This is a genomic window from Streptomyces sp. CA-251387, from assembly GCF_050936625.1.
GTDB lineage: Bacteria > Actinomycetota > Actinomycetes > Streptomycetales > Streptomycetaceae > Streptomyces.
Genome location: NZ_JBNJMJ010000001.1, coordinates 5509935 through 5735951, shown reverse-complemented (window position 1 = coordinate 5735951; position 226017 = coordinate 5509935). Strand labels below are relative to the sequence as shown.

Sequence of the window (226017 nt, the reverse complement as noted above, 5' to 3'; positions counted from 1 at the left end):
GCAAACGCGGGCGCCTGCGCATGCGGCTGCGGGAGGGTGCCGACCCGCTGCTCCAGGCGACCGGCGGCCGGCTGCCCGACACGGCGGATCCGTACCGGCTGACGGTGGACATCGACCGTACCGGGGTCGCCGAGTACGTCGCCGAGGAGATCCGCCACGCACTGCTCCTGGAGCAGATCCCCAAGGAGCCGGCCAAGGCCTACCTCCTCCCCGGCCCGCCCGTCCCCGTCTCCGTCCGCTCCTCCGACGGCACGGTCTCCTTCGACGGCGCCCAGGTGCGGATCGACTGGTCCGACACGTCCGACCGGGTCAAACGGGCGACCGGCCCGAGAATCATCAACGTCGGTGACCTCGTCCAGGTCGAGTGGCTGCCCAACTCCGGCTACGAGGACGGCTTCCTGCGCTTCGTGACCCGCGAGACGGTGTTCTCCAAACTGCCGCCGGAGAAGGACCCGTACGCCCTGGACCTGTGGGGCAGCGCCCGCCGTGACCTGCTCACCGCGCTGGTCGCCACCGCGGTCACCGCCCGCCTGCCGCACCCGTCCAGCCGCACCGGCATCGAGCACGCCGACCGCGACCGGCTGGCGGCGTCGGTACCGCCCCCGGCCGACCACCACGACATACTGCTCCGCAGGCTGCGGGAGTTGGGAGAGCTGCACCGGGACGGGGTGCTCACGGACGAGGAGTTCGCCATGACGAAGGCGGTCGTCCTGCGGGGTTTCTGACCGCGAGCCCCATGCCTGCCCACCGTCACCGGATCTTCCTGGGGACCCGTCAGCTCAGCAGATCCGGTTCGCTCCGGCTGATGTCCTGCCACAGCGGCTGGTAATTGATCCACGCGACCAGATCGCCGCCCAGCTGCTCGCGGGTGGCCACGGCCTGCTTGTGGTCGATGAGGACCGGGCGGCCCGCCGCCCGTGCGGTCAGCTGCACCTGGCAGGAGCGTTCCATCGACAGGAACCACCAGGCCGCCGCGTCCACCGAGTCGCCGACGGTCAGCAGCCCGTGGTTGCGCAGCACGAGCGCCTTGTGCGAGCCGAGCGCGGTCGCGATCCGGCGGCCCTCCACGGCGTCGACGGCAACCCCCGAGTAGGCGTCGTAGAGGGCGTGGTCCTCGTAGAAGGCGCAGCTCTCCTGGGTGATCGGGTCCAGCAGCTCCCCCAGCGCCGCGAGCGCCCGCCCGTGCACCGAGTGGCAGTGGGCGACCGCGACGACGTCCGGGCGGGCGGCGTGGACCTGGGAGTGCACGGTGAAGGCCGCCTGGTTCACGTGGTAGCGGCCGTCGATGACCTGTCCCTCGGAGTTGGCGAGCACGAGGTCGCTGACGGTGACGTGCTTGAACGGCATCCCGAACGGGTTGACCCAGAAGCAGTCGCTGAACTCGGGATCGCGCGCCGTGATGTGCCCCGAGACCCCGTCCTCGAACCCGAACCGCCCGAAGATCCGCAACGCTCCGGCGAGCCGTTCCTTGCGGTGCCGGCGCTCCTCCTCGACCGAGTCGTGCATCGGCGGCATCGCGAACTGCAACCGGTCGGTCGGCAGCGGTGTGGGCGGAGTCGGCCCGAGGGGCGTCCCGTGCATGTGTCCTCCAGCACTGGGGTGCTTTACGGGGCGGAAGTTACCGTCGGTCAGCGCAAGAGAACAGACATGTTCCGTGAAGATGACGCACGCAACCCTCGCCCGGGCTCATGGGTCTGGTGTGCGGAACCAGAAGTTCAGCGTCACTTTTCAGCCAGGAGCCCTCGTGAGCCTCGCCGACCGCCGCGTCACCGCCCTCATGCGCCAGATCGCGTCCCAGGACGTCGTCGAGCTCGTCCACCCGTACGCCCGGTCGCGGACCCTCGGCGCACTCGCGTACCTCGCCGAGTGCTACGGCTTCCGGTACGCGGACGTGCGCCGCGTCGGCGAGAACAAGACCCTGCACGTGTACCTGGTCCGTGACACCGACCCCCGGGCACAGCAGCGTGCGGCGGCCAACGCGGCCGCGTTCCCGCAGGCGGGCGCGGGAGGCCCGGTCCCCGGCATGCGGCCGGGTTCGCTCACTCCCGTCCCGGAGGCGCAGCCGGACGTCGACCTGATCACCGCGCTCATTCGGTACGACTCCCTCGGGGCGGTGGGCGATCGCAAGCGCCTGCTCACCATGGCCTGGGGCTCCGCGGCCCTGTTCCCGCTCCTGGCCCTGCTGACCGCCAAGCCCGCGGTCCTGCTCCCGCTCGCCGTCCTGATGCCGGCGCTCCTGCTGGGCGCCCTGCGCCTCAATACGACCCGGCGCGTGAAGCTGGCTCAGCGGCTCACGGCGGCCGGATACACGCCGGTCCGGGACGAGGCGGGCCGGGAGAGGTACGTCCGCCCTGTGCCGTACGCGGCATGACGCCGCCGTCAGGGCCGACACCCCGCATACCCGACAGCAGATGTCGGGTATAGGCGCCACACTCGCCGTATGACAGCGAACTGGGCAGCCTTCACCACCGCCGAACCCGCGCTCGCGAAGATCGTCGAAGAGCGCTTCGGTGCCTTCACCCACCATGTCCTGGCCACGCTCCGCAAGGACGGCTCCCCGCGCACCACCGGTCTGGAGGTCCGCTTCCTGAACGGCGAGCTGTGGCTCGGCATGATGCCGGACTCGCTCAAGGCGCTCGACCTGCGCCGCGACCCGCGTTTCGCGCTGCAGGCGAACCCCGGGGAGGGGCAGAGCATGGGCGGCGGTGACGTGCGGATCAGCGGTCGGGCGATCGAGATCGACGATCCGCGGACCAAGGCCGCATACGGCGAAGAGGTGGAACCGCCGGAGCCGTTCCACCTCTTCCGCACCGAGCTGACGGAGGTCGTCAGGACCTACGTCGAGGACGACAAGTACCTCGTCGTCCAGGTCTGGAAGCCCGGAGAGCCGGTGCGCACTCTCAAGCGGACGTGACCTTCGAAGCCGGGAGGACTACTCCCACTCGATGGTGCCCGGGGGCTTGCTGGTCACGTCGAGGACGACACGGTTGACGTCCCGCACCTCGTTGGTGATCCGGGTCGAGATCTTCGCGAGGACGTCGTACGGCAGCCTCGACCAGTCGGCGGTCATGGCGTCCTCGGAGGAGACGGGACGCAGGACGATCGGGTGGCCGTAGGTGCGGCCGTCGCCCTGGACGCCGACGCTGCGGACGTCCGCCAGCAGGACGACCGGGCACTGCCAGATGTCCCGGTCGAGGCCGGCCGCCGTGAGCTCCTCACGGGCGATGGCGTCGGCGTCGCGGAGCAGGTCGAGCCGCTCCTTGGTGACCTCGCCGACGATACGGATGCCGAGGCCCGGGCCCGGGAACGGCTGGCGCTGGACGATCTCCTCCGGCAGGCCCAGCTCCTGGCCGACCATCCGGACCTCGTCCTTGAACAGCTTGCGCAGGGGCTCGATGAGCTTGAACTCGAGGTCCTCGGGGAGGCCGCCCACGTTGTGGTGGGACTTGATGTTGGCGGTTCCGGTGCCGCCACCGGACTCGACCACGTCGGGGTAGAGGGTGCCCTGGACGAGGAACTCCACCGCCGGACCCTCGTCCGCGATGATCTCCGCCTGCGCCTGCTCGAAGACCCGGATGAACTCGCGGCCGATGATCTTCCGCTTCTCCTCGGGGTCGGTGACCCCGGCAAGCGCCTTGAGGAACCGCTCCTCCGCGTCCACGACCTTCAGCTGCACGCCGGTCGCGGCCACGAAGTCCTTCTCGACCTGCTCGGTCTCGCCCTTGCGCATCAGGCCGTGGTCGACGTAGACGCAGGTCAGCTGGGAGCCGATGGCCTTCTGCACGAGCGCGGCGGCGACGGCGGAGTCCACACCGCCGGACAGCCCGCAGATGGCGCGCTTGTCGCCGACCTGCTCGCGGATCGCCGCGACCTGCTCCTCGATCACATTGCCGGTCGTCCAGCTCGGGGTCAGGCCCGCGCCCCGGTACAGGAAGTGCTCCAGCACCTGCTGGCCGTGCGTGGAGTGCATGACCTCGGGGTGGTACTGGACGCCGTACAGCTTCTTCTCGTCGTTCTCGAAGGCGGCGACCGGGACGACGTCCGTGGAGGCCGTCACGGAGAAGCCCTCCGGGGCGGCGGAGCAGGCGTCGCCGTGCGACATCCACACGTGCTGCTCGGCCGGGGTGCCCTCGAAGAGGGTGGAGGACGACTTCGAGACATGGAGATCCGTACGGCCGTACTCGCGGGCGCCGGTGTTGTCGACCGTGCCACCGAGGGACTGTGCCATCAGCTGGAAGCCGTAGCACATGCCGAAGACGGGGACGCCGGCCTCGAAGATCGCGCGGTCGAGGCGGGGGGCACCCTCCTCGTAGACCGACGAGGGGCCGCCGGAGAGGATGATCGCCGCCGGGTTCTTGGCGAGCATCTCCTCGACGGGCATGGTGCTCGGCACGATCTCGCTGTAGACCCGGGCCTCGCGGACGCGACGGGCGATGAGCTGGGCGTACTGCGCGCCGAAGTCGACGACCAGGACGGTGTCGGGGGCGGCGGCAGCGGGGGTCGCTGGTGACACGGGAGCCTTCCGGCGGTGGGGCGGGTCTCTGTGCTGGCCAATTCTACCGGGGCGCTCCGCCGGGTCGGCCGGGCACAGTGAGCGGGCCCTGGGCGTTCCTGGGGGCTGCCGCCCCAGACCCCCGCTTCGGCCCCGAAAGCGCCTCGTCCTCAGACGCCGGACAGGCTGAATACAGCTGATCGGCGTCGCGAGAGCCGGTCGCGTCTCAGGATGCGAACCAGGTTGGCCATCCCCCGCCGCCCCGGCATACTGACCCCATGCTCACGCACCCGACCTTCCTCTTTACCTATGGCACCCGGCCCGCCGGCTGCCATGGTCGTGCTGCTTGAGCAACTGACAAGCGACTTCCCAGGCGCCCCGGGCCGACAAGGTCCGGGGCGTCTGGCGTTTCCGGATCCTGTCGCTCCGGGGCACCGCCCTTCGACTTCGACGAGGAGCCCCGAAATGACCGCCATCGACGTGACCGGCGCCCGTACCACCGAGGCCGCGGACGTGATCACCGGTGCCCGTGAACGCATCGACGCCCTGGACGACCGGATCATCGGGCTGATCCAGGAACGCATGGCCGTCTCGGCCGTCATCCAGGAGGCGCGGATCAATTCCGGCGGCCGGCGGGTGAACCTCTCGCGTGAGATGGAGGTCCTCAGCCACTACAGCGAGGCGCTGGGCAAGCCGGGCACGTCGCTCGCCATGACGCTGCTCGAACTGTGCCGCGGTCGCATCTGAGTTCGGGGCCCCTCTCACCCGTACGGCGCGTGACGCCTCCCCCCACCCTTCGTTGGTACCGGTGTCCGTGCCAGCCAGGCGCGGGCCCGGAAGAACCACGCGTGGCTCGCTGGAGCGATGAGGCGTACGGATCGTGCCGTGCGCCGTGGGACCTCGCTCCAGGTAGGTGACCGGACGGCAGGGGACAGCAGCCCGGTCACTCAAGAGAGGTCGGCTCCGGGGACGCCCGGGGCCGGCCGGCGGAAGTGCAAGAAGGCCCCACGAGAAGGCCTGCGAAGCGCAAGAAGGCGTACAAGGCTGGGTCAAGCGGTTGCGGTGGCCGCGTCCATCCAGCACGATGCGTAGAAACCGCCAAGTCCCACCCCTCCGAGCCCCACCACATCCGAGTCCCACCCCAGACAACTGCATTGCCTTTCGCCTGCTGCGCACCGCTGCGCGGCGGCACTGCCAGAGGTCGAGACCTTCCGTGCGCGGCCCGCGCGCCGGGGCGCCGACCCAGGGCCCGAAGGGCGTAACCGGACCAGCGGCGCAACCCCCCGGCGCCGCTTCCCAGGCACCGATGCTGCCCTGACGTCGGTGCTGACGAAAGAAGGGCCCCGCGGCTCCTGCCTGCGGGGCCCTTCTCTTGCCGGTCGGCTCGTGCGTCACGTGCGGGAGACGGTGCCGCACTCCTCCGCGCGGTCCGCGTCGATCTCCTTGCTGCGGTCGTACGGGTCCGTCGTCGGGCCGGTGGGGGGTGCGCCGGTGGGCAGCGACGAGTCGAACTGCGGGTGCAGATAGCCGTCGTACACGTCGCAGGCCGAGTTGCCGATCTCCTGGTCGTAGCGCAGGACGGCGATCTTCCCCGGGGTGACCTGGTACCTGGCCGGGTCGGAGAGCTCGACGTCGAGGACCCGGCGGATGATCGTGCGGGCCACCTCGGTCGAACCCTTGCGGACGAGCGGATAGACGAAGGTGTAGTCGGCGTGCACGACGACGGAGGCGTGCTCACCCTCCTTGAACGTCATGCGGCCGCGCGTCTTTACGACATCACCGGCGAGCCGCACCTCGTCGGGGTCGAAGCGGCTGAACATCCACAGGGGATCGTGGTCCTTGTCCGGCTTGCGCAGCGCGGTGGTCAGCAGGTCGAGCAGTTCCGTCTGGCGGGGCTCAATGACGCCGAGTGCGGTTTCGGGGCGTTCGCCGCGGAGAGTGGCCGGGTCGAGGTTGGCGTCGACCAGGAGCCTTCCGGTCTGTCGCAGCGCCTGCTCCACCTGCCCCTTGGACAGCGTGCCGACCGGGGTGGCCTTCGGCAGTGCGATGCCGGTCTCGCCGTCGGCCCAGCCTTCGGCCGGGGAGCCGGCGAATGGCCTGGCCACGGTGGGGACGGCGGGATCGGCGGATCCGGGCGCGGCCGTCGGGGCGGCGGTCTCCACGGGGAGCGGCGACGAGGCCCCGCCCTTCGGTGACGAGGCCGCGCTGCCGAACGGGTCGCCGGGTATCAGCGAGGGCCGTACCGCCACGACCGCCACGGCTATGGCGAGAGGCACGCCGACCATGGCCCACCGGCGACGGCGCCGGGTGGCGCGGCCGTTCATCTCCTGCCAGGCGGGGCCGGTGCGCCACCCTGCGGGCAGTTCCCCCCGGGCCTCCTGCTGCCGCAGGCGCTCGGTGACCATGCGGGCGCGGGCGGAGGGTTCCTTCGGGGCGGAGGCGCGTTCGCGCTCGGCGTCCTGGACGAACTTCTCCCATGCCTCGTCCGGTATGGACGAGCCCTCGGACGGCTTCTCGGTCACGGCGGTGTGGGCTTCCTCTCGTGGGCTGTCGGCCGGCTGAGCGTACGTCAGCTCCGGACGACCGAGCAGACCCTTCCTGGATGTGATGCAGGCCACATAAGAAACCTGTTAGGGAGTGCACAACCATTCACCGCTGTCACTGATCAAACCCTGCGAACCACGGGCCACACCCGCGCCCCACACGCGGAGGCCTCCCTTTTACTCGCGTGTTGCGACGTCGCAGCACTCCGGACTTTCTGAGGTCTTCATGAAGCTTCGCCGTGCCCTGGCCGCCGCAGCCACGACGGCTGTCATAGCGCCGATCGCACTGCTGTCCGCGCCGGCCGCGTTCGCCACGGACGAGCCGACGGCGCCCACCGAGACCGTGACGGAGACGCCGTCCGACACGCCGACGACCGACGCGCCGACCGACACCCCCACGACCGACGCGCCGACCGACACCCCGACGAGCGACGCGCCCACCGACGCGCCGACGACCGACGCCCCCACCGAGTCCGCCACCCCCACCGCCACGGAGAGCACCCCCGCCGAGGAGGAGTCCACGCCGGCTCCCGAGGAGAGCACCCCCTCCGAGGGCGACGACGAGTGGAACCCGTACGAGGACTGCGAGACGTTCGACCTCGACGACAACCTCAAGGCCGAGATCTCCGGCCTGCCGAGCAAGATCGTCGCGGGTTCGGGCTGGCACAACTTCGAGTTCGTCGCCACGAACAACTCCGACAAGGACCTGGAGAACGTCTGGATCGAGGCGTTCACCGAGTACGCGGACGAGGTCAACGACGAGGACTCGCTGTACCTCGACCTGGCCGAGATCCAGGTCAAGGAGGACGGCAAGTGGACCAGCAGCTACCAGGACTTCTACAAGGACGAGGACGGCAAGGTCGTCTTCACCGGTAGCTTCGTCGCCTCCCTCGACAAGCTGGAGGCGAACTCCTCCGCCTCGCTGGACCTGCGCGTCCGCGTGAAGTCGTCCGCCCCGGCCGGCGCGTCCTTCGCGCTCAGCCAGGCCATCTACGCCGGCGAGGACGCCGCCTGCTACGGCAACGGTGAGTTCTACGAGTTCACCGTCCTCGCCGCGGGCAGCAACCCGGGCAACCCCGGCCCCGCCAAGCCGAACGGTGAGAAGCCCTCGGGCATCGACGGCAAGAAGCCGCAGGGCGAGGTCCAGGAGATCAGCGGCAACCTCGCCGAGACCGGCTCCAGCTCCAACCTGCCGGTCATCGCGACCGTCGGTGGTGTCGCCATCGTCGCCGGTGCGGGCGTCGTGTTCGCCATGAAGCGCCGCAAGGTCGGTGCGGAGGCCTAAGCCTCACCAGAGCTCTACGCAAGACAGAGAAGGACCTGCGCTCGGAGGGGGGTGCAGGTCCTTCTCTGTTTCTGCTCTGTCTACGACTGTCGCTGGTCTCTTCTCTCTACGGCTGTCGCGTGCCCTACTTCTTCGGCGGCACCGCCGGCATCCCCAGGAACGGCAACCGCAACGCTCCGAACGCCTCCGCCGGGACCGCCGGTGACTTCGGCTCGACCGGCTTCAGGCGTTCGTAGGCCGCTCCCTGGGCCGGACGCGGGTCCGCCTCGCCCTTGTTCGGCCAGTACGACATCGCCCGCTCGGCCTGTGCGGTGATCGTCAGGGAGGGGTTGACGCCCAGGTTGGCCGAGACCGCCGCCCCGTCGACGACCGAGATGCCGGGGTGGCCGTAGAGGCGGTGGTAGGGGTCGATCACGCCGGTCTCGGGCGAGTCGCCGATCGGGCAGCCGCCGAGGAAGTGGGCGGTGAGGGGGGTGCCCATGAGTTCGCCGACGTTGGAGCCGGCGAAGCCGTTGATGTCGGCCGCGATGGCCGACGCGGCCTCCGAAGCGGCCTTGATCTGCTTGGGGTTGGGGGAGCCGTGGCCCTGGCGTGCCGTCAGCAGGCCCTTGCCGACGCCGTCCGGTTTCAGGTACGTCGTCAGCGAGTTGTCCAGCGACTGCATCACCAGGCCGATGATGGTCCGCTCCGACCAGCGGCGGTTGGAGAGGGAGCGCAGGACGAGAAGGGGGTGGCGGGCCGCGTTCGCCAGCCAGGCGCCGGCGCGCGACCGGCCCTCCGCATAGGGGACCTGGAGGATCGACAGGCCGCCCATCGAGTTGGAGCCCTTGCCGTAGCGGACCGGCTCGATGTGGGTGTTCTCGTCGGGGTGGATGGACGACGTGATGGCGACTCCGCGCGTGAAGTCGACCTTCGGCTCGCCCGTCGCCCTGCGGTAGCGCCGGTTGTCGGTCTGCGCGCCGACCAGGGCCTCCGAGTTGGTGCGGGTCAGTTCGCCCAACCTGGGGGAGAGATGTGGCAGTTGGCCCCCCGCCTTCATGCGGTGCAGGAGCGTCTGGGTGCCGTATGTACCGGCCGCGAGCACCACCCGGCGGGCCTTGAAGAGCCTGCCCTCGCCCTTCTTCCTGCGGTCGGTCGGCAGCGTCGCGACGGCGTAGCCGCCCTGTGAGTCGTCCGTGATGGAGACGACCGTCGTCAGGGGGTGGACGACCGCGCCCGCCTTCTCGGCGAGGTAGAGGTAGTTCTCGTTGAGGGTGTTCTTCGCGCCGTGGCGGCAGCCCGTCATGCACTCGCCGCACTCGGTACAGGCCTTGCGGGCCGGTCCCGCCCCGCCGAAGTAGGGGTCGGCCACCTCTTCGCCCGGCTTGGCCTTCGCCTCCCCGCCCGCGTCCTTGCCGTCGCCGAAGAAGACGCCGACCGGCGCCATGTGGAAGGTGTCGCCGACGCCCATCCGCTCGGCGGCCGCCTTGAGGTGGACGTCGGACGGGGTCATCGTCGGGTTGAGCCGTACGCCGAGCATGCGCTGGGCCTGGTCGTAGTACGGCTTCAGCTCCTCCTGCCAGTCCGTGATGTCACGCCACTGGGGGTCCTCGAAGAAGGCCTTCGGCGGTACGTAGAGGGTGTTGGCGTAGTTGAGGGAGCCGCCGCCGACGCCCGCTCCCGCCAGCACCATGACGTTGCCCAGCAGGTGGATGCGCTGGATGCCGTACATGCCGAGCTTGGGGGCCCACAGGTAGTTCTTCAGGTCCCAGGAGTTCTTCGGGAGGGTCTCGCGGGTCCAGCGGCGCCCGGCTTCGAGGACGCCTACGCGGTAGCCCTTCTCCGTCAGGCGGAGCGCCGTTACCGACCCGCCGAAACCCGACCCGACGACGATGACGTCATAGTCGTACCCGGAGCCGTCGTCCTGTTTCTGGGCAGAGTTCTCCTGTGACACGTGCTCTCCTCGTTGAAAGCGGTGGTGCGGCGGGCTCGAAGGCCCGGTCCTAGCGGAAACGGAACGCCTTCATCACCCGCAGGCTCCGGCTCATGAACTGCGCGTACTTCTCGTCGTCCATCCCCAGCGACGGCGCCATCGGCAGCAGCCGCTGCTGGGCCACCGTCTGGGCCTCCGTGTACTTGAGGATGCCCTCGGAGCCGTGACGGCGGCCGAGACCCGAGTCCTTCATGCCGCCCATCGGGGACTGGACGCTGCCGTAGGCGGGGGCGTAGCCCTCGTTGACGTTGACCGTGCCGGAGCGCAGACGGGCCGCCACCTCGCGGCCGCGGCGGCCGTCCTTCGTCCAGACCGACGAGTTGAGGCCGTACGGCGTGGAGTTGGCGAGCTCGATCGCCTCGTCCTCGGTCTTGAAGCGGTAGATCGACACGACCGGGCCGAAGGTCTCCTCGGTGCACACGGTCATCTCGGGCTCGACGCCGTCGAGGATCGTCGGCTCGAAGAAGTACGGGCCGATGTCGGGTCGCGCCACACCGCCCGCGACGAGCTTCGCGCCCTTCGCGACGGCCTCCTCCACATGCCGGGTGACCGTCTCCAGCTGCCGCGCGCCGACCAGGGAGCCCATGTCGGCGCCGTACGCCAGGGACCTGCCCAGCCGCATCGCCTTGGTGCGGCCGGCGAAGCGCTCGACGAAGGCGTCCGCGATCGACTCGTGGACGTACAGCCGCTCGATGGAGATGCAGAGCTGGCCGGCGGAGGAGAAGCAGGCGCGGACGGCGCCCGCGGCGGCCTTCTCCACGTCGGCGTCCTCCAGGACCAGCATGGCGTTCTTGCCGCCGAGTTCGAGGGAGACGCCGACCAGGCGGGCGGCGGCGCCCTGGGCGACCTCGCGGCCGGTGCGGGTGGAGCCGGTGAAGGAGACGTAGTCGGCGTGCCGGACGACCTCGGGGCCGATGACCGGGCCCTCGCCGAGGACGACCTGGAAGACGTCGGCGGGCAGCCCTGCCTCGATCAGCAGGTCGCGCGCCCACAGCGCCGTGAGACAGGTCTCCGTGTCCGGCTTCATCACGACCGCGTTGCCCGCGACGAAGGCGGGGAGCGCGTCGCCGACGGACAGCTCCAGGGGGTAGTTCCAGGGGGCGATCTGGCCGACGACGCCGCGCGGATGGCGCAGCTCGGTGACCTTGGTGAGGGTCGGTATGGCGCCGGTGTGCCGCTTCGGCTTCAGATACGACGGTGCCTTACGGCCGTAATGGCGGGCCGCGACGGCTACGGCCTGCACCTCCTCGTGGGCGTGCAGGCGGGCCTTGCCGGTCTCCAGCTGGATGAGGTCAAGGACCTCGGCCTGACGTTCCAGCACCAGGTCGTGGAAGCGGAGCAGGACCGCGGCGCGCTGCCGGACCGGGACCTGGGCCCAGACGGCCTGGGCCCCGCGGGCCGCGTCGAAGGCCTTCCGCACGTCCTCGGGCGTGGATTCGGGCAGGTCGGCCAGCTTCTCGCCGGTGAACGGCGTGTGGTTGGCGGTACGACCGGAGCCGGCCACGCCCTTGGTGAGCTGGGCGACCAGCTCGGGGGTGACCACGTCGGCGGCGGTGCGGGCGCCCACCGGGGCGGGGGCGAGGGGGTTGGTGCCGGTCTTGGCCGGGGCCTGCGCGTCCGTCATGAGGCGCAGGGTATGCCGGAGCGGAGCCTTTGTGTACCCGTCGGTAACGCGGATTCACCGAGTGCTCACATGCCGCCAGTGTCCACTGGCAACAAACGTGCTGATCAGGGCGTTGCCGAGTCAGTGCCGAGTCACTCGATCTCGAGTCGGTCACGGGCGCCCTTGAAGACGGCGGTGCCTTTCTTCTCCGAGGGCGTGCCCTTGGGCATGTCGACGCGCAGCTCGTACATGCGGTCGTCGGCGGTGACCACGAACAGTTGCATGCAGCGGGTCGGGGACTCCTCCATGTCGTAGGTGGTGTCGACGAGGACGGCGTCGTAGCCCTTGAAGGTCGTACGGGTGTACTGGCCGCTCGCGTCGTGGTTGTAGCTGTTCCAGGTCTCCTGCGCCTGCTCGGCCTGGTCCAGCAACGGCCCCGGCGACTTGTCCCACTGGGTGAGGCGCACCTGGACGAGGCCGGCCTCGATGTCGTAGACGACGAGCCGGGGCTGGTCGGTGGCGCTGCCCTCCCGCGCGGCCTCCTTGTACGCGGCGGGGAGGGAGAGGACGGCGTTCATGTCCTTCTCCCGGTGCGCGATCCAGGTGCCGGGGGTGCGGCTGGGGGTCGGCTCCGGGGTCGGGGGCGCCGAGCTGTGGGTGGGGTTCGTCTTCTTGAGGTCGTCGTCCCTGTCGACGAGGAAGGAGGAGGTGGCGAACCAGGTGCCGCCGACGAGGAGGACTCCCAGCACTGCGACGGGAACCGGGCGGAGGAGGGAACGACCTCCGCGCTTCGGGGCCGGGGACGTGGTGTCGGACGCCGCCGACTCGGTTATCGGCGTCGGCTCGGCTGTCGGCTCGGCCCCCGGCTCGCCCGCCGGTCCGGTCGCCGCCGAACCTGCCAGCCGTACCGTCCCCGAATCCTCCGCGAACTCCCGGAGCACAGAGGCATCCTGCGGTCCCGCCGCTGCCGACGCCCCGGAGGGCTCCGGCACCGGCCACCCCTCCGCCACCGCCTCCAGAACCTTGCCGACCTCCTCCGCGCCGGGCCGCCGCTCGGGATCCTTCTCCAGCAGCCGTACGATCAACGACCCGAGCGGGCCCGCCTGTTTCGGCTCGGGCGGATCGGCGGAGAGGATCGCGGCGAGCGTGGACTCCAGGGTCGTACGGCGAAACGGCGACCACCCCTCCACGGCGGCGTACAGGAGCACGCCCAGCGACCACAGGTCGGAGGCGGGGCCGGCGCCGCGGCCGGACATCCGCTCGGGGGCGATGAACTCCAGGGAGCCGATGAACTCGCCGCTGACCGTGAGGGATTCCTCGCCCTGGATGTGCGCGATGCCGAAGTCGGTGAGGACGACGCGGTCATGGCGGCCGAGCAGGACGTTGGCGGGCTTGACGTCGCGGTGCACGATACCGACGTCGTGCGCGGCGCGCAGGGCGCCGAGGACGGCGAAGCCGATGCGGGCGGACTCGGCCGGAGGGAGCGGCTTGCGCTGGAGGACCTCGTGCAGGGACTCGCCGCGCACCAGCTCCATGACGATCCAGGGCAGCCCGTCCTCGACGACGACGTCGTGGATGGAGACGGCGGCCGGATGGTCGACGCGGGCGGCGGCGCGGGCCTCACGGTAGAGCCGGTGGGCGGCGCGCTGATGGGCCGCGTCCTCCGGGTCGCCGGGCAACCTCGGCTGCTTGACGGCGACTTCACGGTCCACCAGTTCGTCGAGCGCCCGCCAGACGGTGCCCATGCCGCCGGAGCCGATGCGCTCGACCAGCCGGTAACGCCCGCCGATCACACGGCCCTTGCGGCCAGGGCCGCCCCCGTCGTTGGTCATGTTCCATGCCTACCTTGCGGGGCAGGGCCTTGGCCAGTTCAGAGCTTGTCGACGTCCAGGTTCTTGATCGCCGTCTGCGCCACCTCGCGTCCACGGTCCGTGAAGTCGCCCGCGCCCGGGTAACTGACGGTGAGCTTGTACATGTCGCCGGCGGAGGTCTTGTAGTAGAAGATCCTCATCTCGCGCGGGCGGGGGTTCTGGGTGTCCGTGGTCGTGTACTTGACCGTGTTCTCGGCGGACTTCCTGCCCTGGTACGTGGTCTCCTTGGGGTCTGTCGTGGGGTTCGCCGGCATGCTGACGTCGTAGTCGCCGTTCTGCTTGAAGTCGCCGTCGTCGTCGTACATCTCGGCGGCCGCGGAACCGGCGATGCCGTTGCTGGAGTCCTCTGCCTTCTTCTCGAGTCTCAGGCCGATCCAGATGGCACCGCTCGCGTCGGTGTACGTGACCCAGTGGCCGTTGTCCGTCTCCTCGGGCACGCCCCGCTTGTAGTTCTCGGGCACTGCGAGTGTCGCGGCGAGGTCCTTCTCCTCGCGCGTCTTCCATCCCTCCGGCAACGGCCCCGCGAAAGGATCCGCGATCAACAGATACGCCGTCACCGCCGCCGCGACGACCGCCGCACCGAGCCCGAGCAGCGCCTTGCGCCCCAGCCGGAGACCCCCCTTGTCGCCCTCGCCGACCCGCACGACCTGCGTGGCGGCGACCGGCGCCGGCGGATTGGCCGCCTGTTCCAGCAGCGCACGCGTCTGCGCGGCGTTGGGGCGGCGAGCCGGGTCCTTCTGGAGCAGGCCGTTGATGGCCTCGGCGAGCGGGCCCTGGGCGGAGGCGGGCGGCGCGGGCACGGCGTTGAGGACCGACTGGAGGGTGGCGGGGGTGTTGCTGCGGCGGAACGGCGAGACGCCCTCCGTCGCCGCGTACAGCACGACGCCCAGGGACCACAGGTCGCTCGCCGGACCCGGCCGCTGGCCCAGCACCCGCTCCGGCGCGATGTACTCGGGGGAACCGACGAAGCCGCCGGTGTCGGTGAGGTTGGTCTCGCCCTCGATCTGGGCGATGCCGAAGTCGGTGAGGACGACACGGTCATGGCGGCCGAGGAGGACGTTGTCGGGCTTGACGTCACGGTGCAGGATGCCCGCGGCGTGAGCGGCCTCCAGCGCGCCGAGCACTTCGAGGCCGATTCTCGCCGCTTCGCGGGCCCCGAGGGTGCCCTCCTGCAGCGCATCGCCCAGCGAACGGCCCTGCACCAGCTCCATGACGATCCAGGGCCGGCCGTCGACAACCGCGACGTCATGGACGTTCACGACCGCCGGGTGGTCGAGCCTGGCCGCGGCGCGTGCCTCGCGGCGCATCCGCTCGAAGACGTTGTCTCGTTCGCGTTCGGGAAGATGGTCCGGTACGCGGGGCTCCTTGACGGCGACCTCCCGGTCCACCGTCTCGTCCTTGGCCCGCCAGACGGTGCCCATACCGCCGTGCCCGAGCTTGGCGAGCAGCCGGTAGCGGCCCGCGATCAGCCGACCGGTGCCGGGGTCCGGAGGGCTCGGCCGGGCAGGGGTGCCCTGCTGCGGTACGACCTGGGTGGGCGCCGCGTACGGGTTGTCCGGGTGGGGCACGGGCGCGGGCGGGCTCGGCCGAGGCGGTTGCAGTTCGAAACTCGTCGGCTCGTCGGACCGGTTAGGGGCTCCCCCGTTGCTGCTCATGGCTCCATCCATATCGCGGCAAGCCCTTCGGCATCCAGCGGGAATGCTTTCCGGTCACAGAGCCGTGACTCAGGTCGCTACTTATCTCCCCTTTATTCGGAGTTGGCGGCTACGAGAGCCGACGTGGTCAGCGAGGGAGACGGGCCGGATGAGGCAGACGCGCCGGGTGAGGGAGACGTACCGTCAGACGGAGATCGACCAGGCGCGCTGGAGGAACTCGCCGTACCGGGCGCACTGGAGGAACTCGCCGTACCGGGCGGCCTGACGGGGGTGTCCGGCGCGGAACTGGTCGGCACGACGCCCCCGTCCCCGTCCCCGTTCACCAGCAGCGCCGCCGCCGACACCCCCGCCACCGCCATCGCGGCGACCAGCACCGCCGTGGCCAGCTTGCTGCGTGTCGAGTAGCGCTGCTCCGCCCTGCCGAACCGTTTCGGCACAGGGGCGAGCCCCGTCTCGAGGAACTCCCGCAGCATCCGCTCGGCCCCCGCCGCATCCAGCCGCCGCCCCGGGTCCCGCTCCAGCAGCCCCTGTACGACGGGCAGGATCGGCGTCGCTTGCGCGGGCGGACGTATCTCCTCGGACACGACGGCGAGCACGGTGCCGCTCAACGAGTCTCGCCGGAACGGCGATTCGCCGCTCAGGGCCGCACACAGCAGCGCGCCCACCGACCACAGGTCGGAGGCGGGACCGGTCCTGGCCCCGGACATCCGCTCGGGCGCGGTGTACTCGGGCGAACCGACGAAGGACCCGGCCTCGGTGAGCGTGGGCGTGCCCGGCACCTGGGCGATGCCGAAGTCGGTGAGGACGACGCGGTCGGTGCCGTGCTCGATGACCACGTTGGCCGGTTTGATGTCCCGGTGCAGAACACCGGCCGCGTGCGCCGTGCGCAGCGCGTTCAGCAGGTCGGCGCCGATCCGGGCGGCCTCCGGCGCGTCGACGGGCCCGGACGTCGCGATCCGGTCGGCGAGGGAGTCGCCGTCGATCAACTCCATGACAATGTAAGGGCGTTCGTCGTCCTCCACGACGTCATGGACGACCATGACGTTCGGATGGCTGAGCTGTGCGACCGCCTGGGCTTCGCGCAGTGTGCGTTCGCGTTGCAGCCGGGCCTCGGCGGCGGAGAGCGTCTCGTCCAAGGGGAGCTCCTTGACGGCCACCGCTCGCCCCAGCAACTGGTCGGTCGCCCGCCATACGACGCCCATGCCGCCGCGACCGAGCCTCGTCTCGAGGCGGTAGCGCCCCGCGATCACACGGAAGTTGGCCCCCTCGGTCCCCATGGGCCTCATCATGCCGCACCGGACGGATCGGCTCCGGGCGCCGTTCGGCCAACTCTGCAAAGCGGCAAAGGCTCTGCAAAGCCGCAAAGAAGCTCAGGAGCCGTTCGGCTGCCACCCCTGCAGCACCGCCGTGAACTGCTTGCGGGTGGTCGTCCAGCTGCCCGTCGGCGAGGACATGTAGAGCGCGTACTCGGTGCCGTCCCGGGCGATGTACGTCTCCTCGATGGCGTGCCGCGGCCCGGGGAAGGGCGTGTCCTTCGCCAGCGCGGTCCACGTGTACTCCCACAGGGAGCCCTTGCGGTCGCGGTAGAGGTTCTCCTCCATGGTCACCCGCTGGTAGTCGACCAGCCGCCGGAGCTGCTCCTCCAGGTCGCGCTGGTGCGCGTAGGGCTCGGCGAAGTCGGGTGACCGGTCGACGGCGATACGCACGAAGTGCCGGCCGTTGTCGGGCGTGTAGTCGATCTGCTTGAGGTCGCCGTCGTCCTGGACCACTTTCCGCTTCCAGCCCTGGGGCAGGTACAGGCTGAACCCCAAGGGGTCTTCGACGCGCTCCCAGGAGTCGGGGACGGCACCTCCCGCCCCCGGGCCCTCCGTCTTCGTCGCTGTGGGGCTCGGCGAGGGCGCGGTCGACGTGGACGTGTCGCCGGCCTGCGGCCCCCACTTCTGCAGCACCACCGCGGTGCCGCCGCCGGCGAGCGCGGCGAGGACGACGAGGAGCGCGAGCGTGCGCAGCCGCCGGCGCTTGGGCGGCCGGGCGGGCACGGCGCCGGTGCCGGCGCCCGTGCCGGTCACGTCGTACGGCCGCCCGATCGTCATCGGACCGGCCATCGGGGGATACGGCGTGCCGGTCGGCGTCTCCTGCCCGGTGCGCACCGTCGCCCCGACGTGCACCGTCGCCCCGGTGTGCCCGGGCCCGGTGCGTGCCTCCGGCTCGTACCGGGTGTGCTGTGTCGGCACGAATGCCTGCGCCGTGCTCGGCCTGCGCCCCTCCGCCGCCTCGGCCAGCATCTGCTCGGCCTCGGCCGCGCCGGGCCGGGTGGCCGGATCCTTGCGCAGCAGGGCGGTGATCACGGGCGCGAGCGGGCCGGCGTGCTGCGGCTCGGCGGGTTCCTCGTCGACGACCGCCTGCATCGTGCCCAGCGGCGAGGTGCGGCGGAAGGGCGAGCGGCCCTCCACCGCCGTGTACAGCGTCGCGCCGAGCGCCCACAGGTCGGAGGCGGCGCCCGGGTCGTGGCCGCGGACGCGCTCGGGGGCGAGGTAGTCGACCGAGCCGACGACCTCTCCGGTACGGGTGATGGTGGTGTCGCCCTCGATCTGGGCGATGCCGAAGTCGGTCAGCAGGACCCGGCCGTCCTCGGCGGAGATGAGGACGTTGCCGGGCTTGACGTCGCGGTGCAGGACGCCGGCGGAGTGGGCGGCGCGCAGGGCCCGCAGCACCCACAGGCCGATGCGGGCGGCCTCGGTCGGCTCCACGCGTCCGCGCTCCTTGACCGCGTCGGCCAGCGAGTACCCCTCGACCAGCTCCATCACGATCCACGGCCGGCCGTCGTGCTCCAGCACGTCGTGCACGGTGACGACGGCGGAGTGGTTGATGCGCGCTGCCGCGCGCGCCTCCGCCCGGGTACGGGCGAGCAGCCGCTCCTGGTCGCTCTCGGAGACGTAGAGCGCGGCGGTCAGCTCCTTGATCGCGACGGCCCGATGCAGCACCTCGTCGTGCGCACGCCAGACCCGGCCCATACCGCCGCTGCCGATCGCGTCGGCGAGCCGATAGCGCCCCGAAACGAGCTGGCCCTGCATCTGATTCACGTTGCCCCGCAATGCTCTTGACAGGGTCAGACTAAGGACCGGCCGAGACGACCGGAACCACGGGGGTGCCAAGGAGACCGCACTGTGATGGTTGTCGCTCTCAGTAAGCGCTGACCTGTCACTCGGCGTCGAGGGGGCGTCTTCAGCCCGTGACCTGATACGTCGCCGACGCCTGCTCGAACAGCCGCGTCACCTCGTCCCGCTCGGCCTCCGGGCCGCGCATCTGCACCACGTGGTACCGCCCGTCGATCAGGATCGCGAGGTTGCGCACGAACAGCTCGCGCCCCTCGTCGTCGGTCCAGGTGAACTGCCCCTCGGCCATGGTCCGCTCGCCGACCTGGATCGTCTTCAGCCCGCTGGAGGAGGCCCAGCTGGAGTCGCGGTACGGCTGCAGCTCCCGCTCGTGCTCCCGCTGGTAGACCATCGGGTCGCTGCCGTACTCGTCCGTGGTGTCGCGCCCCGGTACGACGATGAGGTCGAAGTCGCCGTGCGTGTACACGACCTGCCCGCGTCCGTTCTCCGGTGTGCGGTTCCAGCCGTTGGCGACGGCGATCCGGAAGCCGGCCGCGTCCTTGCGCAGGGTGAAGCCGTCGGGGACCTCGGGCCCGGTGGTCTGCGTCTCCGTCGAACCGGCCGACTCCGAGGGGCTGTTGCCGGACCCGGGGGACGTCTGGTCGGGCCGCGGCTCGCTGCTCGCCTCCGCCGACTGCTCGGGCGCAGCCGGATCGGCCTGGCCCGCGGCGCCGGTGCGATCGGCGTCGGCCGTTGCGCCGCTGCCCTGGTCGGCCTTCGGCATGAACAGCATGGCGTACGCGATCGCCGCGGCCATGCCGAGCAGGACGAGCACCAGCAGCGTACGGCCGAGCCGCTTCGGCGAACGCGCCTCCTGCTTGGCCCGCTTGTGCCGCCCGTGATGCGCGGGCAGCCCGGCCCGTCGCCGGCGCACCAGCTCGCCCCGGCGCCGTACGATCGGCAGCCGGTTCGGGTCGACCGGCGGCGCGGCGACGACATGGACACCGGCGTCCGGCTCGGGCGCCGACCGCACCAGCGACCGCAGCCAGCCCCTCAGCTCCTCGAAGTCGAGGCGCTCGGTGGGGTCCTGACGCAGCAGCGACTCCACGACCGGCCTCAGCGGCCCGCACTCCTCGGCGAAGGCGGGCGGCTCCGCGCACACCATCTGCACCAGCTCGGCCGTCGACTCCTCCGGATACGGCGCATGCCCCTGCACGGCCCGGAACAGCAGCGCCCCCAGCGCCCACAGGTCGGTCGCGGGCCCGATCGGCGCGGCCAACTGCCAGTTCTCATGCACCGGCCCGGCCTGCTCCGGCGCCCACCGCTCGGTCACCGGCCCGACCACAGCCATCCGCGCCTGCCGGGCTCGCTCCGCGGCAAGCGCGGTGGTGGGGCCGCGGTGGGCGGGGGCCTGGGAGACGAGGTCGTCCCAGCGGGTCGGGGGGTGGGGGCCTCCAGCAGCGGAGGGCCTGGCGGGGGCGGGGATGCCTCGGGTGGGGGAGCCGGTGACGCCAGGGGCGGGTGCACCCGCAGCCGGGGACGCGGGTGTGCCGAGGGCGGGCTGGGAGCCCGGGCTCGCCGGAGGAAGTGCCGTGCGGTCGCGGCCCTCGTCCGTCGGCGCAGTACCGACGGCACCGCTGCGGGGCGCGGCACCATGCCAGGGCGTGGCCTGCGCGCCGTACGGGTCGGCTATCTGGCCGGGGGGCGTGGTGACGCCGTTGCCGGAGGGGTACGGCGGGGAGGGGAACGGCTGGGAGGGGAACGGCTGGGAGGGGAACGGCTGCTGCGCCGAGCCGTTGGCGTGGGTGGCGGGGTCGTCTTCCGGCGCCGGGCGGGCGTCGGGCAACGCGGCCCGTCCGTTCTGCGACTCCTGGACCCGGGCCGCGGCACGAGCCCCCGCCCGATACGCGGCGATCGCTCCGGCCCGCGCGGCCCTGATGTCCCCGCCGGTCTCGAGGGCGCCGCGCGGCGCCGCACCGGGCACCCCGGTCCCGCTGCCCGCATCGGCCCCGGGCACCGGCAGTCCCCCGGCCGCCCGCGCCTCGATCGCGGCGCGCCGGGCAGCCTCGGGATCTGCGCCACCGGGCCCGCCGGGACCAGCCCCGCTCGCCGTACCGGCCCCGGGCACCGGCAATCCGCCCGCCGCCCGCGCCTCGATCGCGGCACGCCGGGCAGCCTCGGGATCCGTGCCACCGGTGCCGGGCGCGCCGATTCCCTGACCGGCGCCGATCCCGCCGACCCCACTCGCACCCGGGAGCGGGCCGGGACGGCCCACCCCACCCGCCTCGCCGAAGCCGCCGCCGGAAGCAGGTCCGCCGCCGAACGCCCCGGCCCCGGAGCCGCCGTGGCCGTCACCGTCCTCGACCGGCACCGGGTCATACCCGCATAGCGCCTCCTCCGCGGCCCCGACCGCGAGCCCGGTCAGCATCACCCGGCCGTCGTCGCAGACGAGCACCGTGCGCGCGGTGATGTTCCGGTGGACCCAGCCGTGCCCGTGCAGCACACGCAGCGCCATGAGGACGTCGGAGGCGACCTCGGCCGCCCGATAGGGCGTCAACGGCTTCTCGGCGAGCAGCGCGGCCAGCGGACGCGCGGCCACCAACTCGCTCACTATCCACAGCGACCCGCCCTCGGCGAACACGTCGAAGACCTGGTCCAGCCGCGGATGGTCGGGGATCCGCGCCGCGGCCTGCGCCGCCTCCACCGCCCGCCGCACGGCAGGATCACTGGGCCGGCGCGTACTCGAACTTTTCGCCGAGGTCCGCCGCCCCGCACCCCGGTCCCGCGCGTCCCGTGCGGTGAAGCCGTCGGGCAGCCCCTCGGCGTCGAGCACCTCCGCCTCGACGACCTCCGGCAACGGCACCTGCCGGACGAGGACTTCCTGCCCGCTGTAAGGGTCGAAGGCCCGGGTCTCGGTGAGTTCGTACTCGTCGGACGGCGGCAGCGGCAGGCGGTAGCGGTCGGCGAGTACCCGACCCGCATAGTCGTCCACGTTGCCTCCCCCGGCCGCCCGGTTGGTCAATCCCGCTCGCCTTGCGTCCCGTTCCGGACGCAGGACTGGATGCGTACGGTCCGCAAGCATTCACGATACGTGCCGGAGGCAACCCGCAAAGAGGGGTTGCTGTATCTCACGGCTCAAACCCGGCCGTCGCATCCCGGAACCGAGACCCGCTCAGCTCACGACTTCGGCTTGAACGAACCCGTCAGCGTCCGCCATGTCTCCTTGCGCAGGTCACTGTCCCAGTTCGCACTCTTCGCGGTGTACATCAGCGCATATCCGAGATGGTCGTTCACGACGAACCCACGGTCGATCGTCCGGTACTTCGTCCCGCCCTCGACATAGGTGAACTCCCAGTCGGCCGTTTTCCAACTGCGGTAGTCCACCGCCTCTATTCGAATCATCTTGTACTGCGAGCGCGTCATGTACTGCTCCTGGTTCTTCCAGTCCGCCACCGGGTCGTTCTTCGGCGTGGACGTCCAGGCAACGAGCAGCTTCTGCCCATCCGGCCCGCTGAACCGGTCCCCCGCCGACCCCGTGGACTGGAACTTCCATCCCTCGGGCAGCCCGATCGAGTACCCCTGGCCCCCCTTGTGGGTCGACGCGGCCCCGCTGTCGCCCGCGGATCCCGCCTCGGCACCGCTCCCGCCGGTCGCGCTCGCCCCGGCGCCCGGCGTACTCCCGGCCTTCGTCCCGGAGCCGGATCCCGCTCCGGTCGACGCGGACGCGGACGCCTCACCGTCCGTGCGAGTACCGCCGTTCTTGTCCTCCTTGGTGTCGGCACTCGCACTGGCGGAAGCCTTGGCGGCCCCGCCACCGCTCGCCGACGCCTTCGAGTCGCCGTCACCGTTGAGCGCGATGGCCAGCACCACTCCGATCACCGCGAGCGCGACGACCACCGCGATGATCACCAGCGTCCGCTTCGGCACCACGTCGGTGAGCGGCGCCCTCGGCACCGGCCGCGGCGGCAGATCCGGCGGCGGCACCACAGGCCACCCCGAACTCCGGCCCCCGCTCTGCCCGTTCCCGGTCCCGGTATCCCGCTCGCCGACGCCGGCACTGGCAGTGGCACCGGAACCGGCAGCCGTCTCGGAACCGGCACCCGTCTCGGAACCGACCCCGGACGACCGACCCGAAGTCTCCGCCCCCGACGACGCCTTGGCCGCACCCGCTCCGGTGGACGCCCCGCCGACCGCACCACCGCGGTCCTGCACGCCGGCCCCGGAAACAGCGGTCTCGCTCCCGGACTTGGCACGAGCGGCAGCCACCCCGGCCCCCGCACTCACCGCGGCCTTCCGCACGGACCGCAGCGCCGTGCGCAACCGCTCCCCGGCCTCCTCGCCCCGCTTGCTCCCGGACCCGCCACCCGAACGGCCCTTGTCCGCACGGGCGCCGGGCTGCGGCGGCAACGGCACGACTCTCGTCGCGTCCATCGCCGGCTCCGGCTCGTCCTTGGGCTCGGGCGCGTGAATGACGGCGTTGAGCATCGCCCGCGCACCGGCGTCGTCGAGCCGCTTGGCGGGATCCTTGGTGAGCAGGCCGTAGATGACGTCCTTCAGCGGTCCGGCGTTCTTCGGCTCCTCCAGGGGCTCGGTCATCACCGCCGTGAGCGTGGCGATCGCGGAGCCCTTGTCGTACGGCGGCACACCCTCGACCGACGCGTACAACAACCCGCCCAGCGACCAGAGGTCAGCCGCCGGTCCGGGCTTGTGGCCGCGGGCCCGTTCCGGGGAGATGTAGGAGGGCGCGCCGACGAGCATGCCGGTCGAGGTGATGGACGGGTCGCCCTCGACCTGGGCGATGCCGAAGTCGGTGAGCACGACCCGGTCGGTGTCGGATTCGAGCAGGACGTTGGACGGCTTGACGTCGCGATGCAGGATGCCCTCACGGTGCGCGGACCGCAGCACGTCGAGGATGGCCAGACCGACCTCGGCCGCCCGCTTGGGCTCCAGGAGGCCGTCCTCCCGGATGACCTCGGCGAGCGACTTCCCCTCGACGAGCTCCATCACGATCCAGGGCCGGTCGTCCTCCTCGACGACGTCGAACACGGTCACCGCGCTGTTGTTGCGGATCCGCGCGATCGCCTTGGCCTCACGCAGGGTGCGCGTGATCAGCCGCCGCTTCTCCTCCTCGTCGATGTTCGAGGGGAACCGCAGCTCCTTGACGGCGACCGTCCGCCCCAGCGTCTCGTCCTCGGCTCGCCACACCGTGCCCATGCCGCCCCGGCCGAGCACTCCTCCCAGCCTGTATCGCCCCGCGAGGAGACGCTCGTGATCGTCCTGACGAGTGTCCTGACGAGATGTCCCCGCCCGCTCCGCCTCCGACATGCGTCCCCTCATACAACCCGCCCTGACAGAGCCTCCATTGTCTCTCACCCGACAAGTGCCCAACGCCCAGGGTGCCCCTGGCGCCACCGCGCCGCCGCACGGCCCGGACGTCCCGGCCGGCACACACCCGAGCCCCGCTGAATCGCACATTCCGCCGCCCGGCATGATGGTCCGCGACTAGGGAAGGAACCCTCATGGCACGACCGGCGACGCCGCTGTTCCGCACTCTCGTGGGCGTCCCTGTGTGCCTGTCCCTCGCCGGTCTGATGTCCGTGGCACTCCTCGGTCTGGCCCCTATCGCCTCGTCGGCGCCCCCGGCCCGAGCTACGGGCTCCCTCCTTCCCTTGCTCGTCACCCAGGGCAAGGCCCCCGCCGCGGCCCTGCTCACCCGCGACAAGACCGGCGCCCGCTACGCCCAGGCCGGCCAGGGCATCGCCCTCACCGACCACTTCCGCGCCGGCAGCATCACGAAGACCTTCATCGCGACGGTCGTCCTGCAACTGGCCGCCGAGGGACGGCTGTCGCTCTCCGACACGGTGGAGCGGCATCTGCCGGGCCTGGTGCGCGGGGCCGGCAACGACGGGCGCGCGCTGACCCTTCGTTCCCTGCTGACCCACACCAGCGGCCTGTACGACTTCACCGCCGAGACGGGAGGCACCGTCCCCGTCACGCCGCTTCAGGCCGTACGCATCGCACTCACCCACCCCCCTGCCGAACCCGGCACCTACTCCTACTCGAACACCAACTACATCCTGCTCGGCCTGCTCATCGAGCAGGTCACGGGCCGTTCGTACGCCGCCGAGGCCGAGCGGCGCATCATCGCTCCGCTGGGTCTGACCGGCACCTCCTTCCCTGGCTCCCGCACCTCTCTTCCCTCCCCGCACGGCCGCGCCTATGCCACCGACGGGACCGACGTCACCGAGCTCGACCCGCGGGTGGCCGGCGCCGCGGGCGAGCTGGTGACCACGCTCTCCGACCTCGACCGCTTCTACGCGGCACTGCTCGGCGGCAGGCTGCTACCCCCGCACTGGCTGCGCGAGATGCTCCACACCCGTGCCGCACGAGGCTCGTACGGCATGGGGATCTTTCCCGTGAAACTGCCCTGCGGCACCGTCGTATGGGGGCACAACGGGCGCATCTCCGGCAGCTACGTGCGCTCCGCAGCCACCGTGGGCGGTCGTCAAGTCCTCACCTTCCGGGTGAACACGACGGCGATCGCAGATCCCGGCCTCGAACCCCGGCTGCTCGCCGCCGAGTTCTGCCCTCGCACCTGAAAGAACGGCCGAGGTCCGAACGGAGATCCCGGCTTCCGCCACTCGTTCGGGTGACGTTCTGCCGTCCCACAACGGCACGATCTACAACGGCACGATGTCCGGCGCCCCCAGCCGCGCCGCGTCCGCCGTCAGGTCGTCCGGCTGCCGCTGGGACTCGCGCTCGGCCTCCACCCGCTTCCGGTAGTGCTCGATCTCGCGCTCGATGTGGTCCTTGTCCCAGCCCAGCACCGGCGCCATCAGCTCGGCCGCCTCGCGCGCGCATCGCGTCCCCCGGTCGAACGTCTCGATCGAGATGCGTGTGCGCCGCGTCAGCACGTCGTCCAGGTGCCGTGCCCCCTCGTGCGAGGCGGCGTACACGATCTCGGCGCGCAGATAGTCGTCGGCGGAGTGCAGCGGTGCGCCCAGCGTGGGATCGGCCGCGATGAGCTCGAGCACCTCCTCCGCCAGCGACCCGAACCGGTTCAACAGGTGTTCCACCCGCACCACATGAATCCCTGTCCGCGCCGCGATCCGCGCCCGCGCGTTCCACAGCGCCCGGTACCCCTCGGCACCCAGCAGCGGAATGTCCTCCGTCACGCACTCGGCGACCCGCATGTCGAGACCGTGCACGGCCGCGTCCACCGCGTCCTTGGCCATCACCCGGTACGTCGTGTACTTGCCGCCGGCCACGACGACGAGCCCGGGCACGGGGTGCGCCACGGTGTGCTCGCGCGACAGCTTGCTGGTGGCGTCCGACTCACCCGCGAGCAGGGGTCGCAGCCCGGCGTACACGCCCTCCACGTCGTCGCGGGTCAGGGGCACCGCGAGCACCGAGTTCACGTGTTCCAGCAGATAGTCGATGTCCGCGCTGGACGCGGCCGGGTGGGCCTTGTCGAGGTCCCAGTCGGTGTCGGTCGTGCCGACGATCCAGTGCCGGCCCCAGGGGATGACGAACAGTACGGACTTCTCGGTGCGCAGGATCAGGCCCGTGGTGGAGTGGATGCGGTCCTTGGGGACGACCAGGTGGATGCCCTTGGAGGCGCGGACGTGGAACTGCCCGCGCTCCCCCACCATCGACTGGGTGTCGTCGGTCCACACCCCGGTCGCGTTGACGATCTGCTGGGCGCGGATCTCGTACTCCCCGCCCGCCTCGACGTCCTGCACCCGGGCCCCGACGACGCGTTCGCCCTCGCGCAGAAACCCGGTCACGCGCGCGCGGTTGGCGACTTTCGCGCCGTAGGCCGCCGCCGTACGCACGAGGGTGGCCACATAGCGGGCGTCGTCCATCTGCGCGTCGTAGTACTGCAACGCGCCGACAAGCGCGTCCTTCTTCAGCGCGGGGGCGACGCGGAGGGCGTGACGGCGGCTCAGATGGCGGTGCATCGGCAGGCCCCGTCCGTGGCCTCGGGCCATCGACATGGCGTCGTAAAGGGCGACGCCGGAACCGGCGTACAGGCGCTCCCAGCCCTTGTGCTGCAGCGGGTACAGGAACGGCACCGGTTTGACCAGATGCGGGGCGAGCCGCTCCAGCAGCAGGCCGCGCTCCTTCAGGGCTTCCCGTACGAGCGCGAAGTCGAGCATCTCCAGATAGCGCAGGCCGCCGTGGATCAGCTTGCTGGACCTGCTGGACGTGCCCGAGGCCCAGTCACGGGCCTCGACCAGGCCGGTGGACAGTCCGCGGGTCGCCGCGTCGAGGGCGGTGCCGGCGCCTACGACCCCGCCGCCCACGACCAGTAGGTCCAGCTCGCGCTCGGCCATTGCTGCGAGTGACTCGGCGCGCTCCGCCGGCCCCAGTGTCGCTGTCCTCACCGCTGCCTCCCGCTCATCGGTCGCGTAGGCCGCACCCGTCGGGCGAAGCCCGGTTCGTACCCCCCATGCCCAAATTCTGACCGGGTTGCCCGACTTCAGCCACCACGCGCCCCCAGCCTGTGGACAACACTCAAGGAAACGCGATCATCCAATCCCGCAAATCGGTCATATTTACTCCTAGTCTGACATTGCGCTCCCTCATCCTGTCCACAGGACTTGCGCAGCTGCCCCGCTTCGGTTACTGGGAAGGACGGCCCAACGCCATGCCCGCAGATCTCGCCGTCATCGGACTAGGCCCGTACGGCCTGCCCCTGGCCAAGGCCGCCGTCGCCGCCGGCATCCACACGCTCGGTTACCGGACCGGGCCCGAATCCGGCTCCCTCAGCCCAGCCGAACTGCGCCGGATGCTCTCGGGGGGCTTCCGGCACGCCACCAGCCCCGCCGAGCTCGGCCGCGTACGCACCGCCGTCATCTGCCCGCCGACCCCGCGCGACGCGGACGGCGGCCTGGACCTGAGCCAGGTGGAGGCGGCCGCCCGCACCCTGGCCGAACGGCTGCGTCCGCACACCACCGTCATCCTGGAGTCGCCCGTACCCCCGGGCACCACGGAGAACGTCCTGCGCCCGCTCCTCGAAGAGGGCTCCGGGCTACGCGCCGGCCGCGACTTCCACCTGGCGTACTCCCCCAGCCGCGTCGACCCCGGAAACCGCCACTTCACGCCCGCCAACACCCCCAAGGTGATCGGCGGCCTCACGCCCGCGTGCACCGAGTCGGCGGCCGCCTTCTACGGCCGTCTCACCGACAAGGTGGTACGCGCGCGTGGCCCGCGCGAGGCGGAGACCGTGCAGGTACTGGAGACCAACTTCCGGCACGTCAACATCGCCCTCGTGAACGAAATGGCCGTCCTCTGCCACGACTTGGGCGTCGACCTGTGGGACGTCATCCGCTGCGCGGAGACCAAGCCGTTCGGCTTCCAGGCCTTCCGTCCCGGACCCGGCGTCGGCGGCCACGCCGTCCCGCAGGACCTGACCGCCCACGCGGGCCGCACCCTGCGGATGGTCGAACTGGCCCAGCAGGTCAACGGCCAGATGCCGCGCTACGTCGTGCAGCGCGCCGCCACCCTCCTCAACGAGCACGGCAAGTCCGCGCGCGGCGCCCGCATCCTCCTGCTCGGCGTCACCTACAAGCCCGACCTCGCCGACCAGCAGTCCACGCCCGCCGAGGAGGTCGCGGTCCGCCTGCTCCAGCTCGGCGCCTCCATCAGCTACCACGACCCGTACGTCCCGTCCTGGAGCGTCCTGGACCGGCCGGTGCCGCGCGCGGACGCGCTGTACGAGGCTGTCGCGGAGGCCGACCTGACGATTCTGCTTCAGCAGCATCGGACGTATGACTTGCAGGGGCTGTCGGTCAAGGCGCAGCTGTTGCTCGATACGCGGGGGGCTGCGCCTACGGGGGCGGCGCATCGGTTGTGACGGGGGGCGCGTGGGGTGCCTGAGCCGCCGGGGTTGGTGGCGTGGGGCATTCGGCGCCGGTACCGTATGGAGCAGGTGGAGCCCGATGCAGCGGGTAATGCAGTACTGCTGAGGCTCCGAACGGATAACGGGTGTCCACCCCTAGATCACGTGGGGGCGGCCGCTCATCTTCCGCCAATAGGGTGGGAGCCCACCGCAGTGGTCGCTGCGGCAGGCTCCCGGGCGATTCACGGAGTGTCCACCCCTAGTTCATGTAGGGGTGGCCGCTCATCGCCCATAAATCCACAAGACACACCTCCTCCGGAACTTCACCAGCCGAAGCCGAAGTCGATCCCAGCGGGTGGGCTTGCGGTGACGGCCCATGGGCGCGCCCCCTTCCACGATGCCGCCCATCGACCCGGTAGGCGGTCCGTTTGGAGCTCGGGCCGGGCCCCGAGGGCCGGGGTCCGGAACATCTCCTTGGAAGGGGGCGCCCCCTTGAACGGGTCGCCGATCACCGACACTACCGCCCCTCTTCGCCCGTTCAGCCCACATTCGCCCCAAACGCAACCACGCGGCCCCTCCCCCACAAAGCGCCCCCACCCAGCCCCACTTGGGCACACAAAAGGGCCGGTCACCCCACCCGGAGTGACCGACCCTTCCCTGACGCCTGACGCCGACGGAAACGGCGTACCCGTGTAACGCCTACCGCGTGTGCTGCGAGTCCGCCACCGCGACCTCGACCCGCTGGAACTCCTTCAGCTCGCTGTACCCGGTCGTGGCCATGGCCCGCCGCAGCGCACCGAAGAAGTTCATCGAACCGTCCGGAGTGTGCGACGGCCCCGTCAGCACCTCCTCGATCGTGCCGACCGTCCCGAGGTGCACCTTCTTGCCGCGCGGCAGCTCCTCGTTCACGGCCTCCATGCCCCAGTGGTGCCCCTTGCCGGGCGCATCCGTGGCACGCGCGAGCGGCGAGCCCATCATCACCGCGTCCGCGCCACAGGCGATCGCCTTGGGCAGGTCGCCGGACCAGCCCACGCCACCGTCGGCGATCACGTGCACATACCGGCCGCCGGACTCGTCCATGTAGTCACGGCGGGCCGCCGCCACGTCCGCGACCGCCGTGGCCATCGGGACGCGGATGCCCAGCACGTTGCGCGTGGTGTGCGCCGCGCCGCCGCCGAAGCCGACCAGGACGCCCGCCGCGCCGGTGCGCATCAGGTGCAGGGCGGCCGTGTACGTGGCACAGCCGCCGACGATCACCGGGACGTCGAGCTCGTAGATGAACTGCTTCAGGTTCAGCGGCTCGTGCGCTGACGAGACGTGCTCCGCCGAGACCGTCGTACCGCGGATGACGAAGATGTCCACGCCCGCGTCGACGACCGCCTTGGAGAACTGGGCCGTGCGCTGCGGGGAGAGCGCGGCGGCCGTGACCACGCCGGAGTCGCGCACCTCCTTGATGCGCGCGCCGATCAGCTCCTCCTTGATGGGAGCGGCGTAGATCTCCTGGAGGCGGCGGGTGGCGGCCTCCGTGGGCAGCTCGGCGATCTCGTCGAGCAGCGGCTGCGGGTCCTCGTACCGCGTCCACAGGCCCTCGAGGTTCAGCACGCCGAGGCCGCCGAGCTCGCCGATGCGGATCGCGGTGGCCGGGGAGACGACCGAGTCCATGGGGGCGGCCAGGAAGGGCAGCTCGAAGCGGTAGGCGTCGATCTGCCAGGCGATCGAGACCTCCTTCGGGTCCCGCGTACGGCGGCTGGGGACGACGGCGATGTCGTCGAAGGCGTACGCCCGGCGGCCGCGCTTGCCGCGCCCGATCTCGATCTCAGTCACGTCTGTGGCCTTTCCCTGATGCGTTTCAGCGTCTACCAGTATCGCCGACGGGTACGACAAGGGCGGCCCCGGATGCCTCCGGGACCGCCCTCAGCAAGCCCTCACAGCGCCTCACGCGCGCGTGCGCGTCACTTGCTGCTGTAGTTCGGCGCCTCGACCGTCATCTGGATGTCGTGCGGGTGGCTCTCCTTGAGGCCCGCCGAGGTGATCCGTACGAAGCGGCCCTTGGACTCCATCTCTTCGATGGTGGCGGCGCCCACGTAGCCCATGGTCTGGCGCAGACCGCCGACGAGCTGGTGCAGCACGTTGGCCAGCGGGCCACGGTAGGGCACCTGGCCCTCGACGCCCTCGGGCACGAGCTTGTCGTCGGAGGCGACCTCCGCCTGGAAGTAGCGGTCCTTGGAGTACGACCTGCCCTGGCCGCGGGACTGCATGGCGCCCAGCGAGCCCATGCCGCGGTACGACTTGAACTGCTTGCCGTTGATGAACAGCAGCTCGCCCGGGGACTCCTCACAGCCCGCGAGGAGGCTGCCCAGCATCACCGTGTCGGCACCGGCGGCCAGCGCCTTGCCGATGTCGCCGGAGTACTGCAGGCCGCCGTCGCCGATCACCGGGATACCGGCCGGACGGGCCGCGAGGGCGGCCTCGTAGATGGCGGTGACCTGCGGGACGCCGATGCCGGCGACCACGCGGGTCGTACAGATCGAGCCCGGGCCCACACCGACCTTGATGCCGTCGACACCGGCGTCGATCAGCGCCTGGGCGCCGTCGCGGGTGGCGATGTTGCCGCCGATCACGTCGACGCTCACGCTGGACTTGATCTTCGACATCCAGCTGAGGGCGTTGCTGTTGTGGCCGTGCGAGGTGTCGACGACCAGGAAGTCCACACCGGCCGCGGCGAGGGCCTGGGCGCGCTCCAGCGCCTCGGGGCTGGCGCCGACGGCGGCACCGACGAGGAGACGGCCCTCGGCGTCCTTGGCGGCGTTGGGGTACTTCTCGGCCTTGACGAAGTCCTTGACCGTGATGAGGCCCTTGAGGACGCCCGCGTCGTCGACCAGCGGCAGCTTCTCGATCTTGTGCTTGCGCAGCAGCTCCATGGCCTCGACGCCGGAGATGCCGACCTTGCCGGTGACCAGCGGCATCGGCGTCATGACCTCGCGCACCTGACGGGAGCGGTCCGTCTCGAAGGCCATGTCACGGTTGGTGACGATGCCGAGCAGCTTGCCGGCCGGGTCGGTGACGGGGACACCGCTGATGCGGAACTTGGCGCACAGCGCGTCCGCCTCGGCGAGCGTGGCCTCCGGGTGCACCGTGATCGGGTCGGTGACCATGCCGGACTCGGACCGCTTCACCAGGTCGACCTGGTTGACCTGGTCCTCGATGGACAGGTTGCGGTGCAGCACACCGACGCCGCCCAGCCGGGCCATGGCGATCGCCATGCGGGACTCGGTGACCTTGTCCATGGCGGCGGACAGCAGGGGGATGTTGACCCGGACATTGCGGGAGATGCGGGACGAGGTGTCGACCGCGTTGGGGAGCACCTCGGATGCACCCGGCAGCAGCAGCACGTCGTCGTAGGTCAGCCCGAGTGTCGCGAATTTCTCGGGCACTCCGTCGACGTTGGCAGTCATGACACCTTCCCCAAATGGCCTTGATCGGTGCGGATGTCCATGCTAACGGGAAGCAGAGGTGGCACATTCCACGGTTCGGACCCGCTCCGGGCTTCGTATGTTCGTACGGAACCGGCGCACCGGCCGTTCAACAGAGCAACTACTGCTCGGCCAGCGCCCGCAGGCGGCTCAGCGCCCTGTGCTGTGCAACCCGCACCGCACCAGGTGACATTCCCAACATCTGACCCGTCTCCTCCGCGGTCAACCCCACGGCGATGCGCAGCAGCAACAGCTCCCGCTGGTTCTCGGGCAGGTTGGCCAGCAGTTTCTTGGCCCACTCGGCGTCGCTGCTCAGCAGCGCCCGCTCCTCCGGGCCGAGGGAGTCGTCCGGGCGTTCCGGCATCTCGTCGGACGGCACCGCCGTGGATCCCGGATGGCGCATCGCGGCCCGCTGCAGGTCCGCCACCTTGTGCGCGGCGATCGCGAAGACGAACGCCTCGAAGGGGCGGCCGGTGTCCTTGTAGCGCGGCAGCGCGAGCAGGACGGCGACGCAGACCTCCTGTGCGAGGTCCTCGACGAAGTGCCGGGCGTCCCCCGGGAGGCGGGACAGCCTGGTGCGGCAGTAGCGCAGGGCCAGGGGGTGGACATGCGCGAGCAGATCGTGCGTGGCCTGCTCGTCCCCGTCCACGGCGCGGTGGACGAGTGCACCGATCGCCCCCTGGGCACAAGCCGCCTCGTCGTCGCGCATCGGTCCATGGTGCCTTGCGGCCGTGTGGTCCGTGGCATCGCGCCCGTTGTTGTGCACCGAAGCGTTATGAGCAGGTGCGCCGGCACTCATCCCCTGCGCCCTCCCCTTCCGCTCGACCGACTCGTCCCCGAGAGACTCCACATCTCAAGGATGCGGCATCCGCGCCGAAACGAGCAGCGGGCACCGACAGAGCTACTTGACCGACCTGGCACCCGCGCCCCCAAAGGGGCGCGGGGCTGCGACGATATGCGCCACCGCCGCGATGGGGTCCCCCCGCCCGAGCGAAGCCGAGAGTGGAGCGACCAGCCACGACGGACCCGCAGCCGCCGGACGGCGCAACGCGGCACCCACAGTGCCGCGATTAACGCACCAGACCCCAGCGGAATCCGAGTGCCACCGCATGCGCCCGGTCCGACGCACCGAGCTTCTTGAACAACCGGCGGGCATGCGTCTTCACGGTGTCCTCGGAGAGGAACAGCTCGCGACCGATCTCCGCGTTGGAACGACCGTGGCTCATACCTTCGAGCACCTGGATCTCACGCGCCGTGAGCGTCGGCGCGGCGCCCATCTCGGCGGAGCGCAGTCGACGCGGGGCAAGACGCCAGGTCGGGTCGGCCAGCGCCTGCGTCACCGTGGCGCGCAACTCCGCGCGCGAGGCGTCCTTGTGCAGATAGCCGCGGGCACCGGCGGCGACCGCGAGGGCCACGCCGTCCAGGTCCTCGGCGACGGTGAGCATGATGATGCGCGCACCGGGGTCGGCGGACAGCAGCCGCCGCACGGTCTCGACGCCGCCCAGACCGGGCATGCGTACGTCCATCAGGATCAGGTCCGAGCGGTCGGCGCCCCAGCGGCGGAGGACTTCCTCGCCGTTGGCCGCCGTCGTCACGCGCTCGACGCCGGGCACGGTCGCGACCGCGCGGCGGAGCGCCTCTCGGGCAAGCGGGGAGTCGTCGCAGACGAGGACGGATGTCATGGCCGCCCTCCGCAGCTGATGCACGTCACCTTGAGCCTCCAGGCTGGTACGAAATCGTCACCTGTGCGGTCGACCGTCTCGGACGCCTGCCCGAGCGCTTGTTGCTTCAACCGCCTCCGCCCTCTCAACGACGGTCACTCGAAAGAGTTACGGGGCCGTGTGCCATCTTCGGCACTCTACGTGAGGGGACGGACACGGGGCAGGCATGCACGACGGACCCTCAATGTTTCATCACAACCCATGCCCCATTCAGCCCTTTTTCTTCCCGTTTATTGGCGTTTGGGGCTAGATTCGCAATGAGTCATATTTTCATCTCCTTAGATCGTAGATGTACGGTCGTGGACACCGTATCCGCCCAGAACGGCTACAAGGGGTCACGCAATGGCAGATTTCTCCCGCCTTCCCGGACCGAACGCGGACCTGTGGGACTGGCAGCTGCTGGCTGCCTGCCGCGGGGTGGACAGCTCGCTCTTCTTTCATCCCGAGGGTGAGCGCGGTGCGGCTCGGAGTGCTCGTGAGAACTCGGCCAAGGAGGTCTGCATGAGGTGCCCCGTGCGCGCGCAGTGCGCGGCGCACGCGCTGGCGGTGCGCGAACCGTACGGCGTCTGGGGCGGCCTGACCGAGGACGAGCGCGAGGAGCTCATGGGGCGGGCGCGCAACCGGCTGGTCTCGGCGTCGACGACCAGCGGGGAGGCCGGCCCGAACAACTGAAGGAACGTTTCTGCAACTGGGCACGCGTACGCGTGCCCTTACTTTTGGCTACCGGGCAGCGGCTCGCGCCAGCTGCTCCAGCGTCGCCGCCACCGCCGGCACCTGCGCCAGGTCGGGCAGGGTGAGCGCGACGATCTCCCGCCGCACCGCCGGCTCCAGCGTCACCATGCGCACCCCTCGCGGCCGTACGGACTCGACGGCGAGCTGGGGCAGCACGGCCACGCCCAGGCCGGCGCCCACCAGGCCGACGACCGCCGGATAGTCGTCCGTGGCGAAGTCGATGCGGGGCGTGAAGCCGGCGCCCTCGCACACCTCGATCAGCTGTCCCCGACAGCGCGGGCACCCGGCGATCCACGGCTCGGCGGCGAGCTCCCCGATGGCGAGGGACCCTGAGGCCGCGGTGCGCGCGAGCCGGTGCCGTTCGGGTACGAGGGCGACGAGCCGGTCCGTAAGCAGCGGGCGTACGACGAGGTCGTCCCACTCGCCTTCCGGTGCGCCCGCGGCACCCTCGTACCGGAAGGCGAGGGCCACGTCGCAGTCGCCCTCGCGCAGCAGCTCGACGGAGTTCGGGGGCTCGGCCTCCTCCAGGGAGACGCGGGTGCCGGGGTGCGCGGCGCGCAGGGCGGCGAGCGCGGTCGGGACCAGGGTGGAGCTGCCGCTGGGGAAGGAGACGAGGCGGACGCGGCCGGCCCGCAGCCCGGCGATGGCGGCGACCTCCTCCTCGGCGGCGGTGAGTCCCGCCAGGATCCCGGCGGCGTGCCGCACCAGCGCCTCACCGGCCTGGGTCAGCCGCATCTCGCGCCCGCTGCGGACAAGAAGGGGCGTGCCGACGGACGCCTCCAGGGCCTTCATCTGCTGGCTGACGGCGGGCTGGGTGCAGCCCAGTTCACGTCCTGCCGCGGAGAAGGAGCCGGTGGCGGCGACAGCGCGCAGCACGCGGAGATGACGAGCCTCGATCACAGGTCGAGCATAAGCGAGCCTTGGAGATCGTGCCGAATAACGCATGGACGCTTTGACCAGCGGTCGCCTACCGTGCCGCCATGAAGCTTCTTTCCGTGAACCTGGGCCGCCGGACGTATGTGCCGTACACGGATCACCCGGAAGGCGTGACCGGGATCGACAAGCAGCCGGTGGACGGGCCGGTACGGGTGGCGGCGCCCGGTCCCAAGGGGGTCGGGGCGAGCGGGGTGGCCGGGGACGAGGTGTGCAGCACGCGCTATCACGGTGGGGACGACCAGGCCGTGTACGCGGTGGCGCGCGAGGACCTCGACGACTGGGAGCGCGAGCTGGGGCGGTCGCTGGCGAACGGGGGGTTCGGCGAGAACCTCACGACCGAGGGCGTGGATGTCTCCGGTGCGCTGATCGGCGAGCGCTGGCGGATCGGGTCCGAGGTGGTGCTGGAGGTCACCTCCGGCCGGATTCCCTGTCGTACCTTCCAGGGCCATGTCGGTGAGAAGCAGTGGGTGAAGCGGTTCACGGCGAAGGGGGCGCCGGGGGCGTATCTGCGGGTGATCGAGCCGGGTGAGATCCGGGCGGGCGATGCGATGGAGATCGTCCACCGGCCCGATCACGGCGTAACGGTGGCACTGCAGTTCCGCGCGGTCACGACGGAGCGGGCGTTGCTGCCGCGGCTGCTGGCGGCGGGTTCGGCGCTGCATCCGGAGTCGTTGGAGGCGGCGCGGAAGTACGTGGCGAAGTACGGGGGCTGACGGAGAGTCAGTCGGGGCGGGTTCTGACGGGGTGGGGGTCTGACGGGGAAGTGGGGGGTTGAGGAAAGCGGGAGTGTGCCGATGGCCACCTCTGCCCCCCGAGTTGCCGTCCGTAGATCCCGCCACGGTGATCGAAGACGCGGAGGTGTTCAGCGCGGGATCACCCAGCCCGGCGTCCAGGTCCCGGCGGCGTCGTGGCCGGTCGCCGTGGCGGCGAGGTGGGCGCGGAGGGTGGCCAGCGCCGGGTGCGGGTTGTCGCGGTGCCAGAGGAGCGAGTGCGGGTAGACGGGCGTCGGGTCGGTCACCGGGATGCGGCGCAGGCCGTGGCCGGCGGGCCAGATGAGGCGGGTGTGCTCGCCCATGAAGGTGGCCAGGGCCGGCGTGTCGGCGACGGTGTCGAGGAGGGCGTCGGAGCCGAAGTTGGGGCCGGTCGACTCGATGGTGAGGCCGAACTCGGCGACGAGGTCGTCGTAGTAGGCGGCCCATTCGGTCCCGGGGACGAGGCCGGGAATCCAGATCCGGTGCCCGGCGAGCTGGGCGACGGTCACCGAGCGGGCGCCCGCCAGCGCGTGGGCGGGGCCGGTGAGGAGCTGGAGCGGCTCGTCGAGCACGCGGACGGACTCGATGTCCTCGGGAAGGGGACGTCCGGGCGCGGCGACGGCGCGGAAGGAAGCGTCGATCGTGCCGGAGCGGATGGCGGTGACGGCCGGCTCGATGTCGAACAGCATCAGCACGTCGAGCTCGATCTCGGGGTGGGCGCGGTGGAATCCGCGCATCAGACCCGACGCCGCGCCGCGCGAGGCGATCACGTCGACGCGCAGCGGACGGCGGCCGGTGCGCACCGATGCGACCGCGCGCTCGGCGGCACGCATCAACTCGTGTGCGTGGGGCAGGAACGCCCGCCCGTCGATGGTGAGCTCGGCGCCGCGCGGCGTACGGGTGAACAGCCGTACGCCGAGGTCGCGTTCCAGCGCGGCGATGCGCTTGGAGACGGCCTGCTGGGTGATCGACAGGTCGGCGGCGGCTTTCTGGAACTGGCCCGCGTCCGCGACGGCGAGGAAGGTGTGCACTGCTTCGAGATCCACGCCGAGTCACCTTAGGGAACAACGGTTGGTTGTGGATCGCCGGCGGATCGGTTGTTTGACCTGCTGCTGTGCGGCTCGCTTTGCTCTCACTGGTCAACGTCAGATTGTTCGGGTGGGGGCGTCAAAGGGGTCGGTCGCGCTGAGCATGGTGGGCAGGAGACGGCTGGGTCGGCAGTTCGGCTGGCTGTGGGCGGCATATGCGGTGAGCGCCTACGGGTCGGGGTTGGGGTTCGGGGCGTTGCCGCTGATCGCCGTGATGGTGTTGCATGCCGGGCCCGCCGAGGTGTCCGCGCTGTCCGCGGTGGGGCCTGCGGTGGGCGCGCTGATCGCGGTGCCCCTCGCGCCGTGGGTGGAGTTCCGGCGCAAGCGCCCCGTCATGATCGCGATGGACGTGACCCGGTTCGCGGTCATGGCGACGATCCCGGTCGCCTACGCCTTCGGTTGGCTCGGTTTCGTCCAGCTGCTCGTGACCTCGGCCGTGGTCGCCGCAGCCAAGATCGCCTTCAACGCGGCCGGCGGCGCCTACCTCAAGGGCCTCGTCCAGCCGGACGATCTGCTCGTGGCCAACGCGCGGTTCGAGTCCACGAACTGGAGCTCCATCGCGGTCGGGCCACCGCTGGGCGGGGCGGCGATCGGCCTGTTCGGGCCGGTCACCACCGTCGTGGCCGACGCGCTCAGCTACCTGTTCTCCGCGCTGGGCATCACCGCGATCGGCGGCCGAGAAGAGGTGCCGCCGCGAAGAACAACCGGCAAAAGCCCGGTCCGGGCAGGCGCGTTGCTCGACGGCTGGCGACACATCATGGGCCATCCCGGTTTGCGGGCGCTCTACCTCAACAACATGCTCGTCGCCGGTCTGATCATGGCCACCGAGCCGCTGCTGGCCGTGCTCCTCCTTCGCCAACTCGGGTTCCCGCCCTGGCAGTACGGCCTCGCCTTCGCCGCCCCCTGTGTCGGCGGGCTCATCGGCTCCCGCCTGGCCCGCCGTGTCGTGGCCCGCCACGGCCGGCACCGGGTCTTCCGGACCGTCGGCACCCTGCGTGCCATCTGGCTGATCGGCCTGGCCTTCGTCCGCCCCGGCGTCGTCGGCCTCGTCACCGTGATAGCCGTCGAGCTGGCGATCATCATCAACATGAGCCTGTACACGCCGGTGCTCGCCACCTACCGGCTCGAACAGACCCCCAAGCATCTCCTCGCCCGCACGCTGTCGGCCTGGTCGATCGGCCAGCAGGCGTCCATCGCCGTCCTCACCGCGCTCGGCGGGCTGCTCGCCGACGTCACCAGCCCACGCACCGCCGTCACGGTCGCGGGACTGCTCATCCTGACCACCCCGCTTCTGCTTCCCCGACACGACCAGACGTCCCCGACACGACCAGACATCGCGGCACGAGCCGGAAACGGCCCGTAGCCACCACGAAGTCAGCCGGGGGGCGGGGGCTGACCGGCCGGGGGGGGCGGCCCTGACGGGGAGTCAGCCGAGGCCGGGGGGACCGGCGCCTGACCGGGAGCCGACCGAGGGCTGGGCGTCGGTCGGGCAGGTGCCGCATGGCTCCTAGGGGGAAACCCCGTACGAGCGGCGGGGGTTGGGTCGGGGTCGGCCGGGGGACGACCCGGATGTTCGGCGGGCGGTGATCAAGGACGCTCGAAGCATGTCTCGCTTCAAGCGCGTCCTCATCGTCCTCGGTTCCGTCGTCACGGTCGTCGTGATGGCGGTCGGCGGCCTGTTCGCCTGGCTGTGGACCGGCGCCGACGTGAGCACGGTCGGCAAGGCCTCGTTCGACAACGCGCTGGCGATACCGCCCCTGGCCGAGTCCACCGTCGACAAGGACGGCACGCGCGTCTTCGATCTGCGCATGCGCGCGGGCGAGACGGAGTTCAAGGACGGCCTGAGGACTCCGACATGGGGATTCAACGGCTCCTACCTCGGCCCGACACTCCGCGCGGCCCGCGGCGAAAAGGTCCGCGTGCGCATAACGAACGGGCTCGACGAGGCGTCCAGCGTGCACTGGCACGGCATGCACCTGCCCGCGCGGATGGACGGCGGCCCGCACCAGATGATCGCCCCGGGCGGCACCTGGACTCCGCACTGGACCGTGGACCAGCCCGCCGCGACGCTCTGGTACCACCCGCACCCGCACGGCACGACCGAACAGCATGTGCGGCGTGGCCTGACCGGCCTGTTCATCCTCGACGACGAGAAGGCCGGGGAACTCGCCCTGCCCAAGCGGTACGGCGTCGACGACCTGCCCGTCATCGTGCAGGACGTGCGCTTCGACGGCACGAAGCTCGACGGCGGCCACAGGATCATGCAGAACGTGGGTTTCCTCGGCGACCGGACGATGGTCAACGGCACCCTGCGTCCCTTCCGGGAGGTCGGTGACGAGCTCATACGGCTGCGGCTGCTCAACGCCTCGACGGCACGGACGTACGCCTTCGGTTTCCCGGACGACCGTGCGTTCTCGCTCATAGCGACGGACGGAGGTCTGCTGGAGCGGCCCGAGTCCATGGACCGGGTCCAGCTGTCGCCGGGTGAGCGCGCCGAGATCGTCGTACGGATGCGGGCGGGTGAGCGGGTGATGCTGCGCAGCTTCCCGCAGGACAACTACGGGGACGCCTGGAATCGGCGGTTCGGTGGGGGCGACGACTCCTTCGACGTACTGGAGCTGCGGGCGGCCGGACGACTCCGGCCGTCGCCCCGGACATCGGCCGAGCTGGGCGAGTCGGAGACACCCGACGGCGCGGATGCCGTGCGGGGGCGGTACTTCGACCTGAAGCGGTCCGGTATCAACGGGCGGGCGATGGCCATGGGCCGCGTCGACGAGACGGTCACGCGAGGGACGACGGAGGTGTGGACGGTCCGCAACAGCAACGGCATGCCGCACAACTTCCATGTGCACGATGTGCAGTTCCGGGTGCTGGAGGTGAACGGCGAGGCGCCGCCGGCGGCGCTGCGCGGGCCGAAGGACACGGTGTTCCTGCCCAGCGGCACGACCATGAAGCTGGCGCTGCGCTTCACCGGGCCGGCGGATCCGGACACGCCGTACATGTACCACTGCCACCTGCTGTACCACGAGGACGAAGGGATGATGGGCCAGTTCGTGGTGGTGGAGAAGGGGCAGCGGGCGCAGGCACCGTCACGGCATTCGGACCGGTCGGGGCACGAGCACGGCTGAGACGGGAGCGGAAGCGCGCAGTCCGGGGCCCTAACCTTGCGCCATGACAACGGCACTGATTACGGGATCGACCGCGGGCATCGGCGCCGCGTTCGCACGGCGGCTGGCGGCTGACGGGCACGACCTCGTCCTGGTGGCCCGGGACACCAAGCGGCTGCGGGAGCAGGCGACCGAGCTGCACGACCGGCACGGCATCGAGGCGGAGGTGCTGACGGCCGACCTGGCGGAGGACGCCGGCATCGAGGCGGTCGCCGCCCGCCTCGGCGACCGCAGGAACCCCGTCGACCTGCTGATCAACAATGCCGGCTTCGGCAACAAGGGCCGCTACCTCGACGTCTCCATGGCCGACGAGCTGAAGATGCTCAAGGTGCACTGCGAGGCGGTACTGCGCCTGACGTCGGCGGCGACGGAGGCGATGCGCGAGCGGGGGCGCGGGGGCGTCGTCAACGTCGCGTCGGTCGCCGCCTTCGTGCCGCGCGGGACGTACGGCGCGTCCAAGGCGTGGGTCGTGCAGTTCACGCAGGGGGCGGCGCGGGATCTGGCGGGGAGCGGGGTGCGGTTGATGGCGCTGTGCCCGGGGTTCGTGCGGACCGAGTTCCATGAGCGGGCGGGGATGGGGACGGACAACATCCCGGGGTGGATGTGGCTCGACGCGGACAAGGTGGTGGCGACGGCGCTGGAGGATCTGGCTCGGGGGAAGTCGTTGTCCATTCCCGACCCTCGGTACAAGGTGCTGATGGGGGCGGCGAAGCTGGTGCCTCGGGGGATGCTCGGGGGGATCAGTTCCAGGACGGGGCGGAAGTACGGGCCGCAGTAGGCGAGTCGGCGGGCGAACGCCGGCACAGCACGTCGACGATCAGCGGTACGGTGCGGGGCTCGACGCGGATCAGGGCGGGCAGGCTCCGCTGGGGGCTCATGTGCCGCAGTGCGCGGACCACGAGGGGCCGTCCGTGAGCGGCGTCCAGCGCGGGGCGAGCGTGCGCCACCACGTCGTTCTGCGCACCCGGCCGGGCCGTGACGAAGAGCGGCACGATCCGCACGCCCTCCGGCGGGTGCAGCTCGGACCGCGACATCAGGGCCGGCCGTCTTGCCCGCCCAGGCCTCCGCTCGCCACCAGGTGTACGTCGGCCCGGATTCGGTGGTGCAGAAGGGCCACCGACCGCTGCCTCCCCCACCAGCGCACGCCGTCATGACGCCAAAGCGCCGGGAGGCGTACCCCCGCCCCCATGGGGAGAATGGTGCTGTTCGTCCGGAATCAGTGGAATCAGAGGTTCGGGAGGCCACGACGCCATGACCTTCGTACAGCTCATCGACTGCAGGACCAGCCGCTTCGACGAGATGAACCGGCTGATGGACAGGTGGGTCGAGCAGACCAAGGGGAAGCGGACGGCGACGCACGACATCATCGGCAAGGACCGGTCCGACGCGTCGCACTTCATCGAGATCGTGGAGTTTCCGTCGTACGAAGAGGCGATGCGGAACTCGAACCTGCCCGAGACCGACCGGATCTTCCAGGAGATGGTCGCGCTCTGTGATGAGATGCCGACCTTCACCGATCTCGACGTCGTACGGGACGAGCAACTGAATGTCCTGGCCGCGCAGGGCTTCTTCAAGGCCATGGGCAGGATGGAGCCGGAGGGGATCGGTGAGCACCTCACGGACGACTACGTGGATCACGATCCGTCGTATCCGCAGCCCGTGCAGGGCATCGACGGGGTGCGCGAGCAGTACGCGGGGTGGCGTGCCGCCTTCGACTTCACGTTCCGGATCGACGATCAACTGGCCCAGGGCGACCAGGTGTGCACGCGGTGGAACTGGACCGCACGGCACAAGGGCGAGTTCCTGGGGATTCCGGCGACCGGACAGGACGTGACCATGCAGGGCATGACCTGGCAGCGGTTCCGGGACGGGAAGATCTGCGAGAGCCACTGGCTCTACGACCGGGCGGGGCTGCTGGAGCAGCTGGGGGTACTCGGTCAGTGACCCGGCCGCGAGAAGGCCGGTGAATCGCCCGCGAAGGGAGAAGCCCCCGCTGACAGCAGCGGGGGGCTTCTTCGGGTGGTACGTGCCTCAGTGGGCGTGGCCGTGGCCGTGACCAGCGGCGGCCGGCTCCTCCTCTTCCTTCTTCTCGACGACCAGGGTCTCGGTCGTGAGGAGGAGGGAGGCGATGGAGGCGGCGTTCTCCAGGGCGGAGCGGGTGACCTTGACCGGGTCGATGACGCCGGCCTTGACCAGGTCGCCGTACTCGCCGGTGGCGGCGTTGAAGCCCTGGCCCTTGTCGAGCTCGGCGACCTTGGAGGTGATGACGTAGCCCTCCAGGCCGGCGTTCTCGGCGATCCAGCGCAGCGGCTCGACGACCGCGCGGCGGACGACGGCGACACCGGTGGCCTCGTCGCCGGTCTTGCCGAGGCCGCCCTCCAGCACCTTGGCGGCGTGGACCAGCGCGGAGCCACCACCGGAGACGATGCCCTCCTCGACCGCGGCGCGGGTCGCGGAGATGGCGTCCTCCAGGCGGTGCTTCTTCTCCTTCAGCTCCACCTCGGTGGCGGCGCCGACCTTGATCACGCACACGCCGCCGGCCAGCTTCGCGAGGCGCTCCTGGAGCTTCTCGCGGTCCCAGTCGGAGTCGGTGTTCTCGATCTCGGCCTTGATCTGGGCGACGCGGCCCTGGACGTCCTCGGAGTTGCCGGCGCCGTCGACGATGGTCGTGTCGTCCTTGGTGACCGTGACACGGCGGGCGGAGCCCAGCACGTCCAGGCCGACCTGGTCGAGCTTGAGGCCGACCTCCTCGGAGATGACCGTGGCGCCGGTGAGGACCGCCATGTCCTGCAGCATCGCCTTGCGGCGGTCACCGAAGCCGGGGGCCTTGACGGCGACCGCGTTGAAGGTGCCGCGGATCTTGTTGACGACCAGGGTCGACAGGGCCTCGCCCTCGACGTCCTCGGCGATGATCAGCAGCGGCTTGGAGGCACCCGCCTGGATGACCTTCTCCAGCAGCGGCAGCAGGTCCGCGATGGAGGAGATCTTGCCCTGGTTGATGAGGATGTAGGGGTCCTCCAGGACGGCCTCCATGCGCTCCTGGTCCGTCACGAAGTACGGCGACAGGTAGCCCTTGTCGAAGGCCATGCCCTCGGTGAAGTCCAGCTCCAGACCGAAGGTGTTGGACTCCTCGACGGTGATGACACCGTCCTTGCCGACCTTGTCCATCGCCTCGGCGATGAGCTCGCCGACCTGCTGGTCCTGGGCGGACAGCGCGGCGACGGCGGCGATGTCGGACTTCTCGTCGATCGGGCGGGCCGAGGCGAGCAGCTCCTCGGAGACGGCGGCGACGGCCGCGTCGATGCCCTTCTTCAGCAGCGCCGGGGAGGCACCCGCGGCGACGTTCTTCAGGCCCTCGCGCACCAGCGCCTGGGCGAGCACGGTGGCGGTGGTCGTACCGTCACCCGCGATGTCGTTGGTCTTGGTCGCCACCTCCTTCACCAGCTGGGCGCCGAGGTTCTCGTACGGGTCCTCGACCTCGACCTCGCGGGCGATGGTGACACCGTCGTTGGTGATGGTGGGGGCGCCGAACTTCTTGTCGATGACGACGTTGCGGCCCTTGGGGCCGATCGTCACCTTCACCGTGTCGGCCAGCTTGTTGACGCCGCGCTCGAGGGCGCGACGGGCGTCCTCGTCGAACTTCAGGATCTTCGCCATGACAGCGGGAGCCCTCTCGGAATCTGTGGGTTCAAAAAGACACTGCGCCCCGGGCGCCCGGCTTCTTTAAGTGGTCGCGGGGGCCAGGGGCGCAGCTGGAAGCAAATGCTTCGAGGTGGTCTTACTTCTCGATGATCGCGAGCACGTCGCGAGCCGAGAGGACGAGGTACTCCTCGCCGTTGTACTTCACCTCGGTGCCGCCGTACTTGCTGTACAGCACGATGTCGCCGGTCTTGACGTCGAGCGGCAGGCGCTCGCCGTTCTCGAAGCGGCCCGGGCCCACGGCCAGGACGACGCCCTCCTGGGGCTTCTCCTTGGCGGTGTCCGGGATGACCAGGCCAGAGGCCGTGGTCTGCTCGGCGTCCAGCGGCTGGACCACGATGCGGTCCTCGAGCGGCTTGATGGCAACCTTGGAGCTGGCGGTCGTCACGATCCGACCTCCCCCTTCGGAGATCTCACGGGGTTAACTGTCTGAGGTGGCGACCAGGTCGATCCGTCGTCGCGGGTGCCGGACCTGCCCGTCGCGTTGTTGGCACTCTCCTCTGTCGAGTGCCAGAGCCGAGACTATGACCGTGATTAGCACTCGGTCAAGCGGACTGCTAATTCGCTGCGCGTTCGCCGCGCCGGCTGAGCCCTGGTTCCGGTGACCGGCGTTGCCGTGGCCGTTCTGGGGCTGCCCCCCCCAGGCCCCCGCTTCGGCCCTGAACGGGCCTCGTCCTCAAACGCCGGACGGGCTGGAATGCCTGGACCGGCGCCGAAGAGTTCCGTCGGCGCGCCGGAAAGTTCCCTCAGACGTAGTCCTCCAATCGGCCCACCGTCAGCCCCCGCCCCTGGATCTCCCGCAGCAGCCTCGTCGTCCGCTCCCGCAGGCTCAGCCCGGTCGGCTCACCCGAAGGGACGGAGATGATGTCCCCGGCCCGCAGCCGGCCGGGGCCCCTGGCGTACGTCAGTTCGCCGTCGCCCTCCATCGCCGCGCGCCACAGCACCACCGCCGTGACCCCGCAGTGGGCGGCGGCGCGGAGCGTGGTGGTGTCGTACGTGCCGTAGGGCGGGCGGAAGAGGCGGGGGCGGATGCCGAAGCGGGCGCGGAGTTTGTTCTGCTGGCCGCAGATCTCGGCGCGCTGGCCGGCGTACGGCAGACCGCGCAGGGCGGCGTGGTCGAGGGTGTGGTTCTGGATGGACGCGCCCACCGAGCGAAGGCGCGCGAAGTGGCCGTAGCCCGGGCCGACCACGCTGTCCGTGAGGAACATGCTGACGGGCAGGCGCAGTTCACGGACCATGTCGACGAAGCGGGGGTCCTTCTCGGCGCCGTCGTCGTAGGTGAGGAAGACGACCTGGTCGCCGGTGGGGACGCGGTCCACGACGGGCAACCGGTCACCCGCGCGTGGCGGCTGCCGCCGGGCGGGCGGGGAAGGGGGCGCGGGCAGCGGGGCGGTCAGGCCCCAGCGGCGGTACGGCTGTGCCGCCTGCGTCGGCCCTTTCGCCGATCGTGCTTCTTGGTCCGCCTTGCTGCGTCCTGGTGCCGCCCTGCCGCCTTCCTGTGCCGCATTGCCGCCCGGCCCTCCACGGGAGCCGGCGGAATCGGCCGACTGGGTGCAACCGGCGAGCAGCACGCAGGCCAGGACTACGCAGGCCACGACCACGGCGGCGACACCCCGCTCCCCTGACGCCGACCTCACAGGTAGTCCTCCAGCCGGGCCACCGCGTACCCGTCGGCCGTCACCTTGTTCAGGAACCGGCGGATCATGTCGGGCATTGTGCCCTTCCAGTCGTCCCTGCCCCGGAAGTGCGTGAGGACGATGTCACCCGGCCGGATCCGCCGGTCCCACTCGCGGTACTCCCAGTGGTCGACGAAGACCTCCTCGTTCCACAGGGGCACGTACCGGATGCCGCAGTGCTTCGCCGCGCGCAGGGTGTTCCTGTCGTAGTTGCCGAAGGGCGGGCGGAAGAGCAGCGGGCGCTTGCCGTAGCGCTCCTGGATCACCTGCTGCATGCCGCAGATCTCGCGCTTCTGCCCGAGGTAGGACAGGGACGGCAGGTAGGGGTGGCGGAGGGTGTGGTTGTTCAGGACCACGCCGCTGCGCTGCATCCGCTTGAAGTAGCCGTAGTCCTCCTTGATCAGATAGTTGCTGAGGAAGGCGGTGTACGGCACCTGCAGATCGCTCATCATCCGCAGGAACGCCGGGTCCTTCTCGGCGCCGTCGTCGATGGTGAGGAAGACGACCCGCTGTTTGGTGGGGACGGTCGTGAAGACCGGCGGGAGGCCGAGCTCCTCGTGCCCGTCCACCTCGAAGCCCTTACGGGTGGTGATCTTCGGCTTCTTCGCGGGGGGCGGCGGGGGCGTGAGCGGGACTCTTGCCACACGCCAGCGTCTCGCGGCGGCGACCCGGGCGGCGTGGGCGGCCTGGGCGGACTTGAACTTCTTGGCGGGCGGGGCTTCGGCGTGCGGACCCCGGGTGCCGGGGGTGGGGCCCGGGGGCGGCGCCTTGAGGGGCGGTCGGCTCGGGGTGGGGCGTACGGCCTCGGTGCCGCCTCCGTCTGCCGGTGCGCAGGCCGAGGCGATGGCGGCGACGGTGAGCGCGGTGATTCCGCCGCGGACCCGAGCCCGGGCCCGGACCCCGACCCGGTCCGGGGAAAGGCCGGCTGCCGGATGCCGACGTCCCGCGGCTCCCCCATTCGGGGTACTTTTGTCATTTTGTACTACTACTCGCATGGAGCGGGATCTTCGCAGGCACTCGCCCCGAACCCCGGCCGACACCGCCGCCGGGGACGGACCATCCACCGACTGGCCCACAGGGAGCGGGCGGTGCACCGGCTGTCCGACAATGACCCGGTGAACGACCTCGCCTCCTTCGCCTCCCTCCTCACCCCCGAGGGCCGCGCCCTCCTCGACGCCGTGCGCGACTTCGACCCCGCCGACGAACTCGCCGTCGCCACCCGTCTGCGCCGTGAGCACCCCGCCGAACTCGTGTCGGCGGCGCTCGGGCAGGCGCGGCTGCGGCAGCGGGCGGTGGCGAAGTTCGGGGCGGCGGACGCGGGGCGCATGTTCTTCACGCCGAACGGGGTCGAGCAGTCGACGCGGGCGAGTGTCGCGGCGTATCGGGCCGGGCGGATGAAGGAGCTGGGGATCGGCTCCGTGGCCGACCTGTGCTGCGGGATCGGGGGTGACGCGATCGCGTTGGCGCGGGCCGGGATCCGGGTGCTGGCGGTGGACCGGGACCCGCTGACGGCGGCGGCGGCGCGGGTGAACATGGCGGCGCTCGGGCTCGGGGATCTGGTCGAGGTACGGGAAGCGGACGTCACCGAGGTCGACACCACCGGCTACGACGCCGTGTTCGTCGACCCCGCCCGGCGCGGCGGCCGAGGCCGGATCTTCGACCCGGAGGCGTACTCGCCCCCGCTGTCCTGGGCCGTCGAGGCCGCCCGGAAGGCACCGCATGCCGCGCTGAAGATCGCGCCCGGGATTCCGCACGAGGCGATTCCCGACCCGGCCGAGGCCGAGTGGATCTCGGACGGCGGGGACGTGAAGGAGGCGGTGCTGTGGTTCGGGACCGGCCCCGGGGCGGTGCGGGCCACCCTGCTGCCGGGTCCGCGTTCGCTGCTCTCTCGCGGGCTGCCCGACCCCGAAGTCCGGCCCGTCGGGCGGTACTTGTACGAGCCCGACGGCGCCGTCATCCGCGCCCATCTGGTGGCCGAGGTCGCCGAGCAGTTGGACGGCGGGCTGATCGACGCGACCATCGCGTACGTCACGGCGGACGAGCTGCGGCCGACACCGTATGCCTCGGCGTACGAGATCACCGACCACCTTCCCTTCAACGTGAAGAAGTTGAAGGCCCTGCTGCGGGAACGTCAGGTCGGGACGCTGACCGTCAAGAAGCGTGGATCGGCGGTCGAACCGGAGGAGCTGCGGCGGAAGGTCAAGCCCCAGGGGCCCGGCTCGGCCACCGTTTTCCTCACGCGCGTGGCGGGCGCGCCGACGATGCTCGTGGGGCAGCCCGCGTAGTCCCTTTGCGGTCCCCGCGCAGTCAGGGGAGCGGGACGATCGTGTGGTCGGGCAGGACACGGACACGGGCTCGGCGGCTCACGGCGTAGGCGAGGTCGTGGGCCTTGTCCCTGGCCCCGACGCCCTGGACCGGGCCCTCCTTGCGGCCTCGGGGAAGGAACCGCAGCAACATCGCGACGGCCTCGGGGTCGTTGGCGGCTGCGGCCGCCCAGTCCAGAAGCCTTAGTACGTCGGGGTCCACCACCCTCACGTTCCGGTCCCGGAGGCAGTGGCGGAGCACAGCCTGTACCCGCGAGTTGGGAATGTGGGGCATGACCTCGATCATGACGTCTGTGTCGAACAGGCCGTGGCTGATGAGGTGAGGGCTCAAGTACGCGTCGATTCCCGCTTCACGACCGAATGCCAGGGTCCACGCGAGCACGTCTTTGTCCATAGGGACAGGAAGGCCGTCAGCGGACGAGGCGCCGGCCGCGCGCACGAGGTCGGAGAAATGCCGCCTCAGACCGATGTCGCCATACGGGGCCAGGGCGTCGGCGAGCCGCTTGGCGATCCGGCCCGGCCACACCATCGAGCTGTTCGTCGCCACCTCGAACATCATGTGGGTCGATACGCGTCTCTTCAGGACCGCGTCGCGGATGATGTCGAGCCGAGGCGATGTTCCCCAGACGGCCGACGTGGCGGCAGCCGCCACGGACACGTGCACGTCCGGGCCGCCGAAGAGCGCTTGGATTTCCTCCACGCTTCCGGGGTCGTCGTCGAGGCATTCGAGCGCCAGCCAGCGGACCTGCCAGATCATGGCGTCGTCGTGGGCGACGGCGAGGAGGGCGTCGCGGTGTGTCCGGCTGTGCCCCTTGGCGGTGATGAACCTGGTCAGCGCCATCATCAAGGGCAGCTTCTGCGAGTCCGTCGTCCGCCCGGACCGCACGACGTCGAGCAGCGTCCCGGCCCCGCCCTCGCCGGCGATGTCCAGATACGCCTCGGCCAGCACCGACCGCTCGAAGAACCACTCGTCGTTGCGCACCAGAAGCTCCAGGAGCGGTTCCCGCACGCCCGGGTCCCTGACGTCCGCGAGCACGTCGCGCACCGCGTCCGCGATCAGCCGGAAGTCCGACCATCCCGCGGTGACGTCGATCGTGCGCAGTATCACGTCCGTGGACGCTTCCATGGCTCCGAGCGCTCTGAGGACGACACCGACCTCGCGGGCGGGCGAATCCGCGCGGTTCAGCAGTTCGTCCAGTTCCGCGGACAGCTGGGACAGCGCCTCCCCGACCCCCAAGGTGCCGAGGGCCATGACGAGGTGCTCGTGCAGGACTTCGGGCAGTTCGGACCCGAGTGTGAGCACCCCGAGCAGTCGCTTGCCCACGTCACGCCCGCCGCGCGCCGCCAGAGCGTCCACGAGGGCCGCTCGCGCCTCGACGGTTCCCGCCTCGTCCGTGATGTAGGCGATGACCTCGCCCAGCTGCTGATCCGAGCCGATCACCCCGACGACCGCCTCGGCCGCCCGCTGCCGTTCCCCGGCGTACGGCGATGTCTTCAGCAACTCCCACACGGTCCGCACGATCTGGGCCCGCAGCTCCACGTCCGTCACCCGGGGGCTCCCCGTCAGACAGCGTGCCGCCAGCAGCAGATCGGTGTGGAACAGGTCGTCGTCCGGCAGGTGCAGCAGTTCGGGGGCGTCCTTCCGGGTCCGTGGCCGGCCCGGCCTCAGCTGCAGCACCCCCAGCAGCAACTCGGAGGCGTCCCCCGGCGAGCCCGCCATCAGCAGGATCACCTCCTCCCACCAGGGGTCGTAGCGCGCGGCCACCGCACGCTCGACGCCGGCCGCCCCCTGCTCCAGGAGGGCGCTGGCCGCGAAGTACTCCTGGAGAGTCAGGTGCAGAAAGCCGTACACGCCGTGCGCCTGGGCCTTGAGCAGGCCGTACTGGGCGGCTATCTCGTCCAGGATCTTCCTGTTGTCCGTGCGGGGCAGGTCGATCGTCGGGAGGAAGTCGGCGATGAGTTCGAGCAGGTCCGCCTCGGGGAAGGTGCGCAGACCGCGCTGGTGGTAGTGGCAGGCGATCTGCTTGAGTAGGTCCTGTTTGCGGTCCCGTGTGAAGCGGCTGTAGCGGGCGATCTGCCGATGCGCGTCCCACTCGCGCAGCAGGACCTCGACGCAGCGCTTGTAGAGCGTGGCCCGCCGTTCGGGGAGCTCCAGGTCGCTCTCGTAGACGATGGCGATGAGGCTGAGCAGCAGCGGGTTCGCGGCGAGCGTCTGCAGACGGGCGTTGGCGGACAGGGCGCGCAGGAGTCCGCTGCGGTGCCGGTCGCCCTCCCCGAACCAGTTGGCGATGAACGTCTCGATCTGCGGCCACTCGAAGTCCAGCGCCTCCAAGACCTGGAACTGCGGCAGCCCGCCCTGCCAGCCGTGCCGACGGCAGGTCGTGGCGATCAGGGCCTTCGGGAAGCGGGTGGCCAGCCGGGCGATCTCCTTGGTGACGCGGTTGTACGCCCCCGCCGCCTCGTCCACGCTCTGTCCGCCCTGGACCTCGTCGAGGCCGTCGAGCAGCAGCGCGGCCGTGCCGTCGGTCAGCTTCTCGACCAGGTACTCCTGGGCGTCGGCGAAGCCGTAGCGGTCCTCCCAGTGCCGGGCGAGGTAGTCGAGCAGGGAGTCGTGACCGCTCTCGATGAACCGGACCAGTTCGACGTACGCCGGGATCTCGGGCAACGTCCCGCCGTCCCGCCTGGCCATGCGCAGGGCCAGGTGGCGGAGCATGGTGGTCTTCCCGGCGCCCGGATCACCGACCACGACGACGCGGTGGTAGCGCTGGAGCGCATCGACCGGCGCATAGGTGTGGGCCGCGGCGGACTCGGGAGCCACGGACTCCTTGCGCGCCCCCTCGTCCCGTCGGCGTTCCTGGACGGGTTCCTCGTCGCGGACGAACCGGAGCGGCTGGTGCTCCTGCACCCGGACCTGGACGTAGAGGCGGTCCAGGGGCAGCGGGCGGGACATGTCGAGGATGTGAAGCGTCGACAGCTCCCCCACGAGGCGCGTGCAGTAGTCCACCGCCCGCTCCGCCATGCTCCCCCGCCGGGCCGCCTCCCGCTCCCGGGCCCGCGCTTCCTCGCGCTCCCGCTCCTGAGCGCGCCGACGCTCCTCCTGTTCCCACTCGTGCTCCTTCTTCCGCCGGTCGGCGGCTTCCTGGAGCTCGATCTTCCGTTCCTCGACGGTCTGCTGGAGCTTGCTCTTCTCCCTCTCCAGCATCCGGTTCCGGCGCATCTGCCAGAGCGCGATCCCAGCCGCGATCAGCGCGGCGGTCACCGCGCCGGCTGCCGTGTACGACGTGCTGGGAAGTGCCAGGTCTTGGACGGCCGCGGACCGCGTGACAGCCTCGATCAACTCAAGTCCCCCGAAATGTCCGCTCTCTGACCGGCCGTCGGCTCCGACCGGACCTCCTGCCCTGGGCTCCCGGCTCTCGACGGTCCGTCGGTCTCACCTACGGTCCGTCGATTCTGACACCGGCCGCGCTCTACGGACCCGCCTTTGCCTCATCCGCCCGGCTCAGCAGCAGGTCGCGCTCGCGAGCGTTGCCCGCCAGCCGAGCGGCCCGCTCGAACTCCACCCGCGCCTCGGCCGTACGCCCCAGCCGCGCCAGCAGATCGCCGCGCACGCTCGGCAGCAAGTGGTAGCCGTCCAGAGCCGGTTCTGACGCGAGGGCGTCGACGATCTCCAGCGCGGGCTCCGGCCCCTCCGCCATCGACACGGCGACCGCCCGGTTCAACTCGACCACCGGGGAGGGGGATCGGGCCGCGAGCAGGCCGTACAGGACGGCGATCGTCTTCCAGTCCGTCTCCTCGTAGGAGTACGCGTGCGCGTGGCACGCGGCGATCGCGGCCTGGAGCGCGTACGGGCCGGGGGCGCCCGTGGCCGTAGCGTCCGCTCGGGCCAGCGCCTTGATGCCGCGGGCGATGAGCATGCGGTTCCAGCGGCTGCGGTTCTGGTCCTTGAGGAGGATCGGTTCGCCGGACGGGCCGGTGCGGGCTGCCGTACGGGACGCCTGGAATTCGAGGAGGGAGGTCAGGCCGTGGACCTCGGGCTCCTTCGGCATCAGTCCCGACAGCACGCGGGCCAGGCGCAGCGCGTCCTCGCACAGGGCCGGGCGCAGCCAGTCGTCGCCGGCGGTGGCCGCGTATCCCTCGTTGAAGATCAGGTAGATGACGTCGAGGACCGAGTCGAGACGGGCCTCGCGGTCGGGGCCGTACGGGACCTCGAAGGCGATGTTCTTGGTGGCGAGCGTGCGCTTGGCGCGGACGATGCGTTGGGCGACGGTCGCTTCCGGGACCAGGAACGCCCGGGCGATCTCCGGTGTCGTCAGGCCGCCGAGGAGGCGCAGGGTGAGGGCGATGCGAGCCTCCGGCGACAGGACCGGGTGGCAGGTGGTGAAGACGAGGCGGAGCAGGTCGTCGTCGATGTCGTCGGGGTCGTAGAGGGCGGACGGCTCCTGCGGTGGTGCCGTCGTCTCCAGGTCGCGGCCGATCTCGGCCAGCTTGCGGGCGTAGTTCTCGCGGCGGCGGATCAGGTCCACGGCGCGGTGCCTGGCGGTGGCCATGAGCCAGGCGCCCGGGTTGTCGGGGATGCCGTCCCGGGGCCACTGCTCCAGCGCCGCGACGAGCGCGTCCTGCGCGAGCTCCTCGGCGATGCCGACGTCGCGGACCATGCGGGCGACGGCGGCGATGACGCGGGGGGACTCGATGCGGAAGACGGTCTCGACGGTGCCGCGCGGATCGGCGGTGGGCTGTGGTTCAACGGCCTGTGGTTCCACAACCCACCATCGAACACCCCGCGCGGCCGCAGGCCAAGGAAGGCTCAGCCCTCCGCGATCTCCCGCACCTCGCAGGTCACCGTCCAGTACTCCTCGTGCACCTTCAGGAACCGCTTGGTCCACTCCAGCGCCTCGGCCTTGTCCTTGCACTGCATGATCGCGTAGCCGCCGACGACCTCCTTGGCCTCGGTGAAGGGCCCGTCGGTGACGGAGATCTTGCCGCCCTCCCAGTGCATTCGGGTGCCCTGCGCGGACGGCGTCAGCCCGGCGGTGTCGAGCATGACGCCGGCCTTGGTGACCTCCTCGATCAGCTCGCCCATGCGCTGCATCAGCTCGGGGCTGGGGCCCTCGGCGGGCATCGTGTTCTCGTCGATCTTCACGAGCGACAGGTAGCGGGGCATGGTGACTCCTCGGGTCGGATCGGATCGGCCGGGTCCTTCCCGGCCTCTCACCCCTGCGTCGAACGGGAGGCCCCTGGATCGACACGCTCCCCGGATTTCTTCGAACTCCTTTTTCCGGCCGACGTTTCCGCAGGCAGCGTCCGCTTCAGCTGTTGAGGAGCCCCACGCCGTCCCCGGCAGAGTCCGGAATGCAGTCGGCCGACCCGGCGGCTGCCGCCTCAGCGCAACGACTCCCACAGCTCGCTCGCCTCCGGCTCCTCCGCCACCACCCGGTTCCGGTCCGAAGCCGCCGGCACCACCGGCATCGTCACCGTCCGCACCGCGTCCGACGACAACCCCCTCAAGCTCTGCCCCAGCCTCATCAGCTCGCTCAGCGAGTCCAGTCCCGTGTCCGTCGTGAGGCTGCCCGTCACCGCGTCGGCGACGCGGTAGAGCCGCGCCGGGTCGGCGAGGAGGCCGGCGGTGGAGATCTGGTCCAGGAGGGCCTTCACCAGCTTCTGCTGGAGGCCTATCCGGCCCAGGTCGCTGCCGTCGCCGATGCCGTGCCGGGTGCGGGCCAGGGCCAGGGCCTGCTGTCCGTCCAGGTGATGGGTGCCTGCGTCGAGTCGGAGGTGGCTGTCCTCGTCATCTATGTCCTCGTCCGTCGTGACCGTGACGCCGCCCAGCGCGTCCACCAGCTTCGCGAAGCCCGAGAAGTCGATCTCGATGTAGTGGTCCATGCGGATGTTCGTGATCGACTCGACCGTTTTGACGGCGCATACGGGGCCGCCGATCGCGTACGCGTTGTTGAACATCGAGGTGTACGCCACCTCCGTCGAACCGCCCGACGGCAGCGGGCAGGACGGGCGGGTGACGAGGGTGTCGCGCGGGATGCTGACGATCGTGGCCCCGGTGCGGCCGGCGTCGAGGTGGACCACCATCGCCGTGTCCGAGCGGGCGCCGGTGCTGCTGCCGCCGCCGAGTTCCTGGTTCTCCTCGCCGCTGCGCGAGTCCGAGCCGAGGACGAGGATGTTCAGGGCCTCGGTGGGCAGCGGCGGCGCCGATACGGAGGCCGAGGGCGACGGGGTCGTCATCGCCCTCGGCGGGCGGTCGTCGCCGAGCGCGTTGTTGATGTCGACGCTCTTGATGTTGTCGCTCAGGTGCCAGTAGGCCCAGCCCACCGCGCCCACGCCCAGCACCACCGCGCCCGCCAGGACGATGCCGACGGTCCTCAGCGCTCTCGACCGTCGGCCCACTCGTCTGCCGTCGTCCCCGTTCTCGTCTCGTCCGGTCACAGGCAGGAACGTAAGTCCGAATTATTACGGGCAGGAACGTCAGACCGGGTTTTCTTCGGAAATTCTCAGACTTCGATGCCGCACCTCAGCTCAGGCTCACCGTCGGCACCGGATTGCTCCCGCTCCACGACCCGTTGAACCCGAAGGTCACCGAACCGCCGTCGGGAACCGTCCCGTTGTACGAGGCGTTGGAACAGGTGACCGTCGCCCCCGACTGTGTGCAGCTCGCGTTCCAGGCCTGCGTGAGCTGTTGCCCCGCGCCGAATGTCCAGCTCGCCTTCCAGGACGACAGCGCCGCCCCCGAGCAGGCGATCCTGACCTGCCCGGTGAAGCCGGTGTTCCACTGGCTGGGGACGCTGTAGGTCGCCGTGCACGCGCCCGTCGGCGGTGGCGTTGTCGTGCCGCCGAGCGACTCCGCGATCGCGTAGTACGCCGGTTTCGGCGCGTAGTTCTCGTCGTACGGCGTCGCCGCGCCCTGCCCCGGGAAGGTGCTGGGGATCCAGGAGTCGGAGTCGGTGAAGCCCCAGACGGTGACGCCGACGCACCGGGACACCGCGAGGCAGGCGTTCATGACCGCTTTGTAGTCGGCGGCCTGTCGGCTCAGCTTGGCGCTGTCCGAGGGCAGTTGCATACGGATGTCCAGCTCCGTGATCGCCACGTCGACGCCGAGATCGGCGAACCGCTGGATGTTCTGCTGCATCGTCGACGGACCCTGGCCGAGGATCAGGTGAGCCTGCAGTCCCACCCCGTCGATCGGGACTCCGCGCTCCTTCAGGGACTTGACCAGGTTGTACAGCGCCGTGCTCTTCGCGTTGACGCCCTCGACGTTGTAGTCGTTGATGTACAGCTTGGCGCTCGGGTCGGCGGCACGGGCCGCGGTCAGGGCCTGGGCGATGTAGTCGGCGCCGAGGCCGTTGTACCAGAGGGTCTGGCGGTAGGTGCCGTCCTCGTTGAACGGCTCGTTCACCACGTCCCAGGTCGCCAGCCTGCCCTTGTAGCGGCCGACTTCCGTGGCGATGTGGTCGTTCATCAGCTGACTCAGCTGGGCCGGGGTCCAGCTGCCGTGGCGTTGCCGGGGGTCAGCGCGTTGAACTCCCGGCCGGCGATGTCGCCGTAGGTGCCGGTGAGTTTGGAGCCGGTGACGGCCGTACCCATGACCTTGCCCTTGGCGGCGGCGAGGTCACAAGTGCCGTCAGGGCAGGGATAAGCCGGTTCTCAGAGATCTCATGACGGGCGCCTCCGAAAGTTTCGGTTGAACAACCGATTGGCTTCGGTGCAGTGTGGGGCGGCACGAAACACCCGTCAATACAGCAACCGTTGTTCGCTGCTAAACCGCCGGAGGCGTCCCCGTACTGCTGCGCACCACCAGGCTGGTCGCCAGTTCCACCCGCGTCGCCACCGGCGCCCCCTCCTCCCGCGCCAGGTCCAGGACCAGCTTCGCCGCCGCCTCCGCCATCTCCGTCAGCGGCTGCCGTACGGTCGTCAGCGGCGGCCCCACCCAGCGCGCGACCGGCAGATCGTCGAAGCCCACCACGCTCAGATCCTCCGGAATCCGCAGCCCCAGCTCGCGCGCGGCCTCGTACAGCCCGAGCGCCTGGAGGTCGTTGCCGGCGAACACGGCGGTCGGCCGGTCCGGGCGGCGCAGCAGCTCCAGGCCCTGCCGGTAACCGGTCTCGTGGTGGAAGTCGCCGGGCCGGATCAGGTCGGGATCGACGGGCAGCCCGGCCGTCTCCAGCGCGGCGCGGTAGCCGTCGATGCGGGCGCGGCTGCACATCATCCGGGACGGCCCGGTGATCGCGCCGATCCTGCGGTGGCCCAGCTCGACCAGATGCCGGGTGGCGGCGAGCCCGCCCTGCCAGTTGGTCGCCCCGATGGACGGCACGTCGGGGCCCGGGTCGCCCGCCGGGTCCATCACCACGAACGGGATGGAGCGGCTGGTCAGCAGGGCGCGCTGGGACTCGTCGAGGCCGGACAGCACGAGGACCACACCGTGCGGGCGGCGGGCGGCGACCTGGTCGGCCCAGGTCCGGCCGGGGGTGAGCCGGCCGGCGCTCTCGCTCAGCACGACGCTCAGCCCGGCGTCCCGGGCCACGTTCTCCACGCCTCGGATGACCTCCATCGCCCACGCGCTCTCCAGCTCGTGGAAGACCAGGTCGATCAGGGGCGAGCGGCCGGCCTCGGCGCGCCGGCGCCGGTAGCCGTGGGCGCGCAGCAGTTCCTCGACGCGGGTGCGGGTGCCGGGGGCCACGTCGGCACGTCCGTTGAGGACCTTCGAAACAGTCGGCGCGGACACGCCGGCCTCGCGGGCGATCTCGGCGAGCGTCGCGGTCTGCGTGGACCGGCCGGCCGACGGTGATGTCGTCCGGGTTTCACGCGTTGTGGTCCGGGTTTCGGCGGACTCCGAGGGTGTCATGGCGGCGATCGTATCCCTGCGCGGCCTCTTGACGAACCCTTCTCACCACCCCTAGGTTTCCGGAACATTCGAGGTGACTAACGAAACATTCGCGAGTGGGCCCCGCCCCGACAGGAGTTTCATGACCACCGCCCCCTGGCGCGACCCCGCCCTGCCCGCCGCCGACCGCGTCGACGCCCTCCTCTCCCGGATGACCCTGGAGGAGAAGACCGCCCAGCTGTACGGCGTGTGGGTGGGCGCCGCCACGGACGGTGACGGGGTCGCCCCGCACCAGCAGGACATGACCGCGGGCTCCGCCGACGACTTCGCCGAGCTGATCACCCACGGCCTCGGACAGCTCACCCGCTCCTTCGGCACCGCCCCGGTGGACCCGGCGCTGGGCGCGCAGGCACTGGCCCGCGCCCAGCGCCGTATCGCCGAGGCCGGCCGCTTCGGCATCCCGGCGGTGGCCCACGAGGAGTGCCTGGCGGGCTTCACGGCCTGGCAGGCCACGGCCTACCCGGTACCGCTGGCGTGGGGGGCCGCCTTCAACCCCCCGCTCGTCGAGGAGATGGCCCGCCGCATCGGCCAGGACCTGCGCTCGGTCGGCGTCCACCAGGGTCTCGCGCCCGTCCTGGACGTCGTACGCGATCCGCGCTGGGGCCGTGTCGAGGAGACCATCGGCGAGGACCCGTACCTGACCGGCACGATCGGCACGGCCTACGTCCGGGGCCTGGAGTCGGCCGGGGTCGTCGCCACGCTCAAGCACTTCGCCGGGTACGCGTCCTCGGCGGGCGCCCGCAACCTCGCTCCCGTCCGGGCGGGCGTCCGGGAGTTCGCGGACGTCACCCTGCCCCCCTTCGAGATGGCTCTGCGCGAGGGCGGCGCGCGCTCGGTGATGGCGGCGTACAACGAGACGGACGGCGTCCCGGCCTCCGCCGACCCGGCGCTGCTCACCGAACTCCTCCGCGGGGAGTGGGGTTTCACGGGAACGGTCGTGGCCGACTACTTCGGTGTCGCCTTCCTCCAGACCCTGCACCGCGTCGCCGGTACGCCCGCCGAGGCCGCGCACGCCGCGCTGGCCGCCGGTCTCGACGTGGAGCTGCCGACGCTGAACTGCTACGGAAAACCCCTGCTGGAGGCCGTTCGGGCGGGCGATGTGCCGGAGGAGCTGGTGGACCGCGCGGCCCGCCGGGTCCTGCTCCAGAAGTGCGACCTGGGCCTCCTGGACGAGGACTGGACCCCGGAGCCGACGGCGACCCACTTCGACCTGGACTCCCCCGCGAACCGCGCGGTGGCCCGCCGCCTGGCCGAGCAGTCCGTGGTCCTGCTCGACAACCAGGACGGCGTCCTGCCCCTCTCCCCCGACGCCCGTATCGCGGTGGTGGGCCCGCGCGCGGCCGACGCCCTGGCGATGCTGGGGTGCTACTCCTTCCCGTCCCACGTCCTCACCCACCACCCCGGCATCCCGATGGGCATCGAGATCCCGACGGTCCTGGAGGCCCTGCGCGCCGAACTCCCCGATGCCAAGGTCACGTTCGCCGAGGGCTGCGGGGTGTCCGACCCGGACACGGCGGGCTTCGAGGAGGCCGTGGCGCGGGCGTCGGAGGCGGATGTGTGCCTGGCGGTGCTGGGCGACCGGGCGGGGCTCTTCGGGCGGGGCACGTCGGGCGAGGGCTGCGACGTGACCGACCTCCGACTCCCCGGCGTACAGGGCGAGTTCCTCGACTCACTGGTTGCGACGGGCGTCCCGGTCGTCCTGGTCCTCCTCACCGGCCGCCCGTACGCCCTGGGCCGCTGGCACGGACGGCTCGCCGCCGTGGTTCAGGCGTTCTTCCCGGGGGAGGAGGGCGGCCCGGCGGTGGCGGGAGTGCTGTCCGGCCGCGTCAACCCGTCGGGCCGCCTGCCGGTGAGCGTGCCGCGGGTGCCCGGCGGCCAGCCGTGGACGTATCTCCAGCCGCCGCTGGGACTGGCGGACGAGGTCAGCAACCTGGATCCGACACCGCTGTACGCCTTCGGGCACGGGCGGTCGTACACGTCGTTCGCGTGGGAGGACTTCACCGGCGGCGAGGGCACGACAGAGATCGGCACGGACGGGTCGTACGACGTGTCGCTGACCGTCCGCAATACGGGCGACCGCGCGGGCGCGGAGGTCGTCCAGCTGTATCTGCACGACCCGGTGGCCTCGGTGACCCGGCCCGATGTGCGTCTGATCGGCTACCGGCGCGTGGAGCTGGCGCCGGGCGAGGCGAGCCGGGTGACCTTCCGGTTCCACACGGATCTCTCGGCGTTCACCGACCGTTCGGGGCGGAGGGTGGTCGAGCCCGGTGCCCTCGAACTACGGTTGGCCGCGTCCAGCGCGGACGTACGGCACACCGCCCGGCTCACAGTGACGGGACCGGTCCGGGTGCTCGGCCCCGACCGGCGGCTGCGGTGCGAGGCGGAGGTGTCGGGGTTGGGGTGACCCTCCGCGCGGGGAGTCGGCGGGGGGTGCGTTGGACAGGTTGCTCCACCATGAGTTGCGGGCCGCCTTCTCAGTGCTGGTCTCCACCGCCGTCAGCATGGCAGCGGCGGCCCTCGTCCACGGCTTTCCCCCGGTCGAACCCCGCGCGCTGGGATTCGGCGCCCTCCTGCTCGCCTGGCTCGTGGTCCTCAACCTCCTGCCTGAAGGCGACCAGGATCAAGGCGTCAGCGAGGTGCGGCGCTTCGAGAAGGCTATCCCCGTCGAGGACACCCGCGCCCTCCTGCCCACCCACGCCTTCCTGCGCGACAGCTGGTTCAGAGCGCAAGAACGGGCTGCTGCTGTGGCGAGGCCGCGTCGAGAGCAGGCCATGGGAACTCTCGGTCAGCCGGTACCCACCGACTCCCACCACCACCGGCACGCCGTCCGGCGGCCCGGACACCCTCGGCGCCCCACGCTGCGGCGTACGGGTGTGCTGTACGAGGCGTTCGAGGGGCTCGGGCTCGGCGTGGACATGAACCCGCGAGCCGAACTTCTCCCGACTCAGCCCCACATGCTCCCGAAACCCTTGAGACCGCGGGCGGCACGCCGCGCGGTCGTCGACCAGGTAGCCGGCAGTCCCCCCGGCACCCCGCTAGCCTTCCCCCACCGACTCGAACCGCCACCGATGCACCGCCCGAGCGGCCAACTCCCCGTCCGGATCCGGCAGTTCGGGGAGTTCGGCATCGTACGGCGCATCCCACCAGGTGATGACGAGCACCCGGTCCTGCGGGGCGCGGAAGGTCTCCCGGCGCAGGGGCTCCCCGGCAAGCTCCTGCTGCCGCACCCACGCCAGCAGCTCCTCACCCCGCCCCGGCACCGCCCGCCCCTCCCACATCAGGGCGACCGTCACGAGTAGAGGTTCTCTCTGCTGACCTCGTGCACATGGTCGTGACCGTGGTGACGGGCATGACCGTGACCGTGGCCCTCGTCGCCGAAGTCGCCCGGTACATGAGGATCCGTCACCGGCAACGACGAGTCCGCCGAGAGGTCCCAGCTGGACGCGGTCCGGTTCCGTGCCACCATCTCCGCGCCCAGCGCGGCCACCATCGCCCCGTTGTCCGTGCACAGCTTCGGCCGGGGCACCCGCAGCCGGATCCCGGCCGCCTCGCACCGCTCCTGGGCCAGCGCCCGCAGCCGGGAGTTGGCGGCGACACCGCCGCCGATCATCAGGTGGTCGACGCCCTCGTCGCGACAGGCCCGTACGGCCTTGCGCGTGAGCACATCCACCACCGCCTCCTGGAAGGACGCCGCGACATCCCGCACCGGCACCTCCTCGCCCGCCGCCCGCTTGGCCTCGATCCAGCGGGCCACGGCGGTCTTCAACCCCGAGAAGGAGAAGTCGTACGCCGGATCGCGCGGCCCGGTCAGACCGCGCGGGAACGCGATCGCCTCCGGGTCGCCCTCGCGCGCGTACCGGTCGATGACCGGACCGCCCGGGAAGCCCAGGTTCAGCACGCGGGCGATCTTGTCGAAGGCCTCCCCGGCCGCGTCGTCGATGGTCGCGCCCAGGGGCCGCACGTCGGAGGTGATGTCGGCCGACAGCAGCAGCGACGAGTGGCCGCCGCTGACCAGCAGCGCCATCGTCGGCTCCGGCAGGCTGCCGTGCTCCAGCTGGTCCACGCAGATGTGGGAGGCGAGGTGGTTGACGCCGTAGAGCGGCTTGCCGAGCGCGTAGGCGTACGCCTTCGCGGCCGAGACGCCGACCAGCAGCGCGCCCGCCAGGCCGGGACCGGCGGTCACCGCGATGCCGTCGAGGTCGCGGGCGCTCACCCCGGCCTCCTTCAGCGCGCGGTCGATGGTCGGGACCATCGCCTCCAGGTGCGCCCGGGAGGCGACCTCCGGGACGACGCCGCCGAAACGGGCGTGCTCGTCGACGCTGGACGCGACGGCGTCGGCGAGCAGGGTGGTGCCGCGGACGATGCCGACGCCGGTCTCGTCGCAGGAGGTCTCGATGCCGAGGACGAGTGGTTCGTCAGCCATTGATCTCGGTTCCTTGTACGGAAGTTCCTGGTACGGAAGTGGAAGGGTCGGTCAGTCGCATCACGAGGGCGTCGATGTTCCCCGGCTGGTAGTAGCCGCGCCGGAAGCCGATGGCCTCGAAGCCGAAACGCTCGTACAGCTTCTGCGCGCGGACGTTGTCCACCCGGCACTCCAGCATGACCTCGGCGCACTCGAAGGCGGTCGCGGCCTGCAGCAGGTCGGTGAGCAGACGGCTGCCGAGGCCCGTCCCCTGGTGGTCGCGGGCCACGGCGATGGTCTGGACGTCGGCCAGGTCGCCGGAGGAGGCGAGCCCGGCGTAGCCGACGATCCGCTCACCCTCCTCGGCCACGACATAGCGCCGCGTCGCCTCGGGCCCGCGGGAGTGGGCCAGTTCGGACCAGAACATGCCCCGCGACCACGCGTCCTCGGGGAAGAGGTTCCTCTCCAGCTCCAGCACGGGGTCGATGTCCCACCAGCGCATCTCGCGCAGCACAGGAGTCACGGGCGGCCCGGCCTGCGGTCCGGTCGTCTGTCCTGTCACTTGGGGGTGACCACCTTGTAGTTCTTGGGGACCTGGGCATCGGGCCGGCGCAGATACAGCGGCCGGGGCGCGGGGAGTTCCTCGCCCGCCGCCAGTCTTCCGGCGGCCAGTCCGGCCAGGGCCGCCGCCGACACGTGCTCGGGCTCGTGGGCGCTGGGGAACGTGTCGGGGTACAGCAGCGCGCCCGCGCCGACGGCCGGCAGTCCGGCGACCTCCTCGGCGATGTCGGCGGGCCGGTCGACGGCCGGGTCGGTCAGGCGGGTGTGGGAGTCGGCGTACTTCGCCCAGTAGACCTCCTTGCGCCGGGCGTCGGTCGCCACGACGAAGGGGCCCTTCTCGATGTCGGCGGCGTACGCGAGGCCGTCGAGCGTGCACACGCCGTGCACGGGGACGCCGAGGACGAGCCCGAAGGTGTCGGCGGTCATCAGACCGACGCGCAGTCCGGTGTACGGGCCGGGTCCGATGCCTACGACGATGCCGGTGACGGCGTCGAGCGTCACACCGGCCTCGGCGAGGACCCGGTCGACGGCCGGCAGCAGCAGCTCGCCGTGCCGGCGCGCGTCCACCTGGCTCGACGAGGCGATGACGTCCGTACCGTCGTGCAGCGCGACGGTGACGGCGGGGGTGGCGGTATCCAGAGCGAGCAAGAGCACGCAAACAGCCTACGGCGCCCACGCCCCAGGAAGCGCCGCCCCGGTCCGGCGCTTGACGGCTGCTACGGTCGGCCTTGATCACTCCGTACGACTCGAACGCTGAGGTGGGCGACGGTGGCAGGCAGCAGCTCCGGATTCGTGGCGTTGCTGACCACGGCTGCCCTCGCGACCGTCGGATTCCTCGGCTACCAGGCCTCCGCGAACGCCCCGGCCGACCTGAGCAAGCCCCGTGCGCACGGCTCACCCGAGGTGAGTACCGCCAAGACGGCCCGCGACCCGAAGGACCCCGCCGCACTGCCCGTCGGCTCGGGTACGGGTGTGCGGGTCGTGTACTCGGTGGGCGGCAAGCGGGTGTGGCTGGTGGGCGAGGGCGACACGGTCAAGCGCACGTTCCGGGTCACCCCCGGATCGGTCGACCCGGCGCCGGGTGTCTACACGGTCACGTCCCGCTCCAGCACGATCACCGGCTCCGACGGCACCCCCGTCGAACACGTCGTCCGCTTCACCACCGTGGAGGGCATCACCATCGGCTTCAGCGCCGCGGTCAACGGCACGACACCCCCACCCGACCCCGCGGTGAAGACGGGCGGCATCCGCGAGTCCCGGGCCGACGGCCACGCGATGTGGGAGTTCGCGACGATCGGCCGAACGGTGGCTGTGATCCCCTGACAGCTCGGGCGGCGGTTCGGCAACGCCGCCAGGGCGCGGGGCTGTATCTATATGCGGCTCCGCCGCGTGGGCGCGACCAGCCACAACGGAGCCGCAGCCGCCGGACGACACATCGCGGCACTACGGGTGGAGCGCTATGCGGCTTCCCGGTGCCCGTGCTCGGCAGACGGCCGACCCGCCTCCGGCTCCGGCACCCGTGGCGGCGTGGAGATCACGTTCGCAGCGACACCGGCCGCCAGCAGATCACGCATGGACACCCCGGCAACCACGTACGGCTGCTGGACCTTGTTCTCCGATGCCGGCATGGACACCTCCTGGGACCGGGAGGGGACGTAGTTAGGTACACCTAACTACGGACTGGCTACCATGTGACCACGCGCAAGACCGCAAACGCAATATCTTCCCGACGCCTTGTCGGAATGTTCATCCGGGCCGGCCCCGCCCCGGCGCCCGCTCAGGCGGACAGCACGCTCAGATCCACCGCCGCCCACCGCTCCCCGAGCCCGGTCACCGTGACATGCCGCACCTCGTCGGTGGTGTCTCCGACGGCCCGGTGGATCACGACCTGCAACCGCTCCTCGGTCAGCTCCTCGACCTTGCCCTCGCCCCACTCCACGACGATCACCGACTCGGGCAGCGAGACGTCGAGGTCGAGGTCCTCCATCTCGTCGAGCCCGCCGGACAACCGGTACGCGTCGACGTGGACGAGCGGCGGCCCGTCGCCGAGGGAGGGGTGGACGCGGGCGATCACGAAGGTGGGGGACGTGACTGCTCCCCGGACCCCCAGCCCCTCGCCGAGCCCTCGCGTCAAGGTCGTCTTGCCCGCGCCGAGCTCCCCGCTGAGCATCACGAGGTCGCCGGCGCGCAGCAGCTTGGCGAGGCGGCGGCCGAGCTCCCGCATCTGGTCGGGAGAAGTGACGGTCAGCTGGATGTCACCCGCGTTGTGCGGTGCTGCTGGTGCTTCCATAGCCACTTACGGTAGCCCCTGCGGGCACGGCACCCGCACGGGTGAGCAGGTCGGCCATACGGTCGGTGACGACTTCCGGGTGCTCCAGCATCACCAGGTGCCCGGCGTCCGGCACGAGCACCAGCTCGGCGTCCGGCAGCAGATCGGCGATCGCCTCGCTGTGCTCGCTGGGCGTGACGAGGTCGCCCACCCCGGCCAGGACGAGCACCGGCATGTCCGTGAAGTGGGCCAGCGCCTCGGTCTTGTCGTGGTCGGCGAAGGCCGGGTAGAACTCCGCGACCACGTCGATCGGCGTCCCCTCGATCATCCGCTCGGCGAACCGGGCGACGGCAGGGTCGACGTCCCGGGACGAGAACGAGTACCGCTTGATGATCCCGGCGAACAGGTCGGCGGTGGCCCGGCGCCCCTTCTCCACCAGCTCGGCCCGCTGCCCCAGCGCCCTGAGCACGCCCGGCAGCACCCGCCGAATGGCGTTCACTCCCGCGACGGGCAGCCCGAAGTTGACCTCGCCGAGGTTCCCGGAGGACGTACCGACGAAGGCGGTGGCGACGACCCGGTCGCGGATCAGCTCCGGGTACTGGTCGGCCAGCGCCATCACCGTCATCCCGCCCATGGAGTGCCCGACCAGCACGAGCGGCCCCTCCGGCGCGGCCGTGTCGATGACGGCCTTCAGATCACGCCCGAGCTGCTCGATGTCGACGTGGATGCCGTCCTGCGTCTGGGCGACGCCGCGACCGGACCGGCCGTGGCTGCGCTGGTCCCAGTGCACGGTGCGGACGACGCCCCGCAGCGCGGCGCGCTGGAAGTGCCAGGAGTCCTGGTTGAGGCAGTAGCCGTGGCTGAAGACGACGGTGACGGGGGCGGGAGCCTTGCGCCCGAAGAGGCGTCGCCGGCGCGGGGTGAGGGCGGGGGCGGCGTCGGGGTCGATGTCGTCGACCTCGTAGTACAGCTCCGTGCCGTCGTCGGCGTACGCCTTGCCGGGCGTGCCGCGCAGCGAGCCGTACGGTCCCGCCGAGTCCAGGGCGAGCCGGGCCTTCTGCCGCATGCCGCGGCCCACGGTCATCCGCTCTATGGCGACGCCGGCGGCCGCGCCGGCCGCGATCACGCCTATCGCGGCACCGGCGATACCCGTCGCCCTGCGCCAGTTCGCGGCCGCCCCCGTGGCGGAGGCGACGGCCGCGACCGCGGCCTCCGCACTGCTCTCGCTCACGTACCGCTCCTCTTCGCTGGGTGATGCCGGTGGTTCAGTCCGGCGCCGCTACGGGTTACCCGTCTCGTTCCTCATTCACATAACCGCATTCGGACGGACGCATCACATTGCCCGCGTCACATAGCCGCATCACGAAGACGCATCACATGGACGCTTCACTCGGACGCATCCCTATAGACGCGTGGAACGCGCGTTCCGATCCGTGTGACGATTTCGTATGCGATCGTGCCCGCGGCCTGCGCCCAGTCCTCGGCGGTGGGCTCGCCGCGGTCGCCGGGCCCGAACAGCACCGCCTCCGCGCCCGCCTGGGGCTCGTCCCCGCCCAGGTCGACGACGAACTGGTCCATCGCGATCCGTCCCGCGACCGTACGCCACTTGCCGCCGACCAGGACAGGCCCGGCCCCCGAGGCATGCCGCGGGATGCCGTCGGCGTAGCCGAGGGGGACGAGGCCGAGGGTGGTCTCGCCGGGGGTGGTGTAGTGATGGCCGTAACTGACGCCGTGGCCCCCCGGCACATGCTTCACCAGCGCGAGGGACGCCGACAGCGTCATCACGGGCCGCAGCCCGAAGTCGGCGGGGCTGCCGAGCTCGGGGCTGGGCGAGATGCCGTAGGTCGCGATGCCGGTGCGCACCAGGTCGAAGTGGCTGTCCGGGACGGTGAGCGTGGCGGGCGAGTTGGCGATGTGCCGCACCTCGGGCCGCACGCCCCGCGTCTCGGCGTACGCGACCATCTCCCGGAACTGCGAGAGTTGGGCGGCGATGGACGGATGGCCCGGCTCGTCGGCGCAGGCGAAGTGTGACCAGAGCCCGGTGATCCGGATCAGCCCGTCGGCCTCGGCCCGCAGCGCCTCGCCGACCAGCTCGGCCCAGTCGTCACCCGGCTGGCAGCCGCCCCGCCCGAGGCCGGTGTCGGCCTTGAGCTGCACGCGCGCGGGGGCGCCGGCCTGCCGGGCGGCCCCGGTGACCTCCCGCAGGGCCCACATCCCGCTCACGGAGACGTCGAGATCGGCCTCGATGGCCTCCCGCCAGGGCCCGCCCGGCGTCCACAGCCAGCACATGATCCGTACGTCGTCCAGCCCGGCGGCCCGCAGTACGAGGGCTTCCTCGGGCGTGGCCGTGCCCAGCCAGCCGGCGCCCGCCTCGACGGCCGCGCGGGCACACCGCACCGCCCCGTGGCCGTACGCGTCGGACTTCACGACGGCCATCAGGGCCGCGCCCGGCGCATGGGCGCGCAGGCTCCGCACATTGGCCCGCAGGGCGGCCAGGTCGATCTCGGCGCGGGCACGCAGGGGGGCGGTCCGCAGGGCTGCTGTCTCTGTCATCGCGCCCCCAGTGTCTCAGAGGGGTACGACAGCGCCGCCGCGCCGGGACCCGTGACCCACTCCTGTGACCTACTCCTCCACCCTGCGCCCCCACGCGTACACCCGGTCGCCCTTCTTCAGCACCCGCCACAGCCGCCGGGCGTCGTGCAGGGTGAGATTGACGCAGCCCATCGAGCCGGGGGGGCTGAAGATGTTGCCGTAGATGCCGTGGAAGGCCTGGCCCCCGCTGAAGAACTGGGAGTAGGGCATGGGGCTCTTGTACAGCGACGACTTGTGGTTCTTGTGCCGCCAGTAGACCGCGTGCCACCCGGTCCGCGTCTCGTACCCCTGCCGTCCGCTCCGGATGGGCACGGGCCCGAAGACGACGTCCTTGCTGTCCTGCACCCAGGTCAGCTGCCGGTCGAGGTCGACACAGGCGACGCGGTACCCGCGCACCGGGCACTTCTTGCCGGCGTTGGGGTTCTTCCGGGCGGAGACGAGCTGCATGGTGGCCCAAGTCACAGGCCCGGCGTACCCAATGGCGGGCTTGATCCTGTGCTTCTTCTGAAAGGCGCGGATGGCCCGGCAGTCGGCGGGCGACTGCTCCCCGTCCACCCGCAGCTTCAGCCACCGCTCGACCTGCCGCTGCTTCTCACCCGTCTCCTCGCTGCACTTCACGCCCCCGAGGGCGTCGATGGGATCGACGTATTCCAAGCGGTCGTACGCCCCCTCCGGCGCGTCCTGCGGCTCGACGGCGTCCTCCTCGGCGCTGGGCGTGTACACCTTCGGCTCCAGCGCCTGGTCGGGCGTGTCCATCTGCCAGGTCGGGAACAGGTTCAGGGGGATTCCGGGGACGAGCTCGGGGGCCTCCGGGCCGGAGGCCGGGGGTGCGGGCTCGGCCGCCGGGCCGGAAGCCTGGGGTGCCGGCTCGGCCTGCGGTCCCGAAGCCGGGGGTGCGGGGTCCACGGGTTCCGCCAAGGCGCTGCCGGCCGGCAGCAGGGCGGCCCCGGCGAGCAGTACGGCGATGCTCCCGCATGCGATACGTCCGATGATCATGGGCTCAGGGAAGCGTGCGGCCCTGCCCGTGCGGGAGGCGCCGCGCGGCGGGGTCACTCTTTCGAGGAGCCACTTTTTGAGACCCATAGGGTGCTCGGCATGAGCATCATCGGGGTCGGCATCGACGTGGCCGAGATCGACAGGTTCGAGGCGGCGCTGCACCGCACACCCGGGCTGGCGGAACGGCTGTTTCTGGCAAGCGAGTTGCTGCTGCCCAGCGGCGAACGCCGGGGCGTAGCCTCCCTCGCGGCCCGGTTCGCGGCGAAGGAGGCCCTCGCCAAGGCGCTGGGCGCACCGGCGGGCCTGCTGTGGACGGACGCGGAGGTCTACGTCGAGGACAGCGGCCGCCCACGGCTGCGGGTGACCGGGACGGTGGCGGCGCGGGCGGCCGAACTGGGCGTGGTGTCCTGGCATGTCTCGCTGAGCCATGACGCCGGGGTGGCGTCGGCGGTGGTGGTGGCGGAGGGCTGAGCCACCGAGGGAGCCTCACCGCGGGCGGCGGCCACGGCGGGGGGTGGGCGGTGAGGGTACCGACGGCGGTGAGGAGAGCCGTGGCACCGGAGGCGGCGGGGAGTGCGGCCGGTGAGTCGGCAAAGGCACGGCAAATCGTCAAGGGATGCGACGAGCTTCGCCGCGTACGGAAGCGCGTACGGAAGACTCGGTCGTATGCGGACTGCGTACAGCGTGGAGACGGTAAGGGCGGCCGAACGGGAGCTGATGGCACGGCTTCCGGACGGCGCGCTGATGCAGCGGGCGGCGGCCGGACTCGCCGCCGCCTGCGCGGATCTGCTGGGCCGGGTGTACGGCAGCCGGATCGTCCTGCTGGTCGGCAGCGGCGACAACGGCGGCGACGCCCTGTACGCCGGGGCCCGGCTGGCCAGGCGCGGGGCGGGCGTCACGGCGGTGCTGCTGACGCCCGAGCGGGCGCACGCCGGGGGGCTCGCGGCGCTGCGCCGGGCGGGCGGCCGGGCGGTGGGGGTGGACGCCGCCGAGGAGTTGATCGAGCGCGCGGATCTGGTGGTCGACGGAATCGTCGGGATCGGCGGCAAGGGCGGGCTACGGCCGGAGGCGGCACCGCTGGCCGACGCGGCTGCCCGGTCCAGGGCCGCGGTGGTCGCCGTGGACCTGCCGAGCGGCGTGGACGTGGACACGGGCGAGGTGCGAGGCACGGCGATGCGGGCCGACCTGACGGTCACCTTCGGCACGCACAAGCCGGGGCTGCTGATCGACCCGGCGCGGGAGTACGCCGGGGTGGTGCGGCTGGTCGACATCGGACTGGCGCTGCCGGCCGACGCGACCGAGCTGGAGGCACTGCAACACGCGGACGTGGCACGGCTGTTGCCGTTGCCGGCGGCAGAGACGGACAAGTACCGCCGAGGGGTCGTGGGCATCGCGGCGGGTTCGGGAAGGTACCCGGGCGCCGCCGTGCTCGCGGTCGCGGGGGCGCTGCGGGGCGGTGCGGGCGCCGTACGGTACGTCGGTCCGGCCGGGGACGCGGTGATCGCGCGGTTCCCCGAGACGCTGGTGTCGGACCGGGGACCGAAGAAGGCCGGGCGCGTCCAGGCGTGGGTGGTCGGCCCGGGCGCCGGGGACGACGCGGCGACGGTGGCGGAGGTGCTGGCGACGGACGTCCCGGTACTGATCGACGCGGACGGGCTGCGGCTGGCGGACGCGGAGGCGGTACGGGGCCGTACGGCACCGACCCTGATGACCCCTCACGCCGGGGAGGCGGCGGCACTGCTCGGTGTCTCCCGGGAGGAGGTCGAGGGGGCCCGGCTGGCTTCGGTACGGGAGCTGGCGGCGCGCTATGCGGCGACCGTACTGCTGAAGGGGTCGACGACGCTGGTGGCCGACGCCGGGGGCGCCGGTCCGGTCCGGGTGAACCCGACAGGGACGTCCTGGCTGGCCACGGCCGGGAGCGGGGACGTGCTGTCGGGGTTGGCGGGATCGCTGCTGGCGGCGGGGCTCCCGGCCGTGGATGCTGCGAGCGTGGCGGCGTATCTCCATGGCCTGTCGGCAAGGTTCACGGCGGACGGGGCGCCGGTGGGGGCGCATGACGTCGCCGAGGGGATTCCGGGGGCTTGGCGGGATGTGCGGGGCTGAATTCTGGGTGCTTGGCGGGATGCGCGGGGCTGAACTCCGGGCGCTTGGCGGGATGCGCAGGGCTGAACTCCGGGCGCTTGGCGGGTTCTGCGCGTCTGAGGGAGGCGCGATACGACGGCGCCCGCATCTGCGCGCGCTGCCACCGCAGCGGAGCGCCGCACCGTGCCGCGGCTCCCACCCGCTCCTCCTGCCTCCGAGGCAGACGGTGCGGAGCGCGCCGCCGCCCGACTGCTGCCGCCTCCGCCCCTCCCTCTCCCGTCGGTCCCGTCTCCCTCTCCGCTCGCACGCCCTCTTCCCCGTCGCCCTGGCACCTCCCTGCCACTGCGAGGCCATGACATGAGGGCGATCGTCGTCGGAGCGGGCATCGGAGGGCTGGCCGCAGCGCTGAGCCTGCGCCGGGCGGGGTGCGAGGTCACCCTCGTCGAACAGACCGCCCGCTTCACCGAGGTCGGCGCCGGCATCCAGCTCGCGCCCAACGCCACGCGGGAGCTGCGCCGGCTGGACGTGCTCGACGCGGTCGTCGCACACGCCGCCCGCCCGTCCCACGTGAGCTTCCGCACCTGGTCGGACGGGGCGGAGATCTGCCGCTACGCGCTGGGCCGCGAGGCCGAGGAGGAGTTCGGGGCGCCGTATCTGCTGCTCCACCGGGCCGATCTGCACGGTGCCCTGGCCGCGGCGGTGCCAGCCGGGTCGGTACGCCTGAACACGACCGTCATCGGCATCGACCAGGACGACGACTCCGCCCATGTGACGACGGCGACCGGCGAACGCCTGACCGCGGACGTGGTCGTAGCCGCGGACGGGATCCGCTCACCGGCCCGTCAGTGGCTCTTCGGCAAGGACGAGGCGGTGTTCTCAGGGACCGCCGCATACCGAGCGCTGCTCCCGTCCGACGACGTGACCGACCTGAACCTGCCCCCGCTCGCCGCCTGGCTGGGCCCGGACCGCCACTTCGTCCACTACTGGGTGCGCCGCGGCGAACTGCTCAACGTCGTGGCTGTGTTCAGCACGGAGGCAACGGCACAGGAGTCATGGACAGCCAGAGCGGAACCCGGAGAGCAGCTCCGCGCGTTCACCGGCTGGGACCCCCGGGTCCTCGCGGTCCTCGAACGCGCGGGCCAGGTCCTCCGCTACGGCATCTACACCCGCGCCCCGCTCACCCGCTGGAACCTCGGCCGAGTGACCCTCCTCGGCGACAGCGCCCACGCGATGGTCCCGTTCCAGGCCCAGGGCGCGGCCCAGGCGATCCTGGACGCGGCCGTGCTGGGCGACGTCCTCACGGACGCGACCCCGGCCGACGTACCCGACGCGCTCGACCACTACGCCCGCCGACGCATCTCGGCCGCCACCAGCATGCAGGCCGCCTCGGCCCAGGCAGGCAAGGACTTCCACCTGCCGGACGGCCCGCAGGCCCAGGCACGCAACGCCCGCATGGCGGCGCACGCGGCGGAGCACAGGTTCCTGCCTCAGGCGCCGGCGTGGAAGACGGACGTCCCGGACAGGCAGCCGGAGCCGTGAGTACGGCACGCTCGGCGGCCGGGCCGTGCCTCGGATCACCGCCCGTCGCACGACGGCGTCGCGAGACCGCAAGAGAAGGCCCGCGATGGCGACGCGGCGCCGTGGACAGCCGCAGCTGGGCGCCGAGCCGGGACGTGAGGCGGGCTCACCCCTGCTCCAGCAGGCGTTCCGCGTCATTCGGCACCCACGGAAAGGGCACGTCGGGCCACCGTGTGGCGGCCACTACTTCCTCGACTTGATAGGCAAGTGCCCACTTGCCTATCCTGGGGTCGTGGCCGACGACCTCTTCAAAGCCTTGGCCGACCCCACCCGTCGCACCATCCTCGACGAGCTCACGGAGAAATCCGGACAGACACTGTTCGAGATCTGCTCGCGGCTGAGCATGAAGCATCAGCTCGGCATCTCACGCCAGGGAGTCTCGCAGCACCTCGCCGTACTGGAGGCCGCCGGACTCGTCGAGACCAGACGGGAGGGCCGCTACAAGTTCCACGACCTGAACACGGCCCCGCTGCGGCACATAACCGAGCGATGGCGCGTGCCCGAAACGACATCAGGACCCGAGGAGAGCGCCCCATGAAGATCCACCTGACCAGCGTCTTCGTCGACGACCAGGCCAAGGCCGAACACTTCTACACCGAGATCCTCGGCTTCGTGAAGAAGCACGACGTCCCCGTGGGCGAGAAGGACCGCTGGCTGACCGTCGTCTCCCCCGACGAGCCCGACGGCACCGAACTCCTCCTGGAGCCCGCAGGTCACCCGGCCGTCAAGCCCTACCGCGACGCACTCGCCGCGGACGGCATCCCGCTCGCCCAGTTCGCCGTCGACGACGTATAGGCGGAGTACGAGCGCCTGCGCGCCCTCGGCGTCCACTTCACCCAGGAACCCCTGGAGATGGGCCCCGTCACCACCGCCGTCTTCGACGACACCTGCGGCAACTTGATCCAGCTCGCGACCAAGCCGCAGTAGGCCGCCGAATCGGGCTTCACCGACGAACAGAGCCTCCGCCTTCGTCGCATTTACGGCTCGCTGGGCCCACAGGTCGAGCTGGTGAAAGGTCGGTGCAGCCCTCCACCCGCCTCCGCGCGGAAATCGGCACCGGGATACCGCGCCACCCCCGGACAGCCATCCGCGACTCGAAGGACCCGGCCAGAGCACACCTCTCTTTCCCGACCGGATCCTTCACCGCCTTCATCGAGGCCCTGAAGGACGACGGCTACTCCACCGTCACCGACTTCGCCAGGTTCCGAGGCTGATCCACCTCGTTCCCCCGGGCGGTGGCCAGCTCACAAGCGAACACCTGCAACGGCACCGTGGCCACCAGCGGCTGCAACAAGGTCGGCGTGGCAGGAATCCAGATCAGGTGATCCGCATACGGCACCACCGCCTCGTCCCCCTCCTCCGCGATCACGATCGTCCGCGCACCCCGAGCCCGGATCTCCTGGATGTTGGACACGATCTTGTCGTGCAGAACCGACCGCCCCCGAGGCGAAGGCACCACGACCACCACCGGCAGATCCTCCTCGATCAAGGCGATCGGCCCGTGCTTCAACTCCCCCGCCGCAAACCCCTCGGCGTGCATGTAGGCGAGCTCCTTGAGCTTCAGCGCCCCCTCCAGGGCGACCGGATACCCCACATGCCGCCCCAGGAACAGCACCGTGTTCTTCGAGGCGAGCCCGCGCGCCAGCTCTCGCACCGGCTCCATGGTCTCCAGCACCCGCTCGACCTCACCCGAGATGTGCGACAGATCCCGAATGACGGCACCGATCTCATCGCCCCACTTCGTGCCCCGCACCTGCCCCAGATAGAGGGCGACGAGATAACAGGCGACGAGCTGCGTCAGGAACGCCTTCGTCGAGGCGACCGCAACCTCCGGCCCGGCATGCGTGTAAAGCACGGCATCCGACTCACGCGGAATCGTCGACCCGTTGGTGTTGCAGATGGCCAGCACCTTGGCGCCCTGCTCACGGGCGTGCCGTAGCGCCATGAGGGTGTCCATGGTCTCCCCGGACTGGGAGATGGCGATGACCAGGGTCTGCTGATCGAGGATCGGATCCCGGTACCGGAACTCACTCGCAAGCTCCACCTCGCACGGAATCCGCGTCCAGTGCTCGATGGCGTACTTGGCGATCAACCCGGCGTGAAAGGCCGTACCGCAAGCAATGACGACGATCTTGTCGACCTCCCGCAGCTCGGAGGCGCTGATCCGGACCTCGTCCAGCGTCAGTGAGCCGACGGCGTCGATGCGCCCGAGCAACGTATCGGCGACCGCCTTGGGCTGCTCGGCGATCTCCTTGAGCATGAAGTAGTCATAGCCCCCCTTTTCCGCCGCAGCGGCATCCCAATCGACGCGATACGACCGCACGTCGGCCGGACGACCGTCGAAGCCGGTCACCGTCACACCATCCCGGCGCAGCTCCACGACCTGGTCCTGCCCCAGCTCGATCGCCGACCGCGTATGGGCGATGAACGCGGCGACGTCCGAGGCGAGAAAGGCCTCACCCTCCCCAACGCCCACCACGAGCGGCGAGTTCCGCCGCGCACCGACAACCACATCAGGCTCGTCGGCATGCACCGCAACAAGCGTGAAGGCCCCTTCCAGCCGCCGGCACACGAGCCGCATGGCCTCGGCGAGATCGTCACAGGCCGAGAACTCCTCGGCGAGCAGATGGGCGACCACCTCGGTGTCGGTCTCGGAGGCCAGTTCATGCCCCCGCTCCTCCAACTCGGCCCGCAACCCGGCGAAGTTCTCGATGATCCCGTTGTGCACGACGGCGACGCGCCCGGCGTTGTCGAGATGCGGATGGGCGTTGGCATCCGTCGGTCCCCCGTGCGTGGCCCAGCGCGTGTGCCCGATCCCCGTGGTCCCGGTCGGCAGCGGCCGCTCGCCCAGCTCCTTCTCCAGGTTCCCCAGCTTCCCCGCCTTCTTGGCCCCGGCCAGCCCCCCGTCCGCCAGCACGGCAACCCCCGCCGAGTCGTACCCCCGGTACTCCAGCCGCTTCAGCCCGGCCATCACGATCTCAAGCGCCGACTGCGACCCCACGTATCCCACGATTCCGCACATGCGGGGCAGCCTACGACCGAACTCCGCTCGGAAACGGCCGAAGCGTGCCCGATTTCGGAAATTCCCGCGGCAGTACGAACGCCCCGACGAGCACCTGCCCAGCTAGTGTGATCCCGCACATGACTGGATTCGACCAGCTGCGCGAACGCGACCAGGAGGCGTCTTGAGGGATCCCGGCGAGCCCGGCTGTGTCCACGCTCCGGCGGATGTCCTGGCTGAACGGCGTGCGTTGGCCGAGCGTGTATGCCGGGAGACAAGGCTGGCCGGGCTCAACGCGTTCCTGTTGGAGGGGATGGACGCGGCGTACCAGGTGGGCGCGGAAGTCGAGGTCGACCCCGGCGACGACGCGGCGGGAGGCGTCCTCGTCTCCTGGAAACCGGACGAGGCTCTGTTGGACGCCGCGATGGAGCGTCTGCAGAAGGGCCGACTGGATGCGCCGGAGTTCCTGCACTACGTGGCTGTGTGCACCCGTATGCAGGAGGCCATCGTCGCGATAATCCGGTCGGCCGGGATCGACGCCGACGCGGAGCAGAACGACCTGGACCCGCTGATACTCCTCTTGAAACCGAGACAGCCCTGACCGGACACCGCCGCTCTGATTCAGGTGGTCAAATTCACCGTCTTCGATGGGCGTCATCGGTGTCGAACGCCCGCAGGTGGGCGACGTGTGGAAGGTCATCGTCGAGCTGGCGGACCGGCTCGGTGCTGGGATCCTCATTCCCCACGGGACGTTCTTGTGCCGTGAAGACATGCGAGCGCATCTTCCCGAGGGCATGGAGAACGATTCCGTTTTCGTTCCGGAGATCAACCTCGAAGTCTTCGAGAGGGTTGCGGGTCCGTTCGTGTATCCGCTGACCTGATGCCGCCGCCACGGAGGCGGCGAAGGACGCCGACTCACGTCTTCGCCCGATAAGCCCGCATGGCCAGCGGATAAAACACCACCGCGATCCCCGCAGCCCACACCAGCGACCACAGCACCGGCTCCGCCACCGCCCCACCCAGCAGCAACCCCCGAAACGCGTCCGACAGATGCGTCACCGGATTGACGTCGCTCCACGCCTGCAGCCACCCCGGCATGGTCTCCACCCTGACGAACGCGCTGCTGGTGAAGGTGATCGGGAAGATGAGGGTGAACGCGAAGGCCTGCACCTTCTCCACGTCCCCCGCCAGCATCCCGATCAGCACAGCGCTCCACGACACCGCCGCCGCGAACACCACCAGCAGCACCGCCCCGAGCAGGAACCCGTCCACTCCCCCGGTGATCCGGAAGCCGAGGAGCAGGCCGAGGCCGATCATCAGCAGCATCGCCCAGACATGCTTGGCGAGGTCCGCGGTGATCCGGCCGATGAGCGGGGCGGAGCGGGCTATCGGCAGGCTGCGCAGGCGGTCGAAGACGCCCTTGGTGAGGTCGGTGTTGAGTGCCATGGCCGTGTACATCGTCATGAACAGGGTGTTCTGCACGATGATCCCGGGCAGCGCGTACTTCAGATACGCCTCGGGCGACCCGGCCATCTGCCCGCCCAGCACGTACGTGAAGAGGAACACGAACATGATGGGCGTGATGCTGTAGTCCACCAGCTCAAGCGGGTTGTGCTTGACCGCGACCAGACTCCGCCAGGCCATCGTGAAGGTCTGCCGCAGCCCGTCGAGCGGCCGCACGCGGCCCGACTTGGTGATGGGGGCCGTGATGGTCGTGGTGGTGGCGGTCATGGCCGCATCACCGCCTTCTGAAGCTCGGAGCTCTCGTCGTCCCGCACGGACGCGCCGCCGTTCCCCTCGGGTGCACCGGGTTCCGCCCGGTGCCCGGTCAGCGCCAGGAACACCTCGTCGAGCGACGAACGACGCAGGGCAAGCTCACCCACCGCGATCCCCTCACGGTCGAGCGCGCGCACGACGGCCGGCATCAGCTCGGGATCCTTCACCGGGGCGGTGACGGTCTCGCCCTCGATCCGGGCCTCCGGACCGGCCGCCCCGGCGACCAGCGCGTGCGCCCGCGCGAGATCCTGCGCCAGCACCGGCCGCAGCTCCAGCACCTGCCCGCCGACCTGCGACTTCAGCTGGTCCGGGGTGCCCTCGGCGATCACCCGACCCTTGTCGATCACCACGATGTCATCGGCGAGCACATCGGCCTCGTTCAGATATTGCGTGGTCAGCAGGGCCGTCGCACCGTCCGCCACCAGCCCCCGCAGCAGGTCCCACAGCTCACCACGGCTGTGCGGGTCCAGGCCGGTGGTCGGCTCGTCGAGGAAGAGGATGCTGGGACGGCCCACCAGGCTGGCCGCGAGGTCCAGCCGCCTGCGCATCCCGCCCGAGAAGGTCTTCACGGCCCGCCCGGCCGCGTCCGTCAGCTGGAACCGCTCCAGCAGCTCGGCCGCCCGCGCCCTGGCCTCCCTCCTCGGCAGACCGAGCAGCCGGCCGATGAGCAGCAGGTTCTCCGTGCCGGTCAGGTTCTCGTCCACCGCCGCGTACTGCCCGGTCAGCCCGACCATGGCACGGACGACCCCGGCCTCCCGCACCACGTCGTGCCCGGCCACATGGGCCCGGCCGGCGTCGGGCCTGAGCAGCGTCGCGAAGATCCGCACCGCCGTCGTCTTCCCCGCGCCGTTGGGCCCCAGCAGCCCGAGCACCGAGCCCCTACGGGCCCCCAGGTCGACCCCCGCCAGCGCCTCGGTCTCCTTGAACCGCTTGACCAGGCCTTCCGCCTCGATCGCATACGTCATGGGTCACCCCCTCGGGGTTGATGGACCCCGGCCTGGGCCCATCTCTCCCACAACTGTGACGCACGGCACTGACATTCCCCCCTTTCCCCAGATTGCCGGGCTTTCTCCAGTTGCTCGGGTTTCCGACGATTTCCCGTTCAAAGACAGCGGGGTGACGGATCCCACGCCACAGTCCGTTCGTCCTCCCGTAACAATGGACTGTGATCTCTCCGGTCTCCTCGATGCCCCGGAGCGCCCACCGGCAGCGGCCGGAGGCGACTCCCTACGTCGACCTCACCCGCGCCGAGTGGAGCGCACTGCGCGACAAGACCCCCCTGCCGCTCACCGCGGAGGAGGTCGAGAAGCTGCGCGGTCTCGGTGACGTCATCGACCTCGACGAGGTCCGCGACATCTACCTCCCGCTCTCCCGCCTGCTCAATCTCTACGTCGGCGCCACGGACGGCCTCAGAGGCGCGCTGAACACCTTCCTCGGCGAACAGGGCTCCCAGTCGGGCACACCGTTCGTCATAGGAGTCGCCGGCTCCGTCGCCGTAGGAAAGTCCACGGTCGCCCGTCTCCTCCAGGCCCTGCTCTCCCGCTGGCCCGAGCACCCGCGCGTCGAGCTGGTCACCACGGACGGCTTCCTCCTGCCCACCAGGGAGCTCCAGGCCCGCGGCCTGATGTCGCGGAAAGGGTTCCCCGAGTCCTACGACCGCCGCGCGCTCACCCGCTTCGTCGCCGACATCAAAGCGGGCAAGGACGAGGTCACGGCCCCCGTCTACTCCCACCTGATCTACGACATCGTCCCTGACCGGCGGCTCACGGTCCGCCGCCCGGACATCCTGATCGTCGAGGGCCTGAACGTCCTGCAGCCCGCCCTCCCCGGCAAGGACGGCCGCACCCGGGTCGGCCTCGCCGACTACTTCGACTTCAGCGTGTACGTCGACGCGAGCGCCGAGGACATCGAGCGCTGGTACCTCAGCCGCTTCAAGAAGCTGCGCCACACCGCCTTCCAGAAGCCGGACTCGTACTTCCGCAAGTACACCCAGGTCTCGGAGGAGGAAGCCCTCGACTACGCCCGCACCCTCTGGCGCACCATCAACAAGCCCAACCTGGTGGAGAACATCGCCCCCACCCGCGGCCGAGCCACCCTCGTCCTGCGCAAGGGCCCGGATCACAAGGTGCAGCGACTGAGCCTGCGCAAGCTGTGAGGCCGCAACACGGGCCTGCTACAAAGGCGGCATGCTGCATCTGCGCCTGATCACCCCGGCCGACAAGACCGACGACGTGGTCCGCCTCATCGAGAAGACGGTCGGTACGACCCACCTCGCCGTCCTGCCGGGCGCGGCCCGCAACCCCGCCGGGGACCTGGTGCTGTGCGACGTGGCGCGCGAGGCGGGCGACGAACTCCTCGGCGGGCTGCAGCAGTTGGGCATCGAGGAGCGCGGGTCCATCGCCGTCGAGGCCATCGACCTGTCCCTGTCCAAGCGCGCCGACAAGGCGGAGGCGGAGGCTCCGGGCGAGGGCGCGGACGCGGTGCTCTGGGAGCACCTGACCGACGCCACCCACGAGGAGTCGACCCTCTCCATCACCTACGTCGCCTTCATCACGCTCGCCACGATGATCGCGGCCTGCGGTGTGGTGCTCGACAACGCCATCCTGATCGTGGGCGCGATGGCGGTGGGCCCGGAGTTCGGGCCGCTGGCCGGCATCTGCACGGCCGTGGTGCAGCGCGCCCTACGTCTGGCTCTGCGGTCACTGATCGCGCTGCTGGTGGGCTTCGCGGTGGCGATGGCGGCCACGGTCGTCTTCAGCCTCTTCATGGACTCGGTCGACCTGTTCAGCCAGGACCTGCTGGGCGACACCCGGCCCAACACCGGCTTCATCTACGCCCCGGACTGGTTCTCCTTCATCGTGGCGGTCCTCGCGGGCGCCGCCGGCACACTCTCCCTGACGTCCGCGAAGTCGGGCGCGTTGGTCGGCGTCGCCATCTCGGTGACGACCGTCCCGGCCGCCGCCAATGCCGCCGTGGCCCTCAGCTATGGCGACACCAAGCAGACCTGGGGCTCGACGGAGCAGCTGCTGCTGAATCTGCTGGGCATCATCCTCGCCGGCACGCTGACGCTGCTGGCCCAGAAGTGGCTGTGGGCCAGGCAGCGCGAGCGTTCGGCGACGGCAGGCGGCGTCTAGGAGATGTAACGCGCTTCGCAGCCCGAGCCGATCATGTCACCGGGGTTGGCGAACACCACGTCGGAACCGAAGCCACAGGTAAGCACCCTGTCGTTCATGGGTACGTCGTCGTCCACGCCGATCGTGTCGTTGCCGCTGCCGGTCGACACGATGTCCGCGCCCGGGCCGGCATCGACGACGGTGCGGATCCCGATGCCCGTCCCGTCGAACAGGTCGCCCGCGTCACCCAGCCCGACCGAGAGCCGGCTGACGGGGAGGGGACAGTCGACGGTGTTGAAGTTCACCTGAGAGCAACCCGGTCCCGCCGCGACGCCCGAACTGTCCGTGAGCCTCAGCCGCGTGACGTTGCTGCTGTTGGTGAAGAGGGTGGCCGTCACGTTGTTCACAAAGCCGGCGCGCGCGCTGAGCCCGACGTTGCCGAACACACGGAATGCGGTGGAGCCAGGCGTCTGGGCCGCGGCCGGGGTGGCGAACACGGGGACGAGGAGACCGGCGGCCACGGCCGGAACGGCCACTCGCTTCAGGGTGCTGCTCACGAACTTCATGCTGGGCTTCTCACTTTCGTCGAGGCAGGGCGCCGTGCAGAGCCCCCCTCGACGAAAGTGAAACAATCAGTCACTGATCGTGCACTCCTTGTACGTACGTTCAAGTGACGTACGCCGGTGAACCGCCGGCGAACTACCCCAGCGCCGACTTCACCGCATCGGCCAGCCGCCCGGCGACGGACCGGGCCTGATCGATGTCGGCCGCCTCGACCATCACCCGCACCAGCGGTTCCGTACCCGACGACCGCAGCAACACCCGCCCGGTCGAGCCCAGTTCGCGCTCCGCGTCGGCGACGGCGGCAGCAAGATCGGCCGACGTCTTCACCCGCGACTTGTCCACGTCCGGCACATTGATCAGCACCTGCGGCAGCCGCTCCATGACCGAGGCGAGGTCCTTGAGCGTACGACCGGTCTGCGCGACCCGAGCCGCCAGCAGCAGCCCCGTCAGCGTGCCGTCACCGGTCGTGGCGTGATCGAGGATGATGACGTGCCCGGACTGCTCGCCGCCCAGGGCGAACCCGCGCTCCTTCATCTCCTCCAGCACATACCGGTCACCGACGGCGGTCTGCACGAGGGCGATGCCCTCGCGCTCCATGGCCAACTTGAAGCCGAGGTTGGACATCACGGTCGCCACGACGGTGTCGGACCGCAGCGCGGACCGCTCCCTCATCGCCAGCGCGAGCACGGCGAGGATCTGGTCGCCGTCCACTTCCTCGCCGGTGTGGTCCACGGCGAGGCAACGGTCGGCGTCACCGTCGTGCGCGATACCGAGGTCGGCACCGTGCTCGATGACGGCGGCCTTCAGCTTGTCGAGGTGAGTGGACCCGCAGCCGTCGTTGATGTTGAGCCCGTCCGGCTCGGCACCGATGGTGACGACCTCGGCCCCGGCCCGCGAGAAGGCCTCCGGCGAGACACCCGCCGCGGCGCCGTGCGCCTCGTCGAGGACGATCTTCAACCCGTCCAGCCGGTTGGGCAGCACGCCGAGGAGGTGGGCGACGTACTCCTCGAACCCCTCGTCGTACGCACGCACACGCCCGACGGCCGCGCCGGTCGGCCGCTCCCACGGCTCACCGTGCCGGTGCTCGTCGTAGACGGCCTCGATACGGTCCTCCAGCTCATCGGCGAGCTTGTGGCCGCCGCGGGCGAAGAACTTGATGCCGTTGTCGGGCATGGCGTTGTGGCTGGCGGAGAGCATGACGCCGAGGTCGGCGCCGAGCGCGCCGGTGAGAAAGGCCACCGCAGGCGTCGGCAGCACGCCGACCCGCAGCACGTCGACCCCCGCGCTCGCCAGACCGGCCACCACGGCCGCCTCCAGGAACTCCCCGGACGCACGCGGGTCCCGCCCGACCACCGCCTTCGGCCGGTGGCCCTCGAAGGTGCCCGCCTCGGCCAGTACGTGCGCCGCCGCCACGGACAGACCGAGCGCCATCTCGGCCGTCAGATCCGCGTTGGCGACGCCGCGCACGCCGTCCGTGCCGAAGAGTCGTCCCACTTGTCCTCCTGAGGAAACATCAGTTCCGAAAGCGGAGCCGGCGTGCGCTGTGGCGCATGTCGCCGGGGGCTCCCGCTTCCAGGCATTCCATGCCTGGGCCATCGGATCACACAAGCCTTTGAACGCCTGAGCATCTGAGCATTTGAACGTCTTGTGCCGTTATACGCCCGAGCCCGGGGATAAAACGAACGCCCCGGCGGCACTGTGGCGTGCCGCCGGGGCGTTCGGAGTACCGGAGTACCAGCAGAGGCAGCGTGCGATTAGCGCTTGCTGTACTGCGGGGCCTTGCGGGCCTTCTTCAGACCGGCCTTCTTGCGCTCGACCGCACGGTCGTCGCGGCGGAGGAAGCCGGCCTTCTTCAGCGGGCCGCGGTTGTTGTCGACGTCGGCCTCGTTCAGCGCGCGGGCGACACCGAGACGGAGCGCACCGGCCTGACCGGAGACACCGCCACCGGCGATGCGGGCGATGACGTCGTAGCGACCTTCGAGCTCAAGAACCTTGAACGGCTCGTTGACCTCCTGCTGGTGCACCTTGTTCGGGAAGTAGTCCTCGAGCGTACGCCCGTTGATCTTCCACTTGCCGCTACCCGGAACGATCCGAACCCGGGCGATGGCGTTCTTACGACGACCCAGGCCGGCGGCGGGCTGGGGCTCACCGAAGCGCGAGGCGAGGGACTCGGAGGTGTACTCACCCTCCACCGGAACCTCGGACTCGGTGGTGTAGCTGTCGATGTCAAGCTCTTCGAGCGGCTGCTCGGCAGTGGTCTCGGCCACGATTCTCCTCAGATTCTCTTCAGTCTTAGGGGGTGGCCGGACTTACTGCGCGACCTGGGTGATCTCGTACGGCTGCGGCTGCTGCGCGCCGTGCGGGTGCTGGTCACCCTTGTAGACCTTCAGCTTCGAGAGCATCTGACGGCCCAGAGTGTTCTTGGGGAGCATGCCCTTGACGGCCTTCTCGATGGCCTTCTCGGGGTTCTTGTCGAGCAGCTCGTCGTAACGGACGGAGCGCAGACCACCCGGGTAGCCGGAGTGGCGGTACGCCATCTTCTGGGTCCGCTTGTTGCCGGACAGGTGCACCTTGTCGGCGTTGATGATGATGACGAAGTCACCAGCGTCGACGTGCGGCGCGTAGATCGGCTTGTGCTTGCCCCGGAGAAGGGTCGCTGCGGTGGAGGCGAGACGGCCCAGGACGACGTCCTGAGCGTCAATGACGTGCCACTGGCGCGTCACATCGCCGGGCTTGGGGCTGTACGTACGCACGGTTCGTAGCCTTCGCTTCGAGTGAATGGTCCTGACAAGGTCACCGAAACGATCACGACAGCCTTGACCGCATGGCGGCGACGCATACCGCGTACATGGGGTCGCTGGTCATCGGCCCGGTGGACCGGTGTAAGGGCCCGTCCCGTGAGAATGAGCAAGCCAATACACAACGAACATGCAGGATACCTGCGGCGCCTCGGCCGGGTCAAAATGGCTCGGCTACGACTGGCCCCTGCTGCTCCTCACCAGCGTAGACGCCACACCCAGACCTGCCGCCCCAGACCCCTGAGGGGTTGCTCACCCACCCGAACGGAGACGAGGTTCGGGTGGTGTCCGGGTGCCCGGGTGTCCGGGCGTCCGGGATATCCGGGGTGTCGGGTGTGTCGGGAGCGGCTGGGGTGTCGGGAGTGGCTAGGGCCGACCGGGCAGCCACCTCTCAACGCCGACCGGCATCCTCCAGCCCACCCGGCGTCCGAGGACGATACTCCGCCATCCCCAGCCCCCACCCACCCACAGGGGGCAGCCACCCCTCAACGCGACCGGCACCTTCCAGCCCGTCCGGCGTTTGAGGACGAGGCCCCTTCAGGGCCGAAGCGGGGGCCTGGGGGCGGCAGCCCCCGGCGGGGCCGAAGGGGCGGAGCCCCTGGAGGACGGGACGGGTAGGGGCGGCGGGGGCGAGAAAACCCGGCCGGACCGGAAGCAGTGCACAGCCAGCGTCACCGCCAGACCACACAGCGTGACCGCATCCCTGAAGGCCCGCCGCTGGCCGGCCTCCAGATAAGGCCAGCTCACCCCAGGAAGCTGCGGAACGAACGCCAGCCAGAACCAGACCCCCCGCGCAACCGCCCCCTCACACGGCAACCCCGCCACCAGCAGCGGCACGACAACCAGCAGATAGTGGTCGTACGACGGCCGGGAGACCAGAAACGCCGAGAGCATCAGCATCGCCGCCGTCTCCGCCAGCCTCAGCGCCCCGCCGCCGCCAGCACTCCCGCCACCCCCGGCACCCCCACTCCCGGCACCCTCACTGCCCGCACCCCCACCCCCGGCCCCCTCGGATCGCACCCCCCGCCACCGCCACCAAGCACACCCCACCCCCACCCCCGCAGCCACCCACCCGATCCCCCCGGCCACCACCCCCGGCACCCCCACCCGCGGCAGCACCGCAACCGGCGACGCCTCATACAGCCGTACGAACCCATCGTCGCCGCGCAGCAGAAACGGCAGGGTGCGAGTGAAGAACCCCGCAGGATCCGGCAGCACCAGCGCCGCCCCCACCGACACCACCACCGGCACCCCGACCATCACCACCAGCCCCCGCCACCGCCCCGCGAAGACGAACAGCAGCCCCACCGGAGCCAGCAACGGCTTCAACGCGACCGCCGCCCCGAACACCACCCCCGCCCACACCCACCGCCCCCGTCCGGCCAGCAACAACCCCAAAGGCAGGGCAAACACCGCCGTAGCCGTCCAATTGCCCAGCAGAACCAGGTGGGCGAAGGGCGCGAACCCCACCGCGAGCCCGATCAGACCGAGGGCCGCGAAGCGGCTGCGCACATCAACCCCGTGCAGACGCAGCGCACAGACCCAGCCCCCCACCAGACACCCGGTCACCACCACCGGCACCAGCACACCCAGCACACCCCGCGGAACCAGCACCTGAGGAGCCGCCGCCAGCACCGCGCTCGGCAGATAGAGGAAGTGGGGGTCGTCATACGGCGATCCTCCGGCCAGCCAGACCCGCGCCGCCCGCACGACGATCGCGTTGTCCATCCCTCCGTCCGAGGTCACCCGCGCCGTGCGCGTCACAAGAGCCCCGAGCACAGCCCCGAGCACCACCCACAGATGCCAGGTCGCCCGCCGCACCAACCACCCGGAGATGTCGCTTTTGTACTCGCTCACCGACTGAACGCTAGGGGCCCATGGGCTTCTTGAGGCGCAGCGGCACACCCACGACCCCGTCTAAGATGCGCCCCATGAGCTACGGGCAGCAGGGGGGGTCCCAGTCCCAGTGGGATCCCTGGAAACCGCATTCCCAGCAGCCGTGGAACAGCGGCGCCGACCAAACCCCTGACTGGGCAGCGCTCGCCGAGGCCTCCGAGTCGCGCAACAAGCGGCGCCGGCTGCTGTTCATCGGCGGCGGCGCGCTCGCCACCGTCGCGATCGGTACCGCCGTCGCCGTGGCCGTGGTGTCGGCGAACGACAACTCCGGCTCGAACCAACCGGCTTCCGGGCTCCCCGCGACCGCGGACCTGCCGGGCCAGACCACCGGCGCGGCCCCGTCGTTCGAGTCGACGAGCGCTCCGCCGCCGCTGGATCCGATGGACTTCATCTCCAGCAAGGGCAAGGACACCGCCCCGCTCGGCGCGCAGATCCTCTTCCCGGGCAAGCAGCTGACGGCGGGCGACACGGTGTACAAGAAGGGCCCGACGGACGACACGAAGAACTGCTCCGCGGTCACCAAGGGCAAGCTTCCGAAGATCCTCACGGACAACGGCTGCACCCGCTTCCTGCGCGTCTCGTACGTGAAGGACGGCATCGCGGCGACGATCGGCGTGGCCGTCTTCGACACCGCGGCGCAGGCCACCAAGGTGGCGGGCACGGTCAACACCAAGACGGACATCATCAGGTCGCTCTCCGGCCAGGGCGTCAAGGACCACTGCACGTCCGCCGTCTGCCTCTCGACCGTCAACGCCTACGGCCGTTACGCCTACTTCACCATCAACGGCTTCACCAACGGCACGAACGTGACGAAGAAGGACACGAGCGTCTTCGAGGTCAGCGAGAACCTGAAGAGCTTCACACGGGATCAGATCTACAAGCGGGGCGCGGCGCAGGCCTCGGCGGCGGCCAACGAGTAGCGCGGCCGAGGAGTAGCGGCGGCCGACGAGCAGTCGACCGCCGCCCGCAGGCTCACCGGTGCCTCAGGCCCAGACTCACCCGTACCTCAGGCCCAGGCTCACCTGTGCTTCAGGCGCAGCCGGATCGGCACGACCGCCGACTCCAACTGCGTCTTCAGCGTCATCTTCGACACACCCTCGGTCCGCTCCTCGAAACGGATCGGGATCTCCACCGCGCTGTGCCCGGCCCGTACGGCCTTGTACTTCAGCTCGACCTGGAAGCTGTAGCCCGCGCTGTCCAGGGTGGCCAGGTCGATGTCCCGGAGGGTCGCCGCCGACCACAGGTTGAAGCCGGCCGTGATGTCCCGGATCTTGGTGCCGAGCACGGTCCGGGCGTAACGGTTGGCGAACCGGGACAGCAGGACGCGGTGCATGCCCCAGTCCTCGTCGAGCGAGCCGCCCTCGACATACCTGCTGCCGACGACCAGGCCCACCCCCGAGGCCACCGCGGTCCCCAGCATCCGCGGCACCGCCTCCGCCGGGTGGCTGCCGTCGGCGTCCATCTGGACGACGTAGGCGGCGCCCTCCTCCAGCGCGGCGCTCATGCCCGCGACGTACGCCCGCCCCAGACCATCCTTCTCGGTGCGGTGCAGCACGCTCATCCGGCGCCGGCCGTCCCAGTTGTACTTCTCGGCCAGCTCCTCCGCGAGCCGCCCGGTGCCGTCCGGGCTGGAGTCGTCGACGATCTTCAGATGCAGCCCGTCGACCGGCAGCCCGAGCACCAGCTCGGCCATCCGCGGCAGGTTCGCGGCCTCGTTGTACGTCGGCATCACCACGGTGACCGGTACGCCCGGGTGTCTGTGGTGGCTGTCGCGTTCCGTCATGCCTTTCTCTTTCCCTCCCCTTGGGAGCCCCTACCGGGGTCCCTCCCCAACGGGCGCGGGCCTTCCCAGCGCCCGGAAACGCCAGCCCGCCGCGGTCCATCGGTCCGCGTCGAGCACCCCCCGCCCGTCCACGATCCGCGGACGGGAAACCAGCGACCGGGCTCGCTCCGGGTCGATCTCCCGGAACTGCTGCCACTCGGTCAGATGCAGCACGAGATCGGCGCGTTGCAGTGCCTCCTCGGCCGACAGCGCGTAGCCGAGGAGCGGGAAGGCCTTGCGGGCGTTGTCCATCGCCTCGGGGTCGTAGACCGTGACGTCGGCGCCGTCGAGGCGCAGCCGCGCGGCGACGTTGAGCGCCGGAGAGTCACGGATGTCGTCGGAGTCCGGCTTGAAGGCGGCACCGAGCACGGCGATCCGGGCGCCCAGTACGTCTCCCCCGCACATCTCGCGGGCCAGTTCGACAACCTTGTCGCGGCGGCGCATGTTGATCGCGTCGACCTCGCGCAGGAAGGCCAGCGAGACGCCCAGTTCGTCGGCGCGGTGCGCAAAGGCGCGGATGTCCTTGGGCAGGCAGCCGCCGCCGAAGCCGACGCCGGCCCGCAGGAACTTACGGCCGATCCGGTCGTCGTACCCGATCGCCTCGGCGAGCACGCCGACGTCGCCGCCCGCGGCCTCGCAGACCTCCGCCATCGCGTTGATGAAGGAGATCTTGGTGGCGAGGAAGGCGTTGGCGGCCGTCTTGACCAGTTCCGCGGTCGGAAAGTCGGCGGTGACGAGCGGGGTGCCGGCAGCGAGGACGGGCGCGTACACGGTGCGCAGAATCGTTTCGGCCCGCTTCGACCGCACCCCGAACACCAGCCGGTCCGGCCGCAGCGTGTCCTCGACCGCGAAGCCCTCGCGCAGGAACTCCGGGTTCCAGGCGACCTCGACACCGGCATGCGCCGTCGCGAGCCGCCCCGCCGTCCCCACCGGCACGGTCGACTTCCCGACCAGCAGCGCGTCCGGCGCGGAGTGCGCCGCGATCGCCGCGAAGGCGGAGTCCACGTACGTCAGATCGGCGCCCTCGGAGTCCCTCCGCTGTGGCGTTCCGACGCACACGAAGTGCACGTCGCCGAAGGCCCCGGCCTCCTCGTAGGAGGTGGTGAAGCGCAGTCGCCCGCTCGCCGTGTGCCGGGCGATCAGCTCCGACAGGCCGGGCTCGTGGAACGGCACGCGGCCGTGCTGCAGCGCGGCGACCTTGTCCGGGTCGACGTCGACGCCGAGCACCTCGTGGCCGAGCTCCGCCATGCAGGCGGCGTGGGTGGCACCGAGGTAGCCGGTGCCGATGACGGTGAGCCGCATGGTGCGCGGCCTCCTTCTCATTCTCGAATCGGCCGCTACTTGCGTTCCAGCACCTGCACGGTGACACGGTGCAGCTGCACCGTGCGGGCGGCCTTGAAGTCCTTGTCGATGATCGCGGCCGTCTTCTCGTTCATGCCGGTGAGCAACGGCTTGCCGTCGCGGATCGTCGAGACCAGCCAGAGCCGGTCGACGTCCGCCAGACAGCGCGCCGGCTTACGGCACTCGGTGGCGCCGTAGGTGCCGTTCTGCTGCGGTGTGAACTCCATCAGCACGTCCTGGGGAGCCTCGTGGTCCCGCAGTTCGTACGCCATGGCCCGGCGTTCCGACAGACCGCCGTTGAAGACGATCCCGTCGCCGGTCTTCTCACCGGCCACGATCGTCCGCGCGGCGGCCGCGTAGTCCGGCTCTTCGTCCAGGTCCTTCTTGGCGTCACCGATCGCCGGCAGTGCCACGAAGGCGTACCCGGCCGCGGCCGCCACCACCAGCAGCCCGCCGAACGCCCTGGCCGCGACGCCGCGACGGGCCTCGGGGTCGAGCCGCCCGGCGAGCCGGGTGACCGCGGCGGCCGCCAGCAGCGTCCACGCGGGGATGGTGAAGAGGAGGTAGCGCGGCAGGAAGAGGTGGAGCTGGTCGGCGGTCACGAAGGTCAGCACCGGCGGCAGCACGGCCCAGGCGGCCAGCAGCAGCGCGTGGCGGCCGGCCACGAGCAGCCCGAGCACGCCGAGGCCCATGACGGCCCCGCCGGTGAGCCACGATCCGAACAGTTCCTGCGGATAGTCGATCAGGTCCTGGGTGGTGGTGGTGTTCCAGGCGATCTGCCCGCTCTGCCCCGACCCCTGCAACACCATCGGGAACGTGATCGACAGACCGAGCAGTGCCGCACCGGCGAAGGCGTAGTGCACGATGCGGTCGCCCCGCCGCTTCGCCAGCACGACGAGGATCAGGTGCCCGGCGATGACGGACATCGCGACCAGGTGGCCGAAACCGGTCGCCGCGACCGCCAGGGCGTACAGCGTCCACACCTTGAGGCTCGGCCGGTCCAGGGCGCGCAGCAGCAACAGCGTGGCGAGCAGCGCGAACATCGTCGCGAAGGCGTAGGGCCGCGCCTCCTGTCCGTACCGAGTGATCGCGGGGACCACCGCGAACAGCAGCCCGGCGAGCAGCCCGGTCCGCACGCCGAACATCCGGCGCCCGACGAGTCCGACCAGACCGGCCGAGACCGCCATGGCCACCGCACCCGGCAGCCGCAGCGCGGCGGGCGAGTCGCCGGCCACCAGGATCCACAGGTGCATGAGCGCGTAGTACGGCGTGAAGACGACGTCGATGCTCTCGATGAGCCGCATCAGGTCGTGGTACGACAGCGTGGAGGCCCACCAGGTGGCGTGCTCGTCGCGCCAGAGCTGGCGGTCGCCCAGGCCGGGCAGCACGCAGGCGAGCGTGGCCAGCGCGGGCAGCGCGAAGACGAGCAGGGCCGAGGCCTTGCCGCCGCTGCCACCCGGCGCCGCGGCCGCCCTGCGACGGCTCGCGCGGCCGCCCTCAGCCGTGGCGGGGACCTGGGTCTCGTCGACCGGTGGTGTGTACGCCGTCATCGCTTCACCCAGATCCGGTACGGCGCCTGCCCGTCGGCGTCGCCGTCCTTGTCGGTCGGCCGCAGCACGGCCAGCAGGCGGTAGTGCTCGGAGTTGCGCAGGACCTCGGGCACGGAGGCGGTGCGCAGCGCGATCGCGTCGTAGGAGCCCTTCCCGACCGCGGCGGCGAGAGCGGCGCCCCGCTCCGCCCGATGCCACTGGCCGGGCTCGGTCCGCGCGCGCAGGTAGTACGCGGAGATCTCGGGGTCGTCCGTCAGATAGCTGCCCTCGGCGCCCTTCTCGGTCACGGTCTCGCGCAGCGCGCCGATCATGCCGGCCGAGTCCGGCGGCCGGTACAGCTCGCGCGACTGGGCCATGCCGATGACCAGCGCGGCGACGTAGACCATGATGCCGATCTGCGGGTACTTGATGTGGGCGCCCATCATCCGGGAGATGCCCAGGCCCGCCATCGGCACCGCGAAGAGCAGTCCGAAGCCGACGTGGATGTACAGCGAGCTGCCGTTGCCGAGCCAGGCCTGGTAGAGCGGGGCGAGCAGGGCGGTGGCGCACATCGTGAGGCCCAGGGCGGACCGGCGTACGGTGCCCGGTGCCGAGCCCTCGGCCCACGGCATCTCGCCCATCCGGGCGCGCCGGGCGTAGCCGACGGCTCCGACCACGGCCACGAGCAGGACGACCCCGCCCCACTCGGCACTCTGCTTCAGCAGTTCCGGCGCGCTCTCGGCGCCGCGCGCGTTCCAGCCGTCCGGCGTGCCGTCGAGCCATACGCCCACGAAGCACAGGGATCCGGTCGCCGCCGCGAACAGCGCGCCCCGCGCCAGAGCGCCGGCCCCGCGGAAACGGTAGGCGGTCAGCACCGCGAGCACGGTCAGCGTCGGCAGGTACAGCGCCGCCGAGTACGCGGCGAAGGGCGCCGCCGCCGCGAAGGGCACCGCCACCAGGACGGCGGCGGGGCTCGACTGGCGGGTCCTGGCCAGCAGCCACAGGGCCGCGGCGAGCAGGAACAGCGACAGCGAGTGCAGGGAGGCGTAGCGCCCGGTGAAGGCGGTCGACTCCAGGACGGAGTACATCGCGGCCGCCGCCAGACCCGCCCGCGCGTTGAACAGCAGCCTGGTCGCGCCGAACAGCAGCGCCGTCGCGCCCAGCGCCCACACCAGGCTCAGCGTCCGGGCACCGGCCAGCCCCAGGTCCGCCAGCAGCGCCGGGACCCGGCCGTCGCCCGTCAGGAACTCCGCCTCCTGGGCGAACGCGCTCCCGTCGAGCCGGTACGACAGCATCGCCTGCACCAGCAGGATCAGCAGCAGGATGCCCCGGCTGATCCACGCCGAGCGGCTGTTATCGACCGACCAGGCCGACACCGGTACCTCGGGCAGCACATAGCCCGGCTCGGGCTCCGGCTCGGGTTCGAGGACGGTGTACGGCGGTACGTAGTACTCGGCGTCGGCGTCCTCCTCCTCGTACGCGGGCCGCTGACGGCCGTACGCGTGCTGCGGACCGCCGTGGACGTGGCCGCCGTACACCTGTTGGTGACCGCCGTACACCTGCCCGCCGTGCACCTGCTGACCGTCATGGACGTGCTGTCGGTCGTAGGTCTGCTGTTGCTCGCTGTACGGCGGGTACTGCTGGTACCAGTCCTGCTGCGGATACGTTTCCCCACCGGGGACGGCCTGCGGCCGGCCCGACTCGTACCAGCCGCCGCCCTGCTGATGCGTGCTCATGACCGCGGTACCTCGAATCCGAAGGCGTCGCTCGCGATCAGGCGCTTGAACTCGGCCAGGGCGAGGGGGCTGCTCTGGATGCGCCAGTCGGCCCGCTTGGGGATGTTGAACCAGAGGAAGCCGATGACGTCGTCGTCCGCCTCGACCCCGCCGAGCAGCTGGCGCACGTCGGCCCGCCGCCGCTCTCCCGGCTGCGCCGAGGTCTCGCTGATCAGCACGGGCTTGTCGGTGAACTCCGCGACCTGCCGGCGGGTCGGCCCGTACAGGGTGTCCCAGGTGTGGGCGCCCGTCGCCGCCCAATAGCCGACGATGCCGATCCAGTCGACGTACGCGTCACCGGGCCAGTACGACTTCAGCTTCACGTCGGGCACCGGATTGACGATGTTGGGGCTCCACACCCAGATGACGTTGGTGGCGCCCACCTCCTGGAAGAGGCCGTGGATGTGCCGCCACGCCTCGACGAATGCCTCCGCGGTGGTGTCCTTGGTCCCCCACGGGTACCAGTGGCCGTTCATCTCGTGCCCGAAGCTGATCGCGACCGGCACGTTCGTGTCGCGGACGCTCTTGGCGTACTTCTTGATGTACGCGTCCTGCGACCCGTCCGCGATCCTGGCCACGCTCGGCTCGAACGGCTCCCAGGACACATAGAGCAGCCCACCCGCGTCGAAGACGTTCTGCGCGCCCTCCGCGTTGAATCCGTCGCCCCACGCCGAGTAGGAACCGACCATGTTCGGCTTCTTGCCGACGGTCTTCGCGAAGGAGTCCACCGGCTTCATGGAGGTCGGCGCACCGTCCAGAGCGACCCCGAAGTAATCCTTCTCCGGGTGCAGCAGCGGCTTCACGTCGTACGGCAGCTCGTGCTTCGCCGCGCCGGTGCCGGACGGCTCGGCGGCGGGCTCGCGCGCGGCCGCGGCGGCGGGGTCCTCGTCCTGGCCGAACACTCCGCAGCCGGAGACCCCCACCAGGGACATCAGCGCCACGGCCAGCGGGAGGAGAGACTTGCGGATCATGCGGGCTCACCTACGGAGTGGTGCTCCTTGGGCTGGATCAGCGCGCGGGCGACGACCAGCGCGTAGAACAACCCGGACGACAGGACGAGGGCGAAGTCCGGCGGATAGCCGGTGAAGAGCCGGTACACGGCGCCGCCGACCCAGATCACGGCGGTGCCACCGCTCCAGATCCACATCCCCAGCCAGAACCGGCGGGTCTTGTTCTTCTTCGCGCCCTTGGAACCGGTCGGCTGCCAGCCCATGCGCTGCTTGCGCAGGATGTCCCAGATGGCGAAGACATGCGCCCAGCCGTACATCAGCCGTGCCGACCAGGCCTCCAGGCGGTACGGCGACTTGTGCCACATCGGGAAGATCACGGTCGTGTAGATGATGCTGGGCAGCACCCACACCAGGTGCTTGACCTGGAGCATCTCCGGGCTGGTGAGCAGCAGCATGATGGGGACCAGCGGCGCCACGAAGGTGAACAGCGCCGTGTGGATGTAGTAGAAGAACCCGGACATGTAGCAGAGCCGGCTGGAGAACCGGATCGGCGCGTCCCAGAACTTCTTGCTGCCGAGCAGCGACATCGAGCCCGAGCACCAGCGGTACTGCTGGTTGAAGAAGGCGCCGGCCGTGTCCGGGCACACCCCCGTGGACAGCGCGATCGGCACGTACTTCAGGTCCCAGCCGAGCCCGCGCAGGTCGAAACCGGTGTGCACGTCCTCGGAGTGCTCGATGAGCGTCGTACCGCCGTTGGTCTCCAGGGCCGCGCGCCGGTAGAGGGCGCAGGAACCGACGCAGATGGCGCCGTCGCTGTTCTGCCGCGAGACCTGCACGGACCGGTAGAACAGCTCCTGCACCGCTCCCGCGCCCCGCTCGATCCAGTTCTGCGAGTCGAGGACACGGAAGTACTGCGGGGACTGGACGATTCCGATGCGGTCGTCCGCCTCCATGTAGGGGAGCAGTTCCTCGAGGAGGTCGGCGCGTGGGGTGAAGTCGGCGTCGAGGATGAGGATGTACTTGCCGTCCGACTGTCCGAAGCCGAAGTGGAGATTGCCGGCCTTCTTGAACCAGCCGCGATTCTCCCGGGTGCCGTAACGGAACCCGAAGTCCCGGGCCATGGCGGCCAGTTCGGGGCTGGCGCCGTCGTCGAGCACGAACGGAACGCAGACGCCCGGATACCGGTCCGCCATCTCCCGCACATGCCGCCACGTGTTGTGCAGCACCTCGATGGGCTCCCCGCACACGGGCAGGAAGACATCGACGGACGGATGGACCTCGGGCCGCCAGTTGTGCACCAGCCGCTTGTGGTGGCCGATGTCGAAGTCCCGGCTGAACCCGTTCACGCGCAGCGAGATGAGGTAGTAGACGACCGTGAAGGCCAGGAGCGGCGCGTAGATCCACAGCACCGGCTCCGCCTGGGCCAGCTTGGACTGGCTCACCACCAAGCAGCAGAAACTGATCAGCGAGCTGATCGTCAGGATCCACAGATGCCGGCGCGCGTAGGAGTACTTCTCCTTGTCCGTCGGCGGCAGCGGCAGCAGCCCCAGTGGAGCGCCGTCACCGCGTCCCGTCTTCCGCCGCCCGCCACCGCTGTTCTGACGCGCGGCACGGCGCCCCCCAGTCCGCGCAGGACCAACTGAACTCATGCCAAACCCACCCCCGGGCCCGGAAACGGCCCGTTGATACCCCCACCCTCAGCTCGGCCTTCCCCATGTCGAACTGTCGATTCTTCGAACAATGGCCGAGCGGCTCGAACCAGTGGTCGAGCGACGAAAGGCTATACGAGAGGTAAGGAGGTCGTAAGGGGCAACAACAGACTTACGCCCGGTAAGTCCCGACATGAGCGCTATCTACTGCCAAATGTCGGGTAACTAACAGGTTTCGCATCCGGACGTCCCGGGCAGAGACCGCCGGTTTCGCGCCTCCTTGTTCCGCGCGGCGAGCAACTCGTCGGCGGGATACCCGACCTCTTCGAGCGTCAGCCCATGCGGCCGTACGACATGCACGGCGGAGTCCCTGACCCCGGCGGCGAGCACCTTGCCGGGCCAGTCGGCGGGCCGGTGCCCGTCCCCCACGAACAGCAGCGCCCCGATGAGCGACCGCACCATGTTGTGACAGAAGGCGTCGGCCCGCACGGTGGCCGTGATGATCCCGTCGTCCCCCCGCACCAGGCTCAGTTCCTGCAGCGTACGAATCGTGGTGGCCCCCTCCCGCTTCTTGCAGTAGGCGGCGAAGTCATGCTCCCCGAGCAGCCCTCGCGCCGCCTCGTTCATGGCGTCGACATCGAGGGGCCAGTCGTGCCACAGGACGTGATTGCGCAGCAGCGGGTCGACACCGCCGGGATTGTCGGTGACGCGATACGCGTACCGCCGCCAGACCGCCGAGAACCGGGCATTGAACCCACTGGGCGCCTCCCTGAGCGCCCACACCCGCACATCCTTGGGCAACCGCCCGGCAAGCCGCTTGAGCAACTTCTCGTGGTGCTCCCGCCAGACCGCCTCCGGCAGATCGACATGCGCGACCTGCCCCCGCGCATGCACCCCGGCATCGGTACGCCCGGCCACGGTCAACTCATACGTGGTGCTCCCGGACCGCGTGACGGTCCGCAACGCGTCCTCGATCTCCCCCTGCACGGTCCGCTTACCGCCGGCCTGCTTGGCCCACCCATGGAACGCGGAGCCGTCATAGGACAGATCGAGGCGGATACGAACGTAACCAGGTGCTACTTCATCACTCACGTAGAGATCCTCTCAGGTACACGAAAGCGGGCCCGCCCCCCGAAAGGGAACGGGCCCGCGAACGCCCTCAAGGGGCGCGGGGAACTGCGCGACAAGCCACGACGATGCCGCAGCCGCACGACGCAGCCACCCGGCAGACGCTTAGGCGTCCTTCGACTCCTCGGCGGGAGCCTCAGCGGCCTCGTCGGCCTTGGTCGTGTCGACCTTGGCCTCGGCAACCTCGGCGTCCTTGGCGGCACGCTTGGTGGCGGCCTCGGCCTCACCCGTGGCCTCCTGCGCAACCGTCAGCGCCTCGACCAGCTCGATGACAGCCATGGGCGCGTTGTCGCCACGGCGGTTACCGATCTTGGTGATACGGGTGTAGCCACCCGGACGGTTCTCGTACCGCGGGCCGATCTCGGTGAAGAGCGTGTGGACGACGCTCTTGTCCGTGATGACCTGGAGCACCTGACGGCGGTTGTGAAGGTCGCCCTTCTTCGCCTTGGTGACCAGACGCTCGGCGTACGGCCGCAGACGGCGGGCCTTCGCCTCGGTGGTGGTGATACGGCCGTGCTCGAAGAGCGCCTTCGCGAGGTTCGCGAGGAGCAGCTTCTCGTGCGCGGCGCTGCCGCCCAGACGGGCACCCTTGGTGGGCTTCGGCATGGTTCTTCTCCTGTGTGTCTGCCCCGGCCGTATCAGGTACCGGGGTCAGTATCCGAGCAGGCGGTCGCCTGTCGGAGATCCGGGAGCAGCCCCGAAGGGGCGCTCCCGGAAGGGGCGCGGGGAACTGCGCGATCAAGCACAGCGCGCCCGCACCCGAATACGGACCGTCTGGCCCGAGCTCTTAGTACTGCTCGGTCTCGACGAACCCGGCGTCCGCGTCGTCGTCGGCGCCGAAGGCATCCGCGGCGGCGGTCGGGTCGAATCCAGGCGGGCTGTCCTTCAGGGCCAGGCCCATGCCGGCCAGCTTCGCCTTGACCTCGTCGATCGACTTCGCACCGAAGTTACGAATGTCGAGCAGGTCGGCCTCGGAACGAGCCACGAGCTCACCCACGGAGTGGATTCCCTCACGCTTGAGGCAGTTGTACGACCGAACGGTGAGCTCGAGCTCCTCGATCGGCAGGGCGAGATCGGCGGCGAGCGCGGCGTCCGTCGGGGACGGACCCATGTCGATGCCCTCGGCGTCGATGTTCAGCTCGCGGGCGAGACCGAACAGCTCGACCAGGGTCTTACCGGCGGAGGCCATGGCGTCACGCGGACGCATCGCCTGCTTGGTCTCGACGTCGACGATCAGCTTGTCGAAGTCGGTGCGCTGCTCGACACGCGTGGCCTCGACCTTGTACGTGACCTTCAGCACCGGCGAGTAGATGGAGTCGACCGGGATACGGCCGATCTCCTGGCCCACCTGCTTGTTCTGCACGGCGGAGACGTAACCCCGGCCACGCTCGACCGTGAGCTCCATCTCCAGCTTGCCCTTGCCGTTGAGCGTGGCGAGGACGAGGTCGGGGTTGTGCACCTCGACACCGGCCGGGGGCGCGATGTCGGCGGCGGTGACCAGACCCGGGCCCTGCTTGCGCAGGTACATCACGACCGGCTCGTCGTGCTCCGAGGAGACGACCAGCTGCTTGATGTTGAGGATCAGGTCGGTGACGTCCTCCTTGACGCCCGGCACGGTGGTGAACTCGTGCAGGACACCGTCGATGCGGATGCTGGTGACAGCAGCGCCGGGGATCGACGACAGGAGGGTGCGGCGGAGGGAGTTGCCGAGGGTGTAGCCGAAGCCCGGCTCCAGCGGCTCGATCACGAACCGGGAGCGGAACTCGTCGACGACCTCTTCGGTCAACGAGGGACGCTGAGCGATCAGCATGTGTGGATCAGATCCTTCTTTCGTGGACGCCCGCTATTTGACGTCCGACGGAAACCGCACCTGTGAGAAGTGCGGGTACTGCAAGGGTACGGGCGATACGGCCCGTATACGGAGCCGTACCGCCCGAAATCCTGAAACCTACCGGCCGTGCGTCAGACGCGACGACGCTTCGGCGGACGGCAGCCGTTGTGCGGGGTCGGGGTGACGTCCTGGATGGAGCCGACCTCGAGACCGGTCGCCTGAAGCGAGCGGATCGCGGTCTCACGACCCGAACCCGGACCCTTCACGAACACGTCGACCTTGCGCATGCCGTGCTCCTGGGCGCGGCGGGCAGCCGACTCGGCGGCCATCTGCGCGGCGAACGGCGTGGACTTCCGGGAGCCCTTGAAGCCGACGTGGCCGGCGGAGGCCCAGGAGATCACGTTGCCGGACGGGTCCGTGATGGAGACGATCGTGTTGTTGAACGTGCTCTTGATGTGCGCGTGGCCGTGAGCGACGTTCTTCTTTTCCTTGCGGCGCACCTTCTTGGCAGCGCCCTGACGTCCCTTGGGGGGCATCTACTAACTCCTACGGGAGGTGGTCGGTCCTACAGCGAAGACCGTGGACAGGTGTCCGCTGCGGACTACTTCTTGCCCGGCTTCTTCTTGCCGGCGATGGCGCGACGCGGGCCCTTGCGGGTACGAGCGTTGGTGCTGGTGCGCTGACCGCGGACGGGCAGACCGCGACGGTGACGCAGACCCTGGTAGCAACCGATCTCGACCTTGCGGCGGATGTCGGCCTGGATCTCACGACGGAGGTCACCCTCGGTCCTGATGTTGTTGTCGACGTACTCGCGGATCGCGACGAGCTGCTCCTCGGAGAGGTCGCGAACGCGGGTGTTCGGGTCGACGCCGGTGGCAGCCAGCGTCTGCTGCGAAAGGGTCCGGCCGATGCCGAACACGTAGGTGAGGGCGACCTCCACGCGCTTGTCGCGCGGGATGTCAACACCGGAAACGCGTGCCATTCAATGGCTCCTGGTGATCTTCGGAGGTCTTCCGCAGAACCGACTCCCAGCCGCCGTACCAGGTACGAACTGGGTCCCCGGCCTCCGAACCGGGGGTGTCAGGCGGACGCTCGTCCGTCTGGGTCCTGCGTATGAACATATTCAGCTCGCGTCGCGCGAAAACTCTGCGATAGAGGTGCAGAGGGGTTGGTCGTGCGTCAGCCCTGGCGCTGCTTGTGGCGCGGGTTCTCGCAGATGACCATGACCCGACCGTGACGGCGGATCACCCTGCACTTGTCGCAGATCTTCTTGACGCTCGGCTTGACCTTCATTGGGTGAGGTTCTCCGGGTCAGTGCCATCACCCCGGCGAGGCCGGGGCGCGGGCAAGATCTACTTGTACCGGTAGACGATCCGGCCACGCGTCAGGTCGTACGGAGACAGCTCCACCACGACCCGGTCGTCAGGGAGGATGCGGATGTAGTGCATACGCATCTTGCCGCTGATGTGTGCCAGGACCTGGTGGCCGTTCTGGAGCTCGACCTTGAACATGGCGTTCGGCAGAGACTCGACGACAGTGCCCTCGATCTCGATGGCACCTTGCTTCTTGGCCACGCTTCGCCCTTCGGAATCGACTACCTTGATCGACCCATGCACTTTTCCCTTACGGGCGCATGCAGGCATGCGGGTGCACTAGAGCCGACGAGTCAGTCTACGTCAGCGCATCCGGAAAGACGAATCGAGAGATCCTGCCCCAGAGGACAGATCGTTAAGCGCCCCAAAGGGGCGCGGGGAACTGCGCGACAAGCCCCCACGCACCCGCAGCCGCCAGCCGGCAGCGCCACCCTCCCCAGAAGGCGCACTCAGGCCAATCAGGCCAACGGATCCGGCGCAGCGACAATCCCGTGCTCAGCCAACTTCGCCTTACCCCCGTCGGGAGACGTGAGCACCAGCGGCCCCTCCTCGGTCAACGCCACCGAGTGCTCCCAGTGCGACGACCACGTGCCGTCCGTGGTGATGACCGTCCAGTCGTCCGAGAGGACCTCGGTCTTCGGCGTGCCGAGCGAAACCATCGGCTCGATCGCGAGGCAGAAACCGGGGACCAGCTTCGGCCCCTTCCCCCGCCGCCGGTCGACGTAGTTCAGCAGGTGCGGATCCATATGCATCTCGGTGCCGATGCCGTGGCCGCCGTAGTCCTCGATGATCCCGTACTTGCCGCCACCGGGCTTCGGCTGCCGGCGGATGTACGTCTCGATGGCCCGCGACACATCGACCAGCCGATTGCCCTGCTTCATCGCCGCGATACCCGCCCACATCGACTCCTCGGTCACCCGGGAGAGCTCGATCAGCTCCGGGGCGTGACCGGAGCCCACGAAGGCGGTGTAGGCGGCGTCGCCGTGCCAGCCGTCGATGATCGCGCCGCAGTCGATGGAGATGATGTCGCCGTCCTTGAGGACCACGTCCTCGGACGGGATGCCGTGGACGACGACGTCGTTCACGGAGGTGCAGATCGTCGCGGGGAACCCGCCGTAGCCGAGGAAGTTCGACTTGGCGCCGTGCTCCGCGAGCACCTTGCGGGCGACCTCGTCCAGATCCTTGGTGCTGGCCCCGGGCACCGCGGCCTCACGCGTGGCCGCGTGAATGGCGGCGACGACCAGCCCCGCCTCACGCATCTTGGCGATCTGCTCGGGGGACTTGATCTGCACCATAGGGACGGGCGCCTTTCTCGGGCTGGAGGGACGGGCTGGACAGACGGGCGGGACGGACGGGTGGGACAGAGACGACTGCTTCAACCATAAGGGTGGAGTCGGCACACCCCACCCCACGCAGCAGCCGCGGCCCCCTCACCGGGAACCGCGGCCTGAGCTACATACGCGCTGTGAACGCTCCTACTTGCCGTCCTCGCCACGCTGAAGCGCCTCCATGGCGCGTGCCGTGACCTCTTCGACCTTGCCCAGCGCGGAGATGGTGACCACCAGTCCCTGCGCCTTGTAGTAGTCGATGATCGGCTCGGTCTGCGTGTGGTAGACCTCCAGCCGCTTGCGGACGGTCTCCTCCGAGTCGTCGTCCCGCTGGTACAGCTCGCCGCCGCAGACGTCACAGACGCCTTCCTTCTTCGGCCGGCTGTACGTCACGTGGAAGACGTGGCTGGAGTCCTTGCGGCAGATCCGCCGCCCGGCGATCCGCTTGACGACCTCTTCCTCGGGGACCTCGAGATCCAGCACCGCGTCCAGCTTCATGCTCTCGGACTGGAGCATCTCGTCGAGCGCCTCGGCCTGGGACACATTGCGCGGAAAGCCGTCCAGCAGGAAGCCACCCTCGGCGTCCGGCTGCTCCATGCGGTCCTTGGCCATCCCGATGGTGACCTCGTCCGGCACCAGGTTGCCCGCGTCCATGTAGGACTTCGCGAGCTTCCCGAGCTCCGTCTGCTGGCTGATGTTGGCGCGGAACAGGTCGCCCGTGGAGATGTGCGGGATCGACAGGTTCTTGGCCAGGAACGCGGCCTGCGTTCCCTTTCCGGCACCCGGCGGCCCGACGAGGACGATTCGCATCAGCGGAGGAACCCTTCGTAATTGCGCTGCTGAAGCTGGCTCTCGATCTGCTTCACGGTCTCGAGACCGACACCCACGATGATCAGGATGCTGGTCCCGCCGAACGGGAAGTTCGAGTTTGCCCCAAACCCTGCCAACGCCATCGTCGGTACGAGAGCGATCAGCCCCAGATACAGCGAACCCGGCCAGGTGATCCGGTTGAGCACATAGGAAAGGTACTCAGCGGTCGGTCGGCCAGCCCGGATGCCCGGGATGAAGCCACCATACTTCTTCATGTTGTCCGCGACTTCCTCGGGGTTGAACGAGATGGCCACGTAGAAGAACGCGAAGAAGACAATCAGGAAGAAGTAGAGAGTGATGTGAACCGGCGCCGCCGTGTCCGCCAGGTTCCGTGTGATCCAGGTCGCCCACCCGGAATCCGGGGAGTTGGAGAACTGCACGATCAGCGCCGGAATGTAGAGCAGCGACGAGGCGAAGATGACGGGAATCACACCCGCCTGGTTCACCTTGAGCGGGATGTACGTCGACGTACCACCGTAGGAACGGCGGCCGATCATGCGCTTGGCGTACTGCACCGGAATACGGCGCTGGGCCTGCTCCACGAAGACCACCAGGCCGACCATGAACAGGCCGACGGCGATGACGGTGCCGAACTCGATCCAGCCGCCCGCCAGGTCGCCCTGCTTCTTGATGGACCACAGGGCCGCCGGGAAGGTGGCGGCGATCGAGATGAACATCAGGATCGACATGCCGTTGCCGATGCCGCGGTCGGTGATGAGCTCACCGAGCCACATGACGACGGCCGTACCGGCGGTCATGGTGATGACCATCGTGATGGTGGTGAAGATCGAGCGGTCCGGCACGATCTGGCCGGCCACCGAGCAGTTCTGGAACAGCGAGCCGCTGCGGGCGGTCGCCACCAGGCCGGTGCCCTGCAGAATGGCGAGCGCCACGGTCAGATAGCGGGTGTACTGCGTGATCTTCGCCGTACCGGACTGCCCCTCCTTCTTGAGGGCTTCCAGGCGCGGGATCACGACGGTCAGCAGCTGCAGGATGATGCTCGCCGTGATGTACGGCATGATGCCGAGCGCAAAGATCGTGATCTGAAGCAGCGCGCCGCCACTGAACATGTTGACCAGACCGAAGAGGCCCTGGTTGGCGTCCGCCTGATCGATACAGATCTGGACGGCCCTGTAGTCGACGCCGGGGATCGGAATGTGTGTACCGATCCGGTAGATGACGATGATGCCGAGCGTGAAGAGCAGCTTCTTGCGCAGGTCGGGCGTCTTGAACGCCCGGGCGAACGCGGTGAGCACGGTGCCTCCTGCGACCCCCGCGCAACTGCGTCAAGGGTGACGGTCTTGAGGTTCGACTAATAGGAACGACTTAGCTAACGGTCAACTGCCGCTCAGAGTGCCCCACAAGAAGCACTCAGTAAAAGTGGGCAGTGCAGGCCACCTTACCGGCGAGACAGCCCCCCTTGGAACGACCAACCGGGGATACCCCATTTGTGGGGTATCCCCGGTCGGGATCGCTCAAGTCATCGAGACGCCTGATGGGTTCAGACGAGCTCGGTGACGCTGCCGCCGGCGGCGGTGATCTTCTCCTTGGCGGAGCCGGAGACGGCGTCGACCGTCACCTGCAGCGCCACGGAGATCTCGCCCTGGCCGAGGACCTTGACGAGGCTGTTCTTGCGAACGGCGCCCTTGGCCACCAGCGACTCGACGGTGACCTCGCCACCCTCGGGGTACAGCGCGGCCAGCTTGTCGAGGTTCACGACCTGGTACTCGGTCTTGAACGGGTTCTTGAAGCCCTTCAGCTTCGGAAGACGCATGTGGAGGGGCATCTGGCCACCCTCGAAGCGCTCCGGAACCTGGTAACGGGCCTTCGTACCCTTGGTACCACGACCGGCCGTCTTACCCTTCGACGCCTCACCACGACCGACACGGGTCTTGGCGGTCTTGGCGCCCGGGGCGGGACGGAGGTTGTGGATCTTGAGCGGGTTCTGCTCCGCCATGATCAGTCGACCTCCTCGACCGTCACGAGGTGGCGGACGGTGTGCACCATGCCGCGGAACTCGGGGCGGTCCTCCTTGACGACCACGGTGTTGATCCCCTTGAGACCAAGCGACCGCAGGGTGTCACGGTGGTTCTGCTTGCTGCCGATGTAGGACTTGACCTGCGTGATCTTGAGCTGCGCCATGATTACGCACCCGCCCCGGCACGCGCACGGAGAAGAGCCGCGGGGGCGACGTCCTCGAGCGACAGACCACGGCGGGCCGCGATCTCCTCGGGACGCTGCAGGCCCTTCAGGGCCTCCACGGTCGCGTGCACGATGTTGATCGCGTTGTCGGAGCCGAGCGACTTCGACAGCACGTCGTGGATACCGGCGCACTCGAGCACGGCACGCACGGGACCACCGGCGATCACACCGGTACCCGGCGAAGCCGGCTTGAGGAGAACGACACCGGCAGCCTTCTCACCCTGGATGGGGTGCGGGATGGTGCCCTGGATCCGGGGGACCTTGAAGAAGTGCTTCTTGGCCTCCTCAACGCCCTTGGCGATGGCGGCCGGCACCTCCTTGGCCTTGCCGTATCCGACACCCACGGTGCCGTCACCGTCGCCCACCACGACCAGCGCGGTGAAGCTGAAGCGACGACCACCCTTCACAACCTTGGCGACGCGGTTGATCGCGACGACGCGCTCAACGTACGCGGTCTTCTCGGCGGCAGCAGCGCCGCCGTCACGGCCCTTCCGGTCCCGCCGCTCGCCGCCACCGGCACCGCCACCGCGGCGCTGGGGTCCAGCCATTGGACTTACCTTCCTTGTCTGTTTAGCGGAACCGGCTCAGAACTTGAGCCCGGCCTCGCGGGCGGCGTCCGCCAGAGCGGCGATACGCCCGGCGTACTGGTTGCCACCACGGTCGAACACGACGGCCTCGACACCAGCGGCCTTGGCACGCTCGGCGACCAGGGCGCCGACCTGCTTGGCCTGCGCGGACTTGTCGCCCTCGCCACCACGGATCGAGGTGTCCAGGGTGGACGCCGACGCAAGGGTGTGACCCTTGAGGTCGTCGATCACCTGGGCCACGATGTGGCGGTTGGAGCGGGTCACAACCAGGCGGGGACGCTCAGCCGTACCCGAGACCTTCTTGCGGATCCGGATGTGGCGACGCTTGATGGCAGCACGCTTGTAGGCGTCACCCTTGAGGATCTTCTGCCCGTATGCCATGGCTTACTTACCCGCCTTTCCGACCTTGCGGCGGATGACTTCGCCCTCGTACTTGACGCCCTTGGCCTTGTACGGGTCGGGCTTGCGCAGCTTGCGGATGTTCGCCGCAACCTCGCCGACCTTCTGCTTGTCGATGCCCTCGACCGAGAAACGCGTGGGCGCCTCGACCTTGAAGGTGATGCCTTCGGGGGCCTCGACCAGGATCGGGTGGCTGTAGCCGAGCGCGAACTCGAGGTTCGAGCCCTTGGCCTGCACGCGGTAACCGACACCGCTGATCTCGAGCTTCTTCACGTAACCCTGGGTCACGCCGGTGATCATGTTCGCCACCAGCGTGCGGGACAGGCCGTGCAGGGCCTTGTTCTGACGCTCGTCGTTCGGGCGGGTCACCTGCAGGGTGCCGTCCTCGCCCTTGGCGACCTCGATCGGCGCCGAGACGGTGTGGGTCAGCTCGCCCTTGGGGCCCTTGACCTTGACCGTACGGCCGTCGATGGTGACGTCCACGCCGGCGGGAACCGCGATGGGGAGCTTGCCGATGCGCGACATAGCTGTTTCCTCCGTTCCCTTCTGCTACCAGACGTAGGCGAGGACTTCTCCGCCTACGCCCTTCTTGCCGGCCTGCTTGTCGGTGAGGAGCCCGTGGGACGTGGAGATGATCGCCACGCCGAGGCCGCCGAGCACCTTCGGCAGGTTGGTGGACTTCGCGTAAACCCGCAGACCGGGCTTGGAGATCCGCTTGATGCCCGCGATGGAGCGCTCACGGTTGGGGCCGAACTTCAGCTCCAGGACGAGGTTCTTGCCGACCTCGGCGTCCTCGACCTTCCAGCCCGTGATGAAGCCCTCCTGCTGGAGGATCTCCGCGATGTGCGACTTGATCTTCGAGTGCGGCATCGCCACGGTGTCGTGGTACGCCGAGTTCGCGTTCCGCAGACGCGTAAGCATGTCTGCGATCGGATCAGTCATGGTCATGAATTGGCCTTCGGCCTCTCTCGCCGGGGTTTCCTGGTGCGCCATCCCTCTCCCCGATCCGAGACGGGACGGGTGCGGCGCGGTGGACCTACGGCGTAGTAAGTCGTACGGGCGTGACAGGCGCCCAACCCCACAAGCCTAAGCCATGCGGGGGCGGGCCCCTGTCCACCCAGATGCTTACCGAGAGCTTCCGGAATCCCTAAATAACGGGGATTACCAGGAGCTCTTGGTCACGCCCGGCAGCTCGCCACGGTGAGCCATCTCACGAAGGCACACGCGGCACAGGCCGAACTTGCGGTACACGGAGTGCGGGCGGCCGCAGCGCTGGCAGCGGGTGTAGCCACGCACACCGAACTTGGGCTTGCGAGCAGCCTTAGCGATCAGAGCCTTCTTCGCCATCTCGCTCACGCCTCCTTGAAGGGGAAGCCGAGGTGACGAAGGAGCGCGCGGCCCTCAGCGTCGTTGGTCGCCGTGGTGACCACGGTGATGTCCATACCCCGGACGCGGTCGATCTTGTCCTGGTCGATCTCGTGGAACATGACCTGCTCGGTGAGACCGAAGGTGTAGTTGCCACGGCCGTCGAACTGCTTGGGGGACAGACCACGGAAGTCGCGGATGCGCGGCAGCGCGAGCGACAGGGTGCGGTCCAGGAACTCCCACATGCGGTCGCCACGGAGCGTGACGTGGGCACCGATCGGCTGGCCCTCACGCAGCTTGAACTGCGCGATGGACTTGCGGGCCTTGGTGACGGCCGGCTTCTGACCGGTGATGGTGGTCAGGTCGCGGATCGCGCCCTCGATCAGCTTCGAGTCACGGGCGGCGTCGCCGACACCCATGTTGACCACGATCTTGACGAGGCCGGGAACCTGCATGACGTTCTCGTACTTGAACTCTTCACGCAGCTTGCCCGCGATCTCCTCGCGGTACTTCGTCTTCAGACGCGGAGTGGTGGTGGTAGCCATCAGATGTCCTCACCCGTCCGCTTGGCAACGCGGATCTTGTTGCCCTCTTCGTCGAAGCGGTAGCCGACACGCGTGACGACCTTCTGACCGTCCTTCTCCACGACCAGCTGGACGTTGGAGACGTGGATCGGCGCCTCGGTGGTCACGATGCCGCCGGCCTGGGAACCGCGAGCGGTCGGACCGGCCTTGGTGTGCTTCTTGACCCGGTTGACACCCTCGACCAGGACGCGCTCGTCGCGCGGGTAAGCGGCAATGACCTTGCCCTGCTTGCCCTTGTCCTTGCCGGTGATGACCTGGACCAGGTCGCCCTTCTTGATCTTCATGCTTACAGCACCTCCGGCGCGAGCGAGATGATCTTCATGAACTTCTTCTCGCGCAGCTCACGGCCGACGGGGCCGAAGATACGGGTGCCGCGAGGGTCGCCGTCGTTCTTCAGAATGACGGCGGCGTTCTCATCGAAGCGGATGTACGAGCCGTCCGGACGGCGGCGCTCCTTGACGGTGCGAACGATGACCGCCTTGACGACGTCACCCTTCTTCACGTTGCCACCGGGGATCGCGTCCTTGACGGTGGCGACGATGACGTCACCGATGCCCGCGTAGCGGCGACCGGAGCCACCGAGCACACGGATGCAAAGGATCTCCTTCGCACCAGTGTTGTCGGCGACACGCAGTCGCGACTCCTGCTGGATCACGTCTATCTCCTGATCGTCTGCCGGTTCCCCGGGGGCCGTCTTTCAACGGCCCCGGAGCCTGGCGGAACTGACCTGCGGGGTTAGCCCCGCAGGAAATTACTTGGCCTTCTCGAGGATCTCGACGACGCGCCAGCGCTTCGTCGCGGACAGCGGCCGGGTCTCCATGAGGAGGACGCGGTCGCCGACACCCGCGGCGTTCTGCTCGTCGTGCGCCTTGAGCTTGTTGGTACGGCGGATGACCTTGCCGTACAGCGCGTGCTTGACGCGGTCCTCGACGGCGACGACGACGGTCTTGTCCATCTTGTCGCTGACGACGAGACCCTCACGGGTCTTGCGGAAGCCGCGGGCCTCTGCAGTCTGCTCAGTCACGTTGTTCTCACTCATCAGGCGCTCTCCACCGTCTCGATGCCCAGCTCGCGCTCACGCATCAGGGTGTAGATCCGCGCGATGTCCTTACGGACGGCCTTCAGCCGGCCGTGGTTCTCGAGCTGACCGGTCGCCGCCTGGAAGCGGAGGTTGAACAGCTCTTCCTTGGCCTCGCGAAGCTTCGCCAGAAGCTCCTCGTTGCCCAGCTCGCGCAGCTCGGACGCCTTGGTACCGGCCGACATCACGCTTCACCTGCCTCGCGCTTGACGATCCGGCACTTCATCGGCAGCTTGTGGGCCGCACGAGTCAGCGCCTCACGGGCGATCTTCTCGTTGGGGTACGACAGCTCGAACATCACACGTCCGGGCTTGACGTTGGCGATCCACCACTCCGGAGAACCCTTACCGGAACCCATGCGGGTCTCGGCGGGCTTCTTGGTGAGCGGACGGTCCGGGTAGATGTTGATCCAGACCTTGCCACCACGCTTGATGTGACGCGTCATGGCGATACGAGCGGCCTCGATCTGACGGTTCGTCACATACGCCGGGGTGAGCGCCTGGATGCCATACTCGCCGAACGCAACCTGCGTTCCACCCTTGGACATACCGTTGCGCTTCGGGTGGTGCTGCTTGCGGTGCTTGACCCTACGGGGGATCAGCATGTCGGTCAGGCCTCCGTTCCGGTGCTCTCAGCCGGAGCGGACGCGGGAGCCTCGGCCTTGGGGGCCTCGGCGCCGGCAGCCTGCTGCGGCTTGCGACCGCGCCGCTCGCCACCACGGCCACCACGGGCCGGGCGGTCGGCGCCACCGCGGGCCGGGCGGTTACCCGCACGGGCGGCAGCGTTCTCGGCGCGGACCTCGGCGATGTTCTTGACGTCGCCCTTGTAGATCCAGACCTTCACACCGATGCGGCCGAAGGTCGTCTTGGCCTCGAAGAAGCCGTAGTCCACGTTCGCGCGGAGCGTGTGCAGGGGCACACGGCCCTCGCGGTAGAACTCCGAGCGGGACATCTCGGCGCCGCCGAGGCGGCCACCGCACTGGATCTTGATGCCCTTGGCGCCGGCCTTCATGGCGGACTGCATGCTCTTGCGCATGGCCCGACGGAAGGAGACGCGGGAGGAGAGCTGCTCGGCAACGGCCTGGGCAACCAGCTGAGCGTCGGTCTCGGGGTTCTTGACCTCGAGGATGTTCAGCTGGACCTGCTTGCCCGTGAGCTTCTCGAGGTCACCGCGGATGCGGTCGGCCTCGGCGCCACGGCGGCCGATGACGATGCCCGGACGCGCGGTGTGGATGTCCACGCGGACACGGTCACGGGTGCGCTCGATCTCCACCTTCGAGATACCGGCGCGCTCCATGCCGGACGTCATCATCCGACGGATGGCGACGTCTTCCTTGACGTAGTCCTTGTACAGCTTGTCGGCGTACCACCGGGACTTGAAGTCCGTGGTGACACCGAGCCGGAACCCATGCGGGTTAACCTTCTGGCCCATTACCGGGTTCCTTCCTTGCTGGCGACGACCACGGTGATGTGGCTGGTCCGCTTGCGGATCCGGTAGGCACGGCCCTGGGCGCGCGGACGGAACCGCTTCAGGGTCGGGCCCTCGTCGACGTACGCCTCGCTGATGAACAGCGAGGAGGCGTCCGTGTGGTCGTAGTTGTGCGCGGCGTTGGCGATGGCGCTGTCGAGCACCTTGCCGACCGGCACAGAGGCAGCCTGCGGAGCGAATCGCAGGACCGCCTGGGCCTCCGTGGCGTCCATGCCACGGATGAGGTCCACCACACGGCGGGCCTTCATGGGCGTGACGCGGATGTACCGCGCCTGGGCCCTGGCTTCCATGGTTGTCCCTTCAGTTTCTTACGTGTCTGAATGCGATCCGCTACTAGCGGCGCTTCGACTTCCGGTCTTCCTTGACGTGACCCCGGAAGGTGCGCGTCGGCGAGAACTCGCCGAGCTTGTGGCCGACCATCGACTCGGTGACGAACACCGGGATGTGGGTCTTGCCGTTGTGCACCGCGAGCGTGTGGCCGAGCATGGCCGGCACGATCATGGAGCGACGGGACCAGGTCTTGATGACGTTCTTGGTGCCGGCTTCGTTCTGGGCTTCCACCTTCTTGATCAGGTGGTCGTCGACGAAGGGCCCCTTCTTGAGACTGCGCGGCATCTAAACCCGCTCCTAGCGCTTCTTGTTCGTCTTGCGGCGGCGGACGATGTACTTGTTCGAAGCCTTCTTCGGCGAACGAGTACGACCCTCCTTCTGACCCCAGGGGCTGACCGGGTGGCGACCACCGGAGGTCTTGCCCTCACCACCACCGTGGGGGTGGTCAACCGGGTTCATCGCCACACCGCGAACGGTCGGGCGAACGCCCAGCCAGCGCTTACGGCCGGCCTTACCCCAGTTGATGTTGCTCTGCTCGGCGTTGCCGACCTCGCCGACGGTGGCGCGGCAGCGCACGTCGACCAGGCGGATCTCACCGGAGGGCATGCGGAGGTGGGCCATCGAGCCCTCCTTCGCGAGCAGCTGCACGGAGGCACCGGCGGAGCGGGCGAACTTGGCGCCGCCACCGGGACGGAGCTCGATCGCGTGGATCGTGGTACCGACCGGGATGTTGCGCAGCGCCAGGTTGTTGCCCGGCTTGATGTCGGCCCCGGGACCGTTCTCGACGCGGTCGCCCTGACCCAGGCCGCGCGGCGCGAGGATGTAGCGCTTCTCGCCGTCGGCGTAGTGCAGGAGCGCGATGCGCGCGGTGCGGTTGGGGTCGTACTCGATGTGCGCGACCTTCGCCGGCACGCCGTCCTTGTCGTGACGACGGAAGTCGATCACGCGGTAGGCGCGCTTGTGGCCACCACCCTGGTGGCGGACGGTCACACGACCGGAGTTGTTACGGCCACCCTTGCTGTGCAGGGGGCGGACCAACGACTTCTCCGGCGTGGACCGCGTGACCTCGACGAAGTCGGCGACGCTGGAACCACGACGGCCCGGCGTAGTCGGCTTGTACTTGCGGATTCCCATTTCTCAGTCCTCGTCCGATATCGGACGATCCGGACCGCCCTTAGGCGGTCGGACCGCCGAAGATGTCGATACGGTCGCCCTCGGCAAGGGTCACGATCGCGCGCTTGGTGCCGGCACGCTGGCCGAAGCCCGTGCGGGTCCGCTTGCGCTTGCCCTGGCGGTTGATCGTGTTGACCCCGGTGACCTTGACCTCGAAGACCGCCTGGACGGCCTGCTTGATCTGGGTCTTGTTGGCGTTCGGGTCGACGATGAACGTGTACTTGTTCTCGTCGAGGAGCGCGTAGCTCTTCTCCGACACGACCGGCTTGATCAGGACGTCACGGGGGTCCGTGTACGCCTTGCTCAGCGGGGTCTCGACGGTGTTCTTGCCCTCAGCGGCGTGACGACGCGCCTTGGCGACGCGCGCGGCCTTGGCCTTCTTGGCGGCCTTGGAGGCAATGGCGGGGTGACGGATAGCCATCAGGCCTCGCTCCCTTCGGTGTCATTGGCCTTCGGGCCGGACACGAAGGACTCGAAGGCGGCCTGGGTGAAGACCACGTCGTCGGAGACGAGAACGTCGTACGTGTTCAGCTGGCCCGGCTCCAGGATGTGGACCTGGGGCAGGTTGCGGGCGGACAGCCACGCGGCCTCGTCGGCGCGCTCGACGACCAGGAGCAGGTTCTTGCGCTCGCTGATCTTGCCGAACAAGCTCTTCGCGGCCTTCGTGGACGGGGCGTCGCCCTCGATCACGCCGGAGACGACGTGGATGCGGTTGTTGCGGGCCCGGTCGGTGAGGGCGTGGCGCAGGGCCGCGGCCTTCATCTTCTTCGGGGTCCGCTGCGAGTAGTCACGCGGCACGGGACCGTGCACGACGCCACCACCGGCGAACTGCGGCGCGCGGGTCGAACCCTGACGGGCGCGACCGGTGCCCTTCTGGCGGTACGGCTTCTTGCCGCCACCACGGACTTCACCGCGGGTCTTGGTCTTGTGCGTGCCCTGGCGGGCAGCGGCCAGCTGCGCGACGACGACCTGGTGAAGCAGCGGAACGCTGATCTTCTCTACGCCGAAGATCTCCGCGGGGAGCTCGACGGAACCGGCCTTGTCGCCCGCCGGCGAAAGGATGTCAACAGTGCTCATCGGTTACCTCAGGCCCCCTTGGCCGCGGTGCGGACCAGGACGAGGCCGCCGTTCGGACCGGGAACCGCGCCCTTGATGAGCAGCAGACCCTTCTCCGCGTCAACGGCGTGGACGGTCAGGTTCTGGGTGGTGACCCGCTCGTTGCCCATACGACCCGCCATGCGGAGGCCCTTGAACACACGACCCGGGGTGGCGCAGCCACCGATGGAGCCGGGAGAGCGGTGCTTGCGCTGGGTGCCGTGACCGGCGCCGAGGCCACCGAAGTTGTGGCGCTTCATGACACCGGCGAAGCCCTTGCCCTTGCTCTTGCCGGTGACGTCGACCTTCACGCCGGCCTCGAAGACGTCGGCGTTGATCTCCTGGCCGAGGGTGTACTCGCTGGCGTCAGCGGTACGGATCTCGACGAGGTGACGACGGGGGGTGACGTCGGCCTTCGCGAAGTGGCCCTTGAGGGGCTTGTTCACCTTGCGCGGGTCGATCTCGCCGAAGGCGAGCTGGACGGACTCGTAGCCGTCGACGTCGTTGGTACGCACCTGGGTGACGACGTTGGGGCCGGCCTTGACGACGGTGACCGGAACAACACGGTTGTTCTCGTCCCACACCTGCGTCATGCCGAGCTTCTCGCCCAGGATGCCCTTGATCTGCTTAGCCATCTCTCAGATCACCAGGCCTCAGAGCTTGATCTCGATGTCGACACCGGCCGGGAGGTCGAGTCGCATCAGAGAGTCAACGGTCTTGGGGGTGGGGTCGAGGATGTCGATCAGGCGCTTGTGCGTGCGCATCTCGAAGTGCTCGCGCGAGTCCTTGTACTTGTGCGGCGACTTGATGACGCAGTACACGTTCTTCTCAGTGGGCAGCGGCACCGGGCCCGCGACCGACGCACCAGTGCGGGTCACCGTCTCGACGATCTTCTTCGCCGAGGAGTCGATGACCTCGTGGTCGTAGGCCTTGAGCCGGATGCGGATCTTCTGTCCCGCCATGGCTACTCAGTAGTCCTGTCTCTCTTACGCTCTGGAACCCGGTGTTCCCTTGACCTCCTCCGACCCACGCGGTCGGGCGTGTCGCGCTCCCGCTGACACAGATGTCCCTTGTTCGAACATCCCTGCGTGGGAACACGGCCCTTCCGGAACCGCAAGCCGGGAGCTAGGAGGCCCACCGGGTGCCTGGCCGGTGCCGCGCATACACTTCCCGGAAGATTCCCGTACGTCCGCCCCAGCGCTGCCTTACGGCAGTTAGGGCGACGAGTACTGTGGGACTCGCTTCCGGTCCTCCCGGCGGGAGGCGCGCAGCATCAACACTCGACCGAGCAACTCGGACAGTCTGCCATATGGGGCGGGGGCTCCGCCAATCGAGCCGGAGAGAATACCCCGAGGGTGACGCACGTCAAACCCGGCTGGCCACGCTCTCCCGCCGACCGGGTGCTCGCCGCCTGATGGGAGCCGTCGCATCCGCGCTGCCGTCGGCCAGCGCCCGGATCAGCCCGTGATCCGGGGACAGCCGGCACGCGGGGTCCGTACGGGTGGCGTCCCCGGTGAGCGCGTACGCCTGGCATCGGCAGCCGCCGAAGTCGTCGTCGCGGCGGTCACAGCCGCGGCAGGGGTCGGGCATCCAGTCGGTCCCGCGGTAGCGGGTGAACGCCGTCGAGTGATCCCAGATCCACCCCAGCGGATGGTCCCGGACGTTCGGCGGGTCCAGGTCCGGCAGCGCGGCCGCGGCCGGACAGGGCAGGACGGTGCCGTCCGGCGTGACGGTGAGCGAGACCGCGCCCCAGCCGCCCATGCACGGCTTGGCGACGCCGTCGAAGTAGTCGGGGACGACCCAGACGAGCTCAGGCCCTGCGGTGAGCCTCTCCCGCCACCGCTCCACGGCGTCCCGCGCCCCGGCGAGCTGCTCGCGCGTCGGCAGCAGCGCCGCGCGGTTGAGCAGGCCCCAGCCGTAGAACTGGACATTGGCCAGCTCGATGCGGTCCACGCCCCAGGCCACGCCCAGCTCCACGATGGCGTCCAGGGCATCGAGGTTCCCGCGGTGCAGGACGACGTTGAGGCCGAGGGGGAGGCCGGCGGCCCGGACGACCTCGGTGGCCCGCTCCTTCTCGGCGAAGGACCGGCGTCCGGCGATCCGGTCGGAGGCGCGCGGATCGGCGTGCTGGACGGACAGCTGGACGCTCTTCAGCCCGGCGCGGACGAGCGCCCCGAGGCGGGCCCGGTCCAGGCCCACGCCGCTGGTGACCAGCTGGGTGTAGATACCGGCGGCCTCGGCCGCGGTGACGATCTCAGCCAGGTCCCGCCGCAGCAGCGGCTCCCCGCCCGACAGATGCGTGTGGACGACACCGAGCTCCCCCGCCTGCCGCATCACGTCCGCCCACTGCCCGGTGGTCAACTCCCGCGAACGCCGGGTCAGCTCCAGGGGGTTGGAGCAGTACCCGCAATGCAGCGGGCAGGCGTGGGTGAGCTCGGCGAGCAGGGCCCAGGGGCGGGCGGGGGCAGCGGGCGGGGAGGGCTCCGCAGCCGGGGAGGTCGACACGCTCGGGGAGGACGGTGAGGCCGGAGCGGGCGTCGCAGCCAGAGCAGGCCCGGCAGCCGCGGAGCGCGTCGCGGCCGCGGAGGACAGGGAAGCCGGAGTCGGCGTCGCAGCCGCGGAGGGCAGCGGGGCCGGAGCCGGTGTCGCAGGCAGGGCAGGCCCGGCGGGCGCAGCCGGCGTCGGATCGGGGGTGTTCATCGGAGCCAGCCCTCCCTGCGCAGCCGTTCGAGGAATGGGGGGACGTCGGTGGCCACCGGGGCGTCGGGGAAGCGTTCGGCCAGTTCCTCGACGATGTCGGGCACGCTGCGGCTGCCGTCGCACAGGCCGACGACCGCCCCGGCCGAGCCCGTCAGGACGCCGACCCGTTCCGGAAGGAGCAGCAGGTCCCGGTCGCGTACGCGGTCGTAGCGCCGCACGATGGCCGGGGCCAGGGCCGGCCGCCAGTCGGCCCCGGGTGCCGCCGTCATGCCTGCTCCCGGCGGCCCGCCCGGTCCACCGCGTCCAGCAGGGACCACAGGACGTCGCACTTGAAGCGCAGCGCGGCCACGGCGCTTTCCTGCTCCTCCCGGCTGCGGGCCCAGCTCAGTACCAGGTCGAGTGCCTCCCGGCTGTCGCGCCGCCCCTGGGAGACGCGGGCACGGAAGTAGGCGAGGCCCTCGGGTTCGATCCACTGGTAGTGGCGTTCGAAGGCGTCGATGCGGGTGCGCATCAGGTCGGGGGCGGACAGCTCGGTGAGCGAGGCCGCGACGGCTTCGAGGGGCGAGCGCAGCCGGCAGAAGTTGACGTATCCGTCGACAGCCAGCCGTACGCCCGGCAGCACCGAGTCGGCGCGCAGCAGCGTCTCGCGGTCCAGGCCGGCCGCCTCGCCGAGCCGCAGCCAGCGCTCGATGCCGCCCTCGCCCTCCTGCGGCCCGTCGTGGTCCTGGATGCGGCGCAGCCACCTCCGGCGCAGCTCGGAGGTGGGCAGTTTGGCGGTGATCAGGGCGTCCTTGACGGGGATGTGGCGCTGGTAGTGGAAGCGGTTGACGATCCAGCGGCGCAGTTCCGCCTGGCTGAGGTCGCCGCTGTGCATCCGGATGTTGAAGGGGTGCCGGTGGTGGTAGTGCTCCTCCCCCACCGCACGCAGTCGCGCCTCCAACTCGGCGGGGCTCCAGGGCTCCGCGGGCGGGGCGCCGGTCGTGTTCACGGCTGCCGTGTTCATGGCTCGATCACCATCCCGTCGTACGCCACCTCGATGCCCAGCCGGGCGAGCCGTTTGTGCTGGGGTGCCGCCGGGTCGACGAGGGGGTTGGTGTTGTTGAGGTGCGTGTAGAGGCATCGGGCGGAGAGGGGGGCAAGGCGTTCGGCGGTGCCGCCCGGGCCGTCGATGGGCAGGTGGCCCATGCCGGTGGCGGTGCGGGAGGAGATGCCGGTCCGGCGGGGCTCCTCGTCGTCCCAGAAGGTGCCGTCCACGAGGACGCAGTCGGCCTCGGCGGCAGCCTGCTGGAGGCGGTCGGGCCAGGCGGCCAGCGCCGGGGCGTAGAGGACCGAGGTGCTGGAGGCCGGGTCGTACAGGCGCAGCGCGACGACCCATGCCTCGTCGTCCGGGGCGTCGGCGGCGTACCGCGGGCGTTTGCCGGACACCGGGACCGCGCTGATCTGCAGGCCCGGAGCCGCGGGGTCCAGCGGCTCCGAGCCGTGCCCGGGCAGCTCCCGCCAGGTCACGTCGGTGTACGGCGCCAGTACGTCTCCGAGGCGCAGGCGGTCCCGCAGCGCCTGGCGAACCGGGGTCGTCGCCAGCACCTGGAGACGGTCCGCCTCACGCAGCCGTGCGATACCCAGGGTGTGGTCGAGTTCGGCGTCGGTGAGGATCACTCCGGCGAGCGGGGTCTGCCGGGGGCCGGGGCCCGGGTGGAGCTCGGGCCGGTCCTCGATCTGGTCGGCGATGTCGGGGGTCGCGTTGACGATGTACCAGCGGCCCTCACCCGCCCGGGCGGCGAGCGAGGCATGCCGACGGCGCCGGTGCAGGTGGGCGCGTGCCCCGGCGCATCCTGGGCACGCGCAGTTCCACTGGGGGATGCCGCCGCCGGCGGCGGTGCCGAGTACCAGCAGCAGCATGGCAACGGCTAGCGGGAGTTGAGGGAGTAGGCGGTGACTTCGAGCGCGGTGTCGACGACCTCGTGGGCGGGGGCCTCCCAGGTGGCGTCGTCCGTCTGCTGCGCGGAGGTCTGCTCGGCGGGCGTCAGCTGCTCCTTGGTCTCATCCATCGGTCGTACGTCCTTTCTGTCGGAGTGACGCGCTTTTCTGTCGGAGGTCTGTGCTTTCTGTCGGGGTGACGCCCTTCCTCTCGGGGTGACGTGGCGGGTGGTGTCACTTGATGCGGACGCGGAGGATCCTGTCCTTGCCGTATCCCAGGTCGCTGGTGCCCACCCACAGTTCGTTCGCGCCGGGCACCTTGGCGATGGCGCGGAGCCGGCCGTATGTGCCGGAGTAGAAGGCGGTCTTGGTGCCGACGCGCCCGCTGTCGGCGTCGATCGGGACACGCCACAGCCGCTGGCCGCGCAGCGACGATACGTACAGGACGTTGCGCACGACGGCGAGTTGGGCGGGCACACCCTTCTCCGGGCTGAAGGTGGCCTTCGGGTTGGTCATGCCCTGGACGCGGCAGGAGCCCTCGCAGGTGGGCCAGCCGTAATTGGCGCCCGGTCGGATCAGGTTGAGTTCGTCATGCGTCCGCTGGCCGATCTCCACCGACCAGAGCCGGCCCCTGCTGTCCCAGGCCAGGCCTTGCGGGTTGCGGTGGCCGTAGCTGTAGATGTGGTTGCCGAAGGGGTTGCCGGGAGCGGGCTTCCCGGTCTTCGTGATCCGCAGGATCTTCCCGTTGATCGAGTTCTTGTCCTGCGCGAGCTTCGGCTGCAGCGCCTCGCCCGTCGAGACGTACAGGTACTTGTCTGGGCCGAATGCGATCCTGCCGCCGTTGTGGTCCCCGCCCCGTCTGATTCCGGTGAGGATCGCCTTGTAGTTCCTGAGCGACCTGCCGTCGTAGTCCATTCTGACGACCCGGGTCTCGCTCCTCGTGGTGTGCATGAAGAACACCTGCTTGTCCTTCCTGCCGTCCCACGTCGGAGACGGGGCCACCCCCAGCAGCCCGCCGGCGCCCTCGTCGTACGGCTCGGGCACCGTGTACGGCACCTCTCCGACCCGCTTCTTCGTGCCGTCACGGTCGAGGCGGTAGACCTGGTAGGAGAGCCGCTCGGTCACCAGGGCGCTACGGCCGTTCGGCAGGAACGAGATACCCCAGGGCGTGTGCCATCCCGTCGACAGCGTTCTGGCGCTGGCCGGTGCACCGCCGTCGGCGGCGTTGGGTACGGCGTCCGGAGCGGCGGACACCGGCTGGGACAGGCAGGTCGCCATCAGCGCGGCCGCCGTCGCGAGCGAGGCTATGCCGAACCGGGATGAATGCCGCATCGAGCGGCGTATGTCAGTCATGTCGACGTCCTTCGTCGTTACTCGATTGGCCGATGGCCGACGCCACTCATGGACGGCGGTCGGCACTACTTGGGGACGGCGGCCGGCGCTACTTGTGGACGGCGGCCAGCGCTACTTGCGGACGGCGGCCGGCACTACTTGACGGTGACGCGGAGGATCCTGTCCCCACCTGCTCGCCTCGACGTGCCCAGCCACAGCTCGTTCTTGCCGGGGACCTTCGTGAGCGCGCGCAGCGCATAGCCGGAGAAGACGGCGGTTTTCGCACTGTCGCCCTTGCCCTGGAGTGCCGCGGCGACCGGGACACGCCAGAGCTTGTAGCCGCGCAGGGACGACACGTAGAGGTGGTCGCCCACGACGGCGACCTGGGCGGGTGCCGTGGTGTGGGCCCAGGTGGCCTTCGGGTTGGTCATGCCCTTGACGGAGCACCGGCCCTCGCAGGTGGGCCAGCCGTAGTTGGCGCCCGGCTTGATCAGGTTGAGCTCGTCCGCCGCGTCCTGCCCGATCTCCGCAGACCACAGCCGGCCCTTGCGGTCCCAGGCCAGGCCCTGCGGGTTGCGGTGACCGTAGCTGTAGATGTGGTTGCCGAAGGGGTTGCCGGGAGCGGGCTTCCCGGTCTTCGTGATCCGCAGGATCTTCCCGTTGATCGAGTTCCTGTCCTGCGCGAGCTTGGCGTGCGTGGCCTCGCCGGTGGCGACGTAGAGGTACTTGTCGGGACCGAAGGCGATCTTGCCGCCGTGGTGGTTGGAGCCCCGCTTGAGGCCTCCGAGGACGATCCTGCCGTCCCACGTCGGGGCCAGGGCGACCCCCAGCAGCCCGCCCTTGGCGGCGTCACCGGGCTGGAAGACGGCCACCTTCGGCACCTTGCCGACGAGGGTTTTGGAGCCGTTGTCGCGGAGGCGGAAGACACGGGCGGTCTCGTTCTCGGTCACCAGCGCCGAGCGCCCGTCCGGAAGGAACGCTATGGCCCACGGGTTGGACCAGCCCGCGGACAGTCTGGATACGTCGACTGCGGCCTGCGGGGCAACGTCCGTACCCGGAGCGGTGGTTGACGGCACCGCACCGGCCAGCAGGGCGGCCGCAGCGGTGAACGAGGGTATGCAGAACCGGGACGAATACCGAACCCAGCGGCCTGAATGTGCCATGCCGACACCTTTCTTCACTCCCCCAGCAATCTTCACGAGGCTTGATCGGCATGCCACTTGGGTGAGCCACGAGGGTGAGACCGCGGCCGGAGGACCCCCCTCGCAACAGGCCCCGGAAACAGCGAAAGGGCCCGCACGACCGAAGTCGTACGGGCCCCTTCAGGAGCTCGCGCTGGAGCTACCAGGTCAGATCAGCAAGCTCACTTGTTGATCTTGGTGACCTGGCCGGCGCCCACGGTCCGGCCACCCTCACGGATGGCGAACTTCAGGCCCTCCTCCATGGCGACGGGCTGGATGAGCTCCACCTTCATCTCGGTGTTGTCACCCGGCATGACCATCTCGGTGCCCTCGGGGAGGGTCACGACGCCGGTCACGTCCGTCGTACGGAAGTAGAACTGCGGACGGTAGTTGTTGAAGAACGGCGTGTGGCGGCCACCCTCGTCCTTGGAGAGGATGTAGGCCTGCGCCTCGAACTCGGTGTGCGGGGTGACCGAGCCCGGCTTGATGATGACCTGGCCGCGCTCGACGTCCTCGCGCTTGATGCCACGGAGGAGCAGACCGACGTTCTCACCGGCCTGGCCCTCGTCGAGCAGCTTGCGGAACATCTCGATGCCGGTGACCGTGGTGGTGGTCTTCTCGGTCTTGATGCCGATGATGTCGACGGTCTCGTTGACCTTCAGGACACCACGCTCGATACGGCCGGTGACGACCGTACCGCGACCGGTGATCGTGAAGACGTCCTCGATCGGCATCAGGAACGGCTTGTCGACGTCGCGCTCCGGCTCCGGAATCGCGGTGTCGACGGCGTTCATGAGGTCCAGGACGGACTGCGTCCACTCCTTGTCGCCCTCGAGCGCCTTCAGAGCGGAGACCTTGACGACCGGCAGGTCGTCGCCCGGGAACTCGTACTCGGAGAGGAGCTCACGGACCTCGAGCTCGACGAGCTCCAGGATCTCCTCGTCGTCCACCATGTCGGCCTTGTTCAGGGCGACGACGATGTACGGCACGCCGACCTGGCGGGCCAGGAGCACGTGCTCCTTGGTCTGCGGCATCGGACCGTCGGTCGCGGCGACCACGAGGATCGCGCCGTCCATCTGGGCGGCACCGGTGATCATGTTCTTGATGTAGTCCGCGTGACCCGGGCAGTCGACGTGGGCGTAGTGACGCGCCTCGGTCTGGTACTCGACGTGCGCGATGGAGATGGTGATACCGCGCTGACGCTCCTCAGGAGCCTTGTCGATGTTGTCGAACGGGGTGGCCTCGTTCAGCTCCGGGTACGCGTCGTGCAGCACCTTGGTAATGGCGGCCGTGAGGGTCGTCTTACCGTGGTCGATGTGACCGATGGTGCCGATGTTGACGTGCGGCTTAGTCCGCTCGAACTTCGCCTTCGCCACTGGGGTCCTCCTGTGGAGTGGTTCTGTACGCCTTACTTCATCGGCGCCAGGTGATCTTTGCTGTTAAGTCCCGGAACCCGGGGCAAACACTCACGAACGTGTGCGTTTGCCCCGTGAGGCTCCGGAGTCAAGCCTACGGCGTGTGAACGCGGTGCGTTAACGCAGTGCGTTACTCGCCCTTGGCCTTCGCGATGATCTCCTCGGCGACGTTCCGCGGAACCTCGGCGTAGGAGTCGAACTGCATGGAGTAGCTGGCGCGGCCGGACGTCTTGCTGCGCAGGTCGCCGACGTAACCGAACATCTCCGAGAGGGGCACGAGGCCCTTCACGACGCGGGCACCCGCCCGCTCCTCCATGGCCTGGATCTGGCCACGGCGGGAGTTGATGTCACCGATGACCTCACCCATGTAGTCCTCGGGCGTGGTGACCTCGACGGCCATCATCGGCTCGAGCAGCACGGGGCTGGCCTTGCGCGCGGCCTCCTTGAAGGCCTGCGAACCGGCGATCTTGAACGCGAGCTCGGAGGAGTCGACCTCGTGGTACGCACCGTCGTGCAGGATGACGCGCACGCCGGTCATCTCGTAGCCCGCGAGGATGCCGAACTGCATGGCCTCCTGGCAGCCGGCGTCGACCGAAGGGATGTACTCCTTCGGGATACGACCACCGGTCACCTTGTTCACGAACTCGTACGACGCGTCGCCGCCCTCGAGCGGCTCGATGCCGATCTGCACCTTGGCGAACTGGCCGGTACCACCAGTCTGCTTCTTGTGCGTGAAGTCGACGCGCTCGACGGGCTTGCGGATCGTCTCACGGTAGGCCACCTGCGGCTTACCGACGTTGGCCTCGACCTTGAACTCACGGCGCATACGGTCGACCAGCACCTCGAGGTGCAGCTCGCCCATACCACCGATGATGGTCTGGCCGGTCTCCTCGTCCGAGTGGACCTGGAAGGACGGGTCCTCCTCGGCCAAACGCTGGATCGCGACGCCCAGCTTCTCCTGGTCGCCCTTCGACTTGGGCTCGATGGCGACCTGGATGACCGGCGCCGGGAAGTCCATGGACTCCAGGATCACCGGCTGCTTGTCGTCGCACAGCGTCTCACCGGTCGTGGTCTGCTTCAGACCCATGACGGCGATGATGTCGCCGGCGCCCACCGACGCGATCTCCTCACGCTTGTTCGCGTGCATGCGGTAGATCTTGCCGATGCGCTCCTTCTTGCCCTTGACGGAGTTCAGCACCTGGGTGCCGGACTCCAGGCGACCGGAGTACACGCGGACGAAGGTGAGCTTGCCGAGGTGCGGGTCGCTCATGATCTTGAACGCCAGCGCCGACAGCGGCTCGTCCTCGGAGGGCTTGCGCTTCACGACCTCCTCGGGGTCGTTCACCGCGTGGCCCTCGATGGCCTCGATGTCGAGCGGGGAGGGCAGGTAGCGGACCACCGCGTCGAGCAGGGGCTGGACGCCCTTGTTCTTGAACGCGGTACCACAGAACACCGGGGTGACCGTGGTGTCGCTGGACTTGCCGGAGGCGATCGTGATGCGGCGGATGGCCGCGTACAGCTGCTCCTCGGAGGGCTCCTCGCCCTCGAGGTACAGCTCCATGATCTCCTCGTCGTTCTCCGCGACGGCCTCGAGCAGCTTGCCGCGCCACTCTTCAGCGGCCTCGGTGTGCGTGGCCGGGATGTCGACGACGTCGTACATCTCGCCCTTGGTCGCCTCGGCGGACCAGACGAGCGCCTTCATGCGGACCAGGTCCACGACGCCCTTGAAGTCGGCCTCGGCACCGATCGGGAGCTGCATGACGAGCGGCTGGGCACCCAGACGGTCGCTGATCATGTCGACGCAGCGGTGGAACTCCGCGCCCGTGCGGTCCAGCTTGTTGACGAAGCAGATACGCGGAACGCGGTAGCGGTCCGCCTGACGCCACACCGTCTCGGACTGGGGCTCAACGCCGGCGACGCCGTCGAACACCGTCACGGCACCGTCGAGCACGCGCAGGGAGCGCTCCACCTCGACGGTGAAGTCGACGTGGCCCGGGGTGTCGATGATGTTGATGGTGTGGTCGACGTCTTCCAGCGGCCAGTGACAGGTGGTGGCAGCAGAGGTGATCGTGATGCCACGCTCCTGCTCCTGCTCCATCCAGTCCATGGTGGCAGCGCCGTCGTGGACCTCACCGATCTTGTAAGACACACCGGTGTAGAACAGGATCCGCTCGGTGGTGGTCGTCTTGCCCGCGTCGATGTGGGCCATGATGCCGATATTGCGCACCTTGGCCAGGTCAAGTGAAGTGGTAGCCATAAGGCTTCAGTCTTCTCTCGGTCTCGATGTGGGTAGCGACTACCAGCGGTAGTGCGCGAAGGCCTTGTTGGACTCGGCCATCTTGTGGGTGTCCTCGCGCTTCTTCACGGCCGCACCGAGGCCGTTGGAGGCGTCGAGAAGCTCGTTGAGGAGACGCTCGGTCATGGTCTTCTCGCGACGGGCGCGGGAGTAACCGACCAGCCAGCGCAGCGCCAGGGTGTTGGCACGGCCGGGCTTGACCTCGACCGGGACCTGGTAGGTGGCGCCACCGACACGGCGGGACTTGACCTCGAGGGTCGGCTTGATGTTCTCGAGAGCGCGCTTCAGCGTGATGACCGGGTCGTTGCCGGTCTTCTCGCGCAGGCCCTCCATGGCGCCGTAGACGATGCGCTCGGCGGTGGAGCGCTTGCCGTTCAGCAGCACCTTGTTGATGAGCGACGTGACCAGAGGAGAACCGTAGACCGGGTCGATGATGACCGGGCGCTTCGGGGCGGGGCCCTTACGAGGCATTCTTACTTCTCCTTCTTGGCGCCGTAGCGGGAACGGGCCTGCTTGCGGTTCTTGACACCCTGGGTGTCGAGGGAGCCACGGATGATCTTGTAGCGAACACCCGGCAGGTCCTTCACACGGCCGCCGCGCACGAGCACGATGGAGTGCTCCTGCAGGTTGTGTCCCTCACCCGGAATGTAAGCGGTGACCTCGATCCCGCTGGTCAGACGCACACGCGCGACCTTACGCAGGGCCGAGTTCGGCTTCTTCGGGGTGGTCGTGAACACACGCGTGCAGACGCCACGACGCTGAGGGGAACCCTCGAGTGCGGGCGTCTTGTTCTTCTCGACCTTGTCCTGCCGGCCCTTACGGACCAGCTGCTGGATCGTAGGCACTACTTCTCCGGTTTCTGTGTGCCGAATGGTGAAGCTAACCTGGAACGTCGCCGACCCACGCGGTCGGGTGTGTCGAATCCGGCGGACTCCCGCCGCGAGGCGAAAAGAGCACAGATTACGGTGGCCGCTCACAGCTCGTTATGCGGTTGAAGGCACGCACGAGAGCCAGGGCACACCCCAGGCACAAGGTCTGAGCGTACCTACCTCATTCGCTGCGGTCAAAACAAATGGGCCTCGCCCGCATCGCCATACGGCCGATGTCAAGACCGCACGACGTATTTGATCTTCGAATCCCCGATACGGCCACCTCAGGCCACTTCTCCCGGAGCTCATGCGGACAGGGCGGCGGCCACGACCATCAGCGTCAGCAGAACCGCCCAGCACGCGGTCGACAGCCACCCGAGCACGAGCCCGGTCAGGGCGAGCGCGTCACCGCTCTCACCGGTACGGCGGATCTCGGAGCGTGCCGAGTGCCCCAGAACCACCGCCGGTATGCCGGTGAGCCCGAAACTCACGAGACACAGCACACCGCAGACGGCCGAGCCGACCGCCTTGCCGTTGGTCTGCGGCCGGGACACCGGCAGGAAGGTCCGCGGGACGGGTACGACGGGCGCAGGCTGCGGCACGGGCCCCTGGGGCAGGTCGGCGACGAGCAGGGCGAGCTCGCCCACCGTACGGGCCGCGTAGGCCCGCGCCACCCGCTTCTCGAACTCCGGCTGCTCCAGCCGTCCTTCGCCGAAGCCGGCCCTGAGCACGTCCACGGCACGCTCACGGTCGGCGTGCGAGGCGAGCATCCCGGGGGCACCGGCTCCCGCCCACGGCTGTGGGGCGCCGCTTCCCTGCCACGGCTGCGGGACGCCGCTCCCCTGCCACGGCTGCCACGACGGATGTGTCATGGAGCACCTCCCCCGTAAAGGTCGGGTTCCCTCCATGATGCGCCGAACCGCGATTCCCGACATCGGGGTCACACCCGGAGAAAACCCGGAGGCGGCCCCGGCGAACGCCGAAGGGCGGCCACCCCGAGGGGTGACCGCCCTTCAAGCGGACGCTCGCTTACTGGTTGTACGGACCGTAGTCGTAGTCCTCCAGCGGAACGGCCTGGCCGGAGCCGGTGCCGAACGGCGAGTAGTCGATGTCGTCGTAGCCGACGGCCGAGTACATCGCGGCCTTCGCCTCCTCGGTCGGCTCGACCCGGATGTTGCGGTAGCGGGACAGACCCGTACCGGCCGGGATGAGCTTACCGATGATGACGTTCTCCTTGAGGCCGATCAGGGAGTCGGACTTGGCGTTGATCGCCGCGTCCGTGAGGACCCTGGTCGTCTCCTGGAAGGACGCCGCCGACAGCCAGGACTCCGTGGCCAGCGAGGCCTTGGTGATACCCATGAGCTGCGGACGACCGGAGGCCGGGTGACCGCCCTCCTGGACCACACGACGGTTCTCGGTCTCGAACTTCGAGCGCTCGACCAGCTCGCCGGGCAGCAGCTCGGCGTCGCCGGACTCGATGATCGTCACACGGCGGAGCATCTGCCGGATGATGATCTCGATGTGCTTGTCGTGGATCGACACACCCTGCGAGTTGTAGACCTTCTGGACCTCGCCGACCAGGTGGACCTGGACGGCACGCTGGCCCAGGATGCGCAGCACGTCGTGCGGGTTGGTGGCACCCACGGTGAGCTTCTGGCCCACCTCGACGTGCTCGCCCTCGCTGACCAGGAGTCGGGCGCGCTTCGAGATCGGGTAGGACGTCTCGTCGCTGCCGTCGTCCGGCGTGATGACGATCTTCTTGGTCTTCTCGGTCTCCTCGATCCGCACGCGGCCGGAGGCCTCGGAGATCGGGGCGACACCCTTCGGGGTACGGGCCTCGAAGAGCTCGACGACACGCGGCAGACCCTGGGTGATGTCGTCACCGGCCACACCACCGGTGTGGAAGGTACGCATCGTCAGCTGGGTACCGGGCTCACCGATGGACTGGGCGGCGATGATGCCGACCGCCTCACCGATGTCGACCAGCTTGCCGGTGGCCAGCGAGCGGCCGTAGCACATGGCGCAGGTGCCGACGGCGGACTCGCAGGTCAGGACCGAGCGGGTCTTGACCGTCTCGACGCCGTGGCGGACCAGCTCGTCGATGAGCACGTCACCGAGGTCGGTACCGGCCGGGGCCAGCACCTTGCCGTCGACCACGATGTCCTCGGCGAGGCAGCGCGCGTACACGGACGTCTCGACGTTGTCCGCCTTGCGCAGCACGCCGTCCGCACCGCGCTCGGCGATGTCGAGCTTGAGGCCGCGGTCGGTGCCGCAGTCCTCCTCGCGGATGATGACGTCCTGCGAGACGTCCACCAGACGACGGGTGAGGTAACCCGAGTCGGCGGTACGCAGAGCGGTGTCCGCGAGACCCTTACGGGCACCGTGCGTGGAGATGAAGTACTCCAGCACGGACAGGCCCTCACGGAACGACGCCTTAATGGGCCGCGGGATGGTCTCGTTCTTCGCGTTCGACACCAGACCACGCATACCGGCAATCTGACGCATCTGCATCATGTTGCCTCGTGCACCCGAGTTCACCATCATGAAGATCGGGTTGGTCTTCGGGAAGTTGTCGTTCATCGCCTCGGCGACCTCGTTGGTCGCCTTGGTCCAGATCGCGATGAGCTCCTGCGTGCGCTCGTCCTTGGTGATCAGACCGCGCTCGTACTGCTTCTGGACCTTCTCGTCCTGCGCCTCGTAACCGCGGACGATCTCCTTCTTCGCCTCGGGAACGACGACGTCGGAGATGGCGACGGTGACGCCGGAACGGGTGGCCCAGTAGAAGCCGGCCGCCTTCAGGTTGTCGAGCGTCGCCGCCACGATGACCTTCGGGTAGCGCTCGGCGAGGTCGTTGACGATCTCGGAGAGCTGCTTCTTGCCGACCTCGTAGTCGACGAACGGGTAGTCCTCGGGCAGCAGCTCGTTGAAGAGCGCACGACCCAGCGTGGTCTTCAGGCGGAAGCTGTCACCCTGCTGCCACTCCGGCTCGCCTTCCTCCTGCGCCGGCGGGGTCCAGCCGCGCGGCGGGATGGTGCCGACCGGGAAGCGGATGTCGATCTTCGACTGGAGCGAGAGCTCGCCCGCGTCGAAGGCCATGATCGCCTCGGCGACGGAGGAGAAGGAGCGGTCCTCACCCTTGATGTCCCGCATCTCACCGTCGGTGGTGAGGAAGAACAGACCGAGGACCATGTCCTGGGTCGGCATCGTCACCGGACGGCCGTCGGCGGGCTTGAGGATGTTGTTCGAGGACAGCATCAGGATGCGGGCCTCGGCCTGCGCCTCCGCGGACAGCGGCAGGTGCACGGCCATCTGGTCACCGTCGAAGTCCGCGTTGAACGCGGTGCAGACGAGCGGGTGGATCTGGATGGCCTTGCCCTCGACCAGCTGCGGCTCGAAGGCCTGGATGCCGAGGCGGTGCAGGGTGGGAGCACGGTTCAGCAGCACCGGGTGCTCGGCGATGACCTCTTCGAGGACGTCGTACACGACCGTGCGGCCGCGCTCCACCATGCGCTTGGCGCTCTTGATGTTCTGCGCGTGGTTCAGGTCGACCAGGCGCTTCATCACGAACGGCTTGAAGAGCTCCAGCGCCATCGCCTTGGGCAGACCGCACTGGTGCAGCTTCAGCTGCGGACCGACGACGATCACGGAACGCGCGGAGTAGTCCACACGCTTACCGAGCAGGTTCTGACGGAATCGACCCTGCTTACCCTTCAGCATGTCGCTGAGGGACTTCAGCGGACGGTTACCCGGACCGGTGACCGGGCGACCACGACGACCGTTGTCGAAGAGGGCGTCAACAGCCTCCTGAAGCATGCGCTTCTCGTTGTTGACGATGATCTCGGGCGCGCCGAGGTCGAGGAGCCTCTTCAGACGGTTGTTGCGGTTGATCACACGGCGGTACAGGTCGTTCAGGTCGGAGGTCGCGAAGCGGCCACCGTCCAGCTGCACCATCGGGCGAAGGTCCGGCGGGATGACCGGCACGCAGTCGAGGACCATGCCCTTGGGGCTGTTGCTGGTCTGCAGGAACGCGGAGACGACCTTCAGGCGCTTGAGCGCACGGGTCTTCTTCTGGCCCTTGCCGGTACGGATGATCTCGCGGAGCTTCTCGGCCTCCTCGTCGAGGTCGAAGGACTCCAGGCGCTTCTGCAGCGCCGCGGCACCCATCGAGCCGTCGAAGTACGTGCCGAAGCGGTCACGCAGCTCGCGGTAGAGGAGCTCGTCGCCCTCGAGGTCCTGGACCTTGAGGTTCTTGAACCGGGTCCACACCTCGTCGAGCCGGTCGATCTCGCGCTGCGCACGGTCACGCAGCTGCTTCATCTCGCGCTCGGCACCCTCGCGCACCTTGCGGCGCACGTCGGCCTTGGCGCCCTCGGCCTCCAGCTCGGCCAGGTCGGTCTCGAGCTTCTTGGCGCGGGCCTCCAGGTCGGCGTCCCGGCGGTTCTCGATCTGCTGCCGCTCGACGGAGACGTGCGCCTCCAGGGAGGGCAGGTCGCGGGTACGGCGCTCCTCGTCGACGTACGTGATCATGTACGCGGCGAAGTAGATGACCTTCTCGAGGTCCTTGGGAGCCAGGTCGAGCAGGTAGCCCAGACGGCTCGGGACACCCTTGAAGTACCAGATGTGCGTGACGGGAGCGGCCAGTTCGATGTGGCCCATCCGCTCACGGCGCACCTTGGCGCGAGTCACCTCGACGCCACAGCGCTCACAGATGATGCCCTTGAACCGGACACGCTTGTACTTGCCGCAGTAGCACTCCCAGTCCCGGGTCGGACCGAAGATCTTCTCGCAGAAGAGTCCGTCCTTTTCGGGCTTGAGGGTGCGGTAGTTGATGGTCTCGGGCTTCTTGACCTCGCCGTGGCTCCACTGACGGATGTCGTCAGCGGTGGCCAGGCCGATCCGGAGCTCGTCGAAGAAGTTGACGTCGAGCACTATGCGTCAATCCCTCTCAGGGTCGTGAGTCTGTGGTCTGAAACGGGGGCCTGGGGGTCGGCGGGGCCCTGTGGGTGAGGGCCCCGCCGGACTCCCGTCAGACCTCTTCGACGCTGCTCGGCTCGCGCCGGGACAGGTCGATGCCGAGCTCCTCCGCAGCGCGGAAGACGTCCTCGTCGGTGTCACGCATCTCGATGGACATACCGTCGCTGGACAGCACCTCCACGTTCAGGCAGAGCGACTGCATCTCCTTGATGAGCACCTTGAAGGACTCGGGGATGCCGGGCTCGGGGATGTTCTCGCCCTTGACGATGGCCTCGTAGACCTTCACGCGGCCGGTGACGTCGTCGGACTTGATGGTCAGCAGCTCCTGGAGGGCGTACGCGGCGCCGTAGGCCTCGAGGGCCCACACCTCCATCTCACCGAACCGCTGGCCGCCGAACTGGGCCTTACCACCCAGCGGCTGCTGGGTGATCATCGAGTACGGACCGGTCGAGCGGGCGTGCAGCTTGTCGTCGACCAGGTGGTGCAGCTTCAGGATGTACATGTAGCCGACCGAGATCGGGTCCGGGAACGGCTCACCCGAACGGCCGTCGAACAGCCGCGCCTTGCCGGACGGGAGGACCATGCGGTCGCCGTCGCGGTTCGGGATGGTGTGCTCCAGCAGACCGGCGAGCTCGTCCTCGCGGGCACCGTCGAAGACCGGGGTGGCCACGTTGGTACGCGGCTCGACCTGGTCGGCGCCGATCGCCTGGAGGCGCTGCGCCCACTCGTCGGCGAGACCGGAGACGTCCCAGCCCTGGCTGGCGAGCCAGCCGAGGTGGATCTCCAGGACCTGTCCCGGGTTCATTCGGGACGGCACACCCAGCGGGTTGAGGATGATGTCGACCGGGGTGCCGTCCTCCAGGAACGGCATGTCCTCGATCGGCAGGATCTTCGAGATGACACCCTTGTTGCCGTGACGGCCGGCGAGCTTGTCACCGTCGGTGATCTTGCGCTTCTGCGCCACGTACACGCGCACCAGCTGGTTCACACCGGGGGAAGCTCGTCGCCCTCCTCGCGGTCGAAGACGCGGACGCCGATGACCTTGCCGGTCTCGCCGTGCGGCACCTTCAGCGAGGTGTCACGGACCTCACGGGCCTTCTCACCGAAGATCGCGCGCAGCAGGCGCTCCTCCGGCGTCAGCTCGGTCTCACCCTTCGGGGTCACCTTGCCGACGAGGATGTCACCGGCGATGACCTCGGCACCGATACGGATGATGCCGCGCTCGTCGAGGTCGGCGAGGACCTCCTCGGAGACGTTCGGGATGTCCCGGGTGATCTCCTCGGGGCCGAGCTTGGTGTCACGGGCGTCGACCTCGTGCTCCTCGATGTGGATCGAGGAGAGGACGTCGTCCTGCACGAGGCGCTGCGACAGGATGATCGCGTCCTCGTAGTTGTGACCCTCCCACGGCATGAACGCCACGAGCAGGTTCTTGCCCAGCGCCATCTCGCCGTTCTGGGTGGCCGGGCCGTCGGCGAGGACCTGGCCCTCGACGATCCGGTCGCCCTCGTGGACGATGACCTTCTGGTTGACCGAGGTGCCCTGGTTGGAGCGGGCGAACTTGGCCAGGCGGTACGTGATGTACGTGCCGTCGTCGTTGGCGGTGGTGATGTAGTCCGCGGAGACCTCCTGGACCACACCGGCCTTCTCGGCCTTGACGACGTCGCCGGCGTCGACGGCGGAGCGGTACTCCATGCCGGTGCCGACGAGCGGGGCCTCCGCCTTGATGAGCGGAACGGCCTGGCGCATCATGTTCGCGCCCATGAGGGCACGGTTGGCGTCGTCGTGCTCGAGGAACGGGATCATGGCGGTCGCGACCGACACCATCTGGCGCGGCGAGACGTCCATGTAGTCCACGTCCTCGGGGCCGACGTAGTCGACCTCGCCGCCACGACGGCGGACGAGCACGCGGGCCTCGGCGAAGCGCAGGTCGTCGTTGAGCGTGGCGTTGGCCTGCGCGATGACGAAGCGGTCCTCCTCGTCGGCGGTCAGGTAGTCGACCTCGTCGGTGACCTGGCCGTCGATGACCTTGCGGTACGGGGTCTCGACGAAACCGAACGCGTTGACCCGGCCGTACGAGGCGAGCGAACCGATCAGACCGATGTTCGGGCCTTCAGGGGTCTCGATCGGACACATACGCCCGTAGTGGGACGGGTGCACGTCACGGACCTCGAAGCCGGCCCGCTCACGGGAGAGACCACCCGGGCCAAGAGCCGACAGACGGCGCTTGTGGGTGAGACCCGACAGCGGGTTGTTCTGGTCCATGAACTGCGACAGCTGGCTGGTGCCGAAGAACTCCTTGATGGAGGCGACGACCGGCCGGATGTTGATCAGGGTCTGCGGCGTGATCGCCTCGACGTCCTGGGTCGTCATCCGCTCACGGACGACACGCTCCATACGCGCCAGACCCGTACGGACCTGGTTCTGGATGAGCTCGCCGACGCTGCGCAGACGACGGTTGCCGAAGTGGTCGATGTCGTCGGTCTCGACGACGATCGTCTGACCGCTGTCGCCGACCGTCTCGGTCTCGCCCGCGTGCAGCTTCACCAGGTACTTGATCGTCGAGATGATGTCCTCGACGGTCAGGATGCCCGCGTCGAGCGGAGCGTCCGCACCCAGCTTCTTGTTGACCTTGTAGCGGCCGACCTTGGCGAGGTCGTAACGCTTCGGGTTGAAGTACAGGTTCTCCAGAAGCGTCTGCGCGGCCTCACGCGTGGGGGCTCGCCCGGACGCAGCTTGCGGTAGATGTCGAGCAGCGCGTCGTCCTGGCCCTGGGTGTGGTCCTTCTCCAGGGTGGCGCGCATCGACTCGTACTCGCCGAACTCCTCGAGGATCTGCTCGGTCGTCCAGCCGAGCGCCTTGAGCAGGACGGTGACGGACTGCTTGCGCTTGCGGTCGATACGGACACCGACCATGTCGCGCTTGTCGATCTCCATCTCCAGCCAGGCACCCCGGGACGGGATGATCTTGGCCGAGAAGATGTCCTTGTCGGACGTCTTGTCGATGGTGGAGTCGAAGTAGACACCGGGCGAACGGACCAGCTGCGACACCACGACACGCTCGGTGCCGTTGATGACGAACGTGCCCTTGTTCGTCATGAGCGGGAAGTCGCCCATGAAGACCGTCTGGGACTTGATCTCGCCGGTCTCGTTGTTCGTGAACTCGGCCGTGACGAAGAGCGGAGCGGCGTACGTGAAGTCGCGCTCCTTGCACTCGTCGATGCTGTTCTTCGGCGGCTCGAAGCGGTGGTCGCGGAACGTCAGCGACATCGACCCGGAGAAGTCCTCGATCGGGGAGATCTCCTCGAAGATCTCCTCGAGGCCGGACTTGGTGGGGACGTCCTGACCGGACTCCAGAGCCTCCTCGACCCGACTCTGCCAGGCGGTGTTCCCGAGCAGCCAGTCAAAGCTCTCGGTCTGCAGCGCGAGCAGGTTGGGAACCTCGAGAGGCTCCTTGATCTTTGCAAAGGAAATGCGCAGCGGGGCGGTGCTGGCGCCGTTGTTCGTATTCGCGGTCGAGGCAGTGCGCGAGGCGGCCAAGAGGGGGTCCTTCCGAGGGCTCGGACTCACTACGCGCGTACCGGCCCCTCACCCGCGCACAGAGACAGGCTCCCCCTGATGTGGCTGTTCGGCCAGGTCAGGGATATTCCGGTCGTCAGTGCTGAGGCGAGGGCAGACCCCTGGTGACGGGCAGGGGACAGCTAACAGGCAGCGCAAAGGGTCAGTGTAGCCACTTGGCACACTGATGTCCAGTCCCGGTTTTCAGAGACCCTCGTTGTTCTCAACGTCTGCGCCATGCCTGCCTTCAACGCACGTTGATACTGCCCTCTTCGTCGTCGATCCATGCCTCGGATTCGGATCCTTGTGACGACGCGTCCTGAGAATTGCGCGCTGCGTGCGGTTCGTCAAGGCCCCCATACCCGAACCCCGGGCCGACCAGGGACACGACGAAGATCACCATACCCCCCGTCGAAGCGGGCGCAAGGCAACCGCGGCCGCGCCCCAGGAACGCCGAAGAGCGACCACCCGAATGGATGATCGCTCTTCGGTGCGTTCGCGTTACAGCCCTACGGGGCCGTCACAGGCGTTCGCGAAGGTCTTACTTGACCTCGACGGAGGCGCCGGCGCCCTCGAGGGACTCCTTGGCCTTGTCCGCGGCCTCCTTGTTGACCTTCTCCAGAACCGGCTTCGGCGCACCGTCGACCAGGTCCTTGGCCTCCTTCAGGCCCAGGGAGGTGAGCTCACGCACGACCTTGATGACCTGGATCTTCTTGTCGCCGGCACCGGTGAGGATGACGTCGAACTCGTCCTTCTCCTCGGCGGCCTCGGCGGCGGCGCCACCAGCGGCACCACCGGCGACGACGACCGGCGCGGCAGCGGCGGCGGTGACGTCGAACTTCTCCTCGAAGGCCTTCACGAACTCGGAGAGCTCGATGAGGGTCATCTCCTCGAACTGCGCGAGCAGGTCTTCCTGGCTGAGCTTCGCCATGATGGCGGTCCTTCCACTAATTCGGCAGGTGCCGGATGTACTGGGTGAGGCGGGCGTACGTCGGCCCGCTGTGGCCTCCGCGTTCAGGCAGCGGGGGCCAGTGTGCGAGCCGAATTACTCGGCACCGCCCTGCTCGGCCTGCTTGGCGCGGAGCGCGTCCACGGTGCGGACGAGCTTCGACGGCAGCGCCTGGAAGACGGAGGCAGCCTGGGACTGCTTCGCCTTGAAGGCACCGGCCAGCTTGCTGAGCAGAACCTCGCGGGACTCGAGGTCCGCAAGCTTCTTGATCTCGTCGGCGGAGAGGGCCTTGCCCTCGAGGACACCGCCCTTGATGACGAGATTCGGGTTGTCCTTGGCGAAGTCACGGAGACCCTTCGCCGACTCCACCGGGTCACCGGTGACGAAGGCGACAGCCGTCGGACCGTTGAACAGGTCGTCCAGCGTCGTGATCCCGGCCTCGTTGGCCGCAATCTTGGTCAGCGTGTTCTTCACCACGGCGTACTGGGCGTTCTCACCGAGCGAACGACGCAGCGTCTTGAGCTGCGCCACGGTGAGACCGCGGTACTCGGTCAGCACGGCAGCGTTGGAGTTGCGGAACTGCTCCGTCAACTCGGCCACTGCGGCAGCCTTGTCGGGCCTCGCCATAGAGCCTCGGCCTCCTTCCGGGTGATTCTGACCGCGCGGACCCGAAGGAGGACTGGGGAAAACGAAACGCCCCGGCGCAGGCGCACGGGGCGGACTCGACCGGTCGCACGCACGGGGACGCACGCACTCCGGGAGCTCTTCCACTGTCACCTGCGCGGGTCGTCCGCAGTTCAGCGGATCCTTCGGCCACCGCACCCTCTTGCAAGCGCACGGCAACGACCAGCGGTCTTGGGCTTCTGTAGGAGAGTACGGGACGGGATCGCCGTCAAGCAAATCGGCCCCTACGGCCCTCAGCTCCCGTTCTTCTTCAGCGGCTTCCGCAGGTCCGCGGTGTCGTCGGGGCGGGGTGCCGGGATGGTCACCGGCTTCCCGTAGTCGAGGAGCGTGAAGGTGAGGTCGAGCGCTCCTTTGCGGCCGAAGCCCTGGGTGCGGAGCCGCCTGACCCGGTCGTCGCCGTCGACCCACACATCCAGGGTGAGCTCGTCCACGCCCAGCTTCTCGTACTGGTCGAGGCTGCGCTCGCGCCCCTCTCGGGTGGCCTTGTCCTCGACGCCCTTGACTGAGGCTCGGAGCTCGTCGATGGCGGCCGTGCCCGCGTAGTGCGTGGTGACGGCTCCGTCGACCTTCTCGCCGCCGACCCGCTTCACGTCGTGCGCACCGGCCAGGAAGCCTGCTTCCCGGGCCGGGTTACGGCCGACCTGGTCGCGCAGGCCGCCGACGTCCATGCGCAGTCCGCTGTCCGTGGTGAACTCGGCGGCCGGGCCGTAGCTGACCCAGTGCCTGCCGCCCAGCTTCTGGACCATGTCGGCGGGTGCCCTTTCGTACAGCACCCCGCCGATCAGGCGCAGCTCGGTCTCGCCACTTTCCTCGCCGCTCAGGTTGGCCGTCTTGAGACGGGCCACGGCCGGCTCGGTGCGGACGGTCCCCTCGTCCGCTATCCGCCCTCGCTCCGGGAACCGGCCGGTCAGCCGGTAGCGCAGGGACGTGGCACCCTCGCTCTTCTCCGCGGCCCGCGCTACGGCCTCGGCGGCAGGCGAGCCCGCGGACTGCTGCTCGCCGGCCCCTGTCCCGCAGCCGGCGAGCAGCAGCGCGGCGGCAGGCACGACGGCACGTACGGAAAGCCTCATCGATTCCCCCCAAGGAACGCATGGCTGATGCGTGGTCGGCGCACAGCAAGATCGGGAGCCTGACCCAGGCACCGTCACCCTTGCTTCTTCAGCAGCTCCTTCAGGTCCGCCGTGTCCCCCGCCGGAGGCTTCTGGACCTCGCCCTTCACTCCATAGTCGCTGTAGTACGCGGTCTGGGTCAGCGGCCCCGTGGCCGTCCGGCCCTTCTCGACCTTCTTGACCAGCAGATCCCGGTCGTCGACCCATATGTCGACGGTCTGCTCGGTGGCGCCTTCCCCCTGCACCGTGCCGGAGTAGTGCGAGGTGCGCTCGCCGCTCACCGTCTCCTCGCCGACCTTCCGCACGTCCGTGGAGGACAGCAGCAGCTTCACCGACGTATGCGGCGCGGTGCCGCGCATCTGGTCCGCGAGGTCCGCTCCGGAGCTGCCGGCGAGGTGTTCCAGGTCGTCGTAGGCGTACTTGATCCAGTGCTTGCCGCCGGTCTTCTCGGCGAAGGTCTCGCCCATACGCGCGTAGTAGGCGTCGGGGAGATAGCGGGCCTCCATCGACGTGGTGCCGAGCCGGCGCATCGTCTCGGCCGTCGTGCCGCCGGTGTACGTGATCCTCAGGGTGCCGGTGAGCCCGTCGCCCCAGAGGAGGGTGCCGTGGGCCTTCATGGAGAGCGTGGAGCCCATGGTGGTCGTGGACTTCACGCGGGCGGACCCCTCCTGGCCGGTGGCGCGCTCCACGGTGCGCAGGGCGGCCGTGACGGCGCTGGAGGGCCTGGCGCGGTCCTGGTCCTCGGAGCGGTGGGAGGAGGTGCAGGCGGCGAGAGCCGTCAGCGCGGTCAGCAGCGCGATCCAGAACGCCGACCGGCGCGCCCTCGTGCTCGTCATTCGTCCCCCCTGTGCGAATCCCGTGAATGCACGTTAACCCAGCGCACTGACAAACGGGTCCGGACAACGGGACGGGCCCCGCACCCGGGAAGGGTGCGGGGCCCGTCTACGAGCCTGGTGAGCCGATGGCTCAGACCGCGGCCGGGTCCTCCTCGACGAGGAGGTTGCGGGTGCGGTTCGGGTCGACGGGGATGCCGGGGCCCATCGTGGTGGTGATGGCGGCCTTCTTGATGTAGCGACCCTTGGCGGCGGACGGCTTCAGACGGAGGATCTCCTCCAGCGCGGCGCCGTAGTTCTCCACCAGCTTGCTGTCGTCGAACGACACCTTGCCGATGATGAAGTGCAGGTTCGAGTGCTTGTCGACGCGGAACTCGATCTTGCCGCCCTTGATCTCGGTGACGGCCTTGGCCACGTCGGGGGTGACGGTGCCGGTCTTCGGGTTCGGCATCAGACCACGCGGACCGAGCACACGGCCGAGGCGGCCGACCTTGCCCATGAGGTCCGGGGTGGCGACGACGGCGTCGAAGTCCAGGCGGCCCTTCGAGACCTCGTCGATCAGCTCGTCGGCACCGACGATGTCGGCGCCCGCGGCACGCGCGGCCTCGGCACGGTCGCCGGTCGCGAAGACCAGGACCCGGGCGGTCTTACCGGTGCCGTGCGGAAGGTTCACGGTGCCACGGACCATCTGGTCGGCCTTACGCGGGTCGACACCCAGGCGGAAGGCGACCTCGACGGTGCCGTCGAACTTGGTCGTGGACGTCTCCTTGGCGAGACGGACGGCCTCGAGCGGGGCGTAGAGCTTCTCCCGGTCGACCTTGGCGTCCGCAGCGCGGAGAGACTTGCTGCGCTTGCTCACTACTGCTCCTGTGTTGTCTTAGGAGTTGTGGTCCGGGCCGAGCAGGCCCTGCCACTCACTTCTGCTTGGGGGGTTGGGGTCAGCCCTCGACCGTGATGCCCATGGAACGGGCGGTGCCGGCGATGATCTTCGCGGCGGCGTCCAGGTCGTTGGCGTTGAGGTCGGGCATCTTGGTGGTGGCGATCTCGCGGACCTGCGCCTCGGTGATCTTGGCGACCTTGGTCTTGTGCGGCTCGCCGGAGCCCTTCTCCACGCCCGCGGCCTTGAGGATCATCTTGGCGGCCGGCGGGGTCTTGGTGATGAAGGTGAAGGAACGGTCCTCGTAGACCGTGATCTCCACCGGGATGACCCAACCGCGCTGCGACTCGGTCGCGGCGTTGTAGGCCTTGCAGAACTCCATGATGTTGACGCCGTGCTGACCCAGCGCGGGGCCGACCGGCGGGGCCGGGTTGGCGGCACCGGCCTGGATCTGGAGCTTGATGAGCCCCGTGACCTTCTTCTTCTTGGGAGGCATTACTCTCCGGGTCCTTTCGATTGAGGCGTGCCCCCGCCCGGGTCGCGTCCCGGATGAAGGCATACCGCACAACGATAACGGGTATAGATGCGCGGCCAAAAACCGAGCAGGTCAGACTAGCTGCGAGAGCTGGCCTGACCTGCGCGGAAGCGGTGATTCCAGAAAGAACTAGTTCTTCTGGATCTGGTCGAAGGAGAGCTCGACCGGCGTCTCGCGGCCGAAGATCTCCACCAGGCCCTTGACCTTCTTCGAGTCGGGGTTGATCTCGTTGATGGTGGCCTGCAGCGTGGCGAACGGGCCGTCGGTGACGGTGACCGAGTCGCCGACCTCGAAGTCCAGCACCTGGACCTCGACCTTGCGCTGCGGAGCCGGCTTGCCCTCGGCCTCGGCGGCCTCGCGAGCGGCCTTCTCCTCCGCCTCCGGGGCGAGCATCTTGACGATCTCGTCCAGGGTCAGCGGGTACGGGTCGTAGGCGTTGCCCACGAAGCCGGTGACGCCGGGGGTGTTGCGGACGACGCCCCAGGACTCGTTCGTCAGGTCCATGCGGACCAGGACGTAACCCGGCAGCTTGTTCTGCTTGATCGTCTTGCGGTCGCCGTTCTTGATCTGGACGACCTCTTCCTGCGGCACCTCGGCCTGGAAGATGTAGTCCTCGACGTTCAGCGAGACGGCGCGCTGCTCCAGGTTGGTCTTCACGCGGTTCTCGTAACCGGCGTAGGTGTGGATGACGTACCACTCGCCGGGCAGCGTGCGAAGCTCCTCGCGCAGCGCGGCGACGGGGTCGACGGGCTCGGCCTCCTCCACGGCGGCCTCGTCCTCGTCCTCCTCGTGGAGCGCGGCTTCCTCGGCGGGCTCGCCCGCCTCGGCGTCGGCAGCCTCGACCTCGTCCAGGTCCTCGTCCGCGCCCTCGACGATGTCGAGCTCGTCTTCCACGGACTCGACACCCTGCCCGTTTGGCTCGACGGCGTCGTTCAGGTTCTGGTCAGACACGGTGGCTGCTTCTTCCTGGATACATAGGGGTGGAACATGCGAAAGGGGCGCCGGTAACCACGGCGCCCTTCGCTCTTGGCTCAGCCGAAGACGTACTTGGCGGCGTTGTCGAGCCCATAGTCAATCACGGTCACCAGGCCGATCATGATGACGACGAAGATGATCACCACAGTGGTGTACGTCGTCAGCTGGTTCCGCGTCGGCCAGACGACCTTGCGGAGCTCCGCGACGATCTGGCGGTAGAAGAGCGCGAGGCGCTTCAGCGGGCCCTTCTTGGCGCGCTTGCCGCCCTTCCGGGTCTTCTTCTTGGACTCCGGCGCCTCGTCCTGGGCATCAGGCATGTCGATGGAGCCCACGGCGTCCGTCACTCGTCCTCACCTGATTCCGGGTCGTGGCCGTGCCGCGCCCGGTCTGAGCCGCACGGCGGTGCATTACTGTACGTACATGCGCACACATCCTGGCGAAGGTGTGTGTAGCAGGGCCGGAGGGACTTGAACCCCCAACCGCCGGTTTTGGAGACCGGTGCTCTACCAATTGAGCTACGACCCTTTGGTGTGTCCCCCAACGTACCGCATCCGACCGGGTGCTCGTTGTGCACCGTGCGAGTGCGGGCTGCTGAAGGCCAACGAGGTGAGAGTGTACGTGGTCCCGGGCGCCTCGTCGAACAGAAAGTGCCCGATGGGGGCTTGGGCGGCGGAAGATCGCCTGGAGACCGGCCGTGCGACAACGCAAGATCGCCCAGGCCGCGGGGCGGATCCGGACTGATGTTCAGCCGATGTTCAGTCTGTGAAACCCGCGTGCCGCCCGCGTTTCCGGTCTGAAACCATGGGCCCCATGAGCGCTGCAACCCCTCCCACCGAGCGCCGGGTCTCCGCCCGAGTCGGCGCGATCTCCGAGTCCGCCACCCTCGCCGTGGACGCCAAGGCCAAGGCCCTCAAGGCCGCCGGGCGTCCGGTGATCGGCTTCGGCGCCGGTGAGCCCGACTTCCCGACCCCGGACTACATCGTCGAGGCCGCCATCGAGGCGTGCAAGAACCCGAAGTACCACCGCTACACCCCGGCCGGCGGTCTGCCCGAGCTGAAGGCCGCGATCGCCGCGAAGACGCTGCGCGACTCCGGCTACGAGCCCGACGTCTCGCAGATCCTGGTCACCAACGGCGGCAAGCAGGCCATCTACGAGGCCTTCGCCGCGATCCTCGACCCGGGTGACGAGGTCATCGTCCCGGCCCCGTACTGGACGACGTATCCGGAGTCGATCCGTCTCGCCGGCGGTGTCCCGGTCGAGGTCGTCGCCGACGAGACGACCGGCTACCGCGTCTCGGTCGAGCAGCTGGAGGCGGCCCGTACGGAGAAGACGAAGGTCGTCCTGTTCGTCTCCCCCTCGAACCCGACCGGCGCGGTCTACAGCGAGGCCGAGACCGAGGCGATCGGCCGCTGGGCCGTCGAGCACGGCCTGTGGGTGCTGACCGACGAGATCTACGAGCACCTGGTCTACGGCGACGCGGTCTCCGTGTCCCTGCCGGCCCTCCTGCCCGAGCTGCGCGACAAGTGCATCGTGGTCAACGGTGTCGCCAAGACGTACGCCATGACCGGCTGGCGCGTGGGCTGGATCATCGGCCCCAAGGACGTCGTGAAGGCCGCGACCAACCTCCAGTCGCACGCCACGTCGAACGTCTCGAACGTGGCCCAGGTGGCCGCCCTCGCCGCCGTCTCCGGTGACCTGGAGGCGGTCGCGAAGATGCGCGAGGCCTTCGACCGCCGCCGCAAGACGATCGTGCGGATGCTCAACGAGATCGACGGCGTGGTCTGCCCGGAGCCCGAGGGCGCCTTCTACGCGTACCCGTCGGTGAAGGCCGTACTGGGCAGGGAGATCCGCGGCAAGCGCCCGCAGAGCAGCGTCGAGCTGGCCGAGCTGATCCTGGAGGAGGCCGAGGTCGCGGTCGTCCCGGGCGAGGCCTTCGGCACGCCGGGCTATCTGCGGCTGTCGTACGCGCTCGGTGACGAGGACCTCGTCGAGGGCGTGAGCCGGATCCAGAAGCTGCTGGCGGAGGCCAGGGACTGACGTCCGCCTTCTGCCATGGGGTCACCTCCGAATTTTCGGAGGTGACCCCATTTGTTTGTGCGAGCAAGACCACTAACGGGGAAACCGCTACCGGGACGCCAGGGACGTACGGCAGGATCCTGGAATGGAGCGTGTACGTGATGTCTCTGAGCTGCCCAAAGCCCATCTGCACCTGCACTTCACCGGCTCGATGCGGCCGGCGACCCTGCTGGAACTGGCCGACAAGTACGGCGTGCGCCTGCCCGAGGCGCTGACCGACGCGCTGACCAGTGGGGAGCCGCCGAAGCTGCGGGCGACGGACGAGCGGGGCTGGTTCCGCTTCCAGCGCCTGTACGACGCGGCACGCTCGTGCCTGCGGCAGCCGGAGGACATCCAGCGGCTGGTGAGGGAGGCCGCGGAGGAGGACATCAGGGACGGCTCCGGCTGGCTGGAGATCCAGGTCGATCCGACGTCGTACGCGCCCCGGCTGGGCGGTCTGATCCCGGCGCTGGAAATCATCCTGGACGCGGTCGAGACGGCGTCGCGGGACACGGGGCTCGGGATGCGCGTCCTGGTCGCCGCGAACCGGATGAAGCACCCGCTGGACGCCCGCACGCTGGCGCGGCTCGCCGTGCGGTACGCGGACCGGGGTGTGGTCGGCTTCGGGTTGTCGAACGACGAGCGGCGGGGCATGGCGCGGGACTTCGACCGTGCCTTCCACATCGCCCGCGAGGGCGGCCTGCTGTCGACCCCGCACGGCGGCGAGCTGGCCGGCCCGTACTCGGTCCGGGACTGCCTGGACGACCTGGATGCGAACCGGATCGGCCACGGGGTGCGGGCGGCCGAGGACCCGCGGCTCCTGAAGCGCCTCGCGGACCGGGGCGTGACGTGCGAGGTGTGTCCCGCATCGAACGTCGCCCTCGGCGTCTACGAGAAGCCGGAGGACGTGCCGCTGCGGACGCTGTTCGAGGCGGGCGTCCCTCTGGCCCTGGGCGCGGACGACCCGCTCCTGTTCGGCTCCCGTCTCGCCGCCCAGTACGACATCGCCCGCCGCCACCACGCCTTCACGGACCGGGAACTGGCGGAACTGGCCCGGCAGTCGGTGCGGGGGTCGGCGGCGCCGGAGGAGGTGAAGGAGAAGCTGCTGGCGGGCGTCAACGACTGGCTCAGCGGCCCGGCCGCTTGAAGTGGGCGTAGGGCGGATAGGGCTTGAAGCAGATCAGCACCTCGACCGGGTGTCCGCCGCCGGGCGGCTGGATCAGTGAGGGGAGCGACGTCATCAGCGCCGAGTGCCCTTTGACGACGCCCTTCTGGTACGGCCCCCAGCCTGCCGCGTGAGCGAAGCCGGTGGCGGTCTCGGCGAAGACGTCCCGGCTGCCGAACAGGAAGAACGTGCGGGCGTAGGTGATGTGCCGCAGTTCGTCGCGGACGTCCGCCCGTTGCGACCGTGTGCGCCAGGCCGCGGCGTCCCGGGCAGTGCGCGCCTCGTCGGTGCGGACGGTCAGCGGTGTACCCTGCCGCAGTTTCCGGCGCAGGCCGGGCCATTTGCTGGGGCGCAGGCCGGACGTGTGGTGGGCCAGGACGAGGTCGACCGGCTCGCCCCAACCCTCGTCGACCGGGAGTGCGTCACGCAGGGGCACGTGGACGACGGTGTGCCGGGAGTAGGCCGCGAAGGAGAACAGCCCGGCGAGCCGGTTCAGCCCGTCGTGGTCTCCCATCAGCAGGCCGATGGGGTCGGGGCCGCGCAGGGAGGTGTGGCGCAAGGGCTGCCAGGGCTGGACGACCCGGTGCTCGTACGGGCCCGTCCTGGGCCGGAACTCGCGCAGTCTCAGTCGCATGAGGGGATCGTTTCGGCCGGGTGGGTCATGCCCCCAGGGTGACGATGACACCGGGCCGCGCACAACGGAGATTCGCTCGGCCGGGGCGGGCGGGAGCTTGCCGACAGGGCCTGGAGGAGCCTGGAGCGGCCTAGAGGAGCCTGGAGCGGCTTAGAGGCTGACGCCCACCGTGACCGGCTCGTTGACCAGCGTGATGCCGAAGGCCTCACGGACGCCGGCCACGACCTCGCGGGCGAGAGCGAGCAGGTCCTCGGTGGTCGCTTTCCCGCGGTTGGTCAGGGCGAGGGTGTGCTTGGTGGAGATACGGGCGGGGCCGGTGCCGTAGCCCTTGGTGAAGCCCGCCTTGTCGATCAGCCAGGCCGCGGAGGTCTTGGTGTGGCCCTCCCCCGCCGGGTACGCGGGCGGCTCCACGCCGTCGCCGAGGCGCTCGCGCACGCGCGCGTGGAACGCGGCGAACTGCTCGTCGGTGAGGATCGGGTTGGTGAAGAAGGAGCCGGCCGACCAGGTGTCGTGGTCCTCGGGGTCCAGGACCATGCCCTTCCCGGTACGCAGCTTCAGGACGGTCTCGCGGGCGTCGGCCAGCGGCACGCGGTCGCCGGGGTCGACGCCGAGGGCACGGGCCGTCTCGGCGTACTTGATGGGCGCGGAGAGCCCGTCGGCGTCCTCCAGCCGGAAGCGGACGCGCAGGACGACGTAGCGCTCGGGGTCGGCCTTGAAGCGGCTGTGGCGGTAGGAGAAGGCGCAGTCGGTGTTCGGGATGACGACGGTCTCGCCCGCGCGGCGGTCGTACGCGATCACCTCGGTGATCGTCGAGGAGACCTCTTGGCCGTAGGCGCCGACGTTCTGGATCGGCGTGGCGCCCGCGGAGCCGGGGATGCCGGCGAGGCACTCGATCCCGGCGAGCCCGGCCTCGACGGTGCGGGCGACTGCGTCGGTCCACACCTCGCCGGCGGCCAGTTCGAGGGTGGTGCCGTCCAGCTCGAAGCCCTTCGTGGCGATGACGAGGGCGGTGCCCGCGAAGCCCTTGTCCCCGATGACCAGGTTCGATCCGCCGCCGATGAGCAGCAGCGGGGTCCCGCCGGCGTCGGCCTCACGCACGACGTCGATCACCTCGGCGTCGGTGGTCGCGGTGACCAGGCGGGTGGCGGGGCCGCCCAGGCGGAAGGTGGTGAGGGGGGCGAGGGGGGCGTCGTGGAGTTCCTGCACGCGCTCAAGAGTACGGTGTGCCTCCGGCGGCTGGGCGGGATGCCTGCGGCGGCCTGTGTCGCTGGTTGGGGGTGCGCGTAGCGCCTGCGGTCGGTGGGTGGGTCGGGGCCGTGCCGGGGGGTGTCCGTCCTCGGACCGGCGGCTGGACTTAGGCCAGGAGGCACTGCGTGTTGACGCCGGCCACTGCGGGCGGACACCCCCCGGCACGTCCCCTTGCCGCCGTACGCGACCGCGGGCCCGCGGGGGTACGCGCCACCGCCTTACGGCCCGCAGCAGCCTGGGTAGCTGCTGGCCCCTCATGCCCACTTAGCTGCGGCAGTCGTTCCGCTGGGGCGGCACGGGTGGGCGCAGCGGCAGCCCGCCGGCGCCGGGCTGCGCGACCGACCCCGGCCCAGCCCCCGCGCCGGGCCAGCCCCAAGCAGGCGGCCACCCTGTGCCGTGAATCCGGCCCGCCTCCGCGGTGGGGGTCAGCCGGGGATCTTCTCCAGCAAGGGCTCCGGCGCCTGCTCGGTCGGGCTCGCGGCCGTGCCGCGCCGCCGCCCCGCCGGGATCAGCAGCGCCGCGACGCCCGCAAGGGCCACCACCGCGGCGCCGGTGATCAACGCGGGCCGCAGGCCGTCGACGAAGGTCTGGCCGGTCTCGTAGCCGCCCTGCGCGGAGAAGATCGACCCCATGACGGCGATGCCCAGCGCACCGCCGACCTCGCGCAGCGCGTTGTTGGCGCCCGAGGCGATGCCCTGCTCCGAGCCGCGGACGCTGGACATGACCAGGTTGGAGGCGGGGGCGAAGAACAGCGCCATGCCGATGCCGCTGATGATCAGGCCGGGGAGCTGGGCGGCGTAGGAGGCGTCGACGGTGATCACGGAGGCCAGGTAGGCGAGCCCGGCTGCCTGGAGGAACAGGCCGGTGGCGACGACCGGGCGCCCGCCGATGCGGTCGGAGAGGATGCCGGCGATCGGCGCGACGAGCATCGGCATGCCGGTCCACGGCAGCATGCGCAGCCCCGCCTCGGTCGGCGAGTAGCCGAGCACCCCCTGCATGTACTGGCTGAGCAGGAAGATCGACCCGAACATGCCGAGGAACATCAGCATGCTCGCGGCGTTGATCCCGGAGAAGGCCCGGGAACGGAACAGCCGCATCGGCAGCATCGGGTTCTTGGCGCGTGTGCTGTAGAGCACGAAGCCGACGAGCAGCGCCCCTCCGGCGAACAGGCCCGTCAGGACCAGACGGCCGGTCCAGCCGTCGGCAGGGCCGCGCACCAGGCCGTACACGATGCCGAACAGGCCGCCACTGGCCAGCAGGGTGCCGGGGATGTCGAGCGGCGCGCCCGTGCCGTGCGACTCGGCGAGGCGCAGGCGGGCGAGCGGCAGCAGGGCGAGGCCGAGCGGGACGTTCAGCCAGAAGATCCACTGCCAGGAGATGTGCTCGGTGAGGCTGCCCCCGATGAGCGGCCCGGACGCGATCGCCAGCCCGTTGACGGCACCCCAGATGCCGTACGCCATCCCGCGCTTGGCCGCCGGGACGGCCGCTGTCAGCAGGGTCAGCGTCAGCGGCATCATGACGGCCGCGCCCGCGCCCTGGACCGCGCGGGCGGCGATGAGGGAGTCGATGCCGGGCGCGAGGGCCGCGGTGGCGGACGCGCCGGTGAAGATCGTGATGCCGACGAGGAAGAGCCGGCGGCGGCCGAAGCGGTCGCCGAGCGCGGCGCCGAACATCAGCAGGACGGCGAAGGTGAGCGTGTAGGCGCTCACCGTCCACTCCAGGTCGTGCAGTCCTCCACCGAGGTCCTCACGGATGGAGGGCAGCGCGGTGGTGACGACGAGGTTGTCGAGGGCCGCCATGAATCCCGCGACGCTGGTGATGGCGAGGGCCCACACGGGCCCGCCCCGGCCGGTTGTCCGGATGGCTGGTTCGGTGTGGTGTGACATCGCTCCCCCAGGGCGGATAGTTATTGATCACTAACTTTTGAGGGCGTGAAAGGGCATGGCAGTCCCGTGACCTGCCCCTACGACAACTTCTCGGCCCGCTCCGCGGGACCCATCCCCGCCCAGACTCGGTGCTCGGACGGGAAACCCATGGCCACCAGGCAGTTGATGAGCATGCCGTGCGCCAGGAAGGCCGTCGTCTCGCCAGCGTCGGCCCCCAGCGGCAGATGAATGGTGTCCCACAGCCGCATCCACCCGGCCCGCACCGCCTGGCCGAACTCGTGGTCGCCCTCCTGCTCGGCGGCCGCCACGGCGAGGTACAGCTGCATCTGCATCATCAGCCGCTCGGGCTGCTCCGAGACGAGCTTCCGGTACGCGCCACCCATGGCACGCCTGGCCTCCTCGCCCTCCAGCCCCTCGGCGGCCTCCGCGAACATCCGGATGATGTCCTCCACGCACCGCTCCGCCGCCGCCAGGAAGATCGCCTTCTTGCCCGGGAAGAGCCGGAAGAGATACGGCTGCGACACACCGACCCGCTTGGCGATCACCTCGGTCGACGTGCCGTAATAGCCACCGCGCGCGAACTCGGCCATCGCCGCCCGGATGACGCTCTCGCGCCTCTCCTCTGCGCTCATCCTGACCATGAGAAGTAAGTTAGTACTCAATTACTAACCGGGTCAAGGGGTGTCGACAGGAATGGGTGACACCGGACGTGTGTAAGGGGCGCCCCACCATGGAGATCGCCCCTTACCGCACGGCACGCGCGTGCCGTTACGCCAGTCGTACGACCGCCCGCGACATCCCGAGCACCTTCTGCCCGGCGCTCTTCACGGTCAGGTCCACGCGGACCTTGTTGTCGTCGAGCTTGGCCGCGACCTTGCCGTCGACCTCGATCGTGGCGCCCTGGTCGTCGTTCGGTACGACTACGGGCCTGGTGAAGCGGCAGCCGTACTCGACGACCGCGCCCGGGTCGCCGGCCCAGTCGGTGACCACACGGATCGCCTCGGCCATGGTGAACATGCCGTGCGCGATGACGTCCGGCAGCCCGACCTCCTTGGCGAACTTCTCGTTCCAGTGGATGGGGTTGAAGTCACCGGAGGCGCCCGCGTACTGGACGAGCGTGGCACGGGTCACGGGGAAGGTCTGGGCGGGCAGTTCGGTGCCGACCTCGACGTCGTCGTAGGCAATCTTCGCCGTCATCGGTCTCAGGCCTTCCCTTCCTCGGAGCCGGCGGAGTCGGCGGAGTCCGCGGGGCGGGCCACCAGCTTCGTCCAGGCGGTCACCACGTGCTCGCCCGCCTCGTCGTGGACCTCGCCGCGGATGTCCAGGATCTCGTTGCCCGCCATGGTCTTGATCGTCTCGATGGTCGAGGTGACGGTCAGCCGGTCGCCGGCGCGCACCGGGCGGGTGTAGGCGAACTTCTGGTCACCGTGCACCACACGGCTGTAGTCCAGACCCAGCTGGGGGTCCTGGACCACCTGTCCCGCGGCCTTGTAGGTGATCGCGAAGACGAAGGTCGGCGGGGCGATCACATCGGGGTGCCCGAGCGCCTTGGCCGCCTCCGGGTCCGTGTACGCCGGGTTGGCGTCCCCCACCGCCTCCGCGAACTCACGGATCTTCTCCCGGCCCACCTCATAGGGGTCGGTGGGCGGGTAGCTCCGCCCCACGAAGGACTGGTCGAGCGCCATGGCTCGGCACCTCCTGCTGTCTGCTGTGACTGACCTGCTGGTTCGCGTGGCTGCCCGGGTCGGCCGGAACCGACCGGTAACCGGGGCGGAAACGACGCGAGGCCGCCCCCGACTATGGGGGCGGCCTCGCGTACGAGCCTGATTTATCGCGTCTCGCGGTGCGCGGTGTGCGCGTTGCAACGCGGGCAGTGCTTCTTCATCTCAAGACGGTCCGGGTTGTTACGCCGGTTCTTCTTGGTGATGTAGTTCCGCTCCTTGCACTCCACGCAGGCCAGCGTGATCTTCGGGCGGACGTCGGTGGCAGCCACGTGAGTGCTCCTAAGACGAACAGATGGACTGATTCAACGCAAGAAAGAGTAGCCGATCGAAGGACCGACCCCGCAATCGGCTACTGTCAGTAGCGGTGACCGGACTTGAACCGGTGACACAGCGATTATGAGCCGCTTGCTCTACCGACTGAGCTACACCGCTGCGATGCGATCGGACCCCGCCTTGCGGCGGGAACCTCTCACACCAGAGCCCCAAAACGGAATCGAACCGTTGACCTTCTCCTTACCATGGAGACGCTCTGCCGACTGAGCTATTGGGGCGAGCGATGAAGACATTACACGCTCGGCTGCCGTTCACCCAAATCCGTTTCGCGGCACCTCCCCGCGGCCGATCGGCGGGCTGCACAGACACCTCGCAGGCCACTGCGGTACCGCGGCGGGGCTCCCGTTCGGCGGACCACACCGGTACGACTATTGCGCTCCTGCGCGCCAGGGCCGGATCGTCACCCTAGGCTCGTCTCACTCTGCGTGATCTTGCGTGCCCGGCAAAGTTCCCAGCACCGTCCCCCGCAGCCCCGATGCGCAGCCCCGAGCCTCTGGAACGCGATGCCCGACAGTCAGCCCCAGCCGCCCCACTCGTCGTCCTCGTCGGGCTCGTCCGGACCGGCCGACCCGTCCGCACTGCTGCTGTGCGGGGCGCGGCTCACCGACGGCCGGACCGTGGACGTACGGCTGGTCGGCGGGCGCATCGAGGCGGTCGGTACGGCCGGGAGCCTGGCGGGGGACGGCACGCGCGCGTGCGGTGCGCGCGTGGACCTCAGCGGCTATCTGCTCCTGCCGGCCCCGGCCGAACCGCACGCCCACGGCGACACCGCTCTCTCCGCCGACGCGGGTGGCCCGGTCTCGTACGACCCCCCCGACGTCCAGCGCCGGGCCACCGAGGCCGCCCTGCTGCAGCTCGGGCACGGGGCGACCGCGCTACGGGCACACGTGCGCGTGGGCGACGTCCAGGAGCTGAGCGCGCTGGCCGCCGTACTGCAGGCACGGCGTTCGCTGCGCGGGCTCACCGAGTTGACGACGGTGGCGATGCCCCGGCTGCTGACCGGTGTGGCCGGTGCCGACGGGCTCGCGATGCTCCGGGACGCCCTGAAGATGGGCGCCTCGGTGGTCGGCGGCTGTCCCGACCTGGACCCGGATCCGACGGGTTACGTGGAGGCGGTCCTGGAGGTCGCCTCGGAACACGGCTGCCCCGTCGACCTGCACACCGACGCCACCGACCCGGCACGCCTGGCCCGCCTCGCCGCGATGGCCGGCGGGCTGCGCCCCGGCGTGACACTCGGCCCGTGCGGCGGCCTGGGGCGCCTGCCGGCCCAGGCCGCCTCCCGCACCGCGGACCAGCTCGCCGCGGCCGGGGTGACGGTCGTGTGCCTGCCGCAGGGCGGCTGCGGGGGCGTGGAACGGCGGGCCACGGCGCCCGTACGACTGCTGCGCGCTGCCGGCGTACGCGTCGCGGCCGGGAGCGGCGCCCTGAGGGACGTATCGAACCCCGTGGGACGCGGGGACCCGCTGGAGGCCGCCTACCTGCTCTCCTCGCGTCACGGGCTGCGCCCCGAGGACGCCTACGACGCGGTGAGCGGGTCGGCGCGTGCGGTGCTGGGCCTGCCCGAGGTGCGGGTGGAGGCGGGCTTCCCGGCCGAGCTGCTGGCGGTACGCGGGGAACGGCTGGCGGGGGCGCTCTCCCTCGCGTACAGCCGCATCGTGGTGCATCGGGGGCGCGTGGTGGCACGGACGAGCGCGGTGCGGGAGTACTGCAACTCGGCTGTCGCCGCGGAGTTGGGGTTGCCGCGGCAGGGGCGGGGGGAGTTGTCGTGAGCGGTGGGAGTGCGCCGGGGTGCGCCTGCGGCTCGTGCGCCCAGTGCCTCCGCGTGGGTTGTGCGCCCCGAGATGCGCGCTGTGCACGACAGGGGCGTGACTGTGCGCTCGCGTGATGTGAGGCGCGGCTGAAGTCGTGCGGCGGATGCGTCCGTCCGGGCGTACGGTCGGAAACATGCGCATTGTCATCGCTGGTGGTCATGGTCAGATCGCGCTGCGGCTGGAGAAGCTGCTCGCCGCGCGCGGGGACGAGGTCGCGGGGATCATCCGCAAGGCCGAACAGAGCGGCGACCTGCGGGAAGCCGGTGCCGAACCCGTCCTGCTGGACCTGGAGTCGGCCTCAGTCGAGGAGGTCGCGACCCGGTTGCGGGGCGCGGACGCGGCGGTCTTCGCGGCCGGCGCGGGCCCCGGCAGCGGGACGGCCCGCAAGGACACGGTGGACAAGGGAGCGGCGGTCCTGTTCGCGGACGCGGCGGTCCAGGCGGGCGTACGGCGCTTCCTGGTGGTGTCGTCGATGGGCGCGGACCCGAAGCACGAGGGCGACGACGTCTTCGACGTCTACCTGCGCGCCAAGGGCGCCGCCGACGAGTACGTCCGCGGCCTGGACGCCCTGGACTGGACGATCCTGCGCCCCGGCATGCTGACGAACGACGCCGGAACCGGCCTGGTACGCCTGGAGGCACGCACCGGCCGCGGCCCCATCCCGCGCGACGACGTGGCCGCCGTACTCGCGGAGTTGCTCGACACTCCGGCGACGGCCGGTCTGACGCTCGAACTGATCAGCGGATCGACTCCGGTGTCGGTGGCGGTGAAGTCGGTGGCGGGGAACTGACGTTGGACACCGAGGGGGTTCCCGCCGCGCAGGAGACGCTGTTGCGGCGCATGTACGAGGTCTTCTCGACGGACGAGCGAGAGGCCTTCATCGAACAGTGTCTCGCGCCCGACGTGGACTGGCCGAACGTTCTCGACGGAGTCCGCCTCCACGGCCGCGAGGCGGTACGCGCGTACTGGGCGCGGCAGTTCGCCGCCGGGCATCCTCTCGTACGGCTGGAGGGCCTGCGCCCGGACCATGACGGCGAGGCGGTGGTGGCGACCGTACGGCCGGGGATGCGCGTCGCGTCGGGCAACCGGTGGGCCGAGGAGACCGTCGAGCATGTGTACTGGTTCGACGGGGACGGCCTGGTGAGGCGGATGGATGTGCGGGCGGGCGCCTGAGGCGCGGGGCCGCGTGAGGTGCGGGGCCGCGGTGGGGGCGCTTTCAGAACCTCAGAACAGCGGCAGCTGCCCGGGGAACTCGGGCACTGCGTACCCGTCCAGGGCGGGCTGTGCGGCCCCGAGTTGCGCCTGCCGCCGGGAGCCGGGGCACGACACGAGTTCCCCGTTCTCGCGCGCGCCGGGTGGGTCGTGCCGCGCGAACCGACCGGCGACGACAGCGATCTCACGACGGCACTCGGGGCAGCTTCTGCGACGCGTGGCCATGGGGTCAGTGTGCCTCGGGCGTGGCGCTGGAACGCGAAAACCCCCTCCGATCAACGTTTCCGCAGATTGGAGGGGGTTTCCCAGTGTGGCGGCGCCAGGATTCGAACCTGGGAAGGCTGAGCCGGCAGATTTACAGTCTGCTCCCTTTGGCCGCTCGGGCACACCGCCGGGTTTGCTGCCGTTCGAACCGCTTTTCGGCGGTGCTCCGTGGCAACGACGTAAACAATACCCGATGCACAGGGGTGCTTCGCCACCCGATTGATCGCCTCCCGGGGGACGCCGGGTGGCTAGGCTTGTCCGGATGCGGTCCGGGGCTGTCCCCGGGCTCGGCGGCCACCCCCACGCCTGCCGATACGCACCCCACACGCACCCCGATACAAGGAGCCACAGGACATGGCCGACTCCAGTTTCGACATCGTCTCGAAGGTCGAGCGGCAGGAGGTCGACAACGCCCTCAACCAGGCCGCCAAGGAGATCTCGCAGCGCTACGACTTCAAGGGCGTGGGTGCCTCGATCTCGTGGTCCGGTGAAAAGATCCTGATGGAGGCGAACTCCGAGGACCGGGTGAAGGCTGTCCTCGACGTCTTCCAGTCCAAGCTGATCAAGCGCGGGATCTCGCTGAAGGCCCTGGACGCGGGCGAGCCCCAGCTCTCGGGCAAGGAGTACAAGATCTTCGCGTCGATCGAGGAGGGCATCTCCCAGGAGAACGCGAAGAAGGTGGCGAAGATCATTCGCGACGAGGGCCCGAAGGGCGTGAAGGCCCAGGTCCAGGGCGACGAGCTGCGGGTCAGCTCGAAGAGCCGGGACGACCTGCAGACCGTGATCGCCCTGCTGAAGGGCAAGGACTTCGACTTCGCGATTCAGTTCGTGAACTACCGGTGAGCCGCTGACTCACTGTCGCGCGAGAAGGGTGGGCACCTGTCGGTGCCCACCCTTCTCGCCTGCTGGCTGCGGTCCGGGGTGTGCTCCTCGCTCAGTTGCGCGAGTGGCCGAACAGGATGCGGTAGGCGATCAGGAGCACGAGTGAGCCGCCGATCGCGGCGGCCCAGGTGGTGCCGTCGTAGAAGTCCCTGGTGATGGGGTGGTCCAGCCAGCGGGCCGAGATCCAGCCGCCGATGAACGCGCCCGCGATGCCGATGATCGTCGTGCCGATGAAGCCGCCCGGGTCCCGCCCCGGCAGCAGGAACTTGGCGATGGCCCCGGCCAACAGCCCCAGGATGATCCAGCTGATGATGGTCATGCCCTGAACCTGCCCTTCCGCGCTGTGCTGTCACTGTCCGACCTGTGTGACTTCCGTGCGGACAGGTTGTGCGTGGCGCGATGTGCGTGTGCCTTGCGCGCTGCGTGCCGCTCGGCGGTGAGACGGGCTCGTGGCGCGCTTGTTCGTGCCTTGTTGAGGAAGGGGACGTCACTGCGGCACCCCTCGGTTGCACTGATCAGTAGGGTTCGGGCCATGACAGGCTCCACTGCTCCTTCCGAGCTGCGACGCACCCTGGGCGTCGGAGACGCCGTAGTCATCGGGCTCGGCTCGATGATCGGGGCCGGGATCTTCGCCGCCCTGGCACCCGCCGCGCACGCGGCCGGATCAGGGCTGCTGCTCGGGCTCGCGGTCGCGGCCGTGGTCGCCTACTGCAACGCCACCTCGTCGGCACGGCTGGCCGCGCTGTATCCGGCCTCGGGCGGCACGTACGTGTACGGCCGCGAGCGGCTCGGGGAGTTCTGGGGGTATCTCGCGGGCTGGTCGTTCGTGGTGGGCAAGACGGCCTCCTGTGCGGCGATGGCGCTCACAGTGGGCGCGTACGTCTGGCCCGGGCAGGCGCACGCGGTGGCAGTCGCGGCCGTGGTGGCGCTGACCGCGGTGAACTACGGCGGCGTCCAGAAGTCCGCCTGGCTGACCCGGGCGATCGTTGCGGTGGTCCTGGCTGTCCTCGCTTGTGTGGTGGTCGTGTGTCTGGGATCCGGGGAGTCCGATGCCGGACGCCTGGACGTCGGGGCCTCGGGAGGCGTGGGCGGGGTGCTGCAGGCGGCGGGGCTGCTGTTCTTCGCGTTCGCCGGGTACGCGCGGATCGCGACCCTGGGTGAGGAGGTGCGGGATCCCGCACGCACCATCCCCCGGGCGATTCCGCTGGCCCTGGGCATCGCGCTGGGGGTGTACGCGTGTGTGGCGGTGGCTGTCCTTTCCGTGCTGGGGCCGGAGGGTCTCGGGGACGCGGGCGCGCCGCTGGCCGACGCGGTGCGGGCGGCCGGGGTGCCGGGGCTGGCGCCGGTGGTGCGGGTGGGTGCGGCCGTCGCCGCGTTGGGCTCGCTGCTCGCCCTGATCCTGGGCGTCTCGCGGACGACGCTGGCCATGGCCCGCGACCGGCATCTGCCCGGCGCCCTGGCAGCTGTGCATCCGCGCTTCCAGGTGCCGCACCGGGCCGAACTGGCCGTGGGTGCTGTGGTCGCGGTCCTGGCCGCCACGGTGGACGTGCGCGGCGCGATCGGGTTCTCCTCCTTCGGTGTGCTGGCGTACTACGCGGTGGCTAACGCATCGGCGTGGACCCTCGACTCGAAGCCGACTGCGCGGGTCGTGCCGGCGGTGGGGCTCCTCGGGTGTGTAGTGCTGGCGTTCTCGCTTCCGGGGGTATCGGTCGTCACCGGTGCGGGGGTGCTGGTGGTGGGTGTGGTCGCGTACGGGGTGCGGCAGTGGGCGGTGGAGCGGTCGGGTGGCAGCGGGCGATAGGCCGGTCGGTACAGGTGTCGGGCTCGCTTTTGAGGGCTGGCGGGCTCGGGCGCGTACGGCCGTCCGGGCGGGCGGCGTCCTAGCCGGCGGTTCGGGCGGCCGGGGCAGAACACCGGGGTGCGCTGGACGTCACCGGAGGCTCGGGAGGTAGCCCGGCCCGCTGATCAGCCGGCGCGACCCGCTCGACGGGCCGTCGGCCGTCGGCCGAGTCGGCGGCGAGCGGACCGTTCGACCCTCGCCCGCGCGCCCGCACAATCGACAAACCTGACTGCCGACGGCGAACTTGCGCAATCGCCTCACTCGGCCGCGAGCAGCCCACTCAGCGCCCGTCGGTGGGCCCAGTCGGCGACCGGAGGTCACACCTCCTCAGGACGCCCGCGCCACCGCCGTACGTATGCGGAAGTCGGCCCAAGGGGCCATCTCCACCTCGTCGTTCGTCTCCTCGTACCAACCCGTGCCGTCGACCCAGTAGCGCAGCCAGTCCGTGAGGCTGGGGGCGTCCACGTACCACGCCTGGTCGGCGTCGTCGGCGTTCGGTTCGAAGAGCAGGACGGTGGCCTGGGGGCTGCGGCAATCCACGCACGCGTACATCGCGCAGCCCCAGTGGGATATCGGCAGGACGCCTTCGGGCCAGGGCCAGTCGGGGTCCTTGCTGGCGCTCTCGCGGTTGGCCAGATACTGCGTGACGGCGGCGGGCTCGCCGGCCGGTGGGCTGTCGAGCAGGGGCAACAGGCCGTACTCCGGGCCGAATCCGCCGTCTCCTATGCGCAGGTAGAGGTCGGCGAGCAGTGGGGGCAGGCGGAAGCCGAGGGCGGCCTCGGCACGGGCCAGGGTGGCCGCGTCCACGGGCTCGGGGAGTGAAGGCCAGCCCCACGGGCGGGTGTTGCGGGCCTTGTCCGCCACCCTCGTCAGCAACTGCTCGTTCTCGGTCATGGCTTCATGATGCAAGCCGCCACTGACAATCGGTCCGGCCTGTGGACAACCACCGGGTTGTGGAAAACCTGCGGTCGGCCTACCCGCCCCACCACACCTACCAGCGCGACGAGAAGGGCTGGTCCGTCGAGACGATTTCGCGGCCCAGCGGGAACAGCGACACCGGGATCAGCTTGAAGTTGGCGACGCCGAACGGGATGCCGATGATCGTCACGCACAGGGCGATGCCGGTGACGATGTGGCCGATGGCCAGCCACCAGCCCGCGAGGACCAGCCACAGGACGTTGCCTATGCAGGAGGGCGCTCCGGCGTCGCGGCGCTCGACCGTGGTGTACCCGAAGGGCCACAGGGCGTAGATGCCGATGCGGAAAGCCGCGATGCCGAACGGGATGCCGATGATCGTGATGCAGAGCAGAAGGCCCGCGAGCATGTAGCCGAGGAACAGCCAGAAGCCGCTCAGGACGAGCCAGATGACGTTGAGGATGGTCTTCACTGTGGGGTGCCTGCCATCTTTTCGAGCCGGGCGATTCGGTCCGCCATCGGCGGGTGGGTGGAGAACATCTTCGAGAACCCCTGCCCCGGACGGAAGGGGTTCGCGATCATCATGTGGCTGGCGGTCTCGATGCGGGGCTCGGGGGGCAGTGGGAGCTGCTTGGTCCCGAGTTCGAGCTTGCGCAGGGCGCTTGCGAGGGCGAGCGGATCGCCGGTGAGCTGGGCGCCGGAGGCGTCGGCCTCGAACTCCCTGGAGCGGCTGATGGCCAGCTGGATCAGGGTGGCCGCGAGCGGGCCAAGGATCATGATGAGCAGCATGCCGAGAATGCCGGGGCCCTCGTCGTCGTCGGAGCGGCCGATCGGGATCAGCCAGGCGAAGTTGACCAGGAACATGATCACTGAGGCGAGGGCGCCGGCGACCGACGAGATCAGGATGTCGCGGTTGTAGACGTGGCTGAGCTCGTGGCCGATGACGCCGCGCAGTTCGCGCTCGTCGAGGAGGCGCAGGATGCCTTCGGTGCAGCACACGGCGGCGTTACGCGGGTTGCGGCCCGTCGCGAACGCGTTCGGCGCCTCCGTCGGGGAGATGTAGAGGCGGGGCATGGGCTGGCGGGCCTGCGTGGAGAGTTCGCGGACCATGCGGTAGAGCCTTGGGGCCTCGAACTCGCTGACCGGGCGGGCACGCATCGCGCGTAGCGCAAGCTTGTCGCTGTTCCAGTACGCGTAGGCGTTCGTGCCCAGCGCGATCAGGACCGCGACGACGAGCCCCATGCGGCCGAAGAAGCTGCCGATGACGATGATGAGTGCGGACAGTCCCCCGAGGAGTACTGCGGTCCTGAGCCCGTTGTGCCGGCGGTGCACGGTACGCCCTCCAAGTGGTGCGGCAGGGGAACCCTTTGCTGCTCGATCTGCGATGCCACTGGTGCTGTGGTGTCACGTCCAGTGGACCCTTCCGTACTGGTCAACGCCAGGCGAGGGCCACGGGTTCCCTTGCATGTTCGGCGGCGGGCGTGGGCCGTCCGGGTGAGAGCTCCGGCACGCGCGCGGGGCGTGGGTTGCTCCACGCGCGCGTGCGGAATGCGCCAGGGCTCAGAAGAGCCCGGTGTCGGCGAAGCGCAGGATCAGCTGGGGGGCTCCGGACAGGGCGATGCCGACGATGCCGGTGAGGGCCATCGTGGCCGTCACGGGCGCGGGGACGAGGTGCTTGACGGGCTCACCCTCGGGGCCGCGGAACAGCAGGGCCGTCCACTGGAGGTAGTAGAACAGCGCGATCACGACGTTGACGGCCATGACCACGGCCAGCCAGCCGAGGCCCGCGTCGACAGCGGCGGAGAAGACCGTGACCTTGGCGAACAGGCCGACGATGCCCGGCGGGAGTCCTGCGAGGCAGAGCAGGAAGAAGGCCAGGATCAGGGCCGACAGCGGGTTGCGCGCGTACAGGCCGCGGTAGTCGCTGATGCGGTTGAGGGTCTTCGTACGGCCGACGAGTGCGGCCACCGCGAAGGCGCCGAGGTTCACGGCGGCGTACATGAGGGCGTAGGCGACCGTGGATCCGATGGACCGCTCGGCGTCGTCGGAGTACGCGGCGGCGGCGATCGGCACCAGGAGGTAGCCGGCCTGGCCGACGGAGGACCAGGCGAGCAGGCGTACCGCGCTGTACGCGCGCGTGGCCTGCTGGCGCAGGGCGCCGACGTTGCCGACGGTCATGGTGAGGGCGGCAAGCGCCGCGAGGGCGGGTCCCCAGACATCGGCGTACGACGGGAGGGCGATGACCGTGACGAGGATCAGGCCGGTGAAGCCGACCGCCTTGCCGACGACCGACAGATAGGCGGCGACCGGCAGGGGCGCACCCACATACGTGTCCGGCACCCAGAAGTGGAAGGGCACGGCGGCCGTCTTGAAGGCGAAGCCGACCAGGGTGAGGACGACTCCGGTCTGGGCGAGAATCTCGAGCTGCCCGTCGACGTTCTGGATCCGCTCGGCGATCTGGGTCAGGTAGAGGGTGCCCGTGGAGGCGTACACGAAGCTGATGCCCATGAGGCTGACCGCCGTCGCGGTGACCGAGGACAGGAAGAACTTCAGGGCCGCTTCGGAGGACTTGCGGTCGCCGAAACGGAGGCCGACCAGCGCGAACGCGGGGAGAGAGGCGACTTCGAGGGCGACGATGAGGGTCGCCAGGTCCCGGGAGGCGGGCAGGAGGGCGGCTCCGGCGGCGGAGGAGAGCAGCAGGAACCAGAACTCCCCTTCGGGGAGTTCCTTCTTGGCGTCCTTGAGAGCGGTGACCGACAGGAGGGCCGCCAGGAGGGCTCCGCCCAGGACCAGGAACTGGATGACGAGGGTGAAGCGGTCGGCCGTGTAGCTGCAGACGCCGGGGTCGCCGGTGAGGCAGAAGGTGGAGCGGTCGCCGTCCAGGAGGGGCAGCAGCAGGAGCGCGGAGGCTGCCAGGCCGGCTACGGACGTCCAGCCGAGCAGGGCCTTCCTGTTCTCCTCGACGAACAGGTCGGCGACGAGGACCACGAGTGCGACGGCCGCCGCGACGGTGGGCGGCGCGATGGCGAGCCAGTCGACGGACTGGACCAGCGACTCGGCCAGGGGCTGGGCCAGGGAGCTCATCGGGTGCCTCCTGCGAGGAGCTGCTGCACGGCCGGGTCGGTCAGGCCGAGGAGGGTCTTCGGCCACAGTCCGGCGACGACGGTGAGGGCGACGAGCGGCGTCCAGGCCGCGTACTCGTACGTCTGGACGTCGGCGAGCTTCGGGACGTCCTGCGGCACGGCGCCCATGCAGACGCGGCGGACCACGACGAGCAGGTACGCAGCCGTGAGCAGGGTGCCGAAGGCGCCGATCGCCATGAAGGTGAGGAAGGCGGGGCGGCTGAGCCCGGCGGCGGGCTCGAACGCGCCGAACAGCGCGAGCATCTCGCCCCAGAACCCGGCGAGGCCCGGCAGCCCGAGCGAGGCGACCGCGCCGAAGGCGAGCAGTCCGCCGAAACGCGGTGCCTTGCCGTACAGCGCGGCGCCGGTCTGCTCCGCGAGCGCGTCGAGGTCGGTCGTGCCCGTACGGTCCTTCAGCGCGCCGACCAGGAAGAAGAGCAGGCCGGTGATGAGGCCGTGGGCGATGTTGGCGAACAGGGCGCCGTTGACGCCGGTCGGGGTCATCGTGGCGATGCCTAGCAGGACGAAGCCCATGTGGCCGACGGAGGAGTAGGCGATGAGGCGCTTGAGGTCGCCCTTCGCGCCCCGCTTGGCGAGGGCGAGGCAGGCCAGGGATCCGTAGATGATCCCGACGACGGCGAAGGCGGCGAGATACGGCGCGAAGTCGGCGAAGCCGTCGGGGGCAATCGGCAGCAGAATCCGGACGAACCCGTACGTACCCATCTTGAGCAGGACGCTGGCGAGCAGGACCGAGCCGACGGTCGGCGCGGCGGTGTGGGCGTCGGGCAGCCAGCTGTGCAGCGGCCACATCGGTGTCTTGACCGCGAGCCCGATTCCGATCGCCAAAACCGCGATGACCTGCACGGATGTGGTCAGTGACCGGCCGTTGTCAGTGGCGAGTGCCACCATGTCGAACGTGCCCGCCTTGATTCCGATCAGGAGCAGGCCGAGCAGCATGACCACGGAGCCGAGCAGCGTGAAGAGGATGAACTTCCAGGCGGCCTGGCTCCGGCCCTCGCCGCCCCAGCGGGCGATGAGGAAGTACATCGGGATCAGGACCATCTCGAAGGCGAGGAAGAAGAGCAGCAGGTCGAGGACGGCGAAGGTGGCGAGGGTGCCGGACTCCAGGACGAGCAGCAGTGCGACGAAGGCCTTCGGGGTCGGGCCCGAGGGCATCTTGAAGTACGAGTAGAGCGCGCAGAGGAAGGTCAGCAGCGCGGTCAGGACCAGAAGGGGGAGGGAAATGCCGTCGATGCCGAGGTGGATGCGCACGTCGAGTGCGGGGATCCAGCTGATGTCCGTGCTGGCCTGCATCTTCGACGGCTGGTCGTGGTCGAAGCCGAGCGCGAGGACGATCGCGGCGATGAGGACGGCGCCGGTGACGGTGACGCCGTGCCGAAGTACGGCCTGCTCGGGCGACTTCCCCTTCAGGCCGGGCGGGGCGGGTAGGAGAGCGGCGGCGGCGCCGAGGAGCGGGCCGACGACGATGAATGCCAGAAGGAACTGCATCACGGACTCGTTGATATCGATCACGCCTGCTCACGCTCCCGTGGCGACGAGGACGGCGGCGACCGCCAGGACGACGGTGCCGGCGAGCAGCGCGCTCACATAGGTCTGCACATTGCCGGTCTGGGCGCGCCGTACGGCGACGCCGAGCCAGCGAGGTAGCGCGCCTGCGCCGCGCACGTAGGTGTCGACGACCTCGCGGTCGAGGAACCGGACGAGACTCGCGCCGGCCTGGACCGGGCGGACGAACAGCGCCCGGTAGACGGAGTCGAGGTGGAAGCCGACGGCGGCGTGGCGGTGCAGCGGGCCGAGCAGCAGCCGGCCGGGGTCCGCCGGATCGGGTGCGTAGGCCACTCCGCCGTACACGGGCGCGTGGCTGGCGATTGCCTCGGCCTCGACCTGAGCGGCGTCGCCCTCGGGGTGAGCCGCGACCGCACCGAGCGGGACGCGGGCCGCCTCGGCCGTGGTGTGCCGCCAGGCGGCGTAGGTGACGATGCCGCCGACGAGGGCCGCGCCAGTACCGACGACGGACGTGGTGAGGGTCGGGGCGAGGTCGCGGCCGTCGAACCAGTCGGGGAGCACGCGGTAGGCGAGCGCGCCGACGGCTAGGGAGGGGGCGGCGAGTACCCACAGCACCACGGTCATCGTCAGCGGCTGCCTGCCGTGGTCGGGGGCCTCGGCGCCCCGGCCGCGGAAAGCCAGCAGCCACAGGCGCATGGCGTAGGCGGCGGTGAGCAGGGCCGTGATCATGCCTGCGACCAGGACCGTCCAGCCTGCGGCGCCGGGGGCGTGCTCGGTGTGGCCGGTGGCGACGTGTTCGGCGGCGCCGAGGACGGACTCCTTGGAGAAGAAGCCGCTGAACGGCGGGATCGCGGCGAGCGCGAGGAGCGCCACGGTCATCGTCCAGTAGGCGTCGGGGACGCGGTCGCGCAGGTGGCTCATGCGGGACATGGCGGCCAGTGAGTTGGTGCCGGCGGCGTGGATGATCACGCCGGCCGCGAGGAACAGCAGCGCCTTGAAGGCGCCGTGCGAGAGGAGGTGGAAGACGGCGGCACCACGGTCGGCGACGGCGAGGGCGCCGGTCATGTAGCCGAGCTGGCCGATCGTCGAGTAGGCGAGGACGCGCTTGATGTCGTCCTGGGCGAGCGCGGCGAGGCCGGAGCCGATCATCGTGACGGCGGCCATCACCGCGAGGACGATCATCGCGGCCTGGGATGCCTCGAAGACCGGGAGGAGACGGGCGATGAAGTAGACACCGGCGGCGACCATCGTCGCGGCGTGGATCAGCGCGGAGACGGGCGTCGGGCCCGCCATCGCGTCGGGGAGCCAGGTGTGCAGCGGGAACTGCGCCGACTTCCCCGCCACGCCCGCGAGGAGCAGCAGGGCGATCAGGGTCGGGTGGTCGAGTCCGCCGCTCGCGACGGTGCCGAGGACCTTCGTGATGCGGAAGGACCCGGCGTCGGTGGCCAGCGCGAACAGGCCGATGAGGAAGGGGACGTCACCGAGCTTGGTCACCAGGAAGGCCTTGATGGAGGCGGCGCGGGCCTCCGGGGTCTCCCAGTAGTGGCCGACCAGGAAGTACGAGCAGATGCCCATGATCTCCCAGCCGACCAGCAGCACCATCAGGTCGCCGGAGTAGACGACGAGCAGCATCGCGGAGGTGAACAGGGAGACGAGAGCGGCGTACGAGGGGTAGCGCGGGTCCTCGCGCAGGTAGCCCGTGGAGTAGATCTGCACGCAGGTGGCGACGACGCCGACGAGTACGGCGACGAGGGCCGCGAAGCCGTCGATGTGCAGGGCGAGTTCGATCGGGACCGAGCCGGTGGGCGTGAGTTCGGTGGCGGCGTTGATCGCCTGGTCGCCGCCCTGGCGCAGGGCGACCACCGCGGCAAGCACGAGGGACGCGAGCGTCGGCAGGACGGCGAGCGGGCGGACGAAGCCGGGGGCCGTGCGGCCCAGGAGCAGGCCCGCTGCGGCGCCCAGGAACGGAAGGAGGGGGACAAGTGCGGCGAGAGTGGTCGTGGTCACGCGGTGGCCTCAGCCTTCTCGGCCTGCGGGGCCGTGAGGGCGTCGCGGTCGGGGCCGTCGGTGCCGCGGCTCTCGGCGGTGTCGCGGAGCTTGTCGATGTCCGAGGTGCCGCGGTTGCGGTAGACGGCGAGGACGATCGCCAGGCCGATGCCGATCTCGGCGGCGGCGATGGTGATGGTGAACAGGGTCAGGGCCTGGCCGGAGTGCAGGGTCTCCTCGGCTGTCTTGCTGAGCCAGACGTCGAAGGCGACCAGGTTGAGGTTGACGGCGTTGAGCATCAGCTCGACGGACATCAGGACCAGGATCGCGTTGCGGCGGGCGAGGACGCCGTACAGACCGGTGCAGAAGAGGAGAGCGGAGAGTACGGCGGGATAGGCGAGGTGCATCAGCGCGGCTCCTTCTCGCTCGGGGCGCCAGGCTCGGTGGCGGCGGGAGCGGGGGCGCCGGTCGCTGAGGGCTCGCGGCCTGCCGGGACGGGTGCGGTGGTGGAGGGCTCGGCCGCACGGTTCGCCGACGGCGTGCCCGGGGCGGTGCGGCGGCCGGCCGGGGCGCCGGAGCCGCTGCCGGGCCGGTCGGTGGCGGTCTCCTTCGCCTTGCGGGACAGGACGATTGCGCCGACCAGGGCGGCGAGGAGGAGGACGGAGAGGGCCTCGAAGGGGAGGACCCAGTTCTGGAAGAGGCTCTCGCCGGTGGCCTTCGTGGAGCCGGCGGCGGGGCCGTCGAGATCGATCCAGGTCGTGCGGAAGGCGTCGACGACCACCCAGATCAGGGCGGCCGCGGCGGCGAGGGCCACGGTGAGGGCGGCCCAGCGGTTGCCGGAGTCGGCGTCCGGGGAGCGGCCGATGGGGGCCTTGGTGAGCATGAGACCGAACAGGAGGAGAACGACGACGGAGCCGACGTAGATGAGGACCTGCACCCAGGCGATGAACTCGGCGGTGAGCAGGAGGTACTCGACGGCGAGACCGCCGAGCGTGACCACCAGCCACAGGGCGGCGTGTACCAGCTGCCGGGTGGTGACGGTGATCAGCGCGGCACCGAAGGTGACCAGGCCGACGAGGAGGAAGGCGATCTCGACGCCGGTTGGGGAGAGGAAGCCGTGGGTTTCGGCGGCGGCCCTGGTGGTCGGACCCGCCGCGAGGAGGCCTGCGGTTGTGGCGAGGGTCATTCCTTGCCCTCCTGCGTCGGCTGGTCCGTCTGCTGCTGGGACTCCCCCGCCGGCCGGGTGGGCTGCTCGGCGGCGCGGGCCTGCTCCTCGGCGTGCGGCTCGGTCGCAGTGGGGGCTGCGGGCTCGGCGGCCGCGGCCTGCTGCTGGGCGGCCAGCTTCTCGGCGGTCTTGCGGGCGGCGGCGATCTCCTTGGGCTCCTCGGCGCCGGGGTCCAGGGCGGGCGGGGCCGGGACGGTCCACATCCACTCGCGCAGCTTGTCGCGCTCGTGGGTGAGGTCGCGGATGTCGGTCTCGGCGTACTCGAACTCCGGGGACCAGAACAGGGCGTCGAAAGGACAGACCTCGATGCAGATACCGCAGTACATGCACAGGGAGAAGTCGATGGCGAAGCGGTCGAGGACGTTGCGGCTGCGCTCGCGGCCGCCGGGGGTCGCCGCCGGGATCGTCTCCTTGTGGGAGTCGATGTAGATGCACCAGTCCGGGCACTCGCGGGCGCACAGCATGCAGACCGTGCAGTTCTCCTCGAACAGGCCGATCACGCCGCGGGTGCGGGGCGGGAGGTCGGGCTGGGCGTCCGGGTACTGCGCCGTGACGGACTTCCTCGTCATCGTGCGCAGGGTGACGGCCAGGCCCTTGGCGAGGCCGGAGCCGGGGATGCGGGGCCGGGAGGACGGGGATGGCACAGCCATGGCTAGTTGATCACCACCTTGACGATGCCGGTGAGGGCGATCTGGGCGAGGGAGAGGGGGACGAGGAGGGTCCAGGAGAGCTTCTGGAGCTGGTCCTCGCGCAGACGGGGATAGGTGACGCGGAGCCAGATCACGATGAAGGCGAGGACGGCCGTCTTGAGCAGGGTCCAGACCCAGCCGAGGCCGTCGGCGCCCCAGGGGCCGTGCCAGCCGCCCAGGAAGAGGACGGTGGTCAGGCCGCACAGGACGACGATTCCGGCGTACTCGGCGAGGAGGAAGAGGGCGAAGCGGAGGCCGGTGTACTCGGTGTAGGCGCCGAAGATGATCTCCGAGTCGGCGACGGGCATGTCGAAGGGCGGGCGTTGGAGCTCGGCCAGTCCGGCGACGAAGAAGACGATCGCGCCGACGATCTGCCAGGGCAGCCACCACCACTCGAAGGCGTCGAGGATGCCTGGGAGGGAGACGGTGCCGGCCGCCATGGCCACGGAGGCGGCGGCGAGCAGCATCGGGAGTTCGTAGGCCAGGAGCTGGGCGGCGGTGCGCAGGCCGCCGAGGAGGGAGAACTTGTTGGCGGAGGCCCAGCCGGCCATGAGTGAGCCGAGGACGCCCACGCCCATGACGGCGAGTACGAAGAAGATGCCCGCGTCGATGACCTCGCCGACCGCGCCCTCGCCCGGGCCGATGGGGATGGCGAGGAGGACGAGCAGGTACGGGAGGAGAGCCACGGCAGGGGCGAGCTGGAAGATACGGCGGTCCGCGCCGGCCGGGACGACGTCCTCCTTCTGCGCGAACTTCACGCCGTCGGCGACGAGCTGGGCCCAGCCGTGGAAGCCGCCGGCGTACATCGGGCCGAGGCGGCCCTGCATGTGAGCCATCACCTTGTGCTCGGTCTGACCGATGATCAGGGGGAACGTGAGGAAGACGACGAAGACGATCAGGAGTCGCAGGGTGACGTCGAGCGCGTCGTTCACTGCGGGCCTCCTGCGGGGTTGGTTTCGTCGGCGGCGGGGTCGGTGCGGTCTGCGTCTGGGTGGTCTGTGTCGGTTCGGTCTGTGTCGGTTCGGTCTGCGTCTGCCTCTGCGTCTGCGTCTGCGGGGGTGGTTGCCTCGCCTGACTCGGGCTGATCGGGGGCCGACTCGCGCTGTGCATCGGTTGCGGGGAGCGGCTCGCTGTCGGGGCGAGGGGCGGCCTCGACCTCGGCCTGCGGCTTCGGAGCATCAGGCTCGGAGGGTGCCGCGGGCTTCGCGGCGGTTTCCGGCGTCGGCTCGTCCTCGGTCTGCGGCTGGGGCTCGGCTCGTTGCCCCCGCTCGGGCTCGTCGAAGGCCGGGCGGGCGTAGTGCCACGGGGCGTCCGGGCTACGGGGGGCCTTGGGGGTCTTCGGAGTGGCCGATGGGGGCGAGGACGTGGCGGCTTGGCCGGCCTCACCAGCGGACGCCGCGCCGGTCGACGTCGCATCCGCTGCGGCCGCATCGGACGCGGCCCTCTGGCTCGCCGAGCCCTCGCCGGCGCTCCGCGCGCGGCGTGGCGTGGCCGGCGTTCCGGGCGTGGTCGGCGCCGTGCCGGTACCCGCGGGAGACGCGCCCGTCTCCGTCGGGGACTCAGCGCCTTCAGCGGCCGTCGAGGCCTCGGCTCCCGGAGCGGTCGTCGAGGACTCTGCTCCCGCAGCGGCTGCCTGGCTGACCGAACCCTCTGCCGCCGTTCGGGCGCCACGCACCGGACCCGGCGCAGGAGCTCCGCCCTCCGAAGCCGCCCCCTGCTGATTGACCGACCCTTCCGCCGCCGTACCCGCACGCCGCCCCGCACCCTCCGGCGATCCCGCCGTAGGAGCTGCGCCCGCAGTGGCCTCCGTCTGGCTCGCGGAACCCTCCGCCGCCGTACGGGCGCGACGCGGCGCGGCACCCGCCGGTGCCTGAGTCGCACCCGCCGATGCTCCAGCCGCAGGCGTCCCCGCCTGGCTCGCCGAACCCTCCGCCGCCGTACGAGCCCGCCGCACCGGCCGCTCCCCCGCAGCCCGTGCCGGACGCTCCCCGGCCGTGCGCCCGGCGCCCCGGGCCGGGCGGGCCGGGGCAGGCGGGAGCTGGCCCTTCAAGGGGCCCCACTCGTTCGGGTCGGGGACGCCGGGGGGCAGCATCTGGCGGCGCTTCGGGCCGCCGTGTTCGGATTCCCCGGGTTCCTTGGCGCCGGGCCAGGCCTTGGCCACGCGGGCCGCCAGGACGAAGTCCTTGCGCAGGGGGTGGCCCTCGAAATTGTCCGGGAGGAGCAGGTGGTCCAGGGCAGGGTGGTCGGCGAACACCACGCCGAACATCTCGTGCGTCTCGCGTTCGTGCCAGGCCGCGCCGGCGTAGACGCCCACGGCCGAGGGCAGCGTCGGCGCCTCGTGCGGGACCGTCGTACGGACCAGCAGACGCCGTACCGGAGACAGGGCGGCGACATGAGCCGCGACGCGGAAGCCCGTGCCCGGTTCGTCGACCGCGCTCAGCCAGTCGAAGTAGGTGCAGCCCAGCTGGTCGCGGGCCGTCTCCAGGGCCGCGATCCAGGATGTCGGGGGTACGTCGACCGTCAGGACCTCGTACGACTCCTCGGCCGTGGCCTCCGGGCCGAAGAGGTCCTCAACGGGGGCAGGCAGCCAGCCGATCGTCGTCATCGGTCGGCCTCCCCAACGCCGCCGCCATCACTACCGCCGGCACCAGCGGCACCATCGACACCGCCAGCATCACCACTGGAACCGCCAGCACCGCCAGCACCACCACTGGCACCACCGGCACTGCCAGCACCGCCGACACCATCAGCACCACCGGCACCCGGCCCAGCAGGCCCCTTCACCAGCCCGCTCTGCAGCGCCGCCGTCGACGGACGCCCCGCCGCGCCCGCGTACCGCTCACCCAGCGACTCGCGCGCGATCTTCTCCTGGAGCTTCAGAATCCCCTGAAGCAGCGCCTCGGGACGCGGCGGGCAGCCCGGGACGTACACGTCCACCGGGATGATCTGGTCGACGCCCTTGGTGACGGAGTAGGAGTCCCAGTACGGGCCGCCGCAGTTCGAGCAGGCGCCGAAGGAGATGACGTACTTCGGCTCGGGCATCTGTTCGTACAGGCGCTTCACGGCCGGGGCCATCTTGTCCGTCACCGTGCCCGAGACGACCATCAGGTCGGCCTGCCGGGGGCCGGGTGCGAAGGGGATCACGCCGAGGCGGATGAAGTCGTGGCGGGCCATCGACGCGGCGATGAACTCGATCGCGCAGCAGGCGAGGCCGAAGTTGAAGACCCAGAGCGAGTAGCGGCGGCCCCAGTTCAGGATCACCTTCATCGGCTCGGGAGCGAGGCGGGCCAGCGCGCCCAGCCGCTTCGGCTCCGGCAACAGAACCGGCTGCTCGTTGGTGTCTGGCGTCACGTCCATGCCAGAACGCCCTTCTTGTATGCGTAGAGCAGGCCCACGGCCAGGAAGCCGAGGAAGACGAACATCTCGACGAGCGTGGTCGCGCCGTAGCCGGGGGCGGCGAAGACCGTCGCCCACGGGAACAGGAAGATCGAGTCGATGGCGAAGATCACGTACAGGAAGGCGTAGACGTAGTAGCGGACCTGGGTGTGGGCCCAGCCCTCGCCGACGGGGTCGACGCCGCACTCGTACGTCAGGAGCTTCTCGGGCGTGGGGACCACGGGACGCAGCAGGCGGCCCGCCCCGAAGGCGACGGCCACGAACAGCACGCCGATGACGGCCAGCAGTCCGACGACCGAGTAGGACTGGAAGTAGTCCGCCGCGACGACGACGGTCTGTTCCGACACGTCCGCCCCTCGCTCCCTGACCTCGTAATCGATGCCCCAGGACCAGTGTCCTGCGACTTGTGAACTCGTGAACACCGTTGTTCTTTGAACGCCGCTGCTCTTCGTGAACACCGGTGTTCCTCGTGAACATCACTGTTCGACGATCTGTACGCACGGGAGTCTAGGCCCTGCTAAAGACACCGTAAGCAGCCCGTCACACGTTGAGATCCCGTCGAGACGCGACGGCCGGGTGCAGGGCCGCCGCCCGGCGGGGTCGTGAGGGTGGGGATTTCCCCCGCATACGGGGGCGGCCCGCCTCATGGCGCGGCGGCGCACCGCGCGGCACGCTAGCCCATATGACCGAACGCCCCAGCCCTTCGTGGGACGCCTCCAGGCGGTCCGACAACGAGCAGCCGCCGCTGCCACCCGCCCGTTTCGCCTACGACCGGCACACCTGGAAGGAGATCGCACACCTCCTGGCGAACCTTCCATTGTCGCTGCTCGGCTTCACCTACGTCGCGACGGTGCTGTTCACCGGTGCGCTCCTGACGCTGACGGTGATCGGGTTCCCGCTGCTCGCGGCCGGGCTGATCGGTGCGCGGCAGCTGGGCAAGCTGGAGCGGGCACGCGCGCGTGCGCTGCTCGGGGTGCGGGTGGACGAGCCGAGTCCGCTGCCGTTGCGCGGCGGTAAGGACGGTTTCTTCCCGCAGCTGTGGCTGGCGCTGAAGGACCCGGTGGGCTGGCGCACGATCCTGTACGACTTCATCCGCCTGCCCTGGGGCATCCTCACCTTCGTCATCACGCTGACCTCGCTGTTCGTGCTGTGGCCGGTGCTGCCGTTCATCGCGCGGGGCCTCGCCAACGCGGACCGGGCGATGGTGCGCGGCCTGCTGTCGCCCTCCGACGAGCTGGAGCGCCGTATCGCCGAACTGGAGTCGGACCGGGGGGTTGTCGTGGATACGGCGGCCGCCGATCTGCGCCGCATCGAGCGCGACCTGCACGACGGCGCGCAGGCCCGTCTGGTCAACCTCGCCATGGGACTGGGCCTGGCCAAGGAGAAGCTCCTGGAGGACCCCGACTCGGCGGCCGCGATGGTCGAGGAGGCGCACGGCGAGGTGAAGCTCGCCCTTCAGGAGCTGCGCGATCTGGCGCGCGGCATCCATCCGGCCGTACTGACGGACCGCGGTCTGGACGCCGCCCTGTCGGCGGTCGCCTCACGCTGCACGGCGGAGGTGAAGGTGACCGTGGACCTGCTGTCCAGACCGGCCGCGGCCATCGAGGGCATCGCCTACTTCACCGTCTCCGAGCTGCTGCAGAACATCAGCAAGCACAGCGGGGCGAAGTCGGCGTCGGTGGACGTGTGGCGGTCGGAGGACAGGCTGCTGATCCAGGTCTGGGACGACGGCCGCGGCGGCGCGAGCCTGGACGGCGGTACGGGCATGCGCGGGCTCGCCGACCGGCTGGACGCCGTGGACGGCCTGTTCGTCATCGAGTCACCGCAGGGCGGCCCTACGACGGTGACGGCGGAGCTGCCCTGGCGGGACCGCGTGCCCGGGCAGGGGTAGCGGCCGGGGTAGGGAAAACCCCCCGTTCAAGACGCCGACGGCCTCCATGGTCCGCCGACCTGCACTCGAGCAGGGTGGAGATACGACGGCACAGCCCCGGCGACCGGGGCTGACGGGACGAGGAGAACGGACGACGCCGATGGCCACGGAGTACGGACAGGGCTACGGGCAGGGGCTCGGTTTCCCCGAGCGCGGCCCCGCGAGCGGCTTTCCCGAGCACGGCGGCGAGCGCCGGCACCGGCTGCCTGCCGGGCTGCGGGCGCCGTTCGAGGCACGCAGCTGGCGCGAGTTCGGGTACGTGCTGCTGAGCCTGCCGATCAGCATCGTGCTGTTCGTGTACGCCGTCACGATGGTGTCGCTGGGCGCGGGCCTGTTGGTGACCTTCCTCGGCATCCCGGTGCTGGCGGCGGGCCTCGCCGGCTGCCGGGGCTTCGGGGCGCTGGAGCGGGCACGCGCGCGTGCGTTGCTGGACCTGGAGGTGGCCGACCCGGAGCCGCTGAGGATGCGCCGGAGCGGCTTCATGGCGTGGATGGGCGCCGTACTGAAGAGCGGGATGTCGTGGCGGAGCCTGCTGTACGCGGTGCTGCACCTCCCGTGGGCGACGTTCTCCTTCGTCGTCGCCGTGAACGTCTGGGCGTACGGCTGGGCGCTGCTGACGTATCCGCTGTGGTTCTGGGTGTTCCCGGTGTGGGCCGGCCAGGACGGCCTTCAGCTGTACGGCGACGAGACCCACCACATCTACCTCGACAACCCCTTCGAGATCGCCGTGACCGCCCTGATCGGCCTGCTGTTCACGCTGGCCACGCCGTGGATCGTGCGGGCGCTGACGACGGTGGACCGGCTGCTGGTGCACGGCCTGCTCGGGCCGTCGCGGCTGGCCACGCGCGTGGTGGAGCTGGAGTCGGACCGCGGTGTCGTGGTCGATACGGCCGCTGCCGACCTGCGGCGCATCGAGCGCGACCTGCACGACGGCGCCCAGGCCCGTCTGGTGGCCTTGGCCATGGATCTGGGCCTCGCGAAGGAGAAGCTCGCGGAGGACCCGCAGGCGGCGGCCCGGATGGTCGACGAGGCGCACGGCGAGGTGAAGACGGCGTTGCAGGAGCTGCGGGACCTGGCCCGCGGGATCCATCCGGCGGTCCTGACCGACCGGGGCCTGGATGCGGCGCTGTCGGCGGTGGCCTCGCGCTGCACGGTGCCGGTGGAGGTACAGGTCGACCTGGACGAGCGGCCGGTGCCGGCGATCGAGGGGATCGCCTACTTCACGGTGTCGGAGCTGCTGCAGAACATCAGCAAGCACTCTCGGGCCACCTGGGCTGCCGTGGATGTGTGGCGGGTCGAGAACCGGCTGATGCTGCAGGTCGTGGACAACGGGATCGGTGGCGCCGACGTCTCCGAGGGGTCAGGGCTGGCCGGGCTGGCCGAGCGGTTGGACGCGGTGGACGGGATTCTGGTCGTTGACTCACCGGTCGGGGGACCTACTCGGGTCACGGCGGAGCTGCCCTGGAGGACGGTGTAGGCCGGGGCGCGAACGCACCTCAGCGGCTCGCCTCCTGGTCTGCCGTATGCAGGCGGACCGGGGGGCGGTGCCATGGAGCCCCCCCGTCCGTGGCCCCGTCCCTTTCGTGGCCCAGCCCCCGTCCGTGGCCCAACCCCCCGTCCACACCTCGCCATGGCCCAAGCCGCTTCCCGAGCATGCGCCTCCAAGACGCCTCTTCGTTCCAGCGCGCTTCGAGCGCGGTCGGGCAGGTTTTCCACAGGCCCGGTGAGGAAGAGCCGATCGCGCGATACTGAGATCGCGAGGGACGACAGGGCCGGGACACGCTCGGCCGAATGCCGAGGTTCGGGGGGCCGAGGATCGTGGAGGACAGGGTGCGGGTGGTCATCGCCGAGGACTCGGTGCTGCTCAGGGAGGGGCTGACCCGGCTGTTGACCGACCGTGGGCACGAGGTCGTGGCGGGGGTCGGAGACGGCGAGGCGCTGATCAAGACCATCACGGAGCTGGACGCGCAGGGCGAGCTGCCGGATGTGGTGGTCGCGGACGTACGGATGCCGCCCACGCACACGGACGAGGGGGTGCGCGCGGCTGTACAGCTGCGGAAGGCACACCCGGGACTTGGGGTACTCGTGCTGTCGCAGTACGTGGAGGAGCGGTACGCCACGGAACTGCTGGCCGGTTCCAGCCGTGGAGTCGGCTATCTGCTCAAGGACCGCGTGGCGGAGGTTCGGGAGTTCGTGGACGCGGTCGTGCGGGTGGCCCAAGGGGGTACGGCCCTCGACCCGGAGGTCGTCGCCCAGCTGCTGGGCCGCAGCCGTAAGCAGGACGTACTCGCGGGGCTCACTCCGCGGGAGCGGGAGGTCCTGGGGCTCATGGCCGAGGGGCGGACCAACTCCGCGATCGCCCGGCAGCTGGTGGTGAGCGACGGCGCCGTCGAGAAGCACGTCAGCAACATCTTCCTCAAGCTCGGACTGTCCCAGAGCGACGGGGATCACCGCCGTGTTCTGGCGGTCCTCACCTATCTGAACTCCTGACGGTCTGACACCGTGTCAGATAACAGGGCTCCGTCAGAGGCCCAGAACCGAAGAGCGAGCGGGGAGCGTCTTGTAAGCAAGCGCCGGGGGGCGTGTAAATCATGACAAGTCAGGGTGGCGAACCGTCTCAAAATCATGTCCGTCATGCGAATGGCCCCGGGAGGGCGACCTTTGCGGACGTAGGGTTGATCCTGGGAAGGCTTGCGGGAAGGCCATGCCCAGACAGCCGCCTCGAGGGAGGTCCAGTTCAGTGACCAGCCAGGTCAGTAGCCCAGCGGAGCAGGCCGACGAAGCCGTCGTGGGAGAGCAGCGCAAACCGGCAGGGACGAAGGACGTCCGCCGGCTGGACCGGGTGATCATTCGTTTCGCGGGGGACTCGGGCGACGGTATGCAGCTCACCGGCGACCGCTTCACCTCGGAGACGGCGTCCTTCGGCAACGACCTGTCGACACTGCCGAACTTCCCCGCCGAGATCCGGGCCCCCGCCGGCACCCTGCCGGGCGTGTCCTCCTTCCAGCTGCACTTCGCCGACCACGACATCCTGACCCCGGGCGACGCGCCGAACGTGCTGGTCGCGATGAACCCGGCGGCGCTGAAGGCCAACATCGGCGATCTGCCGCGCGGCGCGGAGATCATCGTCAACACGGACGAGTTCACCAAACGGGCGATGCAGAAGGTGGGGTACGAGACCTCGCCGCTGGAGGACGGCTCGCTCGACGGTTACAGCCTCCACCCGGTGCCGCTGACGACACTGACCGTCGAGGCGTTGAAGGAGTTCGACCTCACCCGCAAGGAGGCCGAGCGCAGCAAGAACATGTTCGCGCTGGGCCTGCTGAGCTGGATGTACCACCGCCCGACCGAGGGCACCGAGAAGTTCCTGAAGTCCAAGTTCGCCAAGAAGCCCGAGATCGCGGCCGCCAACATCGCCGCCTTCCGCGCGGGCTGGAACTTCGGCGAGACGACCGAGGACTTCGCCGTCTCCTACGAGGTCGCCCCGGCCGCGAAGGCCTTCCCGGTCGGCACTTACCGGAACATCTCCGGGAACCTCGCCCTGTCCTACGGACTGATCGCCGCGTCTCGCCAGGCGGACCTGCCGCTGTTCCTGGGCTCGTACCCGATCACCCCGGCCTCGGACATCCTGCACGAGCTGAGCAAGCACAAGAACTTCGGCGTACGGACCTTCCAGGCCGAGGACGAGATCGCCGGCATCGGCGCGGCCCTGGGGGCGGCCTTCGGCGGCTCGCTCGCGGTGACCACGACCTCCGGTCCGGGCGTGGCCCTGAAGTCCGAGACCATCGGGCTGGCCGTGTCGCTGGAGCTGCCGCTGCTGGTGATCGACATCCAGCGCGGTGGGCCCTCCACCGGCCTGCCGACCAAGACCGAGCAGGCGGACCTGCTCCAGGCGATGTTCGGCCGCAACGGCGAGGCACCGGTGCCGATCGTCGCCCCGTGCACCCCGGCCGACTGCTTCGACGCGGCCTTGGAGGCGGCGCGGATCGCGCTGACGTACCGCACGCCGGTGATGCTGCTGTCGGACGGCTATCTGGCCAACGGCTCCGAGCCGTGGCGGATCCCGGAGCTGGACGAGCTGCCGGACCTGACCGTGCAGTTCGCACAGGGGCCGAACCACACCCTGGAGGACGGCAGCGAGGTCTTCTGGCCGTACAAGCGCGACCCACAGACCCTCGCCCGGCCGTGGGCGGTCCCGGGCACGCCGGGCCTGGAGCACCGGATCGGCGGCATCGAGAAGGAGGACGGCACGGGCAACATCTCGTACGCCCCGGCCAACCACGACTTCATGGTGCGCACCCGCCAGGCCAAGATCGACGGCATCGAGGTGCCGGACCTCGAGGTCGACGATCCGCACGAGGCGAAGACGCTGGTGCTGGGCTGGGGATCGACGTACGGCCCGATCACGGCCGCGGTCCGCCGCCTGCGCAAGGCCGGCGAGTCCATCGCGCAGGCGCATCTGCGTCACCTGAATCCGTTCCCGCGCAACCTGGGCGTGGTACTCGGACGCTACGAGAAGGTGGTGATCCCCGAGATGAACCTCGGTCAGCTCGCCACCCTGGTCCGCGCGAAGTACCTGGTGGACGCCCACTCGTACAACCAGGTCAACGGCATGCCGTTCAAGGCGGAACAGCTCGCCAAGGCTCTCAAGGAGGCCATCGATGCCTGAGACGTCCGCGGAAGGCACGGGCACGATCGAGGCGCTCTCGCTCGTCCCCAAGGCCGAGGCGCGCCAGTCCATGAAGGACTTCAAGTCCGATCAGGAAGTGCGCTGGTGCCCCGGCTGCGGTGACTACGCGATCCTCGCCGCGGTGCAGGGCTTCATGCCGGAGCTGGGCCTGGCCAAGGAGAACATCGTCTTCGTCTCGGGCATCGGCTGTTCGTCGCGTTTCCCGTACTACATGAACACGTACGGCATGCACTCCATCCACGGCCGTGCGCCCGCGATCGCGACGGGGCTGGCCTCGTCGCGCCGGGACCTGTCGGTATGGGTGGTGACCGGTGACGGCGACGCGCTGTCGATCGGCGGCAACCACCTGATCCACGCACTGCGCCGCAACGTCAACCTCAAGATCCTGCTGTTCAACAACCGGATCTACGGCCTGACGAAGGGCCAGTACTCCCCGACCTCCGAGGTCGGCAAGATCACCAAGTCGACACCGATGGGCTCGCTGGACGCCCCCTTCAACCCGGTGTCGCTGGCGATCGGCGCGGAGGCGTCCTTCGTGGCGCGCACGATCGACTCCGACCGCAAGCACCTCACCCAGGTCCTGCGCGAGGCGGCCGCCCACAAGGGCACGGCGCTGATCGAGATCTACCAGAACTGCAACATCTTCAACGACGGCGCCTTCGAGGTCCTCAAGGACAAGCAGCAGGCCGAGGAGGCGGTGATCCGGCTGGAGCACGGGCAGCCGATCCGCTTCGGGGCGGACGGTTCGCGGGGCGTCGTGCGCGACGCGCAGACCGGTGACCTGAAGGTGGTGACGGTGACCCCGGAGAACGAGTCGCAGATCGTGATCCACGACGCCCACTCCGCCTCGCCGACCACGGCGTTCGCCCTGTCCCGCCTGGCCGACCCGGACACCTTGCACCACACCCCGATCGGCGTGTTCCGCGCGGTGGACCGGCCGGTGTACGACACCCAGATGGCCGACCAGCTGGACTCGGCGATCGAGCAGAACGGCAAGGGGGATCTGGCGGCGTTGTTGGCGGGTGGGGACACCTGGACTGTCGTCGGCTGACCGGCTCGTCCGAACGGGCGTGAAGGGCCTGGGTGCCGTACGGCACCCAGGCCCTCGGCGTCATGCGTCGGGGATGTCCTTCTTGGCGCGGATGAGAGTCTCGCGGCTGATCACGACAATGCGCTCATAGTCTGCCCGGGCAGCGTCCGCGGGAAGGCAGGGTTCCAGCTCGACGGTGGCTTCGGTGCCGATGATCGCGAAATCACCGTTGCTGAGTTCGAACAGGTCGGGACAAGTCTCAGCCGTTCCACTTCCCCGCAAGCGGGGCGGGTCCCCAAGCCGACGGGTGATTCGGAACGCCGAGACTCCATCGCGCACCTGAGCGGTCCCCTCTCGGGGCCGCCGCAGCCCCGCGTCTCAAGGGGCGCCACTCGAAGAGTGACGCCCCTTGGGTTCACAGTGCTCCGGATCTTACACGTGTGTGAGACCCCTCACGTTTACTCCTCCCCCGAGCCGACCACCCACCATTCGTCAGGGTCGTCCCGCAGATCCTCCAACATCGCGTCAACGACCGAACCGACACGGCTTTCGAGGGATTCGTCGGGCACGCTGCGCCGATGCTCGACCGTGGAGGCCCAGTACTCCGCGAACACCTCGTTGCGGCACAGGACACGCAGTTGCCCCACAAGCTCGTCCCAGTCGTAGACGCCGACGCGGTGAGCCATCAGAAGCACGCCGTACTGACGGTTGGCGAAGATCATCTGTCGACGCCGGTGTTCGGAGAGCCCTCTCAACGTGCTCATGGCCGCTGCCAGCGACGGGTCGTCGATCGCTCGGTCCATCTGCTCGACGGAAAGGCGGTATTGCTGAATCAGATTCGCGCGGCGCATCTCCTCGGTCATCAGCGTCAGTTGCCGCAACAGCTCCAGCAGGAGTTCCTCCTGCCTCCGGCGACGGCCGCGACCGAAAGGCCCACGCACGAGACCGAGTCCCGCCATTACCGCAGAACCGATCCTGCTGGGCCGGGCGGCCGGAGTCTGTGTGGCCATGTCAAGGCAACCCCCTGGATGCGGTGACCGTGCGCCGTGCGGTGGCATGAATCGGCACACGGGTGGGCGTAGCACTCCGCCCCAAGCGTGCCCGGCGACTCAAGGCGGCGTGGGAGCGGAGAGGGGGCGCATGGAAGGACGTGTCTCGCATGTCGACCGACGCCCTGACATATGTGTGCCCCCAGGCGCCGTCGGCATTCCTTCAGACGGGACCCGGACTCCTACGTCATCCCTGCTCAGAGGCGCTCCTCCGCGCGTCGTACACCTCCCGCGCCCGCTGCACCTCCGCCATCCGCTCCTCGGTCCACAGCGCCAGCCCGCGCACCTGTTCCGCCGCCTCGCGGCCCAGATCGGTGAGGGAGTAGTCGACCCTCGGCGGGATCACCGGCTTCGCGTCGCGGTGAACCAGGCCGTCGCGTTCCAGGGTCTGGAGGGTCTGGGTGAGCATCTTCTCGCTGACGCCTCGGCCTCCCCACCGACTGATCGCCCGGCGCAGCTCACTGAAGCGGTACGGGCGCTCCAGGAGCTCGATCAGGACGAGGACTCCCCAACGGCTGGTGAGGTGCTCCAGGACCAGGCGGTGCGGGCACATCGCCTCGGCCATGTCGTACTTGCCCCTCGTCGCGCCTGCCACGGCGCCTGTCACGCTTGCCACGTCACTTACGGCCATGCCAGTACCTTACTTCAAAGTGGGTACTTTCGCAGAGTTAGCGCCACTCCTAGGGTTAGTGCCCAACGCACCCCACAAGGAGTCACACATCATGAGCATCGTCGTCACCGGAGCCACCGGACACCTGGGTCGCCACGTCGTGGAGCAGCTGCTGAAGAAGGTTCCGGCCGACCAGGTCACCGCCGTCGTCCGCACCCCCGAGAAGGCCGCCGGCCTCGCCGAGCGCGGCGTGAAGATCGCCGTCGCCGACTACAACGCCCCCGAGACCTTCGACGGACTGTTCGCGGCCGGCGACAAGGTGCTGCTCATATCCGGCAACGAGTTCGACAAGGGCCGCGTCGGCCAGCACCAGGTCGTCATCGACGCCGCCAAGACCGCCGGCGTCGCCCTGCTCGCGTACACCAGCGCCCCCGGCAGCCTGACGGCCGCCCTCGCCGATGACCACCGGGCCACGGAGAAGGTGCTCCTGGAGTCCGGCCTCCCGTACACGCTGCTGCGCAACGGCTGGTACCACGAGAACTACACCGAGAACCTCGCCCCGGTCCTGCAGTACAACGCGGTCACCCACGCCGCCGGCGAGGGCCGCGTCTCCTCCGCCTCCCGCGCCGACTACGCGGCCGCCGCCGTCGCCGTACTGACCGGCGAGGGGCACGAGAACCAGACGTACGAGCTGGGCGGCGACGTCGCCTGGAGCTTCGCCGAGTACGCCGCCGAGCTGAGCCGGCAGACCGGCAAGGAGATCGCCAACAACGCCGTCTCTGCCGAGGCCTACACCGGCATCCTGGCCGGCGCCGGGGTGCCCGAGCCGCTCGCCGCGATCCTGGCCGGTGTGGACGCCTCCGTCGAGAAGGGCGAGCTGGTCGTCGACAGTGGGGATCTGTCCCGCCTGGCCGGCCGCCCGACCACCCCGCTCGCCGACGCGATCGCGGCCGCGGTCAAGGGCTGAGTTCCGCCGGGGTTTCCGCAAGCCGCCCGCCCCGGCAGCCCCAAGGGCTCACTCCCCCCAGCGCGCCTTGGATGCTCACCCCGCCTGTCATGACCGTATGGCGATACGGGCATGACAGGCGGGGGCATTCGGCGTTACCTTCGTGCGGGCCGCCGTATGAGCGCGGCCAGGTGTGGTGCAAAGGAGGGGCCGTGACCGGGACGTCCAAGGGCGAGCGGCGAATAGGACTGCTGAACGGCTTCGCGGCGTACGGGATGTGGGGGCTCGTTCCCCTGTTCTGGCCCCTGCTGAAGCCCGCCGGGGCGGTCGAGATCCTCGCTCACCGGATGGCCTGGTCCCTCGTGTTCGTGGCGGTCGCGCTGATCGTCGTACGCCGCTGGGCCTGGGCGGGTGCATTGATACGGCAGCCGCGGCGACTGGCGCTCGTCGCCGTGGCCGCGGGCGTCATCACCGTCAACTGGGGCGTCTACATCTGGTCCGTGAACTCGGGCCATGTGGTGGAGGCCTCGCTCGGGTACTTCATCAACCCGCTCGTCACCATCGCGATGGGCGTCCTGCTCCTCAAGGAGCGGCTGCGGCCCGTGCAGTGGGTGGCGGTCGGGGTCGGCGGTGCGGCGGTGGTGGTGCTGACCGTCGGGTACGGCCGGCCGCCGTGGATCTCCCTCGTCCTCGCCTTCTCGTTCGCCACGTACGGGTTCGTGAAGAAGAAGGTCAATCTCGGCGGGGTCGAGTCGCTGGCCGCGGAGACGGCGATCCAGTTCCTGCCCGCCGTGGCGTATCTGGTGTGGCTGACAGCGCACGGGCAGTCGACGTTCGCGTCGGAAGGACCCGGGCATGCGGCACTGCTCGCGGCCACCGGCGTCGTCACCGCCCTGCCACTCGTCTGCTTCGGCGCGGCCGCGATACGCGTGCCGCTGTCGACGCTGGGGCTGTTGCAGTACCTGGCGCCGGTCTTCCAGTTCCTGCTCGGTGTCCTGTACTTCCATGAGGCGATGCCGGCCGAGAGGTGGGCCGGGTTCGCGCTGGTGTGGCTGGCGTTGACGCTGCTGACGGCGGACGCGTGGCGCGCGGCGCGGCGCTTGCGGGCCGCCGAGATCAAGGTGCCGCGGGTAGAGAAGGCGACGTCCGCCGCAGTGGACGTCTGATCCGGGGGCTGCCCTCCCCGGCCCCCCCACTTCGGCCCCGAAAGGGCCTCGTCCTCAAACGCCGGACGGGCCAAGTGCGACCGACCGGCGATTCACCGTTGCGGCCCGCTCCCCCACCCCATATGAGTGGTCGCATGACACAGGCACCCGACACCGGCACCACACCCACCCCCCTCCACTGGAAGCTCGTCATCGACTGCGCCAACCCCCAGTCCCAGGCCGACTTCTGGGCCGCCGCGCTGCACTACGAGGTCGAGGACAACAGCGCCCTCATCGAGCGGCTCCTGGAGCTCGGCGCGCTGCCGCGCGAGGCCGTCGTCGAGTTTCACGCCCGGCTCGCCTTCCGGGACCTGGTGGCCGTACGGCATCCGGACGACCCGTACGACCAGGAGAGCGGGACGGGGCTGGGGCGGCGGCTGCTGTTCCAGCGGGTGCCGGAGGCGAAGACCGTCAAGAACCGGCTCCATCTCGATCTGCACGCGGCGGCCAGGAAGCGCGAGGCCGAGGTCGAGCGGCTGGAGGGGCTGGGGGCGAGTGTGCTGCGGCGGGTGAAGGAGCCGGGCGGGGAGTGGGTGGTGATGACGGATCCGGAGGGGAACGAGTTCTGCGTGCAGTAAGGCAGGCACACAGGGTTTTCCCTAGGTCCTTCCTGGGTTTCTCCCCATCTGAACTCACTGTCCACTTACGGCCCTTGACGGAGAGTCAGGCACAGCTCCACCATCCAGGCACCCCATTCACTGTGGATCCCCTGTGGTCACCCCTCGGGGATCCCCCTGGAATCCGGAGCCCCCCACATGAAGCTCCCCGTCTCCTGGCGCGCGTCGGCGGCCGCCGCAGTCGCGACCGCCACGCTTCTGGCCGGCGGATCCATAGCCGGCGCGGCAACCGAGGCCGAGGTCGAGGCCGCCGCCGCACCCGACATACCCGTGGCGAGCGTGAAGGCCCACCTCACCCAGCTGCAGTCCATCGCCACCGCCAACGGCGGCAACCGAGCCCACGGCCGCCCCGGCTACAAGGCCTCCCTCGACTATGTGAAGGCCAAGCTGGACGCCGCCGGATACACCACGACCGTCCAGCAGTTCACGTCCTCGGGCCGTACCGGCTACAACCTGATCGCCGACTGGCCCGGCGGCGACACCAACCAGGTCGTCATGGCCGGCTCGCACCTCGACAGCGTCTCCTCCGGCGCCGGCATCAACGACAACGGCTCCGGCTCGGCCGCGGTCCTGGAGACCGCGCTCGCCGTGTCGCGGGCCGGCTACCAGCCCACCAAGCATCTGCGGTTCGCCTGGTGGGGCGCGGAGGAGCTGGGCCTCGTCGGCTCCCGCTACTACGTCAACAACCTCTCCGCCGCCAACCGCGCGAAGATCAGCGGCTATCTGAACTTCGACATGATCGGCTCGCCCAACCCCGGCTACTTCGTCTACGACGACGACCCCGCGATCGAGAAGACCTTCAAGGACTACTTCGTCGGCCTCGGCGTCCCGACCGAGATCGAGACCGAGGGCGACGGCCGCTCCGACCACGCGCCGTTCAAGAGCGCGGGCGTGCCGGTGGGCGGGCTGTTCACGGGGGCGAGCCGGACGAAGACCGCGGCTCAGGTGGCCAAGTGGGGCGGTACGTCGGGGCAGGCCTTCGACCGCTGCTACCACTCGTCCTGCGACACCACGTCCAACATCAACGACACCGCCCTCAACCGCAACAGTGACGCCGTGGCGTACGCGGTGTGGGAGCTGTCGGAGTGATCCCCTGACCTGCTGATTCCCCGACTCAGTCCCTGGGCGGTTCGGCCGACTTGGCGGCTCGGGCGGCGAGGCGGTCCATGCGTGCGCGGGCCGACTCCAGCTCCTCGACGTCGTCGGCGGCCGGACCGCCCTCCGCCGTGAGCTCGGTCCACAGGCCGAGCAGCTCCCGGCCCAGGTCGAGCCCCAGCGCCGGATCCCGTACGGCCCGCCAGGCCGTGGCCGCGCTCTGGAGGCTGCCGTACGCCGCCTCCGCATCCCCGATGCGGTGGTGCGTGCGGGCCACGTCCAGCGAGAGACGGAAGGCGTGCACCGGTTCCCCCGTCAAGTAGGCGATGTACGCGGCGAGTTCACGCATCCGCAGCACCTCGGCGTGCTCCAGACCGAGCACCGCGGACGCCTCCGCCACGGTCCGCTCCGCGAGCTCCGCCGCCTCCACCGTCCGCCCCGCCTTCACGGCCTCGTTGATCCGGGTCAGCGGCCCCGCGAAGGGGGAGGCATCGGCGGTACCGGCGGGCGGCGCGTCCCCGAGCACGGCTTCGGCCACGGCGTCGAAGCCTCGGGGCGGGGTGGGTTTGGGGTCCGGGTCGGGGTCGGGGCCGACGTTCGGGACGAGGACGGGGTCGACGGTTCGTGGTGCGTCGGCTTGCTGCATGTTGCTTTGCCGCACGTCGGGGTGCGGTACGGCGCTTTGCGGTACGTCGGCTTCCGGTACGGCGCCCGGCAGCGGCCTCGGCTCCATGGAGGGCGGTGGGCCGAACTCCCCCAGGGGCGGCGCGACCGTGCCGGGCACGGCGTCCTGCACCGGCTCGGGCAGGGCGCGCAGCCGGAAGGTGGGCGAGGCGTCCTGCTCCGGGCCCGGCAGGGGCCGTAGGACATGCGTGGGTTTGTCCCGGTACGGCGCCTCGTCCGAGGTGGGCGACGGGTCCGCGGGAAGTCGTACGGCCTCTCCCGGCACCGCCTGCTCCCCCGGCGGAGCCGTCCGTAGGGGCTCCGCGGTGAACCGGCTGGAGCCGTCCGCGTCCACCCGCAGCGGGACGACGTATCCGATGCGCTCGTCGTGGACCGTGGCGTGCACGGGGTGGCCGGCGGCGAGGGCGATGCGCTGGAGGTGGGTCAGGACGGCGTGCTGGATCTCCTCACCGGCGGCCGCACTGACGGGTACGCCACCGATCGACGCGCCGCCCGCGCCGCTACCGACGGCAGGGACGCGCACGTCGATCGGCGCGGCCGCGGGGGCCGCCGAGGCCGCGGCGCGCTTCTGTTCCCGCTTCATCGCACGGCTGAGTCGAGACATCGCTTCCCTCACTGGCAGGCGTCGGGGAGTGCGCGGACAGCGCGTTCGGGTCCCATGGTGCTCCCTCCCGCGGTCCGCCCGCCCCGGCGGCGTCACGGGTCCGGCCGTACTGGCCGGACCCGTGATTCGGACACGTCGTACATGTACTGTCGAGTCTCTCCGGCCGCGCGCGGCGCCGACGTCACCGTGGCGTCACAGACTCGTTCCAGGAGCTTGTGCCACGTCACAGCGTTCTCATGCCTGACGCGAAGATCGGTGGCGTGACGAGGGAGGTGTGCGGGCATGCGCACGGACATGCACGTGCAACAGGGCCGACGGCCGGAGTCCGGTCCCGAGATCTGGATCCGCGGTCCGGTGGCCCTTCCCGAGGAGCCGCCGCCCTCCCCCGCCGCCGGCGCGCCCCGGCGCTTCTCCTGGGTCGGCACGCACGGCGGGGCCGGCGTCTCCACGCTCGCCGCGGTCTACGGCGGCCACGACTGCGGACACAACTGGCCCGGGCCCGCCGATCCGCCGTCGGTGCTGCTCGTCGCCCGCACCCATGCGTCCGGGCTGGCCGCCGCCCTGGGTGCCGTCGAGGTCTTCCGGCGCGGGGAGGCTCCGCACGGGCTCGACCTCGATGCCGTGGTCCTGGTCGCGGACGCGCCGGGGCGGCTTCCGCGGCCGCTCGTCGAACGCGTCAAGGTGATCGAGTCGGTCATCGACGTGTACCGGGTGCCGTGGGTCCCCGCGTGGCGGCTCGGCGACCTGAGCGGACAGCCGCCTCGGGAGACCGATGCGTTGACGCGGCTGACGGGACGGGGGCGCTGAGAAACAGCCCATGACGACCGCGCCCGGTCCCGGCTCCGGCCACGGCCGCCCCGATGCCCGCCCCAGCCCCGACTCCGGTCCCGGCCCCCATCTTGATCCCGGCTCCGACCCTGACCCTGCCTCCGGCTCCGGCTCCGGCTCCGGCTCCAGTACTGATCCCGGCCGCACCCCTGCCCCCCTGTCAGCCCAAGAGATCGCCTCGGCCGTGCGCGCGCAGACCCTCCGCGCCGTCGACGTCGTCGCGGCCGCGCTCGAACGGATCCGGCGCGCCGATCCCGTCCTGTGCGCCTTCATCGAGGTGTGGGACGAGGAGGCCCTTGAGCGGGCCCGCGAGGTGGATGCCCGAGTGGGCGCGGGTGAGCGGCTGCCGTTGGCGGGCGTGCCGATCGGGGTCAAGGGGCGGCACGGTCTGCGCACCGCGGGCCCGCTGCTCGCGGCGGGGTGTGTGGCAGTGGGGGCGACATCCGTTCCTGGGCCGGGAACTCCCTGGCAGACCTGGGGGCTTGGCCGGTACGGCCGTACGGTCAACCCGTGGCGGCACGACCGTACGCCGGGCGGCTCCTCGGCCGGTTCCGCGGCGGCGGTGGCGGCTGGGCTGGTGCCGCTCGCCACCGGGAGCGACGGGGCCGGGTCGGTACGGATTCCGGCGGCGTGGTGCGGGGTCGTCGGGCTGAAGGTGAGCAACGGGCGGTTGCCGTCGGCCGACCGTACGGGACTCATGGCGCCGGGGGTGCTGGCGCGGTGCGTGGGGGACGTGGGGGCTTACTGGGGCGTCATGTCGGGGGCGTACCGGGGAGCGGCGCCGGGGTGCGGGCCGAGTGCCGATGGGGTGCCGGGCGGACGTGGCGAGCCGCGGGCGGGCGGTTCGGCTGCGGCGACACCCAGTGCGGCTGCGACGACACCCGGCGCGGCTGCGGCAACATCCAGCGCGGCTTCGGCCACGTCCAGCACGGCCTCGGCAACATCCAGCACGGCCTCGGCAACACCCGGCGTGGACTCGGCGGCACCCGGTTCGGCCTCCACGACACCCAGCGAGTACGCCACCCCAACCGCCGTATGGTCCCCCGACCTCGGCTTCGACTCACCCGACCCGGACGTCGTCGCCGTCGCCCACTCCGCCGCCGTACGACTGGCGGCAGCCGGCGCGATACGGCTCGTACGCCCCGCCGTCCCCCTCCGCCTCGACGACCCCGCCCCCGCCTGGCTCGCCCTGCGGACCCCGGGCGCCGACCCCGGCCCCGCCCACCGCATCAGGGCCGCGAACGACAGCCGCCTGGACGCCCTCTTCGCCCGCGCGGAGCTGCTGCTGACCCCGACCGCCCCCATCCCGCCGCACGGCCACGAAGGCCCCGGCGACCGGTACTCCACCTCGCTGACCTGGGCGTTCAACCTGAGCGGGCATCCGGCGATCAGCATTCCGGCGGGCTTCGGCCCCGACGGCTGCCCGGTCGGGCTCCAGCTGGTGGCGGCCCACGGAGCGGAATCGCTGCTGCTCGGCGTGGCAGGGGTGGCCGAGAGGCATATCGGGCCCTGGGGAACGGCAGGTCACCGACCCGCTGGTCGGAAGCGGTCCCGAGAACCTAGGCCGTGACGTCCTTCGCCGTGAACCTCGCCCACGCCGCCGAGCCGAATACCGCCGCGTAGAGGGCTTGTATGCCCAGGTTCTTGACCAGGTCGTCCCAGTAGACGGGTTCGCGCATGAGGTCGGCGAAGGACAGCCAGTAGTGGGAGAAGAGGTACGGCTGTATCGCGTGGAGCTGGGGGATCTGGTCGAGGATCTGGACGGTGATCAGCAGGCCGACCGTCGTCGCCATCGCCGCGATGCCGCTGTTGGTCAGCGTCGAGACGAACAGGCCGAGGGCCGCGACCCCGATCAGCGACGCGGCGACGACCAGCGCGATCAGCAGGGCGCGGCCGAGGCCTTCGGCGAAGCTGATCCGGGTGCCGGAGATGGTCGTCAGGTCGCCGAGCGGAAAGAGCAGCGCTCCGACCGTTAGGGCCGAGGCCGCGACCACGAGGGTGGCCACCAGGCAGAAGGCCATCGTGGTCGCGTACTTGGTGAGCAGCAGTCGGGTGCGGCCGGCGGGGGCGACGAGGAGATAGCGGAGGGTGCCCGCGTTCGCCTCGCCCGCTATCGCGTCGCCCGCTATGACGCCGATCGCCATCGGCAGGAAGAACGGGAGCGTCGCGGCCAGCGCGGTGAAGACCAGGAAGAGACCGTTGTTGGTGATCTGGGAGATGAAGGCCGGACCGCCGCCTTGCGGGCCACCGCCCCCCGCCGACGAACCGTCGCCGGTCTCGATCTTCACGGCGATCCCGACCAGGATCGGTACGGCGGCCAGGACGCCGAGCAGCGCGAGAGTGCGCCAGCGTCGGAACGTGGTGATCAGTTCGCTGCGGAGGAGGCCGAAGGTCCACAACGGGTTCGGCTTACGGGTCGACGGACCGCGTCCACGGGTTGCTTCGACCTGCGCCGCACTCTGCGACGCCTCAACCTGCGACGCCTCACCCTGGGACGCCTCAACCTGCGACATCGAACCCCTCTCCCGTGAGCGCCACGAACGCATCCTCCAGGGAGGCCCGTTCGACACCAAAGCCGCGGACGCGGACCCCGGCTGTCACCAACGCCGCGTTGACGTCGGCGAGATCACGATCAGGAGGTTCCGCGGTCACCCGGTCGTCGGCGATGACGATGTCACCCGCGCCCTGCTCCTTCAGCACCCGGGCCGCGTCCGAGGGGTCGGGCGTGGTCACGACGAGCCGGCCGCGCATCCCGGCCGCCAGATCCGCCACCGCGCCCTGGGTGATCAGCCGGCCCTGCGCCATCACCGCAGCGTGCGTGCACACCTGCTCGATCTCGTCGAGGAGGTGCGAGGAGAGGAAGACGGTCGTGCCGTCGGAGGCCAACTCCCTGATCAGGGAACGGATCTCGCGCATGCCCTGCGGGTCGAGGCCGTTGGTCGGCTCGTCGAGGACGAGGAGCCTGCGCGGCTGGAGCAGCGCGGCCGCGAGCCCCAGTCGCTGCTTCATCCCTAGCGAGTACGCCTTCGCCTTCTTGCCCGCGGCGGCCGTCAGGCCCACCCGGTCCAGCGCGGCCGCGACGCGGGCACGCCGGGTGCGCGGATCGGCGGTCGGGTCGGCGGCGTCGTAGCGGATGAGGTTGTCGCGCCCGGAGAGGAACCCGTACAGGGCGGGCCCCTCGATGAGCGCGCCGACGTGCGGCAGTACGGCGCGCGCGGCCCGAGGCATGGGCTGCCCGAGGACGTGCGCGGTACCTGAGGTGGGCGCGATGAGGCCCATCAGCATGCGGATGGTGGTGGTCTTGCCGGAGCCGTTCGGCCCGAGGAAGCCGAAGACGCTGCCCGCCGGGACGGTCACATCGAGACCGTCCACGGCGAGCTGCCCGCCGCGGTAGCGCTTGGTGAGCGCGCGGGTGGCGATCACCGTGCCGCCGTTGCCGACCTGGCCGGTCTGGCCCGTCCGGCCCGTCTGATCGACCCGGCCGACCCGAGAGCCTTGCTCAGCCCGGGAGCCCGGCTCGGGCTGAGCAACCTGCTCCGGCTGAGCAGTCTGCTCCGCTGGGTCGGCCTGTTGACCATGATCCGTCTGAGCAGCCCGACCGGCGTGACCGGAGGGACCGGCGTGATCGGCCTCGGCGGTGTCCGCGGCGGGCAGTTCCTCCATACGCTCCTCAGGCTCCTCGGTTCATGGTGCGTGTACGCCGGTCGGCTCCGGGCCGGTCACTTCGCCGAGTTGGCCGCCTTCACGAGCGCGTCCTTGTCGACCGCGCCCACGTAGACCTTGCCGTCGTCCGTGACCAGGGCGTTGATCAGGCGGGTCTTGAAGACCGTGCCCGAGCCGAACTTGCCGCTGACCTTGTCGCCCAGGGAGTCGAGGAAGCCGCCCAGGTCGCCGCCGGCCTCGGCGCCGGAGGGCACGCCCTCGCCGCCGGTGTCGAAGACGGCCACGGAGTTCCAGCCCTCGCCGATGACCTCGGGACCGCCCTCGCGCGCCTTGCCGTGCTCGTCCCCGGACTTCAGGCCGCCGAGTTCCTTGTCGAGCTCCTTGCGGAGTTCGTCCTCGGACTTCGCGGAGCCGTGCTCCGCAGCCGCTCCGTCTAGCTCGCTCTCCTCGGTGACCTTCGCACCCTTCGGCGGGGTGAAGTCGAAGGTGGAGGCGGCCGGCTTGGCGAAGCTGACCTGGGTGAATCCGGCGTCGACCACGGCCGCACCGCCGCTCGACGGGGTCAGCGTGAACTTCAGCGGCATACCGGTCTTGGCGTCCACGGCCACGGTGATGGCGCCGACCGTGGTCCCGGACTGCTTCGGCTTGATGAGCAGCCGGTACGCGTCCCGGCCCGCGACCTGCGCGGTGCCGTCGACGGTGACGGACGTGGTGTCGTCGACCGCCTTGAGCGCCTCCTCGGCGAAGTCCTTGGGCGTGGCGGGAACGTCTTCCTTCTCCTGCCCGCCCCTCGCCTCCTCGGCGGTGCCGTGGAAGACCTCGTTCGACTTGCTGTCGTAGCCCCAGACGTCCTTGCCGTTGTGAATGAGGCTGTACTCGGCGGCGTTCTCCAGCAGGGAGAGCTTCTGCCGGTCCGGGCCGTCGGCGGCGACGCGCAGCGTGTGCGTGCCGGACGCGAGCTCGGTGAGCTTGGCCGTGGGATCGGCGGACGATCCGTCACCCGACCCCGACCCCATGGCGCCTGAGGCGAGGCTCGACTCCAGTCCACCCAGGTCGGGCAGGCCCAGATCGGTGGTGATCTTGAAGGTGCCGGACATCTGCTGTACGTCCGACTGGGCGATCTTCTCGATGAGTTGCTGCGCGGTGATCTCCGGCAGGTCCGGGTCGCCGGAGTCGGCGATCGCCGGGACGAGCCCGATGGTCGCCGCCGCGACTCCCACGACCGCGACCGGGACGACGTACCGCGCGGCCTTGCGCCGTCCCGCGCGCAGGTCGTCGCGCGGGTCGTCGCCCTCCGCGGCGGTCGTACTGTCGTCGGATGCGTACGGTGCCATGTGTGCCTTACCTCCGTCGTCGGCGGCGGCTGTCCTTCTCTTTTGCTCGCCCGCGAGTCTTACGACCCCGCACTCGTCCACCCCTGAGCCGCCATTCTCACCCGAATCGGTGAGGAGTGGTGATTTCCGTGGTTTCCATCTGACCAAATAAGTCAGGGAGATTCGTCAGCCTTCGGAGCCAACTCCACGTACACCTGCGGTATGACAGATGGGGGCGGCGCCTCCCCCGACCCGTAGGGGTCGGTGCGGGGAGACGCCGCCGAATGGCCCCGGATGGCTCCCGATGGCTGCGAGTGGCTCCGTGGGCTAGCCGTTGATGAACACGTAGTCCGCCTGGTACGGCACGCCGACGATGGCGCCGGGCTTGCACGAGCCGGTCGGGGCGACGCCGCCGACGGTGTTGAGGCGCAGGATCTCGGCGGTGTCGGCGAGCAGGCCGTGATGCTTGCCGGACTGAGTGGCCTTCAGGTCGAGCTCGGGGATGTTGCCGGCCCCGTTCGGGGTCCTGGAGATGACGGACCCGGTCACCGCGCTGCCGTCCCGCGCGATCCACTGCGGCGTACCGGAGTTGGGTGCGACGAAGGAGTGCGCGATACGGCCGCCGAGTACGGCGCTGACGTCCCGCTGGGCGAAGGCGTACCCGCCGCCCTCGGCCGGCTTGCACTCGTAGATCTGCTTGCCCTTGATGACGGACGCCTGGAAGTTGTGGAGCGCGTCGCGGAAGTCGAACTCGGCGACGGTGACCTTGTGGAGCTGACCCCGTACGGCACCGCCAGGGAACTCGGCGGTGTGGAGGTTGGCGTAGAACGAACTCGGGTCGGTCTTCAGGGCATCGAGGAGGGCGGGGTCCTTCACGGTGACGCTGCCGGTGAGGCTGTGGCCCTTGCTCTTGCCGAGGAGGCCGCCGAAGTCGACCTTGATGCCGCCGTTGGTGCCCTTGGCGCCCCGGTGGAGGTGGAGGGCGGTCGGTTTGCCGGTGCCGCGCCAGGTGACGGCGACGGACACCTTGTCGCCCTTGAGCTTCACGAACTGCAGGGCGGCTCCGTCCTTGTCCCCCACGGCGGGCCCACCCGGGACGGGCACCTCGTTCGCCCCGCGAAGGCTTGCGGCGAGGAGGGTGCCCCCGGTGCCGCCACTGACGGCCCCACCACTGGCGGTCCCACTCTGACTCACGATCCCCTGCGCGTCGCCTCCGGAATGGCCCGCGTGGTCAGCGCGGTCGCCTCCGGCGGCGAATGCGGGAATCACCGCGGCGGCAACACCACCGACGGCGGCCACCGCGACAGCGGTGACGATCAGGCTCTTACGGCGCTTCGAGAACGTCGCGTTCATGCCCATGATTCTGTTTTCTCCCCGTAGTGCAGCCGACGCCCCCTGCGTCAGCTTCTGGGCATGAATACGGAGTCGATCTTAGTTTGGACTCAGTCCAGCTTTGTGATGCGCGTCACACTCAGGGGAGGGCCTCTGGGGCCGCCGTTCAGTCCGTCCGGCGTGTGAGGACGAGGCCCCTTCAGGGCCGAAGCGGGGGTCTGGGGGCGCAGCCCCCAGGAACCGGGGTCGAGCAGCCCCAGAAACCGGGGTCGAAGAGGCAGAGCCCCTGGGGATGGGACGGGTAGGGGCGGCGGGGGCGAAAAACCTACCCAGCCCGATGCACCACGGCGTCGCACAACTCCATCAACGCAGCCTTGGCATCAAGGTCCGCCAACGGCGCCAACGCAGCCCGCGCATCCTCCGCATACCGCACCGTGTCCCGCCGAGCCTGCTCCAACGCCGGATGCACCCGCAACGCGGCCAACGCCTCCGCATGCCGCGCATCATCACTCAGATCGGAGTCCAGCAGCTCGCACAGCGCGACATCCTCCGCCAGCCCCAACCGCTCGGCCCGCTCCCGCAACCGCAGCACCGGCAGCGTCGGAATCCCCTCACGGAGATCCGTCCCCGGCGTCTTCCCGGACTCATGGGAGTCACTCGCGATGTCCAGCACGTCATCCGCCAGCTGGAAGGCGACCCCGAGCCGCTCCCCGTACTGGGTCAGCACATCGACCACCGTCTCGTCGGCGCCCGACATCATCGCCCCGAACCGGCACGACACCGCCACCAGCGACCCGGTCTTCCCGCTCAGCACATCCAGGTAGTGCTCCACAGGGTCCCGCCCGTCCTGCGGCCCCGCCGTCTCCAGGATCTGCCCGGTGACCAGCCGCTCGAACGCCTCGGCCTGCACCCGCACCGCCTCGGGCCCGAGGTCGGCGAGGATGTGCGAGGCCCGCGCGAACAGGAAATCCCCGGTCAGAACGGCGACCGAGTTCCCCCAGCGGGTGTTCGCGCTCTCGACGCCCCGCCGCACCGCCGCCTCGTCCATCACGTCGTCGTGGTACAGCGTCGCCAGATGGGTCAGCTCCACCACCACCGCCGACGGCACGACTCCCGGCGCATACGGATCCCCGAACTGGGCGGCGAGCATCACCAGCAAGGGCCGGAACCGCTTTCCACCCGCTCGCACCAGATGCTGGGCGGCCTCGGTGATGAAGGGGACCTCACTCTTGGTGGCTTCGAGCAATCCCTCCTCGACAGCCGCCAATCCGGCCTGGACATCGGCTTCCAGAGCCTGGTCCCGCACGCTCAGCCCGAACGGCCCGACGACGGTCACGAGGGGTCTCCTGTCTGCTGGTGTCTACTGGCGGTTACACGGTTTGTCGATAGGTCGCTGCCATCACTCAAGTCAGCGTATCCGGTCACGTTTCGATCACCGATGCCGCCCACCCGTCCACCACGGGCGGTATCGGATCACGACCGGTATGTTTTTGATCACCTGATAAGGCCGGACATCCATCGACATATAGGGAAGTATCCGCCTACGCCCCGATCTCGCGTCGTCATCGAGCCAGGCAACGGCCCTCCACCCCGCGACGCCCGCACCTCCCCCGACCGGCCCAGAGACACGCTCACCCCGCACCCTCATGTCTCACCCCCCGACGCAACCTCGGGCGGCATGCACATGCCACTCCGACCCATCACCTCCACCTCCGCCCCTCGGGCACCCTCACCCTCCCGGGGCGCCACCCAGGCACGCCGGCGTCACCCCTCTCAGACCGCGACCCTCGCGCCCGAGCCGCCCGAGCCGCCCGAGCCGCCCGAGCCGCTCAAGACGATCACCACGGTCGGCACGGCCATCCCGGTCGGCGCCGCGGACGATCACCATGACAACGACGCGCACTGCACGGCGGGTTCCCCTTCGCGGTCGACATGCACAATCGAGGCACTTCAGCCTCGAAGTGGGCGGCATCACCGGGGCGTTGGGGCACCCGAAGGCGTCACCGCGCGACCTTCACCCTGAAACCGGCGGGAACCACCCGGCACTTCCTGGCAAGGCGATCCACGGACAGGACGAAGAGGTGCTTTTCCATCGGACACGGGAGAAACGGACTCCACGGACAGTCGGTTAACGGTGAGTTGGACTCATTGCCCGATATGCCGCCCTTGTGGACGCCAGTGAGTTGAGTCACGCGGCCGCCCCCACGCCCCCAACCCGGCACACCCCATACCTCCTTGCCCCAAGCGCAAGTTGAGACTTGGCAACCGCAAAGGATCAAGCACCCCATACACACCAGACCATGGTCAACCGGTACGACAGACGACCTTGGCACTTGTTCCGGGCATGTGCTCTCGCATACGTTCCCGCTCAGTCGGGCGGACGCCGAATCCTGCCGCCGCCCGAGTCATCCATCGACGCACTCACACACGCACGGCAGGAGCGGGGGACCCAGGTAAGTCGCCGAACCGGCCGCCTTGATGGCGCACCGGAGCGGCTCGGGGTGAAGTCGCGCTGCCGCAGGGCGGCGTGGCCGGGCATCTCCCGCCCGAACCCGACAGCTCACCTCGCAGGCGTCGGAGAGGAACAGCGCCATGGCCCGAGGCAAGCACCGCCGCCCCCGCACCAACCCGCTCACCCGACACGTCGTCGCCGCCGGAACCGGCACGGCCGCTCTCGCCCTCCCGCTCCTCAGCGCGACCACCGCGAGCGCCGCAGAGCCCGCCGCCCAGGCCCCCGCACCGGCGAAGGTCGGGTCGGTCACGTACACCACGAAGAAGGGCGACTCGCTCTACGGGATCGCGGACAGGTACGACGCCCAGGGCGGCTGGCGGCAGCTCTACAAGGACAACCGCAAGGCCATCGGCGACAACCCCCGGTTGATCCACCCGGGCCTCGACCTGAAGGTCCGGGCGACGAAGAAGGCCGGCACGACGGCCGGCAAGGCGTCCGCCCCCGCCAAGAAGTCCTCCGTGGCCCGCGCCACCCAGGCTTCCGTGAAGACGTTCCCGAACAACCTCGACGGCTGGATCCGCAACGCGCTGGACATCATGGCGCAGAACGGAATTCCCGGGTCATACGACGGCATTTACCGCAATGTCATGCGTGAGTCGTCCGGCAACCCCACCGCCATCAACAACTGGGACTCCAACGCCGCCGCGGGCACCCCGTCCAAGGGCCTCCTGCAGGTCATCGACCCGACCTTCGCCACGTACCACGTGCCCGGGACGGTGTACGACCCCTTCGACCCGGTCGCGAACATCGTGGCCGCGTGCAACTACGCGGCCGCGCGGTACGGCTCGATCGACAACGTGAACGGCCCCTACTAGGCCGGCAACCGGCCCAATAGCCCGACCACGCAAAGAACCAGCCTCGCCGGGCAAAGGTTCCTTACTGGGCGAAATCGGCCATACTGCCCGCGAAGAGTCGCTCGAGGACGACGGCGATACCGTCGTCCTCGTTCGACAGGGTGATCTCGTCGGCGACCGCCTTGAGTTCGGGGTGGGCGTTGGCCATTGCGACGCCGCGGGCGGCCCAGTCGAACATGGGGATGTCGTTGGGCATGTCCCCGAAGGCGATGGTCTCGTGCGGCCCGAGGCCGAGATGCTCGGCGGCGAGCGCGAGACCGGTCGCCTTGGTGACGCCGCATGGCTGGAGTTCGACGGTTCCGGGCCCCGACATGGTGACGGTGGCCAGGGAGCCGACCACCGAGCGCGCCGTCGCCGCCAACTCGTCGTCCGAGAGGCTGGGATGGCGCAGCAGCACCTTGCTGATCGGCTCGCACCACAGATCGTCGCGGTGCCGGACCCGTACGGCGGGCAGAGTGGGGTGGGGCATCAGGTACCCGGGTTCGATGAGCGTGAGCCCGTCGACGCCGTCCTGGTCGACGGCCGCGTACACCTGCCCCACCTCGGCCTCGATCTTGCCGAGCGCGGTCTCCGCCAACTCCCGGTCCAGGGTGACGGACCACAGCAGACGGTCCGCGCCGGCGTCGTACAACTGCGCGCCCTGTCCACACACCGCGAGCCCCCCACCGCCCAGTTCGTCGAGGAGCGGCCGCACTCTGGGCGCGGGGCGCCCCGTCACGACGAGGTGCTGCGCACCGGCCGCCGCCACCAGCGCGAGCGCATCGATGGACCGGTCCGAGAGCGTGTCGTCGCCTCGGAGCAGGGTCCCGTCCAGGTCAGTGGCGATGAGTGAATATGCGATAGGTGCGGCCATGATCAGAGAATACGGACAGGACGCCCCATCGACTCGACTCGAACCGGACGGCTGCTGTGTTCACATGTGTTGACACCTGTTCCGGTTGCGGACCGGGTTCCGGTTCTGCCCCCGGCCCTGTTCGCCATTGTCCTTTCCCTCACCAACTTCCTTCCGCTTGTGGCGATTTCACCCCCACGTGGTGCCTGCGGGCTCCTTGATGGTGGTGTTGATGCGATTGAACATGTTGATGACGGCGATGGTGAGAATCAGCGCCGACAGCTCCTTCTCGTCGAAGTGGTCGGCCACTTCGTCCCACAGCGCGTCCGGAACCGACTCGTGCGAACGGTCCGCGAGCCTCGTCATCGCCTCGGTCAGCTGCAACGCGGCCCGCTCGGCGTCGGTGAACCAGGGCGCCTCGCGCCAGGCGGAGACGGCGTCGATCCGCTCCTCGCTTACCCCTGCCTTGCGCAGGTTGCCTGCGTGGCCGTGCACACAGGCGCCGCACCCGTTGATCTGACTGGCGCGCAGCCCGACGATCTCGGCCAGCTCCAGGGCCAGGCCGCCCTCGCCGAGCGCCTGGAGGAGGGTGCCGATCCCCTTCCCCGCGCCGGAGAGGATGTACGCCGGGTTGGTCATCCGTGCCTGCATGATTCGTGCCTCCCGTGTCAGTGCTTCCGTCTTCACTGCACTGACGGAGCGGAGGAAGCAGTTGTGACCGGCACACCGAAGATCTTTTTCGGAGGCCGTAACGTGTGGCCCGACCACATGGCACATGGAGCGGATGAGAGTGAGGCAGCACCCCATGCCCCCCTTCGATCTCCCCGAGGGCGACCCCTTCGGCGCGCACAACCTTCCGTACGGCGTCTTCTCCCTCCCCGGCTCGGACTCCGCGCGCAGGGTCGGCGTCCGGCTCGGCGACCACGTCCTCGACGCCGGCAAGGCGGCCTACGCGCTCGGCTCGCCGTACGCCCCGCTGCTCGCCCAGGACTCCCTGAACCCGCTGCTCGCGGCGGGCCGCACCACCTGGTCGGACGTACGGCGCGCCCTGACGGCGTGGGTGACGGTCCCGGCGCATCAGGAGGCCATCGCGGACCTCCTCCATCCGCTGTCCTCCGTGACCCTGCACCTCCCCTTCGAGGTCGCGGACTACGTCGACTTCTACGCCTCCGAGAACCACGCCCGGAACGTCGGCCAGATCTTCCGCCCCGACGCGGCGGACTCCCTCACCCCCAACTGGAAGCACCTGCCGATCGGTTACCACGGCCGCTCGGGCACGGTCGTCGTCTCCGGCACGGATGTCGTACGGCCGTCCGGTCAGCGCAAGGCGCCCACTGATCCGGCGCCGGTCTTCGGCCCGTCCGTCCGCCTGGACATCGAGGCCGAGGTCGGCTTCGTGGTCGGCACACCGTCGCGGATGGGCACACCGGTCGCCTTGGGCGACTTCCGCGACCACGTCTTCGGCCTGTGCCTGCTCAACGACTGGTCGGCACGCGACATCCAGGCCTGGGAGTACGTCCCGCTCGGCCCGTTCCTCGGCAAGTCCTTCGCCACGTCGGTGTCGGCGTGGATCACCCCGCTGGACGCCTTGGAGGCGGCGCAGGTGGCACCGCCGGAGCGGACGCACCCCCTGCTGCCGTACCTCGACGACTCCGGCCCCGAAACCGAACCCGGCGGCTACGACCTCCACATCTCGGTGGCCATCAACGGCCACGTCGTCTCCGAACCTCCCTTCTCCACCATGTACTGGACGGCCGCCCAGCAACTCGCCCACATGACCGTGAACGGCGCCTCCCTGCGCACCGGCGACCTGTACGGCTCGGGCACGGTGAGCGGCCCGACGGAACGCGAGCGCGGGTCGCTGCTGGAGCTGACGTGGAACGGCCGGGACCCTCTTGAACTCCCGGACGGCAAGCGGACGTTCCTGGAGGACGGCGACGTGGTGACCCTGTCCGCCTGGGCTCCGGGCCCGGACGGGGTCCGGGTGGGGCTGGGCGAGGTCACGGGGCGGGTCGTGGCGGAGTGACGCCGGAGTCCCGGCCCCCCACAAGCTCCGGAAACCTCGATCCGACCCGGCACCGGTCATCCGGCGCAACCACCGGCCCCCACCCGGCGGTTCGCGACCACGGCACGGAGTCCGGGCGGGTAGGTGATCGGCTCCGCCCAGGACATTCGGCGAGTCTTTCCCCCTGACTCCTGCGATGGTCACCGTCATACTGGCTGGCGGTGGGAAGCGATCCGCAACCGGTCGTCGCGGCCCACCGCCCGCACAGCCGCCCCCGCACCTTCCCTGATCAGGATCCGGAGCCCTTGGCATGACGGTCTGCCTGCTCCTGCTGAGCATCGTCGCCCTGACGGCCGCCATACCCGTCCCGCGAGCGCTGACCCGGGCCACCTGGCCCGAACGGGAACCCGTCGTCGCGCTCTGGGTGTGGCAGTGCCTGGTCGCCACCGTCCTGCTGTGCTGCCTGACGGCCCTCGCTCTGGGCACCGCCGCCGTCTTCGGCACGGTGCGCACCCAGCTCTTCGCTCCCGCTCCGCCGTCGGTGACCGAGGCGTACGACCTCTCGGCCGCGCCCGCCTGGGCGGCCTCGCTCACCGTGCTGCTGGCCTGCGGTGCCGCCTGGACGACCGCGATGCTGGCCCGCGAACTGGTCGAGGCGCGTCGCCGACGCGGCCAGGCCAGGGCCCACCTGCGCGAACGCGCTCCCGACCTGCCCGCCGGCCTGGGCTCGGCACGCGGCCCGCTGCTGGTGCTGGAGGACGAGTATCCGGACGCCTGGTGGATGCCTGGCAGCCCGCCCCAGCTGATCGTCACCACGGGCGCCCTGCACCGCCTGACCGACCACCAGCTCGACGCCGTCCTCACCCACGAACGTGGCCACGCCCAGGCCCGCCACGACTGGCTGCTGCACCTCTCCACCGCACTTGCCACCGGTTTCCCCCGCATCCCGTTGTTCGCCCACTTCTGCGACCAGACCCACCGCCTGGTCGAACTGGCCGCCGACGACACCGCCTCCCGCCGCTGCGGTCACCTGACGACGGCCCTGGCCCTGATCGAGCTCAACCAGCACCGAGGCGTCCTGTCCTGCGCCAACAGCCACCGTCTTCTGGGCGAGCGTGTGGACCGGCTCCTGGAGCCGCCGCCGCGTCTGGGCCGCCGGCATCGGGCCATGACGACGGCGGTGGCATCCCTGGTGCCGTTGCTGCCCCTACTGATCGTCTTCGGGCCGGGGTTGACTGCGTTGACGTAGGCTGCGTCGGCCTTTCGGCTGCGGCCTGGTGGGGGCTGGTCGCGCCACCCACGCGGCGGAGACGCGTATCGATACAACCCCGCGCCCCTACGGGCGCGGCGCTCCTAGCTGCGGGCAGCCGTGCCGCTGCGGCGGCCCCGGTGGGCGCACGTGCGGGCCGCGCCCCTCCGGCGCCGGGTTGCGCGCGCCACCCCCGGCCGACGCAATCGCCGGGCATGTGCCGTTCGCCGAGCCCTGCTCCCGGCCTCTACTAGGCCCAGTCCTCCGGCTCCGGCTCCGTTTCCATCTCGGGCCACTCGTCCGCCTCGTCCGCCGACGCCTGCGCCCCCGCCGACGCCTGCGGCCCCGACTCCCTACCCATCGAGGCCAGGACCTCCAGCACCCCCTCCCCGTACGTCGCCAGCTTCTTCTCCCCCACCCCGCTGACGCCTCCGAGCTCCCGCACCGACGCAGGCCATACCGTCACGATCTCCCGCAACGTCGCGTCATGGAAGATCACATACGCCGGAACCCCCTGCTCCCGAGCCTGTTCCGCCCTCCAGGCCCGCAGCGCCTCGAAGGCCGGCACCAGCTCCTCCGGCAACTCGGCCACCGCGGCCTTCGCCTTGCGCTCACCGCGCCCGGAGCCCGCGGCACCCGACCCCGATGCCGCCCGCGAGGTCACCGGCTTCTTCGGCTCCTTCCGCAGTGGCACCTCCCGCTCCCGCCGCAGCACCGACCCGCTGGCCTCCGTGAGCACGAGCGTCCCGTACTCCCCCTCGACCGCGAGCAGCCCCTGCGCCAGCAACTGCCGGATGACACCCCGCCATTCGCCCTCGCTCAGCTCCTCCCCGATGCCGAACACGGACAGCTGGTCGTGATCGAACTGGATCACCTTGCCCGTGCGCCGCCCCAGCAGAATGTCGACGATCTGCACCGCCCCGAACTTCTGCCCCCGCTCCCGCTGCAACCGCACCACCGTCGACAGCACCTTCTGCGCCGCGATCGTGCCGTCCCAGGTCTCCGGCGGAATCAGGCAGGTGTCGCAGTTGCCGCAACCCACCGGATCGGGGTCCTGGCCGAAGTAGGCCAGCAGCTGACCGCGCCGGCACTGAACCGTCTCGCACAGCGCCAGCATCGCGTCCAGGTGCGCGGCGGCCCGGCGCCGGAACGCCTCGTCGCCCTCGCCGGACTGGATCAGCTTGCGCTGCTGTATGACGTCGTTGAGGCCGTAGGCCATCCACGCCGTGGAGGGCAGTCCGTCACGGCCGGCGCGGCCCGTCTCCTGGTAGTAGCCCTCGACCGACTTGGGCAGGTCGAGGTGGGCGACAAAGCGGACGTCCGGCTTGTCGATGCCCATCCCGAAGGCGATGGTCGCCACCACGACCAGGCCCTCCTCCCGCAGGAACCGGGACTGGTGCGCCGCGCGCGTGCCCGCGTCCAGGCCCGCGTGGTACGGCACCGCCTCGATGCCGTTGCGGGTCAGGAACTCGGCCGTCGCCTCCACCGACTTGCGCGAGAGGCAGTAGACAATGCCCGCGTCGCCCTCGTGCTCCTGGCGCAGGAAACTCAGCAGCTGCTTCTTGGGGTCGGCCTTCGGCACGATCCGGTACTGGATGTTCGGCCGGTCGAAGCTCGCCACGAAGTGCCGGGCCGTCGGCATGTTCAGCCGCTGGGTGATCTCCTCGTGTGTCGCCCGCGTGGCCGTCGCCGTCAGTGCGATCCGCGGGACGTCCGGCCAGCGCTCGCCGAGCAGCGAGAGGGTCAGATAGTCGGGGCGGAAGTCGTGACCCCACTGGGACACACAGTGCGCCTCGTCGATGGCGAAGACGGCGATCTTGCCGCGGGACAGCAGGTCCAGCGTCGTGTCGAGCCGCAGCCGCTCCGGTGCCAGGTAGAGCAGGTCCAGCTCGCCCGCGAGGAACTCCGCCTCCACGACCCGCCGCTCGTCGAAGTCCTGCGTGGAGTTCATGAACCCCGCGCGCACGCCGAGCGCCCGCAGCGCGTCCACCTGGTCCTGCATCAGCGCGATGAGCGGCGAGACGACGATGCCGGTACCCGGTCTGACCAGGGACGGGATCTGATAGCACAGCGACTTTCCGCCGCCGGTCGGCATGAGCACGACGGCATCCCCGCCGGCCACGACATGCTCGATGACCGCTTCCTGCTCGCCCCGGAAGGCGTCGTACCCGAAGACCCGGTGCAGCGTGGCCAGTGCCTCGCCGTCGCCCGCCCGTGCCGCCTCGGTCACCCTTGGCATCTCACTGATCCCGCCCGTCGCACCCATCGCCATGTCCCCCGTACGTCGTCCCTCGACCACTGCCTCCACGATAGGGGCCGCCACGGACAGCGCCGGAGTTATCCACAGGCTTGGTTCGGCCCCTTCCGTAATCGACCGACTTTCTTGCGTGATCGACATGACTCTGCCCGGAGCGCGCACGGCGGCCCGGCACCCCCGAGAGGTGCCGGGCCGCCGTGGCACAGGCCGGCGAGGGCCGGGTCAGCCGAGGCCGGGTCAGCGCACGAACACCCCTGCCTGGCTCGCCAGATCCAGGAAGTACTGCGGCGCCACGCCCAGCACCAGGGTGACCGCCACGCCGAGGCCGATCGCCGTCATCGTCAGCGGCGACGGCACCGCGACCGTCGGCCCCTCCGGCTTCGGCTCACTGAAGAACATCAGCACGATGACGCGGATGTAGAAGAACGCCGCGATCGCGGACGAGATCACACCGACCACGACCAGCGGGCCCGCCCCGCCCTCCGCCGCCGCCTTGAACACGGCGAACTTCCCGGCGAAGCCGGAGGTCAGCGGGATACCGGCGAAGGCCAGCAGGAACACCGCGAACACGGCCGCCACCAGTGGCGAACGGCGGCCCAGGCCGGCCCACTTCGACAGGTGCGTCGCCTCGCCGCCGGCATCGCGCACCAGCGTCACCACCGCGAACGCGCCGATCGTCACGAACGAGTACGCGCCCAGGTAGAAGAGGACGGACGACACACCGGACGGCGTGGCCGCGATGACACCCGCGAGGATGAAGCCCGCGTGCGCGATCGACGAGTACGCCAGCAGCCGCTTGATGTCCGTCTGCGTGATCGCGACGATCGCACCGCCCAGCATGGTGACGATCGCGACACCCCACATGACCGGCCGCCAGTCCCAGCGCAGCCCGGGCAGGACGACGTACAGGATGCGGAGCAGCGCACCGAAGGCGGCCACCTTCGTCGCGGCCGCCATGAACCCGGTCACCGGCGTCGGCGCGCCCTGGTAGACGTCCGGCGTCCACATGTGGAACGGCACCGCGCCCACCTTGAACAGCAGGCCCATGACGATCATCGCGGCCCCGACGAGCAGCAGCGCGTCGTTGCCCATCGTGTCCGCGAGCGCCGGGGTGACGTCCGGGACCGTGCCGTCGACGACCTGCGCGATCGTCGCGTACGACACCGAGCCCGCATAGCCGTACAGCAGCGCGATGCCGAACAGCGTGAACGCGGACGCGAAGGCGCCCAGCAGGAAGTACTTGACCGCGGCCTCCTGCGACATGAGCCGCTTGCGGCGGGCCAGCGCGCACATCAGGTACAGCGGGAGCGAGAGGACTTCCAGGGCGATGAACAGCGTCAGCAGGTCGTTGGCCGCCGGGAAGACCAGCATGCCGGCGACCGCGAACAGCAGCAGCGGGAACACCTCGGTCGTGGTGAACCCGGCCTTCACGGCGGCCTTTTCGCTGTCGCTGCCCGGCACGGACGCCGCCTGCGCGGCGAAGGAGTCGACCCGGTTGCCGTGCGCCGCCGGGTCGAGTCGCCGTTCGGCGAACGTGAACAGGCCGACCAGGCCCGCCAGCAGGATCGTGCCCTGCAGGAAGAGGGCCGGTCCGTCGACGGCGATCGCGCCCATCGCGGCGATGCCCGACTTGGTGGTGGCGTATCCGCCGGCCGCCAGCGCCACGACCGCGGCGAAGGCCGCGACGAGCGCCACGACGGACACGAACACCTGGGCGTAGTAACGGGCCTTGCGCGGAACTACCGCCTCGATCAGCACCCCGACGACCGCCGCACCGACGACGATCAGGGTGGGCGACAACTGTCCGTACTCGATCTTCGGCGCGTCGATCTTCGAGATCGGATCGGCCGCGGTTGTCCACAGGCTGTGGACGGCTGATGCGCTCACTTGGCCGCCTCCACCTCGGGCTGGGGGTCCTTCTTCTGTACGTCGGACATGGTCTGCTCGACCGCCGGGTTGACGATGTCCGTGACGGGCTTCGGGTAGACGCCCAGGAAGATCAGCAGTACGACCAGCGGGCCGACGACCACGAGTTCCCGCACCCGGAGGTCGGGCATCGCGGAGACCTCCGGCTTCACCGGGCCCGTCATCGTCCGCTGATAGAGGACGAGGGTGTAGAGCGCGGCGAGCACGATGCCGAAGGTGGCGATGATGCCGATCACCGGGTAGCGGGTGAACGTGCCGACCAGGACCAGGAACTCACTCACGAAGGGCGCGAGCCCCGGCAGCGACAGGGTCGCCAGGCTGCCGATGAGGAAGGTGCCGGCGAGCACCGGGGCGACCTTCTGGACACCGCCGTAGTCGGCGATGAGCCGCGAGCCGCGCCGCGAGATCAGGAAGCCGGCCACCAGCATCAGCGCGGCCGTGGAGATGCCGTGGTTGACCATGTACAGCGTCGCGCCGGACTGCCCCTGGCTGGTCATCGCGAAGATGCCCATGATGATGAAGCCGAAGTGCGAGATCGACGCGTACGCCACCAGCCGCTTGATGTCCCGCTGCCCGACGGCGAGCAGTGCGCCGTAGATGATGCTGATCAGCGCGAGGACGAGGATGGCCGGCGTCGCCCACTTGCTGGCCTCCGGGAAGAGCTGGAGGCAGAAGCGGAGCATCGCGAAGGTGCCCACCTTGTCGACGACCGCGGTGATGAGGACGGCGACCGGTGCGGTGGATTCCTGCATGGCGTTGGGCAGCCAGGTGTGCAGCGGCCACAGCGGCGCCTTCACCGCGAAGGCGAAGAAGAAGCCGAGGAACAGCCAGCGTTCGGTGTTCGTCGCCATGTCGAGCGTGCCGTTGGCCCGTGCCTCGACGATCCCCTGGAGGCTGAAGTCCCCGGCGACCACGTAGAGGCCGATCACCGCGGCCAGCATGATCAGACCGCCGACCAGGTTGTAGAGCAGGAATTTCACGGCCGCGTACGACCGCTGCGTCGACGCCGCCTTCTCGCCGTGCTCGTGGGCACGGTCCCCGAAGCCGCCGATGAGGAAGTACATCGGGATGAGCATGGCTTCGAAGAAGATGTAGAAGAGGAAGACGTCGGTGGCCTCGAAGGAGAGGATCACCATCGCCTCGACGGCCAGGATCAGGGCGAAGAAGCCCTGCGTGGGCCGCCAGCGTGTACTGCCCGTCTCCAGCGGGTCGGCGTCGTGCCAGCCCGCGAGGATGATGAACGGGATCAGCAGCGCCGTCAGCGCGATCAGCGCCACCGCGATGCCGTCCACACCGAGTTCGTACCGGACCCCGAAGTCCGCGATCCAGGCGTGGGATTCGGAGAGCTGGTAGCGGTCGCCGTCCGGGTCGAAGCGGACCAGGACGGTGATCGCGAGCGCGAGCGTGGCGAGCGAGAACAGCAGCGCCAGCCACTTGGCGGCGGTGCGCTGGGCGGCCGGTACGGCGGCCGTGGCGATCGCCCCGATCGCCGGGAGCACCGCCGTAGCTGTCAGCAGAGGAAAGGACATCGGTATCAGACCGCCCTCATCAGCAGGGTCGCGGCGATGAGGACCGCCGCACCGCCGAACATCGAGACCGCGTACGACCGTGCAAAGCCGTTCTGCAGCCTGCGCATCCGTCCGGACAGGCCGCCCATCGAGGCCGCCGTGCCGTTGACGACGCCGTCGACCAGGGTGTGGTCGACGTACACCAGCGACCGCGTGAGGTGCTCGCCGCCGCGTACGAGGACGACATGGTTGAAGTCGTCCTGGAGCAGGTCGCGCCGGGCGGCCCGGGTGAGCAGCGAGCCGCGCGGGGCGACGACCGGGACCGGGCGGCGGCCGTACTGGGCGTAGGCGATGGCGACGCCGATGACCATGCACGCGACGGTCGCGCCGGTGACGGCTCCCGCACTGATGGGCGGGTGGCCGTGGGTGTGCCCGGTGATGGGCTCCAGCCAGTGGATGAAGCGGTCGCCGATGCTGAAGAACCCGCCGGCGGCCACCGATCCGACGGCCAGCACGATCATCGGGATCGTCATGACCCTGGGCGACTCGTGCGGGTGCGGCTCCGCGTGCTCGCCGCGCGTCTCGGCGGCGGGCTCCACGCTCGGCTCGGCCGGCGAAGCGGTCGAGGTGTGGCGCCAGCGCTCCTCGCCGAAGAACGTCATCAGCATCACGCGCGTCATGTAGAACGCCGTGATGGCCGCGCCGAGCAGCGCGCAGCCGCCGAGGATCCAGCCCTCGGTGCCGCCCTTGGCGAACGCCGCCTCGATGATCTTGTCCTTGGAGAAGAAGCCGGACAGCCCGGGGAAGCCGATGATCGCGAGGTAGCCGAGGCCGAAGGTGACGAACGTGACCGGCATGTACTTGCGCAGGCCGCCGTACTTGCGCATGTCGACCTCGTCGTTCATGCCGTGCATGACCGAACCGGCGCCGAGGAACAGCCCGGCCTTGAAGAAGCCGTGCGTCACCAGGTGCATGATCGCGAAGACGTAGCCGATGGGGCCGAGGCCCGCGGCGAGGATCATGTAGCCGATCTGCGACATGGTCGAGCCGGCCAGCGCCTTCTTGATGTCGTCCTTCGCGCAACCGACGATCGCACCGAAGAGGAGCGTGACGGCACCCACGATGGTGACGACCAGCTGGGCGTCGGGCGCCGCGTTGAAGATGACCCCGGAGCGGACGATCAGGTAAACGCCCGCGGTCACCATCGTCGCGGCGTGGATGAGGGCCGAGACCGGGGTGGGGCCTTCCATCGCGTCCCCGAGCCAGGACTGGAGCGGCACCTGGGCGGACTTGCCGCACGCGGCGAGCAGCAGCATCAGGCCGATCGCGGTCAGCTTGCCCTCGTTCGCGTCACCGACCAGGCCGGGCTCGCCCTGGGTGCCGAGCAGCGGCCCGAAGGCGAAGGTGCCGAACCACAGGAACATCAGCATGATCGCGATCGACAGGCCCATGTCGCCGACGCGGTTGACCAGGAACGCCTTCTTCGCGGCCGTGGCGGCGCTGGGCTTGTGCTGCCAGAAGCCGATGAGGAGGTAGGACGCGAGGCCCACGCCCTCCCAGCCGACGTACAGCAGCAGGTAGTTGTCGGCGAGGACCAGCAGCAGCATCGCCGCGAGGAACAGGTTCAGATAGCCGAAGAAGCGGCGGCGCCGCTCGTCGTGCTCCATGTACCCGACCGAGTACAGGTGGATCAGCGAGCCGACGCCGGTGATCAGCAGCACGAACGTCATCGACAGCTGGTCGAGGCGGAAGGCGACATCCGCCTGGAAGCCCTCGACCGGTACCCAGCTGAACAGGTGCTGGGTGAGGGTGCGGTGTTCGGCGTCCTTGCCCAGCAGGTCGGCGAAGAGGATCACGCCGAAGACGAAGGAGACGAACGAAAGGACCGTGCCGATCCACTGGCCGACGGCATCGAGCCGCCGGCCGCCGCACAGCAGTACGACCGCTCCGAGCAAGGGCGCCGCGATCAGCAGCGCAATCAGGTTCTCCACGATTCTTCCGACCCCTTAGAGCTTCATCAGGCTGGCGTCGTCGACCGAGGCCGAGTGGCGGGAACGGAACAGCGACACGATGATCGCCAGCCCGACGACGACCTCCGCGGCGGCGACGACCATCGTGAAGAAGGCGATGATCTGGCCGTCGAGGTTGCCGTGCATCCGGGAGAAGGCGACGAGCGCGAGGTTGCAGGCGTTGAGCATCAGCTCGATGCACATGAACACGACGATCGCGTTGCGCCTGATCAGCACGCCCGTGGCGCCGATCGTGAACAACAGGCAGGCGAGGTAGAGGTAGTTGACCGGGTTCACTTCGACGCCTCCTCCGGCCGCTTGAAGGTCGACGGCTCGATGGCGGTCCGCTCCAGCCGCTCCACCGCGCGCTGTTCCAGCGCCTTCAGATCGTTGAGTGCCTCGGTGGACACGTCGCGGATCTGGCCGCGCTCGCGCAGCGTCTTGCTGACGGTGAGCTCGGACGGGGTGCCGTCGGGCAACAGGCCCGCGATGTCCACGGCGTTGTGCCGGGCGTACACGCCGGGGGCCGGCAGCGGCGGGATGTACTTGCCTTCCCGGATGCGCTGTTCGGACAGCTCACGCTGCGTCTTGGCGCGCTCGGTGCGCTCCCGGTGCGTGAGCAGCATGGCGCCGACGGTGGCCGTGATGAGCAGGGCGCCGGTGATCTCGAAGGCGAAGACGTACTTGGTGAAGAGGAGGGTCGCGATGCCCTCCACATTGCCGTTCGCGTTCGCCTGGCCGAGGCCGTTGAACTCCTTCAGGGAGGCGTTCCCGATGCCCGCAATCAGCAGGATGCCGAAGCCGAGGCCGCAGAGAAGGGCCAGCCAGCGCTGGCCCTTGATGGTCTCCTTCAGGGAGTCCGCGGCCGTGACGCCGACGAGCATCACCACGAACAGGAAGAGCATCATGATCGCGCCGGTGTAGACGATGATCTGCACGACGCCCAGGAAGTAGGCGCCGTTGGCGAGATAGAACACCGCCAGCACGATCATGGTCCCGGCGAGACAGAGCGCGCTGTGCACAGCCCTCTTCATGAAGACGGTGCACAGGGCGCCGATCACGGCGACGGTGCCGAGGATCCAGAACTGGACGGCCTCTCCGGTGGACGTGGAGTAGGCGGCGAGCTGCTCGGTCATCGGCCGATCACCTTCTCGGACGCCGGTTCTTCCTCGCCGAAGGTCGAGGCGGCCTCCTGCGGGACCTCGCCCTTGGAGAGCGCGACCTGCCGTTCCGTACCCGGCGCGGCCTCCGTCACCAGACCCCGGTAGTAGTCCTGCTCGTCAGTCCCCGGGTAGATGGCGTGGGGCGTGTCGACCATGCCGTCCTCGAGGCCGGCGAGCAGCTGTTCCTTGGTGTAGATGAGGTTGGCGCGGCTGGAGTCGGCGAGCTCGAACTCGTTGGTCATCGTCAACGCGCGCGTGGGGCACGCCTCGATGCACAGGCCGCACAGGATGCAGCGGGCGTAGTTGATCTGGTACACGCGGCCGTACCGCTCGCCCGGCGAGTAGCGCTCCTCGTCGGTGTTGTCGGCGCCCTCCACATAGATGGCGTCGGCGGGGCAGGCCCAGGCGCACAGCTCGCAGCCGACGCACTTCTCCAGGCCGTCCGGATGGCGGTTGAGCTGGTGCCGTCCGTGGAAGCGCGGAGCGGTGGTCTTCTGCTGCTCCGGGTACTGCTCGGTCAGCCGCTTCTTGAACATGGCCTTGAAGGTCACGCCGAAGCCGGCCACGGGGTTCAGGAAACCGGGCTTGGTCTCCTTGGGCTCCTCAGCCATCGGACGCCTCCTTTCCATCCAGAGATCCGTCACTCTGAGTATCGGGCCCACCACTGACAATCAGCTCCCGCTCGCGGCGCGAGCGCCGCCGCGGCACCGGCGGAAGCTCCTGTCCGGGCAGTGGCGGTACGGGGAATCCGCCCGCCATCGCGTCGAAGCCGACGGGTTCCTCGGCCGCCTGCGCGGCCGCCTTCGTCCGCTCGCGGAACATGTCCGCGACGAAGGACAGGAGCAGCAGCGCGAGGACGCCGCCGCCGACGTAGAGGGCGATGTCGGCGAAGTCGTAGTTCTCGTTGCGAAGAGTCCGCACGGTCGCGACGAGCATCAGCCAGACGACGGAGACCGGGATGAGGACCTTCCAGCCGAGCTTCATCAGCTGGTCGTAGCGGACACGGGGCAGCGTGCCGCGCAGCCAGATGAAGAAGAAGAGCAGCAGCTGAACCTTGATCACGAACCAGAGCAGCGGCCACCAGCCGTGGTTCGCGCCCTCCCAGAAGGCGCTGACCGGGTACGGGGCCCGCCAGCCGCCCAGGAAGAGCGTCACCGACACGGCCGAGACCGTCACCATGTTCACGTACTCGGCGAGCATGAACATCGCGAACTTGATCGACGAGTACTCGGTGTTGAACCCGCCGACCAGGTCGCCCTCGGACTCCGGCATGTCGAAGGGGGCACGGTTGGTCTCGCCGACCATCGTCACGATGTAGATCAGGAAGGAGACCGGCAGCAGCACGACGTACCAGCGGTCCTGCTGCGCCTCCACGATCGCCGACGTCGACATCGACCCGGAGTAGAGGAACACCGAGGCGAAGGCGGCGCCCATGGCGATCTCGTACGAGATCATCTGCGCACAGGAACGCAGGCCACCGAGCAGCGGATACGTCGATCCGGAACTCCAACCAGCGAGGACGATGCCGTAGATGCCGACCGAGGCGACCGCGAGGATGTAGAGCATCGCGATCGGCAGGTCGGTGAGCTGCATCGTGGTGCGCTGGCCGAAGATCGAGATCTCGTTGCCGGCCGGGCCGAAGGGGATCACCGCGATCGCCATGAAGGCCGGGATGGCCGCGACGATCGGCGCGAGGACGTAGACCACCTTGTCCGCGCGTTTGACGATGACGTCTTCCTTGAGCATCAGCTTGATGCCGTCGGCGAGCGACTGGAGCATGCCCCAGGGGCCGTGCCGGTTGGGGCCGATGCGCAGCTGCATCCAGGCGACGACCTTGCGCTCCCAGACGATGGAGAACAGCACGGTCACCATCAGGAAGGCGAAGCAGAACACCGCCTTGATGACGACCAGCCACCAGGGGTCGCGGCCGAACATCGAGAGGTCTTCAGCGGCGAGGTACGGGCTCATGCCTCCACCTCCTTGGGGGCCTCGCCGACGGGGGTCGCCGGGCCGATGCGGACGAGTGAGCCGGGCAGCGCCCCGGTGTCGGAGGCGACGCCGCCGCCGCTGGAGTTCAGCGGGAGCCACACCACACGGTCGGGCATCTCCGTGATCTGCAGCGGGAGTTCGACGACTCCGGAGGGGCCGGTCACCGCCAGTAGGTCGCCGGGCTTGACGTCGGCCTCGGCAGCCGTGGCGGCCGACACGCGCGCGTACGCGGCGTGCCGGGTACCGGCGAGCGCCTCGTCGCCCTCCTGGAGGAGTCCCTGGTCGAGCAGCAGCCGGTGCCCGGCCAGGACGGCCTCCCCGGCGGCCGGCCGCGGCAACTGGTCGGCGATGGCCAGCGGTTCGGTGGCCCGCGGCCCGTCCCAGGGGCCGAGCCGGTCGATCTCCGCGCGCGTGGTGCGCAGATCCGGCAGACCCAGGTGTACGTCCATGGCGTCGGCCAGCATCTGCAGGACGCGCGCGTCGGTCGGAGCCAAGCGACGCGTCATCTGGTCGGGCTTGAGCGCGGCCTCGAAGAAGCGCACCCGGCCCTCCCAGTTGAGGAAGGTGCCGGCCTTCTCCGCGACCGCCGCGACAGGAAGCACGACATCGGCGAGTTCGGTCACCTCACCGGGCCGCAGCTCCAGCGACACCACGAAGCCGACCTCGGCGAGCGCCTCACGCGCGCGTGCCGGGTCGGGCAGGTCGGCGACCTCGACGCCCGCGACCAGCAGGGCCTGGAGTTCGCCGGTCGCGGCGGCCTCCACGATCTGGCCGGTGTCACGGCCGTAGCGGTGCGGGAGTTCGGCCAGCCCCCAGACGGTGGCGACCTCCTCACGCGCGCGTGGGTCGGTCGCCGGACGCCCGCCCGGCAGCAGCGACGGCAGCGCACCGGCCTCGACGGCACCGCGCTCCCCCGCCCGGCGCGGGATCCACACCAGCTCGGCGCCGGTCGCGGTCGCGGCCCGTACGGCGGCGGTGAGCCCGCCCGGCACTCCGGCCAGCCGCTCGCCGACGACGATCACCGCGCCCTCGCCGCGCAGCGCGTCGGACGCCTTCGTACCGGCCTCGTCCAGGCCGACCCCACTCGCGAGCGCGTCCAGCCACTCGGTCTCGGTGCCCGGAGCTGCCGGCAGCAGCGTTCCGCCGGCCTTCTCCAGGCCGCGCGTCGCGTGCGTGGCGAGCGAGAAGACCCTCTGGCCGTGCTTGCGCCAGGCCTTGCGCAGCCGCAGGAAGATGCCGGGCGCCTCCTCTTCCGCCTCGAACCCGACCAGCAGGACGGCCTGCGCCTTCTCCAGGGAGGTGTAGGTGACGCCCGTACCGTCGAGGTCGCGGCCGTGGCCCGCGACTCGGGCCGCCAGGAAGTCGGCCTCCTCGCCGCTGTGCACGCGCGCGCGGAAGTCGATGTCGTTGGTGTCGAGCGCCACGCGCGCGAACTTGCTGTACGCGTAGGCGTCCTCGACGGTGAGCCGTCCGCCGGTCAGTACGCCGGTCCGGCCGCGCGAGGCGAGCAGTCCCTGAGCCGCGATCTGCAGCGCCTCCGGCCAGGAGGCCGGTTCGAGGTCGCCCTCGGCGTTGCGCACGAGCGGTGTCTGAAGCCGGTCGCGCTGCTGGGCGTACCGGAACGCGAACCTGCCCTTGTCGCAGATCCACTCCTCGTTGACCTCGGGGTCGTAGGCCGCGAGCCGCCGCATGACCTTGCCGCGCCGGTGGTCGGTACGCGTCGCGCACCCACCGGAGCAGTGCTCGCAGACCGACGGCGAGGAGACGAGGTCGAAGGGGCGGGAGCGGAACCGGTACGCCGCCGAGGTGAGCGCGCCGACCGGGCAGATCTGGATGGTGTTGCCGGAGAAGTACGACTCGAACGGGTCGCCCTCACCGGTGCCGACCTGCTGGAGCGCGCCCCGCTCGAGCAGCTCGATCATCGGGTCGCCCGCGACCTGGTTGGAGAACCGGGTGCAGCGGGCGCACAGCACGCACCGCTCGCGGTCGAGCAGCACCTGTGTGGAGATGGGGACGGGCTTCTCGTACGTCCGCTTGCGTCCCTCGAAGCGGGACTCGGCGTGCCCGTGCGACATGGCCTGGTTCTGCAGCGGGCACTCGCCACCCTTGTCGCAGACCGGGCAGTCCAGCGGGTGGTTGATGAGCAGGAGCTCCATCACACCCTTCTGGGCCTTCTCCGCTACCGGCGAGGTGAGGTGCGTCTTCACGACCATGCCGTCGGTGCAGGTGATGGTGCAGGACGCCATCGGCTTGCGCTGGCCCTCGACCTCGACGATGCACTGGCGGCAGGCGCCGGCCGGGTCGAGGAGGGGGTGGTCGCAGAAGCGGGGGATCTCGATGCCGAGCTGCTCGGCGGCCCGGATGACCAGGGTGCCCTTCGGCACGCTGATCTCGATGCCGTCGATCGTCAGCGTCACGAGATCTTCCGGCGGGACCGCCGCCTCTCCCCCACCGGAGGGAGCGCTGGTGGTCACGGTCATGCGTTCACCTCCGTGCGGTGATCGGCCCAGGCCGTCGACTTGGCCGGGTCGAAGGGGCAGCCACGGCCCGTGATGTGCTGCTCGTACTCCTCACGGAAGTACTTCAGCGAGGAGAAGATCGGCGAGGCGGCGCCGTCGCCGAGGGCGCAGAAGGACTTGCCGTTGATGTTGTCGGCGATGTCGTTCAGCTTGTCGAGGTCGCTCATCACGCCCTTGCCGGCCTCGATGTCGCGCAGCAACTGCACGAGCCAGTAGGTGCCTTCGCGGCAGGGCGTGCACTTGCCGCAGGACTCGTGGGCGTAGAACTCGGTCCAGCGGGTGACGGCGCGTACGACGCAGGTCGTCTCGTCGAAGCACTGGAGAGCTTTCGTGCCGAGCATGGAACCCGCGGCGCCCACTCCTTCGTAGTCAAGGGGGACGTCGAGGTGCTCGTCGGTGAACATCGGCGTCGAGGAGCCGCCCGGTGTCCAGAACTTGAGGCGATGGCCGGGGCGCATCCCGCCGCTCATTTCGAGGAGCTGGCGGAGTGTGATGCCGAGCGGGGCCTCGTACTGGCCGGGGTTGGCGACGTGACCGCTGAGCGAGTAGAGCGTGAAGCCCGGGGACTTCTCGCTGCCCATCGACCGGAACCATTCCTTGCCCCGATTCAGAATCGCGGGAACCGAGGCGATCGACTCGACGTTGTTCACAACAGTCGGGCAGGCGTAGAGACCTGCCACCGCAGGGAAGGGGGGACGCAGCCGCGGTTGACCACGGCGGCCTTCGAGCGAGTCGAGCAGTGCGGTCTCCTCACCGCAGATGTACGCGCCCGCGCCGGCGTGCACGGTGAGTTCGAGATCGAGCCCACTGCCCAGGATGTTCTCGCCGAGGTATCCCGCCGCGTAGGCCTCGCGCACGGCCTCGTGCAACCGCCGCAGAACGGGGACGACTTCACCACGCAGATAGATGAAGGCATGCGAAGACCTGATGGCATAACACGCGATGACAATGCCCTCGATGAGGCTATGCGGGTTCGCGAAGAGGAGCGGAATGTCCTTGCACGTTCCGGGCTCCGATTCGTCGGCGTTGACAACTAGATAGTGCGGTTTTCCATCACCCTGGGGAATGAACTGCCATTTCATTCCCGTCGGGAACCCCGCGCCGCCGCGCCCGCGCAGACCGGAGTCCTTGACGTACGCGATCAGGTCGTCCGGCGACATGGCGAGCGCCTTGCGAAGTCCCTCGTATCCTTCGTGCCTTCGGTAGACGTCCAGCGTCCAGGACCTGTCCTCGTCCCAGAAGGCCGACAGCACGGGTGCGAGCAGCTTCTCGGGGCTGTTTTCCTTCAGCTCGGGTGCCAACGTCATCACTCCCCCTCCTCGGCGACAGGCCCTGCCGGGTGGGCTGGGTCGGACGCGGACGTTTTCTGCGGCGCGTCGTGCGAGCTGAGGTGTTCAGCCGACGACGGTTCCTGCATGGCCCTGTCCTGCGGCCCCTTGTGCGGGCCGCCCTCCCGCGGATGGACCACGCGCGCGGGTGCGGTCTCTCCCCTGGCCAGGCGGAGGCCCACCAGCGACGCCGGTCCCGCACTGCCGCTTTCCTCGACGGCCCCGGGCCGCTCGTCGGGGAAGCCGGCCAGGATCCGCGCGGTCTCCTTGAAGGTGCACAGCCGCGCCCCGCGCGTCGGCTCGACGGGCCGCCCCTCGCGCAGGTCGTCGACGAGGCGCTTGGCGCTCGCCGGGGTCTGGTTGTCGAAGAACTCCCAGTTGACCATCACGACGGGCGCGTAGTCGCAGGCCGCGTTGCACTCGATGTGCTCCAGGGTGACCTTGCCGTCGTCGGTGGTCTCGCCGTTGCTGACGCCCAGGTGCTCCTGGAGCTCCTCGAAGATCGCGTCACCGCCCATCACCGCGCACAGGGTGTTGGTGCAGACGCCCACCTGGTAGTCACCGCTCGGCTTGCGCCGGTACATGGTGTAGAAGGTGGCGACCGCGGTGACCTCGGCCGTGGTCAGGTCGAGCACGTCCGCGCAGAACTGCATGCCCGTGCGCGTGACGTGGCCCTCCTCCGACTGCACGAGGTGCAGCAACGGCAGGAGGGCGGACCGGGAGTCCGGGTAGCGAGCGATGATCTCGCGCGCGTCGGCCTCCAGCCGGGCTCGAACGTCGTCCGGGTAGCCGGGCGCGGGCAGTTGGGGCATGCCCAGGCTGACGCCCCGCTCCGAAGAAGAGGTGGTCACCGGTCGACGCCTCCCATCACGGGATCGATGGACGCTACGGCGACGATGACGTCGGCCACTTGGCCGCCCTCGCACATCGCCGCCATGGCCTGCAGGTTGGTGAAGGACGGGTCGCGGAAGTGGACCCGGAAGGGGCGGGTGCCGCCGTCGGACACGGCGTGCACTCCGAGCTCGCCCTTGGGCGACTCGACGGCCGCGTACGCCTGTCCCGGCGGGACGCGGAAGCCCTCGGTGACCAGCTTGAAGTGGTGGATCAGGGCCTCCATGGAGGTGCCCATGATCTTCTTGATGTGGTCGAGGGAGTTGCCCAGTCCGTCCGGTCCCAGGGCGAGCTGGGCGGGCCAGGCGATCTTCTTGTCGGCGACCATGACCGGGCCGGGCTGCAGCCGGTCCAGGCACTGCTCGACGATCCCGAGCGACTGGCGCATCTCCTCCAGGCGGATCAGGAAGCGCCCGTAGGAGTCGCAGGTGTCGGCGGTCGGGATCTCGAAGTCGTACGTCTCGTAGTCGCAGTACGGCTGGGCCTTGCGCAGGTCGTGCGGGAGGCCGGTGGAGCGCAGGATCGGGCCGGTGGCGCCGAGGGCCATGCAGCCGGCCAGGTCGAGATAGCCGATGTCCTGCATACGGGCCTTGAAGATGGGGTTACCGGTGGCGAGCTTGTCGTACTCCGGGAGGTTCTTCTTCATCTTCTTCACGAACTCGCGGATCTGGTCCACCGCGCCGGGCGGCAGGTCCTGGGCGAGTCCGCCGGGCCGGATGTACGCGTGGTTCATGCGCAGGCCCGTGACCAGCTCGTAGATGTCGAGAATCATTTCACGATCACGGAATCCGTAGATCATGATCGTGGTGGCGCCGAGTTCCATGCCGCCGGTGGCGATGCACACCAGGTGGGAGGAGAGCCGGTTCAGCTCCATCAGGAGCACCCGGATGATCTTGGCGCGCTCGGTGATCTGGTCCTCGATGCCGAGGAGCTTCTCGACGGCGAGACAGTAGGCGGTCTCGTTGAAGAAGGACGTCAGGTAATCCATGCGCGTCACGAACGTGGTGCCCTGCGTCCAGGTCCGGTACTCGAGGTTCTTCTCGATGCCGGTGTGGAGATAGCCGATGCCGCAACGGGCCTCGGTGACGGTCTCGCCCTCGATCTCCAGGATCAGGCGCAGCACCCCGTGGGTGGAGGGGTGCTGGGGGCCCATGTTGACGACGATGCGTTCGTCGTCGGCGCGGGCCGCGGACTCGACGACCTCGTCCCAGTCGCCACCGGTGACCGTGTAGACGGTGCCCTCGGTGGTTTCGCGGGCGGCTGCTGACTGCGTGCTCACGAGTACGACCTCCGCTGGTCCGGAGCCGGGATCTGGGCGCCCTTGTACTCGACGGGGATGCCGCCGAGGGGGTAGTCCTTGCGCTGTGGGTGGCCCTGCCAGTCGTCCGGCATCATGATCCGCGTCAGGGCGGGGTGACCGTCGAAGACGATGCCGAAGAAGTCGTACGTCTCGCGCTCGTGCCAGTCGTTGGTCGGGTACACGGAGACGAGCGACGGGATGTGCGGGTCGCTGTCGGGGGCGCTGACTTCGAGGCGGATCAGCCGGTTGTGGGTGATCGAGCGCAGGTGGTAGACGGCGTGCAGCTCGCGGCCCTTGTCGTTCGGGTAGTGGACGCCGCTGACGCCGGTGCACAGTTCGAAGCGCAGGGCCGGGTCGTCGCGCAGGGTGCGGGCGACGCGGACCAGGTGCTCACGTTCGATGTGGAAGGTGAGTTCGCCGCGGTCGACGACCGTCTTCTCGATGGCGTTGTCGGGGAGGAGTCCCTGTTCCTCCAGCGCGCCCTCGAGTTCGTCGGCGACCTCGTCGAACCAGCCGCCGTAGGGGCGGCTCGCCGGTCCCGGGAGCCGGACCGAGCGGACCAGGCCGCCGTAGCCGGAGGTGTCGCCGCCGTTGTCGGCGCCGAACATGCCGCGCTGGACGCGGATCTCCTCGCCGCCCTGGCCGCGCTGGCCGGGGAGGTTGGAGGCGGAGAGGTCCTTCTCGGGGTTGACCCCGTTCGACCCGTTCGCCCCGTTGGTGCCGTTCGCGTCGCTCACCGCAGCAGCCCCTTCATCTCGATCGTGGGCAGGGCCTTGAGCGCCGCTTCCTCCGCCTCGCGGGCCGCCTCCTCGGCGTTCACGCCGAGCTTGGAGGTCTGGATCTTCTGGTGCAGCTTGAGGATGGCGTCCATCAGCATCTCCGGCCGTGGCGGGCAGCCGGGGAGATAGATGTCGACCGGGACGATGTGGTCGACGCCCTGGACGATCGCGTAGTTGTTGAACATGCCGCCCGAGGAGGCGCAGACCCCCATGGAGATCACCCACTTGGGGTTCGGCATCTGGTCGTAGACCTGCCTGAGCACCGGCGCCATCTTCTGGCTGACCCGGCCGGCGACGATCATCAGGTCGGCCTGGCGCGGGGATCCGCGGAAGACCTCCATGCCGAAGCGCGCCAGGTCGTAGCGGCCGGCGCCGGTGGTCATCATCTCGATGGCGCAGCAGGCGAGGCCGAAGGTGGCCGGGAAGACGGACGCCTTGCGCACCCAGCCCGCGGCCTGCTCGACGGTGGTCAGCAGGAATCCGCTCGGCAGCTTTTCTTCGAGTCCCATGTCGTTAAAGGCCCCTCAGTCCCATTCCAGGCCGCCGCGCCGCCATACGTACGCGTACGCGACGAAGACGGTGAGCACGAAGAGCAGCATCTCCACGAGCCCGAAAATCCCCAGGGCGTCGAACGTGACGGCCCAGGGATAGAGGAAGACGATCTCGATGTCGAAGACGATGAAGAGCATCGCCGTCAGGTAGTACTTGATGGGGAAGCGCCCGCCGCCGGCCGGCGTGGGGGTCGGCTCGATACCGCACTCGTAGGCCTCGAGCTTTGCCCGGTTGTATCGCTTCGGACCGATCAGCGTGGCCATGACCACGGAGAAGATCGCAAAGCCTGCCCCGAGGGCTCCCAGTACGAGGATGGGCGCATACGCGTTCACCGCTCCTCGCTCCTCTCAGTCGGCACTGACTGCTGGCGGTTGCACTGGGCTCACAGCCGCCTCACCAGTCCCACGAGCCCCGCTTGCCCCGGCGAAGATCGAGAACATGTGAAGCAGGTCACAAGCCCAACTGCCTCGCATCTTATGCCTGCCGGTCTGTGATCTGCGACACGGGGTATTGCACAAGCTTTGTGATCTCCACCACCTGACGAAGGATCATGAAGCCGGAGGAGTGGCGATCTTCCTACGAGAAGCGTCCGAGTGATCACCAGAGGTGACATTTTCGCTCGTCGACGCAGCTCGGAAGGGGCGTCTCCATATCAAGAGAGTTCTCTTGCATGCAAATTGGTGCTGGACCGGACGTCTTGATAGAGGGCCCGTTCACACATCGGAGGGAGCTTCGGAGCGGGATGTGGACGCGTGCACGCATTCACGAGCGACAGGCGACGGGATCCGAGCACAGGACGCACACGCGGCCGTGATCGTTGCGTGACCTCCACCACATCGATGAGAGACCTCTGAGAACCGGGCTTGGCCACCGGTCCCAACGAGTGGTAAGCGATGGGCAATTCGGACTTAATGATGAAAGGCCGTGATCACGGGCCGAATCGAGGACGTCCGCAATGTCCGTTACGGCGTCAATAAAGGGCGTCCTGCCGAGGATTTGGGGCGGCGATTGAGCAATTGTGGCGCAGCACACGTTTCTTGAAGGTATGGAGGAGCCCCTGATACCCGTTGTTCTCATGTCCCACACCGCTCACATACGTAGCCACCGGAAGCCCCGCCGCACCGCGTCGACGACCATCGCGATGCGCGCCGGAGTGGCCGGTGGCGTCCTCAGCATGGCAGCGGCAGGTGCGTCGGCCACGGCGAACGCCGCCGAGCCGGTGACGCAGACCATCGAACTGCCCACCCTCACGGGTGATCTGGCGGACCAGCTCGCCCAGTCCGCGGACGCCACCCAGCTGGCGGCGGCGAACTACGAGCTCGACGCCGAGCGTGACGCGGCTGCCGCCGCGGCGGCCAAGGAAGCCAAGAAGGACCTCGCCGAGGCGAAGAAGAAGGCAGAGGCCAAGAAGAAGGCCGAGGAGGCCCGTAGGGCCGCCGCAGAGGCCGCCGCCTCGCGCTCCTCCGAGCGGGCCACCCTGTCCGCTTCCGCGAGCACGAGCGTGTCCGCTCCGGCCAGCGGCAGCGTCGCGACGGTCATCTCCTTCCTCAAGGCGCAGGTGGGCGACGCGTACGTCATGGGTGCCACCGGCCCCAACGCGTGGGACTGCTCCAGCCTGGTCCAGGCCGCGTTCAAGCAGGTCGGCGTCGACCTGCCGCGGGTCTCGCAGGACCAGTCGATGGCGGGCACCGACATCCCGCTCTCGCAGATCCAGGTCGGCGACATCCTCTACTGGGGTGGCAAGGGCTCCGCGTACCACGTGGGTGTCTACATCGGGAACGGCCAGTACCTGGACGCGGCCAACCCGTCCAAAGGCGTCGTCATCCAGGACCTTTCCGGGTACCCGGCGTCGGGTGCCGTGCGCGTGCTCTGAGCCGTAAGGTCTTCGGAAGGGCCGCAGCCGCTCGGGGGCAGCGGCCCTTCTGTCTCATCCCAGGTCGAAGGTGTTGGGCAGGCCCAGCCTGTAGCGCACCTCGTCGACGCGTTTCAGGGGCTCCAGCTCCGGGGGCCGGTACAGCTCCCAGATCTCACACCGGTCGGCGCCCGAATTGTCCGCGTCCAGGAGCGCGTTGACCGCGAGGCGTGCCGACTCGTTCGCGCCCTCCATCGTGGCCAGGTCCACGTCGGTGCGGACGTAGTCGCCCGCGAGGAAGAAGTTCGGGACCCTCGTGCGGGCCGTGGGGCGGTTGTAGAGGCTGCCCGTGGGGTGGATGAGGAGCTGCTCGCGGTTGCGCGGCTCAGGGCCACCGAGGCCCGTCACCGCCGGGTCCATGAACCAGCCGAGGCGGTCCTCGTCCCGGAGCGTGGTCTTGCCGGCGTCGTTCAGGCCGTCCTTCAATTGGGCCCAGAGTTCGGCGACGACCTCCTCCTTGGTGCATTCCTTGGCCGTCTTGCCGTAGAGGATGCCGGGCTTGTCCCATTCCGAGATGATCGCGGAGAGGCAGTCGTGGGCCCGGCCGTCGCCGTAGTCGCGGGGGAAGTCCCGTCCGTCCCAGAACTGGGCCTGGCCGACGGCGGTCACCGACCAGGGTGAGTCGAGGCAGTTGATGTGGCCGTGCACCACAGGTGTGGGCGTGCGCAGATAGAACATCACGCCGGTCATCCAGTCCGTCTGCAACGCGTCGCACTTGGCGAGCTGCGGGTCGGCCGCGCGCAGGGCGGGGCCCCATGTCACGCGTGCGTGCTCGACCGGCAGGGCGCAGATGTAGTGGTCGGCGGTGACGGTACGTTCGCCGCCGCCGTCGCGGGCCGAGACGCGGACGCCGGTCACGCGGCCGGCGTCGTAACCCACCTCGCGGACCTGGGTGCCCAGGACGAATTCGACACCGAGGGAGCGCAGGTGGGCCTCCCAGGGGTCGATCCAGGCCTCGCTGGTCGGGGCGTTGAGGACGCGGTCGATGTCGGCGTCGCCGTCCATGCCGCGGCCGAGCAGGCCCCACAGGAGCAGGGCCTCGATGATGACGCGGCCGACGGTTCGGGTGGACGCCACCTCCGCGCGCGTGGCGACCAGGTTGCGGGTCTGGCCGACGCCGAGGACGGTCCGGTACTCCTCGCTCATCTCCTCGGCGCGTATGAAGTCCCACCACGCCACCTTCTCCCACTGGTGCTCACGGCGGGCGTCGCAGCTGGTGAGGTGGACGAGGAGGCGGTCGGCGAAGTAGGCGGCCTCGTGGGCGGGGAGGCGGGTGCCGAGGTCCAGGGCCGAGAGGATCTGGTCGCGGATCCAGCTGAGGGTGAGGTCGCCGGGGCGGGGCGGGGTGGTCGCGCGGCGGAGCGGGAAGTGCAGGTCTGGGCGGCCGCCGGCGCGGGCGAACAGGGCCTCGGTGCCGCTGACGAGGTTGTCGTGGACGCCGTTCGCGTTGCCGGGGACGGGGATGCGGCGCATGGTGTCCGGCAGGTTCCGGTAGAAGCCGGGGAAGAAGCGGAAGCCGTGTTCGGCGGGGAGGTCCTTGCGGCCGTCGGCCGCCGTGCCGGGGGCGGGCATCGAGCGGGCCTTGCCGCCGAGGGCGTCGTAGTACTCGTAGACGGTGACGGCGTAGCCGCGTTCGGCGAGTTCGTGGGCGGCGCTCAGTCCGGAGACGCCGCCGCCGAGGACGGCCACGCGTTTACCTGCGGCGGCCTTCGCAGTGCCGGCGGGCCATAAGGCGAGGGCCCCGGCGACTCCTCCGGCACCGGCGAGGAAGCGTCTGCGGGTGTGGCCGGTTTGCGTGGGACCCGACTTCTCCTGGGGCTCGTGCGTGTGTTCTGTTGTCATGAGTCCCGGAGGGTAGGGAGGGGCCGCGCAGGTCGGAAGCCTGTTTCCCGGCCGGCCACAGCATCCTCACAACCCGCAACGGGAGAAGGACGGAAAGGGACAGCGGCGATGCCCGCGACGCGCTGCGGAAGGTGGCGGACCGGCGGGCGAGGTGGTAGCTGCGCCGGGCCGCCGACATCGAGGCCCTCGGCCGGCTGGCCCCTGGATCGACCCCACAGGCGGGCCGGCCCTTGGACCGAGCCCACAGCCGGGCCGGCCCTGGCTCGAGCCCACAGGCGGGCCGGCCTCTGGACCGACCTCTCAGCAGGGCCCGGCTTGGGTCAGGCCTTCGGCGCCACCTTGCTGAGGCCGTTGATGATGCGGTCCATCGCGTCACCGCCGGTCGGGTCCGTGAGGTTCGCGAGCAGCTTCAGCGTGAACTTCATCAGCAGGGGGTGGGTCAGGCCGCGCTGAGTCGCGATCTTCATGACCTTCGGGTTGCCGATGAGCTTCACGAAGGCGCGGCCCAGTGTGTAGTAGCCGCCGTAGGTGTCCTTCAGGACGCGCGGGTAGTGCTGGAGGGCCAGTTCACGTCCTGCGGGAGTCGAGCGGGCGTGGGCCTGGACGATGACGTCGGCGGCGATCTGGCCGGACTCCATGGCGTAGGCGATGCCCTCGCCGTTGAAGGGGTTCACCAGGCCACCGGCGTCGCCGACCAGCAGCAGGCCCTTGGTGTAGTGCGGTTGGCGGTTGAAGGCCATCGGGAGGGCGGCGCCGCGGATCGGGCCGGTCATGTTGTCCGGGGTGTAGCCCCAGTCCTCCGGCATCGAGGCGCACCAGGCCTTCAGCACCTCGCGCCAGTCCAGCTCCTTGAAGGAGTCGGAGGTGTTGAGCACCCCCAGGCCGACGTTCGACGTGCCGTCGCCCATGCCGAAGATCCAGCCGTAGCCGGGGAGCAAGCGGTCCTCTCCCGGCCCCCGGCGGTCCCACAGCTCCAGCCAGGACTCGAGGTAGTCGTCCTCGTGGCGGGGGCTTTCGAAATACGTCCGTACGGCCACGCCCATCGGGCGGTCCTCGCGGCGGTGCAGGCCCATCGCAAGGGACAGGCGGGTGGAGTTGCCGTCGGCGGCGACGACCAGCGGCGCGTGGAAGGTGACCTCGCGCTTCTCCTCGCCGAGCTTGGCGTGGACGCCGGTGATGCGGCCGGTGCGGTCGTCGATGATCGGGGCGCCGACGTTGCAGCGCTCGTAGAGCCGGGCGCCGGCCTTCTGGGCCTGGCGGGCGAGTTGCTCGTCGAAGTCGTCGCGCTTGCGGACGAGGCCGTAGTCCGGGAAGGAGGCGAGATCCGGCCAGTCCAGCTGGAGGCGCACACCGCCGCCGATGATCCGAAGGCCCTTGTTGCGCAGCCAGCCGGCTTCCTCGGAGATGTCGATGCCCATCGCCACCAGCTGTTTGACCGCGCGCGGGGTCAGGCCGTCACCGCAGACCTTCTCCCTGGGGAACTCGGTCTTCTCCAACAGGAGTACGTCGAGGCCGGACTTGGCCAGGTGGTAGGCCGTCGTGGAGCCGGCCGGCCCCGCGCCCACGACGATCACATCGGCGGTGTTCTCGGAGAGAGGGGAGGAGTGGGGCTCGGTCACGACGGTCACGGCTGGATCTCCCCGGGTTCGAAATCTGCGTGCCGACCGGCACTGGACATGGGCAGTCTATTCAGCAGAATTGATCACCCGGCTGAAGGGCTGCCCTGTGAACCGAGCTCTCCCCGCAGTACGGCTGCGTGTGCCCACCGACGAGGACGCGATCGCCTGGCACCGGGTCTTCGCCCACCCGGACGTCATGGAGTTCCAGGGCGGCAAGGCCGCCGAACTCTCCGTCTACGAGGAGCTCACCGCCCGCCAGCGCCGGCACGACGCCGAGCGGGGGTTCTGCCTGTGGACCATGCTCGACGAGGACGAGCAGGTCATCGGCTTCACGGGTGCCCAGCCGTGGGAGCGGGACTGGGGCCCCACGGGCGAGATCGAGATCGGTTGGCGGCTCGGTCGGGAGCACTGGGGCAAGGGGTACGTCACCGCGGCCGCGCGGATGACACTGGAGCGGGTGCGGGCGGCCGGGGTGCCGAGCGTGGTGGCGATGGTCGACGCCCGTAACGCGCGGTCGATCGCGGTGGCGCAGCGGCTGGGGATGCGACTGGCCGAGGTCTTCACCACCCCGCAGTCGCGCCGCGAGGGGCACTGCTACCGACTCGAGCTCTGATCCCGCCTCGGTCCATGACACCGCCTCGGTCCATGACGCCGACTCGGACCGTGACACCGACTCGGAGCGTGACACCGCTCGGATCGTTACTCTCAGTAATCTACTGCTACAGAAAGGTACGTGACGCTTCCGGACGGTACCCCCGGCGGTTACTCTGCCAGTACCGCTGGGGGTGACATCTGTGCGCATAACACCCAAAACGCCCGAGGTGCGCGTGCCGAAACTCGTCGGACTGATGGCCATGGACGCGCGCGAGGCAGCGAAATCGCACGGCCTGCTCCTCAACGCACCGGATCGGCCGGACTTCCACCTCACCGTCGTCGACTACGTCGTACGCCAATATCCCCAGCCAGGTGCCGAGGTGCCGCGGGACTCGATGGTGTACATCTGGTTCGACTTCGGCGAGGGCGAGGGCGGCGGAGGCGTTCGCGAACCACGCACCCCATGGCCGCCCTCGGGCGGACTGCAGCGCGAACTCGACGAGCCCGGCGACCCGTACGCCGTCGTCAGCTCTGCTTGAAGCCCCGGTGCAGGGCCACCACTCCGCCCGTCAGGTTCCGCCAGGCCACCTTCGACCAGCCGGCCTTGCGCAGACGCTCGGCGAGGGCCGGCTGGTCGGGCCAGGCGCGGATGGACTCGGCGAGGTAGACGTACGCGTCGGGGTTCGAGGACACCGCGCGGGCGACCGGGGGCAGGGCGCGCATCAGGTACTCGGTGTAGACGGTGCGGAAGGGCGCCCAGGTGGGGTGCGAGAACTCGCAGATCACGACCCGGCCGCCGGGCCGCGTCACCCGGTACATCTCGCGCAGGGCGGCGTCGAAGTCCTGGACGTTGCGCAGCCCGAAGGAGATCGTCACGGCGTCGAAGGTGTCGTCCTTGAACGGCAGCCTCGTCGCGTCGCCCGCCGTGAACGGCAGCCAGGTGTGCTTGCGCTTGCCGACCTGGAGCATGCCGAGGGAGAAGTCGCAGGGGACGACGTACGCGCCCGTCTGCGCGAAGGGCAGCGAGGAGGTGGCCGTACCGGCGGCGAGGTCGAGGACCTTCTGCGCGGGGCGGGCGTCGACGGCCTTGGCGACCTCCTTGCGCCATCTGCGGTCCTGGCCGAGCGACAGCACGTCGTTGGTCAGGTCGTACCGTTCCGCCACGTTGTCGAACATCGAGGCGACTTCGTGCGGCTGCTTGTCCAGGGATGCGCGGGTCACGGGCCCATTGTGGCAGTACGGCCCCGACGGCCCCGCAGCACCCGGCCGACCTGCCAAACACCCGGCCGACCCGCCAAGCACCCGGCCGACTCGCCTCGCGGCAGCAGCCTCGGCTTCTTCTTCGCCGCCACGTCCTCCACCCAGCCGCACAGCAGCACGAACACCGCGATCAGGATCCAGCCGACGCCGAACATGAACCACTGGCTCTCCAGCGGCAGGTACTTCTCGAACGCGGGCGGCGGCCGCATTCACCTGTCTGCTCGCGCTGACCACGGCGTGCTCAGCGGGGTCCGGCGGTACGACGGACGCGGCGCCGCCGACCCCGACGCAGGCCGGAGTCTCGCCCTCCGAGAGCACCTCGTCGAGCACGTCGTACAGCACGTCGTACGCCCCCTACGTCAGCGCCACCGAGGCCTCCGGCAACGACACCGCCGGCTCCCCGGCGACGTACAACCTGGCCTTCGTGATCTCGGACGGCAGCGGCTGCACCCCCAAGTGGAACGGCACCACCGCTCTCTCCGACTCGGCCGTCCGGGTCTCCTTCGGCGGCGCCTCCGGCAAGGAGCTGGCGGCGAGTTGCGACAGTGCGGATGAGCTGGCGCGGGCCTATGGGGCGGCGTTGGACGCGGCGGGTTCCTCGCAGGCCGACTTCGACATCGAGGGCGATGAGCTGGCCGACTCGGACTCGGTGGACCTGCGTTCCGAGGCGATCGCGCTGCTGCAGGAAGAGCGCGGTGACCTGGAAGTCTCCTTCACGCTGCCGGTGATGCCGTCGGGGCTGGATGGCGACGGTGTCGCTTGATGACGCGGCGCAGGTGCGGGAGTTCGCCGAGGAGATGGTTGACGAATTGCAGCGGGATGGATCAGGAGGACGGGGCGTTTGCGGAGGCCTTTTCGGGATGAGCTCGATCGCTTCTGTAGTACCGCGGTCCGCGAGCCGTTTGTGGTTGCTCGCGCAGCTGCTCGCGCAGTTCCTCGCGCCCCTGGGGGCGCACTCACCGTCGGCGGTAGACCAACCGGCCGCTCACCACCGTCGCCACGCACGTCCCCGCACCCCGCTCGGCCAGTTCCGCCTCGTCCCGTACGTCGAAGACGGCGAAGCGGGCGGAGGAGTGCCGTTCCCTCGGCTGGGTGAACTCCACCGGCAGACCCGAGGCGTACGGGTCGAGCGCGGGGGTGCCGCCGGGGCGACCGAGCCGGCCCATGGCCAGGCCCGAGCGGTGCAGGGCGTCCCGCACCGCGCGATTGCTCAGTTCCTCGCAGGCCACCCGGACCGTGCCGTGGGCCAGCATGCGCTGCAGGCCGCGGCGGGCGCTCGCGCCCCAGCGGGCGTCGTCCATGACGAGGGCTGCCAGCGCATCCCCCGTCAAGGGCTCGGTGCCCAGTTCGTCGGCCTCGCGCGGGTCGGGGTGGTACGCCTCCTCCAAGAGCTCGTTGCCGTGGAGGTTGATCAGCCCGGACGTCAGGATGCCGGGCCACTCCCGCACCCGCGCCCGCGGATGGGCGGCGACGAGCTCGTCCAGCGGCCCGGCGTCGGCGATCCACTCGCCTTTTGCGGCGAGCGCATGCCCCCTGGAGTCGGTGTGGATCGTCAGCACAGGCGGGTCAGTTGGAGGCGAGGATCTTCAGCTCGGGGTGGGCCGTGCCGCCCTCGATCGCCGTCGACGAGATGTGGGACATGACGCGCTCGTCCACGGGGTCGTTCGCCGGGTCGTCGTGCACGACGAGGTGCTCGTAGGTCGTGGAACGCTGCGCCGGGACCCGCCCCGCCTTGCGGATCAGGTCGATGATCTCCAGGCGGTTGGAACGGTGCTTGGCGCCGGCCGAGGAGACCACGTTCTCCTCCAGCATGATCGAGCCGAGGTCGTCGGCACCGTAGTGCAGCGACAGCTGGCCGACCTCCTTGCCGGTGGTCAGCCAGGAGCCCTGGATGTGCTGGATGTTGTCCATGAAGAGGCGCGCGACGGCGATCATCCGCAGGTACTCGAAGATCGTGGTCTGGGTGCGGCCCTTCAGGTGGTTGTTCTCGGGCTGGTAGGTGTACGGGATGAAGGCCCGGAAGCCGCCCGTGCGGTCCTGGACGTCCCGGATCATCCGCAGGTGCTCGATGCGCTCGGCGTTGGTCTCGCCGGTGCCCATGAGCATGGTGGACGTCGACTCGACACCGAGGTTGTGCGCGGTCTCCATGATCTCCAGCCAGCGCTCACCGCTCTCCTTCAGCGGGGCGATGGCCTTGCGGGGGCGGGCGGGGAGGAGTTCCGCTCCGGCGCCCGCGAAGGAGTCGAGGCCGGCGGCGTGGATGCGCTGAATCGCCTCCTCGACCGACACCTTCGAGATCCGGGCCATGTGCTCGACCTCGGACGCGCCCAGCGAGTGGATCACCAGCTGGGGGAATTCCTTCTTGATGGCGGCGAAGTGCTTCTCGTAGTACTCGACGCCGTAGTCCGGGTGGTGACCGCCCTGGAACATGATCTGCGTACCGCCGAGTTCGACGGTCTCGGCGCAGCGGCGGAGGATGTCGTCGAGGTCGCGGGTCCAGCCCTTGGCCGTGTCCTTCGGAGCGGCATAGAAGGCGCAGAACTTGCACGCCGTCACGCACACGTTCGTGTAGTTGATGTTGCGCTCGATGATGTACGTCGCGATGTGCTCGGTACCCGCGTACTTGCGTCGGCGTACGGCATCGGCGGCGGCGCCCAGCGCGTGCAGCGGGGCGTCGCGGTAGAGGACGAGCGCCTCTTCGGGGCTGATCCGCCCGCCCGCTGCGGCACGGTCGAGGACGGCTGTGACATCAAACGACGTGAGGTCGGCCTTCTCGGTCACCGGAGCGTCCCTTTCGTAAGGGTTGTGGACGGACCGAACCAGCCTACGCCAGCCCTTTTACGGGGCTCACCTCAGGCCGCGTACGCCCCGATCAGCAGCCCCACAAACACCCCGGCGAGCAGGAACGGCCCGAACGGGATCGCCGACTTGCGCCCGGCCCGCCGTATGAGCACCCGGCCCCAGCCGTACAGCGCCCCGAACAGGAACCCCGCGAAGGTGCCGAGCATGACCGTCGCCCAGCCGTACCAGCCCAGCACCGCCCCTGCCGCGAGGGCCAACTTCACATCGCCGAAGCCCATGCCGGCGGGGTTGATGAGATGCAGCACGTAGTAGCCGGCGCCGAGCGCGAACGTGGCCCACAGGGCGGTCGGCCAGTCCCCGGCGTGCTCGGGGACGAGGGCGACCAGGCCGAGCAGCAGCAGCGCGGCGCCCGCGAGCGGGAGGGTCAGCGGGTCGGGCAGCCGCCGCACCCGGACGTCGACGGCCGCGAGCAGCACGCCGACCGGCGCCAGCAGCAGCCAGGCGCCCACCTCGGGCCGGGTGCCGGTGGCTGCGGCCAGGGCGGCACAGACGAGGGCGGTGACGGTGACGAGCGTCGGGGCGCCGGGGCCGTACGGCGTACCGGTCGCGCACGCCCCGCACCGGGCGCGCCCGACCCACCCGCCGAACCACCCCTCGATCGGATGCCCGGCCGGACACCGCTCCCGCCAACCCTCTTCCGTCTCCTCCTCGGCCTTCTCCGCCTCCTCCGCCTCCTCAGGGTTCTGCGCCTTCTCCCCCTCCTCCTGCTCCTCCCCCTCCTCGTCCGGAACGGAGAACCGATAGGCGGCCCGCGGCAGCAGCGCTCCCGCCGCCGCACCCCACAGCGCGGCGACGACGACCAGCAGGGCGGTGCTCATCAGACGGCCGCCGCCAGGTCCGGGCGGACCACCTTCACGGCGACGGTACGGCCACCGGGAGAGCGGGCCAGATACACGCGCCCCATGCCGCCGGCACCGAGTCTGCGCAGCAGGCGGTAGCTGCCCAACTCCCGTGGATCGTCGGGCTGCAGCGTCTCCATGGTGGCCTTCCCGTCGCATGCTCACATGAGAGCAGCAACAGTAGAGGACCCCCTGAGACGCTACTCGACCTTCGACAGCCGGGCCTCGGGGTTCCCCTCCGCGTCGCTCTCCGAGCGGTACACCAGGTCGTCTCCGCGCGGAGTGATCCGGACGGTGTGCGGTGCCGGGTTGCAGCCGCCGTGGTTGGTCTTCCGGCCCACGGACGTCACGACGAGCTCCTTCGCCGTCACCTTCTTCAGGGTCAGTACGTCGTTGCAGACGCCGCCGAGCAGGTCCGTCTGCCGGAGGGTGCCCAACTCGTCGCCCACGTCGGCCTTGTGCACGGTCAGCCGGAAGGTGCCCGCGGGAAGGGTGCCGAGGGCGGTGGCCTTGCCCTCCCAGGTGCCGAGGTAGCGAGGGGGGACGGAGCCCGTGGCCGGGGTGGCGGCGTCCTTGCCCGGCGCCTCGGACGAGGCCGCCCCCGAATCCGCGTTGGTGTCCTGGTCCCCACCCGGCAAGAGCTCGAACACGAACACGGACCCCACGGTCACCGCTGCCAACGCCCCCGCCACCGCGAGCGCCACCGAGCAGCTCAACCGCCGCCCACGGCCTCCCTCCCCCGGCGTGGAGGTCGCCGCGACGGAAAGGGAGAGCCTGCCGGGCCGGTGATCGGATGCCGGGGTTGTGTCCTGAGGAGGCCGGGCGTCACGCGGTTCGGGTACGGCGACGGGGGCCTCGGACGCGGAAGAGGAAGAGGAGGGAGAGGAGGGAGAGGGAGAGGGAGAGGGAGAGGAAGAAGGAAAGGACGGGGGTGAGGACACGGATCCTGGCGCATAAGAGGACGCGGATGAGGAAACGGCTGCTGACGGGGACGCGGTCGGGGACACGGAAGCGGCCCCGGGCGCAACCCCCGGCATCACCGGCGGCGGCCCGAACTCCCCGACCGTCGCCTGCCGGCTGAAGGCCACCGGCCCCGACGCGACGTCGTCCCCCGCCTCCAGGTTCAGCAGCCGCACGGCACCACGGCTGACCTGCTCCACCAACGCCCCCGGCAGCCACCCGCCCGCCACGACCCGGGCCGCCCCGTCCGGGGCCAGTCGGCGCGCCACCTCCCCCGGCGTGGGCCGCGCACCCGGCTCCTTGGCCAGGCAGGCCTCCACAAGTTCCCGCAACTCACCGTCCAGCGCGTCGAGTTCGGGCTCCTCGTGGACGACCTTGTACAGCAGCGCCGCCGACGAGTCCCCGGAGAACGGCGGCTCCCCGGCCGCCGCGTACGCCAGCACCGCGCCCAGCGAGAAGACGTCCGCCGCCCCTGTGATCCCCTTGCCCAGGATCTGTTCGGGCGACATGTAGCCGGGCGAGCCGATCGAGACGCCGGTCGACGTCAGGGATGCCGTACCGTCCGTGGCCCGCGCGATGCCGAAGTCGATCAGCAGGGGGCCGTCCAGTGTGAGCAGCACGTTCGACGGCTTCACATCCCGGTGCACCAGCCCCAGTTCGTGGACCGCCGCCAGCGCCTCGGCCAGCCCCGCCCCGAGCACCCGTACGGTGTGCGCCGGCAGCGGGCCACCCGCGTCCGCGACCGCCGCCGCCAGGGACGGCCCCGCCGCATACGCCGTGGCCACCCACGGCACCGCCGCCTCCGGATCCGCGTCCAGCACGGGCGCGGTCCAGGCCCCGCCCACTCGCCGCGCCGCCTCCACCTCCCGGCGGAAACGGGCCCGGAACTCCTCGTCCAGCGCGAAGTGCGGGTGCACGATCTTGACGGCGACCGTACGGCCGCCCGCGCTGCGCCCCAGGTACACCCGCCCCATCCCGCCGGAACCGAGCCGCCCGAGCAGCCGGTACGGCCCCACGGCGGTCGGCTCGTCAACTCCGAGCGGCTGCATCCGCGCCCACCCCTCCCCCGTACGGCCTCTTGAGCCCGTGGAACTCCCAACAGGTCCAGTGGAACTCCCGGCAGGGCCTGTGGAACTCCCAGCAGGTTAGTGCCGAAGTGGCCCGACCCTTACGGCTGCAGCAGATCCACCTTCACATCCGCCGGAAATCCCGTCGTCGGCCCCACGCGCCGCGCGAACTCCGCGACCGCCTCCAGCTGCGGGCCGCCGAAGCGGAAGTCGAGGGTGGTGAAGTACTGCTCCAGGATGCGCTCGTCGAAGGCCTCCCAGCGGGCCGCCTGCTCGGCGACCTTGCCGACCTCCTCCAGGGAGAGGTTGCGGGAGGCGAGGAAGGCCTCGTGGACCTTGCGGGTGATGAGCGGCTCGCGCTCCAGGTAGTCCCGGCGCGCCGCCCACACCGCGAACACGAAGGGCAGGCCGGTCCACTCCTTCCAGAGGGCGCCGAGGTCGTGCACGTCGAGGCCGAAGCGCGGGCCGTCGAGGAGGTTGGCCCGCAGCGCCGCGTCCCCGATGAGGACGGCCGCGTCCGCCTCTTGCATCATCAGGCTGAGGTCGGGCGGGCAGGTGTAGTAGTCGGGCCGTACGCCATAGCGCTCGGCGAGCAGCAGCTGCGCCAGGCGAACGGACGTACGGGACGTCGAGCCGAGGGCGACCCGGGCGCCGTCCAGCCGGTCGAGGGGGACCTGCGAGACGATCACGCAGGACATCACGGGGCCGTCGCAGCCGACCGCGATGTCGGGGAAGGCGACGAGGTCGTCGGCGTTGCGCAGGAACTCGACGAGGGTGATCGGCCCGATGTCGAGGTCGCCACGCACCAGCTGCTCGCTGAGCTTCTCCGGGGTGTCCTTGGTCAGCTCGAAGTCGAGGAGCGTGCCCGTTCTCGCGAGCCCCCAGTAGAGGGGCAGGCAGTTGAGGAACTGGATGTGGCCTACGCGCGGCCGAGTGCGAGAATTGTCCACATCGCGAGGCTAGACCCCGTGGGGTACGCTTCGGACTCCGACCCCAGGGTCAACCTCCTCTCGATCTTCAAACGTCCGGGTGACGTGATCTTGACCTCTATTGCTTTCGGCTGCCCGCGTGCTAGGCTCGCCGCAAGTTGCAGTTTGGTTTCCCTTGCAGTACAGAGCCTGCGGAGCATGTAACCGCGGGCTCTCGTCGTTTTCAGACGTATGCAGTTGTGCGGCATCTTGTTTTCACACTTGCAGGGTTCTGGAGCAGGGCAACCCTTTGGGCCCAAGGAGGGCTTATGGCTACCGGAACCGTGAAGTGGTTCAACGCCGAAAAGGGCTTTGGCTTCATCGCCCAGGAAGGCGGCGGCCCCGACGTCTTCGTTCACTACTCCGCGATC

Annotated in this window: 211 protein-coding genes, 4 tRNA genes, 6 pseudogenes and 1 riboswitch (2 of these 222 running past the window's edge); of the genes and pseudogenes, 53 read left to right on the top strand and 168 right to left on the bottom strand. The window is 69.8% G+C overall.

The annotated features are described in order from the left end of the window. Positions 1-725, top strand: the 3' portion of a protein-coding gene (locus ACQEV2_RS25835) for a DUF4429 domain-containing protein (RefSeq protein WP_433045993.1). 160 nt of this gene lie to the left of the window's left edge; the window shows 725 of its 885 coding nt (coding positions 161-885); its start codon lies off the left edge, out of view; its stop codon occupies positions 723-725. Between the two features lie 49 nt (positions 726-774). Here ACQEV2_RS25835 and ACQEV2_RS25830 read toward each other — a convergent pair whose 3' ends face one another. Beyond that, positions 775-1581, bottom strand: coding sequence for a class II aldolase/adducin family protein (locus ACQEV2_RS25830; RefSeq protein WP_433045990.1), 807 nt, complete (start codon positions 1579-1581; stop codon positions 775-777). 163 nt (positions 1582-1744) lie between these two features. Here ACQEV2_RS25830 and ACQEV2_RS25825 point away from each other — a divergent pair, with 163 nt between their 5' ends. After that, positions 1745-2371, top strand: coding sequence for a hypothetical protein (locus tag ACQEV2_RS25825; protein ID WP_433045987.1), 627 nt, complete (start codon positions 1745-1747; stop codon positions 2369-2371). A 69-nt stretch (positions 2372-2440) separates the two neighbouring features. Beyond that, complete coding sequence (locus ACQEV2_RS25820) at positions 2441-2914, top strand: pyridoxamine 5'-phosphate oxidase family protein (RefSeq protein WP_433045984.1); 474 nt, start codon at positions 2441-2443, stop codon at positions 2912-2914. Between the two features lie 18 nt (positions 2915-2932). Here the strand turns inward: ACQEV2_RS25820 and guaA are convergent, their stop codons facing one another. Next, complete coding sequence (gene guaA, locus ACQEV2_RS25815) at positions 2933-4513, bottom strand: glutamine-hydrolyzing GMP synthase (protein ID WP_433045981.1); 1581 nt, start codon at positions 4511-4513, stop codon at positions 2933-2935. A 444-nt stretch (positions 4514-4957) separates the two neighbouring features. On the opposite strand from guaA, the gene ACQEV2_RS25810 reads away from it, so the two are divergent. Further along, on the top strand, positions 4958-5239 hold the full coding sequence (locus ACQEV2_RS25810) for a chorismate mutase (protein WP_433045978.1): 282 nt from the start codon (positions 4958-4960) through the stop codon (positions 5237-5239). A gap of 644 nt (positions 5240-5883) precedes the next feature. On the opposite strand, the gene ACQEV2_RS25805 is transcribed toward ACQEV2_RS25810, so the two are convergent. Further along, a complete protein-coding gene (locus ACQEV2_RS25805; RefSeq protein ID WP_433045975.1) occupies positions 5884-7014 on the bottom strand; it encodes a hypothetical protein in 1131 nt (376 codons plus the stop codon). Positions 7015-7261: 247 nt separating this feature from the next. Here ACQEV2_RS25805 and ACQEV2_RS25800 point away from each other — a divergent pair, with 247 nt between their 5' ends. After that, a complete protein-coding gene (locus ACQEV2_RS25800) occupies positions 7262-8320 on the top strand; it encodes an LAETG motif-containing sortase-dependent surface protein (protein ID WP_433045972.1) in 1059 nt (352 codons plus the stop codon). A 124-nt stretch (positions 8321-8444) separates the two neighbouring features. Here the strand turns inward: ACQEV2_RS25800 and ACQEV2_RS25795 are convergent, their stop codons facing one another. The 8 genes from ACQEV2_RS25795 to ACQEV2_RS25760 form a co-directional block, all read right to left on the bottom strand. Further along, positions 8445-10253, bottom strand: coding sequence for a GMC oxidoreductase (locus ACQEV2_RS25795; RefSeq protein WP_433045969.1), 1809 nt, complete (start codon positions 10251-10253; stop codon positions 8445-8447). Between the two features lie 49 nt (positions 10254-10302). After that, positions 10303-11916 (bottom strand): succinic semialdehyde dehydrogenase, encoded by a 1614-nt coding sequence (locus tag ACQEV2_RS25790; protein ID WP_433045966.1) that lies wholly within the window; start codon positions 11914-11916, stop codon positions 10303-10305. Between the two features lie 131 nt (positions 11917-12047). Next, positions 12048-13727, bottom strand: coding sequence for a serine/threonine-protein kinase (locus ACQEV2_RS25785; RefSeq protein ID WP_433045963.1), 1680 nt, complete (start codon positions 13725-13727; stop codon positions 12048-12050). Positions 13728-13765: 38 nt separating this feature from the next. Beyond that, positions 13766-15421, bottom strand: a complete 1656-nt coding sequence (locus tag ACQEV2_RS25780) for a serine/threonine-protein kinase (RefSeq protein ID WP_433045960.1) — start codon at positions 15419-15421, stop codon at positions 13766-13768. Between the two features lie 92 nt (positions 15422-15513). Further along, positions 15514-16698 carry a serine/threonine-protein kinase gene (locus ACQEV2_RS25775; RefSeq protein WP_433045957.1) on the bottom strand — a complete coding sequence of 395 codons (1185 nt, stop codon included), beginning with the start codon at positions 16696-16698 and terminating at the stop codon, positions 15514-15516. A gap of 93 nt (positions 16699-16791) precedes the next feature. Beyond that, positions 16792-18495, bottom strand: a complete 1704-nt coding sequence (locus tag ACQEV2_RS25770; protein ID WP_433045954.1) for a serine/threonine-protein kinase — start codon at positions 18493-18495, stop codon at positions 16792-16794. Positions 18496-18646: 151 nt separating this feature from the next. Beyond that, positions 18647-21508: a protein kinase gene (locus ACQEV2_RS25765; RefSeq protein WP_433045951.1), complete on the bottom strand. Its 2862-nt coding sequence runs from the start codon at positions 21506-21508 to the stop codon at positions 18647-18649. Positions 21509-21693: 185 nt separating this feature from the next. Further along, positions 21694-23841, bottom strand: a complete 2148-nt coding sequence (locus tag ACQEV2_RS25760; protein WP_433045948.1) for a serine/threonine-protein kinase — start codon at positions 23839-23841, stop codon at positions 21694-21696. Between the two features lie 194 nt (positions 23842-24035). Here ACQEV2_RS25760 and ACQEV2_RS25755 point away from each other — a divergent pair, with 194 nt between their 5' ends. After that, on the top strand, positions 24036-25115 hold the full coding sequence (locus ACQEV2_RS25755) for a serine hydrolase domain-containing protein (protein WP_433045945.1): 1080 nt from the start codon (positions 24036-24038) through the stop codon (positions 25113-25115). Positions 25116-25196: 81 nt separating this feature from the next. Here the strand turns inward: ACQEV2_RS25755 and ACQEV2_RS25750 are convergent, their stop codons facing one another. Further along, positions 25197-26903, bottom strand: a complete 1707-nt coding sequence (locus tag ACQEV2_RS25750; protein WP_433045942.1) for a glycerol-3-phosphate dehydrogenase/oxidase — start codon at positions 26901-26903, stop codon at positions 25197-25199. 263 nt (positions 26904-27166) lie between these two features. Between ACQEV2_RS25750 and ACQEV2_RS25745 the strand changes: the two genes are divergently transcribed. Further along, positions 27167-28375, top strand: coding sequence for a nucleotide sugar dehydrogenase (locus ACQEV2_RS25745; RefSeq protein WP_433045939.1), 1209 nt, complete (start codon positions 27167-27169; stop codon positions 28373-28375). Between the two features lie 684 nt (positions 28376-29059). Here ACQEV2_RS25745 and ACQEV2_RS25740 read toward each other — a convergent pair. From ACQEV2_RS25740 to ACQEV2_RS25725, 4 genes are all read right to left on the bottom strand, one after another. Continuing rightward, positions 29060-30184, bottom strand: a complete 1125-nt coding sequence (locus tag ACQEV2_RS25740; RefSeq protein WP_433045936.1) for a GuaB3 family IMP dehydrogenase-related protein — start codon at positions 30182-30184, stop codon at positions 29060-29062. A 128-nt stretch (positions 30185-30312) separates the two neighbouring features. After that, positions 30313-31815, bottom strand: coding sequence for an IMP dehydrogenase (gene guaB, locus ACQEV2_RS25735; protein ID WP_433045933.1), 1503 nt, complete (start codon positions 31813-31815; stop codon positions 30313-30315). Positions 31816-31954: 139 nt separating this feature from the next. Continuing rightward, complete coding sequence (locus ACQEV2_RS25730) at positions 31955-32542, bottom strand: sigma-70 family RNA polymerase sigma factor (RefSeq protein WP_356576563.1); 588 nt, start codon at positions 32540-32542, stop codon at positions 31955-31957. A 361-nt stretch (positions 32543-32903) separates the two neighbouring features. Beyond that, a complete protein-coding gene (locus ACQEV2_RS25725; protein WP_003948568.1) occupies positions 32904-33515 on the bottom strand; it encodes a response regulator transcription factor in 612 nt (203 codons plus the stop codon). Between the two features lie 381 nt (positions 33516-33896). Here ACQEV2_RS25725 and ACQEV2_RS25720 point away from each other — a divergent pair, with 381 nt between their 5' ends. After that, positions 33897-34226 (top strand): WhiB family transcriptional regulator, encoded by a 330-nt coding sequence (locus ACQEV2_RS25720; RefSeq protein ID WP_433045929.1) that lies wholly within the window; start codon positions 33897-33899, stop codon positions 34224-34226. A gap of 48 nt (positions 34227-34274) precedes the next feature. Here the strand turns inward: ACQEV2_RS25720 and ACQEV2_RS25715 are convergent, their stop codons facing one another. Then, positions 34275-35186: a LysR family transcriptional regulator gene (locus ACQEV2_RS25715; protein WP_433045926.1), complete on the bottom strand. Its 912-nt coding sequence runs from the start codon at positions 35184-35186 to the stop codon at positions 34275-34277. Positions 35187-35266: 80 nt separating this feature from the next. Between ACQEV2_RS25715 and ACQEV2_RS25710 the strand changes: the two genes are divergently transcribed. Beyond that, the gene (locus ACQEV2_RS25710) at positions 35267-35935 is read left to right on the top strand and encodes an MOSC domain-containing protein (protein ID WP_433045923.1); all 669 of its coding nucleotides are present in this window, start codon (positions 35267-35269) and stop codon (positions 35933-35935) included. A 149-nt stretch (positions 35936-36084) separates the two neighbouring features. Here ACQEV2_RS25710 and ACQEV2_RS25705 read toward each other — a convergent pair whose 3' ends face one another. Then, entirely contained in the window at positions 36085-37020 is a 936-nt protein-coding gene (locus ACQEV2_RS25705; protein ID WP_433045920.1) for a LysR family transcriptional regulator, read from the bottom strand. 145 nt (positions 37021-37165) lie between these two features. Between ACQEV2_RS25705 and ACQEV2_RS25700 the strand changes: the two genes are divergently transcribed. The 3 genes from ACQEV2_RS25700 to ACQEV2_RS25690 all read left to right on the top strand — a co-directional run bounded on the left by ACQEV2_RS25700 (position 37166) and on the right by ACQEV2_RS25690 (position 41007). Further along, positions 37166-38425, top strand: coding sequence for an MFS transporter (locus ACQEV2_RS25700; protein ID WP_433054758.1), 1260 nt, complete (start codon positions 37166-37168; stop codon positions 38423-38425). Positions 38426-38666: 241 nt separating this feature from the next. After that, a complete protein-coding gene (locus ACQEV2_RS25695) occupies positions 38667-40190 on the top strand; it encodes a multicopper oxidase family protein (RefSeq protein ID WP_433045917.1) in 1524 nt (507 codons plus the stop codon). Between the two features lie 43 nt (positions 40191-40233). Further along, positions 40234-41007 carry an SDR family NAD(P)-dependent oxidoreductase gene (locus ACQEV2_RS25690; RefSeq protein WP_433045914.1) on the top strand — a complete coding sequence of 258 codons (774 nt, stop codon included), beginning with the start codon at positions 40234-40236 and terminating at the stop codon, positions 41005-41007. Here the strand turns inward: ACQEV2_RS25690 and ACQEV2_RS25685 are convergent. Beyond that, a complete protein-coding gene (locus ACQEV2_RS25685; protein ID WP_433045911.1) occupies positions 40970-41263 on the bottom strand; it encodes a hypothetical protein in 294 nt (97 codons plus the stop codon). The genes ACQEV2_RS25690 and ACQEV2_RS25685 overlap by 38 nt on opposite strands. Before the next feature lie 217 nt (positions 41264-41480). On the opposite strand from ACQEV2_RS25685, the gene ACQEV2_RS25680 reads away from it, so the two are divergent. Continuing rightward, on the top strand, positions 41481-42173 hold the full coding sequence (locus tag ACQEV2_RS25680; protein WP_433045908.1) for an ester cyclase: 693 nt from the start codon (positions 41481-41483) through the stop codon (positions 42171-42173). 87 nt (positions 42174-42260) lie between these two features. On the opposite strand, the gene groL is transcribed toward ACQEV2_RS25680, so the two are convergent. From groL to ACQEV2_RS25660, 4 genes are all read right to left on the bottom strand, one after another. Further along, the gene (gene groL, locus ACQEV2_RS25675) at positions 42261-43886 is read right to left on the bottom strand and encodes a chaperonin GroEL (protein WP_433045905.1); all 1626 of its coding nucleotides are present in this window, start codon (positions 43884-43886) and stop codon (positions 42261-42263) included. 121 nt (positions 43887-44007) lie between these two features. Then, positions 44008-44316, bottom strand: coding sequence for a co-chaperone GroES (gene groES / locus ACQEV2_RS25670; RefSeq protein WP_055493212.1), 309 nt, complete (start codon positions 44314-44316; stop codon positions 44008-44010). A 358-nt stretch (positions 44317-44674) separates the two neighbouring features. After that, positions 44675-45565: a polysaccharide deacetylase family protein gene (locus ACQEV2_RS25665; protein WP_433045902.1), complete on the bottom strand. Its 891-nt coding sequence runs from the start codon at positions 45563-45565 to the stop codon at positions 44675-44677. Then, positions 45562-46599 carry a polysaccharide deacetylase family protein gene (locus ACQEV2_RS25660; protein WP_433045899.1) on the bottom strand — a complete coding sequence of 346 codons (1038 nt, stop codon included), beginning with the start codon at positions 46597-46599 and terminating at the stop codon, positions 45562-45564. Before ACQEV2_RS25660 ends, ACQEV2_RS25665 begins: the two co-directional genes overlap by 4 nt. Positions 46600-46719: 120 nt before the next feature. On the opposite strand from ACQEV2_RS25660, the gene ACQEV2_RS25655 reads away from it, so the two are divergent. After that, on the top strand, positions 46720-47889 hold the full coding sequence (locus ACQEV2_RS25655; RefSeq protein WP_433054755.1) for a class I SAM-dependent methyltransferase: 1170 nt from the start codon (positions 46720-46722) through the stop codon (positions 47887-47889). A 22-nt stretch (positions 47890-47911) separates the two neighbouring features. On the opposite strand, the gene ACQEV2_RS25650 is transcribed toward ACQEV2_RS25655, so the two are convergent. The 6 genes and pseudogenes from ACQEV2_RS25650 to ACQEV2_RS25625 form a co-directional block, all read right to left on the bottom strand. Beyond that, positions 47912-51265, bottom strand: a complete 3354-nt coding sequence (locus tag ACQEV2_RS25650; protein ID WP_433045896.1) for an NACHT domain-containing protein — start codon at positions 51263-51265, stop codon at positions 47912-47914. 130 nt (positions 51266-51395) lie between these two features. Then, positions 51396-52688 (bottom strand): RNA polymerase sigma factor, encoded by a 1293-nt coding sequence (locus ACQEV2_RS25645; RefSeq protein WP_433045893.1) that lies wholly within the window; start codon positions 52686-52688, stop codon positions 51396-51398. 44 nt (positions 52689-52732) lie between these two features. Continuing rightward, positions 52733-53089, bottom strand: coding sequence for a YciI family protein (locus tag ACQEV2_RS25640; protein ID WP_433045890.1), 357 nt, complete (start codon positions 53087-53089; stop codon positions 52733-52735). 218 nt (positions 53090-53307) lie between these two features. Beyond that, positions 53308-54363 (bottom strand): LCP family protein, encoded by a 1056-nt coding sequence (locus ACQEV2_RS25635; RefSeq protein ID WP_433045887.1) that lies wholly within the window; start codon positions 54361-54363, stop codon positions 53308-53310. Between the two features lie 85 nt (positions 54364-54448). After that, positions 54449-55545 (bottom strand): annotated as a pseudogene (locus tag ACQEV2_RS25630) (endo-1,4-beta-xylanase); the annotation flags it as partial. Between the two features lie 145 nt (positions 55546-55690). Next, the gene (locus ACQEV2_RS25625; RefSeq protein ID WP_433045884.1) at positions 55691-56776 is read right to left on the bottom strand and encodes a LacI family DNA-binding transcriptional regulator; all 1086 of its coding nucleotides are present in this window, start codon (positions 56774-56776) and stop codon (positions 55691-55693) included. Between the two features lie 121 nt (positions 56777-56897). On the opposite strand from ACQEV2_RS25625, the gene ACQEV2_RS25620 reads away from it, so the two are divergent. Next, on the top strand, positions 56898-59219 hold the full coding sequence (locus ACQEV2_RS25620) for a glycoside hydrolase family 3 N-terminal domain-containing protein (RefSeq protein ID WP_433045881.1): 2322 nt from the start codon (positions 56898-56900) through the stop codon (positions 59217-59219). A 631-nt stretch (positions 59220-59850) separates the two neighbouring features. Here the strand turns inward: ACQEV2_RS25620 and ACQEV2_RS25615 are convergent. From ACQEV2_RS25615 to tsaB, 4 genes are read right to left on the bottom strand one after another with little or no spacing between them, the layout of a single operon-like run. Next, positions 59851-60108, bottom strand: coding sequence for a hypothetical protein (locus tag ACQEV2_RS25615; protein ID WP_433045878.1), 258 nt, complete (start codon positions 60106-60108; stop codon positions 59851-59853). Then, positions 60105-61238, bottom strand: a complete 1134-nt coding sequence (gene tsaD, locus ACQEV2_RS25610; RefSeq protein WP_433045875.1) for a tRNA (adenosine(37)-N6)-threonylcarbamoyltransferase complex transferase subunit TsaD — start codon at positions 61236-61238, stop codon at positions 60105-60107. The genes ACQEV2_RS25615 and tsaD overlap by 4 nt, the downstream gene beginning before the upstream one ends. Next, entirely contained in the window at positions 61231-61719 is a 489-nt protein-coding gene (gene rimI / locus ACQEV2_RS25605) for a ribosomal protein S18-alanine N-acetyltransferase (RefSeq protein WP_433054753.1), read from the bottom strand. Before rimI ends, tsaD begins: the two co-directional genes overlap by 8 nt. Positions 61720-61775: 56 nt before the next feature. Continuing rightward, entirely contained in the window at positions 61776-62432 is a 657-nt protein-coding gene (tsaB, locus tag ACQEV2_RS25600) for a tRNA (adenosine(37)-N6)-threonylcarbamoyltransferase complex dimerization subunit type 1 TsaB (RefSeq protein ID WP_433045872.1), read from the bottom strand. Between the two features lie 114 nt (positions 62433-62546). Here tsaB and ACQEV2_RS25595 point away from each other — a divergent pair, with 114 nt between their 5' ends. Beyond that, on the top strand, positions 62547-63101 hold the full coding sequence (locus ACQEV2_RS25595; protein WP_433045869.1) for a hypothetical protein: 555 nt from the start codon (positions 62547-62549) through the stop codon (positions 63099-63101). Positions 63102-63235: 134 nt separating this feature from the next. Here the strand turns inward: ACQEV2_RS25595 and ACQEV2_RS25590 are convergent, their stop codons facing one another. The 5 genes from ACQEV2_RS25590 to ACQEV2_RS25570 all read right to left on the bottom strand — a co-directional run bounded on the left by ACQEV2_RS25590 (position 63236) and on the right by ACQEV2_RS25570 (position 67635). Continuing rightward, positions 63236-63406 (bottom strand): hypothetical protein, encoded by a 171-nt coding sequence (locus tag ACQEV2_RS25590; protein WP_433045866.1) that lies wholly within the window; start codon positions 63404-63406, stop codon positions 63236-63238. Between the two features lie 149 nt (positions 63407-63555). Next, a complete protein-coding gene (gene tsaE / locus ACQEV2_RS25585) occupies positions 63556-64068 on the bottom strand; it encodes a tRNA (adenosine(37)-N6)-threonylcarbamoyltransferase complex ATPase subunit type 1 TsaE (protein WP_433045863.1) in 513 nt (170 codons plus the stop codon). Continuing rightward, the gene (locus ACQEV2_RS25580; RefSeq protein WP_433045860.1) at positions 64034-65278 is read right to left on the bottom strand and encodes an alpha/beta fold hydrolase; all 1245 of its coding nucleotides are present in this window, start codon (positions 65276-65278) and stop codon (positions 64034-64036) included. Before ACQEV2_RS25580 ends, tsaE begins: the two co-directional genes overlap by 35 nt. A gap of 155 nt (positions 65279-65433) precedes the next feature. Beyond that, complete coding sequence (gene alr, locus ACQEV2_RS25575) at positions 65434-66600, bottom strand: alanine racemase (RefSeq protein ID WP_433045857.1); 1167 nt, start codon at positions 66598-66600, stop codon at positions 65434-65436. 69 nt (positions 66601-66669) lie between these two features. Next, positions 66670-67635 carry a L,D-transpeptidase family protein gene (locus ACQEV2_RS25570; protein ID WP_433045854.1) on the bottom strand — a complete coding sequence of 322 codons (966 nt, stop codon included), beginning with the start codon at positions 67633-67635 and terminating at the stop codon, positions 66670-66672. Between the two features lie 99 nt (positions 67636-67734). On the opposite strand from ACQEV2_RS25570, the gene ACQEV2_RS25565 reads away from it, so the two are divergent. The 6 genes and pseudogenes from ACQEV2_RS25565 to ACQEV2_RS25540 all read left to right on the top strand — a co-directional run bounded on the left by ACQEV2_RS25565 (position 67735) and on the right by ACQEV2_RS25540 (position 72509). Continuing rightward, positions 67735-68106 (top strand): holo-ACP synthase, encoded by a 372-nt coding sequence (locus ACQEV2_RS25565; protein WP_433045851.1) that lies wholly within the window; start codon positions 67735-67737, stop codon positions 68104-68106. A 195-nt stretch (positions 68107-68301) separates the two neighbouring features. Further along, on the top strand, positions 68302-69738 hold the full coding sequence (locus ACQEV2_RS25560; protein ID WP_433045848.1) for an NAD(P)H-hydrate dehydratase: 1437 nt from the start codon (positions 68302-68304) through the stop codon (positions 69736-69738). A 336-nt stretch (positions 69739-70074) separates the two neighbouring features. After that, entirely contained in the window at positions 70075-71256 is a 1182-nt protein-coding gene (locus ACQEV2_RS25555; RefSeq protein WP_433045845.1) for an FAD-dependent monooxygenase, read from the top strand. 271 nt (positions 71257-71527) lie between these two features. Continuing rightward, a complete protein-coding gene (locus tag ACQEV2_RS25550; protein WP_433045842.1) occupies positions 71528-71833 on the top strand; it encodes an ArsR/SmtB family transcription factor in 306 nt (101 codons plus the stop codon). Then, positions 71830-72222, top strand: a pseudogene (locus ACQEV2_RS25545) (VOC family protein). The gene ACQEV2_RS25550 and the pseudogene ACQEV2_RS25545 overlap by 4 nt, the downstream one beginning before the upstream one ends. Before the next feature lie 92 nt (positions 72223-72314). After that, positions 72315-72509: a DUF397 domain-containing protein gene (locus ACQEV2_RS25540; RefSeq protein ID WP_433045839.1), complete on the top strand. Its 195-nt coding sequence runs from the start codon at positions 72315-72317 to the stop codon at positions 72507-72509. On the opposite strand, the gene glmS is transcribed toward ACQEV2_RS25540, so the two are convergent. Then, a complete protein-coding gene (glmS, locus tag ACQEV2_RS25535; protein WP_433045836.1) occupies positions 72470-74317 on the bottom strand; it encodes a glutamine--fructose-6-phosphate transaminase (isomerizing) in 1848 nt (615 codons plus the stop codon). The two genes, ACQEV2_RS25540 and glmS, sit on opposite strands and share 40 nt — an antisense overlap. Positions 74318-74480: 163 nt before the next feature. Here glmS and ACQEV2_RS25530 point away from each other — a divergent pair, with 163 nt between their 5' ends. Together ACQEV2_RS25530 and ACQEV2_RS25525 are read left to right on the top strand one after the other, a co-directional pair. Further along, positions 74481-74897: a hypothetical protein gene (locus ACQEV2_RS25530; protein WP_433045833.1), complete on the top strand. Its 417-nt coding sequence runs from the start codon at positions 74481-74483 to the stop codon at positions 74895-74897. A gap of 46 nt (positions 74898-74943) precedes the next feature. Further along, complete coding sequence (locus tag ACQEV2_RS25525; protein ID WP_433045830.1) at positions 74944-75177, top strand: hypothetical protein; 234 nt, start codon at positions 74944-74946, stop codon at positions 75175-75177. 34 nt (positions 75178-75211) lie between these two features. Here ACQEV2_RS25525 and ACQEV2_RS25520 read toward each other — a convergent pair whose 3' ends face one another. Further along, positions 75212-76027, bottom strand: coding sequence for an ABC transporter permease (locus ACQEV2_RS25520; RefSeq protein WP_433045827.1), 816 nt, complete (start codon positions 76025-76027; stop codon positions 75212-75214). Beyond that, complete coding sequence (locus tag ACQEV2_RS25515) at positions 76024-77037, bottom strand: ATP-binding cassette domain-containing protein (protein WP_433045824.1); 1014 nt, start codon at positions 77035-77037, stop codon at positions 76024-76026. The genes ACQEV2_RS25520 and ACQEV2_RS25515 overlap by 4 nt, the downstream gene beginning before the upstream one ends. Positions 77038-77258: 221 nt before the next feature. On the opposite strand from ACQEV2_RS25515, the gene coaA reads away from it, so the two are divergent. Then, positions 77259-78227: a type I pantothenate kinase gene (gene coaA, locus ACQEV2_RS25510; protein WP_433045821.1), complete on the top strand. Its 969-nt coding sequence runs from the start codon at positions 77259-77261 to the stop codon at positions 78225-78227. Positions 78228-78258: 31 nt separating this feature from the next. Continuing rightward, positions 78259-79206, top strand: coding sequence for a DUF389 domain-containing protein (locus tag ACQEV2_RS25505; protein ID WP_433045818.1), 948 nt, complete (start codon positions 78259-78261; stop codon positions 79204-79206). On the opposite strand, the gene ACQEV2_RS25500 is transcribed toward ACQEV2_RS25505, so the two are convergent. From ACQEV2_RS25500 to ACQEV2_RS25480, 5 genes are all read right to left on the bottom strand, one after another. Beyond that, on the bottom strand, positions 79203-79721 hold the full coding sequence (locus tag ACQEV2_RS25500; RefSeq protein ID WP_433045815.1) for a hypothetical protein: 519 nt from the start codon (positions 79719-79721) through the stop codon (positions 79203-79205). The genes ACQEV2_RS25505 and ACQEV2_RS25500 overlap by 4 nt on opposite strands. A 163-nt stretch (positions 79722-79884) precedes the next feature. Then, a complete protein-coding gene (gene glmM, locus ACQEV2_RS25495) occupies positions 79885-81243 on the bottom strand; it encodes a phosphoglucosamine mutase (protein WP_433045812.1) in 1359 nt (452 codons plus the stop codon). A gap of 260 nt (positions 81244-81503) precedes the next feature. Further along, positions 81504-82016 carry a 30S ribosomal protein S9 gene (gene rpsI / locus ACQEV2_RS25490; RefSeq protein WP_030173946.1) on the bottom strand — a complete coding sequence of 171 codons (513 nt, stop codon included), beginning with the start codon at positions 82014-82016 and terminating at the stop codon, positions 81504-81506. A 42-nt stretch (positions 82017-82058) separates the two neighbouring features. Then, a complete protein-coding gene (gene rplM, locus ACQEV2_RS25485; protein ID WP_019754543.1) occupies positions 82059-82502 on the bottom strand; it encodes a 50S ribosomal protein L13 in 444 nt (147 codons plus the stop codon). 582 nt (positions 82503-83084) lie between these two features. After that, positions 83085-84404 carry a glycosyltransferase 87 family protein gene (locus ACQEV2_RS25480; RefSeq protein ID WP_433045807.1) on the bottom strand — a complete coding sequence of 440 codons (1320 nt, stop codon included), beginning with the start codon at positions 84402-84404 and terminating at the stop codon, positions 83085-83087. Positions 84405-84478: 74 nt separating this feature from the next. Between ACQEV2_RS25480 and ACQEV2_RS25475 the strand changes: the two genes are divergently transcribed. Next, a complete protein-coding gene (locus ACQEV2_RS25475; RefSeq protein WP_433045804.1) occupies positions 84479-85363 on the top strand; it encodes a hypothetical protein in 885 nt (294 codons plus the stop codon). A 98-nt stretch (positions 85364-85461) separates the two neighbouring features. On the opposite strand, the gene ACQEV2_RS25470 is transcribed toward ACQEV2_RS25475, so the two are convergent. From ACQEV2_RS25470 to ACQEV2_RS25170, 61 genes and pseudogenes are all read right to left on the bottom strand, one after another. Beyond that, on the bottom strand, positions 85462-86226 hold the full coding sequence (locus ACQEV2_RS25470; RefSeq protein WP_433045801.1) for a polyprenol monophosphomannose synthase: 765 nt from the start codon (positions 86224-86226) through the stop codon (positions 85462-85464). Positions 86227-86256: 30 nt separating this feature from the next. Beyond that, entirely contained in the window at positions 86257-87567 is a 1311-nt protein-coding gene (locus ACQEV2_RS25465; protein WP_433045798.1) for a UDP-glucose dehydrogenase family protein, read from the bottom strand. Between the two features lie 35 nt (positions 87568-87602). Next, the gene (locus tag ACQEV2_RS25460; protein ID WP_433045795.1) at positions 87603-89156 is read right to left on the bottom strand and encodes a glycosyltransferase family 39 protein; all 1554 of its coding nucleotides are present in this window, start codon (positions 89154-89156) and stop codon (positions 87603-87605) included. Then, positions 89153-90871 carry a hypothetical protein gene (locus tag ACQEV2_RS25455; RefSeq protein ID WP_433045792.1) on the bottom strand — a complete coding sequence of 573 codons (1719 nt, stop codon included), beginning with the start codon at positions 90869-90871 and terminating at the stop codon, positions 89153-89155. The genes ACQEV2_RS25460 and ACQEV2_RS25455 overlap by 4 nt, the downstream gene beginning before the upstream one ends. Next, complete coding sequence (locus tag ACQEV2_RS25450) at positions 90868-91881, bottom strand: glycoside hydrolase family 26 protein (RefSeq protein ID WP_433045789.1); 1014 nt, start codon at positions 91879-91881, stop codon at positions 90868-90870. The genes ACQEV2_RS25455 and ACQEV2_RS25450 overlap by 4 nt, the downstream gene beginning before the upstream one ends. Next, positions 91878-93305, bottom strand: coding sequence for a glycosyltransferase family 2 protein (locus tag ACQEV2_RS25445; RefSeq protein WP_433054750.1), 1428 nt, complete (start codon positions 93303-93305; stop codon positions 91878-91880). The genes ACQEV2_RS25450 and ACQEV2_RS25445 overlap by 4 nt, the downstream gene beginning before the upstream one ends. 429 nt (positions 93306-93734) lie before the next feature. After that, positions 93735-94601 carry a tRNA pseudouridine(38-40) synthase TruA gene (gene truA, locus ACQEV2_RS25440; protein WP_433045786.1) on the bottom strand — a complete coding sequence of 289 codons (867 nt, stop codon included), beginning with the start codon at positions 94599-94601 and terminating at the stop codon, positions 93735-93737. A 141-nt stretch (positions 94602-94742) separates the two neighbouring features. Beyond that, positions 94743-95243, bottom strand: coding sequence for a 50S ribosomal protein L17 (gene rplQ, locus ACQEV2_RS25435; RefSeq protein ID WP_433045783.1), 501 nt, complete (start codon positions 95241-95243; stop codon positions 94743-94745). Between the two features lie 181 nt (positions 95244-95424). Beyond that, positions 95425-96447, bottom strand: coding sequence for a DNA-directed RNA polymerase subunit alpha (locus tag ACQEV2_RS25430; RefSeq protein WP_003966937.1), 1023 nt, complete (start codon positions 96445-96447; stop codon positions 95425-95427). Between the two features lie 152 nt (positions 96448-96599). After that, positions 96600-97004 carry a 30S ribosomal protein S11 gene (rpsK, locus tag ACQEV2_RS25425; protein WP_003956432.1) on the bottom strand — a complete coding sequence of 135 codons (405 nt, stop codon included), beginning with the start codon at positions 97002-97004 and terminating at the stop codon, positions 96600-96602. A gap of 65 nt (positions 97005-97069) precedes the next feature. After that, positions 97070-97450 carry a 30S ribosomal protein S13 gene (gene rpsM, locus ACQEV2_RS25420; protein ID WP_019753104.1) on the bottom strand — a complete coding sequence of 127 codons (381 nt, stop codon included), beginning with the start codon at positions 97448-97450 and terminating at the stop codon, positions 97070-97072. Between the two features lie 197 nt (positions 97451-97647). Then, complete coding sequence (gene rpmJ / locus ACQEV2_RS25415; protein ID WP_003998809.1) at positions 97648-97761, bottom strand: 50S ribosomal protein L36; 114 nt, start codon at positions 97759-97761, stop codon at positions 97648-97650. Positions 97762-97820: 59 nt separating this feature from the next. Continuing rightward, positions 97821-98042, bottom strand: coding sequence for a translation initiation factor IF-1 (gene infA / locus ACQEV2_RS25410; protein ID WP_003948620.1), 222 nt, complete (start codon positions 98040-98042; stop codon positions 97821-97823). Positions 98043-98299: 257 nt separating this feature from the next. After that, positions 98300-99136, bottom strand: coding sequence for a type I methionyl aminopeptidase (map, locus tag ACQEV2_RS25405; protein WP_433045779.1), 837 nt, complete (start codon positions 99134-99136; stop codon positions 98300-98302). A gap of 180 nt (positions 99137-99316) precedes the next feature. Then, on the bottom strand, positions 99317-99979 hold the full coding sequence (locus ACQEV2_RS25400) for an adenylate kinase (RefSeq protein ID WP_433045776.1): 663 nt from the start codon (positions 99977-99979) through the stop codon (positions 99317-99319). Further along, positions 99979-101295 (bottom strand): preprotein translocase subunit SecY, encoded by a 1317-nt coding sequence (gene secY / locus ACQEV2_RS25395; protein ID WP_433045773.1) that lies wholly within the window; start codon positions 101293-101295, stop codon positions 99979-99981. The genes ACQEV2_RS25400 and secY overlap by 1 nt, the downstream gene beginning before the upstream one ends. A 245-nt stretch (positions 101296-101540) precedes the next feature. Then, positions 101541-101996: a 50S ribosomal protein L15 gene (gene rplO, locus ACQEV2_RS25390; protein WP_003998813.1), complete on the bottom strand. Its 456-nt coding sequence runs from the start codon at positions 101994-101996 to the stop codon at positions 101541-101543. A gap of 2 nt (positions 101997-101998) precedes the next feature. Further along, positions 101999-102181 carry a 50S ribosomal protein L30 gene (gene rpmD / locus ACQEV2_RS25385; protein ID WP_003998814.1) on the bottom strand — a complete coding sequence of 61 codons (183 nt, stop codon included), beginning with the start codon at positions 102179-102181 and terminating at the stop codon, positions 101999-102001. 2 nt (positions 102182-102183) lie between these two features. Then, a complete protein-coding gene (rpsE, locus tag ACQEV2_RS25380) occupies positions 102184-102789 on the bottom strand; it encodes a 30S ribosomal protein S5 (RefSeq protein ID WP_433045768.1) in 606 nt (201 codons plus the stop codon). A 36-nt stretch (positions 102790-102825) separates the two neighbouring features. Continuing rightward, positions 102826-103209, bottom strand: coding sequence for a 50S ribosomal protein L18 (gene rplR / locus ACQEV2_RS25375; protein WP_208777378.1), 384 nt, complete (start codon positions 103207-103209; stop codon positions 102826-102828). 3 nt (positions 103210-103212) lie between these two features. Continuing rightward, complete coding sequence (gene rplF / locus ACQEV2_RS25370) at positions 103213-103752, bottom strand: 50S ribosomal protein L6 (protein ID WP_433045764.1); 540 nt, start codon at positions 103750-103752, stop codon at positions 103213-103215. A 24-nt stretch (positions 103753-103776) separates the two neighbouring features. Continuing rightward, entirely contained in the window at positions 103777-104175 is a 399-nt protein-coding gene (gene rpsH / locus ACQEV2_RS25365; protein WP_015658459.1) for a 30S ribosomal protein S8, read from the bottom strand. Positions 104176-104388: 213 nt separating this feature from the next. Further along, complete coding sequence (locus tag ACQEV2_RS25360) at positions 104389-104574, bottom strand: type Z 30S ribosomal protein S14 (RefSeq protein WP_003948630.1); 186 nt, start codon at positions 104572-104574, stop codon at positions 104389-104391. 5 nt (positions 104575-104579) lie between these two features. Next, positions 104580-105137, bottom strand: a complete 558-nt coding sequence (rplE, locus tag ACQEV2_RS25355) for a 50S ribosomal protein L5 (RefSeq protein WP_433045761.1) — start codon at positions 105135-105137, stop codon at positions 104580-104582. Next, the gene (rplX, locus tag ACQEV2_RS25350) at positions 105137-105460 is read right to left on the bottom strand and encodes a 50S ribosomal protein L24 (protein ID WP_433045758.1); all 324 of its coding nucleotides are present in this window, start codon (positions 105458-105460) and stop codon (positions 105137-105139) included. Before rplX ends, rplE begins: the two co-directional genes overlap by 1 nt. A gap of 2 nt (positions 105461-105462) precedes the next feature. Further along, positions 105463-105831 carry a 50S ribosomal protein L14 gene (rplN, locus tag ACQEV2_RS25345; RefSeq protein WP_003998823.1) on the bottom strand — a complete coding sequence of 123 codons (369 nt, stop codon included), beginning with the start codon at positions 105829-105831 and terminating at the stop codon, positions 105463-105465. A 96-nt stretch (positions 105832-105927) separates the two neighbouring features. Next, a complete protein-coding gene (gene rpsQ / locus ACQEV2_RS25340) occupies positions 105928-106215 on the bottom strand; it encodes a 30S ribosomal protein S17 (protein ID WP_009327090.1) in 288 nt (95 codons plus the stop codon). Then, entirely contained in the window at positions 106215-106439 is a 225-nt protein-coding gene (gene rpmC, locus ACQEV2_RS25335) for a 50S ribosomal protein L29 (protein WP_003974259.1), read from the bottom strand. Before rpmC ends, rpsQ begins: the two co-directional genes overlap by 1 nt. Next, positions 106439-106858 carry a 50S ribosomal protein L16 gene (gene rplP / locus ACQEV2_RS25330; RefSeq protein WP_009190136.1) on the bottom strand — a complete coding sequence of 140 codons (420 nt, stop codon included), beginning with the start codon at positions 106856-106858 and terminating at the stop codon, positions 106439-106441. The genes rpmC and rplP overlap by 1 nt, the downstream gene beginning before the upstream one ends. Positions 106859-106863: 5 nt before the next feature. After that, positions 106864-107685, bottom strand: coding sequence for a 30S ribosomal protein S3 (rpsC, locus tag ACQEV2_RS25325; RefSeq protein ID WP_003998826.1), 822 nt, complete (start codon positions 107683-107685; stop codon positions 106864-106866). Continuing rightward, positions 107685-108032, bottom strand: coding sequence for a 50S ribosomal protein L22 (rplV, locus tag ACQEV2_RS25320; protein ID WP_003998827.1), 348 nt, complete (start codon positions 108030-108032; stop codon positions 107685-107687). Before rplV ends, rpsC begins: the two co-directional genes overlap by 1 nt. A gap of 43 nt (positions 108033-108075) precedes the next feature. After that, the gene (rpsS, locus tag ACQEV2_RS25315; RefSeq protein WP_003998828.1) at positions 108076-108357 is read right to left on the bottom strand and encodes a 30S ribosomal protein S19; all 282 of its coding nucleotides are present in this window, start codon (positions 108355-108357) and stop codon (positions 108076-108078) included. A 12-nt stretch (positions 108358-108369) separates the two neighbouring features. Beyond that, positions 108370-109206, bottom strand: a complete 837-nt coding sequence (rplB, locus tag ACQEV2_RS25310; RefSeq protein WP_433045751.1) for a 50S ribosomal protein L2 — start codon at positions 109204-109206, stop codon at positions 108370-108372. A 40-nt stretch (positions 109207-109246) separates the two neighbouring features. Further along, entirely contained in the window at positions 109247-109666 is a 420-nt protein-coding gene (gene rplW, locus ACQEV2_RS25305; RefSeq protein ID WP_433045747.1) for a 50S ribosomal protein L23, read from the bottom strand. Then, positions 109666-110322 carry a 50S ribosomal protein L4 gene (gene rplD, locus ACQEV2_RS25300; protein ID WP_356572119.1) on the bottom strand — a complete coding sequence of 219 codons (657 nt, stop codon included), beginning with the start codon at positions 110320-110322 and terminating at the stop codon, positions 109666-109668. Before rplD ends, rplW begins: the two co-directional genes overlap by 1 nt. An 8-nt stretch (positions 110323-110330) precedes the next feature. Beyond that, a complete protein-coding gene (gene rplC / locus ACQEV2_RS25295) occupies positions 110331-110975 on the bottom strand; it encodes a 50S ribosomal protein L3 (RefSeq protein ID WP_433045743.1) in 645 nt (214 codons plus the stop codon). Positions 110976-110993: 18 nt separating this feature from the next. After that, a complete protein-coding gene (rpsJ, locus tag ACQEV2_RS25290) occupies positions 110994-111302 on the bottom strand; it encodes a 30S ribosomal protein S10 (RefSeq protein WP_003948644.1) in 309 nt (102 codons plus the stop codon). Positions 111303-111705: 403 nt separating this feature from the next. Next, positions 111706-112845, bottom strand: a complete 1140-nt coding sequence (gene pqqE / locus ACQEV2_RS25285; RefSeq protein WP_433045740.1) for a pyrroloquinoline quinone biosynthesis protein PqqE — start codon at positions 112843-112845, stop codon at positions 111706-111708. Positions 112846-113036: 191 nt separating this feature from the next. Beyond that, positions 113037-113309: a pyrroloquinoline quinone biosynthesis peptide chaperone PqqD gene (gene pqqD, locus ACQEV2_RS25280; RefSeq protein WP_433045737.1), complete on the bottom strand. Its 273-nt coding sequence runs from the start codon at positions 113307-113309 to the stop codon at positions 113037-113039. Beyond that, positions 113306-114043, bottom strand: a complete 738-nt coding sequence (gene pqqC, locus ACQEV2_RS25275) for a pyrroloquinoline-quinone synthase PqqC (RefSeq protein WP_433045734.1) — start codon at positions 114041-114043, stop codon at positions 113306-113308. The genes pqqD and pqqC overlap by 4 nt, the downstream gene beginning before the upstream one ends. Then, positions 114040-114939 (bottom strand): pyrroloquinoline quinone biosynthesis protein PqqB, encoded by a 900-nt coding sequence (gene pqqB, locus ACQEV2_RS25270; protein ID WP_433045731.1) that lies wholly within the window; start codon positions 114937-114939, stop codon positions 114040-114042. The genes pqqC and pqqB overlap by 4 nt, the downstream gene beginning before the upstream one ends. Before the next feature lie 8 nt (positions 114940-114947). Then, the gene (gene pqqA / locus ACQEV2_RS25265) at positions 114948-115088 is read right to left on the bottom strand and encodes a pyrroloquinoline quinone precursor peptide PqqA (RefSeq protein WP_433045728.1); all 141 of its coding nucleotides are present in this window, start codon (positions 115086-115088) and stop codon (positions 114948-114950) included. A gap of 103 nt (positions 115089-115191) precedes the next feature. Next, entirely contained in the window at positions 115192-116310 is a 1119-nt protein-coding gene (locus ACQEV2_RS25260; protein ID WP_433045725.1) for a PQQ-dependent sugar dehydrogenase, read from the bottom strand. Between the two features lie 134 nt (positions 116311-116444). Next, positions 116445-117452 (bottom strand): PQQ-dependent sugar dehydrogenase, encoded by a 1008-nt coding sequence (locus ACQEV2_RS25255; protein WP_433045722.1) that lies wholly within the window; start codon positions 117450-117452, stop codon positions 116445-116447. Positions 117453-117652: 200 nt separating this feature from the next. Continuing rightward, positions 117653-118846, bottom strand: a complete 1194-nt coding sequence (gene tuf, locus ACQEV2_RS25250; protein ID WP_390741020.1) for an elongation factor Tu — start codon at positions 118844-118846, stop codon at positions 117653-117655. Positions 118847-119015: 169 nt separating this feature from the next. Continuing rightward, positions 119016-121142: an elongation factor G gene (fusA, locus tag ACQEV2_RS25245; protein WP_433045718.1), complete on the bottom strand. Its 2127-nt coding sequence runs from the start codon at positions 121140-121142 to the stop codon at positions 119016-119018. 39 nt (positions 121143-121181) lie between these two features. Further along, a complete protein-coding gene (gene rpsG, locus ACQEV2_RS25240; RefSeq protein WP_003998848.1) occupies positions 121182-121652 on the bottom strand; it encodes a 30S ribosomal protein S7 in 471 nt (156 codons plus the stop codon). A 2-nt stretch (positions 121653-121654) separates the two neighbouring features. Then, positions 121655-122026 carry a 30S ribosomal protein S12 gene (gene rpsL / locus ACQEV2_RS25235; RefSeq protein WP_003948652.1) on the bottom strand — a complete coding sequence of 124 codons (372 nt, stop codon included), beginning with the start codon at positions 122024-122026 and terminating at the stop codon, positions 121655-121657. Between the two features lie 329 nt (positions 122027-122355). Continuing rightward, on the bottom strand, positions 122356-122922 hold the full coding sequence (locus ACQEV2_RS25230; protein ID WP_433045714.1) for a DUF1707 and DUF4190 domain-containing protein: 567 nt from the start codon (positions 122920-122922) through the stop codon (positions 122356-122358). Between the two features lie 157 nt (positions 122923-123079). Continuing rightward, complete coding sequence (locus ACQEV2_RS25225; RefSeq protein WP_433045711.1) at positions 123080-126979, bottom strand: DNA-directed RNA polymerase subunit beta'; 3900 nt, start codon at positions 126977-126979, stop codon at positions 123080-123082. Positions 126980-127076: 97 nt separating this feature from the next. After that, positions 127077-128012, bottom strand: coding sequence for a hypothetical protein (locus ACQEV2_RS25220; RefSeq protein ID WP_433045708.1), 936 nt, complete (start codon positions 128010-128012; stop codon positions 127077-127079). Beyond that, positions 128009-130590, bottom strand: a pseudogene (gene rpoB, locus ACQEV2_RS25215) (DNA-directed RNA polymerase subunit beta). Before rpoB ends, ACQEV2_RS25220 begins: the two are co-directional and overlap by 4 nt. A 529-nt stretch (positions 130591-131119) precedes the next feature. Beyond that, the gene (rplL, locus tag ACQEV2_RS25210; RefSeq protein ID WP_003998852.1) at positions 131120-131509 is read right to left on the bottom strand and encodes a 50S ribosomal protein L7/L12; all 390 of its coding nucleotides are present in this window, start codon (positions 131507-131509) and stop codon (positions 131120-131122) included. Positions 131510-131623: 114 nt separating this feature from the next. After that, positions 131624-132154, bottom strand: coding sequence for a 50S ribosomal protein L10 (gene rplJ / locus ACQEV2_RS25205; RefSeq protein WP_030046352.1), 531 nt, complete (start codon positions 132152-132154; stop codon positions 131624-131626). 290 nt (positions 132155-132444) lie between these two features. After that, positions 132445-133281 carry a hypothetical protein gene (locus tag ACQEV2_RS25200; RefSeq protein WP_433045704.1) on the bottom strand — a complete coding sequence of 279 codons (837 nt, stop codon included), beginning with the start codon at positions 133279-133281 and terminating at the stop codon, positions 132445-132447. 74 nt (positions 133282-133355) lie between these two features. After that, entirely contained in the window at positions 133356-134156 is an 801-nt protein-coding gene (locus ACQEV2_RS25195) for a hypothetical protein (protein WP_433045701.1), read from the bottom strand. Between the two features lie 130 nt (positions 134157-134286). Continuing rightward, complete coding sequence (gene rplA / locus ACQEV2_RS25190; RefSeq protein ID WP_433045698.1) at positions 134287-135012, bottom strand: 50S ribosomal protein L1; 726 nt, start codon at positions 135010-135012, stop codon at positions 134287-134289. Positions 135013-135091: 79 nt separating this feature from the next. Beyond that, complete coding sequence (gene rplK, locus ACQEV2_RS25185) at positions 135092-135526, bottom strand: 50S ribosomal protein L11 (RefSeq protein WP_028805116.1); 435 nt, start codon at positions 135524-135526, stop codon at positions 135092-135094. 168 nt (positions 135527-135694) lie between these two features. Then, positions 135695-136516, bottom strand: a complete 822-nt coding sequence (gene nusG, locus ACQEV2_RS25180; RefSeq protein WP_433045694.1) for a transcription termination/antitermination protein NusG — start codon at positions 136514-136516, stop codon at positions 135695-135697. Positions 136517-136596: 80 nt separating this feature from the next. Continuing rightward, positions 136597-136884 carry a preprotein translocase subunit SecE gene (gene secE, locus ACQEV2_RS25175; protein WP_003998859.1) on the bottom strand — a complete coding sequence of 96 codons (288 nt, stop codon included), beginning with the start codon at positions 136882-136884 and terminating at the stop codon, positions 136597-136599. Positions 136885-136992: 108 nt separating this feature from the next. Then, a tRNA-Trp gene (locus tag ACQEV2_RS25170) sits at positions 136993-137065 on the bottom strand. 285 nt (positions 137066-137350) lie between these two features. On the opposite strand from ACQEV2_RS25170, the gene ACQEV2_RS25165 reads away from it, so the two are divergent. Beyond that, entirely contained in the window at positions 137351-138577 is a 1227-nt protein-coding gene (locus tag ACQEV2_RS25165; RefSeq protein WP_433045691.1) for a pyridoxal phosphate-dependent aminotransferase, read from the top strand. A gap of 124 nt (positions 138578-138701) precedes the next feature. Beyond that, a complete protein-coding gene (locus ACQEV2_RS25160; protein ID WP_433045688.1) occupies positions 138702-139742 on the top strand; it encodes an adenosine deaminase in 1041 nt (346 codons plus the stop codon). On the opposite strand, the gene ACQEV2_RS25155 is transcribed toward ACQEV2_RS25160, so the two are convergent. From ACQEV2_RS25155 to ACQEV2_RS25115, 9 genes and pseudogenes are all read right to left on the bottom strand, one after another. Continuing rightward, positions 139723-140394 carry a hypothetical protein gene (locus ACQEV2_RS25155; protein ID WP_433045685.1) on the bottom strand — a complete coding sequence of 224 codons (672 nt, stop codon included), beginning with the start codon at positions 140392-140394 and terminating at the stop codon, positions 139723-139725. The genes ACQEV2_RS25160 and ACQEV2_RS25155 overlap by 20 nt on opposite strands. A gap of 150 nt (positions 140395-140544) precedes the next feature. Beyond that, a pseudogene (locus ACQEV2_RS25150) lies at positions 140545-141618 on the bottom strand (UDP-N-acetylmuramate dehydrogenase); the annotation flags it as partial. A gap of 449 nt (positions 141619-142067) precedes the next feature. Further along, entirely contained in the window at positions 142068-143528 is a 1461-nt protein-coding gene (locus ACQEV2_RS25145) for an MFS transporter (RefSeq protein ID WP_433045682.1), read from the bottom strand. A gap of 77 nt (positions 143529-143605) precedes the next feature. Continuing rightward, positions 143606-144169, bottom strand: a complete 564-nt coding sequence (locus ACQEV2_RS25140; protein WP_433045679.1) for a TetR/AcrR family transcriptional regulator — start codon at positions 144167-144169, stop codon at positions 143606-143608. Between the two features lie 127 nt (positions 144170-144296). After that, positions 144297-144725, bottom strand: coding sequence for a MaoC family dehydratase (locus ACQEV2_RS25135; protein ID WP_433045676.1), 429 nt, complete (start codon positions 144723-144725; stop codon positions 144297-144299). A 5-nt stretch (positions 144726-144730) separates the two neighbouring features. Then, positions 144731-145213 (bottom strand): FAS1-like dehydratase domain-containing protein, encoded by a 483-nt coding sequence (locus ACQEV2_RS25130; protein ID WP_433045673.1) that lies wholly within the window; start codon positions 145211-145213, stop codon positions 144731-144733. A 143-nt stretch (positions 145214-145356) separates the two neighbouring features. Beyond that, a complete protein-coding gene (rpmG, locus tag ACQEV2_RS25125; RefSeq protein WP_003948671.1) occupies positions 145357-145521 on the bottom strand; it encodes a 50S ribosomal protein L33 in 165 nt (54 codons plus the stop codon). Positions 145522-145611: 90 nt separating this feature from the next. After that, positions 145612-145684 (bottom strand) — tRNA-Met (locus tag ACQEV2_RS25120). A gap of 46 nt (positions 145685-145730) precedes the next feature. Continuing rightward, a tRNA-Thr gene (locus ACQEV2_RS25115) sits at positions 145731-145803 on the bottom strand. A gap of 285 nt (positions 145804-146088) precedes the next feature. Between ACQEV2_RS25115 and ACQEV2_RS25110 the strand changes: the two genes are divergently transcribed. The 3 genes from ACQEV2_RS25110 to ACQEV2_RS25100 all read left to right on the top strand — a co-directional run bounded on the left by ACQEV2_RS25110 (position 146089) and on the right by ACQEV2_RS25100 (position 148569). After that, entirely contained in the window at positions 146089-147354 is a 1266-nt protein-coding gene (locus ACQEV2_RS25110) for an amidohydrolase family protein (protein WP_433045670.1), read from the top strand. A 175-nt stretch (positions 147355-147529) separates the two neighbouring features. After that, positions 147530-148186 carry an SDR family oxidoreductase gene (locus ACQEV2_RS25105; protein ID WP_433045667.1) on the top strand — a complete coding sequence of 219 codons (657 nt, stop codon included), beginning with the start codon at positions 147530-147532 and terminating at the stop codon, positions 148184-148186. Positions 148187-148188: 2 nt separating this feature from the next. Further along, positions 148189-148569 (top strand): nuclear transport factor 2 family protein, encoded by a 381-nt coding sequence (locus ACQEV2_RS25100; protein WP_433045664.1) that lies wholly within the window; start codon positions 148189-148191, stop codon positions 148567-148569. Between the two features lie 51 nt (positions 148570-148620). Here ACQEV2_RS25100 and ACQEV2_RS25095 read toward each other — a convergent pair whose 3' ends face one another. Beyond that, a complete protein-coding gene (locus ACQEV2_RS25095) occupies positions 148621-148833 on the bottom strand; it encodes a hypothetical protein (RefSeq protein ID WP_433045661.1) in 213 nt (70 codons plus the stop codon). Between the two features lie 86 nt (positions 148834-148919). Then, positions 148920-149001, bottom strand: a tRNA-Tyr gene (locus ACQEV2_RS25090). A gap of 225 nt (positions 149002-149226) precedes the next feature. Between ACQEV2_RS25090 and ACQEV2_RS25085 the strand changes: the two genes are divergently transcribed. Then, entirely contained in the window at positions 149227-149715 is a 489-nt protein-coding gene (locus ACQEV2_RS25085; RefSeq protein WP_398820151.1) for a YajQ family cyclic di-GMP-binding protein, read from the top strand. Positions 149716-149806: 91 nt separating this feature from the next. On the opposite strand, the gene ACQEV2_RS25080 is transcribed toward ACQEV2_RS25085, so the two are convergent. Further along, positions 149807-150073 (bottom strand): GlsB/YeaQ/YmgE family stress response membrane protein, encoded by a 267-nt coding sequence (locus ACQEV2_RS25080; protein WP_433045658.1) that lies wholly within the window; start codon positions 150071-150073, stop codon positions 149807-149809. Positions 150074-150286: 213 nt separating this feature from the next. On the opposite strand from ACQEV2_RS25080, the gene ACQEV2_RS25075 reads away from it, so the two are divergent. Next, complete coding sequence (locus ACQEV2_RS25075; RefSeq protein ID WP_433045655.1) at positions 150287-151555, top strand: APC family permease; 1269 nt, start codon at positions 150287-150289, stop codon at positions 151553-151555. A 366-nt stretch (positions 151556-151921) separates the two neighbouring features. Here the strand turns inward: ACQEV2_RS25075 and ACQEV2_RS25070 are convergent, their stop codons facing one another. The 13 genes from ACQEV2_RS25070 to ACQEV2_RS25010 form a co-directional block, all read right to left on the bottom strand. Beyond that, the gene (locus tag ACQEV2_RS25070) at positions 151922-152488 is read right to left on the bottom strand and encodes an SMI1/KNR4 family protein (protein WP_433045652.1); all 567 of its coding nucleotides are present in this window, start codon (positions 152486-152488) and stop codon (positions 151922-151924) included. 97 nt (positions 152489-152585) lie between these two features. Continuing rightward, positions 152586-152981, bottom strand: coding sequence for a YccF domain-containing protein (locus ACQEV2_RS25065; protein WP_433045649.1), 396 nt, complete (start codon positions 152979-152981; stop codon positions 152586-152588). Next, a complete protein-coding gene (gene htpX / locus ACQEV2_RS25060; RefSeq protein ID WP_433045646.1) occupies positions 152978-153841 on the bottom strand; it encodes a zinc metalloprotease HtpX in 864 nt (287 codons plus the stop codon). Before htpX ends, ACQEV2_RS25065 begins: the two co-directional genes overlap by 4 nt. Positions 153842-154069: 228 nt before the next feature. After that, positions 154070-155593: an NADH-quinone oxidoreductase subunit N gene (locus ACQEV2_RS25055; RefSeq protein WP_433045643.1), complete on the bottom strand. Its 1524-nt coding sequence runs from the start codon at positions 155591-155593 to the stop codon at positions 154070-154072. Then, positions 155590-157164 (bottom strand): complex I subunit 4 family protein, encoded by a 1575-nt coding sequence (locus ACQEV2_RS25050; protein ID WP_433045640.1) that lies wholly within the window; start codon positions 157162-157164, stop codon positions 155590-155592. The genes ACQEV2_RS25055 and ACQEV2_RS25050 overlap by 4 nt, the downstream gene beginning before the upstream one ends. Before the next feature lie 6 nt (positions 157165-157170). Beyond that, on the bottom strand, positions 157171-159165 hold the full coding sequence (locus ACQEV2_RS25045) for an NADH-quinone oxidoreductase subunit 5 family protein (protein WP_433045637.1): 1995 nt from the start codon (positions 159163-159165) through the stop codon (positions 157171-157173). After that, positions 159162-159551: an NADH-quinone oxidoreductase subunit NuoK gene (gene nuoK / locus ACQEV2_RS25040; RefSeq protein ID WP_433045634.1), complete on the bottom strand. Its 390-nt coding sequence runs from the start codon at positions 159549-159551 to the stop codon at positions 159162-159164. Before nuoK (ACQEV2_RS25040) ends, ACQEV2_RS25045 begins: the two co-directional genes overlap by 4 nt. Next, a complete protein-coding gene (locus ACQEV2_RS25035; RefSeq protein ID WP_433045631.1) occupies positions 159551-160330 on the bottom strand; it encodes an NADH-quinone oxidoreductase subunit J family protein in 780 nt (259 codons plus the stop codon). The genes nuoK (ACQEV2_RS25040) and ACQEV2_RS25035 overlap by 1 nt, the downstream gene beginning before the upstream one ends. Then, the gene (locus ACQEV2_RS25030) at positions 160327-161019 is read right to left on the bottom strand and encodes a NuoI/complex I 23 kDa subunit family protein (protein ID WP_433045628.1); all 693 of its coding nucleotides are present in this window, start codon (positions 161017-161019) and stop codon (positions 160327-160329) included. Before ACQEV2_RS25030 ends, ACQEV2_RS25035 begins: the two co-directional genes overlap by 4 nt. A gap of 2 nt (positions 161020-161021) precedes the next feature. Next, positions 161022-161990, bottom strand: coding sequence for a complex I subunit 1/NuoH family protein (locus ACQEV2_RS25025; protein WP_433045625.1), 969 nt, complete (start codon positions 161988-161990; stop codon positions 161022-161024). Beyond that, a complete protein-coding gene (locus tag ACQEV2_RS25020) occupies positions 161987-163663 on the bottom strand; it encodes an NADH-quinone oxidoreductase subunit C (protein WP_433045622.1) in 1677 nt (558 codons plus the stop codon). The genes ACQEV2_RS25025 and ACQEV2_RS25020 overlap by 4 nt, the downstream gene beginning before the upstream one ends. Then, positions 163660-164415: an NADH-quinone oxidoreductase subunit B gene (locus ACQEV2_RS25015; RefSeq protein WP_433045620.1), complete on the bottom strand. Its 756-nt coding sequence runs from the start codon at positions 164413-164415 to the stop codon at positions 163660-163662. The genes ACQEV2_RS25020 and ACQEV2_RS25015 overlap by 4 nt, the downstream gene beginning before the upstream one ends. After that, the gene (locus tag ACQEV2_RS25010) at positions 164406-164801 is read right to left on the bottom strand and encodes an NADH-quinone oxidoreductase subunit A (RefSeq protein ID WP_433045617.1); all 396 of its coding nucleotides are present in this window, start codon (positions 164799-164801) and stop codon (positions 164406-164408) included. Before ACQEV2_RS25010 ends, ACQEV2_RS25015 begins: the two co-directional genes overlap by 10 nt. Before the next feature lie 335 nt (positions 164802-165136). Here ACQEV2_RS25010 and ACQEV2_RS25005 point away from each other — a divergent pair, with 335 nt between their 5' ends. The 5 genes from ACQEV2_RS25005 to ACQEV2_RS24985 all read left to right on the top strand — a co-directional run bounded on the left by ACQEV2_RS25005 (position 165137) and on the right by ACQEV2_RS24985 (position 172125). After that, positions 165137-166345, top strand: coding sequence for a sensor histidine kinase (locus ACQEV2_RS25005; protein WP_433045614.1), 1209 nt, complete (start codon positions 165137-165139; stop codon positions 166343-166345). Positions 166346-166484: 139 nt separating this feature from the next. Beyond that, on the top strand, positions 166485-167861 hold the full coding sequence (locus ACQEV2_RS25000) for a sensor histidine kinase (protein WP_433045611.1): 1377 nt from the start codon (positions 166485-166487) through the stop codon (positions 167859-167861). Positions 167862-168175: 314 nt separating this feature from the next. After that, positions 168176-168874, top strand: coding sequence for a LuxR C-terminal-related transcriptional regulator (locus tag ACQEV2_RS24995; protein ID WP_433045608.1), 699 nt, complete (start codon positions 168176-168178; stop codon positions 168872-168874). Between the two features lie 250 nt (positions 168875-169124). Beyond that, positions 169125-171053 (top strand): 2-oxoacid:acceptor oxidoreductase subunit alpha, encoded by a 1929-nt coding sequence (locus tag ACQEV2_RS24990; protein ID WP_433045606.1) that lies wholly within the window; start codon positions 169125-169127, stop codon positions 171051-171053. Beyond that, positions 171046-172125 (top strand): 2-oxoacid:ferredoxin oxidoreductase subunit beta, encoded by a 1080-nt coding sequence (locus ACQEV2_RS24985; protein WP_433045603.1) that lies wholly within the window; start codon positions 171046-171048, stop codon positions 172123-172125. The genes ACQEV2_RS24990 and ACQEV2_RS24985 overlap by 8 nt, the downstream gene beginning before the upstream one ends. Positions 172126-172185: 60 nt before the next feature. Here the strand turns inward: ACQEV2_RS24985 and ACQEV2_RS24980 are convergent, their stop codons facing one another. From ACQEV2_RS24980 to ACQEV2_RS24970, 3 genes are all read right to left on the bottom strand, one after another. Then, positions 172186-172443 carry a hypothetical protein gene (locus tag ACQEV2_RS24980; RefSeq protein WP_433045600.1) on the bottom strand — a complete coding sequence of 86 codons (258 nt, stop codon included), beginning with the start codon at positions 172441-172443 and terminating at the stop codon, positions 172186-172188. 119 nt (positions 172444-172562) lie between these two features. After that, positions 172563-173114, bottom strand: coding sequence for a DUF6082 family protein (locus tag ACQEV2_RS24975; RefSeq protein ID WP_433045597.1), 552 nt, complete (start codon positions 173112-173114; stop codon positions 172563-172565). Positions 173115-173340: 226 nt separating this feature from the next. Beyond that, positions 173341-173784: a winged helix-turn-helix transcriptional regulator gene (locus ACQEV2_RS24970; RefSeq protein ID WP_433045594.1), complete on the bottom strand. Its 444-nt coding sequence runs from the start codon at positions 173782-173784 to the stop codon at positions 173341-173343. 91 nt (positions 173785-173875) lie between these two features. On the opposite strand from ACQEV2_RS24970, the gene ACQEV2_RS24965 reads away from it, so the two are divergent. The 4 genes from ACQEV2_RS24965 to ACQEV2_RS24950 all read left to right on the top strand — a co-directional run bounded on the left by ACQEV2_RS24965 (position 173876) and on the right by ACQEV2_RS24950 (position 177620). Next, positions 173876-174730 carry an SDR family oxidoreductase gene (locus tag ACQEV2_RS24965; RefSeq protein WP_433045591.1) on the top strand — a complete coding sequence of 285 codons (855 nt, stop codon included), beginning with the start codon at positions 173876-173878 and terminating at the stop codon, positions 174728-174730. A 191-nt stretch (positions 174731-174921) separates the two neighbouring features. Further along, positions 174922-175875: an EamA family transporter RarD gene (gene rarD, locus ACQEV2_RS24960; RefSeq protein WP_433045588.1), complete on the top strand. Its 954-nt coding sequence runs from the start codon at positions 174922-174924 to the stop codon at positions 175873-175875. Positions 175876-176009: 134 nt separating this feature from the next. Then, positions 176010-176492, top strand: coding sequence for a VOC family protein (locus tag ACQEV2_RS24955; RefSeq protein WP_433045585.1), 483 nt, complete (start codon positions 176010-176012; stop codon positions 176490-176492). Positions 176493-176669: 177 nt separating this feature from the next. Then, positions 176670-177620 (top strand): M28 family metallopeptidase, encoded by a 951-nt coding sequence (locus ACQEV2_RS24950; protein ID WP_433045582.1) that lies wholly within the window; start codon positions 176670-176672, stop codon positions 177618-177620. 25 nt (positions 177621-177645) lie between these two features. Here the strand turns inward: ACQEV2_RS24950 and ACQEV2_RS24945 are convergent, their stop codons facing one another. After that, positions 177646-178914 (bottom strand): tetratricopeptide repeat protein, encoded by a 1269-nt coding sequence (locus ACQEV2_RS24945; RefSeq protein WP_433045579.1) that lies wholly within the window; start codon positions 178912-178914, stop codon positions 177646-177648. A 282-nt stretch (positions 178915-179196) separates the two neighbouring features. On the opposite strand from ACQEV2_RS24945, the gene ACQEV2_RS24940 reads away from it, so the two are divergent. Both ACQEV2_RS24940 and ACQEV2_RS24935 read left to right on the top strand, forming a co-directional pair. Beyond that, complete coding sequence (locus ACQEV2_RS24940) at positions 179197-179721, top strand: DUF6668 family protein (RefSeq protein WP_433045576.1); 525 nt, start codon at positions 179197-179199, stop codon at positions 179719-179721. Between the two features lie 10 nt (positions 179722-179731). Then, complete coding sequence (locus tag ACQEV2_RS24935) at positions 179732-181312, top strand: amidase family protein (RefSeq protein ID WP_433045573.1); 1581 nt, start codon at positions 179732-179734, stop codon at positions 181310-181312. Here the strand turns inward: ACQEV2_RS24935 and ACQEV2_RS24930 are convergent. The 5 genes from ACQEV2_RS24930 to ACQEV2_RS24910 all read right to left on the bottom strand — a co-directional run bounded on the left by ACQEV2_RS24930 (position 181302) and on the right by ACQEV2_RS24910 (position 187386). Continuing rightward, positions 181302-182255 carry an ABC transporter permease gene (locus ACQEV2_RS24930; RefSeq protein WP_433045570.1) on the bottom strand — a complete coding sequence of 318 codons (954 nt, stop codon included), beginning with the start codon at positions 182253-182255 and terminating at the stop codon, positions 181302-181304. The genes ACQEV2_RS24935 and ACQEV2_RS24930 overlap by 11 nt on opposite strands. Next, positions 182242-183405 (bottom strand): ABC transporter ATP-binding protein, encoded by a 1164-nt coding sequence (locus ACQEV2_RS24925; protein WP_433045567.1) that lies wholly within the window; start codon positions 183403-183405, stop codon positions 182242-182244. Before ACQEV2_RS24925 ends, ACQEV2_RS24930 begins: the two co-directional genes overlap by 14 nt. A gap of 56 nt (positions 183406-183461) precedes the next feature. After that, entirely contained in the window at positions 183462-184739 is a 1278-nt protein-coding gene (locus tag ACQEV2_RS24920; RefSeq protein WP_433045564.1) for a LolA family protein, read from the bottom strand. A gap of 306 nt (positions 184740-185045) precedes the next feature. Then, complete coding sequence (locus ACQEV2_RS24915; RefSeq protein WP_433045561.1) at positions 185046-186071, bottom strand: CHRD domain-containing protein; 1026 nt, start codon at positions 186069-186071, stop codon at positions 185046-185048. Positions 186072-186375: 304 nt separating this feature from the next. Then, a complete protein-coding gene (locus tag ACQEV2_RS24910) occupies positions 186376-187386 on the bottom strand; it encodes a polyprenyl synthetase family protein (RefSeq protein ID WP_433045558.1) in 1011 nt (336 codons plus the stop codon). Positions 187387-188453: 1067 nt separating this feature from the next. Beyond that, positions 188454-188637, top strand: a riboswitch (cyclic di-AMP (ydaO/yuaA leader). Positions 188638-188642: 5 nt separating this feature from the next. Between ACQEV2_RS24910 and ACQEV2_RS24905 the strand changes: the two genes are divergently transcribed. Next, positions 188643-189377 carry a LysM peptidoglycan-binding domain-containing protein gene (locus tag ACQEV2_RS24905; protein ID WP_433045555.1) on the top strand — a complete coding sequence of 245 codons (735 nt, stop codon included), beginning with the start codon at positions 188643-188645 and terminating at the stop codon, positions 189375-189377. 61 nt (positions 189378-189438) lie between these two features. Here the strand turns inward: ACQEV2_RS24905 and ACQEV2_RS24900 are convergent, their stop codons facing one another. Beyond that, the gene (locus ACQEV2_RS24900) at positions 189439-190269 is read right to left on the bottom strand and encodes an HAD family hydrolase (RefSeq protein ID WP_433045552.1); all 831 of its coding nucleotides are present in this window, start codon (positions 190267-190269) and stop codon (positions 189439-189441) included. Between the two features lie 168 nt (positions 190270-190437). Beyond that, a complete protein-coding gene (locus ACQEV2_RS24895; protein ID WP_433045549.1) occupies positions 190438-190899 on the bottom strand; it encodes a carboxymuconolactone decarboxylase family protein in 462 nt (153 codons plus the stop codon). Between the two features lie 154 nt (positions 190900-191053). Here ACQEV2_RS24895 and fahA point away from each other — a divergent pair, with 154 nt between their 5' ends. Together fahA and ACQEV2_RS24885 are read left to right on the top strand one after the other, a co-directional pair. Then, complete coding sequence (gene fahA, locus ACQEV2_RS24890; protein ID WP_433054747.1) at positions 191054-192274, top strand: fumarylacetoacetase; 1221 nt, start codon at positions 191054-191056, stop codon at positions 192272-192274. A 289-nt stretch (positions 192275-192563) separates the two neighbouring features. Continuing rightward, positions 192564-193502, top strand: a complete 939-nt coding sequence (locus ACQEV2_RS24885) for a M56 family metallopeptidase (RefSeq protein WP_433045546.1) — start codon at positions 192564-192566, stop codon at positions 193500-193502. Between the two features lie 250 nt (positions 193503-193752). Here ACQEV2_RS24885 and recQ read toward each other — a convergent pair whose 3' ends face one another. The 15 genes from recQ to ACQEV2_RS24810 all read right to left on the bottom strand — a co-directional run bounded on the left by recQ (position 193753) and on the right by ACQEV2_RS24810 (position 212055). Then, entirely contained in the window at positions 193753-195768 is a 2016-nt protein-coding gene (recQ, locus tag ACQEV2_RS24880) for a DNA helicase RecQ (protein WP_433054744.1), read from the bottom strand. 228 nt (positions 195769-195996) lie between these two features. Continuing rightward, positions 195997-197646, bottom strand: coding sequence for an NADH-quinone oxidoreductase subunit NuoN (gene nuoN / locus ACQEV2_RS24875; protein ID WP_433045543.1), 1650 nt, complete (start codon positions 197644-197646; stop codon positions 195997-195999). After that, entirely contained in the window at positions 197643-199214 is a 1572-nt protein-coding gene (locus ACQEV2_RS24870; RefSeq protein ID WP_433045540.1) for an NADH-quinone oxidoreductase subunit M, read from the bottom strand. Before ACQEV2_RS24870 ends, nuoN begins: the two co-directional genes overlap by 4 nt. Positions 199215-199219: 5 nt before the next feature. Continuing rightward, positions 199220-201184, bottom strand: coding sequence for an NADH-quinone oxidoreductase subunit L (nuoL, locus tag ACQEV2_RS24865; protein ID WP_433045537.1), 1965 nt, complete (start codon positions 201182-201184; stop codon positions 199220-199222). Between the two features lie 15 nt (positions 201185-201199). Beyond that, positions 201200-201499, bottom strand: a complete 300-nt coding sequence (gene nuoK, locus ACQEV2_RS24860; RefSeq protein WP_433045534.1) for an NADH-quinone oxidoreductase subunit NuoK — start codon at positions 201497-201499, stop codon at positions 201200-201202. Next, positions 201496-202338: an NADH-quinone oxidoreductase subunit J gene (locus ACQEV2_RS24855; RefSeq protein ID WP_433045531.1), complete on the bottom strand. Its 843-nt coding sequence runs from the start codon at positions 202336-202338 to the stop codon at positions 201496-201498. The genes nuoK (ACQEV2_RS24860) and ACQEV2_RS24855 overlap by 4 nt, the downstream gene beginning before the upstream one ends. Then, positions 202335-202976, bottom strand: a complete 642-nt coding sequence (nuoI, locus tag ACQEV2_RS24850) for an NADH-quinone oxidoreductase subunit NuoI (protein WP_433045528.1) — start codon at positions 202974-202976, stop codon at positions 202335-202337. Before nuoI ends, ACQEV2_RS24855 begins: the two co-directional genes overlap by 4 nt. After that, the gene (nuoH, locus tag ACQEV2_RS24845; protein WP_433045525.1) at positions 202969-204333 is read right to left on the bottom strand and encodes an NADH-quinone oxidoreductase subunit NuoH; all 1365 of its coding nucleotides are present in this window, start codon (positions 204331-204333) and stop codon (positions 202969-202971) included. The genes nuoI and nuoH overlap by 8 nt, the downstream gene beginning before the upstream one ends. Next, positions 204330-206834 carry an NADH-quinone oxidoreductase subunit G gene (locus ACQEV2_RS24840; RefSeq protein WP_433045522.1) on the bottom strand — a complete coding sequence of 835 codons (2505 nt, stop codon included), beginning with the start codon at positions 206832-206834 and terminating at the stop codon, positions 204330-204332. Before ACQEV2_RS24840 ends, nuoH begins: the two co-directional genes overlap by 4 nt. Then, the gene (nuoF, locus tag ACQEV2_RS24835; RefSeq protein ID WP_433045519.1) at positions 206831-208180 is read right to left on the bottom strand and encodes an NADH-quinone oxidoreductase subunit NuoF; all 1350 of its coding nucleotides are present in this window, start codon (positions 208178-208180) and stop codon (positions 206831-206833) included. Before nuoF ends, ACQEV2_RS24840 begins: the two co-directional genes overlap by 4 nt. Continuing rightward, on the bottom strand, positions 208180-209052 hold the full coding sequence (gene nuoE, locus ACQEV2_RS24830) for an NADH-quinone oxidoreductase subunit NuoE (RefSeq protein ID WP_433045516.1): 873 nt from the start codon (positions 209050-209052) through the stop codon (positions 208180-208182). Before nuoE ends, nuoF begins: the two co-directional genes overlap by 1 nt. Further along, positions 209049-210371, bottom strand: coding sequence for an NADH-quinone oxidoreductase subunit D (locus tag ACQEV2_RS24825; protein WP_433045513.1), 1323 nt, complete (start codon positions 210369-210371; stop codon positions 209049-209051). The genes nuoE and ACQEV2_RS24825 overlap by 4 nt, the downstream gene beginning before the upstream one ends. After that, positions 210368-211129, bottom strand: coding sequence for an NADH-quinone oxidoreductase subunit C (locus ACQEV2_RS24820; protein ID WP_433045510.1), 762 nt, complete (start codon positions 211127-211129; stop codon positions 210368-210370). The genes ACQEV2_RS24825 and ACQEV2_RS24820 overlap by 4 nt, the downstream gene beginning before the upstream one ends. Continuing rightward, a complete protein-coding gene (locus ACQEV2_RS24815; RefSeq protein ID WP_003998928.1) occupies positions 211126-211680 on the bottom strand; it encodes a NuoB/complex I 20 kDa subunit family protein in 555 nt (184 codons plus the stop codon). Before ACQEV2_RS24815 ends, ACQEV2_RS24820 begins: the two co-directional genes overlap by 4 nt. Before the next feature lie 15 nt (positions 211681-211695). After that, positions 211696-212055, bottom strand: a complete 360-nt coding sequence (locus ACQEV2_RS24810; protein ID WP_003992243.1) for an NADH-quinone oxidoreductase subunit A — start codon at positions 212053-212055, stop codon at positions 211696-211698. 713 nt (positions 212056-212768) lie between these two features. On the opposite strand from ACQEV2_RS24810, the gene ACQEV2_RS24805 reads away from it, so the two are divergent. Continuing rightward, positions 212769-213596: a C40 family peptidase gene (locus ACQEV2_RS24805; protein WP_433045507.1), complete on the top strand. Its 828-nt coding sequence runs from the start codon at positions 212769-212771 to the stop codon at positions 213594-213596. Positions 213597-213650: 54 nt separating this feature from the next. Here the strand turns inward: ACQEV2_RS24805 and ACQEV2_RS24800 are convergent, their stop codons facing one another. Continuing rightward, the gene (locus tag ACQEV2_RS24800; protein ID WP_433045504.1) at positions 213651-215477 is read right to left on the bottom strand and encodes a hydroxysqualene dehydroxylase; all 1827 of its coding nucleotides are present in this window, start codon (positions 215475-215477) and stop codon (positions 213651-213653) included. 320 nt (positions 215478-215797) lie between these two features. Beyond that, a complete protein-coding gene (locus ACQEV2_RS24795) occupies positions 215798-217105 on the bottom strand; it encodes a geranylgeranyl reductase family protein (protein WP_398819996.1) in 1308 nt (435 codons plus the stop codon). Positions 217106-217175: 70 nt separating this feature from the next. Here ACQEV2_RS24795 and ACQEV2_RS24790 point away from each other — a divergent pair, with 70 nt between their 5' ends. Together ACQEV2_RS24790 and ACQEV2_RS24785 are read left to right on the top strand one after the other, a co-directional pair. Next, the gene (locus ACQEV2_RS24790; RefSeq protein WP_433045500.1) at positions 217176-217709 is read left to right on the top strand and encodes a GNAT family N-acetyltransferase; all 534 of its coding nucleotides are present in this window, start codon (positions 217176-217178) and stop codon (positions 217707-217709) included. 208 nt (positions 217710-217917) lie between these two features. Beyond that, positions 217918-218229: a PASTA domain-containing protein gene (locus ACQEV2_RS24785; RefSeq protein WP_433054741.1), complete on the top strand. Its 312-nt coding sequence runs from the start codon at positions 217918-217920 to the stop codon at positions 218227-218229. Here ACQEV2_RS24785 and ACQEV2_RS24780 read toward each other — a convergent pair. Both ACQEV2_RS24780 and ACQEV2_RS24775 read right to left on the bottom strand, forming a co-directional pair. After that, positions 218216-218911 carry a demethylmenaquinone methyltransferase gene (locus tag ACQEV2_RS24780; protein WP_398819989.1) on the bottom strand — a complete coding sequence of 232 codons (696 nt, stop codon included), beginning with the start codon at positions 218909-218911 and terminating at the stop codon, positions 218216-218218. The two genes, ACQEV2_RS24785 and ACQEV2_RS24780, sit on opposite strands and share 14 nt — an antisense overlap. A 98-nt stretch (positions 218912-219009) precedes the next feature. Beyond that, positions 219010-219147: pseudogene (locus ACQEV2_RS24775) on the bottom strand (acyltransferase family protein); the annotation flags it as partial. A gap of 20 nt (positions 219148-219167) precedes the next feature. On the opposite strand from ACQEV2_RS24775, the pseudogene ACQEV2_RS24770 reads away from it, so the two are divergent. Further along, positions 219168-219710, top strand: a pseudogene (locus tag ACQEV2_RS24770) (hydrolase); the annotation flags it as partial. 196 nt (positions 219711-219906) lie between these two features. Here the strand turns inward: ACQEV2_RS24770 and ACQEV2_RS24765 are convergent. The 6 genes from ACQEV2_RS24765 to ACQEV2_RS24740 all read right to left on the bottom strand — a co-directional run bounded on the left by ACQEV2_RS24765 (position 219907) and on the right by ACQEV2_RS24740 (position 225628). After that, complete coding sequence (locus ACQEV2_RS24765) at positions 219907-220509, bottom strand: hypothetical protein (protein ID WP_433045496.1); 603 nt, start codon at positions 220507-220509, stop codon at positions 219907-219909. A gap of 7 nt (positions 220510-220516) precedes the next feature. Continuing rightward, entirely contained in the window at positions 220517-221731 is a 1215-nt protein-coding gene (gene mqnC, locus ACQEV2_RS24760) for a cyclic dehypoxanthinyl futalosine synthase (protein WP_433045493.1), read from the bottom strand. 71 nt (positions 221732-221802) lie between these two features. Beyond that, the gene (locus ACQEV2_RS24755; RefSeq protein WP_433045490.1) at positions 221803-222630 is read right to left on the bottom strand and encodes a prepilin peptidase; all 828 of its coding nucleotides are present in this window, start codon (positions 222628-222630) and stop codon (positions 221803-221805) included. Next, positions 222630-222791: a hypothetical protein gene (locus ACQEV2_RS24750; protein WP_433055256.1), complete on the bottom strand. Its 162-nt coding sequence runs from the start codon at positions 222789-222791 to the stop codon at positions 222630-222632. Before ACQEV2_RS24750 ends, ACQEV2_RS24755 begins: the two co-directional genes overlap by 1 nt. A gap of 60 nt (positions 222792-222851) precedes the next feature. Continuing rightward, complete coding sequence (locus ACQEV2_RS24745) at positions 222852-224660, bottom strand: serine/threonine-protein kinase (RefSeq protein WP_433045487.1); 1809 nt, start codon at positions 224658-224660, stop codon at positions 222852-222854. A 119-nt stretch (positions 224661-224779) separates the two neighbouring features. Further along, positions 224780-225628: a menaquinone biosynthetic enzyme MqnA/MqnD family protein gene (locus ACQEV2_RS24740; protein ID WP_433045484.1), complete on the bottom strand. Its 849-nt coding sequence runs from the start codon at positions 225626-225628 to the stop codon at positions 224780-224782. Positions 225629-225915: 287 nt separating this feature from the next. Between ACQEV2_RS24740 and ACQEV2_RS24735 the strand changes: the two genes are divergently transcribed. Further along, positions 225916-226017: the 5' portion of a cold-shock protein gene (locus ACQEV2_RS24735; RefSeq protein WP_003992177.1), read on the top strand. Its footprint extends 102 nt past the window's final position; only the first 102 of its 204 coding nucleotides appear in the window; it begins with the start codon at positions 225916-225918; the stop codon falls past the right edge of the window.

Excerpts from the sequence above, each read along its gene's own strand:
- ACQEV2_RS25725 (WP_003948568.1), bottom strand. The coding sequence starts at position 33,515 with ATGACATCCGTCCTCGTCTGCGACGACTCCCCGCTTGCCCGAGAGGCG.
- rpsQ (WP_009327090.1), bottom strand. The coding sequence starts at position 106,215 with ATGAGTGAGAACAACGTGACTGAGCAGACTGCAGAGGCCCGCGGCTTC.
- rpsG (WP_003998848.1), bottom strand. The coding sequence starts at position 121,652 with ATGCCTCGTAAGGGCCCCGCCCCGAAGCGCCCGGTCATCATCGACCCG.
- rimI (WP_433054753.1), bottom strand. The coding sequence starts at position 61,719 with ATGCGCTGGTGGGACATCGACCCCGTGCTGGAGCTGGAGAGGAACCTC.
- rpmC (WP_003974259.1), bottom strand. The coding sequence starts at position 106,439 with ATGTCGGCCGGTACCAAGGCGTCCGAGCTGCGCGAGCTGGGCAACGAG.
- ACQEV2_RS24905 (WP_433045555.1), top strand. The coding sequence starts at position 188,643 with ATGGCCCGAGGCAAGCACCGCCGCCCCCGCACCAACCCGCTCACCCGA.
- ACQEV2_RS25695 (WP_433045917.1), top strand. The coding sequence starts at position 38,667 with ATGTCTCGCTTCAAGCGCGTCCTCATCGTCCTCGGTTCCGTCGTCACG.
- alr (WP_433045857.1), bottom strand. The coding sequence starts at position 66,600 with ATGACAGAGACAGCAGCCCTGCGGACCGCCCCCCTGCGTGCCCGCGCC.
- rplP (WP_009190136.1), bottom strand. The coding sequence starts at position 106,858 with ATGCTGATCCCCCGTAGGGTCAAGCACCGCAAGCAGCACCACCCGAAG.
- ACQEV2_RS25810 (WP_433045978.1), top strand. The coding sequence starts at position 4,958 with ATGACCGCCATCGACGTGACCGGCGCCCGTACCACCGAGGCCGCGGAC.
- rplC (WP_433045743.1), bottom strand. The coding sequence starts at position 110,975 with ATGGCTAAGCAGATCAAGGGCATCCTGGGCGAGAAGCTCGGCATGACG.
- ACQEV2_RS25230 (WP_433045714.1), bottom strand. The coding sequence starts at position 122,922 with ATGACACATCCGTCGTGGCAGCCGTGGCAGGGGAGCGGCGTCCCGCAG.
- ACQEV2_RS25690 (WP_433045914.1), top strand. The coding sequence starts at position 40,234 with ATGACAACGGCACTGATTACGGGATCGACCGCGGGCATCGGCGCCGCG.
- ACQEV2_RS25700 (WP_433054758.1), top strand. The coding sequence starts at position 37,166 with ATGGTGGGCAGGAGACGGCTGGGTCGGCAGTTCGGCTGGCTGTGGGCG.
- rpmJ (WP_003998809.1), bottom strand. The coding sequence starts at position 97,761 with ATGAAGGTCAAGCCGAGCGTCAAGAAGATCTGCGACAAGTGCAGGGTG.
- ACQEV2_RS25560 (WP_433045848.1), top strand. The coding sequence starts at position 68,302 with ATGCGGACTGCGTACAGCGTGGAGACGGTAAGGGCGGCCGAACGGGAG.
- ACQEV2_RS25360 (WP_003948630.1), bottom strand. The coding sequence starts at position 104,574 with ATGGCGAAGAAGGCTCTGATCGCTAAGGCTGCTCGCAAGCCCAAGTTC.
- ACQEV2_RS25730 (WP_356576563.1), bottom strand. The coding sequence starts at position 32,542 with ATGCGCGACGACGAGGCGGCTTGTGCCCAGGGGGCGATCGGTGCACTC.
- ACQEV2_RS25770 (WP_433045954.1), bottom strand. The coding sequence starts at position 18,495 with ATGCAGGGCCAGCTCGTTTCGGGGCGCTATCGGCTCGCCGACGCGATC.
- nuoI (WP_433045528.1), bottom strand. The coding sequence starts at position 202,976 with ATGGCTGAGGAGCCCAAGGAGACCAAGCCCGGTTTCCTGAACCCCGTG.
- ACQEV2_RS25165 (WP_433045691.1), top strand. The coding sequence starts at position 137,351 with ATGAGCGCTGCAACCCCTCCCACCGAGCGCCGGGTCTCCGCCCGAGTC.
- tsaD (WP_433045875.1), bottom strand. The coding sequence starts at position 61,238 with ATGGCTGACGAACCACTCGTCCTCGGCATCGAGACCTCCTGCGACGAG.
- ACQEV2_RS25160 (WP_433045688.1), top strand. The coding sequence starts at position 138,702 with ATGGAGCGTGTACGTGATGTCTCTGAGCTGCCCAAAGCCCATCTGCAC.
- ACQEV2_RS24970 (WP_433045594.1), bottom strand. The coding sequence starts at position 173,784 with ATGGCCGTAAGTGACGTGGCAAGCGTGACAGGCGCCGTGGCAGGCGCG.
- ACQEV2_RS25455 (WP_433045792.1), bottom strand. The coding sequence starts at position 90,871 with ATGAGCACGCATCAGCAGGGCGGCGGCTGGTACGAGTCGGGCCGGCCG.
- ACQEV2_RS25520 (WP_433045827.1), bottom strand. The coding sequence starts at position 76,027 with ATGACCGCCACCACCACGACCATCACGGCCCCCATCACCAAGTCGGGC.
- ACQEV2_RS24895 (WP_433045549.1), bottom strand. The coding sequence starts at position 190,899 with ATGCAGGCACGGATGACCAACCCGGCGTACATCCTCTCCGGCGCGGGG.
- pqqB (WP_433045731.1), bottom strand. The coding sequence starts at position 114,939 with ATGCTGCTGCTGGTACTCGGCACCGCCGCCGGCGGCGGCATCCCCCAG.
- ACQEV2_RS24950 (WP_433045582.1), top strand. The coding sequence starts at position 176,670 with ATGAAGCTCCCCGTCTCCTGGCGCGCGTCGGCGGCCGCCGCAGTCGCG.
- ACQEV2_RS25075 (WP_433045655.1), top strand. The coding sequence starts at position 150,287 with ATGACAGGCTCCACTGCTCCTTCCGAGCTGCGACGCACCCTGGGCGTC.
- ACQEV2_RS25015 (WP_433045620.1), bottom strand. The coding sequence starts at position 164,415 with ATGGACGTGACGCCAGACACCAACGAGCAGCCGGTTCTGTTGCCGGAG.
- rplB (WP_433045751.1), bottom strand. The coding sequence starts at position 109,206 with ATGGGAATCCGCAAGTACAAGCCGACTACGCCGGGCCGTCGTGGTTCC.
- ACQEV2_RS25030 (WP_433045628.1), bottom strand. The coding sequence starts at position 161,019 with ATGGCTGTGCCATCCCCGTCCTCCCGGCCCCGCATCCCCGGCTCCGGC.
- ACQEV2_RS25625 (WP_433045884.1), bottom strand. The coding sequence starts at position 56,776 with ATGACACCCTCGGAGTCCGCCGAAACCCGGACCACAACGCGTGAAACC.
- ACQEV2_RS25505 (WP_433045818.1), top strand. The coding sequence starts at position 78,259 with ATGCTGCATCTGCGCCTGATCACCCCGGCCGACAAGACCGACGACGTG.
- rpsH (WP_015658459.1), bottom strand. The coding sequence starts at position 104,175 with ATGACCATGACTGATCCGATCGCAGACATGCTTACGCGTCTGCGGAAC.
- ACQEV2_RS25400 (WP_433045776.1), bottom strand. The coding sequence starts at position 99,979 with ATGCGAATCGTCCTCGTCGGGCCGCCGGGTGCCGGAAAGGGAACGCAG.
- rplF (WP_433045764.1), bottom strand. The coding sequence starts at position 103,752 with ATGTCGCGCATCGGCAAGCTCCCCATCGCGGTTCCCGCCGGCGTGGAC.
- fahA (WP_433054747.1), top strand. The coding sequence starts at position 191,054 with ATGCCCCCCTTCGATCTCCCCGAGGGCGACCCCTTCGGCGCGCACAAC.
- ACQEV2_RS25105 (WP_433045667.1), top strand. The coding sequence starts at position 147,530 with ATGCGCATTGTCATCGCTGGTGGTCATGGTCAGATCGCGCTGCGGCTG.
- ACQEV2_RS25565 (WP_433045851.1), top strand. The coding sequence starts at position 67,735 with ATGAGCATCATCGGGGTCGGCATCGACGTGGCCGAGATCGACAGGTTC.
- rplD (WP_356572119.1), bottom strand. The coding sequence starts at position 110,322 with ATGAGCACTGTTGACATCCTTTCGCCGGCGGGCGACAAGGCCGGTTCC.
- ACQEV2_RS25685 (WP_433045911.1), bottom strand. The coding sequence starts at position 41,263 with ATGTCGCGGTCCGAGCTGCACCCGCCGGAGGGCGTGCGGATCGTGCCG.
- ACQEV2_RS25080 (WP_433045658.1), bottom strand. The coding sequence starts at position 150,073 with ATGACCATCATCAGCTGGATCATCCTGGGGCTGTTGGCCGGGGCCATC.
- ACQEV2_RS25140 (WP_433045679.1), bottom strand. The coding sequence starts at position 144,169 with ATGGTCAGGATGAGCGCAGAGGAGAGGCGCGAGAGCGTCATCCGGGCG.
- ACQEV2_RS25255 (WP_433045722.1), bottom strand. The coding sequence starts at position 117,452 with ATGGCACATTCAGGCCGCTGGGTTCGGTATTCGTCCCGGTTCTGCATA.
- rplX (WP_433045758.1), bottom strand. The coding sequence starts at position 105,460 with ATGAAGATCAAGAAGGGCGACCTGGTCCAGGTCATCACCGGCAAGGAC.
- ACQEV2_RS24955 (WP_433045585.1), top strand. The coding sequence starts at position 176,010 with ATGACACAGGCACCCGACACCGGCACCACACCCACCCCCCTCCACTGG.
- ACQEV2_RS25085 (WP_398820151.1), top strand. The coding sequence starts at position 149,227 with ATGGCCGACTCCAGTTTCGACATCGTCTCGAAGGTCGAGCGGCAGGAG.
- ACQEV2_RS24985 (WP_433045603.1), top strand. The coding sequence starts at position 171,046 with ATGCCTGAGACGTCCGCGGAAGGCACGGGCACGATCGAGGCGCTCTCG.
- rpsM (WP_019753104.1), bottom strand. The coding sequence starts at position 97,450 with ATGGCACGCGTTTCCGGTGTTGACATCCCGCGCGACAAGCGCGTGGAG.
- ACQEV2_RS25660 (WP_433045899.1), bottom strand. The coding sequence starts at position 46,599 with ATGCGAGTAGTAGTACAAAATGACAAAAGTACCCCGAATGGGGGAGCC.
- rplR (WP_208777378.1), bottom strand. The coding sequence starts at position 103,209 with ATGGCATACGGGCAGAAGATCCTCAAGGGTGACGCCTACAAGCGTGCT.
- rpmD (WP_003998814.1), bottom strand. The coding sequence starts at position 102,181 with ATGGCGCAGCTCAAGATCACGCAGGTCAAGTCCTACATCGGCAGCAAG.
- ACQEV2_RS24900 (WP_433045552.1), bottom strand. The coding sequence starts at position 190,269 with ATGGCCGCACCTATCGCATATTCACTCATCGCCACTGACCTGGACGGG.
- ACQEV2_RS24920 (WP_433045564.1), bottom strand. The coding sequence starts at position 184,739 with ATGGCACCGTACGCATCCGACGACAGTACGACCGCCGCGGAGGGCGAC.
- ACQEV2_RS25475 (WP_433045804.1), top strand. The coding sequence starts at position 84,479 with ATGAGCTACGGGCAGCAGGGGGGGTCCCAGTCCCAGTGGGATCCCTGG.
- rplK (WP_028805116.1), bottom strand. The coding sequence starts at position 135,526 with ATGCCTCCCAAGAAGAAGAAGGTCACGGGGCTCATCAAGCTCCAGATC.
- rplO (WP_003998813.1), bottom strand. The coding sequence starts at position 101,996 with ATGGCGGAGCAGAACCCGCTCAAGATCCACAACCTCCGTCCCGCCCCG.
- ACQEV2_RS25195 (WP_433045701.1), bottom strand. The coding sequence starts at position 134,156 with ATGACGAGCACGAGGGCGCGCCGGTCGGCGTTCTGGATCGCGCTGCTG.
- ACQEV2_RS25790 (WP_433045966.1), bottom strand. The coding sequence starts at position 11,916 with ATGACGGACGCGCAGGCCCCGGCCAAGACCGGCACCAACCCCCTCGCC.
- ACQEV2_RS25755 (WP_433045945.1), top strand. The coding sequence starts at position 24,036 with ATGGCACGACCGGCGACGCCGCTGTTCCGCACTCTCGTGGGCGTCCCT.
- ACQEV2_RS24885 (WP_433045546.1), top strand. The coding sequence starts at position 192,564 with ATGACGGTCTGCCTGCTCCTGCTGAGCATCGTCGCCCTGACGGCCGCC.
- ACQEV2_RS24745 (WP_433045487.1), bottom strand. The coding sequence starts at position 224,660 with ATGCAGCCGCTCGGAGTTGACGAGCCGACCGCCGTGGGGCCGTACCGG.
- glmS (WP_433045836.1), bottom strand. The coding sequence starts at position 74,317 with ATGTGCGGAATCGTGGGATACGTGGGGTCGCAGTCGGCGCTTGAGATC.
- rpsS (WP_003998828.1), bottom strand. The coding sequence starts at position 108,357 with ATGCCGCGCAGTCTCAAGAAGGGGCCCTTCGTCGACGACCACCTGATC.
- ACQEV2_RS25465 (WP_433045798.1), bottom strand. The coding sequence starts at position 87,567 with ATGCGGCTCACCGTCATCGGCACCGGCTACCTCGGTGCCACCCACGCC.
- ACQEV2_RS24805 (WP_433045507.1), top strand. The coding sequence starts at position 212,769 with ATGGAGGAGCCCCTGATACCCGTTGTTCTCATGTCCCACACCGCTCAC.
- ACQEV2_RS24815 (WP_003998928.1), bottom strand. The coding sequence starts at position 211,680 with ATGGGACTCGAAGAAAAGCTGCCGAGCGGATTCCTGCTGACCACCGTC.
- ACQEV2_RS25775 (WP_433045957.1), bottom strand. The coding sequence starts at position 16,698 with ATGGGGACCGAGGGGGCCAACTTCCGTGTGATCGCGGGGCGCTACCGC.
- tsaE (WP_433045863.1), bottom strand. The coding sequence starts at position 64,068 with ATGGAAGCACCAGCAGCACCGCACAACGCGGGTGACATCCAGCTGACC.
- ACQEV2_RS25155 (WP_433045685.1), bottom strand. The coding sequence starts at position 140,394 with ATGCGACTGAGACTGCGCGAGTTCCGGCCCAGGACGGGCCCGTACGAG.
- ACQEV2_RS25640 (WP_433045890.1), bottom strand. The coding sequence starts at position 53,089 with ATGCCCCGCTACCTGTCGCTCGTGAAGATCGACGAGAACACGATGCCC.
- ACQEV2_RS25460 (WP_433045795.1), bottom strand. The coding sequence starts at position 89,156 with ATGACGGCGTACACACCACCGGTCGACGAGACCCAGGTCCCCGCCACG.
- ACQEV2_RS25780 (WP_433045960.1), bottom strand. The coding sequence starts at position 15,421 with ATGAGCAGCAACGGGGGAGCCCCTAACCGGTCCGACGAGCCGACGAGT.
- ACQEV2_RS24995 (WP_433045608.1), top strand. The coding sequence starts at position 168,176 with ATGCCGAGGTTCGGGGGGCCGAGGATCGTGGAGGACAGGGTGCGGGTG.
- rplJ (WP_030046352.1), bottom strand. The coding sequence starts at position 132,154 with ATGGCGAGGCCCGACAAGGCTGCCGCAGTGGCCGAGTTGACGGAGCAG.
- ACQEV2_RS24855 (WP_433045531.1), bottom strand. The coding sequence starts at position 202,338 with ATGACCGAGCAGCTCGCCGCCTACTCCACGTCCACCGGAGAGGCCGTC.
- ACQEV2_RS25555 (WP_433045845.1), top strand. The coding sequence starts at position 70,075 with ATGAGGGCGATCGTCGTCGGAGCGGGCATCGGAGGGCTGGCCGCAGCG.
- nuoH (WP_433045525.1), bottom strand. The coding sequence starts at position 204,333 with ATGAGCCCGTACCTCGCCGCTGAAGACCTCTCGATGTTCGGCCGCGAC.
- ACQEV2_RS25430 (WP_003966937.1), bottom strand. The coding sequence starts at position 96,447 with ATGCTGATCGCTCAGCGTCCCTCGTTGACCGAAGAGGTCGTCGACGAG.
- nuoK (WP_433045634.1), bottom strand. The coding sequence starts at position 159,551 with ATGCACCTCGCCTATCCCGCCGTACTCTCCGCTCTCCTCTTCTGCACC.
- rplW (WP_433045747.1), bottom strand. The coding sequence starts at position 109,666 with ATGGCTATCCGTCACCCCGCCATTGCCTCCAAGGCCGCCAAGAAGGCC.
- ACQEV2_RS25680 (WP_433045908.1), top strand. The coding sequence starts at position 41,481 with ATGACCTTCGTACAGCTCATCGACTGCAGGACCAGCCGCTTCGACGAG.
- ACQEV2_RS25720 (WP_433045929.1), top strand. The coding sequence starts at position 33,897 with ATGGCAGATTTCTCCCGCCTTCCCGGACCGAACGCGGACCTGTGGGAC.
- rplV (WP_003998827.1), bottom strand. The coding sequence starts at position 108,032 with ATGGAAGCCAGGGCCCAGGCGCGGTACATCCGCGTCACGCCCATGAAG.
- ACQEV2_RS25020 (WP_433045622.1), bottom strand. The coding sequence starts at position 163,663 with ATGACGACGATCGGCTGGCTGCCTGCCCCCGTTGAGGACCTCTTCGGC.
- ACQEV2_RS25820 (WP_433045984.1), top strand. The coding sequence starts at position 2,441 with ATGACAGCGAACTGGGCAGCCTTCACCACCGCCGAACCCGCGCTCGCG.
- fusA (WP_433045718.1), bottom strand. The coding sequence starts at position 121,142 with ATGGCTACCACTTCACTTGACCTGGCCAAGGTGCGCAATATCGGCATC.
- ACQEV2_RS25055 (WP_433045643.1), bottom strand. The coding sequence starts at position 155,593 with ATGAGCTCCCTGGCCCAGCCCCTGGCCGAGTCGCTGGTCCAGTCCGTC.
- ACQEV2_RS25135 (WP_433045676.1), bottom strand. The coding sequence starts at position 144,725 with ATGACGGCGAAGATTGCCTACGACGACGTCGAGGTCGGCACCGAACTG.
- map (WP_433045779.1), bottom strand. The coding sequence starts at position 99,136 with ATGGTGCAGATCAAGTCCCCCGAGCAGATCGCCAAGATGCGTGAGGCG.
- ACQEV2_RS25130 (WP_433045673.1), bottom strand. The coding sequence starts at position 145,213 with ATGGCGCTCGACCAGTCCTTCGTGGGGCGGAGCTACCCGCCCACCGAC.
- rpsC (WP_003998826.1), bottom strand. The coding sequence starts at position 107,685 with ATGGGCCAGAAGGTTAACCCGCATGGGTTCCGGCTCGGTGTCACCACG.
- ACQEV2_RS25800 (WP_433045972.1), top strand. The coding sequence starts at position 7,262 with ATGAAGCTTCGCCGTGCCCTGGCCGCCGCAGCCACGACGGCTGTCATA.
- ACQEV2_RS25145 (WP_433045682.1), bottom strand. The coding sequence starts at position 143,528 with ATGTCACACCACACCGAACCAGCCATCCGGACAACCGGCCGGGGCGGG.
- ACQEV2_RS25830 (WP_433045990.1), bottom strand. The coding sequence starts at position 1,581 with ATGCACGGGACGCCCCTCGGGCCGACTCCGCCCACACCGCTGCCGACC.
- ACQEV2_RS25035 (WP_433045631.1), bottom strand. The coding sequence starts at position 160,330 with ATGACCCTCGCCACAACCGCAGGCCTCCTCGCGGCGGGTCCGACCACC.
- ACQEV2_RS24945 (WP_433045579.1), bottom strand. The coding sequence starts at position 178,914 with ATGTCTCGACTCAGCCGTGCGATGAAGCGGGAACAGAAGCGCGCCGCG.
- ACQEV2_RS24755 (WP_433045490.1), bottom strand. The coding sequence starts at position 222,630 with ATGAGCACCGCCCTGCTGGTCGTCGTCGCCGCGCTGTGGGGTGCGGCG.
- ACQEV2_RS24750 (WP_433055256.1), bottom strand. The coding sequence starts at position 222,791 with ATGGAGACGCTGCAGCCCGACGATCCACGGGAGTTGGGCAGCTACCGC.
- ACQEV2_RS24975 (WP_433045597.1), bottom strand. The coding sequence starts at position 173,114 with ATGGCCACACAGACTCCGGCCGCCCGGCCCAGCAGGATCGGTTCTGCG.
- rpsJ (WP_003948644.1), bottom strand. The coding sequence starts at position 111,302 with ATGGCGGGACAGAAGATCCGCATCCGGCTCAAGGCCTACGACCACGAG.
- ACQEV2_RS25095 (WP_433045661.1), bottom strand. The coding sequence starts at position 148,833 with ATGGCCACGCGTCGCAGAAGCTGCCCCGAGTGCCGTCGTGAGATCGCT.
- ACQEV2_RS24870 (WP_433045540.1), bottom strand. The coding sequence starts at position 199,214 with ATGTCCTTTCCTCTGCTGACAGCTACGGCGGTGCTCCCGGCGATCGGG.
- ACQEV2_RS25760 (WP_433045948.1), bottom strand. The coding sequence starts at position 23,841 with ATGTCGGAGGCGGAGCGGGCGGGGACATCTCGTCAGGACACTCGTCAG.
- ACQEV2_RS24925 (WP_433045567.1), bottom strand. The coding sequence starts at position 183,405 with ATGGAGGAACTGCCCGCCGCGGACACCGCCGAGGCCGATCACGCCGGT.
- ACQEV2_RS25570 (WP_433045854.1), bottom strand. The coding sequence starts at position 67,635 with ATGATCATCGGACGTATCGCATGCGGGAGCATCGCCGTACTGCTCGCC.
- ACQEV2_RS25450 (WP_433045789.1), bottom strand. The coding sequence starts at position 91,881 with ATGATCCGCAAGTCTCTCCTCCCGCTGGCCGTGGCGCTGATGTCCCTG.
- ACQEV2_RS25620 (WP_433045881.1), top strand. The coding sequence starts at position 56,898 with ATGACCACCGCCCCCTGGCGCGACCCCGCCCTGCCCGCCGCCGACCGC.
- ACQEV2_RS25260 (WP_433045725.1), bottom strand. The coding sequence starts at position 116,310 with ATGACTGACATACGCCGCTCGATGCGGCATTCATCCCGGTTCGGCATA.
- ACQEV2_RS25515 (WP_433045824.1), bottom strand. The coding sequence starts at position 77,037 with ATGACGTATGCGATCGAGGCGGAAGGCCTGGTCAAGCGGTTCAAGGAG.
- nuoF (WP_433045519.1), bottom strand. The coding sequence starts at position 208,180 with ATGACGTTGGCACCCGAGCTGAAGGAAAACAGCCCCGAGAAGCTGCTC.
- guaB (WP_433045933.1), bottom strand. The coding sequence starts at position 31,815 with ATGACTGCCAACGTCGACGGAGTGCCCGAGAAATTCGCGACACTCGGG.
- ACQEV2_RS25470 (WP_433045801.1), bottom strand. The coding sequence starts at position 86,226 with ATGACGGAACGCGACAGCCACCACAGACACCCGGGCGTACCGGTCACC.
- recQ (WP_433054744.1), bottom strand. The coding sequence starts at position 195,768 with ATGGGTGCGACGGGCGGGATCAGTGAGATGCCAAGGGTGACCGAGGCG.
- coaA (WP_433045821.1), top strand. The coding sequence starts at position 77,259 with ATGCCCCGGAGCGCCCACCGGCAGCGGCCGGAGGCGACTCCCTACGTC.
- ACQEV2_RS25590 (WP_433045866.1), bottom strand. The coding sequence starts at position 63,406 with ATGCCGGCATCGGAGAACAAGGTCCAGCAGCCGTACGTGGTTGCCGGG.
- ACQEV2_RS24915 (WP_433045561.1), bottom strand. The coding sequence starts at position 186,071 with ATGAACGCGACGTTCTCGAAGCGCCGTAAGAGCCTGATCGTCACCGCT.
- pqqA (WP_433045728.1), bottom strand. The coding sequence starts at position 115,088 with ATGGATGAGACCAAGGAGCAGCTGACGCCCGCCGAGCAGACCTCCGCG.
- ACQEV2_RS24940 (WP_433045576.1), top strand. The coding sequence starts at position 179,197 with ATGCGCACGGACATGCACGTGCAACAGGGCCGACGGCCGGAGTCCGGT.
- ACQEV2_RS25005 (WP_433045614.1), top strand. The coding sequence starts at position 165,137 with ATGACCGAACGCCCCAGCCCTTCGTGGGACGCCTCCAGGCGGTCCGAC.
- ACQEV2_RS25785 (WP_433045963.1), bottom strand. The coding sequence starts at position 13,727 with ATGACCAACGACGGGGGCGGCCCTGGCCGCAAGGGCCGTGTGATCGGC.
- ACQEV2_RS25200 (WP_433045704.1), bottom strand. The coding sequence starts at position 133,281 with ATGAGGCTTTCCGTACGTGCCGTCGTGCCTGCCGCCGCGCTGCTGCTC.
- ACQEV2_RS24965 (WP_433045591.1), top strand. The coding sequence starts at position 173,876 with ATGAGCATCGTCGTCACCGGAGCCACCGGACACCTGGGTCGCCACGTC.
- ACQEV2_RS25745 (WP_433045939.1), top strand. The coding sequence starts at position 27,167 with ATGCCCGCAGATCTCGCCGTCATCGGACTAGGCCCGTACGGCCTGCCC.
- rpsE (WP_433045768.1), bottom strand. The coding sequence starts at position 102,789 with ATGGCTGGACCCCAGCGCCGCGGTGGCGGTGCCGGTGGCGGCGAGCGG.
- rplE (WP_433045761.1), bottom strand. The coding sequence starts at position 105,137 with ATGGCTACCACCACCACTCCGCGTCTGAAGACGAAGTACCGCGAGGAG.
- rpsK (WP_003956432.1), bottom strand. The coding sequence starts at position 97,004 with ATGCCCCCCAAGGGACGTCAGGGCGCTGCCAAGAAGGTGCGCCGCAAG.
- ACQEV2_RS24840 (WP_433045522.1), bottom strand. The coding sequence starts at position 206,834 with ATGACCGTGACCACCAGCGCTCCCTCCGGTGGGGGAGAGGCGGCGGTC.
- ACQEV2_RS25710 (WP_433045923.1), top strand. The coding sequence starts at position 35,267 with ATGAAGCTTCTTTCCGTGAACCTGGGCCGCCGGACGTATGTGCCGTAC.
- ACQEV2_RS25000 (WP_433045611.1), top strand. The coding sequence starts at position 166,485 with ATGGCCACGGAGTACGGACAGGGCTACGGGCAGGGGCTCGGTTTCCCC.
- pqqC (WP_433045734.1), bottom strand. The coding sequence starts at position 114,043 with ATGAACACGGCAGCCGTGAACACGACCGGCGCCCCGCCCGCGGAGCCC.
- ACQEV2_RS24930 (WP_433045570.1), bottom strand. The coding sequence starts at position 182,255 with ATGTCGCAGGTTGAGGCGTCCCAGGGTGAGGCGTCGCAGGTTGAGGCG.
- groL (WP_433045905.1), bottom strand. The coding sequence starts at position 43,886 with ATGGCGAAGATCCTGAAGTTCGACGAGGACGCCCGTCGCGCCCTCGAG.
- ACQEV2_RS24935 (WP_433045573.1), top strand. The coding sequence starts at position 179,732 with ATGACGACCGCGCCCGGTCCCGGCTCCGGCCACGGCCGCCCCGATGCC.
- rplL (WP_003998852.1), bottom strand. The coding sequence starts at position 131,509 with ATGGCGAAGCTCAGCCAGGAAGACCTGCTCGCGCAGTTCGAGGAGATG.
- ACQEV2_RS24800 (WP_433045504.1), bottom strand. The coding sequence starts at position 215,477 with ATGACAACAGAACACACGCACGAGCCCCAGGAGAAGTCGGGTCCCACG.
- ACQEV2_RS25110 (WP_433045670.1), top strand. The coding sequence starts at position 146,089 with ATGCCCGACAGTCAGCCCCAGCCGCCCCACTCGTCGTCCTCGTCGGGC.
- ACQEV2_RS25070 (WP_433045652.1), bottom strand. The coding sequence starts at position 152,488 with ATGACCGAGAACGAGCAGTTGCTGACGAGGGTGGCGGACAAGGCCCGC.
- pqqD (WP_433045737.1), bottom strand. The coding sequence starts at position 113,309 with ATGACGGCGGCACCCGGGGCCGACTGGCGGCCGGCCCTGGCCCCGGCC.
- rplQ (WP_433045783.1), bottom strand. The coding sequence starts at position 95,243 with ATGCCGAAGCCCACCAAGGGTGCCCGTCTGGGCGGCAGCGCCGCGCAC.
- ACQEV2_RS25525 (WP_433045830.1), top strand. The coding sequence starts at position 74,944 with ATGGGCGTCATCGGTGTCGAACGCCCGCAGGTGGGCGACGTGTGGAAG.